The organism is Xenorhabdus siamensis (genome assembly GCF_037996745.1).
Taxonomy (GTDB): domain Bacteria; phylum Pseudomonadota; class Gammaproteobacteria; order Enterobacterales; family Enterobacteriaceae; genus Xenorhabdus; species Xenorhabdus indica.
In genome coordinates this window covers 115,344-311,257 of record NZ_JBBMXE010000010.1, presented here as the reverse complement: position 1 = coordinate 311,257, position 195,914 = coordinate 115,344, and the positions used below count along the sequence as shown (strand labels likewise).

Below are 195,914 nucleotides of genomic sequence, written 5' to 3'. Positions count from 1 at the left end.
CTGCCACAAAGGCTTCCAGCACCCGTTGATAGCTCTCTGTCAGCCTGACGATGGTAGCCTCATCAAACAGGCTGACTGCATAGTTCAGGTAAGCGGTAATGCTGGTTTGCCCGTCGGACATAAACAGGCTCAGATCAAACTTGGCGGGGCTGTACAGAGAATCGTCCAGTGTTACCGGCCTGAATGGCAGGCGGCTGTCTGACGAATTTTCTCCGGAACCCTGCAAACTAAACATGATCTGAAAAATCGGGTGGCGGGCGGTATCACGTTCAATATTCAGGGCATCAAGGAGCTGTTCAAACGGCATATCCTGATGGGCTTTGGCTTCGGCAACCTGCTGATGGGTCTGCGCAATCAGGGCTGCCACGCTGACAGTGTGTTGCAGTTGTGCCCTTAAGACCAGTGAATTAACGAACATGCCAATCAAGGGCTGAGTCTGGGCATGATGACGGTTATCGGTGGGGGTCCCCAGTACAATATCGTTTTGCCCGGTTAATTTTGCCAGCGTGACATAAAAGGCACTGAGCAGCACGGTATACAGGGTTGTTTCCTGCATTTTGGCCAGACTTCTTAACCGGTCAGAAAGCCGGGGGTCCAGCGCAAAAGTGAAATCCCGTCCCTGATAATTCACCTGAGCCGGTCTGGGGTAATCAGTTGGCAAGGCCAGTGCTTCATAGTTGGCTAAAGCCTGCCGCCAGTAAGCTAGCTGGCGTTCACGTATGTCACCCTGTAAATAGTCGCGTTGCCATGCGGCATAATCTCCATAGGTGATATCCAGCCCAGGAAGCTGGCTGTCCCGTTTTTCCCGCAAGGAGTGGTAAATTTCCGCCAGTTCATGCAGAAAGATATCCATTGACCAGCCATCAATGGCAATATGGTGCCATAACAGTAATAAATAGTGGCTGTCAGAAACCGGATAGTGACACAGGCGCAGACTGGGTTCCGTGGTTAAATCAAATGGCGTGGCAATCTCAGCGCGAACGGTGTGCAGAAGCGCATTAAAATCTTCACAGGGCTGGGATCTGATAACCAGATTTTCATGCAAGATTTGCTGATAAATCTGGCCGGTATCATCATTGTGGTACACCATTTTCATCACTGAATGGCGTTCAGCCAGCCGGTTAATGGCGGTTTCTAATAATGGCAGACAGGCATCATTATCCAGTTGAACCAGGTAAGGAATATGATAGACATCAGAGCCTTGTTCAAACTGTTCGATAAACAGCATCCGCTCCTGGGCAAACGATAACGGGTAGCGCTCCCGTTGCAGGCGGGGGATAACCGTATAGGTCTGTTGTTCCATCCGGGTTGTCAGGCCAGCGATGGTTTTCAGCTCAAACAATTGTGCCAGCGAGACCTCGGTTGCCAAAACCCGGCGAATGGCCGCGGTCAGCTTAACCGCTGTCAGGGAGTTACCGCCGATACGGAAGAAGTTATCTTCTATGCCAACCCGTTCCAGCCCCAATACCTCTTGCCAAATGGCACAGAGTTGGGTTTCCAGCGCATTGCGGGGCGCCACATAACTGTCTCTATTTACCCAGACAGGCTCTGGTAAAGCCCGGCGGTCCAGTTTGCCGTTCAGCGTCAGTGGCACAGACTCAAGACGGGTAAAACTGGCCGGCACCATATATTCCGGCAGACGGGCTGACAGATGCCCGATCAGGCTGTCATCCGATACCCCCTCCTCCGTCACCAGATAGGCCACCAGCACACGCTCCCCTTCGTGTTCCCGATCGATCACCACCGCCTGTTTCACCTGTGGATGGGTCGCCAGTGCACTTTCAATTTCCCCTAATTCAATGCGGTAACCCCGGATTTTGACCTGAAAATCATTGCGGCCCAGATAATCCAGATTGCCATCCGGCCGCCAGCGCACCAAATCGCCGGTTTTATACAGCCGGGTATAACCGTATTCTTTGTCTTTATCCGTAGCAAACGGATTTGCCACAAACCGCCCGGCGGTCAGTTCAGGCCGGTTTAAATACCCCCGCGCCAGTCCGGCTCCGCCGATGTATAACTCTCCCGGTGCACCGATAGGTACAGGCTGACCGGCATCATTCAACACATAGGCATACATATCATCTAATGGCCGGCCAATATTGGATGCTGTTATCGCGTCGTCCTGAGTTAATTTCCGGTAGGTGACATGTACGGTTGTTTCAGTGATCCCATACATATTAATCAGGGCCGGAGAGTGATCGCCGTAACGGTTCCACCAGGGTTTTAATTGAACCGGGTTCAGTTTATCTCCGCCGAAAATCACATAGCGAAGATGGGGAAATTCAGCATCCCTGTTCAATGATGCTTCAATAAAGGCATAAAATGCCCCCGGCGTCTGATTTAACACGGTAACTTTCTGATCAGAACAGAGGCGGCTGAATCTGCCGAAATCCTTCGTGTACTCTGTTGTTGGAATAATCAGACGCCCGCCATACAGCAATGCGCCCCATAATTCCCAGACACTGAAATCAAAGGTGTAAGCATGGTAAAGCACCCAGGTATCCTTTTGGTCAAACTGATATTCTCCCTGAGTGGCCGCAAATAAACGCACCACATTATGATGTGTCTGCAACACGCCTTTCGGTTGCCCGGTCGTGCCCGACGTATAGATGACGTAAGCCAGATCCGTCGCTGTATTCACAGGAGCCGGATTTTCTGCCGGCTGGTTTTCTGTCACGGCCTGATCATCCGCTGCTATCAACGCCGGCGGTTCAGCCCGTGTCTGGGTATATTCCCCCAGTGTTGCCAGATAGTGTGTTTGGGTCACAACACAAGGTGATGCCGTATCTTGCAAAATAAACCGGATACGCTCAGGCGGATATTGCGGAGATATCGGGACATAAGCCCCGCCGGCTTTCAGCACTGCCAGTATACTGATGACCATTTCCAGACTGCGATCCAGATACAGAGCCACCAGCGTATCTGCCGGCATCGGGGTATGGCGCTGCTGCTGATACTGTGCCCGGATCACAGCCGCTAACTGATTGGCCCGTTCATTAAGCTGACGGTAAGTCAGTGTTTCCCCTTCAAACACCAGCGCCACGCTGTCCGGTCTGGCTGCCACTTGAGATTCAAATTGCTGCTGGAGAGTATGGTCTGGCGGATACGGTATATTGGGCTGGTTCCAGGTATGCAGTAATATCTGGCGTTCTTGCTCCAATAAAATAGGTAACTCACTGACTAACAATGCAGGATTGTTAATCAAGGCAACGAATAGATTTTGTAATCGCTCAAGTATTCTGTTGATATCCAGTTCACTAAAATATTCCTGTCGGTAATCTATCGTTATTTTTAGTTCCTGATCGTATCCATAATCTTTCAATCGAAAGACGATAGGGTAAATATTAAACACACCATCTACATGATAATACTGATTTTCAGTAAGTTCAGTGGCTGACTCAGAAAAACGCTCATAAAAAATAGATATATTAGGCAAAGAAAGCCTGTGTTGACTAGCTATTCGGATGAGATGAGATTGAGGGAATCTACAGTGATAGTAACTACTTTTCAGCTCGGATTCTATCAACCTAATCTGTTCAATCACACTTGCTGTATTAGAAATTCGACAATGCACTGGATATATATTTGCGCTCATGCCAACAACGTATTTTTCTAATTTTTTCTTTCTTCCATGTGTGATCGTGTTAAAAGTCAACTCTTGTTGCCCGGTAAGTTCAGACATCATCATAACAACCAGGCCTGAAAAAATAGGATGCAGATTGGTTTGATGTTTTTTACAAAATAACCGCAAATCCTCTTTAATTGAAAGAGGTAATATTAACGTATCATAACTACTTCCTGTATTTGAATAACAAGGCGTTAATCGATATATTTCTTTTTCTTTTAGAAAGTTAAGCCAATAATTTTTATCTTTTTCATAGTGAGTTTTATTTAGATATTCTCTTGCGTTGGCTATTATAGTCAAATATTGCGGAATGTCCGATAACCATGCTATTGATGTTCCATTCTGAAGACATTTGTATAATTTATGGACATACTCATGAAGCCGGTAAAAACCGACACCATCGATCATAATATGGTGGATTTTAGTGAAAAAGTAATACTTTTCATCAGCCAGACGGATCAGGAAAACCTGATAAGGTATTTCCTTTAAATAATCTATCGGAATTTCAATTTGTTGCCGCATCCAAAGTTTTGCTTCTTTTTCAGGTTCAGACTTCATTGCAACATCATGAAATATAATTGATTCTGGCGTACTTTGTTCTTCAATGTATTGTATCGCTTCATTATCTGCATTAACCGATATACGCAAGCGCAACATATCAATATGTTGATGTAATACGTTCCACACCTTTTGTAAGAGGGCTATATCAATCTCTTTTTCTATAAAAGTATACCAACCGAGATTGTGTATTGGACTATTTTCATAAAGTGCCTGTTCGTAAAATACATCCTCCTGCGAAGGATGAAGGCTATGTACATTCGAATTCAACGCACTTTCAGGTATTCTCATAATAAATTATACGAATGCATTCCGTTCGCAAGTCACTTGCACTCTATGACACAAACGAGTAGATTGCAGCTCTATACCCAACCTAAATCAATTCATGCTTTGGTATTCATGTAATCCACTATTCGAAATCTAACGCTTTTTCACCTGTTCCGGTTTATATTATTACTTAATCTGGTAAGTCTCGTTATTATCTATCGTTGCATCACTACAAAGATTCTCGCAATCTTTCAGCATTCTCCTTTATACAAAAATAGTTGATATTTACCAGTATTAATGGTTAATACTCTCCATTACTGATATGAGTTACTTTATATTTGCAGTTATTTATCTGTATAATTTTGATTGTCATTTAGATTCAAGTCCACATTATTTTTTATTTAATTAGGGTATTTTTTTAATTATTACGGGGAGAGAAATAAAACAAATTATATAGTTCATAAATTACATACTGACATTTGATTTATTATTCAGAAGGTATAACAGACAGGTGAATACTGAGAGAAGGTATAATTTTCAATTAAGGCATAACTAGGATATCTATTTTAAATAGGGGAATATTTAGTGAATATTTATTATTCTTGAGGTAGGAATGAATTGATTTTGGAGAAAAAACTTATACTCCATGGTTTTCAAGGCACGTCATAACGGCAAGGGAGCGAATCCCCGGAAGTGATGGATTACGAAGGTACAATGCTGAATTGGTAATTCAGTTCCAGTAACACAGCATTGTCAATCAGTTCAAAAATTGAATATAGCTCTGACATACCCGCCTCTTTATGATCAGTTATATTAATGTATTTATCATCTTCTAGGCTGCAAAATTATTAATGTAATCTTAGAACTATTTAGTTCATACAACATGTTTAAAATAGTAGTCAACTATCCTAAATTAATTATATTTAATAAAAATAATAACCAAATATAAAAACATCAATTAAATTAATTATATATTAATATGAGTCATTAATTTTTCAATCCCACCTGTCAATTCAACAACCATGTTAATTAATTAGGATTAACTTGTTGGCTTTCGTTAAGATAACTAAAAAAAGCCAACAAAAAAATACAAAATATTTACCAAAATTCCAGGTAGATTCTACAAATCTAAATATACTTTAGTTAACTATTTAGTTTTTTATAAAACCTATATTAAGGAGATATGCTATGTATTCTGTAAATGCCGCTGATAAATTCGCATCGTTAGTTCTATATGCAGCAAGTATGTATGAACAATATCCAAATGACCCGAAACCTCCCCCAGATCCACGCATAGAAAGAGATGGATGGAAATTGACAGGTTATATTTTGGGTAACAACTTTCATCTTGAAAAAAATGCCAAAACAAATAAAAATGAATTAATGATTTCCGTGACTAAAGTTATTAATGGATATATTGCTGAGAGAATAACTAACCCCGGAGAATATTTTATTGCTCTCCGAGGAACCAAAACCCTGACAGAAGCTATAGAAGAAATACATATAAATTATATATATCCTTGGTCTGATGTTAATGAGTTATAACTACCATGCTCGGTCGCTGTCTATGCATGGAATAATAACCCTTGTTGCAGCGGTAGTAACGGTAATACGGCAGATAATGGGCCATAACGCTCGGTCAACTGAGTGATATCATTCTCTTCAATATCTGGTAACCCAGTTTCTGCGGCGACTAAAGTTGCCATAGCCCGTAAGGGCTACTGTCTGGAGACTGGATTAAGCAATCAGCCGCCCATACCATACCGCCATGTATGTTGTTGATTGTTTATCAGTACATAAAAAGTGGCTTCGTCATCATCAAAAGGATTATTTTGTTCCAAATTCATTTTATTATTCTCATCAATTCTTAGATTTCAATAATCGGTTTGTCATATCATTTTTTTGCCAGCAACCAACTCAGGCCATCAATTAACCCACCGCGCCAGCACAATACATCATGCCCCCCATTAAACACACGATAATTCACGTTATGCCCAGCCCCTTGCAACGCAGCATGCATTTGATCATTGACAAAATGGATATCGGCTTCACGGGAACCCGCTTCCTGAAATATTTTTAATGACGAAGGAATAACTTTTTGCCCAAGAACCTGTTGTGTCAGCCAACCGGATTTATGCTCAGAAGATGGCATAAACTGTCGAACAATTTTGCTATCAGGCCACCAGAAAGAACCTGATTGTGTGAGAACACAGCCAAAACGTTGTGGCCAATGGAGTGCGGCATACAATGCCGCCAGCCCACCGTAACTCTACCCTGCTATCACTGTTTGTTCAGGATCATCGCTAAAAGCTGCATACTGTGCGACAAGCGGTAACAATTCATCCTGAATTGCTTGCCAAAAATCGGGGTTGCAGGGAAGTTCCCGCTCCCTATGTGGCATATCAATGACATCAATCAACAACCAAACCGCCTCTGGTATCTGCCGTTTTTCAGTCGCTATATCAATCACCGGAAAAACCGGTACTCTCTCCACCCAAGTCAATCCATCCAACAGAATGATGAGAGGGCGAGGGTAAGTACTTTCTTCTCCTGTGGAATAAAGCCAAACACGCCTTTGATTGTTAAGCCGCTCACTGTGCCAGTGCAAAAGCAAAGGCTCTCGTTTATCTGGCTGCGCAGCATGATTTGGGCTGGTTCCATCAATTAATGACCATGCAACCTGTTCAGGAGAATGGGGCATATGAATTGCCGATAAAAGCAAACCAAGCCCATTACGATGATATCCCTGTAAATTTAAAGGATCTGAAATGGATAATAGAAAGAGTGAAATCCACCATTCACGTTGCTGTTGATTACGCTGTTTGGTTTCGTCGGAAAAGTTGGGGGGCAAATGTGCGTCAGTAACAGGTATAAATCGATAACTTCCTCTCCAGCTATCTTCAAGGTTCACTGACCAATACCAGATATCCGTTTCAGGTAATCGTTGTAGGCTCTGTGGTTGCGGACGGTGATGATCAGTGATGCCATTGATATCAATATAGACTTGGCGAAAAGGTGAGTTTTGTTCGTTCCCATTAGGATCTCGCCAGTCATATTACCTTGCAGGATATTGATAACCGTAGAAACCACCATGAAAGCAACCATCATCAACAATACCTTTGGACATTTCGCTGACCGTACAAGGGGCTGCCAAAAGCAGCCACTTATTTTTAAGTAATACCTACAGCGTGATACCCTCCAATTAATACCAGCGAAAAATCCGCATTCCTAATATAAAGGCGATAATTCCAATCACAACTAACGCAATTGAAGCGGGCACAACTTGTAATAAATCCCCACCTTCAATAAATACCTTGCGCATATTATCTGCCAGAATGGTTAACGGCAGGTATTCAACGATACTCACCATCCATTGTGGAAAATGTTTGTAACTGAAAAAGATCCCTGATACCAGAACCTGTATCAGAATCGAAACTTCCAGCAATCCATTCGCTGTCTGGGCTTTGCGGGCGCGGGATGCTACCAAAACCGCCACACCAGAGAAACAGATATTCCCCGTGAACAACAAAAGCAAAAAGGCGTAAAACGATCCCTGTATTTCTATGTCGAAGTAAATTTCAGCAAACAGATAAATGATCAATATTTCAGCGAAGTTGATGATCAGACAGGCCAGAATATGTGCCATCAAAAATGTGGATTTACGCATCGGTGTGATGCACATCTGACGTGTTACCCGTGCAATGCGTTTCTCTGCCAGTGCCCAACCGACCGCGATCAAACAGGTTTCCATAATTGCCATCGCCAATAATCCCGGCACTAAGAAATCCAGATAACGTAACCCCGGTGTTTCCAGTATGAAAAGATTTTCGTCTGCCTGTTTTCCCTCCTGTTGATTGAGCAGGTAGTAAGTCAATAGTGCATTACTGTCCTGTGGATCAAGGTAGTGAACCCGCTTGCCTTCTGCATTCTGTTCAATAAACATCTGGATATCACCACGTTTCAACCCCAGAACCACAGCATCGTGATCAGGATAAAATTTAATGCGATATTTCACCTTCACTAATTTATCACGTTTGATTCCATCCTGATTGATAATGCCGGAGATCATGTGCTCATGTGCTGCAAGCTGCTCTCCCCATTGTTTAATCTTCTGCTGTTCCGCAATTTCTGTAGGCAGGACGATACCGATATCCCTTTCCGGGATATCCTGAGATGAGAATGAAACGCCTAATAACCAAACCAACAACAACGGAAAACCAAATGACCAGAACAGTATTTCCGGTTCACGGAGATATTGCCGGAATTGAGTTTTCATCAGATTGATCAGTGCACTATTCATGGAATCTTCTCCCTGCCAGAATCATGAACAAATCATCCAATGTTTTTTTCCTGACCATAAATTCATTGATATCTACATTGACTTTTTTAGCAAACTCAAAAAGATAGGCTACAAAACTGGCAGAATCGTTAATCATCATACGAACCTTGTGTTTTTTCTCATCGTACTCATAACTCAGTACCTGGCAGTGTTGACTCAGTTCCTGCAAACGTTCAGGAAATTGGGTGCTCAGTTCAATCAGGTCGCCGTTACAGTGTTTTTTCAACAATTCATCCATACTTCCCTGGGCAATGATTTCCCCTTTGTTCATGATACAAATACGGTCACATAAGTATTCAGCCTCTTCCATGTAATGGGTTGTCAGAAGCATTGTTGATTGTCTTTCCCGGTTAAGTTTGCGCAGAATATCCCAGGTATCATGGCGGAAACGCGGATCAAGCCCGGTTGTAGGTTCATCCAGTATCAGGATTTCCGGCTCATTCATAATGGCAACCCCCAGTGCCAGTCGCTGACGCTGTCCCCCCGATAACCCCTCCACATAGGTTTTGTGTTTTTCCGTCAGCTCAACCAACTCCATAACATCTTGTACCCGTTTACGTGAACAGCCATAGAAACTACCAAACAGGGTCAGAACTTCTTCCACTTTCAATTTATTGATAAACAATGTTTCCTGTAAGACACCACTGAGACGCTGACGCAGGTAATGTGCGTCATGCTGCCATGTTTTTCCCAATATCCGTACAGAGCCTGAGTCCGGTTTTTTCAGGCCTTCTAGTATCTCAACCAGTGTCGTTTTTCCCGCACCATTCGGGCCAAGCAGGCCAATAAACTCCCCACGATACACATCCAGAGAAATACCTTTCAATGCCTGATAATCTTTGAAGTGTTTCTTGACTTGGTTAAACTCAATCACTTTCTCTTCTTGATTCTGAATACCCATTCTCTGTATCTCATATGGTGATAAATTGGGAAAGGGAGGATAGTTTCGCTTTCAGTAACCCGGTAAAACGTGTGATCCCATCTTGATTGAAACAGCAGCAATTGATTTGCATGATTGGTTTCCCATCTTCAGAGAGTGTGACGTAAATATTGATGGAGTCATTTTCCCATCCGGTGGATATTGGTTGACTGGATAAGGTTTGTTGTTCCCGGTGTTCACTTTTCCAATAACCACTCAGATGCAATCCACCCGGTTTGTTATCAGCTACCGTAGATTTAAATGCATCCTGCAATATATTGATGTTAATCGTTGGTTGCGAAATTTCCACACTGTGTTTGTTTTGGCGAATAATAGACTGCGGCGGTCTCGGCTCCATAAACAGAAAATCAGCCAAAAAGCTTGGGTAAAGTTGAGCACGCCGGAATATTTTGCTATAGAGCCAGCTACCTGTTCGAATTGCCAGAGAATACAGCCAGGGACTGTTGTGCCAACGCTGCCTAGCCATAACACCAACAGGCAGACTCCACGGGCATTCCATATGATCATAAGCACACAAAATATTTTCCCTGACTTGTTCCAGCAAGGCGACGGTTGCCGCCCCAGTTCTGCTGCTTTAGCTGTGATCCTGTCCATGTTGATAGGCACTGGCATGACACGCAACATGGGTGCCATTAGCGTCTCACTTCCGGGCTGTTCCCGCCCTTCCAGCACCGAATTGAGTGAGAAACGTGACTGCCCTGTCATTTCATGAACAACCTCAGCAACTAATGTCAGAAAGACCATCTGCAACGTTGCCTTGTACTGTTTCGCCAGAACATTCAACAATGCGTAGCTATCATCGGGAAACGGCAGATAGAACTCATGGTCGATAAAGTGCACTTGATTGAGGTCACTGGCGGGAAAACGCGCATAGGAATATCCCATCAAATGACGCCGCCAGAAAGCCAGATCCTGCTGCCCCTGACGCTGATGGATCTCCCGCTCATAGCGTACCCATTCATCAATCTGCATTTGATTTGCCATGCTTTTATCTATACGTAACGGATTTTTCTTCCCCTGACATCCTTGTGCATAAAACCGCCATAGTTGTTGTTCAAACAGGTGCATAGCGCCGCCATCTGCCACAATGTGAGGAAAACATAAAAACAGCAGATGCTTTGATTCCTCCAGCCGGAAAAGCTGCGCCCGTAGATGAGGTGGTGATTTCAGGTCAAATGGTGTATTCAGGAACTGCCGGGCATTTTTGATAATGAACTGCTCCTGCTCATCGGCATCATACCCTGACAGATCCTGTAGGGGTAAGTCGAACTCCCGGACATGGCAAGTCCGTTGCATCGGCACATAGTCCAGGATTTCCGTACGCAGGGAGATATGCGACTGAATCAGGTTATTGATGGCTTGCTCCAGCAAGTTTGTCCGCAAGTCCCCTTCAATCAAAATACCTACCTGATTGTTGGCTGTATCCCCAAGTGCAGTGGATACAAACCAGAAACAGAGCTGAGCATACCCCAGCGGGAACCAATTTCCCTTCCCTTTATTCTTTCCTGAATGATGCACAGTCAGCACTGTCTCGCGCTTCTGAGTATGGGCGGTCATTTCCTTCCCCCTTGGTTATCTGTCAGATTTTCCGTTTTCTGCCTGCTGCGCAGATTGACCTGTTCAGCTAATTGCTCAATGGTGGAGTGTTCATAAATAAAACCTACGGGAAACGTTACTTGCAGCCGTTGTTTAATTTTTGCGATGATCTGCACCGCCATGAGCGAGTGACCATTGAGTTCAAAGAAATCATCAAATACACCCAATGGGCCAATCCCCATTTTTTCCTGCCAGATATCAGCAATAATCTCTTCTGTTTGATTACGGGGCGGTTGATAATCGACACTCAATACCGGGCGGGGATACAATTTCTGTTCATCTGTTTTCTGGGTAGCGCTCTTCTGTGTAGAAGATTTCTGTGTGGAAGCTGCGTCACTTTGCCATGAGCTTGTCTTCACCACATTTGGCTCTTGCCCTGCCGCAGTATTCTCTTCTGATCCGTGGTCAAGGTCCGGCAGCGGTAAGCCACGGGTAGAAATGGCATAAACACTGTCACCATGTGCCAATAGTGACTCCAATAATTGGCAACCTTCTTCCGGCAGGATACCGTGTTTAATACTTTCCTGTTCCTCATCATCCTGATACCACTGGCGCAAGCTATCCACCGCCATTCCAACTTCACGCCATGAATCCCAACCAATGGCAAGATAACGGGTACAGTTTTTATTGATTGCGTTTTTGTTAATTGAATAGTGTTGATGACGTGACAAGGCATAAGCATCTTCAAAGGCATTTGCTGCACAATAAGCAACTTGCCCCATTGATCCTACAGTAGATGCCAGCGATGAGCACAGAACGAAGAAATCCAGCGGTTGACGTTTAAACCAGTTATCCAATACTTGTGTTCCCACCACTTTTGATTGGAAAACCCGAAGCGAGTCTTCGAGACTGCGGTTTTGAATCAGTCCGCCGTCCGCAATACCAGCACAGTGGAAAACGCCGTGGATCTGCCCATGCTGGAGTACAACATCTGTTAGTGCTTTACCGACTCTGGCCGCATCCGCTAAATCGGCTGCAATGACAGAAACAGAAGCCCCCATCTGTTGTAACTGTTGCAATAAACGGATATGACGTGACCGTTTGTTGTCGGCATCATGATTCTCCAGCCAATCTGACCACTCATTTTGGGGTGGCAATTCACTGCGGCTAATGAAAATTAAATGAGGCTGATAACGGCTCGCCAGATGAGTGGCTATCGTGGCACCAATACCACCAAATCCCCCAGTGATCAGGTAATTGCCTCCCTGGCTGAATAATGGCAGCGATGCAACCGGCAGTGTGACGGTTTCAAGCAACGGGACATAACGATGTCTGCCACGGAGTGCCACGATATTGTCTTGTTCGTTCTGTTGCGCTGTATTCTGCCCTTCCGGTTGTCTAAGGATCTCCGCCAGTAATGTTGACATTATCGCGTTGGACTGAATCGGATTGAGTAAAGGCAGTGACCATCGGGTAGCGGGCAGTGCAATGTCAATACTCTTACACTGTACCTGCTCAAATTCTTTTGGGATCACACGACAAGGGCCAATGAGCAACGCTTTGGCAGGATCATTACAATCATGTTCGGTAATAACATGCAGTCGGTTAGAGAGAATGTTTATTCTTAATGGGCTGGTTTTTAAGACATCTGTTTTTAAGACATCAGCTTGCAGTCCCTCCTTTGTTTCCATTCCATCGGTTGAGAAGTGATCCGATAAAACGCTATCCACGGCAAATTGCCGCGCAATATGCAGTAAGGATTCATAATTTGTGAAAGCGGTTTTCAATGCAATGGAGGGCGAACGAGTTATCGACCAGGCATGAATAATGTTATTCACCCGCACTTTCTGCTGTTTAAGCAAATCTGCCAGAGCCTGATAGTCTTCACTGTGCTGCGGATTAATCGTTACCTGACGGGAAGTGGTATCGGTATGGAAATGCTTGCCCTGTCTCACCCGCCAGACTTCACCCCCCAATTGTGTCAGTGCCGTCGTTAACCGCTTTCCTATTCCGGCCTGATCCATAAAAATCAGGAAAACCTGACCGTTCAAACTGACATGATCCAGCACTGGTACGGTCATCTGTTTCCAGCGAACCTGATGGCTCCATTGTTCTAGTGGTAGTCGTCCATTATCCGGTACAGATTGGCCGGAATGAAGATGGTTGCGATATGCATCATCATCAACCAATGTATCCAGGCTGTAACGCTGATGCTGGAATACGTATCCGGGCAGAGGAAGGCGATGCCGTTTCTGTTGCCGATAAAATGCAGCCCAATCTACAGATATCCCCTGCTGCCACAACTGCCCCAATATATTCAACAAATACTGCCGATCTTGAATATTTTGTTTGATCCCACGTGTACTGCTGAGCACTCGTTGATATGCCGATATCCCCGTGCTCTGTATTTTTGCCAGTCCGGCCAAAGTGCTGCCCGGTCCGACTTCTAATAAGACTGGTGTTTTTGGCGATGAGGTTTTTTGAGACTGACCTTTCGCAGATGCCATTTGTTGGGACAACAAGCACGCAATACCTTGACTGAATGAGACTGGCTCACGTAACTGACGAGCCCAATAATCAGGAGATGTTGCTTGTTCAGCCGTGATCCACGTTCCTGTTACACAAGAGATAAATGGCAATTTGGGCGCTGATAATGATACACCATCAAATGCCTGCCTGAACGGCTCCAGACAGCCATCCATCATGGTACTGTGGAAAGCATGGGATGTATGCAACGCCTTTACTTCGATGCTATTTTCAGTTTCTTCCGCAAGACGGCCTTCCAGCGCTAATATAGCGTCAGTTTCACCGGATACGACACAAAGCTCAGGGGCATTATAAGCAGACAGTGTTACGCCTTCACCGAGATAGCCCTGTAATGTTTTTGCATCAAGCCCCACCGCTAACATTTTACCGGCGGGCATCTGATTCATTAATCCTGCCCGCCTGACCACAATCTTCAATGCATCCTCTAAGGTAAATACGCCAGCAAGGCAAGCTGCTACATATTCGCCTATACTGTGACCAATACAAGCTGTCGGGCGGATCCCCCATTCCATCAGTAACTGGCTCAACGCATATTCAACAACGAACAGAGCGGGTTGGGTATAGCGCGTTTGGTACAGGGCCGATGCTTCATCATGCTCAGCGGAGTCGAAGATCAGCGTACGGATATCTCGTCCCAGTAAGGGAAGCAGGATCACCGCGCATTTATCAACAGTGGTTTTAAATTGCGGCTCCTGCTCATAGTATCCTTTCATCATGCCGGAATACTGGGCCCCCTGCCCGCTGAACATAAAGACAACTGATGAAGAAACTGTACGTACTGTATTTTCCTGTACCGCATTTTCCTGTGTTGTCTGGGATAAATAATTGTCCAGCGCCGCAATAGCGCTTTTGTGATCATGGCATACCAGACTATGTCGGTAATCCATTTCGTGACGGCCGATATGCAGGGTGTACGCGATATCAGCCAATGGCAATTGAGACGATTTTTCCAACCACTGACGAAATTTCAGCATATTTGCCCGTAATGCTGCCGGCGTTTTGGCTGAGAAACAGAGTAGCTGCTGCGAATGAGCGGGGCCTGATGGGGGAACACAGGGCGCTTCCTGTAAGATCATGTGGGCATTGGTTCCTCCGATACCAAAGGAGCTGACCCCTGCGCGACGAACGCTCCGGCTCTGCCATTCCTCTCCTTTTATCGGGATATAAAATCTTGAGCCAGTCAGATTAATTTCCGGGTTCAAGCGGGTAAAGTTGACCGCGGGTGGCAGATAACGGTGTGTCAGCATCTGTGCAACTTTCATGACTCCCGTTACACCCGCAGCGGAATCTACATGCCCCAGATTGGCTTTTACCGAAGCAACTGCACAACGTATCCGATCGGTTAACAGCTCGCCAGACAATTGCGCCTGAACTAATTGTTCCTCCTGAGCTAGTTGTTCATGAGATAGCTGTTCCTGAGATAATAATGCCTGAACCCTGACAGCCTGCTGATCATAAGCATTAAGCAGCGCTTTCATCTCCATAGGATCACCAAGATGAGTGGCTGTGCCATGGGCTTCTATATAACTGATACTCTCTGCCGGAACATCTGCCGCCAATAATGCGCGCCGAAGTACCGCAGTCTGGCCTGCTACTGAAGGTGCGGTAAAACCAATTTTCTCCGCCCCATCGTTATTTACCGCAGAACCTTTGATAATCGCGTAAATATGATCGCCGCTGTCCAATGCATCCTGTAACCGTTTAAGCACCAGAACACCGACACCATCACCACCCAATGTACCGGATGCCTCAGCATCGAAAGTACGACAATGCCCATCATGGGATAGAATACCACTACCCTCAAAGTGATAGCCGCTGTGGGATGGAAAACCGATATGAACACCGCCACCTAACGCAATGTCACACTCTCCTGCCAGCAAAGACTGACAAGCATAGTGTAAGGCCACCATTGAACTTGAACAGGCAGAGCCGATGGTAAAACTCGGCCCCCGCAAGTTGAGCTTATAAGATACCCGGGTCGAAAGCAGGTCGTTATTATTACCAAATAACAACATGTCCGACAAAAAGCGCCGTATTACCGTGGGGTAATTCAACAAATAGTGCAGTAAATAGCTACTGCCGGAACTGCTGGCATATACACCAATTACTCCGTGGAATTTCTCCGGTGTATAGCCGGCATTTTCCAAAGCCAGCCATGAGGTTTCCAGAAACAGACGCTGCTGTGGATCAATAGCCTGCGCTTCCCGTGGCGAATAACCAAAAAATTCCGCATCAAAATCTTCCGGATGGTCTAATACGGAAGCATTACGAATAAAGTCGGCTCGCGAACGAGCCTCCATTGATATTCCTTCTGCATCCAGTTCAGCATCACTCAGTGGCCTGATGGATTCAACACCGGCCGCAATATTCTGCCAGAATTGTTCAATATCATTAGCACCGGGAAATTGCCCGGCCATACCAATAATGGCAATTTCAAAACCATGCAACATTGATTCCATTGATTGTGTCATCTGAGATTGATCCACCTGAACTTTATTAACATTGGTGTTATTCATAATCCGCTATTCCTCTTCCCGTTTGCCCGCTATTCCTTTGCCTGTTACTGCTTCTGCTGCATTTTTTTCTGCATTTCAGCCAGACGTTGACGACCATCAGCGATATTGCTCTGACTCATCTCGTTATTTTTCTGTCCTATGTTCATGGCTGATGACGATACGTTGTGATCATCCTGTTCACGCCCGCCGTTGATAAACTGAGCAAGCTGATGAATAGTGGCGTAATTCAGCAAATCAATGATGGACAGGCGGTTATAACCCAACGCATGCAGTTTCAGATGGACACGAGCCAAGAGCAGTGAATCGCCCCCCAGATCGAAAAAGTTTTCATCACAATCAGGGAATTCCATATCCAGAACGTCAGCCCAGACTTGCTGAATGGCCTGTACAGTCGGATCGGATGATAATTCCCATTGTGCGCTTTCTTCTTCCACAGCCTCCGTTGCAACAGCGTCTGCTTCTGTAGTCATGGCATCTGTGGGGGCAATAGTTGTAGTAGAATGAGTTGTAGTAGAAATAATCGTAGTTGTCGCAGTAAACGGAGCTCCGCCATTATTCAAGACATCATGGTGCGGTAGCCGCGCAATATCGATCTTGCCGTTGGCATTCAATGGCAGAGAAGACAGAGCCCTGAAATAGGCTGGGATCATGTAGCGTGGTAATCTTTCCGCCAGATAACTGCGCAATTCCATCGTATTCAGTGTTTGTCCGGCACTCAGAACAACATAAGCTGCGATCCGTTTGCCCCGGTTTTCCTCAATTACACGAACAACAGCACGTTCAACATCAGGATGTTTACACAACACGGCTTCAATTTCCCCGGTCTCCACCCGATAGCCTCTGATTTTGTTCTGGTTATCAATGCGTCCCAGATATTCAATATCACCATTAGGAAGATAACGCCCACGGTCTCCGGTTTTATATAACCGGGCGGAAAGGGATTTATCGAATGGATTTTCAATAAACAGGTCTTGATAAAGGCTCTCCTGATTCAGATATGTCATTGCCAGACCATCACCGCCAACGTACAACTCACCCGCAGTGCCGATAGGGACGGGTTGATGGAAAGTATCAAGAATATAGACCAGATTACCTTCATTCGGTTTGCCGATTGGTACACTGTTACCTTCTGTACCACGGTAACAATGGCTGGTGGTGAAAGTCGTATTTTCTGTCGGGCCGTAGCCATTGATCAGAAGCAGTTCAGGGTAGCGCTCCTTAATGCGAGCTGCATGCCATGATGACATCGCCTCCCCACCGGAAATAAGCTGTTTTACTGTTTGCAGTGTTTGTGGCCGCTCATCAACAATCAGATTAAACAATGAAGATGTCAGGAACAGACTTTCCACTCCCGACTCCTTAATGATTTTTTCCAACAGGAGTATAGAGATGGCGCCCTGCGGGTAGATCACTATAGAGCCACCATTCAGCAACGGCCCCCAGATTTCCCATGTTGAGGCATCAAAACTGACAGATGCCAATTGCAGGCAACGACCAAAGGTTTGGAAATCAATATAACTGACATCTTTGACCAGACGAATAATGCCTTTCTGCCCGATCAACACCCCTTTAGGTTTACCGGTGGAACCTGAGGTATACATGACATAGGCTGGTATATTGGCTTGGTTTTCCGCGTAATGGCTAAGATTATCCGGCAGATCAGTGATCGGCATCTGTGCCAGTGCAGACTGCTCTTCATCCAACCACAAAATGGGAGGAAGATGCGGTGCAATCGAAGGCAACAACCTGTCGGTTATCCGCCTGTCAATAATCAGCAGATCACATCGTGTATCTTCGATCTGCTCAATCAGACGGATATCTGGATCTTCGGTATTAAGTGGCAGATAAACCGCGCCGAGTTTTACCAGCGCCAGCATTGAAATAACTAACTCAATACTGCGTCCCAATAACAGAGCAACATACTGCCCCTGTTTTACCCCTTTTTGTGCCAGTAAATGGGCCAGTTGGTTGGATTGCTGATGTAGCTCCAGATAACTGAGTTGCCGCTCTCCGTATTCAACTGCGCATACTGAAGGAGTACGGGCTGTCTGTTCAGCAAACAATGCTGCCAGTGTTTCTTGCCCTTGATAGCCCGGTGCTCCCTGATTGAAACTTTCAATCTTCCGTTGTTGAATTATCGGCAGGAAGTGGCTGGCACAGTGCAATGCCTGCGGATCTGCCACCATAGCAGCAAATACAGCAGCATAGCATTCAGCCATGTTCGCCGCTAATCCGCGGCTGATTTTATTTTCGTCATAATCAAGCTGGACAGAGATTTGATCACTTGCCAAAGCAGACGAGAGAGTCAGATGCTGAAAATGTACATCTAATGTAAAGTGAGTGCCCTCATAAACATCCTGAGTATGCAGCCTGTCCACAACCTCTAACCCTACTTCCGGTACCATCTGGTCGTAAATATGGAAGTCAATGTAGTTAAACAAGACTTCATCCAATAACGGTTGCTGACCAAATTGACGCTGAATTTCCGCTAACGGATAACGACGATAAGGGATCGCTTCAATTTCGTTAGCAAAGACTTGTCGGATCAGTTCATGCCAGGAAACAGGGGCCAAAATCTGGCGGAACGGCAGGATATTAAGGAACAAACCATACAGGTGATCACCGCCCTGAGCTTCCGGGCGGCCATTGGCCGTGATCCCTGTCAGAATGTCATGCTCTCCGCTGAAAATACTCATCACTTTAATATGGCCGGTCAGCAGGATACTTTTCAGCGGCACGCTCAGTTGCTGCATCAGGTGGCGCAATCCCTGATAAACAGTACTATCCAGTATCAGCGAAAAGGATTTCAATTTCGGACTGATTGCAGATGCAGCAACATCATTAATTCCGTCTGTATGCTGCTTACGGGGCAGTTCAAGGATAGTGCAATCATCCAGTTTCTGAGCCCAATAATCTTTTTGTTTCTCATCAGCAATGGCAGCTTGTTCCAGTGCAATAAAGTCACGGTATTCCAGCGATTTTTTATCCGGTGCCTGCCAGTTGGCTTGTCCTGTTAACGTGGCGTAGCGATTGAACACTTCCACGATCATGGTGTTATAACTCCAGCCATCAAAGACCGGGTGACATTCGGTCATCGTAAACTGGAATGAGTTATCCGTACGTAATTGAATGAAGAAACGCAACAGTGTCGGATTCAGCAGATCAAATGGATTGACCCGTTCTGCTTCCAGTAACGCTTTTGCCCGTTCATCCTGCTCTTTTTCTGACAAATGACGCAAGTCTTCAACAACAATCGGCAATTCAGCAAACTGATAAACTAACTGAAGAGGTTCGCTGTAATTTTCCATATCAAACGCAGTGCGCAGTACATCATGAGCAGCCACGGTCTGGGCTGTCGCTTCCCTGAATGCCTGTTCATCAAATCGTCCATTCACGCGCAGATGGGAAGTTCCGGTACAGTGATACACATTAGCATCAGGAGACATGTTCATGTGATAGAACATACCCGCCTGCATCCGGCTGAGCGGATAGGCATCAATGATTTTTTCCCGCTTTTCCTCTAAACGCTGGCGATCTTTCTCTGATATCTGACTGAACGGAGCAATGCTTTGTCGCGGCTGTTGATGCGCTTTATTCGGTTGATTCGCCCCGCGTTCATCAATCAGGGCGGCCAGTTCTGCTATAGTCTGGTGCTGGAACAGATCCACCAGCGTCAAGGGCCAGCCACGATCCTGTGCTTTACCCGTCAATTGCACTCCACGCAGAGAGTCACCCCCTAAGGCAAAAAAGTTATCGTGAATACCAATCTGGGACACTGGCAATGTTTCCTGCCATAACATCAGCAGTGTTGTCTCGGTTTCATTGCGGGCTTCCTGATATTTACTGGCTAGCTGCGGCCGTACTTGCTGCGGTGCAGGGAGTGCCTTGCGATCAATCTTGCCATTACTGGTCAATGGCAGGGCATCAAGGAAAATAAAGGCCGATGGCAACATATAGTCCGGCAGAGTGTGTTTTAACTCAGCTCTTATTGTTTCTACTGATAACGTTTCAGCGGACGATATAGGGCTGGAGTGAGAAGCCGGTACGATATAAGCCACCAGATGAGAAGCCTGATTACCCTCATATTGGTGAGCCATCACGACAGCCTGTGCTATGGCATCAATACGTTTCAGGGCGGTTTCAATTTCGCCCAGTTCAATACGGAAGCCACGGATCTTCACCTGATGGTCGGCACGTCCGAGGTATTCCAGAGAACCATCGCGCCGTAAACGGGCCAAATCTCCACTCCGGTATAACCGCTGTCCGGCTTCCGCCTGTGGGAAAATCTGCCGTTTGTCGATAAAACGTTGTGCTGTGAGTTCAGGACGGTTCAGATAGCCCCGTGCCACACCCGCTCCCCCGACGTACATTTCTCCCACCGCGCCTAACAGGGATAATTTGCCCTGTTTATCCAGCAGGAAAATTTCCAGATCATCCAGCGCTTCACCAATCGGGCTTTTGCCGCCTTGCAAGGCATCAGCCTGCCTAATCCTGCGGTAGGTCACATGCACTGTGGTTTCGGTGATGCCGTACATGTTGATAATTTCAGGCTTTTCATCCCCGTGTTTTTTGAACCAGCCCAGTAAATTAGCCGGCTCCAGCGCTTCACCGCCCAAAATCACATAGCGCAGTGACAACGAAGGGGCTATTTCGTTCTTTTGTGCCTCACTCAATTGATCATCTGCCGTAATAAAGAGCAGGAAAGCAGACGGTGTCTGATTCAACACCGTGACTTTTTCTTGTTGCACCCATTGATAGAAGTGCTCCGGTGTACGGCTGACCCAATAAGGCACGATGCTCAGACGCCCACCGTACAATAGCGCCCCCCATATTTCCCATACGGAGAAGTCAAAAGCACAGGAGTGGAAGAGTGTCCAGACATCATTTTCTGTAAATGTAAAATGGCGTTCACTGGCGCTGAACAACCGCATGACATTGGCATGGGGTATTTCCACCCCTTTCGGTACACCGGTAGAACCTGAGGTATAAATGACATAAGCCAGTGCATCCGGCTGACAAGGCACATCCGGGTTAACCAGAGACATGGTCTGGATAAAGGTTTTTTCCGTGTCGATGCAGAGATAATCCACTTTTTCGTGGTCAAACAGGGGGCGATATTGAGGGATACCAATCACCAACTGAACCTTGGCATCTTCAACGTAGAAACGCACCCGTTCCGGCGCGTGGCTGCCGTCAATCGGCAAATAGGCTAATCCGGCTTTCAGTACAGCCAGAATAGCTACCAGCATCTCCTCATCACGCTCCAGGCAAAGACCAACCCGCGGTGTAAACTCTGTGGTTGCTTCTATTTGCCGCCTGATTTGCAGAATATAATGTGCCAGTTGGTTGGCACGCTGATTAAGCTGGTTATAAGTCAACATCCGTCCATGATCAGCACTCAGGGCAATCGCCTGTGGACGACGTAAGACCTGTTGTTCAAACGCCTGATGCAGAGTCTGTGTCACCGGATGATGACGCAGTTGACGCGGCCATTCATGCAGAAGCCAATGTTTTTCAGCCTCATTGATACACTGGTAATCAGTCAGCGCGGTTTGGGCATTCTGGGCAATTTCCTGCAACAGGAAGTGGAAATTCGCCTCAAACTGCCTGATAGTCGCTTCACTGAACAAATCACGGCTGTATTCCAATGCTCCCCGCAATTGTTCTGTGCCATCTGCCGTTGACACTTTTTCCATGGATAAGGTCAAATCGAATTTGGCGTGATCCCCTAATAACGTGAATGGCGTCGCTTTCATTCCCTCAAATTGCCATCCGGCAGAGTCAGAACCATCGAAAGCGAACATCACCTGGAATAACGGGGAGTAGCTCAGATCACGTTTGGGATTGATCGCTTCCACCAGTTGTTCAAAACTCACCTGTTGATGCGACAGGCCGTCAAGGACCGTATCAAAAACCTGCTGCTGCAATTCGGCAAACGTGGCGTGCGGCTCCAGTTCAATCCGGTAAGCCAATGTATTCACAAAGAAACCGACAACGCCTTCCAGTTCCAGTTGCCCGCGTCCTGAGACCGGAGAACCCACAACCAGATCCGTTTGGCCGCTATAACGGTAAAGTAACAGGTAAAACGCACTTAACAGGGTAGAGAATAGCGTCTTATTCTGTCGTTGTGCCTGTTGTGTCAAGGCCTGAGTCAATTCAGGGGATAAAGTGAAGCAGTGCGTTTTACCTCGCAGGCTCAAACGATTAGGACGTGGGTAATCAAAAGGCAGAGCGATGGGTTCAACACCGGACAGTTTTTCTTTCCACCATGTCAGCGATGTCTCAAATTCACTATTTTCATGCTGTTGGTGCTGCCATTCAGAGTAATCAATGTACTGAATGGGTAACGGCGGCAGTTCAGGGACATTGCCCTGCCGACGAGCGTTATAACAAGCAGTCAGTTCACGACTGATAATACCGGCAGACCAGCCATCAGAAATAATATGGTGTAATACCATCACCAGATAATGGCGATCTTCTCCATGTTCAGCGCCACAACGATACAAGGTAAAACGCAACAGAGGAGCCTGTTGTAAATTAAATGGCTGCTGGCTGTCCCGCTGTAAACGTTGCTTTTGCTGTTCTTCACTCAGCATAGACAAATCAACCGTCACCAGCGGTAAAGAAACCGATTCATGACAACGCTGATAAAGCGTGCCATCTTGATAAACAAAATCTGTACGGAAAGACTCGTGCCTGTCCACCATATCGCTGATAGCCTGCTGAAGTGCCGGTATCTCCAATTTTCCCTCAAGCAGCAGCGCAGTCGTGATGTGATAAATGGCCGATTGTTGTTCGAGTTGTTCATGCAACCACAAACGTTTTTGCGCTAGGGATGCTTTAAATTGAAATGTATTTTCCTGCATAAAACCTCCGGCAAAATACCCTTCACTTTGCAGATGTCGGGCATATTTCATTGTTATCGTTTCTTTATTTCCGTTCCCGTACGACACGTTTTATGGTGTTTTGAGGGCCTGTGCTATGAGCGATCGTGTTGTGACTAACACGATCTCCCCCGGCCATACGAGATTCCAGTAAATGAGCAAGCTGTTTAATTGTCTGGCACTGCAAAAATTCAGCCAGAGAGATCCTGACTGCCAGTTGCTGTTCAATACGGGCAGCAATGCGTAAGGCGTGCAATGAGTGCCCTCCCAAAGCAAAGAAATTCTGGTCACATCCTATCTGTTGTTGTTGCAGTACCTCACTCCAGATATCCCTGAGACGGCTTTCCAGCGGTGTTTGCGGGATATGTAAAACGCTGCCCTCCTGTTTTTTCTGCTGTAATTCTTTCTGCTGCCACTCAGATAAATATTCCGGCAAACGCGCCAACAAAGCCTGATAATCCATCTTGCCATTCGTGGTTTGAGGCATCTCATCCAACAGTACAATGGTGCTCGGCAGCATATGTGCGGGTAATTGTCTGCTGAGAAAATCAAGCAGTTGTCCTGACATTTGTTCTAAAAGTGACTCTGGAGATATCACATTGGCTTTCGCTGCTGATTTAAGGGATACACAAGCTATTAGCCGTATTTCGCTCTGTTTATCGGCATTAGCAAACCCGGAATAAGCAAGCACCGCACTTTGCTGCACATAGGGATGCTGCATAAGCTGAGACTCAATCTCTCCCGGTTCAATACGATAGCCGCGCAGTTTGATTTGTCGGTCACAGCGACCAAGATAGAGCAATTCACCATCCGGCAAGGCGCAGACTCGATCTCCTGTGCGATAAATCCGCACTTTTTCTTGTAGTATTTCTTCTTGTGGTATTTCCTCTTGTGACATGCCCTCTTGTGATACGTCCCCTTGTGGAATTGATATCGTGATGAATTTTTCTGCGGTTAATTCAGGGCGATTCCAATAACCTCTTGCCACACCCAAGCCACCGATATACAACTCTCCTGCCATGCCGAATGGGGTTGGGGACAAATCTTCATTAAGGACAAACAGGCGAGTATTAGCGATTGGCAAACCAATCGGCATCGTGCCCTGTAAGTCCTGATGCTTATCTGCACGATGAACACAACATCCGACAACCGTCTCTGTGGGGCCATATTCGTTGAACACGCCAATATCGGCTACATCAGTCAGCCATTCCTGTACGGTTTCACAACTCAGCGCATCTCCCCCGATGACTAATGAATGAACACGGGATTTCGCGGCAACATCCAGATATTCTCCCAAAATACCAAGATGGGCCGGCGTGATTTTCAGCAGATGACCGCCCTGCTTTTGTGGTAATGGTTGCCGTAATATCTCCGCCATTGAAGCAATATCCGCATCATCCCGTATCACGGTAATAGTGCCGCCATGCAACAGCGGCAGATAGAGACTGGTTAAGGTGGCATCAAAACTGACAGATGAATGGAACAGACTTTGGGTATTCTCAGTTACCTGATAACGCCAACAGGTATCGGTCAAATAGTTAATCAGACTGCGATGTTCAATCATGACGCCTTTCGGCATTCCTGTAGATCCAGAAGTGTAAATCAGATACACCAGTGCATTTTCATCATCAGCCACGGGAGGTAACGATTGTTGCGATAAAGCACATGTCGGAACAGGCTCTGGTTCCTGATCCAGTGCCAGTACAGCAATTTCAGGAATAAGAGATGCCGCCAACGCCTGATAGGTTAATACCAGACAACTTTGGCTGTCAGACAATAAATAGGTGACCCGCTCTGTGGGGTAAGAGATATCAATTGGCACATAACAAGCCCCCATTCTGCTGACTGCCAGCATGGCAGCGATATAATCCAGACTGCGTGGCAAATAGAGCGCAACTCTGTCACCCGCATGAATCTGACTGTGATACAGGCGGAGGCTGATCTGTTCAACCTGCTGCTCCAATTCCGCATAACTGACCTGCCGCTGTCCATCTATCACAGCGATCTGTTGGGAAGACTGTTGGGAGGAACGTTGTACCTGACGGGCAAACAAGCTATACACATTGCCCGCAAAAACCGGCAATACTGGCCCCTGCCATTGGGTCAGCAATTGCCGCTTTTCTCGCTCATCCAGCAATGCAATGTCTGTCAACACCCCCGTCATATTATTCATTAACTGGGTCAGAATGCGGATAAAGTGCCCTGCCAGACGGGCCACCGTAGTTGCATCATACAGACCCGTATCATAGACCAGCTCGCCATGCAGGCTGTCAGAGAAAGCCGTGACCAGTACCAATGGGTAATTTGTACTTTCCGTGGCCTGTGTAAATTTAAACAGGTTTTCCCGTGCGCCGGATTGCGGATAATTTTCAAACACCAGCAAGGTATCAAATGCCGGCAGAGCACACGTGGATTTCAGATCCGCCAGCGAGATATCACTGAATTTTTCATGTTCTCGCTGCTGCTGTTGAATGGCGCTCAGCCAATCGGCAACGGGTTGATTCATATGGCTGGTGATATGAATAGGCAATGTACTGATTAACAGTCCCACCATTTTATCGATGCCGGCTAATTCTGCCTGCCGGCCGGATACTGTCATGCCAAACAGACATGCATCCTGCTGGCTGTAACGTTGTAACAGTAATGCCCATGCCCCCTGAATCAGGGTGCTGATGGTTAAACGGTGACGACGTCCGGTTTCTGCCAATTGACCAGAAAGTTCTGTAGACAGACTAAATGAATGTCGTTGTTTCAACTGACTGGCTGTTCTGAGCGGATGAGCCGCAGGCAATGGTGTTACTGCATTGACATCAGTTAATTGCGCCTGCCAATAATCCTGACACGCTTTACGGCTTTGCTGTTGCCAGCGAATAAAGGATTTAAATGCCGGTGCAGGAGGCAAAATATCAGCCGGACGATAATAGAAAGATTCAACCGTTGTTAATAACAGTCTGACTGACCATCCATCAAGAATGGCATGATGATGGCTGAACAAAAGTTGTATTTGCTCATCCGGGAGTTGCAGCACGGTAATTCGGAATAACGCGCCATGTCCCGGTATAAACTCTTCCGCCAGATCTGCCGCCAGCAAGTTTTGGCGGTACTGTTCCGCATCAGATGGGTTATGCAGCCGTAGATCATGTTGCCGCCAATCCAGTTCCTGCTGAGGCATCACGATTTGCAGTGGTTCACCAGCAAGGCTCATTTCAAAATGGCTGCGCAGGATAGGATAGTAAGTCACCGCCTGCTGCCATGCCTGCTGTAGGCGGGTAATATCCACGCCATCAAACGTGTGCTTATGGAATAAAGTAAAACACAACTGTTCGTGATACAGCGCGCTGCCTTGTCCGGCCATAGAGTGGAACAGCATTCCTTCTTGGGTATAAGTCAGCGGATAAATATCTTCCATCACGCCATATCGTTGCTGCAATTGGCGCAGTGTTTCGACATTCAAACGGGCAAGCGGGAAATCAGACGGCGTGTAAGTGGTCTGAGTCTGAGCCATGCAATGTTCAGTCAGCCGGATAATCTGCTCTTTCATCGCCATTGCCAACTTATCAATGGTTTCATACTGATAACATTGGTGGTTATACGTCCACTCTATCTGTAATTGCCCCTCATCAATGTAGCAATCCACTTCCAGTGCATATGATCTTGAGTTATCCGCCGCATGACGATGCGCCAGTCCGATATCTGCAACGCCCTGTAATGGCGCCTGATGGAAGGTACGGGTAAATTGTCCGAGATAGTTGAAGCAGATATCTGCCGCAGGGATAACAGGCAATTGATTATTGGTGGATGTCTGGGTGTAGCGGGAATAGCGCAGCGCGCCATAACCTGTTCCGCTATAAGGCACCTGACGTACCGCTTCTTTAACCAACTGGAGCAGTTGATCAGGCGGACAAGATGCAGGTAGTGACAACAACAGAGGATAAATAACCGTAAACCAGCCGACTGTCCGGCTGACATCCACATTTTCATGCAGGCTTTCCCGTCCATGCCCTTCCATGTCCACATGCAGTAATTCAGAACCACTCCAGTGTTGCAGTGTTGCTGCCAGCGCTGCCAATAACAAATCACCAACATGGGTGCGGTAGGCGTGTCCGGTGTGCTGAACCAGATTTGTGGTGGCAGTAAGATCCAGTGCTAACCGGTATTTAGCCGACTCTTTAACTAAACCGGGGAAAGGTTTTTCTCCCCGATCACAGGGCAACGGAGCTACAGTTTGATTCAGTTTTTGCTGCCAGAAATGATATTCATCCTGTGACTGTTCAGATTGAGCATAATCCGCAAGGTGAGATGACCACTCAATCAAAGAGGCACTTTTTACCACCAGGCGTGGGTTTTCCCCTGCCAGTAATGTTCGATAGTAATAACTTAAATCTTCCGTAAAAATGCGCCACGAAACACCATCTATCACCAGATGATGAACGGCCAGCAACAGATAATTTCCTTCTGTGGTAATAAAATGGGTCGCGGTCAATAACGGGCCATGTTCAATATTCAATTGTGCCTGACGTTCAGCAACGGCCTGTACCAGAGCTTCCCTTGCCGGGTTTTCTGTGATCTGACATTGTTCTATCTGCCACTCTGTAACAGGTTCTCCTATCTGCCCATAATCCGGCCTATAACCATTTGCCAATGAGAAACGAGAGCGTAAGCCATCATGTTGATTGACCACCAGAACCAACGCCCGCGCTAAAAGTAATATGTCTGTTCCTTCCTCCAGCGCATACAGATAAGACTGGTTATAGTGGTGTGGATTAGTATGATGGTGTGCAAAAAACCAATGCTGAATTGGCAGTAAAGCGTATTCTCCCTGCACGGGTTGAGTGTTGTCCTCAGCGTTGCCAGCAATGTTATTTACCTGTGTCACCACAGCGGCTAATCCCGCAATAGTAGGATAGTCAAACAGCATTTTTGGTGTGATCCGCAGCCCAATCTCCCGTACTCTGAACACTATTTGCAGGCTGAGAATAGAATCTCCTCCCAGAACAAAGAAATCATCATCAATCCCCAGATTTTCCTGATCCAATACTTGTTGCCAGATTTTTGTCAGTTGTTTTTCCAGTGCCGTCACCGGCATCCGACGCACAGTTTGACGGGGTTGCTCAGTTAAAGGGATTTGTGCCAGAGCTTTACGATCAATTTTACCGTTAGCTGTGAGTGGTAATGTTTCCTGCAAGATCCATTGGGTAGGACGCATAGGTACTGGCAGTCGTTGACTCAGTTCCTGCCGCACATTTTCCAGATCTGCCACAGCAGGTGTGTTCATCACCAGATAGGCCACCAGATGCTGGCGTCCATAAATGTCCCGCACGCCCGCTGCCGCCTGAGCAACGCCCTGACAAGCTGCAAGCTGAGCTTCTACCTCTTCCAGTTCAATCCGGTAGCCATGCAGTTTAACTTGCTGGTCTTTACGGCCGAGGAACAGTAAATTTCCGTCTGGCAGATAACGCGCCAAGTCGCCAGTCCGATAGAGTTTTTCCTGTGATGACGGTTTTTCCTGTGACAACGGAGAGAAAGGATCGGTAATAAATCGGCTTTCAGTCAGATCAAGACGATTGAAATAGCCTAGACCCACTCCAACCCCACCAATGTACAGTTCACCAATTGAACCGAACGGCACCAGTTGCTGGTACTCATCCAACAGATACAGCCGGGTATTGGCTATCGGATGACCAATTGGCAGTACACCATCCCCTTTTACGTCTCCGGCCAGTATGTCGTAAATACAGCAGCCCACGGTGGCTTCCGTCGGGCCATATTCATTGATAATCCTGACCTGCGGTGCATGTTGCCGCCAGAAACGCAATGCGCTGGCAGAAAGACTTTCTCCGCCAATCACCAGCAGCGGTATCCGGCCTGCGTGTTCCGGTAATAATTGCTGGCTTAAGAGCTCCAGGTGAGCGGGAGTGATTTTCGCCATTGCCAGATCCGGCAATTGTTGCCATGCCTGCACCAGTGCCGGGATATCATCCTCTTCAGGCAAAATAAACAGGGTTTGCCCCTGTAATAACGGCAGGAACAGGCTGGTAATCGTCGCATCAAAGGAAATGGAGGCATGAAGAGTATTTCCCCGTTTAGTCAGATCACCATAATGTTCACAGGCATGTTGCAGATAGTTCCCCAGTCCCCGATGTGGAATGATGACCCCTTTCGGTCTGCCGGTAGAACCAGAGGTATAGAGGATATAAGCAGGCTGTTCTGGTGAAATCGCAATATCAGGATTGGGAATAGCAACCTGATTGTCTATTACTGGTTTGAAGGTAACTGATTTTGAGATAACTGGTTTTGAGGTAACTGGTTCTAAGGTAAACTGCTCCGGCGTCAACAGCATAAGATGATGTGATGGCAACGCTAATCTGGTGGCCTGTTCGTCAGTCGTAATCACCTGTGCCACTTGTGCATCTTCCAGCATAAAACGGGCACGTTCTGCCGGATAGGTACTATCAATTGGTACATATGCAGCACCGGTTTTCAATACCGCGAGAATCGCTACGACGAGCATGGCTGAACGTGGCAGGCAGATCCCGACCTGTGAACCCTGACCCATCCCCTGTGCCAGTAAATCATTCGCCAGCCGATTAGCGTGTTGGTTAAGCTGGTCATAGCTCAATGCTAACCCTGTTTCATATTGCTCACGCAGAGCAATCGCCCGTGGTGTTCTGCACACCTGCTGTTCGAACCATTGATGCACCACCGGGTACAACAGGGGTTGTACTGTGGCATTGAGATCGCTTAACTGCTGCTGTCGTTCTTGTGGTGACAACATTGCCAATTGATAGACAGGCTGGTCTGGCGCACGACACAGGCTATCCAACAAACGGGCATAATGTGTCACTAGTTGCGCCACAATTTCGGGTGCAAAACACGCCTCACGATATTCAATCGACAATAGCAGGCTATCCGCTGTTTCCTGTACAAACAGGGTTAAATCGAATTTGGCTTCTGGATTGTCTATTGACTGACTGTCTATAGCGTAATGACGAGCATCAGTACGAATATCAGTACGAAGTTGCTCATTGATCTGTTGCTGGTGCGCATTAAACACAAACATGATCTGAAACAGGGGAGAAAGCGAACGCTTCTCTGCTGGCAGAACAGCATCCACCACCTGTTCAAACGGAACGTCTTTGTTAGCCATTGCCTGATTCAGTGTCCGGGCACTATCAAGCAGAAATTCAGTAAACGGACGGCTGATATCGACATTCTGACGTACCGCTAAGGTATTCAGCAGAAGCCCGATAACCGATTGCAGTTCCGGTCTGTCACGCAGAGAAACAGGTACGCCAATAACGATATCTCCTGTTGCGTCACCTTCACTGCTGTAACGCTGTAACAAGATCTGGAAAGCCGCCAATAACAGGGTAAACAGTGTCGTATCCTGCTGTTGTGCTAACTGGCGCAGTGCTTTGGTCTGCTCAATGGACAGCGGCAGGCGATGGTAAGCTGCTTTCGATTCTTCAACCGGTGCATGATATTGCTGAGGTAATGTCACCACTGGCGGTAATTGCTGATATACCTGACGCCAATACGCTAATTGGCTATGCCAGACTTGTTGCGCTTCAGGACTGCGCTCCCATGCAGCGAATTGCAGGTAATCAGGCACAGGTGCCTGCTGGATGCCCTCTTCTGACAGATTATTTTCTTCTGGAAGACCATTCGCTTCTGACTGGTATAGCGACAGCAATTCATCATCAAGCTGTGCCAGTGCCTGTTCATCCACCAGAATATGGTGCAGACAGACAATCAGGGCACTTCCCTGCCGTGCATCCGATACCAGCAACAGGCGGTACAATGGTTGGCCAATTAGCTGGAACGGTGTTCGCATCATACCGGCGGCTCGCTGCTGTAACTGCTGCTGCCACTCTTGCTCATTCTGTACTTCAATAATCTCATGTGGGCAGTCCGGTGACTGCTCACTGTAATATTGCCGGGGCGTGGTTCCCTCCATCCGCAGACGCAGATTGAGTGATGGATAACGACGGAACAGCAAATTTACGCTTTTCTGTATCCGTTCAATCTCCACGTTATTGTCAGCCACATTACCGTCATTCTCCTTGCCAACAAGCGTTTTTATACTGGCAAAGGTTTTAATACTGGTTATGTGATAACGACAACTATCAGGATATAGTTGGTCAAGGAACCACATCCGTTGTTGAGCAAAGCTCAATGGTGCATCGTCGATCACAGACAGATTTAATGAACCCGTACTGACCGTTGAATCCACCCTCTCCGCCAACCGCATTGGCGTTCGGCAGATAAAAACATCGCTGACTTTGAAATGCAGCCCGAATTGGCTGGCAAGTATTGCTACCATTTTAGCCGCTAATAGCGAGTGTCCACCCGCGGCAAAAAATGAGGTATGACGGCCAATCGCCTGATGCCCCAATAAGGTCTGCCAGACCTGGATAATCGCCTGTTCTGTTTCATTCCGGGCTGGTTCAACAATGGCTTCGCCCGTCTGCCGCATCGGTGTGGGGAAGCGTTTTCTGTCCACTTTATTATTCGGTAATCGGGGGAATTCGTGCAGGAAAACGTAGCAGGAAGGGCGCATAAATTCCGGCAGAGATCCCCCAGATGTGACTCAATCTGTGATTGATCAAGTGTGGTATCAGGTTGGGTGAGTATATAGGCAACGATAGCGCTGGCATTCAGGTAATCTTCCCGTACCATCGCCACCGCATCAGAAATAGCGGGATGCTGACGCAAAGCACTCTCGATTTCTCCCAGTTCTACACGATAACCACGGATTTTTATTTGTTGATCAATACGTCCCAGATAGTCAATGTTGCCGTCTGCCCGGTAACGAGCCAGATCGCCGGTACGATAAAGGCGGGCATCAGGCAGGGAGCTGAACGGATCGGGGATAAAACTGCGTTCAGTCAGTTCTGGTCGGTGCAGATAGCCTGTAGCGACCCCAACACCGCCAATGCAAAGTTCACCCGCAACGCCAATCGGTAATGGTGCACCATACTCATCCAAAATCCAGACCTGAGAGTTGGGGATCGGACGACCAATGTGAACACGGTCATCGTCTATCGTCAACTCAGCATTGGTTGTACCGACCGTTGCTTCTGTCGGGCCATAGGAGTTAATAAAACGGCGGTTTTTGCCCCATTTATGCAGCAGATCCACACCACAGGCTTCCCCGGCGACTAACAGTACCTGCAAATCAGGTAACTCAGCTTCAGGCAGTGCGGCCAGCGCCGAAGCAGGCAATGTGACATGAGTAACACGTCGCGTAATAAGTTGTTCCAGCAGATCCGGGCCAGGCATGATGGCAAGACGGGGAGCCATTAATAATGTGCTGCCGGTACAGAACGCCATCAGAATTTCCCAGATGGAGGTATCAAAACTGAAAGAGGCAAATTGGAGGACCCGGCTGTTCGGTGGTACAGCCAGGAATTCAACTTCTGTTTCTGCCAGATTGCATACACTGTGGTGTCGGATAGGCACACCTTTCGGTTTTCCACTGGAGCCTGATGTATAGATGATATAGGCAGTATTTTCTGCCCGGACATCTACGCGTGGATTTTCCACACTGAATGCTGACAGTTGAGGCATCAAGGTCTCAAGGGAGAATAAAGGAAGGTTGCAATCCTGATAACGTGCCATAAATTGATCTTGTGTCACCAGCAGATGCAAACCGGCATCTTCAATCACATAACGACTGCGATCCAGCGGATAATCAGGATCAACCGGTACATAAACTCCACCGGCTTTCAGGATAGCCAGAAAACAGATCACCAGTTCCAGTGAGCGTTCGACACTTAATCCGACACAAACTTCTGGCCCTACCCCTTGTTGGATCAGAAAATAGGCCAATTGGTTGGCGCGCTGATCCAATTCAGCATAAGTCAGCGATTGCTGACCGAATTCAACCGCAATGGCTTCTGGTACATGCTGCACCTGTCGCTCGATAAGCTGGTGAATGCCCGTATTATCGCTGAATGGGCGTTCAGTCCGGTTCCACTCAGCCAGTTGTTGCTGCTGTGCAGGACTGAGCAAAGAAACCCGCCCGATGGCCTGTTGCGGTTGCTCGATCAATTGCGGCAGAAAATGGCAAAAGTTTTCCACCATGCGGGAAATCGTCTCTGGCAGAAAACGATCACTGGCATACTCAAATATTCCCTGTAATTCCCCTTCTTCACGCCACATCTCCAATGTCAGCTCATATTTGGCGACTTGCATATCCCACTGGCGTAATGGAGAAAGCTGCACAGCCCCCATTCGTTTACCGGTGACCGGTATATTCTGGTAGGTAAACAGAGTCTGGAACAGTGGGGAAAGCCCCGGTTGATGATTATCTTCCCCATTATTTTGTAATAAATTGCCTTTTAGCAGAGGGAGTAATTGGCTAAACGGCATATCCTGATGTGCAACGGCATCAATAAAGGTGGATTTAACTTGGGCCAGCAGTTGTTCGAATGATTGGCTGGTATCAACCTGATTACGCATCACCAATACGTTGAATAACAGACCAACCGGCTGTTGATCCTCACTGTAGTGACGGTTGGAAACGGGTGTACCCAACAGAATGTCGCTCTGACGTGAATAGCGCGCCAGAAATGCAATAAATCCGGCCTGTAAGATCAGATAAGGAGTGACACCATACTGATAGGCTAATGTATCAATCTGTTCATGAAATGCGGTGGGCAGGCTAAATGGCAAACGCCTTCCCTGATAACTGCGTATGGCAGGTGTCGGAAAGTCATAAGGTAATTGGATCAGCGGGAGTGTTCCTGCCAACTGACGCTGCCAGTATTGGCGGGCGGCTATGCCAGCAGCCCCATTGATCCGTTGATGCTGGAGGCGTGCATGTTCCCGTTGACCATAACGCGCGTGCCGGATCTCAAGTGTTTTCCCTGCTTGCAGCACGCTGTAATTTTCCAGCAACTCATCCCACAGCCGTTTCACTGATTCGTCATCCACAATTAAGTGGTGGAAGACCAGTACAATCAGTTGACTATGTGGCCGGAGTGTCAGCGCTGTCATGCGTAGCAATGGCGGCTCGGTTAATTCAAATGGCAAGGTCGCAAATTGGCTGATAATGTTTTCTGCCTGCGCTTGAGCCTGTGGGCCATACTGGCTCAGATCTTGCCAGATTACCTTTGCAGTAACCGGGCTGGCAGAAAGATGCTCTGCTACCTGCGCAATGATATCCCCTTTTTGCATCAGAAAACGGGTTCTCAATACGTCATAACGGGCGATCAAAGCGTCAAGGGATTGTTGTAGCCGCTGATGATCCAGTGCTCCCTGCCACTGGACAATATAGGCCATGTTGTAAATCGGGCTGGAAGAAGCGGTTTGTTGGATCAGGTAAATACCCTGCTGTTCATAGCTGGCAGTTATCTCATCCGCTATCCCCTCTGACAGCTCATCAACCCGCAATATCGCTGCACACTGGGCAAGCGTGGGTTGCTGGAACAGGTCACCAAAACGCAAACTCAGCCCCATTTTTTCCCGCACTTGTGCAATCATACGAATTGCCTGTAGGGAATCCCCTCCCAGTGCAAAAAAACTATCGTCACGCCCGACTTGTTTGATATGTAACAACGATTGCCAGATAGCTGCCAGTTTTGTTTCCCGTTCCCCCCGTGGGATAACAATATCCTGCCGGTTTTGGTATGTCTGGCGGACAACCGGTGCTTGCAGTGCCTTGCGGTCAATTTTGCCATTGGATAACAGCGGGAACAGTGACAAGAACTGATAATCAGCAGGGCGCATAGCAGCGGCCAGATGGGGCACCAGATAGGCATCTAATGTTTCTGCCGTTACTGTCATTTCCGGTGCCAGACGGATAAATGCCACCAGCCGCACACTATATGACGGTTTTTGTGACGGTTTTTGTGACGGTTTTTGTGACGGTTTCTGTGACTGTTCAAACGCCTGTACAATCGCTTGTTGTACCGCAGGATGTTGTTCAAGCAGGCTCTCTATCTCTGCCGTTTCAAGGCGCTGACCATTGATTTTGATCTGAAAGTCATTACGGCCAAGCAGGATCAAATCCCCCTGCTCATCAATACGTCCCAAATCACCTGTCCGGTAAACCGGCTGACCAGCCAGTGTCCCTTTTTCCGGTGTGATAAAACGTAAGTTATTTTCAGACTCGGCTGACAAGTAACCCGCACTCATAAAGGGAGTGCTGATCCACACTTCCCCTTCGGCACCAACCGGAACGGTTTCGCCTTGCTCATCAACAACGATGATGGTGGTATCGTCTATGGGTTTACCGGCAGGAATCAACGTACGTTGAACATCTTTTTCTGTGACACGATAGTAGACTCTCGCCAGTGTGGTTTCTGTCGTCCCATACAGGTTGATTAATTGGGTTTGTTGCAACTGACGCTGGTAAAATAGCTCTACCAGTGAGCCTTTCAGCATTTCACCCGACAAAACGGCATACCTCAAAGATTGCAGGTCGTTACTGGATTGCGGACACTCCAGCAAAACCTGAAACAAAGAGGGAATAAGGTGGGTAATACTGATCCGCTGTTCGCGCATCCAACTCAGTAATTCCTGCGGCGAATAACGGATATCGTGGGCAGGAGGAATACACAGTGTTGCCCCGTTAAGCAACGGTAACAACATATCACGCAGGAAGGGATCGAACATCTGATTTATCAATTGGCTGACTTTGTCAGCGGGCGTCAGATTCAGTTCACGGCTTTCCCAACGGATAAAATGCAATAAGCTGTCTTCACGCCCTAATATGGCTTTAGGTTGCCCGGTAGACCCCGATGTAAAGTAGACATATGCTGGTTTGTTATGTGTGCCGGCAGTGTTATCGACAGACAGTGAGTTCTCCGGCTCTCCCGCGAATAACGAAGGAATTGAACGGCTTTTCTGCACTTCATCAGCCAGCACCAGCGAATAATCTTCTGACAAATGCTCCAGCAGGGGCAACCATTGACGGCAAGTGATAATAGTTGCACCACGGAATTGTGCCAGTAATGTGGCAAGGCGTTGCTCCGGTAACTTAGGGGATAATGGAACAAACACTTTGCCGGCTTTCATAATGGCTAATGCTGCCGTTATTAGAGAAATACTCTCTTCCATCAATGTCATGACGTACTGACTTTCAGCCTGATGGTGCAATATATGACTAAGTCCAGTAACGCGCTCTGACAAGGTACGATAGGTCAAGCTTTCGTTTCCCTGTGTCACCGCGATATTTTCCGGGAAACGTACAACGATTTGCTCAAATTTGGTTGAAATCACCATTAGCCATCTTCCTTCAATAAAACACGATTACATGACAAAACAGCTTTGATACGTGACAAAACAGCCCCGGGCGTCATGCCAGAAAAGGCATATTCCCCAAATCCATTCTTTCAACACTTATTTCTACAATTTCCTGCAACATCTAAATTCGGAGCGTCACTCCCTCAAAATGCTCTCTTTTAAAACAAAAGCATCCGCATCTTTCAGGAATGGGAAGCGTTCTCTGACATCCCGGACATGAGCAAGAGAGATGGTCATGGTGTTTACTGTCTCGTTATCCCGCTCGTGCAGTAAGATTTCACCCAACGGATCGATCAACATGGAATCACCTGCATAGTCGAGTTGATTGCCATCCTGCCCCACACGATTGACCCCGATGACATAGCTCTGGTTTTCAATTGCACGTGCCTGCAACAGAGTGCACCAGTGCAAGGAGCGTTTGGCAGGCCAGCTTGCGATATAAAGCGCTGCATCGTAGTGGCCATTGATATTGCGTGACCAAATCGGGAAACGCAGGTCATAACAAATAAAAGTGGCTATTTTCCAACCTTTGAAATCCACAATCAGCGGGGCATTACCTGCTGTGTATTCATGATCTTCCTGGGCGAAAGAGAAGAGGTGTTTTTTGTCATAGTGGGCGATGGAGCCGTCTGCATTAACCCACAACAGACGGTTATAGAAATGCTGGTTTTCAGTGATAATCATGCTGCCAACAATCGTACACTCCTTCGCGGCTGCCTGCTTTTTCATCCACTGAATACTGGGGCCATCCATCGTTTCAGCAATGGCTTGTGGCTTCATACTGAACCCTGTAGTGAACATCTCCGGCAAAATGATCAGATCACTATCAGTCACTTGTGCGATGTGGCGTTCGATATGTTCGCGGTTTTTTGTTGCATTTTCCCAAACCAAATCGGTTTGAATCATGGTTACCTTAAGATTCTGAGCAATCATTGCAAACTCCGTTTCAATATATGTTTTGTTATTTATTTTTTATCAACATTCATTACAGGTCAGCATCAAACAGGTGTTCCAGATAACCACTCTGTGCCGATATTTTGCGGATTTCGCCCTTTTCTCCCTGCTGTTGAGGAGGTGGAATGAAGTCGGATGCAATTAAATAGTTGAAATAACGGAAAAGCAGTGTTTTATCTGATGGTGGGCATTGAATGCCGCTGCCACTGAGTAAATCCATTGTCATCTCTGTGGCATATTTGGCTTTTTCGTTCATTTCTATGCCGCTATGAGCGAGTGCCAATAGGTCAGTAAAAACTGAACGGTAAGGTTTCCCATTGAGATACAAACAGTTTTGTGCCAACGCTTCCATGTAGTCATCGTTGTCAACGGTCTGGATGCGATAACCGAATTCCCTCAGGAATAAAACAATATCATTGAAAGTGATCGGATCAGGCGCCGTCAGATGAAGGGTTTTTCCATTAAATTTTTCGATATCTAAAATGGCATACAATGATGCTTTCGCGACATAATCCACCGGAGAAATATCAAAATCTTCCTGTGAATTAAACGTGAGTCCTGTTTCCACCAATGCCCTGATCATTTCATAATAAATGCCTTTGACTTTAGTTTGCCGCAATGGGTAACTGCCATCAGTACTATCGCCCCAAATATTGCCCGGACGCACAATGACCCACTTAAGACCTTTTTCTCCCGCACGATGGACAGCTTGCTCCGATTCAAATTTGGTACGTTCATAATCCATGTCATCAAATCTCTGCCCTACATCAAGATCCGTTTCATGCAGAACAAAACCGTCACGATATAGATGTTCTCCCACTACGCTAAAGCTGGAGGTATAAAGCATCGGTATATTGCCCTGTAGGCAGAATTCAATGATATTTCGTGTTCCCAACACATTAACAGGTGCAAGCCGGCCATAAGATGCCACTAAACTGGTCCAGGCAGCACAATGAATAACTCTGTCAATTTTGTCGGTTAACGCTGAGTAAAGCTCTGCTGTCAGCCCAAGATCTGTTTTCGTAATATCACCCAATACAGGAATAACACGGTGAAGTTGGTCTCGGCTCCGTTTTTCCTGATCGTAGGTGAACAAAAAATCTGCCAAACGCGCCAGTGCCTGTGAATTATTTTCAGCTCTTATCAGGCAATATACACTGGCATCAGTTGTAGTCAGTATTTCAAGTAAGACCCTGCCCCCCATGACACCTGTTGCGCCGGTAATTAAGATGTGTTTGGTCTCTTTTTGGGTATGGTTTTTGGTATGGTTGAGCATGTTTATCCCCTACATCTAATGATTAAATGTGTTACTTGCTGTTTTTTCATACCTGTCTCAGGTAGCAGCTTTACTGGCTGCCCCCTGAGATTTATGGGTATACGCTCTTATCTCTTCTTATCTCTCATATAGTGCCAACACGCATTCCACCATCCAGTGAGATCACTGCGGTATTGAGATAATTGGTTTTACAACTCGCCAAAAATCCCACAACTTCAGCCACATCATCTGACGTTCCCCAACGCCCGACAGGCACGATTGAACGCACAATCTTATCTTCTGCCGCAGATTCCATCGGGCCAGAACTGACGAACTGTTCCAGCATGTCAGTTTTGCAAATCCCCGGAGCAACGGCGGTGACACTGATATTCAACGGCCCCAGTTCACGTCCCCAGGATTCTGTCGCAGAAATTAATCCCGCTTTTGATGCGCCATAAGCAGCACTTCCTGCTGCTCCCCAAATGCCAGCAACGGAAGCGATATTGATAATGCGCCCATATTTCTGTTGCGCCATCTGGCGAACAAAAATCGTTGTACAGTTGAAAGCACCGACCAGATTGACATCGATCACTTTGGTAGACTCCGGCAACCCTCTGCCCGACAGGCAGAAAGCCCGGTGGATAATGCCTGCATTGTTCACCAGAACGGTGATCGTCTTGCCTAATGTTTCCGTGATCTGTTGCTCCGTCCGTTCGACGGAAGCAACATCAGTCACATCCATTTCAAAAATTGCCAGGGATTCAGGCTGCCCAAGGCGCTCCTTCAGGAGCGCCAGTTTTTGTATGCTGATATCCGTTGCGGCCACCAGGTAACCAATATCCAACAGTGTCTTGGTAATCGCGGTGCCGAATCCCCCTGCCGCGCCGGTTACAACAGCAATTTTCCGACTCATCCAGCCAGCCCTTCTTTAAATGTGATATCAATCACCTTACGGGCATTTACCATTGCATCGAAGATCCGCTCTTCGAAGAAATGTACATCATCCTGTGACATCAACAGGTTGGGGTACATGCGGGACAATGGAGAGAACTGAATGCCATAGCGTTTGGAAATTTCACGAATAATGATGTCGCAGAATTTAACCTTATCGCTGTAGCCTTCAGAAGAGGTGACAGGCGTATCCTGAGAGTGATAAACCAATGCGGTCGGCATTCCCTGTACAACCAGTGGCAGGTCAACAGCTTTTGCGGCTTTCACAAAGACATTGGAAATCTGGCGCATAACGTCACCCATGCGCTCATAACAGCCGGGATCTTCCTCAATCAGCCTGAACGTTGTCTGGATAGCTGCCAGCCCAAGCGGATAACCATTGAAAGTCCCTGCGTGAATGACTTTCCCACGGGTGTATAGATTCATAATGTCACGGCGACCAGCAATAGCGGAGATTGGCATAGCACCACCGCCCAATGCCTTACCGAAAGTGGCCAGATGAGGGGTTACACCCAGTATTTTCTGTGCGCCTCCCAACCCCAAACGAACACCGGTGATGATTTCGTCGAAAATCAGCACAATATTATATTTCTCACACAGTGCCTTGGTTTTTTCCAGATAACCTTCAACAGGGAAAATCCCCCCGCCGTTAATGCAAATCGGCTCCATCAGAACAGCAGCGATTTCATTGTGGTAGCGCTCTACGGTGGCAGTTAATATATCGATGTCATTCCACGGCAGCATGAAAGACTGATCGGTAATGACTTTAGGATCGCGTCCTAATGTATCTAACAAGTCACCTTTGAACTGCTCTGGCACCGGATAAGTCAGATCCTGCTTCTTGCGCCAGCCCATAATGTTGTCAGCATTGCCATGATAATGACCGTGGAAACGAATAAAACGGTTTTTGCCGGTAAAGGCACGGGCAAGACGCAACGCATTTTGTACCGCTTCTGTTCCGCTCAGGCAAAAACGGACCATTTCGGCACAAGGGATGTGTTTGACCATCGTTTCACAAACATCGACTTCCAAATCACAGGTGTCAACGGAAATCACTTTATTCATGTATTCGATCAATGAACTGTTGTAAGCCTCATTGTGATGCCCAACCAGTAATGCCCCAAATTTACAGAACAGATCCAGATGTTCATTTCCATCCAGATCCCACACACGGGATCTTTCCCCACGGTTAAACGGGATCACCAACGGACGCTCAGGATCACCAAAGTTATAGTGTGATCCGCCGGGCATCAGATCCCAGCATTTTTTATAAAAGCCTTTTGAATTGTCCAGACATAATTTTGTTGAAGCATCCATAGATTCTTTACTCCTCACCTTTGATTCTTGCTCATATTTTTGGTTGGATTGTTCGTGATCGGATTGTTTTTGATCAGACAGTTCGTGATTCAGCAACATATGCCGTTTCACTTGTTCAGGTACAACAACATTGAGTAATTCGAGTAATGCTATACGGGCCAGATAAGCCGCCCCATTCATCAATAGATTGGCAATCTTACTGACATGTCTGTTTTCAACCGCTTCAAATGGAGTGCCTTTCAGCCATTCGTTCATGGCCCCCATGGCCGCACCACACCAGATTTGGTAATCCATATTGCGTACAGAATCACCGGTAATCGCCCAACGGGACGATTGACCGAGATACCACTGGAAGACCAGCGCCATTTTCTTCTTCGGCTGTTTTTCTGCTCTGGCAATGGTGTCGGGTTGGTTGATGGTATGGAAATAGTGGATAGTTTCCTGCCAGATGTCTGACAGTGGCTTATGAAATACCTGTTTTTCCAGCAGGGTAATTTCTTGTTCAGGTATGTCATCCAGACTGTCATATTGTTTATATAGGTTGTACAGTTTCTGTGCCCGCACAGCGTACATACTACCCTGTTTCAACACCTGTACTTTGGCGCCCAGTTCAAACATATCCGCTGATGGTGCAGTAGCAACATCATTGATGCGGGCTTGTGCCAGCATTTTTTTCACAGCATCAGATGTTCCCGCTTCCACACAGCTCTGGTTGATTGAACCAGTGACAACATAAGCGGCTCCCAGTGCAAAAGCTGCCAGAATGGCATGAGGTGTTCCCAGACCACCCGCAGCGCCAATCCGTACTTGGCAGCGATTATGAGCTCCGTTTTGGGTTTCATCTGCGATTTGTAGCTGTACTTCATCCCGTAGCTGTACAATGGAACGGAAAATACAGGCCAGTACACCTTGATCGGTATGCCCGCCGGAATCGCCTTCTACGGTAATGTCATCTGCCATTGAAACCTGTCGTGCCAGCTCTGCCTGTTCCGGGGTGATAAGCCCGTCTGTCAGTAATTTTTGCAGTATGTTTTCGGGAGCCGGATGCAGGAAGTGCTGTGCCACTTCCCGACGGGAAACTTTGGCAATCAGGCGATGGTGACGCAGGATTGTGCCATCAGGCTGTTGGGCCAGACCACTGACACGGTAATAGACCAGCGCCGGACTGAGATTGATATAGGCCGATGCTTCAATTACCCGCACCTGATTTTCTATACACAGACGCACACAAGCCATTTCCCATTCAGGATTGCCAGGGTTGTGCAGCAAATTGACGCCGAATGGCCCTCCCGGCAATGCCTGCCGGATACGTGCAATTGCTTCTGCGATCCGCTGAATACGCAAGCCACCGGAACCAAAGATCCCTAAAATGCGCTGTTTGCCTAATGCGATAACCATCTCTTCAGAGTGGATACCGTTAGCCATAGCACCGGCATAATAGGCGTAATCCACACCATAATCCGCCATGAAGCCGGCATCTCCTAAACTGCTTGCCGTTATTGCCGGCAGGCTACCCAGAACGGAAACCTGTTCTGTCACCGGTTCATCTGCGGATAACAGCGAAACGGATGTGCCGGATTTTATAACCCGCAGTTCAACAGCCAAATCTTGCAAACGGGAGAGGCTTTCCAACAACAAATGTGCCTTTGGTTGATGACCCGATAAATTAACCGATAAGTGCTGATTCATTTTGTGGTGTCCTGTCCCAGTTCTGCTACACCTGTTCCGGTCATTTGCTGTGACTGACGGCGGACATACCGCACGCCCATGTTGTCACTTATCCCCACCACACTGTCGCGGTACAACGTTTCTGCAATGAAAAACAGGGTGACAGATTCCAGTTTGTCGTCTATGTCCGTGTAGCGAGCTTCAATGGATTTACAGGTCAGCCGGTATTGCAGCACATTTCGTTCACATTGCACTTCACCACGGAATTTGGCATTGGTTGTATGATCGGTCAGCGTCTGCACTTCCAGATCTGGCAGGGAATTTAATCCAAGATAGAATAGGTAGAATTTCATCAATTGTTCTGAACCTTCCACCAACAGCGTTCCCGGCATAACAGGATCATTTTTGAAATGCGCCTTAAATGCCCAGTGTTCAGGATCGATATCAAACTCACCCACTATCTGCCCCAAACCAAACATTCCCCCCACTGTGTCAACGCTGAGGATCCTGCTTAACATACGGGTATCGGGAGTACACAGGTTTTCGCCATAGATACGACCATATTGGGAACCGAAACAGGCAGTCAGATCACCATTCATCACGTAGGTGATGTCTTGCTCGGTGAATGTTGTCCGGTCACAATGCAGCAATTCCTTATGTAAGAATTCGGCGTATGATGGCTCATGTTGTGATTGCCTGTTTTTTGATAACAGCGTGAACGGTTTTGCCACTCCGTCTGGTTTGTCTCTGGTAAGATTAAGATAGGCGCTGGTATCAAATTCCCCCGCTTTCTCAATTTCTTTACGGCTGAAGAAACCGGAAACCGCTACCAGTCTGAATACCAGACGTTCCCCCACGTAGCAGAAGTACTCATAGTTCGCCAGAAAACGGCCACCTATCCGTATGACTGAGGTGATATTGACACGTCCGCGCAATACTTCGCCTGCCTTTGGCATTTCGCTGTAAATTGTCGTACTGCAATCCACCGCCCGGTAACAAAGCTGTCCTTTGAACATCATGTCACAGCCTATAACTGTAAACGCCACGATCATTGCATGAGAGGACTCCAGCGCGACAAAGGAAGGAATACGATCATTCACGACATACCATGCCTCTTCAGGAATATCGTACTCCCATTCAATGTAGCAGGGTTCCAGTTTGTCTTTTACAGCAGAAAGCGCCGTAATGCGGGAAACAAACATAAACGGTGGCGATGGCATACGGGTACGTATCGGATAGCTATCCACTTCCGCATAATCAGCCCCCAGAATCTTCTCCACGCTGCCGTCGGTTAATTCCAGTAATTGTTGTTCGTCAAATATTACCGGCAAAGTTATCTCTGATTTTTTCGGCATAACCGATTTGGGCATAACCTTTGTAACAGCAGGTTCGGTAACTGTCAGGGGTTGCGAATTTATTGACGGTGTGCCCGGCATGTCTGCCAAATGTTGTTTTATCAACTGATAAAATGTCTGTTCCAATTGCAGATAACGCAGTTGGGTATTGGCATTACGGATGAAATGGTTAACTTCCATCGACAGTGGCATTTTCTGAATTGTTTCTGCCTTGTTTAGTTCTGCTTTGTTTGGCTTGTTTGGCTCGTTTGACGGTACAGCCGCTGCAGCCAGTGCTGCAAAACGATCTACGGCCTGAGCGTTAAGAATGAATTCCTCTACTGTTTTTTCTCTCGCAGTATAGACTGTCACTTTCAGACTGGGCTGATCTGACGCCGATAACCTGGTTGGACGAGCACGTTTTCCACTCTGGGGTTCACTTAAAATCACATGATTGTAGGAACGGTCGATACCCAAGTGACTGATTGCAGCACGACGAGGCGCTTTGACTGGCGCTGGCCACGCCTGAGTTTGTACTGGTAAGTGGAATTTTCCCTCTGCATAATGTGCCAATTTCTGACGATAAGGGTAATCCGGCAATACCGGTAAGTATCGTTGTGTCAGTTGCAGAGCCGATTTAATAATGCCGAACAGACCAGCAGATGCAAACAGGTGTCCGTAATTGGCTTTCAGAGTGCCGATAGCCGTCGTTGGTCGCCCGTCTGTCGCACCATAGACCCGCCCCAACGCAGACAATTCAGCCGCAATCTCTCCAGATTTGCCGCCCGCATACAACTCAATATAACCGATCTGATCTGCGCTACAACCGGCAGCGGTCAGGCTTGATTGCGCGGCTGCCACAATGGCATCTTCGTTTACTATGAAATCAAGGGAGTGATCAGGCAAATAGCAAGTGCCAATCCCATCCAACACGGCATAAGTCGGTGTATTGTCATTAATGGCATCCTGTTCGCGTTTGAGAACAATGGCTCCGCCACCATCCCCGACTATCTGATTTCCGTGCTCAGATTGATGATCCCACAACACATTTTCCAGAGTGCCGCCGAAACTGCTACAGGCAACCATCACCGCATCTACATGTTGTCTGCTCAGCATAAACTGAGCTAATTCCAGTGCCTTAAACGGAGAATTTTCTTCACCATAGAGCGTAAATGCCGGGCCATTCAGCTTCAAATGTGCCGCCAAACGGCTCGCCACAATATTACCAATCCCCCCGGTAATACCTTCGGGATAAGGTTTCGGGTACAGGCTATCTTTTACGATCTCCTGCAAAGCGAGGGTATCTTCTGCCGACAATTGAATACCGTGACGACTCAGGCTCTGTTTCAATTGCCAGCTAATTTCATTGCGTACCTGATAACGCAAACAGCTATAATCGATTCCTCCCGCCACAATTACGGCAATATTGCGCTTATTGCCATCCAATTGATAACCGGCATCAAGAAATGCACGTTCCGCGATAGGCAACAGGAACAGGTGACAACTTAAATGTGCGCCAACAACATTCGGTGGTAATTTGAATTTCTTACAGTCAAATTCAAATGATTCGATATAGGAGCCTAAAGGTGGCTGATTCACTCCACGCATTGCCAACACATCAGAGCGTTTCTCCATGCCAATCCAACGGGTTTTCGGCAGCGGATAAAAATGCTGAATACCTTGCTGTAATGCCTGATCCAGCGTCTGATTATCCTCAGTTTTTGCCATATGTACGCCAATACCGACAATGGCCAGCGGATCAATTTCCGGCGTTTTTTCCGACTGGAACGGTATACAAGCCGCTCGTCGTTCAGGGGTATCTTCACTGACGACCATATGCCCGTTGACACCACCGAAACCAAAGGCATTAATACCAGCACGTTTAGGCCGCTGACTTTCAGGCCAGGGTCTGGCTTTCCGCACAATATGATCGATATTAAGCTTCCCTTTGGGTGTTGAAACCAGTTGATTGACCCGTGGCGTGGCAGGGATCAGGTTATGCTGCATCGCTAACAAGACTTTCAGCAAACTCCCCATACCGGACGCAGTGAGCATATGACCATTGATAGCTTTATTAGCACCAATTAATGGAATTTTTCCCTGTCCATCAAGATTATGTTCACCAAAAAAGGTTTCGATAGTCGATAGCTCTATTTGATCCCCAATATTAGTACCGGTTGCATGGCACTCAATGTAATCGATGTTCCGCGAACTATTCTGATAGGCGCGTTCTAATGCAACGTTCTGCCCTTGCTGATCGGGTACTAACACATGCTTAGTACCCGCATCGTTGGACAAGCCAATAGATTCAACGATGCCATAGATTTTATCGTTATCACGGACAGCATCGGCATAACGCTTAATAGCAACAATGCCAACACCTTCCCCGGATTTCACGCCTTTGGATGCTTTATCAAAAGGAATAGATTCACCCTTTTCAGGGAAAACCTGCAAGATATTAAATCCATGGTCGATATAGATATGGTCTACATGGCAAATTGACCCAACCAGCATCATGTCTGCCTTGTGGCTGAGAAGATAATCAGCACCCAGTTTGATGGCATACAGCGCCGAGGCACATGCAGCATCAAGGCAATAACGGGGACCTGCCAGTCCAAGTGCCAATGCAGCAATTGTGGCATTGTGCCCGCCGGTTATTAAATTCTGGTCAGAATGATTAGCCTGTGGCCAGAATTGATTAAATTGAAAATCCGGTCGCCCAATTAATTTTTGAATATAGGGTTGTAATATTTTGTGATAGAACGGACTCATTAACTTTTTAGTTGAATGAGTCGGCATACCGATACTGCCGAGAATTAGTCCCGTTTTTTGCAATACATTCTTACGCTGGCGATATCCACTGTCATTTAATGCCTGTTCTGCCGCATAGATTGTCCATTTAAATAGATCATCCAGTGTATTTAATTCTTCTTCCGGCAAGTTATATCCTTTGCCATCAAAATGAAAATCACGGACGTGTCCATTATTGACATAATTAATGGTGTCAGGTGTGCTGGCAACCGGAGAATAATAACAAGCCGGATCAACCCCCAATTCCAGAGCCGATAAAGGTGTGGAACAATCCTTTTCGTGTAACAGATTATCCCAGTATTTTTCAGGGGTATCTGCTCCGGGAAATAAACACCCAACCCCAACAATTGCAATATGTTCCATAAAGGAGAGACTCCTTAATATGATAGCGTTCCCCTGAGCGAATATTTTCACTCAGGTATATTAGCAACCTGACTTTTATTATTTATAACTCATGATTATTTTTCGTTATTCATCATAATTTTTTCACTATTTAATTTCTTCACTATTTAATGACTCCATTATTTAATGGAGTCATTCTTTTATAACTTTTATACTTTCATTTTTTAAATTGCAGCATTATTGCTTACATTCCGTAGTTGATTAGGTATCGTTTTTTTCGGAGCCATATAAGTTTTTCCCCCAATGGTAATTTGACGCGAACGGGGATCACTAAACTCACGTACAAAACGTTTTGTTCCCTCGTCAAGAGGAATAATTACCATGTTCTGAGCCTCATAAACCCGTTTGAGAACATCACTAACCATACCGCCATCCCACGGCCCCCAATTCACTGAACGGATTATCTGGATGTGTTTGCCACCGAAAGGCAGGTAGGCAAATTTATTCAGCGTCTCGTTTGCCAGTGAATAATCGGTTTGCCCCGCGTTACCAAAGAAACCGGAAACTGATGAAAACAGCATGATGTGACGCAAAGATGTGCAATCCAGCCCACGACATACGTTTTCAAGCCCTTTGACTTTGGCATTAAAGACCGAATGTAAATCCGCCAGCGTTTTCTTTTCGATCCGCTTATCCGCCAGATTTCCGGCACCATGAATTAAGCCAGTTATCGGCCCAAACTGCTGCCGGGCTTGCTCTAATGCCCTCTTTACCTGTTCCTGAACAGTGATATCACAATGCAGATATATAACCCGCGCCCCCACTTGCCTGATCGCCTGTAATGTGGCGTTGATTTCGTCGATATGGATCAGGCGGTTTAACATACTATTCACCTTAACCGGTGTCGGCTGAATCCCTTGTGCTTGCAGATGGGCAATAGCTGCCGTTTTGCGTTCAGCCAAGGTTGTTTTGCCTACAGACCATTCCGGCAACGGTGCAGTCATATCGGTACGTCCGAGCAGAATAAAAGCCGCCTGACTCTGTTTTGCCAGTTCAATAACACAGTGTGCTGTAATACCACGGGCTCCCCCTGTCACAACCAGTACATCATGGGGGCTGACCTGCATGGCCGATGCCGCTGATAATACTTTCTCTTCCTTCAGCGCCAATGTCATGCGTTCACCATTTACACTGCGTCCAATTTCTGCCACGCCAGTCCGGCTATCCTGAAGCTCTTCTATCACTATCTTTGCCACGTCGCTGTCTTTCATTCTGGCATCAATGTCTACGGTGCGGCAGAAGACATTTCCCCATTCAATATTCAGCGATTTGGTCAATCCAGTGATGCCCGCAGAAACAATCGGTAAGTATTCACGCCCGGAAGTCAGCAGTTCACCATCCCCCCGCATAATGACCATGAAGTATCCCGGCTGTTTCCCGTCACGGGTAAGGCTGCTTTGCAGGCGTTTTGCCAACAGGAAAGTGGTTTCAACTGAGCGGTAATCCTGCTCATTGAATACATCGGCCAATGCCTTAACCCCCTGTTTCAGAGCCTGCAAATAGATGACGCCTTCAATAGTGCCATGTTGCTGTTCAATATCTGCCAGTACAGCATCCAGCACAGATTCGTCACCCATTGCGGCCTGATTTTGCTTCAGTGACAGAACGACCACTTGCTGTCCCCGCTGTTCCAATGCATCCACGATATTCTCTACAACTGTCTTATCTACGGCCAGGTTATCCACTCTGGTTGTTCCCTCATCCACCACCAGCCAGCGTTTGGGGGATGAAAAAACATCCTGCAAACAATCCGGCATTGGCAGAGGTTGTTTCACCACCGCAAAACGGGAAACGGGCGAATCTGCAAAGCGCTTTTCTTCATCTTCTTTATTTAGTGCAATTTTATGATTCAGTTCAGGCTGAACCGCAGAGGACACCATCCGTTGCGATTCAGCTAGCGGCTTTTTTACGCTGTAGCCCTCAGATGAAGCCGCTGTCGAAGTGACAAATCCCAATGACCGCAATTTCTCGGATGCCCCTATACTGCTTTTTTCTGCAACAGCAGCTTGCTCTTTTTCATGGTGTTCTACAGGTGGCTGTACCTGTTCTGGCTCAGATCCGAGCCCCTTGTTGTACAAGGCACTTACTGCTTCGTCGATCATTTGTTTGAAGAAGTCACTCATCTTAGCAATAGTGCTCAACGAATCGACTTCGAAGTTTTCCATATCTTTATTTCTTGCTGTCTCACTATGAAGCCCCATGTTCGCAGAGAACGCATCAAACATCGCCCCAAAGATTTCCAGCCGCTTGATGGAGTCAATACCCAGATCCGCTTCCAGATCCATCTCTGAGCTGATCATATCCTGCGGATAACCCGTTCTTTCACTGACAATGTTGATCAATTGGCTGATGATGCTTTCTTCAGTGATCCGCTCAAGATGTTTAATCAGTTTTTCCACTTCAGGATCAAGTACTTTCGTCTGTACTTTGGCGACCGCTTTTTCTGGTTCTGGCTCAGGCTTAATAGATTCATTAGCAGATTCAGAAGAAGCCATTGATACCACTGGTGTAACCGGAACTTCCTCAGTCTTAGGCATTTCTGGCATCATTGGACGCACTGCCTCGACTTTTTCCACCATTTCTACTGGCTGCATGTTAGATACAGGAGCAGAAATAGATTCAGCAGCTTTTACCGGAGCGGAATATCCGACAACCGATTGAGTCAGGCGGCTAACCGATGCCATAACTGGTGTTACCTGCCCGGACTGGAACAGGCTCTGTTGCGTCATAAAATAACGTTCATGATTGGTATGGTATAATTCGAGGTTTTTGTCCAACAGTTGAACGCTTTGACTCAAACTAGAGAGCATCGTTGGCAGGTTCTGGTGATCTTTGCAACTTTCCAGCAAACTGTATTGCTTCTCCAGTAACATACTCAACAACTGGATGTATTCTTTTTGATTTGTCTGAAATTGCTGGTGTAGTTGACTCATTACCTGTTGGGCCTGTAACAGTCCATTTAATGTGTCAGCATTTTGGCTTTCGCTCAATTTATTATTCTGTTCCATGGGGTTATCTCGTCTTTGAATAATTGTCAGAACGTTCTGTTGGAGAAATTCGGCTGAAACAGGTTGCTTGTGTTCAACCACCTTTTCAGTCTTGTTTTCAATCTTGCTTTCAATGTAACTTTCAGCGGCATCTTCGACGTTATCGACGACTCTGCTTTCAACTTCATGTTCAGGGTAACTTTCAATTTCTTCTGCCAATACTGCCTTTTCTGGCTGCGGCAATGATCCCGCGATAAACCGCTCAACAACAGCATGATCACCCTCACGCAAGGCATGTTGACGTCGAGCTTTATTTTTCTCAGATAAGAAGAAACCACCGCTTAGTCTGAAGGTCAGACGCTTACCTTTGTCTTCTTCCACTGGCTGAATACGGACATGCTGGTTTATATCCCACAGCCTGACACCTTCTGCCAGTAATTTGGCCTGAGCACGGGCTAACTGTAATCTCTCTTCCCCTTTATCACTGGGGTTGGTTGAAATCACGGTATGTTCCCGGTTTTTCAAAATATCAGATACTAATTTGCCTAAGACACCTTTCGGCCCGAACTCAACAAATAAGCGCCCTCCCTGCTGGTAAATTGCCTCAATGGTCTGACGGAACTTAACTGGTTTTATCAGTTGTTCTGCCAACAATTCCCGAATGACGCGTGGTGAATTGTCATAGGGTTCTGCTGTTGCGCTGGAGAATAATTTGCACTCTGGTGGCTGGAAATGGATATCAGTCAGGCACTCACGGTAAGGCTGATAGGCCGGCTGAATAAATTTCGTATGGAAGGCAGCAGACACAGGCAGAATACGGCAATGAATATTCTGTTTTTTCAACTCATCATATAGCTGATTAATCTGGTCAGTTTCTCCTCCAAAAACTACCTGCCGTTCAGAGTTATCATTAGCAATGACAATCCCTGTATAACGTTGCAGAATTTCTTCACGTTGTACATGGGTCAACGAAGCTGCCAGCATCGCACCAGCATCCGAATCAGGACCACAGAGCTGATTCGCTGATGCGGCAGCCCATCCCCTTGCCAGAGAAACGCGGTGGAAATCTTTCTCGGAAAGTACTCCCGCCGCCCAAAGTGCTACAACTTCGCCATAACTATGGCCCGCGACAAAATCAGGTCTGAAGCCTATATTTCTTAATATATTGAAATAACCCGCACTGATTGCCCCCAATGCAGGCTGAGCATTGGCCGTGTCTGTCAGCCGTTTCTGCTGTTTCGTATATTCTTCTTCTGAAAAGGCAGGTACGGGATAAATAACGGGGGATAATTCATGACCTGACTGACTGATAGCGACATCATCCAGCGCTTCCAGAGATTGACGCATTTCAGGATAGTCATTAGCAATATCCCGCGCCATATTGACATACTGTGAACCCTGACCAGGGAACAGAGCAACAATCTTACCATCCAGTACTTTTCCTCTAGGCTGATAATAGATCCCGCGAGGATGTTCCCAACCGCTAGTGCTATTTTGCTGTACCTGGTTTTGTTGTAACTGGTTTTGTTGTAACTGACTGACAGCGATAGAAAGTAATTCCACAGTTTGTGCGACAGATTGAGAAACGAACACAACTCTGGCCTGATGCGGCTGTAAGTTCTCGATATCTTGTTGCTCCAGATGCTGACGAATGGCATTTTCCGGTAAATCACCAGTAAAGCGGGATAAAGCTGCCTCACACTGTGAAAGCAAGTCTGCGGGACTTTCACCTTTAAACAACATAATCCAAGGTGATTCATTCAACCGATAACGGCCGTGTGTCTGTTTTTCATACTCTTCCAGAATAGCGTGGAAGTTAGTCCCACCAAAACCAAAGGCGCTTAATGCTGCCCGGCGTGGCGCATTACTGAATGAACGTAGCCACGGTCTGGCTTCACTGTTGACATAAAAAGGGCTGTTTTCTGACATCAACAGATCAGTAGGCTTTTTCACATTAATAGTGGGTGGCAATACCTTATGGTGTAACGCCAATGCAACTTTAATCATAGAAGCAGCGCCGGCTGCACAACGGGTATGTCCAATCTGGGATTTGATACTACCAATCGCCACTGATTTCGGGGGGATCTGAAACTCGCCAAACACAGCATGCAGACTTTTAAGTTCGGTATCATCACCTGATGCTGTCCCTGTACCGTGTGCTTCAACCAACTGAATATCACTCGGCACAATCCCCGCGCAAGCATAGGCTCGTTTCAGAGCTTTTACCTGCCCTTCCATACGGGGAGCAAAAATACTTTTAGCACGGCCATCACTGGAGGCTTCGACAGATTTTATGATTGCATAGATCTTATCACCATTCAGTTCAGCATCTTCAAGACGCTTCAAAACCAACATACCTACACCATCCCCCAACATCATGCCATCAGCACTCTGATCGAAGGGGCGGGATACATTATTTCGCGATAATGCAGGGGTTTTGCTGAAACACAGGAAAGAAAAGATGGAGTTTTCCAGATTGATACCACCTGTTAAGACCGCATCACAGCTACCAGAATGTAACTCACCAATTGCGGCTTTGATTGCAGCAAGGCTGCTGGCACAGGCAGCATCTACCATATAAGATGTGCCGCCAAGGTCAAAATAACTGGCAATTCTGCCGCAGGCAACATTGCCTAAAAACCCAGGGAAGCTGTCTTCATTCCACTCAAGGTACATTCCGTGCGCGCGTTCAATAATATCGTTTGCCACTTCTTCAGAAAGGCCTGACTTCATCATGATTTCGCGCAAGTAAGGCGCCTGCTGACGGGCAGCCAGCGAGAATGATGTATTACCATTACCGCCTCCTCCCAAAATTACACCAATACGCTCACGATCAACTTTACTGTTTTTCGTCTCCAGCAAACCGGCATCTTGCATCGCCTGTTTGGCAACATACAGAGCAAATAACTGGGCTGTACTGAGCGAATCGAGAATTGCGGGTGGAATTTTGAACTCCACAGGATCAAAATCAATAGCAGGCACAAAGCCAGCACGATGACCATAAGTTTTATCAGCGGCTGTTGGGTCTGGATGGTAAAAGTCTTCTTTTTTCCAATATTCTTCCTTTGACATCTCAGTGATATCGATTAGCGAATCCTTTTTGCCTATAATATTTTCCCAAAACTTATACAAATTCGGTGCATCCGGGAAATGAGTTGCCATCCCAACGATCGCAATATCCCCACTAATTTTCCTATCATGCAAAAAATACGTCTTGGACATACATTCCTCGCGTTTTGAACAAAACAGTCTCCTATCCAGCACATATTTAATGCACTGTATTGAGTGTTTTCACTGTCATTCACTGTCATCCGCTGTCAGAAACATCATTATTAACCTATTAAATATGCTTTCGAAATCTATTCGAATACACGTAAATCAAGGTAGATTAGTAAGATATGCTGACAAGAATGTTACTTATATTTTTTGGATAAAACTTTTTCTCTCCCTCTCAATAACCCGGCTAATGAACCTGCCACAGCGGATGTGGCTCCAACCACAATTTCAATAACTGTTATTTGTATTGGAGAAAGATGATCAATAGATAAAAAATGCGTCACAATAAAAATTAATGCTATGACACATGCACTAAAAGCATGAATTAAAAAATACATTGAACTTTCATCAAGCTTATCATCTTTTTCAAAGTGTAATAAATTTGCTTTGATATCAAGAATAGTTTGTTTCTGTGTCACATAAGCTATCCATAAAGAAATAATATAGGATGTTCCTCCTGCACTAAAAGCCGCCACTGAAACGGTAATTATCTCTGTAAAATTACCACTTTCTTCTCGAAAATAACCATATGCTAGTAAGCCTGCAACCGCACCAGCAATAATTGCCCAAGGTAAAAAATAATTAAATATTATATGTATGTCACTGTCTTCTTTTCTTACCTCAACATTTTTAATTGAAAATAGTTTCCCATATAATTCAATAGAGTAATGCTTAAGTCTGGATACAATAAAACAACTGGAAAACACTACCAATAAAAAACTTATAATTAATGCTAACCAAATATTTAATTGTGATGAAAATGAAGTATTCCACAGAGAAAAAAGTAAATCCCACCAATAATAGTAATATCAATAAAAGCACGCACAACAGCATTGGAAAAATCAGCCATTGTCAGACTTTGTTTGAGGTTTAATGCCTTATCGGCTATTTTTATTTTCTCACTCTAATTGTAACTTGAAACCTATTGAGTGTATTTGTTTTTTCTATGTTATAAATTTTATAATCCTTACCACTATAAATATATGCGACTGATATTTTCCGTAATAGCGTCTTTGTATACATCTAATTGACCATAGTTTCAATTTAAAAAAATTGACCCAATTTAAGAAAGAAAGCTAATTAATCATTTAAAAACAAATAATTAATGCAACTTTACCTATATTAAAAGATTAATTATTGAGTGGTATATAAAAAAAATAATATACATCCTACAAATTTCAAATTGCAGTCAATAAAGCGGTCATTGAAAGATGAAAAGTATAAAAGGCTCTTCAGAATGAGGAGCCTGTAAACGTTCTCTTTTCAATTGTGGATTTCAGCTAACATCTTTTTTGTTACGATCCAACCATAGAGAAAGCGCCTTCAAAGAGTCAGGCGTAAATTGATCACAACGGGCAGTAATTTCTTCAGGTGACAACCAGTAAACCGCAGAAACCTCTTCTTCCTGTAACGCAAATGGCCCGTGGCTGACACAGCTGAATAACCCTCCCCATGTACGGCAGATATCTTCCTCATAATAGAAAAGCCCGTGTTCCGCAAAAGGAACCCGGCAATCCCCAACTCTTCTTCGGCTTCACGACGGGCAGATTCAAGCATACTTTCCCCCATCACCACGACACCACCAGCAGTTGCATCCAATTTACCAGGGTAAAAATCTTTTGTTTCTGTGCGATGCTGAACCAATATTTTCCCCATTCCATCATGTACAACAATGTAAGTTGCCCGATGCCTCAAGTTTTGGCTACGCATTTGCTGACGAGTTGCCTGCGCGATGATTTCATTCTCTTCATTAACGATATCAACCCACTCAATATTGACTGATTTTTCTTGAGTCATCCTAAAACCTTTGCTAAATAATCTATGAACCAATTTCTGCTGTGATAGCCTCTCTATCAACCAATTTTGAAATATGTATACAGACCCTAACCGGAAAAACAAATCCACTCACACAGCTATGAAGGATCGATGGCATTTTACAGACAAACAAAACCAATGCTAATGTAATAAATCTAACATTTATCTTAACGTTACTATTACTAGAGGTTATATGATAGATCTATACTACGCTCCTACACCTAACGGCTATAAGATTTCACTGTTCCTTGAGGAAACCGGTCTCCCTTATACCATTCATCCAATCAATATCAGTGCTGACGAACAATTTACCCCGAAATTTTTAGCTATCTCACCCAATAACAAGATCCCCGCAATTGTCGATCATGAGCCTGTTGATGGAGGGGAAGCAATATCTCTCTTCGAATCAGGTGCTATCTTGCTCTATCTGGCAGAAAAAACAGGGAAATTTCTGAGCCAGAATGAGCGGGAACGTATTCAACAGCTACAATGGCTATTCTGGCAAGTCGCGGGATTCGGCCCGATGCTTGGGCAAAATCACCATTTCCATCGTTATGCGCCAGAAGTTGTACCCTATGCGATAAACCGTTATGTGGCAGAAACTCAACGTTTATACAAGGTATTGAATACCCAATTGGAAAAAACACCATATCTTGGCGGCAATGAATACAGTATCGCTGATATCGCCACCTATCCGTGGGCACGGTGTTATGAACATCAAAAAATTAATTTGCAGGATTACCCTGCTGTTGAAAAATGGCTCGAAAATATCAGTCAACGGCCGGCAACAAAAGCAGCATACAAATATTGATGAAAGCTCGTTTAGTAACGAAACTTTTCACTAAAACTTGATGTTGATAACAGATAACAGCATATTTCGCTGCCGTATAAGCCATCACTTGCTATAGTCAATCAATGATTATACCGATAGATTTCAAGTTGCAGCTAATAAGGCTGTAACTTGAAAGCCGGGAGTATATCCACTTTTGGTCACAGGGGGTGGTTATGTATATTTTAGTTACGGGAGGAACAGGGCTGATAGGTCACAAGCTAATCTATCAATTGCTTTCACTCTCCCACTCCATTACCATTTTGAGCCGTTCTCCACAAAAGGTTTACTCTTTATTCAGCGATAAGGTAGAATGCTGGACGACATTGAACGAACAGAGCAATCTGGATGATTTTGATGCAGTTATCAATCTTGCTGGTGAGCCTATCGCTGATAAGCGCTGGACACCAGAACAAAAAAATAAACTTTGCCAAAGTCGTTGGCAATTAACTGAAAAGCTCAGCACTTTAATTAGGGCTGGTAAGTCCCCTCCTTCTGTTTTTATTTCCGGTTCGGCCGTTGGGTATTATGGTGATCAGGGGCAAGCTGTTATTTCAGAAAATGATCCTCCCCATGATGAATTCTCTCATCAGCTCTGTGAACGCTGGGAAAAACTGGCATTACAAGCTAAAAGCGAAAAGACCCGAGTATGTCTGTTACGAACAGGTATCGTCTTAGCCAGTAATGGGGGAGCACTGAAAAAAATGCTGCCTCTGTTCCGTTTGGGGTTTGGAGGTGCGATAGGAAGTGGCAAACAATATATGCCATGGATCCATATTGATGATATGGTCAACGGCATCTATTACTTGCTGGTTTCTCCAGAACTGGATGGCCCTTTCAATATGACTGCGCCCTATCCTGTTCATAATGATCAGTTCAGTGCGATCTTGGCAAGAATCCTGCGTCGCCCCACTTTTATTCGTATACCTGCTTTTGTATTAAAAATTGTAATGGGAGAAGCAGCAACACTGCTCTTAGGTGGGCAACAAGCTGTGCCCAAACGATTAGAAGAAGCCGGATTCGGCTTCCGCTATTTTGAATTAGAAGAAGCCTTAAAGAATTTATTAAAGGAAAATGCTAATCAGCGTTAAACATCAGTGAGTTTCACACCCTGCCAACGATTGAATAAATCCTCTGGCAGTTCAATATCAAACTGATCAAGTACACGGTTAATTGTCTGGTCAATAATATCCTGAATACACTCAGGGCGGTGATAAAACGCAGGAACTGGCGGCATTATCACTGCCCCCACTTCAGCAGCCTGAGTCATTAACCTTAAGTGCCCCAAATGCAATGGTGTTTCTCTGACTCCCAACACCAATTTACGCCCTTCTTTCAAGACAACATCTGCGGCACGAGTGATTAAGCCATCCGTGTAGCTATGCACAATACCCGATAATGTTTTGATAGAACAAGGTAAAATCACCATCCCTGATGTCTTAAATGATCCCGAAGAGATAGAAGCAGCGATATCACGGTTATCGTGCACAACATCGGCAAGAGCCTGAACTTCCCGCAAGGTATAGTCAGTCTCCAGTGCTAATGTCTGTCGGGCTGATTGGCTGATCACTAAATGCGTTTCAATATCTTCTACAGGCTGTAAGACTTGCAGTAATCGGATACCATAAATCGCACCACTTGCTCCTGTCAGCCCGACGATCAGTTTTTTCATGTGTCCCTCTGAAATATCAGAAATAACTCAATGATAATAGGAATATAATTATCCTTCATTATATATTTCTAAACTCTCAATTTCGCTCTGTCCGCGTAATTTCATAGCATCATCCTTACGCAGATTTTCCAGATAATCGAGATAAATCTGGTCAATGTCTTTTGTGACATAGATACCATCAAAAACTGAACATTCAAATCTTTCAATATCTGGATTTTCTTCACGCACCGCAGTGATCAGATCAGTGAGATCTTGGTATACCAACGCATCAGCACCAATGAGCTGGCGAATTTCATTGATTTCCCTGCCGTGAGCAATTAATTCATTAGCATTGGGCATGTCGATCCCATACACATTCGGGAAACGAACTTCAGGCGCAGCCGAAGCAAAATAGACTTTCTTAGCACCCGCTTCACGCGCCAACTCCACAATTTGTTCTGAAGTCGTACCACGTACAATAGAATCATCGACCAACAATACATTTTTACCCCGGAATTCCGCACGATTGGCATTCAGTTTACGCCGAACTGACTTTCGGCGCTCCTGCTGACCGGGCATAATAAAAGTGCGTCCGACATAACGGTTTTTAACAAATCCCTGACGGTAAGGTTTATCCAGAATATGGGCAATCTCCAGTGCCACATCACAAGATGTTTCAGGAACAGGGATCACAACATCTATCTGTAAGTCTTCCCATTCACGGGCAATTTTTTCACCCAGTTTCCTACCCATACGTAACCGTGCGTTATAGACAGAAATTTTGTCAATAAAGGAGTCAGGACGGGCAAAATAAACAAATTCGAACAGACAAGGTGTTAATGAAGGATTTTCTGCACACTGGCGAGTAAATAATTGCCCCTGCTCAGTGATATAAATTGCTTCGCCAGAAGCGACATCCCGTAGGAACTCAAACCCTAAGGTATCGAGTGCCACACTTTCTGATGCCACCATATATTCATTGCGTCCATCGGCCAGTGTGCGTTTCCCCAACACCAGAGGCCGGATACCGTTTGGATCACGGAAAGCTACCAGACCATGCCCAATAATCATAGCAACACAGGCATAAGCACCACGAATTCTCCGGTGCATTGCCGCTACTGCCGCGAAGATATTATCTGGCTCTAATGGGAAATGCGGGAATTTAGTTAATTCATCAGCAAAAACATTCAGCAGGATTTCAGAATCAGAAGTGGTATTAACATGGCGACGGGCATTTTCAAACAGGATTTTTTTCAATTCATGAGAGTTTGTCAGATTGCCATTATGTGCCAACGTGATACCAAAAGGAGAATTCACATAGAAAGGTTGTGCTTCAGAAGCGCTGGAACTACCCGCTGTTGGGTAACGGACATGCCCTATTCCAATTGTCCCCTGTAAACGTAACATGTGTCGTGTTTCAAACACATCTTTAACCAAGCCATTGGCCTTACGTAAACGGAACTCATTGTTACCATCAATAGTCGCAATACCTGCTGCATCCTGTCCACGGTGCTGAAGCACCGTTAATGCATCATAAATCGACTGGTTAACCGATGTAAAACCAACGATACCAACAATACCGCACATGTAGTCTTTCCTCATCAGTCAGGCGGAGAGGATTATTTCTCCGGTAGGAAACTCGACGCATTTTGCAGGTAGTCAAAAAACCACCTGATAATTTGACTGAACTGTGGGATCAGTTGTGACTGCTGCCAGTCCGTACTTTGGGGAAGTGGTGTAAAAGAATCCGCAATAAATAGAATGGCAGAAACAATTAACACACCACGCAATGCCCCAAAACAGATCCCCAGAACCCGATCTGTACCTGATAAGCCTGTTCGCTGAACAAGTGAACCAATGACATAGTTTACTACTGCGCCAACGATCAATGTTGCAATAAATAAGATAGCAATCGCTACGCCATTACGCACCAACTCATCTTCAAGGCGAGTGAAATAAACCGCCAGATAAGTATAAAAGTGACTTGCAACAAAGAAAGCACATCCCCAAGTCATCAGAGAAAGTGCTTCACGAACAAAACCGCGAATCAAGCTAACCAGTGCAGAGAAACCAATAATGGCAATAATCGTATAATCAATCCAGACCATATTTTAATCCAAAATAGGCTCCCGACACTCAGGCCGGGCGCATTCTAACAGAAAACGAAAACGTTTGCGTAGCAGATTTATCGCTGTACTAAAAATAATTAAGGAATCGTCATCCTAACCTTTATCAGCGCTAAAATCAGGCTATTGATCTTTCACGGGCGATTTTAGCTTCGCATGAAAGATCCCTTTTTTAGGGTTTATAATTTTTGATTTGCCCCTGCAAACCCGTTAACTCTTTCAATTCAGGTAAAACAAATGCCAAAGCCTGCTTTGAGGCGTTAGGCCCGACATAAATCCGGGTCAATTGCCCCTGTACCGGAGAAGAAGGGATAGTATAAACCTGATGCCCCGACAAACGCAGCCTGGATACTATCTCATTTACCTTATCTGCATTTTTTAACGCACCAAGCTGGACAACATAGGCTACTGCTTGTGGTGCCTGCTCTACAGGTTGAGACTTCGCTTCTGGCCTGCTGGCAGGCTTAACCTGTGGCCTGACTTCTGGCTTAGTTTCCACTTTCTGCATAGAGGGAGATTCAGGCCTTGTCGGCTTGGGATCTTGAGTGATTGTAACAGGAGTTGAAACCAGTGGCGCAGATTCCGACGATGATGAACCAGACAACATGTCTGTTTCTGGCTGTTGCTCCTGAGCTTGTGTCTGCATCGCCTCAGCTGCACCTTCCGGTGGTGTAGATGGCATACTTTGAGTCAGTGGCGGAATAGAATCAATATTCTCTTCATCACCAGGCTTAGGCACTAATGGAATAGAAGCGAATTTTTCCTCATTGTATTTCTTATCGCCGTCAAACAGCATCGGCAGCACGATGACACTCAGTGCCACAAGAACGATGGTTCCGACTAAACGATTTTGAAACTTACTTGCCACGTCCCTTCATCTCCTCCAATGATTCCATAACATGAGCAACAGTATGGAAAGAGCCACAAACCACAATGATATCTTGTTCTGATGCGTCTTCCATGGCTTGATCCCATGCCTGCTCGACTTCCGTGAATGTCCGGGCTCCGGAAAGATGTTCAGCCAGCATCTGTGCTTCTGCCCCCCGAAGTTCATGTAATGATGCACAATACCATTCGTCAATTTGCCGGGAAAGACAGGCAAGCGTCCCCGTAATATCTTTGTCTTGCAGCATACCGACAACACCCCGTATTTTGCTGTCCGGTGAACGGGGTAATTCAGCCAGTTTTTGTGTCAGATAATCGGCCGCATGGGGATTGTGCGCCACATCCAGAATAACCAGTGGGTTTTCTCTGATGATTTGGAAACGTCCCGCCAATTGGGCTCGTTTTAAGCCTTCATGCAGTGCGCGTTCATCAATTGCCTGACTGATTTTATCATTCTGCTGTAACAAACAGTGAATCACGCCCATTGCCGTTGCTGCGTTAGCCAATGGCAGATTAGGCATAGGTAACGAATTAAATTGTTGGGTCGCTGTTCGCCAGTGCCAGCTTTCTTTATCTTGATCTTGTGAAAAGTCCCAATCGGCACCACGGCGGAACAAATTCGCACCCAGTTCATCGGCCACTGCCGCAATGGAGTGAGGCATATCAGGTTCACCGACGACAGCAAAGTGATCACGACGGAAAATACCGGCTTTCTCACGCCCGATATGCTCGCGATCTGCTCCGAGCCAGTCCGTATGATCCAACGCAATACTGGTGATCGCCGCAACATCAGCATCCACAATATTAGTCGCATCCAAACGGCCGCCTAAGCCTACTTCGAGGATCACAATATCAAGGTCAGCTTCTTTGAAAAGCTGCAATGCTGCCAATGTACCGTATTCAAAATAGGTTAAGGAAATATCACCACGCTGAGATTCAATATCCGCAAAGACACGGCAAAAATCCTGCTCTGTCGGTTCATTCCCCTGAATACGTACCCGTTCGGTATAACGCACCAAATGCGGTGAGCTGTACACCCCCACTTTCAGGCCAGCAGCCAGAAAAATGGATTCAAGGGTATGACAGGTTGTGCCTTTTCCATTCGTGCCGGACACCGTAATGACTTTTGGTGCCGGATGTAATAGATCCAACTGCCTGGCGAGTGTTCCTACACGTTCAAGCCCCATATCGATAGCTTTCGAGTGCAGATTTCCAAGATAGGAAAGCCACGTCATTAGTGACGACGTGGCTTGAGGAGTTTGTAAAGTATCAGACATCTTCTTTATTAGGATTGATGTTTGTGTCAACTTCGACGTCAGCAGATTCAGCAACAATTTCTGTCACTTCTGTTTTCGTACCGGGTTGTGGCTGATGAGTCAGCATTGCAAGCAGGTTAGCGATTTTTTCCCGCATTTCCGGGCGACGTACGATCATATCAATTGCTCCTTTTTCCAGCAGAAACTCACTGCGCTGGAAACCTTCTGGCAATTTTTCACGTACGGTTTGTTCAATAACCCGTGGGCCTGCAAAACCGATCAGTGCCTTAGGCTCTGCAATATTGATGTCACCTAGCATCCCCATACTGGCGGTCACCCCCCCCATTGTCGGGTTAGTCAGAACACAGATATAAGGTAAACCCCGATCCTGCATTTTCGCCAACGCAGCACTGGTTTTTGCCATCTGCATCAGCGACATCAGCGCTTCCTGCATACGTGCCCCACCACTGGAAGCAAAGCAGACAAATGGGCAGTTGTCTTCCAACGCCTGTTCAACTGCGCGAACAAAACGTGCTCCCACAACTGACCCCATTGAACCTCCCATAAAGTTAAACTCAAATGCACCAGCCACCACTGGCATATCGTGTAGTGTACCTTTCATCACGATCAGGGCATCTTTTTCCTGAGTTTGCTTCTGGGCCGCAGCCAAACGATCTTTGTATTTTTTAATGTCGCGGAATTTCAGGATATCTTTAGGCTCCAATTCACTGCCTAACTCTGTCGTGCTTTCTTCATCCAGAAATGCCTGCAAACGCTGACGGGCAGAAATTCGCATATGGTGGTCACATTTCGGACACACTTCCAGATTACGCTCTAACTCAGCGCGGTAAAGTACCTGACTGCAACTGTCGCATTTTGTCCAAACTCCTTCAGGAATACTAGCCTTACGAGTTTGCATTATTTTGCTTTTATTTAGAATTTTTTCAATCCAGCTCATTAATGAACCTTTCCGTCTAATTCTGGCATATACTTTTAACAATGTATGCTCGGTATACTTGAGTATCTGCCAGCTTATGTTTTACGTGCCATTAAACCACAATGCTATAACAGTGTGGACAAAAAACTGCTCAAACCTGTTTGATGGTTATCTAATTATTATCTACCACTTTTTTCGATGCGGCACGGCGATGACGCCAAATTTCAATAACCCCAGGCAGAATAGAAATAAAGATAATTGCAACAATCAATAGTTTCAGATTCTTCTGAACAACCGGCATATCACCGAATAAATAACCAGCATAAGTGAACAATAATACCCATACAAACGCGCCAATGACATTATAAGCAGCAAAATGGCGATAAGACATTTTCCCCATCCCGGCAACAAATGGCGCAAATGTTCGGATGATTGGCACAAATCGCGCCAGAATTATTGCTTTTCCACCATGCTTTTCATAAAACTGATGGGTTTTATCCAGATAGCTACGGCGAAAAATCTTGGAATCCGGGTTATTAAACAATTTCTCACCAAAAATTCGCCCAATAGTATAGTTTATGGCATCACCGATAATAGCCGCAATGATGATCAACGCCACCATAATATGCACGTTAAGATCGTTAGAATCTAATGCCGATAGTGCTCCCGCTACAAATAGCAGAGAATCTCCCGGCAAGAATGGTGTAACCACCAGCCCAGTCTCGCAAAATACGATTAAAAATAAGATGCCGTATACCCAATAACCATAATCAGCAACCAATTCGGCCAAGTAGGCATCAATATGTAAAATAAAATCGACAATGAACTTCGCGAAATCAATAAAATGAGTAAACAACTCCATAATATTCCTCGTTATGCTCAAACATCCCTGTCATCATTCGAAAATATCAGATTAATTCATCGGCCAAAAACAAGGGCCCCATAACAGGCTCAGGCAAGTCAAAATGGACAGGATAATCTACTGCAACTAAATACAGCCCTTCAGCTTTAGCTGTTGCGGCTGCTTTTGTCCGGTCTTTCAGTGCCAGCAATTCAGCCATCCATTGGATGCCCTGATTACCACAACCAATTTCCAACAAGCTGCCAACAATATTGCGCACCATATGATGAACAAAAGCATTGGCCTTGATATCAACAACCACATAATGCCCATGACGACTGACATTAATATGCATCAGATTACGCCACGGCGAATTGGACTGACACTGAACTGCCCTGAAAGAAGTGAAGTCATTCTCTCCCAACAGACATTGTGCCGCTTCATGCATTTTTCTCTCATCCAGCGGATAATGAAAATGCGTGACACCTTTCGCCAGTACCGCAGGACGGTAACGATGGTTGAAAATAACATACCGATACCGGCGTGCCGTTGCACTGAAACGGGCATGAAATTCATCATCTACCGTTTTTACCCAACGTACTGCAATATCCGGCGGCAAATGAGTATTAACTCCCATTGTCCATGCTGCATCTTTACGTTGTGCTAATGTTTCAAAATGCACTACCTGCCCGGTTGCGTGAACACCTGCATCCGTTCTGCCCGCACAGAAAACAGAAATAGGTTCATCTGCCACTTTTGACAGTGCTTTTTCCAAACATTCCTGTACACTTCTGACCTCTTGCTGACGCTGCCAACCATAATAGCGGCTGCCGTCATATTCAATCCCCAGTGCAATTTTCACTTTTTTTGCTTCTGGTACAGACTGATTCAGTTCTGTAGCAGACATCAGTAAAATTGCTCCTGCATCAGTTTTTCTGCGATTTCAACCGCCATCAGAGCACCGCCAAAGCGGATATTATCGGCAACAGACCAGAACTGTAACATCTCCGGCATTCCGTAATCATTACGCAAACAACCGATACTCAACCCATCAGTACCTGATGCATCTGTAACCTGAGTTGGATAATCGCCCTCTTCCGAGAGCTGAATTTCTTCAAGACGTTCAAATTCTCCACGCGCTTCTTCTACACCAACCGGACGCAATGTTTCCAGATTAACCATCTGAGCAATACCGTAAAACACGGAAGATTGAACACAACTCACTGAAACAGGCAAACTTTCATCCTGCAATATCCGGCGGATCTGATCGACGATACGACGCTCTTCGCGCACTGTGCCTTCAGCATCAGGCAATAAAGGTAGTAGATTAAACGCCAACTGCTTATTGAAACATCCTTCATCGGGCGGAATACCATTCAATAAACGAGCACTTTGCCCTGCCAACTCTTCAATGGCAGCTTTACCATGTACGGAAACAGGCAATATATTGGTTAACTGTAAACGTGCAATACCCGCAGCATTAATTAACGGTTTGATAGCTGTCAGCACCTGACTTGTAGCACTATCGGCAACCGCAATAATGTTACGGTTACGATATTCAGCTAAAGCATACGGGTTCACTGTCGGGACAACCAACGGAACATCCGGTTCTGCTGCAAACAACCCACTACTGTCAATGACCAGACAACCTGCTTCTGTTGCTTTTGTAATATATTGTGCTGTCACTTCCATACCCACAGCAAAAAATGCGAGCTGTACCTGTGACCAATCAAAATCTGCGGCATCATGAACAGTGATATTTTTACCGTTAATACGTTGGATTTTCCCGATACTTTGCTCACTGGCAAGAAGATGCAGTTCACCAACCGGAAACTGGCGTTCCTGCAATAACGCCAATATCGCTTCACCTACTGCGCCTGTTGCACCCAAGAGCGCAATATTCCAACCTTCTGACATGTTGGTTTTCTCCACTTCTTTTTTATTCCACTGCTTTTTTATTTTGGTAGCAGGCAAAAACTTCTGCCTGCATTAAATCACTTTTGCGTTAAATCAATTTAGCGTTAAACCCAATTCTGGACAGTAATTGAGCACTGCTTTCTGAATCACAATGCACGGTCAGGGAAGACCACTCTCGACGTTCAGGATAATTTTTTCGCAACTGGTCAAAAGCACCCTCCTGCCCGGCTACTTGACGTAATGGTGTATCATCACGGCGCACATCATACACTAAATGCATCAAGCGCTTCAGGATGCTTTGTGCCACTTCGCCATGAACCGTGATATGGCTGAAATCAGACTCAGGCAACAACTCAGATAATTCTGTCTTCTGTGATTTCCCCAGGAATTCACAATACGCCTCAAAAACCTGAGTTGTGCCACGAGCCTTACCTTCCAGAGTATATCCCGCGATATGCGGTGTACCGATATCAATCAAGTTAAGCAAAGGTAATGAAAGGTTAGGCTCTGGTTCCCAGACATCAAGTACGACACGTAATTTTTTTCCGTTTTGCAGCACTGATAACAATGCTTGGTTATCAACCACTTCACCACGGCTGGCATTAATTAAAATTCGGTTGTCCGGCAGAGCAGAAAGTAATTTTGCATCTGCTAAATGATAAGTTTGATAAGGGCCTGATGTGTTAAGCGGCGTATGGAACGTCAGAATATCTGCTTCCCTGATCAGCTTTTCCAAAGGCCAAAATTCGCCTTCATCTCCCCGATCGGCACGAGGTGGATCACACAACAAGGTTTTCACGCCCAAAGCAGCCAGTCGGTCAGCCAGACGTCCCCCGACATTACCGACACCAACAATGCCGACAATTTTATCTTTCAGTTGAAACTGATCTTGTTCTGCCAATACCATCAATGCAGAAAAGACATATTCAACCACAGCAATTGCATTACATCCGGGAGCAGCGGAGAAACCGATGCCTGCCTGCTCCAACCATTGCTGATCAACATGATCCATTCCGGCAGTAGCAGTACCGATAAATTTCACCGGACTACCTTTTAGCAAGGACTCATTAACTTTAGTGACAGAGCGAACCATAAAGGCATCTGCATGTTCCAAAACCCCCTCAGGCACAGGGCGGCCCGGAATTGCTTGAACTTCCCCTAATTGCGTAAAGAGCTGTTCAGCATAGGGCATATTTTCATCGACTAAAATTTTCACTTTTCTCATCCAACGGCTTAAATGGGCGTGATCCAATATTCTGCCATTTAATCGGCATAATACCTAATTCCGCTTTTTCTTTTGAGTTGCTTCTTTGTTAAAAGTCACGCGAAATCTATTGCTCATTGTTACACTAAGTACACGATATTCTGATACACACGATTTAACTCAATGAAGAATCTATTATTTCCCCTTATTGCTATACTAATTTGGTCAATTAACGCCGTGGTCAGTAAAGCCGCTGCCACTTCAATTGAACCTGCTGCTATCGCTTTCTATCGCTGGTTCATCGCTTTTTTGGCTTTAACTCCTTTTATCTTATTACCCGTACTAAAACAGTGGAAAATGCTTACCCGATATTGGTGGAAGTTATTGATCCTCGGCTCCCTCGGTATGGTTCTTAATCAAAGTCTAGTTTACTACGCTGCTCATACTGTCAGTGCAACACTGATAGGGATCTTTACTTCGTTGATCCCATTGTTGACTGTCATACTCAGTATTTTTGTCCTGCGAGTTGCCCCGACAGTTGGAATTATGCTCGGCACAGCTTTTTCCCTGTTTGGCCTTATATGGTTAGTTGGCAAAGGAGAACCTGCTTCTCTGTTACAACACGGATTAGGGTCAGGGGATATAATGATGTTTATTGCATCAGCAGCCTACGCTCTGTACGGCGTTCTGACCAAACGCTGGGCAATTTCATTACCGAATTGGCAATCACTCTATGTACAGATCGGATTTGGAGTCTTATTACTTTTGCCTAACTTCATGATGACAGAAGATATCCGGTTAACCAGCAATAATATTTCTCTTGTGCTGTTTGCAGGTATTCCGGCTTCAATTATTGCACCTTATCTGTGGATACAAGGGGTTATTCGCCTTGGAGCTAATATGACCTCAATCTTTATGAACCTTGCTCCGGTTTTCACCGCAATTATTGCCATCGCGGTACTCCATGAGGAAATGTCTAGCTATCATCTGATTGGTGGGGGTATTGTGCTGGCTGGTGTAATTCTTGCTCAACAATTACGTATCCCAATAACTCGTCAGAAAACTTAAATAGCATTTTGTCAACAATACTTTTACCAATTATCGCCCAATGTTTCACTGGGCGATAATTGAAAATAGTTATCATGATAAAATAGCTTCTAACATGACTAAAGAAAATAAACCAGGTATTGAATATCTAAATTAATTTTATACAATTTATATAAGAATCTCATGTTAACTGATTATTTTATTTTCACTTGATTATTTACTATAAAATATCCTCCGAATTGGGTATACTTCCCACGCGCTGCATTACGGGGATCTTTTATCATTTCATTCTTATTATCCGTTTTTCTGACTGACATTTTCCCCGGTTTATGAGCCCAAATATGAGAGCGTTCGTGCTTATTATTTAAAACCAATCGATACCAATGGTAGTCCCAGTCATCTGCATAATCATCAGTAGCAAAAAGGGCTACAACATGGTTCGGATAGTATTTTTCATCTTTATAATCATCCAACATAATTAATCCATCTGAAATTGCACCATCTATACCAATCTAACTTGAAGATGCCGGTTTCAAAATCTGGAAATTATCATTCAATCGACAAGCGAGTTCACCCGCTTTTTCCGCGTTAATGCTCGGATATTCACGAATAATAGTCTCTTCAATACACTGTAAATTAAGGGCGCCCATGATGTTGAGTCGGGTACGGCTGCCTGTAGTTTCAATCATTTTGACGTGCTTTACCCCTGATTTTATCCAGCCATAGCTTAATTTTGTAGACTGTGAGGGATGCACAGCATCAATAAACAGAATCGGCTCATTCTGACCGAATTCGTCTTTCAGGGCGTGGTAGGCCTCAATAAATTGTTGCTGTTTATCCGCATCAAATTTATGAGGAACCCCTTTCGGCTTCTTGTAACTGAACCCTTGACGGTGAAGCCATTTGGTCATCCCGGCCACGGTAAACGAAACCTGCCAGCGTGCCTGGACATAGGCCACAATGTGTGCGGTAGTATGCATCAGATTCACCGTCAAATAATCCACCAGTTCAGCGGTTTGCCGGGCAGACAGATGGCTTTCAGAACCGCCATTTTCAGGGGCGAGTTTTTCCTGACTGAAATAATCTTTCAGATGACGACTGACAGTGCTTTCATGAATACGTAAGGCCTGAGCAATCATCTGAGCAGTCCAGCCCTCGGAAGCCAAAAGAACCGCTTTGATGCGGTCGCGAACGCGTCCATCACGCGTTGTATCATGCATCAGTTCGAGGGCGTGTTTTTGGTCTGGTGTCAGATGAATTTTCATGGTTGCAAGCATGATCTGATTCGGATAAGAAATCAAGCATCTTCAATGATGATTGGTATATAACAACTTTCATAGTACGTTCTTGTAAAAGTTTCTCGGTATTCCCTCCCGGTTGAGAATAATTCCTACCTGCATAATTACAGGCGTAAGAATAACAGTTATATAATTTCTGCTTTTCGGGTGTATTCCAGAAAGTTGTATTGAACAAACCCGCCTGTACAGCAATCAATTTACCCGTTTTCGGACTCAAAATATTTACTGTATAGAGCTCATCATTATTTACATCGTGTAAAGTATGTCTTTTTTCACTATGCAGATCTTCATCTGGATCGTCTCCCTCAGAACAATCAGAAGCATCTGGCTGAAGGTTAATTATATCCTGAAATATCAAATCCTTAAAGTTACCGCTTTGGTTAGAGGACTCCATTAAAGTGAAGCCAAGATATCTACTTTGATAAAGATCGGGCGCTCTTCCATCACATATATAAAAAGAATTAGTCAATCCATAACTATGTGCGATTGTCTGCTCAGTGCCATCAATTTCGACTAAAAAACCAGAGAATCCAAGTTTTCCACAAGTGTCTCCAAAGTTAATTCCCTTAATATTATCCCTGAATAATCCCAGTAACCATCTTGAGTTCATTTCATAATCGAGATCATAGTAATACCAGTAATAATCTTCCAGTCCAGAAAAAGTCAATAATGTTACTTTAATCATTCTAATCCCCATATATAATTTTAGTATGGATATTGTTATTTTCAATAAATACAAACAATTAGAAAAACATTTATAATCTATAAATTTATTTTTGTTAATATCAAAATTATTTAGATAAATATCTAAAACAAACATATTTCTACTATTTCTTTTAAAATTGTTTTATATTCTGAAAATACTCCAAGTATACAAAGTCACTTTTAGTAATCATATATATGTTTATATTGCATCACATTATATTTTAATAAATCTAATGAATCATAAAAGTTAACTCTTTTCACTTTCAATATCTATTACATAACTTCAAAAAATCTTGAGGAATTTAAAAAAATTAACATCTTTCAAATTAAGTGATTAAAGTCACATCTAGACACTTTTTTTCTGTTAATAGAATATTTCAGTTCTATAAATAATAATGCACCGGAAATTTATAAAATTGTTTCCATCACTGGTGCTATGTGAGGAATAAAAAATGAAAATACTCAAAATATTATTCACTACTGTTGGTCTACTTTTCTGTACCAATACCTTTGCTGTCAGTGCTCCTGACAGAACTGAATGTATTGCCCCTGCTAAACCCGGTGGTGGCTTTGATTTAACCTGCAAGTTAGTTCAAGTCTCATTCCTGGATACCAAAGCTATTGATTCACCTATGCGGGTGACATTTATGCCCGGAGGCGTTGGAGCCGTTGCCTATAATGCTATTGTTGCTCAACGGCCTGCCGAACCTGGCACTATTGTCGCTTTTTCCGGTGGCTCTCTGTTAAATCTTGCTCAAGGAAAATTCGGACGCTATAACGTAAATGATGTGCGCTGGCTGGCCAGTGTTGGTACTGATTATGGTATGATTGCTGTGCGCAAAGACTCTCATTACAAATCATTAAAAGATCTCATTGATACATTCCAAAAAGATCCTACCAGCATCGTATTTGGCGCTGGAGCTTCCATTGGTGGTCAGGACTGGATGAAAACGGCCTTACTGGCAAAACAAGCTAATGTTGATCCGCGCAAAATGCGCTATGTCGCCTTTGAAGGTGGTGGTGAAGCAATCACAGCTCTGATGGGTAAGCATATTCAGGTTTTCTCTGGAGATATCAGTGAAACCCTACCTTATCTGACGAGTGATAAGCTACGTGTTCTTGCTGTCTATGCCGATAAAAGGCTTGACGGTGCTTTGGCGAATATTCCGACAGCCAAAGAGCAAGGCTACAACATCGTATGGCCAGTTATTCGTGGTTTTTACATGGGTCCCAAAGTCTCTGATGAACAATATCAATGGTGGGTAGATACATTCAACAAATTACAACAAACAGATGAATTTAAAAAACAACGCGAACTACGTGGCCTATTTGAATTCAATATGACAGGTAAAGAGTTGGATGATTATGTGCAAAAACAAGTTACCCAATACCATGAGATGGCTAAATCCTTTGGTTTAGCAAAATAACAGGAATAGCCATCATGAGCGATCGTATCTTTGCTGCTATCTGGTTAGTCCTGTGTGGAATAGGGTTGGTCATTGGCTGGGGTATTCATAGTGAATACAGCTATGAACCTCTGGGGCCACGGCCATTCCCGCTTGCCATTATCTCATTAATGGCACTATGCGCACTATTACTGCTATTCAAAAAAACTGAATTAACCCATTGGCCTGTACCACAAGTTCTGCGCCGCTTATTACTGCTGATAGTTTCACTGATCTTTTATGCAGGAACATTTGAGTGGTTAGGCTTTCCTCTGGCGACAACGTTATTGACCATCAGCATCGCATTGCTGTTTAACGCCTCACTTCTCGCTGCAATCATTTCTGGTGTGAGCTTAGGTATATCACTCTTTTTTGTGTTTGATCGCCTGTTAGATGTTACGCTACCCATTGGTAGTCTGTTCAGGTAAGGAGAATAAAATGGATACTTGGATATACCTGACACAAGGTTTTGAAGTCGCATTAATCCCTAAGAATCTGATTATCGCATTAATAGGCTGCTTTATTGGTACAGTTGTTGGTTTACTCCCCGGTCTGGGCCCAATAAATGGTGTTGCCATTTTATTGCCGTTAGCTTTTGCCTTGAAATTACCCGCAGAATCCGCCTTAATTTTGTTGGCAACGGTCTATATTGGTTGTGAATATGGAGGTCGAATATCTTCAATTCTGCTGAATGTTCCAGGAGATGCCGCCGCAATTATGACCGCTCTTGATGGATACCCAATGGCAAAACAGGGGCAAGCTGGTGTTGCATTATCTATCTCAGCAATCAGCTCATTTTGTGGTTCACTTTTAGCTATTGTTGGTATCATTTTGTTTGCTCCTCTTCTGGCCAAATGGTCTTTGGCTTTCGGGCCTGCTGAATATTTTGCCCTGATGGTTTTTGCGATTGCCTGTCTTGGCAGCATGATGAGCCAGAATCCTGTTAAATCTCTATTGGCTGCTTTGATCGGGTTAGGATTAGCTACGGTAGGAGTCGATGCTAATACTGGGATTTATCGCTTCACGTTTGATAATGTCCATCTTTCTGATGGGATTCAGTTTATTGTCGTTGTGATCGGTCTGTTCTCTATCAGTGAAATTCTGCTGATGCTTGAAAACACTTCCACTGGACAAAAAGTAATAAGTAAAACCGGGCGATTACTGTTTAACAAAAAAGAAGTTCAAACCTGTACCGGGCCAATATTACGCTCCTCAATTATTGGTTTCTTTGTTGGTATCCTACCCGGTGCCGGAGCAACGATTGCCAGCGCAATCACATACATGACAGAAAAACGGCTTAGTGGAAACAGCGATTCATTTGGTAAAGGTGATATCCGTGGTGTGGCAGCACCTGAAGCTGCCAACAATGCCTCAGCATGTGGTTCATTCATTCCTATGCTTACTCTGGGCGTCCCCGGCTCAGGTACTACAGCCGTAATGATAGGTGCACTGACGCTCTATAACATCACACCGGGGCCTGCTATGTTTACGGAGCAACCGGATATAGTCTGGGGGTTGATTGCTGCCCTACTTATCGCCAATATTCTTTTACTCATCATGAATATTCCGATGATTGGGTTATTTACCCGTATGTTGAGTATCCCTCTGTGGTTCTTAGTACCGGCCATAGCCACTGTTTCAGCAGTCGGAGTTTATGCTGTACACAGTACGACATTCGATCTGATGTTGATGGTTGGTCTGGGGGTGTTCGGTTATATTCTTAGGAAAATGCACTTTCCAATGTCACCGCTTATTTTAGGGTTTGTATTAGGTGAAATGCTGGAACAAAATTTGAGACGGGCACTTTCAATCAGTAACGGCAATTTCGATATTTTGTGGAGTAGTACCATTGCTCAATCTTTGTTGGGCTTAGCTGTGTTGGTTATTATCGTCCCACCTATCTTGCGGATAGTTCATAAAAAACGTAAGAGAAATGAGAAGATTTACAGCCAATCCACATAGTTGGTGAATTGGCTTTTATGTAGGCCAGTAAAACTTTTCAGTTTTGGAAAATCAGTTCAGATATTTGCGCATTACCAGAGAGGCATTTGTACCGCCGAACCCGAAGCTATTAGACATCACCGTCTTTAGTTCGCGTTCGGTAGGTTCAGTAATAATATCCATGCCAAGCGCTTTTTCATCCAGCTCTTCGATATTAATACTTGGTGCAATAATTCCATGCTCCAACATCAATAAACTGTAAATCGCTTCCTGAGCACCAGCCGCCCCCAAAGAATGCCCGGTCATCGCTTTAGTTGCTGAAATGGCCGGTGTCTTGTCACCAAATACTTCTCTAATCGCTTCCAGCTCTTTCAAATCCCCAACAGGTGTTGATGTACCATGAGTATTAATATAATCCACTTCGCCTTCAATACCATCCAGAGCCATCTTCATACAACGCACAGCCCCTTCACCTGAAGGTGCAACCATGTCCAAACCATCTGAATTCGCTCCGTAGCCAATAACCTCAGCATATATATGTGCGCCACGAGCCAATGCATGTTCTAATTCTTCAATAACGACAATACCGCCACCACCAGCAATAACAAAGCCGTCACGGTTCCGATCATAAGTACGGGAAGCTCGATCTGGTGTTTCATTATATTTGGTAGAGAGTGCTCCCATTGCATCAAATTCACAGGCCATTTCCCAGCTCACTTCTTCACCACCACCGGCAAAAATAACGTCCTGTTTACCAAGCTGGATTAATTCAACGGCATGACCAATACAGTGTGCAGAAGTCGAACAAGCAGAACTGATAGAGTAATTTACGCCTTTAATTTTGAACGGCGTTGCCAGACAAGCAGAAACACCGGAAGCCATTGTCCGTGTCACCATATAAGGCCCGACTCCCCGTAAGCCGCGGGCACGCATACCATCCGCACAGACAACCTGATTATGCGGAGAACCCCCTCCAGAGCCGACAACCAGCCCTGTGCGTAAATTAGAAACTTGCTCATCAGAAAGACCAGAATCTTTAATTGCCTCATCCATCGCCAGATAAGCATAAACAGAAGCATCACTCATAAAACGCTGTGTTTTACGGTCAATCAAACCTGTTGTATCCAGTTTGACATTCCCCCATACGTGACTGCGAAGTCCCATTTCTTTGAATTCTTCGGAAAAAGTGATCCCGGAACGGCCTTCTTTCAGAGATTTCAGCACCTCTTTCTGGTTATTACCAATACTAGATACAATGCCCAAACCAGTGATTACTGCTCGTTTCATTAATTACCTCATCAATATGTTTACCTGCGGGATTTCCTTTTCGCACTTTAGCGTACACTTGTACGCTGAACAAGTCCGATCAGGATAAAAATCATGAACAATTGATCATAAGTGGTGTAACAGCACTAAGACCGTTAAAATCTCCGTTATTCTTCTCAACAATACAGGCCTTATTTTGAACAACAGTATTGTACAAAACAGTGCTATCAGTAGCGCAACCCTAAGCTGGAATGAACAGGGTACACCTATTTCTGAGCAATTTGATGATGTTTATTTCTCAAATCAAGATGGGTTAGAAGAAACCATATATGTATTTTTACAAGGCAATCATTTTCCTCAACGTTTTAGCACACATTGCCGTTCTGACTGCGTTATTGCCGAAACCGGATTCGGCACCGGGTTAAATTTCCTTGCACTCTGGCAATCTTTTTCAGAGTTCAAACAGCAATATCCAGACGCTACGCTAAAAAGACTGCACTATATCAGTTTCGAAAAATACCCATTAAAAATTGCTGACCTGAAAAGTGCACATCAACGCTGGCCAGAGCTTCAGAAGTTTTCTGAAGAATTATGTCAGCAGTGGCCTTTACCACTTGCAGGTTGTCATCGGTTAATTCTGGATAATGGGGCTATTACTCTGGATCTCTGGTTTGGAGATGTAAATGAACTATTACCCAAGGTAAATTCCGGCCTGACAGGTAAAGTTGACGCGTGGTTTTTAGATGGTTTTGCTCCTGCAAAAAATCCACAAATGTGGAGCGAACAACTGTTCACTGCAATGGCAAAATTTTCTCGCCCGGAAGGAACATTTGCGACATTCACATCAGCAGGTTTAGTACGCCGTGGACTACAAGCAGCAGGCTTTACTGTCACAAAAGTCAAGGGATTCGGGCGTAAGAGAGAGATGCTGACAGGCGTTTTATCTCCTTCAGTTCACAACGCCAAAACGGATATGCCCTGGTTTGCCCGCCCTGGCACTGATCATACTGATGATATCGCAATCATTGGCGGAGGTATTGCCAGTGCATTTACTGCTCTTGCTTTACTGCGACGTGGTGCAAAAGTCACGCTATACTGCCAGGATACACAGCCGGCGCAAGGTGCATCAGGTAACCAACAAGGCGCGCTTTATCCTTTACTCACTGGTCGTCACGATCCATTAGAACGTTTCTTTACCTCAGCATTCACCTTTGCCCGGCGTCAATATGATGAACTGACTAATGAAAACGTGTTATTTGAGCATCAATGGTGTGGTGTTAGCCAAATAGCCTATGATGAAAAAAGTAACAACAAAATCGACAATATGCTGTACACAGCATGGCCGGAAGATATTGCTGCTGGAATGGGTCGTCAACAGTTGAGTCAAATCAGCGGACTAGATGTCAACTATCATGGTATCCATTATCCACAGGGAGGATGGTTATACCCGGCACAATTGACTGAAGAAATTATCAAACTTGCACAGCAGCGTGGTATGAGGACATATTTCAACCACGAAATAACACGACTGGTTCAGCATGAAAACGGTTGGCAACTACACATTGAACATCAGGGACAAACACAACTTAAAAACCACAAAGTGGTTATCATTGCCAATGGACATTGCCTGGCTCAATTTGAACAGACCGAAAAACTTCCTGTTACCGCAGTCCGAGGTCAAGTCAGCCATATCCCAACAACTAACCTGCTTAGCCAACTAAAAAGTGTGCTGTGTTACGATGGTTATATGACTCCCGTTAATCCCAAAAATCAGCATCACTGTATTGGTGCAAGTTATCAACGCGATCAATTAGATACTCAGTACTCTTCTGCCGAACAGCAGGAGAATCGTGACCGTCTCCTGAAGTGTCTCCCTGATGTTGATTGGGTAAAACAAGTTGACATTTCAGAGGATAAATCCCGTCAGGGGATACGATGTGTGATTCGGGATCATATGCCAATGGTCGGCAATGTACCTATTTTTAGTGAAATCATGGCAAAATACGCCGATTTACCTCAACAGATACAGTCCGGGAAAAAAATAGACGAATCACCTTGCTACCCTGATTTATTTGTTATTGGTGCATTAGGTTCACGAGGTTTGTGTTCTGCTCCTTTAAGTGCTGAATTACTTGCAGGGCAAATATTTAATGAAGCCTTACCACTTGATGATGAAACATTAGCGGCGTTGCACCCGAATCGCTTCTGGGTCAGAAAGCTGTTACGCGGTAAAAAAGTGAAAACAGAAAAGCCTTAATTTTTGGCATCCTCACCGCCCTAAGAGGCTATCGTGTAAAAGCTGAGGTTTTACGACACGCCGAATAAGCTTCAATTTGTATCAGGCATAACAAATCATGCCTGATGCCACTGAATTTGCATTAATTGAAACAATTAAAACTCAATTGTCGCTTTCTCATGCAATCACTAAGCGTTTCATTGCACAACGCTGAACTGCCGAAAAACCATATTTAATTTCATCTTGTAAAATCTGTTTCAATGCTTCACTCATCTGCTGAGGTTCTAAAATGGAAAATCCCAGTCGTTGATAAAAGGGAGCGTTCCAACTAACATGACGGAAAGTCGTTAAAGTCACAGACTGTAATTTACGCTGTTTAGCAACCTGAATCACTGTTTCTATTAACGCCTTACCTATTCCCTTTCTCTGCCAATCTCCATGCACAGACAGTTCAAAGATGTGCAGTCCATCATCCAAAGGTTTAACCAGAATAAAGCCTATCGGATGCCTCTTCCCCAAAGCTACCCAACTATTATCCTGAGCAATATAGTCCAAATGTTGTTGTTCCGTTTGTACATGACCACCAGCAATCCAGGCCAAATCAGGTATAAAACGAAACAACTGTGCAGCAGAATATTCAATTGCAGGTAATTGACTTACATCTGATGTTTGTGTTTGACGAATAGTAAACATGACTTATCCTGACAATTTATTTATTTGATGGTTATATTAATAATATTAAAATAAATACTCCACTAATAAATAAGAATTAAAAATACGTCAGTTTATTAATTCGAGAAGCTATTCAAAGCATAAATTTCATTGCTGCAATAATAATACCAGAAAAACCAAACATCATTGTTACCATCCACTTGGTCTGGGCCGCTATTTTATCTGAGACTTCCTTATGTATAGATAATATTTTACTATTCATAGATGATATTTCCTTATGTACAGATGACATTTCTTTATTTACAGATGTTATTTCATTATGAATAATTACCTTTACTGATTCAATATCAGCTTTTGTCGCATAATTGGATTTTATAACTTCCATATCTATTTTTAATTGTGAGACATCTGTTTTTAGCAGTAAGACATCTTCTTTTAACAATGAAACATCTGCTTTCAATAATGAAACATCTGTCTTTAACTGAGAAACATCTGTCTTTAACTGAGAAACGTCTGTCTTTAACTGAGAAACGTCTGTCTTTAACTGAGAAACGTCTGTCTTTAACTGAGAAACATCCGTTTTTAGATGAGAAACATCTAATTCCAGATTGTCAAAATTTTTTTCCAATTTGGATTCATATTTTGCCTTTCCCTCGATCTTGAAGCACTAAAATTTATCGATTCAGGTAACAAAAACATCTTATCACCAGTATAAAATCCATATCCACTTCGCACAGAGCGACTTCCCAATCCCATGACATTATCTCCTGAAATATCCTTTTCAACTCTGAACTTTCACAGATAATTCATTCTATTTTTTTATGAATTATCTGTTTATTTTCTATTTAGCTAATCGTATTTCATACGATTAAATTTTCTCTCCGATTAAGCTGATAGAAAATCTATATTTTCCCTTTATTGAGGCAATCCAGAAATTATTGGATATACAGCTAAAAAAATACCTAATTATTGACTAAACTATGACCTATACTTTACCATCATCAATTTTTTTTATCATCACGCGTTCTACTAATAACATAATTATTTTAATCACCTCAAGAAGAATAACATCACACAAGCTTTGATTTAAAAACCTTCTCAGTAATTCTGCTAACCACATTATCTTAATCTATATACACTATAAAAGGATCGGTAAAGGCTCATGCTTCTCAGTTTTATTATAGTTATTGTGAGCCATTGCGAACTTTTATGTAACCGAACATTGAGATTTACTTTATCTGCATAAAAAATAAGGGCTGCAAAACAGCCCTCAAGAAATAATTTTAGTGTCAATAGATCACATTTTCACACTATTCAGTAGTTTTGCTAATAGTTTTTGCCAGGTCGTTAAAACTAAAACTTGATCTGGAGGCGTTAATTCTCCCACCTTAATCGCTTTATGGATACTTTCTTCTACACGCTGGTGAAGCTGTTCAATAGTATTAGCGCCTTCTTGTTCCAATTCGGCAACAGCCAACGTCAGATGCCCGCGGAGGTATCCACCAGCAAATAATTCGTCATCACTGGCATATTCAACCATATCATCTATATATGCCAGAATGCGTGTTTCAAACTCTGCGAGCATTATTTTTCCTCAAAAATCAATTTAGTTAGCAAAAGGATCTTCCGGGTAAGGGAAATGTTCTGCTTTTAGTGGAGGCGTATTGTAAAACGATTGCAGCGCATGAATAAAGTATGCTGCACGCGTGGGTATTCCGTTTTCAAGATATGCCATGACTTGCGCATGAACTTTCCGCTGAAAAGCAAAACGATCCGGCTCAAAATCGCCGTCCAAATTATCGCAACTAATGTTGAAAAGAAAACCCGCAGCGACACAGAATAACCACTCTAATGCTTGTGGCTTAACTTCGACTTTCTCGAATTCCGCTTGAGTCTGAGCATCACGACCGTCAGGGCAATACCAGTAACCAAAATCAACCAATTCACGACGCTCTTTACCCGCAATACACCAATGCGAAATTTCGTGCAATCCACTGGCGTAAAAACCATGAGCAAACACAATCCGGTTATAAGCTACCTCTTCATCTGCGGGCAGATAAACTGGCTCATTATCACCTTTTATCAAACGAGTGTTATAGTCATCGCTAAAACAATTATCAAAAATTTCAATCAGTTGTTGATAGTGATATCCAGCCATGTATTAATACAATATCCTCAAATAAATATCCTAAAATCAAAAATAAAATGCCAGCCAGGAACGGAGGGTATCACCATGTTGATCATGGAGGAGCTTGATACTCATTATAAAAGAGATAGTCACCAGCATTGGACGGATTAACTTTTGCCCCCTGCTCAATACCAAACCCGCGCCTAAACGGGCACCAATCATCTGACCAATCAGCATGACAAAACCAAGCAGCCATAAAACCTGCCCGCCAAGAATAAAGAAACCTAATGCACCGAGATTAGCTGCACAGTTTAACACTTTTGCATGTGCTGTTGCCTTAGCCAGATTGTAACCACAGAGCATTACGTAAGAGAGTGCCAGAAAAGAACCTGTTCCCGGTCCAAATACACCGTCATAAAAACCTATCCCGCCTCCCGCAAGACAACCAAAAGCTATCGGCCCCAAACGACGTTGTCGATCTTCTGCACCAATATTAGGTACTAGCAGAAAGTAAAGGCCAATAATCATCACTAATATAGGCAAGACGTAACGCAATAAATCCGGTGATACAAACTGAACCAGCAATGCCCCCGACATACCGCCCAGTACAGCCATAGCAATGGAAAATCGCTGAGAGCGCAGGTTTACTATACCACGACGGATAAAATACAGGCTGGCAGATAGCGAACCACCTACAGACTGAAGTTTTCCTGTTGCTAATGCCTGAACCGGAGAAACACCTGCTGATAATAGAGCAGGAATCGTCAATAATCCGCCTCCACCTGCTATAGAATCGATAAAACCCGCAACCAGAGCAACCAAAAAAAGAAAACCATAAACTTCTGGACCCAGTAATGACCATTCCATTATTTATTTCACCAGAAAATGACTTATCTGTTCATCAGGAGATCTTTTGGTATCGTTCGACGCTTATATCTCAGAAAATATACCCTGAAAAATATAGCCCGAAAAAACTATTACCGATTTACCAGCTCGGAAGTATAGATGTTACATCTGCACACTGCGCTCGCTGACGCAACAAATGATCCATCAGTACAATCGCCATCATAGCCTCTGCAATAGGAACCGCCCGAATGCCAACACAAGGGTCGTGTCGACCGCGCGTCACCATTTCTACCTCTTCACCCTGACGATTAATAGTCTTACCCGATACCATAATGCTGGATGTCGGTTTCAGAGCAATGTGGGCGATAATTGGCTGGCTGCTGCTGATCCCCCCCAAAATGCCCCCCGCATGGTTACTGATAAAACCTTGTGAAGTGATTTCATCCCGATTTTCACTGCCACGTAAGTTAACAACGCCGAAACCATCACCAATTTCAACCCCTTTCACAGCATTAATGCTCATCAAAGCATGGGCAATATCTGCATCCAAACGATCAAAAACCGGCTCTCCCAATCCTGCGGGCACATTTTCAGCAACCACCGTCACCTTAGCACCAATGGAATCCCCCTCTTTTCTCAGAGCACGCAATAGCTCATCAAGTTGGGTTAGTTTACTTTCATCAGGGCAGAAAAACGGGTTCTGCTCAACGAGCGCCCAATCTTTCAATTCACAATGAATATTTCCCATCTGGGTCAAACAGGCACGGATACGGATTCCATACTTTTCAAACAAGTATTTTTTTGCAATCGCACCAGCAGCAACGCGCATTGCCGTTTCACGAGCAGATGAACGGCCACCACCACGATAATCACGCACTCCATATTTTTGTTCATAGGTGTAATCTGCATGACCGGGGCGAAAAACGTCTTTAATCGCACGGTAATCTTGTGAACGTTGATCGGTGTTTTCAATTAATAAACCAATACTGGTTCCTGTTGTCACTCCTTCAAAAACGCCAGAAAGAATTCGTACCTGATCAGGTTCACGGCGCTGTGTCGTGTAGCGGGAGGTTCCCGGACGACGTCTGTCCAAATCGATTTGCAAATCGGCTTCTGTAATGGCAATACCCGGCGGAACACCATCAACAATACACCCCAATGCAACCCCGTGAGATTCACCAAATGTAGTGATACGGAAAAACTGCCCAATACTGTTTCCTGCCATTCCTATCCTGCCATTATTTCTTATGCGTTAAAGATGTGTGTTAATGATTTGATATTGGCCAACAATAACCTAACCAATGGTTAAAGCCTAATTGATTTCATCAACTCTATTTAAATTAAATTAATGAAAAAACGCTTTAACCATTAGCATAATGACAAAATATTAGTCTTTAAATAGACGAAAATGTTCGTGATATTCAGTCAATTGTTTGCGTGTCAGCATAAAAACACCATCACCACCATGCTCAAACGCCAACCATGTGAATGGCACATCAGGGTATTGTTCGATCAAATGAACCATGCTGTTACCCACTTCACATATCAACACCCCTTCTTCGGTGAGGAAATCCGATGCTGTGGCAAGAATACGACGGGCCAGATCTAATCCATCACATCCTGCTGCCAGCCCCAACTCTGGTTCACGATGGAATTCATCCGGCAGATCGCTCATATCCTCCTCATCTACATAAGGCGGATTGGTAACAATCAGATCGTATTTCATCGGAGGCATATCACGGAATAAATCTGACTGAATCGGTATGACGCGGTGTAAAAGCCCATGATTTTCAATATTGTGCTCAGTAACGGCCAAAGCATCAGCAGAAATATCAACCGCATCAACTTCCGCTTCAGGGAAGGCATGAGCACAAGCAATTGCAATACAGCCACTTCCTGTGCACAAATCAAGAATGGCCGAAGGCGCCTGTGGGAGCAATCCGGCAAACTGATTGTTAATCAACTCACCAATTGGCGAACGTGGCACCAAAACCCGCTCATCAACATAAAATTCATGCCCACAGAACCATGCCCGGTTAGTCAAATAAGCAACAGGAATACGCTCGTTGATACGGCGCAAAACACGTTCAACAATACGATGGCGCTCTGTGGTTGTCAGGCGGGCTATCATCATATTTTCTGGGATATCCAGAGGCAGGTACAATGTTGGAAGAACCAATTGCAAAGCCTCATCCCACGGGTTATCCGTTCCATGACCATAATAGATGTTGGCTGCACTGAAACGGCTGGTTGTCCAGCGCAGCATATCCTGAATGGTATGCAGCTCTGCAACAGCTTCATCTACGAAAATCTTATCCACAAGTACCTCTAAACCATAAAAATGTCATTAGTGCGTTAGTTTGCCATGATCCATGGCACAAATCAGCAATCTGAATGTGCGAATTATTTTAAGCTCATAGACTCATGTAAGCGTAACAAAAACACAAAAACCACCCTGCGTTAACAGGATGGTTTTTATTGGCGTTGTCTATTTTATTTATCAGTTAGTATAAGTTAGTTTTTTCATCCGACTTTTTTACCCATAAGAAATAACTGACAGTCAATAGCACAATCCACACGATTCCCACAAACAGTGCGACACGCGTATTGGGGAAATAGCCCAGTACCATGATGATAAATGCCATAAATGCCATTGCCAGAGCCGGTGCTATTGGCCACAACGGAACCGGAAATTTAAGCTGTTTAGCCTCTTCTGCCGGCATTTTCCGGCGCATCATATATTGTGACAACAAAATCATCAGCCATACCCACACTGTGGCAAATGTTGCAATGGAAGCAATAATGACAAAGATTTGTTCAGGCAACAGATAGTTCAAAACGACACCGATTAGCAAAATTACTGACATTGCCAATACCGTGATCCACGGTACTCCATGTTGAGTCAATTTGGTGAAAGAAGCGGGAGCCTGTTTTTCCTGCGCCAGGCCATACATCATTCTTCCCGCACCAAAAATATCACTGTTAATCGCTGAAATGGCGGCTGTAATAACGACGATATTCAGGATATTGGCTGCGGAGTTAATCCCCAGACTGGAGAAGATCTGGACAAACGGGCTGCCATTCTGACCAACTTGATTCCACGGATAAATACACATCAGCACAAATAAAGTGAGAATATAAAACAGCAAAATACGCAGCGGCACCGCATTAATCGCCCGTGGAATGGATTGTGCCGGATTTTTCGCCTCACTGGCGGTAATACCGATAACTTCAATACCTCCAAATGCGAACATCACAACTGTAAATGAAGCTATCACTCCTGCAATCCCATTCGGCATGAAACCACCATGTTCCCATAAATTTGATAACCCGGTAACATGACCTGCTTCCTGACCAAATCCATACATCATAATCGCGAAACCACCGATAATCATGGCAACAATCGCTGCGACTTTAATGATAGAAAGCCAAAACTCCATTTCACCAAACACTTTGACATTGCACAGATTTATCGCCCCGATGAAAAAGACGATACCGAGAACCCAAATCCATTGGTCAACATGGGGAAACCAAAGTTTCATATAGAGGCCAAATGCGGTGACATCTGCCAGACAGACAACCAACATTTCAAATACATAAGTCCATCCGGTCAGAAAACCCGCCAATGGTCCCAGATAGTGATTGGCATAATGGGAGAAAGAACCCGGCACAGGGTTATGGACAGCCATTTCCCCCAATGCACGCATAACCATAAAAACGGCCGCACCACCAATAGCGTATGCCAACAATACCGCAGGCCCTGCTGCTTGAATGGCTCCCGCAGAACCATAAAAAAGCCCAGTACCAATTGCCGACCCCAGTGCCATAAACCGAATATGACGAACACTTAACCCACGCTTGAGTTGTGAGATGTTTTGCATGATTTATCCCTATTTTCTTTTATTATTAGATGTGAAAGATAATCAGATATGAAAGATAAATACAACGATAAGGCCGGAGAACCGGCCTAAGAACAATTTAATTTATGTGGTTTTTCAGAATATTACCATTCGACAGGATCGTACCAGCCGGCAACAGTGCAGAAAGTTGCTGCTCTGCCAACAATTGAATAGCCGTTTCAATGTCTGGTGAGAAAAAACGATCTTTATCGTAATGTGTGACTTTCTCACGCAGAATATGGCGGGCTTTTTCCAGAATCGGGCTACTCGCTAAACCTGCACGAAAATCCAGCCCCTGACAAGCCGTTAACCACTCAATCGCCAGAATTCCCCTGACGTTATCCGCCATTTCCCACAAACGACGACCTGCTGCTGGTGCCATTGAGAACATGATCTTCCTGATTCGCTGAGGTCGGCAGACTATCAACACTGGAAGGATGTGCCAGTGCTTTATTTTCACTTGCCAGAGCTGCCGCAGTCACCTGAGCAATCATAAAACCGGAATTAACTCCACTGTTTTTGACCAGAAACGGTGGCAACTGAGACATATTACTATCCATTAGCAGAGCAATCCTGCGTTCTGACAACGCGCCAATTTCCGCCAGCGCAATAGCCAGATTATCCGATGCCATTGCGACAGGCTCTGCATGGAAGTTACCACCAGAAATCACTTCATCCTGTTCAGTAAAGACCAGTGGATTGTCAGAAACAGCATTAGCCTCAACCATAATGACATCAGCAGCATAGCGAATTTGGGTCAGACAAGCACCCATTACCTGTGGTTGACAGCGTAACGAGTAAGGGTCTTGCACTTTCGGGCAATTTTCGTGGGAGGCAGAAATGTCACTTTGTTCTTCTAATACAAAACGGTATAAAGCTGCAACATCAATTTGCCCTTGCTGTCCACGCACGTCATGAATACGCGCATCAAATGGCTTACGGGAACCCAAGGCCGCTTCAACAGATAAGGCACCACAAACAATGGCAGATGCAAGTAACTCTTCCGCCGCAAAAAGCCCTTTCAAGGCAAATGCAGTTGAGGTTTGTGTACCGTTAAGTAGTGCCAGCCCCTCTTTTGCCACCAGTTGAATGGGTTTAAGTCCCGCTTTTGCCAGGGCTTCTTTTGCCGGCAACCATTCACCACGATAACGGGCTTTGCCCTCTCCCAACAATAACAGACTCATATGCGCCAGTGGAGCCAAATCACCAGAAGCTCCGACCGAGCCTTTGCTTGGAATGCAAGGGTAAACTTCGGCATTTACCAATGTTACCAGTGCCTGAATAACTTCCAAACGAATACCGGAATAACCACGAGCCAGGCTATTGATTTTCAAAACCATAATCAACCGGACGATTTCATCTGATAAAGGCTCACCAACACCTGCTGCATGTGACATTACAATAGCGCGTTGCAACTCTTCCAAATCCTGCTCTGCAATTCGGGTATTTGCCAACAAACCGAAACCTGTATTAATCCCATAAGCGGTTCTGTTTTCGCTGATAATACGGTTAACGCATTCAACACTGCTCTCAATCGCCGGGAAGCATTGTGCATCCAACGTGATCTGTACGGGATGCTGATAAACATGGCGTAACTCTTCAAGCGTCATTTTTCCCGGATGAATAATCATGTGTTTCATATCAATAACACTCCTTATTTTATTTCTGCTGCTTTTGTTTCAATTGATACGCCTTCTACCGCTTGTGTATTCAGCATGGGTAGGTTCAATCCCTGTTCTTTTGCACATTGAACCGCCAGTTCATAGCCCGCATCAGCATGACGCATGACCCCCGTCGCTGGATCATTGTGCAATACCCGGGCAATACGTTCTGCTGCGTCATCCGAACCATCACAAACAATGACCATGCCTGAATGTTGAGAAAATCCCATGCCCACACCACCACCGTGGTGCAGAGATACCCAGGTTGCACCACTGGCTGTATTCAATAGCGCATTGAGTAATGGCCAGTCAGAAACAGCATCAGAACCATCTTTCATTGATTCCGTTTCACGGTTGGGACTTGCCACTGAACCTGAATCCAGATGATCACGTCCAATCACGATTGGTGCTGAAAGTTCGCCATTACGTACCATTTCATTAAATGCCAAACCCAACTTAGCCCGATCTCCCAGACCCACCCAACAAATACGTGCAGGCAAGCCCTGGAAGCTGATACGTTCCCGTGCCATATCCAGCCAACGATGCAAGTGGGTATCATCTGGCAACAGCGCTTTTACTTTGGCATCGGTTTTATAAATATCTTCCGGATCACCGGAAAGAGCTGCCCAACGGAAAGGCCCAATCCCGCGGCAAAAGAGTGGACGAATATAAGCAGGCACAAAACCAGGGAAATCAAAAGCATGTTCAACACCTATTTCTTTTGCCATTTGACGGATATTATTGCCGTAATCAAAAGTAGGAATCCCCTGTTTCTGGAAAGCCAACATCGCTTCAACATGTACTGCCATTGAGGCTTTCGCAGCCTGAATTACCACTTCTGGCTCTGTTTCGGCACGGCGACAATATTCTTCCCATGTCCAACCCGCTGGCAGATAACCATGTAATGGATCATGGGCACTGGTTTGGTCTGTTACCATATCAGGACGAACACCGCGGCGAACTAACTCCGGTAAAATTTCTGCTGCGTTACCGCACAGGGCTATCGATACCGCTTTACCTTCCTCGGTGTAACGTTTAATACGTGCCAGTGCGTCATCCAGATCAATTGCTTGTTCATCCACATATTTAGTACGCAGACGAAAATCAATACGGCTTTGCTGACATTCAATATTGAGTGATGACGCCCCCGCCAACGTCGCTGCCAAAGGTTGTGCACCACCCATGCCACCTAAACCGGCAGTCAATACCCAGCGACCAGTCAGATCACCGTTATAATGCTGGCGCCCGGCTTCAACAAATGTCTCATAAGTACCTTGTACAATCCCTTGACTACCGATATATATCCAGCTACCGGCAGTCATCTGGCCATACATTGCTAATCCTTTGGCATCCAGTTCATTAAAGTGTTCCCATGTTGCCCAATGTGGAACCAAATTTGAGTTTGCTATTAATACGCGGGGCGCATTCTCATGGGTTTTGAAAACCCCGACAGGCTTACCTGATTGCACCAGTAGTGTTTCGTTATTCTCCAGATTTCTCAGAGTCTCAACGATTTTTTCATAACATTGCCAATTTCTGGCTGCACGACCAATTCCACCATAAACGACCAGCTCATGAGGATTTTCTGCTACGTCAGGATCCAGATTATTCATCAACATACGGAGCGGTGCTTCTGTCAACCAACTTTTTGCTGTGAGCTGCGTTCCTCTGGCAGCACGAATGACCGCGTTATTGAATTTATTATTTTGCATTGTCACGGTTTTTTCCTTTTTCACCTTTATGAAAATTTATTAACTGTATAGTTGTATATACATGTATATTCAATAGGCAAAAATGTGACGAAGATAAAGTCAATAATTTTGTGTTATTTCTTTTATTAGGAAGATCAATAAGATGATATTGATTTATTTTCAGGCGGGCAGTCGCATATTTTTGCTGGTTTTGTGTTTTATATCACATATTATTTACATTATTGTCACAATACACTCTTTCCTTTCTCCTCTATGCATAAAGCAAAGAGGAGATGTTTTAACCAAATCATAAGCTCCGAATCACGAACTAAAACACCCTTTCAGTTTATAACGGTTGCCAGGAAATAATAACTTAGCGCTGGAAACAATATGCTCTTTCGACCAGGTTCGTCGGCTGATCAACAAACAGGGCGTGTTTTCTTCTATTTGCAGCAAACGGCAAGAGCGGGCATCACCTGCAACCGCTTCTACAATGTGCTCTCCTTCCGTAAGAGGAGCGACTATCGATAAATAATCATGAGCAGTTTGCTGACTAAAATCCTGCCGCAGATACTCTGGCACCGCCAACGCATTAACATAACGGTCTTCAATTTGCACAGGAATATCATTTTCATAATGAACAATAATCGAATGATAAATAAGTGTGCCAATCTCGATTGCCAATTCTGCGGCCTGAGTCATATTAGCCGTCACTTCTGCAAGTTTCAGTACCTTGCAACTGTGTCGGTGGAAACGAGCCTCAATTTCATCAGCAATACTGTGTATTTCAAATAAGGCCGATTGTCCTTTAGGCTCTGCAACAAATGAACCCACCCCTTGCAAACGGAACAGAAACCCTTCTGCTGTCAGCTCCCGCAATGCCCTGTTTGCTGTCATGCGACTACAGTTAAATTGTTTAACTAATTCAGATTCCGAAGGAACCCTGTCATGCGGTTTCCACTCCCCTGTATAGATTTTTTCAACAATTGCTTGTTTAACTTTTGCGTACAGAGGCACAGGCTTAGCCGCTTTATCTGATAAATCAATGGACACAATAAATTCCTTCTTACTCCTATTTATTATACGGACTATTTATTACACGGATTATTTATTTCACGAATTATCCATTCCACCAATGTACTAATTGCCATGCAAGACGAGCCGCTGCTTTACCACCCATACCCTGAATATCATACAATGGATTAAGTTCAACTAAATCAATAGCCTGCAATTTCTTACTCTGACAAATGGGTTGAATCAATGATAATAAGCGTTCTAACGGGACACCCAGCGCAGCCGGAGCCGATACTGATGGCATTTGCCAGATTGGCAACACATCCAAATCAATCGTCATGTAAATGACTTCAACCTGATTAATCAGGTCTTGTATTTGTTGCTGTACCTTATCCAACATGGAATCAATACATTGAGTATCCCAAATAATTGTGACATCAAGGTGATTAGCTTCGTCTAATAGAGCCTGCGTATTCGAGGCCAAACTGGCACCTATACAAGTATAATTAAATAGACGTTGTTGCTGATGACAATAATCAGCAAGCTGACGAAACGGGGTTCCCGATGTGGGTTGTGGCGCATTCCGCAGATCCAGATGCGCATCAAAGTTAATAATCCCTACCCGTTGAGTTGGAAATGCACGATAAATTCCCATGCCATGAGCAAATGCCGTTTCATGTCCGCCGCCAAAAATTAACGTCCGCATTTTCTGATGCTGACACTCATAGACAGCATCACTCAGGGCACTCTGGGCTTCACTTAATTGTCCACTATTAGCCCGGATATTACCCAAATCCACCAGCCATTCATGTCCATCATGACTCGCCATATTTGCCAATGACTGGCGCAGATATTCAGGCCCTAATTTAGCTCCCGGTCGTCCTTGGTTGAGTTTTACCCCTTCATCACATTCAAATCCCAGTAATGCAATATGATTCGGAAATTGTTCTGGAGAGAAACAGGGGGGCTGTTTTATCGTCTGGAATACCCGTAATGCGTTATTTGCTTCCGCGAGATCATTTCGTCCTTGCCAAATGTTTTCTGATGTCGGATGCCATAATTTCATGTTATATCCCTCACTATTATTTATTGTTCTCTAAATTCTAAATAATGTATTGTTTTCCAAGCGATACTGCTTATGAATCACGATGCATAGAGCTATGCGTGATTGCTCCGCGATAAACACGATAAACCAATGGGTTATGTCCAAGCTCATACAATATATCAACGGGTTCCTGAGCATCCCAAACAACAAAATCAGCCATATAACCTGCTGTTAACTGACCGTGACTATCTCCCCGCCCTAATGCACGTGCCGCATGGATAGTCACCCCCTGCCATGCCTCTTCTGGCGTTAAACCAAACTGGACACAGGCCATATTCATCATCATACGCAAAGATGTAAAAGGGCTGGTTCCCGGATTAAAATCCGTCGAAATAGCCATCGGTACACGATATTGACGCAATAAGGCAATCGGAGGACGTTTAGTCTCCCTCAGGAAATAAAATGCTCCCGGTAATAATACGGCGACAGTTCCACTGCGGCTGATCGCTTCAACTCCTTTTTCATCCAGAAATTCAATATGATCAACCGATAAACCTTGATAATCTGCCACCAATTCAGAGCCGCCTAAATTAGAGAGCTGCTCCACATGGCCCTTGATGGGAATATCGAGTTTTTTAGCTGCGTCAAAGACCCGTTTAGTTTGCTGGAGACTAAATCCAACGCTTTCACAAAAAACATCCACAGATTCAAACAATTGATTTTGCCAAAGGGTTGGAAGAATGGTATCGCAAACTAAATCTATGTAAGCATCAGGATTATGTGTATATTCAGAAGGAACTGCATGAGCTGAGAGTAAAGTCGGACTGATTTCAACGGAGTTCTTTTGCTTTAATGTTTGAATAACTTTCAGTTGTTTTTCTTCATTTTTCAGATCTAATCCATAACCCGATTTCATCTCAATTGTCGTTACACCTTCAGATATTAAAGCATTAAGTCGCTTTTGAGCGGCGATTTCCAATTGTTGGGCTGAACTTTGTCTGGTTGCATTGACTGTAGCATTAATTCCACCACCTTTAGCACTGATTTCTTCATAAGAAACGCCATTCAAACGCTGTTCCCATTCCGATGCCCGATTGCCACCAAAAACTAAGTGAGTATGACAATCTATCAGGCCAGGAGTGATTAATCGCTGTTTTACATCAATCACCTTACAACGATTAGCTGGCACACTTTCTGTTGGTAAAATCGCCAGAATTTTTTCATCTCGTATGATCAAATCATGTCGTTCCAGAATGCCGTAATTGTGTTTGCCATCTATGTTGTTGATTATAGGGTTCATGGTGGCAAGTCTAGCATTGCGCCAAATAATATCGCTATCTTTCAGTCCAATTGACATTAGTTTCTCTCCGTTACTTTTTTTCTTGTCAATATCAGCCTGCATGTTGTATATGCATTTATTTTATAACCAAAAAAATTTGTCAATCCATTTTATGAATAAAGGAGCAATTGTGAATTTTTGGGATGATATTCGTAATGATAAAAATATATTAGATTTTATTAAATCACCTGCTCTGGGAAAAGCACGATCAAAATACGATCAATAGTTTTTTCCCCAGAACCAGAGAAAAGAAACATTTTCCACAAGCTCTTCAAAAAAGATTAAAACATTGGCAAGCTATATTGAAGAAAACAACAAATAACCACTAAATAAACATGGTTATATTATGTAATAGCATTTAAGCAAAATGATAGAAAATCAGGTACACTGACCAAAAGTTGTTAATAAAATTAGTATGTAATGAAGAAGAAAATAACATTAAGTGAAGAAGACATCAGCCTATTTAGAACGTCTGTTGCGGGAACCCGTCGTATTGCTCAAGATAAAGTCTTACATTCCCCCAGAAGAAAAAAAATCGGCCAGATCGCTCCTGAGCGTCTAATGCAAGAACAGGTCGATGCCAGTTACTATTTTTCTGATGAGTTCCAGCCCAATCTCGATATGGAAGGCCCGACCCGTTATGTACGTGAAGGTGCCAATCATTATGAGCTGAAGAAGTTACGGCGAGGAGATTATTCCCCTGAATTCTTTCTGGATTTACACGGATTAACTCAGTTGCAGGCTAAACAAGAAATTGGGGCTTTGATAGCCGCCTGCCGCCGTGAAAACGTCTATTGTGCCTGTATTATGCATGGTCACGGTAAACATATTCTTAAACAACAAACACCATTATGGCTCGCTCAACATCCCGATATTATTGCTTTTCATCAAGCTCCCAAAGAGTGGGGAGGAAACGCTGCATTACTCATTTTGGTAGAACAGGATGAGTTTATACAGCGCTAAATGTACACGCCGCCTCTGATCAACTAGGCTTTTGTCACTATTGTTTATCACTAATACCGTTTATCACTAATATCGTTTGTCACTAAATGTGCTGGAGAGGTTTGCCATAATAGGCGGCCTTTCTCTGTCTGGTGATCCAACTCCACACAAGCAATACCGGAAGTTGTAAACATAGGCGGAGTTTGTACAGGGCAAAGCTCAGATACTAAATAACCAACCAAAGGTAAATGAGAAACTAACAATACTGCTTTTTTCCCCTGAATTGCCAAAACTTGTAAGTAACTCGCTACCAGTGCCGCGTCACCCGACGGTGTTAACTCTTCTAACACCTCCTCACTATCAGGCAATGTCAGGCTCTCACGAACGACTTTCAGAGTCTGCTCTGCCCGGATATAGGGGCTGACTAAGACACAATCGATATCAGGCAACTGTTGCGCAAGCCAAAGAGCCATTTTCTGTGATTCCTGACAACCACGTGGTGTTAATTCTCGCATTGCATCGCTGATTGAGTCGAAAGCGGCATCACCGTGACGCATAATAAAAACAAACATAATTCACCGTTGAGTTAAATTTTAGATTATACCGCTTTTAGGTAATTAATTATAAAAACAAAACCATATTATTGATATACACTTTAACAGAAGGAAATCAATTAAGATTGATAGGCATTCTGCCTCAAAATAGAAACAAATAAAATCACTAAAGACGAATTATATACCAATCTAACTTGAAGATGCAGGTTTTAAAGTCTGAAAATTATCAGTCAGTCGAGTCGTGAGCTCTTTCGCTTTTTCTGGCAAAGTGACATGAAAAAAGTGACGAAGGGTTTCACGGAAGGTCTTCGCATCCGGAAAATAGATATTGTTACGCACTTGCTCATTCATATACTTCCACAATCGCTCTATCGGATTGAGGTTTGGGCTGTAAGGCGGGAGATAATGCAATTCAATATTCAGGACATATGCAATATCTTTCACCAACTCGGCTCGGTGGTAACCCGCTCCATCCAGAATGAGGTGGATTTTTTGCGACAGCGGGTAAGTTTCTCGGAGCGCACCGAAGAAATAGGCGATATTTTCAGCATTAATGCTTGGATATTCACGGATCACGGTGTCTTCAATCCGTTGTAAATTCAGCGCACCCAGAATATTGAGACGGGTACGACTGCCGGTGGTTTCAACCTCTTTTACCTGATTTTTCCCTGCTTTCATCCAGCCATAACTGAGCTTTGTGGACTGTGAAGGATGCACCGCATCAATAAATAGGATCGGCTCATTCTGAGCCGCCCTGTCTTTCAGCATCTTGTAGTCATCAATAAATTGTTGCTGTTTATCCGCATCGAATTTATGAGGCACTCCCTTTGGCTTTTTATAGCTGAAACCCTGGCGGTGAAGCCATTTCGTCATACCCCCCACGCTGAAAGACACCTGCCAACGTGCTTGGACATAGGCCACAATTTGGGTCGTGGTATGCATCAAATTGGCGGTCAAATATTCAATCAGGTCAGCGGTTTGTTCGGCAGAGAGATGGCTTTCAGAGCCCCCATTTTCCGGCGTCAGCTTTTCCTGAGCGATGAAGTCTTTTAGGTGACGGCTGACCGTACTTTCATGAATACGCAAGGCCTGGGCTATCATCTGAGCTGTCCAGCCTTCGGAGGCCAAAAGCACGGCCTTGATGCGATCACAGACTCGACTGTCACGCGTGGTATCATGCATCAATTCGAGGGCACGTTTTTGTTCTGGTGTCAGATGAATTTTCATGGTTGCAAGCATGATCTGATTTGGATAAGAAATCAAGCATCTTCAATGGCGATTGGTATATATATCTTGTTTGGTTATTATTATTTCATTTATTCAACACGTAAAAAATATTATAAGAATCAGAAATTATTTGGCATAAAAAATCGGCTCTTGAGCTAAAAGAGCCGATATAATTGATTCCATAAAAACTATAAATTATTCATAGAATTTTTCATTCTGTTCAGCCATCTGAACCAGGCGTTCACAAGGTGCAAATCTTTCTCCATCGATGTAAAATTTCCACAACTTTATGACTACCTAGTTTATCCATATAACGGAATGGCCCTCCCAGGAACGGCGGGAAGCCGATACCAAATACTGCACCAATATCACCATCACGGGGGCTTCGGATGATACCTTCATCCAAACAGCGAACAGCTTCATTTAACATCGGCATTAAACAACGCTGAGCAATATCTGATGGAGACAACTTGGCGTTAGGCTTGGTTTTCAACAATGAATAGATGGAAGAGTCAACCTCTTTGCTACTTTTTCTAAATGACCAGAATTTACTTTTTTTGACCTCGTAGGAATAAAAACCACGACCGTTTTTCTTGCCTTTACGATTGTCATTCAATACTGCATCCAGAATTGCTGGTGGAGTAAATCGGCTCCCCAATTGCTCTATCAGGACAGGAATAATTTTTGTTCCAACATCAATACCGACCTCATCCAGCAAATTAATTGGGCCAATCGGGAAACCAAAATCAACCAATGCCTTATCGATATGGCTAACAGGTTCACCTTCTACTAAACAATAACCCGCTTCATTGATATAAGGAGACAAAATTCGGTTAACATAGAACCCTGCTTTATCACCAACAACAATCGCTGTTTTACCCTGTTTTTTCGCCAGCGCTACCGCCGTCGCAATTGTTTTTTCACTGGTTCCTTCATGCGGGATCACTTCCACCAGCGGCATTTTATCAACCGGACTGAAATAGTGGAGACCGATAACTTGCTCCGGGCGTTTAGCAACCTCTGCAATTTGGTGAATTGGCAATGAAGAGGTGTTGGAAGCGAAAATGGTTTCCGGTTTTGTATTCGCTTCAATTTCTGAAACCATTTTACGTTTCAATACCAGATCTTCAAACACGGCTTCCACGACGATATCAGCTTGTTTAAAGCCAATATAATCAGTTGATCCGGAAAGCAGAGACATTTGACGGGAACACTCCGACGGTTTCAAACGCCGTTGTTTGACTCGTTTAGAAAGCAGATCCCATGTATATTTAAGCGCCTGATTGATACCTTTTTCATTAATATCTTTGATACGAACAGGTAAATTACCGCGAGTGGCAGTAACGTTGGCAATTCCGCCCCCCATCAAACCACCCCCCAAAATCCCCACATGTTTGATCTTAGCTGGTTGTTCTGAAGAACCTGTTTCGTTTTTTAATGAGGTAGCAGCGAAAAACAGGCTGCGCAATGCTTCCGATTCTGGCGACATAGCCAGTTCACCAAATGCTTTGGCTTCCGCCTGAAAACCCGCCTTTTGCCCTTTCTCCAGTCCGGTACGAACGATATCAATAATCCGCTCTGGTGCTGGATAATGACCATGAGTTTTTGCCTGTGTTTTTTGTTGAACCATCCGAAACAACAGTGGCCTACCCAAGGCACTTGCCAACAAACGCTGTGACCATGCTAACGGCTTACGCTTAATCATTCCTTTTTTGACATATTGAACAGCGACATCCAGCAAAATATCCAAAGGAACCGCATCATCTACAACGCCCAGACGTTTTGCCTGATTTGCTTTCAGTTGGCGGCCTGTCAGCATCATATCCAAAGCAGAGCTGACACCTATCAGACGAGGTAATCGCTGAGTTCCCCCCGAACCAGGTAATAACCCGAGCTGCACTTCCGGTAAGCCAAGACGCGTCTTATCATCCAGAGAACAAACACGCGCATGGCAGGCTAATGCTAACTCCAACCCGCCCCCCAGACATGCACCATGAATGGCGGCAACAATTGGTAAAGAATAATTGGCAATCCGGGCAAATAATTCCTGACCTTTTTCAGCCAATTTCGTTGCTTCTTGTTGAGTTTGGCAGCCTGCGATCATAGTGATATCTGCGCCAGCGATAAATGTATCCGGTTTGCCGGACACAATTACCAAACCTTTTAAGCCGGTAACTTGTTGTGCCTTCTCAAAAACTGTCAAAAATTGTTCAACAAACTCCGCTTTCAGCGTGTTGACCTTCTCACCCAGGACATCAATCGTAATGACACCAATCTTGTCATCTCTGACAGAAAAACCAAATACCGATTGTATCTCTGACATGATTGTTTCTTTTTCAGCCTGAGCCATTATTCTACCTCCAATACCATCGCTGCACCCAATCCACCGGCAGCACAAGCTGTTGTCAATCCAAGCCCACCACCACGACGGCGCAACTCATTCAGTGTCTGAGTTACCATTCTGGCTCCAGTCGCAGCAAACGGATGACCATAAGCGATTGAACCGCCCAATACATTGAATTTATTCATATCCACTTCGCCAATTGCCTGAGAGCGTCCTAATTTCTCGCGGGCAAACTTTTCACTGGCAAACATTTTTAAATTCGTAAGGGTTTGGGCAGCAAATGCTTCATGCATATCTATGAGCGAAAGTTCATTCAAAGTAATACCCGCTCTGTCCAACGCCAACGGCGTCGCATAAGATGGCCCCAATAGCATATCCTGCCAAACATCAATTGCTGAGAAGGCGTAACTACGTAAATAACCTAACGGAGTCATACCAAGCTCTTTAGCCGCAGATTCACTCATCAAAATAACCGCCGCCGCACCATCCGTCAGTGGTGTACTATTGGCGGCAGTCACTGAACCATGTTTGCGGTCAAAGGCAGGACGCAATTTAGCGTAAGAGGTGAGTTCTGAATTTTTTCGGATATTATTATCTTCCAGCAGGGACTCATGGTACGGCGGGAAATGTGCTGATACCACTTCATTACGCAATAGTCCCTGCTCCCAGGCTTTAGCAGCCAATACATGAGAACGGTGAGCCAATTCGTCCTGCTCTTTACGGCTGATATGATAAGTTTTCGCCATTTGCTCAGCCGTATCTCCCATTCGTAACCCCGTTGAATATTCAGCAACAGCGGGTGATACTGGCAGTAAATCTTTTAACTTCAATTTACTAAGTAATTTAAAGCGTTGCGACAGGCTCTTAGCTTTGTTCATATCAACCAGCGTGCGAGCCAATGATTTGGTTACCCCGATTGGCAAGACTGAAGAAGAATCAGCACCACCCGCGATCCCCACATTCACTGTCCCAGCCATAATGCTATCTGCTACATTCGCGATTGCCTGAAAGCTGGTTGCACAGGCCCGGGAAACGCTATACGCATCTGTACTGACACTTAAGCCAGCACCTAATACGATTTCCCTTGCAATATTCGGTGCTTCCGGCATTTGAACAACTTGCCCAAAAACCAATTGGTCGATCTTCTCTGGTGGCAGCCCACTTCTGATGACCAACTCACTGACAACAGCTTTTCCTAGATCAACAGCCGGAATACCGTGGTAGTTAGTCGCCTGTTTCGCAAAAGGAAGGCGCAACCCACTGACAATCGCCACTCGTTCCTTTTGTTGTGCCACTTTTGTTGAAGAACGACTCATAGCAACTCCTGAAATAATCATTAACTAAATCAATTGATTAAAAATATTTACTCACCTCATAAGAGGTCAGACCTGATGGAGCATTGTTAACGCAATGTTGGAGAATATCAAACAGGAATAAACTAAAAATGCGAGCAAGCGCAACTTTAATATATTTATAATCTACACTACTTGAACAGATAGCATGTGAGAAAAAGATAAAGAAATAATCATGGATTACCACGGATAAGAGACAGTCTTTCCACTGTCTTAGACTACACAAACCTTGACTCAAGAAAGAACTAACGCAATCCTAACTGGAATATCATTGCTTCTGCCTGGCAACTAAGCGTAAAAACCGCTATCAGTTGCAATCCACCATCAACACAACAACAGACGACAGTTTTTCTGCACTACAACGCTTAATTGCATCAGTCCTTTTACTTCTCTGACTATGAAAATCTGCGACTGATTTTACGTTACCTTTTCCTTTAATAACCAGTAATTACACTGTTTAATATCATTTATCTCACTATTTATTGATCTCAGCACATTAACGGCTTTTTATTTACAATTTATCAATCTGGGTTGTCTCTTTTTTGTTAAGCAAGTCCCATTTTTGTAATCAATTTCGTCATATTTTAAAAACATTCTTGCAACACATTATGATATCGGGCCTATACTTCCCGCACTGGTCTGATTTGTCATTATGATAAACTGACTCTACAATTCCGCGCTCTCAGCTACATTGAGTAGCATGTTAAATAATAATTAAACAATGAGGTTTTGGTTATGAACCAGAAAAACCTATTTACACGTTCAGCATTAGCAGTGGCGGTTGCAATTATTTCATCCAATGCTAGTGCTGCCGGTTTTCAATTGAATGAGTATTCATCATCAGGACTAGGCCGGGCATTTTCTGGAGCAGGTGTCGTTGCAGAAGATGCTTCTGAAGGTAGCCGCAACCCTGCAGCCATGACCCTATTTGATCGTCCATCATTTTCTGGCGGCCTTATTTACGTCAAACCAAGCGTTGATATCACGGGTAGATCTCCAACTCCTAATCCGGCAACTAAAACATACAACAGCACTGATGCAAAAAATATTGCGCCAAATGCTCCGATACCAAACCTACATTTTATTACACCAATCACTGAACAATGGTTTGTTGGCGCATCAGCCACGAGTAACTTTGGCTTATCCACCAATTTCGGCAATAACTATGCAGCAGGCCTAATTGGCGGAAAAACCTCACTCAAGACTGTAAACTTTAATCTAAGCGGTGCATATAAGCTCAATGATCAGTTCAGTTTTGGTTTGGGTGTAAATGCAATTTATGCTGATGCTGAAATCATTCGCCATATGGGTGAAAAAAGCACTGAGATGACCAAGATGTTCAATATGTTAGGAAAAATTAAACATATTAAATATCTTGAAAATTTATCACTCTCTGATGCCTCCGAAGCTGCCCGCTTGAAAGGAAAAGATTGGGGTTATGGATGGAATGCTGGACTACTATATCAATATGATGAAAATAACCGCTATAGCCTGACCTACCGCTCAAAAGTTAAAGTTAAATTCAAAAGCGGAGATTACAGCAGCGATTTACCATATATACCATCTCAATTTGAGAGTGGAACCAACGGAAAGACAGTTAAAGGTAAATTGGATCTGAATTTGCCTGATATGTGGGAATTATCGGGTTATAACCGTGTTGCACCACAATGGGCAATCCACTATAGCTTCCTATATACAGGTTGGAACGAATTCAAAGAATTAAAAGCAACACGAAATGATACAGGTCAAGTTGCATTTGAGAAACATGAAGGTTTCCGTAATGCTTACCGTATCTCGTTAGGAACAACTTACTACTACGATGATAACTGGACTTTCCGTACTGGTATCGCTTTCGATGAAAGTCCTGTACCTGCCAAAAATCGTTCTATCTCCATTCCAGACCAAAATCGCTTCTGGTTAAGTGCAGGAACTACTTACGCATTTAATAAAGATGCTTCTGTAGATGTTGGGGTTTCCTATATGCGTGGTAAGAAAGTACATGTTAGTGAACAACTGAAAGAAGGTTCCAAACCACCTCTAAACCAGACTTACGAGTTTGATTCAAAAGGAACTGCGTGGCTGTTTGGTGTAGGCCTTAACTACACATTCTAATCATATTCTATGATCTAAAAAAGGATAGCCTGAGCTATCCTTTTTTAATCTCTTTATAAAATTAGTCGATAGAATCTAGCTCATCCTGAATAGCAGCAGCATTTGGATTTTCTTCTGGTGTCAGCTTCCCGCCATTAGCCAGAAAATCATGGCGCTGGAAATAAGCCCCACGCATCATCAGATACGGATCAGAAGAATTTTTCATCAAGCCGTCCGAATCCAATAAACGCGCCCGAGTTTCAATGCCCTGAAATACCCATTTCCCTACAGACATCCAAGGCGTAAGATAGTTTAAGACAGGGTAAGTCATATCTGCTAAATTTCCCCCTTCATCACGAGCGGTAAAACTGCCATAACCCGGTAAAACAACATAAGGGCCATAACCAACATTATAGTAACCTAGCGTACTACCAAAACGCATTGGATCCTGTTTTGCCAGTTTAGGGTTTGCCATTGAAGCAACATCAATAAGCCCTCCCATACCCAAAATAGTATTCAAAAAGAACCGATTAAAGTGTTTCGCACCTTCGTTGATATCACCACGTAGAAAGCTATTAACCATACTGGCAGGTTCTTCAAGGTTGCTCATGAAATTACCAATACCGTTTCGTGCAGGCATTGGCACATAATCACGCCAGACTACTGCGACAGGCCTTAATACATAAGGGTCGAGAACATTATAGTTAAAGTTGAACATGGTACGGTTGAACCCTTCCAGCGGATCAGTGCGCCTTTGTTCACTCATATTCGATGAACTCGCGCATCCCACCAGTAGCACAGCAGTAAGAGCAACCCCGCTCAGACGATACTTCATATTGTTCTCCATATGATTACTTTTTGCCATTGTCCGTTTTCGAGCATTATGCCTTTCAGCCAATAGCCGCCAATATGTTAAATATACTGCCAATTTTTCTTTAATGGTAATCAAAATAATTGGTGATTATATAGGCAAACAGTTCGTTATATCTTATCTCAGGAAAGAAAAAGAGATATACTACGCCCTGTTTTATTCGCCCTCTTAGTTAAATGGATATAACAAGCCCCTCCTAAGGGCTAATTGTAGGTTCGATTCCTGCAGGGGGCGCCAGCGCAAGATATCCTGAAGTCCAATCAAGTAAATTCCCCCCAATAAATTCCTTATAAATCAATCGAAATTGTTATTTTTACGTCAACTTTAGTCTATTGCAATCAACATATAGCAAGGGGCATAATCTGGGGCACCTACAATTCGATTATAAAAATGCCCCCAAAAATGAAACTAAACGCACGACAAATCGACGCAGCAAAACCCAAAGAGAAAATTTATAAACTTGCCGATGGTGGCGGTTTGTATCTGGAAATTACACCACGTGGTTCTAAATACTGGCGTATGAAGTATCGTCGGCCTACCGATAAAAAAGAAGACAGGCTGGCCTTTGGTGTTTATCCGGTAGTGTCTTTAACCGATGCACGAGCTAAACGTGATGAAGCCAAAAAGCTGATCGCCCAAGGTATTGACCCCAAAGCAGAGAAAAAAGGGGCACATGAACAGAGTATTTAAAATAAATCATTATTATTCATATTGTTAATCTTATTTTCTATTCCTGCAGGGGCCAAATCAACATCTCTCATGATCTATGAGAGTCAATTAATTCCAATAAAATCAATATAATTACTGCTTGCCTCATCTCTTGAAATCTCGCGGCGTCTTTCTAAATCTCTATAATTTGTTGTATATTTTTTGTATAGAAATTCCCTCTACAATTTTTCTATACAGTATTGTATGGATTATGAAGCTGACAGACTTGGCAATCAAGCGAGCCAAACCAAAGGAAAAAGCCTATACGCTGGCAGATGGCAACGGGCTATCTTTATTGGTTGATATCAATGAGCACTCAGTGATGATTTCCTTGTAACGTCATTCACCTATAAATATTCACACTGGGATTGTTTGGCGAGCAGAAGATTATGCCATTGATGGCGTAGTGATACACGATGTAAAGATAACATAGTTTATGGTTCTGACGACTGGGACCCACCATTTCCTGAATGGTTGACAGGATCTTACTTTATCACTTAAAGATCCTTGCAGAACTGGATGTCAAGCACACACAGGAACTTGCTAATGCCAAATCTAAAATGGAAAACCAACACCGTAAATATTGATGTTGATATGCGTTGGCTAAACGAAGACCGCACTGTTCTGCAAAAAGGGACATGTGCAGGGTTCGTGCTGTGGCTCAATCAACGACATTCTGACTGATTGCTACCTCTGATTAAGTATCTGGAAGGTGGCAGGAATATATCAGTTAGAGTTTTGGGATATTCAAAGAAGTTAATTTATTCGACGGACATCCATAGGTCCACTCACTGTTAACGGCTTAGATTTGTTTATTCTACAAGCAAAGATGTATATATCAGTGTAAGGCAATTTGAAATGCTGGATGGCATCAAAAATTTATAGTAATAATGTCAAACTGCCAATTAGGAGGAGTACTCAGTTTATTATTGGGTGTAAGTGAGTAATTGCGTACACGTTCTCCATATCTAACCTTATCACTGGCTTTATAATTAGAAAACTTTCCTAGAAGTAGATTTCGGGCAGAGGATAGACCAACAGAGGCGGTATCATGTTTGCTATTAAACCATAAAGTAATTCCGTTAGGGACTATTGTATAACCAGACCCCCCAAAACAACACATATCACATAAAAACGCAGGGGTATAACCTCCATGAGTAAAAACGAGAGCTTTCATTGTGAGTAGGCCATCCCTATCAATAGCAATATTTTTGTACAATAAGGTGCTCATCATTTTATCCTAAATATTTAACTTGTGCGTTAATCTCCACCCAACAACAAGCGAATAATACTTAACAATTAGTTACCCTCTGAAACGAAAGTAAATATCTCTGTACCTACTCCCTGAGTGGACATAGAAATACCGATAACACATGCTGCTACTGCGTACCCAACGCACACGAGCTAGTGACATTTCTATTTGCGCAGGGCTATCGCCGTCTGCCGGTATTAGTTTAGACATGTCACCTTAACATTGAATATACAGATCAAAAATAACTCATGCGCCTGAGAAAAACGGGACATTATCAGCAACTCCGCCATGTACCGAGAAGAGACAGAAACACCGGTGGGTATGACCGTGATAGTTGATACCGCGTCGGAGTGGGCTTACCTATCTACGTCCGTGACATTACGTAATCAGCTATTATTCGCCGATGCAGGCTATCTCGATTTCGACTATTTTGTTTGAACAATTATCCTGTTCAAATGGTTCATTTATTGTTCGGGAAAGTAAGTCACCTGAATCCCCTCATCATCGCGGCACGCAATGGGTAGGGAAAATATCCTCCAGAGAGCCTGGTCGGAAACGTATTTTTTGCTGGAAAATATCAGTTGGCTTTATCTAGACGTATTTGTCCATTTCCAATAGAGCATCCAGCATCTATTAGCATCCCTTCAATAACTCCTCTGCCTTCTGTAGGCTCTTCCCAATATTTCCATCAGAACAGTGATGATCATGAGCCAATTGTATAAGTATCTTACCGAATACGTAATAATAACAGGGAGAGCCGAATATAATCCCGCACCTGATTTAGTGTCTGCCTTTGCTCCACATAAAAAAGTACATTATCCATCTTTAGCGATTGATGAAATCCTGGAGTTCTATAAAAAGAGAAACATCCATCACCTCAATTTTTAGTTAATTCAGAGAATACAGCCGTAGCAAGGCTAGTATTCACAAATAAAATATCAACACATTTACTGACCACAGCCTCAACACCTTTCTCTTTAACTAATTGTAAAATTTCTTTTTTTTCAGCATTCGGAAGATCTGTTCTGTTAATTATCGTTTCAATCTTTTCAAGGGTATTTTTATGGATCTTTATGGTAATAAAATTAATTTCATCATCAATCGTATCCATATTGACGTATTCAACACCGGCAGCAGTAAGAACCATTGCATCAGGGTTAAAGCCATAGCTACCATCATCATCAAAATAAATGGCTTCGTGGTTAATTAAACCAACTTTTATTAAATAGTTTATATCGTCCGCTAATTGATCCCATCCAAAAGCCTCTCCAAGGAATTGAAGTTTTTCTTTACTGATAGGCTGCATTAAATGCTTCTGGTCATTCATTGCACGAATGATCATATGTTGTCTCTCTTTCAACATAGTCATTAGGTTTTCCTCATTTGGTATTGGAGTAGATAAAATTATAGACAACCTTCTGGAATTGAGGAATTAAAAGAAAGAACATGTTCATATGTCTTTACAAAGAAAATATAAGCAAAATATCGTTTGAACGATTTTTTACATAATACATTGAATTATTAAAGAAATGTTCTATTCTTAAAAGCAGTATCTGCCATTAAAAAATTTTTTCTTTTATTATTCAATATGAAAATAGCTATATTACGCAGAAATGGGCTTGGCGATCTTATCTGTACCCAGCCATTAATAAAATATTTACAGAAAAAATATCCCAATGCAGAGATTAGTCTATTTATAGAACAAGGTAATTATGAACTTACTAAGTATATATGCCCTGATATAAGCATCAATGTCCTTCCTCAAGAAAACAAGTATCTTTCTATCGTAAAAACTGCGCTGAAATTCCGCAATAAGAATTTCGATATTGCTATTTCTGCCAAACCAAGTCCAATGAAACTCAATAATTTATTTTTATGGTTATTGGGAGCAAAAAAGCGCTATGCTGTTGTTGCAGATCAAAAATGGCATTCTAAATTAGTTAACTATCCAGTCAGTCAAGAAGTAATAAAAGGTTGCCATCAGGCCTTAAAGATATTACGTACATTTTCACCCAATGTGCAATCTTTATCATTTGATTTATTCCCCACAATAACGTTGCATAATACATCAATATCGATTTATTCAGGAGAACCATTAATTTTATTTTCTGTTTCCAACAATAGAAAACATAGCTTAATTAATAATGAAAACCTTAATTTCATTGCTGGTAAAATTTCAGCAAAATATCCTACCGCAAGATTTATTATTTCAGCATTTCCCAATGATATGTATTTAGCTGAAGATTTAAATTCGCGTATAGGTGCTAAAAGTCAAATTGTCACGTGTGATTCTCTAAGTTCTTTTCTGGCATTATTAAATAATATGACACTGATTGTGGTTGGCGATGGAGGTATTTGCCATTTATCAGCGGCATTAAAGAAAAAAATTGTTGCTCTTTATGGTGTTACCAAGCCTGAGAATTGGTCACCACTTGCATCAAAAGAGAGATGTATTACCTTATACGATCCAGAGAATGTCAATAATATTGCTTTAGCTAAAATTACTGACGCTATTTTTTCTTTACTTGAAAAGTAAAAAATTTAATGGAAATATTTTCATATGAAATAATTATTAACTCAATAATGATATTATAGCTTTAATTTAGTGCTTTATTTATCAATCAATATGTTGACTATATAAATAGTCAGTGCAATGATTTAGCATCGCTCTAAAAAATGTATAACCATGATATTTACAATTATGGATTCTATTTTAGAAGAAAATAAAAAAATATTGAGAAACTAACATGATAAAAATAAGCCTGGACGAAAAAATTCAAATTTTTAGCCAATTACATGAAGAAGGAAACCTCATATTAGCCAACTCATGGGATGTTATGAGTACTCGTTTAGCTGAACAATGCGGCGTCAAAGCCATAGCAACAACCAGTGCCGGTATCTCCTGGAGTTTGGGATACCCAGACAATCAGTTAGCTAACCGAAAAATGGTAATGAAAGCGCTTGGTTTAATCACTGCCAGTACTAATCTTCCTGTCACTGTGGATATTGAAGATGGCCTATTAGGCGTTGGTGAAAATATGGATCATCTTGTACAAGATTTATATTCTGTAGAATGCGTAGGGATTAACATAGAAGATTCTCAACATGATAAATCAATGTCCATAGATGATGGGGCCGAACGTATTGCTTCTGTGCGTACCGCCGCAAACAAAATACATTACAGCTTATTTATCAATGCTCGTATAGATTCATGGCTTCACGGAGAAAATACCGATCCTGAGCATTTAATTTTCCGTGCTAATGCTTATCTTGCTGCTGGTGCAGATGGTATTTTTATTCCGGGATTAACCAATTTATCGATATGCCGAACAATCAGTTCTCATATTAATGGTCCATTAAATATAATGGCTTGTGCTGGTGCCCCTAGCGCAAAAGAGTTTTTTGCTGCTGGTGTAAAAAGAGTCTCAGGAGGATCTTTTTTTGCCGAACAAGCCTATGGTGTCACACAGGCAAGCATCGAGCACTTTGTACAAAATGGACTCCTACAAAATAACGATCATGCAAGTTTGAGTTATACCGAGCTAAATGTATTACTCTTCCAAAAGATAAATCAAGGTATGTAATTATTGAATTTGTAAAGATGGCGGAAAGAGAAGCCGGGAAAAAATTCACAATGAAATACTGAAACATATCATTATCTTTTTTCAGAAAATATTTTCAGAGTAAAATTGTTACTACTTTTTAAAAGTAATATTCAATTACCTAAATCAAAAGCGGTCTATTAATAAGGCTGTTTTTGATTTTTAACATTGAAAAATAAATTTCTCTTGATATCCCCTATTCTCTAAAAAGATAATCTATTCTCAAAGAGGCTATCTTTCCATATGTCCTATGAATTTCAAAGTGCAGCCAACAAAGCTATAGCTTTAAAGACTCAGGATATATAAATGAACTCTTGAGATCTGATCTATTTTACCTAAGTGAATATCTTAAAAATGAGATAGAGACATCCAGTATGAGTCAAGTGTTAAATTCTCAATCTTTGAATAATCCCTGCATTAGCTGCGGTGCTTGTTGTGCATATTTTCGTGTTTCGTTTTATTGGGCAGAAACAGAAGATCACTGACACTTTACTTTTGTATATTTATTATTAACAAATGTGAAAATCCAAGAGAGCTCACTGACACTTTACTTTTGTATATTTATTATTAACAAATGTGAAAATCATTACCGCAGAATATGTTATCACCGTACAGATTATGAACTTCACTTCATGAAATTATCAGGATGAAAAATAATGTCTGCTTATATTCCTACTGAATATGTCCTACAAACTTGTGAATCCTTACCACATTATCTTGCGAAAAATTTACCAACAACAATCTCACTCGGCGGATTGTCTGAAACATGGCAAATAAAGGAAGTTGGTGATGGGAATCTCAACTTGGTTTTCATTGTTTCTGGAGCTAAAAAAACGGTTGTTGTCAAACAAGCCTTACCTTATATGCGGGCAGCAGGAGAATCATGGCAACTTTCTCTTGATCGTACCTATTTTGAATATCATAACTTGTTAGAAGTAAATAAATTTGTTAGCCAGTATGTCCCCGATGTGTATTTTTACGATGAAGAAATGTCTTTATTTGTGATGGAATATTTAGATCAGCATATTATCTTGCGTAAGCAGTTGATCGCCGGTCAGAAACTCCCCTATCTTACAGAAGATATTGGAATTTTTCTTGCTGATACTCTATTCCATACCTCTGATATCGGAATGGATAGTAAAGAAAAAAAAGAGCTGGTAAGCCGTTTTGCCAATAATCACGAACTTTGTAAGATCACCGAAGATCTGATTTTTACAGAGCCATATTTTAATGCCGAAAGAAACAATTGGACTTCTCCGCAACTTGATAGTGACGTCCATGCTGTTTGGCAGGATCAGGCAATGATCCAAACTGTGATGCAGTATAAATACAAATTCATGACTGAAGCCCAAGCCTTACTACACGGTGATCTCCACTCTGGCTCCATTATGGTAACGCCGGATTCTACAAAGGTCATAGATCCAGAATTCAGTTTTATGGGACCAATGGCATTTGATATCGGTAACTATATCGGTAATCTGTTTATGGCTTATTTTGCTCAACCTGCTTTACGAGACAATAAAAAGCAATGTACTGATTATCAGGCGTGGCTTCTAACACAGATTGAAACGACATGGGCAGTATTTGTGCGTCGTTTTCGTCAACTATGGAATGAAAAGAGTGCCGGAGAAGCCTATCCTATCAGAATTTACCAGCAGGGAGCTTTCAGCTCACCGTTTCTTAAAGCAGCACAAGATAATTTTTTCTCCAATTTATTTGAAGAAACTCTGGTCTATGCCGGGCTTGAAATTAATCGCCGTATTATCGGTTTTGCCGGTGTCGCTGATTTCAAACAGATTGAAGATCCAACGCTACGCGCCACTTGTGAAAAACACGCCTTGAAATTGGCACGCGAGTTAATTGTCAACAAGCATAAACACCGAGATTTTTCACTAATTAAACGTTATATCACATAGGGTTAAGAGACTTAGATGAAAATTAATGGCATCCATTATCGATCTGTTTGGCTTGCTGGCGACGGATATACCGTCGAAATTTTCGATCAGACCAAACTGCCTTTTGAGTTACAAATCATTCAATTAAGCACCATGCAGGATGCTGCCACAGCGATTAAAGATATGTGGGTACGTGGCGCCCCTTTAATTGGTGCTGTTGCCGCTTATGGTATGGCGCTAGCAATGCGTCAGGACAGCAGTAATGAGAACTTACGACTGGCTTATGACACGCTAGTCAAAGCCCGACCAACCGCTATTAATTTAAAATGGGCTTTGGATCGTTCATATCAAGCACTGGAAAATACATTTCCTCCACAGCGTAAAAAGGCTGCTTATCATATTGCAAACGAAATCGCTGATGAAGATGTCGAACTATGCCGTAAGATTGGTGAGAATGGACTAAAAATCATACAGAGAATGGCTGCGAATAAACCAGCAGGTGAAGTCGTAAATATATTGACTCACTGCAACGCGGGATGGCTGGCAACAGTAGATTGGGGTACTGCATTATCACCCATTTATAGGGCGCATGATGTAGGCATTAACGTCCATGTTTGGGTTGATGAAACTCGTCCTCGCAATCAGGGGGGATTGACGGCTTTTGAATTAGGTTCACACGGTGTACCGCATACCTTAATCGCTGATAATGCAGGAGGTCACTTGATGCAACATGGGAAAGTGGATCTTTGTATTGTTGGCACAGACAGGACAACTGCTAGAGGGGATGTTTGCAATAAGATTGGTACTTATCTTAAGGCTCTGGCGGCCAAAGCAAATCAAGTACCATTTTATGTTGCTTTACCATCACCGACACTGGATCTTACGATTTGGGATGGAGTAAAAGAGATCCCTATTGAACAACGTTCAGGTGAAGAGCAATCACATGTCCATGGGCTCACTTCGGAAGGAAAACGTAATTGGGTCAATACCGTTCCACAAGGAACACTTTGTGGAAATTATGCTTTTGATGTCACACCAGCAGAATTAGTTACCGGATTAATTACAGAACGCGGGATCTGTGATGCCAGTGCAGAAGGATTGCGCACACTTTTCCCCGATTTATACCAGCAGTATTCGTAACGGCTATTTTTTATGGTAAATAGAGAACATATCTGCCAGTCAATCATTGAAACTTGTCTTAAGATGAATGCACTGGATTTAAATCAAGGAACATCAGGAAATATCAGTACTCGCTATCAGGATGGTTTTCTGATCACTCCCAGTGGTGTTCCCTATGAAAAATTGACCCCGGATCGGATTGTCTACATCAAGCATAACGGGGAAGCTGAACCAGATAAGGTGCCATCAAGTGAATGGTATTTTCATCTATCCTGCTATCAGGCACGCCCTGAGTTGAATGCCGTTGTGCACAACCATGCTGTCAATGCAACGGCAGTTTCCATACTCAATCATTCCATCCCTGCTATTCATTATATGGTGGCGGTGACAGGGACAGACCATGTTCCCTGTATTCCTTATTCAACCTTTGGAACGCCTGAACTGGCAAAGAGCGTCAAGGAGGGAATTAGGCACAGTAAGGCACTGTTAATGCAACATCACGGCATGATCGCGATGGAAACCAATCTGGAAAAAGCGCTATGGCTGGCGAATGAGGTGGAAATACTGGCGAAACTTTATTTAAAAATCCTGCCTGTTGTTGGAAATAATATTGGAAATGTTGCAAAAAATATTCCGATGCTTTCTTCCGAAGAGATGCAACGAATTTTGACAAAATTTAAAAGCTACGGATTAAAAACTCAGTAATAAGGTAAAAAAGCAGCATTTTCTGATCTTATTGAGGGACTATGTTTTTTTACATAACCCCATTAAAAACCAGACATGGATTTTGTTTATAAATTATCTAATAGCTGGATTATAAGGAGCTAAATGAAGTGGTGGGCGATACCAGATTCGAACTGATGACCCCCTCCTTGTAAGGGAGATGCTCTACCAACTGAGCTAATCGCCCACTTCATATCGTGACACCTAAATGGTGGGTCGTGCAGGATTCGAACCTGCGACCAATTGATTAAAAGTCAACTGCTCTACCGACTGAGCTAACGACCCAATTAGGTAATTCTGATTTTGACATCTAAATGGTGGGTCGTGCAGGATTCGAACCTGCGACCAATTGATTAAAAGTCAACTGCTCTACCGACTGAGCTAACGACCCAATTAGATAATTTTGATTTTGATATTTAAAATGGTGGGTCGTGCAGGATTCGAACCTGCGACCAATTGATTAAAAGTCAACTGCTCTACCGACTGAGCTAACGACCCATCGTAAACATCGCTGTGATACTGCGGAACAATCTAATGAAGTGGTGGGCGATACCAGATTCGAACTGATGACCCCCTCCTTGTAAGGGAGATGCTCTACCAACTGAGCTAATCGCCCACTTCATGATGACTATTACTGCATGATGACTATTACTGAAAAGTTACTGTAACGACATCTATATCACTGACTTATGATTGGTGGGCGATACCAGATTCGAACTGATGACCCCCTCCTTGTAAGGGAGATGCTCTACCAACTGAGCTAATCGCCCAATCATAAAATCATTTTTATCACTACGGTTGCCATTTTCTCCAGCTTACCACTACGAGAGAATGGTGGGCGATATCGGACTCGAACCAATGGCCCCCTCCTTGTAAGGGAGATGCTCTACCAACTGAGCTAATCGCCCCGTCGTGATGGAGTCGCATTATAGGGATAGTTCGAGGTGAGTCAACGGTTTTTATTACTAAAATTTCCGTTCGTCGCAAAATCACACAGAATGAAACAATTATAGTCACCTTAAGTTATCATTTAGATGATGTATCTTACCTTTTCTCAATAACCTATCATTAACGCCATTGAGGAATTGAAGTCCAGTGATAAAATAACCCCCACTATTGTTATTTCAATTGTTACTTCAATCATCCAAAACGTTCTCTGAAAAGTGAAATGTAATTAAGGCAATTCCCGATGAGTAAAATAAAAACCCGTTTTGCGCCAAGTCCCACTGGCTATCTTCACGTTGGCGGCGCACGTACTGCCCTTTATTCCTGGCTATACAGCCGTCATAACAAAGGTGAATTTGTTCTGCGCATTGAAGACACTGATCTGGAACGTTCAACTCAGGAAGCCATTGATGCGATTATGGACGGAATGAACTGGTTAAATCTGAATTGGGATGAAGGCCCTTATTATCAGACCAAACGTTTCGACCGTTATAATCAGGCTATTGATGAAATGCTGGAACAAGGTACAGCTTATCGCTGCTATTGTTCTAAAGAGCGTTTGGAACAATTGCGTGAAACTCAGATGGCAAATGGCGAAAAACCACGTTATGACGGTCGTTGTCGTGAGAGTGAGTGCCAACATAGCCATGATGAGCCACATGTTGTACGTTTCCGCAACCCACAGGAAGGCTCTGTTATTTTTAATGACAGCATCCGTGGCCCGATTGAATTCAGCAACCAAGAGTTGGACGATTTAATTATTCGCCGTACTGATGGTTCACCAACTTATAATTTTTGTGTTGTCATTGATGACTGGGATATGGAAATCACTCACGTTATTCGTGGTGAAGACCACATCAATAACACCCCGCGTCAAATCAATATCCTGAAAGCGCTTGGCGCGCCAGTACCAGAATATGCTCATGTTTCTATGATCCTCGGTGACGATGGTAAAAAATTGTCCAAACGTCATGGTGCCGTCAGCGTGATGCAATATCGTGATGATGGCTATCTGCCGGAAGCACTTTTGAACTATCTGGTTCGTTTGGGATGGTCACATGGCGATCAGGAAATTTTCAGCGTTGAAGAAATGACTGAGTTGTTCAGCCTTGACGCTATCAGCAAATCAGCCAGCGCTTTCAACACTGAAAAGCTGCAATGGTTGAACCATCATTACATTAATACCCTGCCTGCGGAAAAAGTTGCTGTTTACTTAGCATGGCATATTGAACAACAAGGTATTGATACACGTACTGGCCCGGAACTGGTTGAACTGATTAAACTGTTGGGTGAACGCTGCAAGACATTGAAAGAAATGGCCAGTGCTTGTCGTTATTTCTATGAAGAGTTTACAGAGTTCGATGCAGATGCTGCGAAAAAACATCTGCGACCAGTGGCTCGTCAGCCATTAGAAGTCGTCCGTGAAAAGCTGGCTGCTATTACCGAATGGACACCAGAGAATATCCACCATGCAATTCAGTCAACGGCTGACGAATTGGAAATCGGTATGGGTAAAGTTGGTATGCCACTCCGGGTTGCAGTTACTGGTGCTGGTCAATCTCCGAGTGTTGACGTCACTATTCACGCTATTAATCAGGTACGTTCACTCTCTCGTATTGATAAAGCTCTGGCTTATATTGCCCAGCGTGAAGCACAATAATTAGCATTAAAAAATCGGCCAAAATAAGTTATAAAGGCACACAATTTGTTGTAGTGCCTTTATTTTTTATTCTACCAACCTGGCATTGATGACTTTTTCAACGTTTACACCGGAAATATTAATGAATCCGTTGACAGAGTTCTTCGGGTTTCATATGATGCGCTCCGTTCCACAGGATTTTGATTTGGGGCTATAGCTCAGCTGGGAGAGCGCTTGCATGGCATGCAAGAGGTCAGCGGTTCGATCCCGCTTAGCTCCACCAAATACTTATCCTGAACCACAATTGTGGGGCTATAGCTCAGCCGGGAGAGCGCTTGCATGGCATGCAAGAGGTCAGCGGTTCGATCCCGCTTAGCTCCACCAAGATTCTGGATCCCTGAAAGCGCAAGTTTTCAGGGATTTTTCTTATGGCTGAATATAATATAGTGAAAACAACCTATCTCTTAAAGCATCAAATCATCGTAATACTTTTTATTTTCAAACTGAAAGTTCCATCCGAATAATTTGAGTCTATATAAACTTTATTATAAAGCCCGTCGTCACAGTTGTTTCCTTTGGATAATGAAAAATAGTTATCACCAGACAAGACAGTCACTGAGGTTTAGTTATGATTTTCAATAACAAAATTTTCTTCAGCGAGATGAGCTATAATAAAATCTGCCTCAAGTATAGTCTTTTATATCTAGCCGTTTTTTTTCAATGGTTTTACCAATGAATCCAACCCTTCAATTTTAATTGCAAGGGTCATTTCCATTAACGCCCCCAATTTTCCTTGTGGAAATCCCTCCTTACGGACAAACCAAAGTAAGTACTCTTCAGGAAGATCGATTAACATCCGTCCTTTATATTTACCAAATGGCATGACAGTGTTGGCGATCTCCAGCAAATTTTCTTTATTCATTATATCGACCTCTTGAGTCATGTTGTCTTTTATATAAAGATAAAATGGCATCTGCCTAGATACCATTTTTCCTAAAATTCAAATTACTAAGAAAATTAAATACTCATTACCAGTCCGGTAATTGCAGCCGACAGGAAACTTACCAATGTTGAGCCAAACAGTAGTTTCAGTCCAAAACGTGCGACAATATTCCCCTGTTTTTCATTCAAGCCTTTAATAGCACCAGCTACAATTCCTATGGATGAGAAGTTGGCAAAGGAGACCAGAAATACGGATAAGATACCTTTTGAACGCTCACTCAATTGTCCTGCAATTTCCTGTAAACTCTGCATTGCAACAAATTCATTAGAAACCAGTTTAGTCGCCATGATACTACCTACTTTCAATGCTTCATCACTGGGGATGCCAATGATCCAGGCAAATGGATAGAAAACATATCCCAGACATTCCTGAAAAGAAATACCAAATGCCATATCAAAAACGGCGTTGATACCCGCAATCAAGGCAATAAAGCCGATCAGCATGGCCGCTACAATCAAAGCGACTTTAAAACCAGCCAGAATATACTCGCCCAGCATTTCAAAGAAACTTTGCCCTTCATGCAGATTGTTCATATGGATATCCCCTTCACTTTCAACAGAGTAAGGGTTGATAAGAGACAAAACGATAAAGGTACTGAACATGTTAAGTATCAAGGCCGCTACCACATATTTTGCATCCAGCATTGTCATGTAAGCACCTACAATAGACATGGATACCGTAGACATTGCTGTTGCCGCCATTGTGTACATCCGACGCTCAGACATTTTGTTCAATACATCTTTATAAGCGATAAAATTCTCTGATTGCCCCAGAATCAATGAGCTGACCGCATTGAACGATTCTAGTTTTCCCATGCCATTAACTTTGGACAACACAGTACCAATTGCACGAATGATAATTGGCAGAATTTTTATATGTTGCAGGATACCGATCAAAGCAGAGATAAAGATGATAGGACAAAGTACATTCAGGAAGAAAAATGCCAGATTTGCTTCAATCATACCACTAAAAATAAAACTAGTACCTTTCGCAGCATAAGACAACAGGTGGACAAACAAGCTGTCAAACCCTTTAACGATCCCTAATCCAGCATTAGAATTAAGAAAAAACCACGCCAGAACAAGTTCAATAGCAAGTAACTGAATAATATACCGAATACGAATATCTTTCCGGTTATTACTCGCAAAAATCGCCAAGCCACCAATGACCGCTAAAGCGAGAACAAAATGAAAAATATGAGACATAAAAGAACTCCAAACATGACGAGATACAAATTTAAAATCGCATTTTTGCAACATACGATAATAAATAGTGTTAACTATCACATCAATTTACTACAGAGCGGCAACAAAATCCTATTTAGCAAACTTGATCACACTTTAAGCCGGAACGTGGCTACTAAGTATGCGAAAATATCTTATTTAAAGGCACTATTAAGGTTAAGGTTTATTATCAAAAACCCCAATATCACGTCTTTCCTGGATATTTTCTTTTCAACCAATGAGTTTCAAGTTGCGTCGCAGCGGCAAGAGAACAAATTTGTCCAGCCGAAGGCTGGTCTCCGGTGAGAGGCTGGAGCCACTCACCGGAAACATAGAAAACTATGTGACCGGGGATAGCTATAAAAAGAGTAGCGCAGTCAACAAAGAAGGCAATTTGAAAGACGAAGGGTATTTTATTATTCACCTAAAAGACGAAGCATTTCTTCTTCATCAATCACAGTTATACCTAATTCTGTTGCTTTAATTAATTTAGATCCTGCTGCCTCACCCGCAATCACCAAATCTGTTTTCTTGGAAACACTGCCCGTGACTTTCGCGCCCAACGCAACTAATTTGTCTTTTGCCTCATCCCGAGACAAACGGCTTAATGAGCCAGTCAAAACTACGGTCTTACCCGTAAATGGGCTATTGATTTCTTCTGGTTGCGATACTTCCGCTGTTTCCCAGCAAATACCAATATTATTGACGAGATCGTCAATTACTGCCTGGTTATGCGGTTCGTTAAAGAAATTAACTACATGGCTGGCAACCACACCACCTACATCTTGTACAGCAATTAATGCTTCCGTATCCGCTGCACGCAATTTTTCCAATGTGCCAAAATGTGCAACTAAATTAGCCGCGGTAGCTTCTCCAACTTCACGAATGCCTAAAGAGTAAATGAAACGGGCAAATGTGGTTTTCTTGGATTTTTCCAGAGCATTAACCACATTCTGAGCGGATTTTGGCCCCATTCGCTCAAGGCCGGTTAATTGCCTTGCGGTTAAACGGAAGAGATCGGCGGGTGTTTTGACATATTCCTTATCAACCAATTGTTCAATAATTTTCTCTCCCATCCCATCCACATCCATCGCACGACGGGAAACAAAGTGTCTCAACGCTTCTTTACGTTGTGCCCCACAAAATAAACCACCTGTACAACGCGCTACAGCCTCGCCTTCAATACGTTCAATATCAGAACCACAAACAGGACAATACTGTGGGAAAGCTATTTCCTGGCTTTCTGTTGGTCTTTGCTCCCTTACCACACCAACAACTTGCGGAATCACATCACCTGCCCGGCGAATAATGACAGTATCTCCTATACGCAGCCCCAGACGTTCAATTTCATCCGCATTGTGTAATGTAGCGTTACTGACCGTTACACCTGCAACCTGTACTGGCTCCAGACGTGCAACTGGTGTAATCGCACCTGTACGCCCTACCTGAAATTCGACATCACGTACGACAGTTATCTGTTCTTGTGCAGGAAACTTAAATGCGGTCGCCCAACGCGGAGCTCTGGCCACAAACCCCAATGTTTTCTGTAACTCAAGGGAGTCGACTTTAATGACAACACCATCAATGTCGAAACCCAGAATCGGACGCTGTTGTTCTACCTCGTGATAAAAATCCAATACCTGTTGGGTTCCCTGACATAATTTCACTTTGTCGCTAACTGGCAGCCCCCATTGTTTGAATTGCATCAGCCGCTCGTAGTGGCTTGCTGGCAACTCTCCACCTTCAATTACACCAATGCCATAACAATAAAAAGTCAGTGGACGCTTGGCTGTAATACGTGGGTCGAGCTGGCGCAGTGATCCTGCGGCTGCATTACGAGGGTTAGCAAATACTTTATTACCTGTACGGCGCGCTTCTTCATTGAGTTTTTCAAAACCTACTTGTTTCATAAAGACTTCACCACGAATCTCAACACGAGCAGGAATGTTGTCTCCTTTCAAACGCAGAGGAATCGCGCGAATTGTACGAATGTTGGCGGTAATATTTTCTCCTGTCGTACCATCTCCACGAGTCGCAGCCTTTATTAATTCGCCATTTTCATACAACAGGCTGACAGCCAGACCATCGAGTTTAAGTTCACAACAGAATACCAATTCCCGATTATCTTTCAGACGATCACGAACACGCTTATCAAACGCCAGATAACTTTCTTCGTCGAATACATTATCCAGAGATAACATCGGGATTTCGTGACGAACTTGCTCAAATACGGTTAATGGAGCGGCCCCGACCCGTTGGGTAGGAGAATCTGCTGTAACCAACTCTGGATGCTGTTCTTCCAATGATTTTAACTCACGCATTAAGCGATCATATTCCACATCAGGGATCTCTGGCGCATCCATGACATGATACAAATACTCATGATGACGCAATGTTGTTCTTAGTTCGTTGATTGTTTGAATAATATTTTTCATGACTTCTCACCAGAGATGAAAAACCCCCGACTAGGCGGGGGCTTAATACTAAAAAGAGGATTTATTCTTGGGCACTGAGCGTATCACGAATACGTGCCTTATACGTTTCGATCATTTGCGGTGTAAGCATTTTACGCTCGGCATCTAACACCACACCACCCACATCAGAAGCAATACGCTGCGCTGCTTGCAACATCAATTTGAAATTCTGATTAGAATCGCCATATGAAGGTACGAGCATAAACATTGAGATCCCCGGAGTGCTGAAATCTACCATACGTTCTGGATCAAATGACCCCGGCTTAACCATATTAGCCAAACTGAACAGTACCGCACCACTACCCGATGGGTTTAAGTGACGATGGAAAATATTCATATCACCAAACCGGAAACCTGATTGCAAAATGCTTTGAAACAGTACTTCGCCATTTAGTTCCTGACCATGATGAGCAGCTACATGCAATACCAACACGGTTTCTTTTTTAGTTTGCTCAGTTTCAGCTTTCGTTGCATTTTCCAACTTCGGCTGCTCTTGAACAGCTTCCGTTTCCACACCTTCTGCACTATTTTTCTCAACAGATTCAAACAGGCCAAGTTGTGATTCTTTCTGACTTTCATCAATAGCTTTCACCTTTGCGACAGATGTTTCAGGTTGCTGCTTTGAAAGTAAAGGATCAATTCCATCATCAGATGTTACTTCTGATAAATCAGGTGCATCACGCTCAATAACTGGCTCTTCACGATGTTCATGACGAGATTTAACTGGCTCTTGAACACGTGATTTTGACGAATTATTAAACAGCTCATCGCCATCATTATCCTCTAACTCTTCCCGACGCTCCTGTTTATGAGGTCTCACTGGGCGATCACGAAAGAGTGACGAACGCTCTTTACGGCTGGTCCACAACCCATGTAATAGCAAAGCTATTATGGCTATCGCACCAACAACGATTAATATCAGACGCAAATCCTGCATCATTGCTATCTCTGTTGTTTAAATTAATTGCCACCACGGCGGAATATTCTTTAGATAAGAGTATTTGTCAAATAGCACAAGTGCAAGCCTCTACAGACTTTTCTTATCATAAAGAGAGATATCTCCTGTTTTTTCGAGTGTTTTTCACACACAAAACTACTGGTCAGTGGAAAATCCTGCCTATATCATACCGTCTCAATCCTCTAAGAGAGAATAAGAAAATATGACGAATTCGAAAAAATTGCCAAAACATTTAGGCGGATTTCATTATATTGTACAAGGTTGGCATTTAATAACCCGCCCTGGCATCAAAAGATTCGTTTTATTGCCTCTACTGGCTAATATCTTACTGTTTGGCAGCGCTTTCTGGTGGTTATACCAAAGGCTGGACGGCTGGATACAATGGGTGCTCAATAAAATACCAGATTGGATGCAATGGCTCAGTTATTTGTTGTGGCCACTGGCTGTTATTTCTGTGCTACTGATTTTTACCTACCTTTTCAGCACATTGGCGAATTTTATTGCTTCTCCGTTTAATGGATTACTAGCAGAAAAATTAGAATCTCAGTTGACGGGTATCTCTGCGCCAGACACAGGTATTCTTGACCTAATAAAAGATACGCCCCGTATTCTGAAACGTGAAATAGTCAAAATTCTCTACTATATTCCTCGCGCTATCGCCCTCTTATTGTTGTACTTTATTCCGGGTATCGGACAGACTGTGGCTCCGGTTATCTGGTTTATTTTCAGTGCATGGATGCTGGCTATCCAATACTGTGATTACCCGTTTGATAACCATAAAGTCAGCTTTGCCAACATGCGTAATACACTACGACAAGACAAAATTGACAATCTCCAGTTTGGGGCCGCAGTCAGTGTATTAACCATGATCCCAATCATTAATCTGTTTATTATGCCTGTTGCCGTCTGTGGTGCTACCGCTATGTGGGTTGACCGTTATCACGCACAGCATGTTATGAATAACCATTCTTCTCATCAATAATTACTAATATAAAAATGGACAGGAATAACGAAATAGAATGAAAATATAGGGGAGTAATACAATAAATTGTTAAATATTCTTTTATATAATAAGAATAGATTTAAACCTTATTTCCATTAATAAGATGTTCGCGTATGGTTAATTAATCAGAAATTAAGGGTATCTTAGGGGCAATCGGACAATGAGCAAAATTTATGAAGATAATTCGTTAACCATCGGTCACACTCCACTTGTACGCTTAAAAAATTTCGGAAATGGCCGCATTTTGGCAAAAGTAGAGTCTCGTAATCCAAGTTTCAGTGTGAAATGCCGTATTGGCGCCAACATGATTTGGGATGCAGAGAAGCGTGGCATTCTGACAAAAGGCAAAGAACTTATCGAACCAACCAGTGGTAATACAGGTATTGCACTTGCCTATGTCGCAGCAGCTCGCGGCTATAAACTGACATTAACGATGCCGGAAACCATGAGCTTAGAACGTCGTAAGCTGCTAAGAGCATTGGGCGCTAGCTTAGTGCTAACCGAAGGTGCTAAAGGCATGAAAGGGGCTATCGATAAAGCGAATGAGATCCATGACAATGCGCCGGAGCGTTATGTTCTGCTGCAACAGTTCAGTAACCCAGCAAACCCTGAAATTCACGAAAAAACCACCGGGCCAGAAATTTGGGAAGATACCGACGGTAATGTCGATGTTTTCGTCGCTGGCGTAGGCACAGGAGGCACGATTACTGGAGTTGCCCGCTATCTGAAAAATACGCAGGGCAAACAGGTCACTATTGTTGCCGTAGAGCCGGAAGATTCGCCTGTGATCAGCCAAAAACTTGCTGGCGAAGAACTTAAACCAGGCCCACACAAAATTCAGGGGATCGGTGCTGGTTTTATCCCTGATAACCTGGATTTAACATTAGTTGACCGTGTGTTTAAAATCAGCAATGAAGAAGCGATTAAAGTTGCTCGCGAAATCACTGAAAAAGAAGGAATTCTTTCCGGTATATCTTCAGGTGCTGCCGTTGCTGCTGCTATCAAATTATCTCAGGAAAATGAATACAAAGATAAGAATATTGTTGTTATCCTACCTTCTTCTGCTGAACGTTACCTGAGCACAGCACTGTTTGCTGATTTGATCACTGACTAATTTATCACCTCATTATTTTTCAATTTTATTGACAAAAAAGCACCTCTAGGGTGCTTTTTTGTGCATCAGATCAAAGTTTAAAACTTTCCTAGATGATTTATTCAAGTAGCTTTAGTATTTAACCAGTCATTATTTTGATGCACGAAATTAATCGCAGACAACCACAAAGAATTCTGTTCGGTTCAACTCATATTCGGTTGGCGTGTGTTAACATTCAATCAACAATTGAATGGCATCAAGTTTGTTAATTTTTTGATAATGATTTAATACACTTTAACCCAATAAATTTCGAGTTGTATCAAGGTCGTAATTGAATGCGACCAACAACAAAGAAACGACTTGAAAGAAAAAGGTACATATCATTATCGGTTTAACGGTTGTACAAGTCAGAAATAATCCAGCTAAACTCGCTTTAGCATTCTCTTGGCTTATCAACAAAAATTTAAGTTATTGAGGAAATACTATGTTCCAGCAAGAAGTTACTATTACTGCACCAAATGGCCTTCACACCCGCCCTGCTGCACAGTTCGTCAAAGAAGCAAAAGGTTTTTCTTCTGATATCACTCTTACTTCCGGCGGCAAATCAGCCAGTGCGAAAAGTCTGTTTAAGTTGCAAACGCTGGGACTGACTCAAGGAACTGTTGTAACAATTTCTGCTGAAGGTGAAGATGAGCAACAAGCTGTTGAACATTTAGTTAAGCTGATGGGTGAATTGGAATAATCATCCGCTTGTAAAGCCAGTCTATTTCATATCATCCAGTTCTATCCCCAGAAAAATAAAATCTGGGGATATTTAGAGCCTGCCCTCTGAAGGCACAATGAAGAAATATAATCACCCGCAGTTAAGGTCATATAATATGATTTCAGGCATCTTAGTATCACCAGGTATTGCTTTCGGTAAGGCATTATTACTGAAAGAAGATCCCATTATTATCAATCACAAGAAAATCATTCCTGAACAAGTCGAACAAGAGATCTCACGCTTTAAACAAGGGCGCGACAAAGCCTCTGCTCAATTAGAAATCATTAGAAATACAGCAGAAAAAAATTTGGGGTCAGAAAAAGCTGAAATCTTCGAAGGCCACATCATGTTGCTGGAAGATGAGGAACTAGAACAAGAAATCATTACTCTGATAAAGAAAAATCTGACTACAGCAGATGCCGCTGTTTATTCAGTGATCGAAGATCAGGCCAAGGCATTGGAAGAGCTGGATGATGAATATTTGAAAGAGCGTGCTGCCGATGTTCGTGATATCGGTAAACGCTTGCTGAAAAATATTCTGGATATGCCGATTATTGACTTAGGCTCTATCACAGAAGAAGTTATTCTGGTTGCCAATGATTTAACACCTTCAGAAACCGCACAACTTAATCTGGATAAAGTGTTAGGTTTCATTACTGACTTAGGTGGCCGCACATCTCATACTTCAATCATGGCACGTTCGTTGGAATTACCCGCAATTGTAGGAACAACTAACGCCACTGCCCAAATAAAAAATGGCAATTATCTTATCTTAGATGCTGTCAATAATCACATCTACGTAGATCCATCTGACACCGAAATTGAACAACTAAAAAAAACCAAAAGTGAATATCTGTCAGAAAAAGCAGAGCTGGCAAAACTGAAAGATCTGCCTGCTATCACGCTGGATGGTCATCAAGTCGAAGTTTGCGCCAATATCGGTACAGTTCGCGATGTTAAGGGGGCAGAACGCAACGGTGCAGAAGGTGTAGGTTTATACCGCACCGAATTCTTGTTTATGGATCGAGATTCTCTGCCGACGGAAGAAGAGCAGTTTGAAGCCTATAAAGCAGTCGCTGAAGCCGTTGGTAATCAGTCGGTTATTATCCGTACTATGGATATCGGTGGTGATAAAGATCTGCCTTACATGAACCTGCCGAAAGAAGAGAACCCATTCCTTGGCTGGCGTGCAATCCGAATTTGCCTTGATCGTAAAGAAATCTTACATTCTCAATTACGTGCTATCCTGCGAGCTTCCGCATTTGGTAAACTCCGCATCATGTTCCCTATGATTATTTCCGTTGAAGAAATCCGGGAGCTGAAAGCAGAACTGATATTGCTCAAGGATCAGCTACGCAATGAAAATAAGGCGTTTGATGAATCGATTGAAGTCGGCATCATGGTAGAAACGCCTGCTGCTGCAACCATTGCTAAACATCTTGCAAAAGAAGTTGACTTTTTTAGTATTGGGACAAACGATCTAACTCAGTATACTCTAGCGGTAGACCGTGGTAATGAACTGATCTCTCATCTTTATAACCCAATGTCACCAGCAGTGTTGAGCCTTATCAAACAGGTTATTGACGCCTCACACGCAGAAGGTAAATGGACGGGCATGTGTGGTGAGCTGGCTGGAGATGAACGTGCTACACTATTGCTCTTAGGCATGGGATTGGATGAATTCAGTATGAGTGCAATATCAATTCCACGTATTAAGAAAATCATCCGTAATGCAAATTACGATGATGCAAAAGCACTGGCAGAGCAAGCGTTGGCTCAGCCAACTGCACAGGAATTGATGGAGTTGGTTGACACTTTTATCAGAGAAAAAACACTCTGCTAAGTACGTTAACCAAAATAGCCCGTTAGCCAGAACACGGTCCCATTAAAACAATTAGGAGAAGATTTATGGGTCTGCTTGATAAACTGAAATCTTTGGTTTCAGATGATAAAAAAACAGCGGCAGTATTGAAATTATCGCCCCGTTATCAGGTGAAATAGTTAATATTGAAGATGTTCCAGATGTTGTTTTTGCTGAAAAAATTGTAGGTGATGGTATCGCCATTAAACCTACAGGCAATAAGATTGTCTCTCCTGTTGATGGCACCATTGGTAAAATCTTCGAAACTAATCACGCATTTTCTATCGAATCCGATAGTGGGATAGAACTGTTCGTTCATTTCGGTATTGATACCGTTGAACTGAAAGGCGAAGGCTTTAAACGTATTGCCGAAGAAGGTCAACGTGTGCAAAAAGGCGATCTGGTTTTAGAATTTGATTTGGCATTTCTAGAGGAAAGAGCTAAGTCAACCTTAACTCCTGTTGTTATTTCTAACATGGATGAAATCAAAGAGTTATCTAAAGTGAATGGCTCTGTGACTGTCGGTGAATCTGTCATCATGCGCATCAAAAAGTAATAATGCCATAGATGAGTTATAGGTGAATCGCCTCTGTTTTATCGGGTTAAGCAATAAACGATATCTGATAAAACAGGGCGATTTCCGTTTGACTTAACAATCTCCAGCCACTCATCCGCTGTTCTGCCTCAATCTCAGCAAAAGTATTCGTTTTAACGATCGGGGTGCTTAATGCCTGCTCTAATTCGTCCAGCAAAAAAATCCACGAATGCACACTGAGCTGAATCGCAAGACTGACTTTACACTGTAATCATTTCAGCCTGTCTTCAAGAAATTCGTCCGTTACCAATACGTTACTGCTGTTTTGCGGCTTCCGGCTAACTCTCCCAATGCCTCTTCTGGTTTAGTCGCTTTTCCAGTACTGTGGTATCTGTTGCACAATCTGCTAGTTGTTCAGTACAGGCCGCTTCCAATACTGCACCTAATGCTGTCAAAGTCAGCAATTCCTTAATCTCTAGTTTAACGTCCCTTTTCGCTAATAATGCGACAAGGCGAATTGCTTTGATCGAATCTCCTCCCTGTGCAAGAAATGAAGCCGTCAGATCCACAGACTGAGGCCAAATTGGCCTGAGAAATTCCTCATCCAGCCATAAAGGCAGAACATAATTTTCGGCCTGTTGCTGCGTTTCTTTATCGGCTACCTGTTTATCGGTTACGGCACACTGCGCAACATCAATAAATGACCTACGGTAAGTTTCAGCAGCGGAGGTAAGCAGCGCTATATCAACCTTACCGTTACTGTTTATTGGCCAGGGTTGCACAGTGCAATACAAATTCGGCAGCCAGGATTCAGTTATTTTTTCTTTTAATTTATTTTGGAATTGGTGACTTTCACGCGGAATTGGTTGGTTACTGCACAAGGCAATAGTTTCACAACCCGCTATGCCTTCGGCTTCATTAATGACTAATTTCAATACCTTCAATTGCCGATTATGATCCTTTGATTGACCAAGCTGTACCAGCACATCTTCCACGGCTTTTTCAATTTCCACCGGATGGATCCGATGACCACGCACTTTAAATTCATCATCAATACGTCCGAGACAATGGAATATACCCTGTTCATCCTGCACCCCTAAATCCCCTGTACGATACCAACGGCATTGTTTATCCGCACTGAACACAAATTTTGCTTCTGTCTGGACACTATCGTTCAGATAGCCATCTGCCAGTACAGGCCCACTAATCCAGATTTCTCCATGAAAACCACGGGGCATAATTTGGCCCCAGCGATCCCTGATCGATATTTCTGCTTTACCCAATGCTGTACCAATCGGCGTAATAAGAGCAGACGCGTTTTTTCCTCCCCCAACACTTTTAGTGCCATTGTTTATCGAATAAATACCGTTTACTGAATAAATACAGCAACCAACTGTAGCCTCCGTTGGTCCGTATTCATTAATAACCTCACTGCCTGACGGTAAACAATCCAAAGCTTTGTTCACCAGTGAAACCGGCAGGTTTTCACCGCCTACAACAAAAGTCAGCGGGTGTTGTCTGGTGGCTCCAATGCCATGCTCAATCAGCAAAGACAGATGGGATGGTGTGCATTTAACACCTGTCAGGGATTCATCAGCGAGTAGAGTACGTAACAACTCAGGATTATCACGAATGTCTTGTTCATGAGGTTGGATAAATCCTCCTGACAAAATGGGCACTAAGATAGCGGTTTGCGTCAGGTCAAACCCAAAGGAAGTAAACAGAGGCATGTTAAATGGAATTTCAGCAGCATATGCTGCTTTCGCTGCCAGCGCATAGTTAGCCAATGCAACAGAAGAAATAGCAACGCCTTTCGGTTCTCCTGTCGAGCCGGAGGTGTATAGAATATAAGCTGGGTTACAAGATGTATGCTGAATTTCAGAATACGATATTGAGGAATACGATGTTGAAGAATACAACATCGAGACAATCTGCTCCTGGACAATTCCTTTCTGAGTCTTGTCTTCCTTATGCAAAGAAATCCGCAACAAAGGTAAATTCAGTGTCTCAGCTAAGTTTTGCTCAGCTTCGGTGTAAATACACAAGGAAGCCCCGGAATGACGGATGATGGTGAATAATCTTTCTGTTGGGGTTGTCGTGGGGCAAACAGGTACAACCGTTACGTTTTTAATCAGACATGCCAGATAAGCCAGTACTGTTTCAGGGGTACGCCTGCCCAGTATAAGTACAGGTTTATTCTCAGTATATATATCATGCAATCGCATACTGAAACGGTGCATCCACTGTAAACCCTCATGGTAAGTAAGCGCACTATTTTCCCCATTTAGCCTAAATAAAACGTTGTCTGTATGACATTCAAATGCTTTAAGTAAATGAACACCTATTGGCTCCGCCGGACATTTGTCAGAGGTATAATGCTCTTTCGGGTGATGATCGGTATGTTCTTGTGCCATAACTTCAACCGCAATATCTACTGCATAATGAAGCACAGTTTGCAGAAAGGCATGACATTGTTCAGGTGACCATATTCTGCGGAAATCAGCTTCAATCGCCAAATAACCATCTGCAAAGCGGTCATGGAGATGGATGGAAGCAAACAGAGATTCGACGGCTTGACGGTGTTCAATTATTGTTTCTGTATAATTGCTGGTTTTCTGAAATTTACCTGTTTGGTAGGAAACACCAAAAGCAGGAATAATCCGTTTCCAGTCCGGTGAAGCTAATTCTCCCCAACGGGTCGCAGGCGCATAACGTGAATGTATAAGTGCTTTTTGCAAATGTTTTTGCAGGATTTGGTAACAGTCTGCGGCTGTCTGCCCATCCTGACGAAACACAGGCACCAGGATAGGAGCCACTCCCATTGAGATAGTTTGTTTCTCTTCCCTACTCCAACGATTACCAATAGGCGCCTGTAATAACACACAGTTGCTGTCTTCAATCACCATTTGCGTATAAGCAACCGCAGTGAAAAACAATCTGAAAATAGAACCACCACTGTTTTCAAATCGGAGTAATATTTCATTTTGCGATTGGGCCACAGTTGCTTCTATACGCATGGAGCGTGGCTCTAACCCACGATAATCACCTATCGGATAATGGCGGGATATCTTTCGAACATCTATTGGCGAAGTTTCTCCAAAAAGTCCTTGCCAATACGCGGCATCTCTTTCAAAGCGCCGGGAATGCTCATAATTTTGTTCTTCCTCAGCATTGGTAGAGAATAAAAAGGATTCAGTTTGTCCGATGACTGAATGCGGGTTTTCTTGTTCCAATTCGTTGATCAGGCGACGCTGTAACATAGCCACACCTATCCCATCCAGCGCAGCGTGATGGGCTTTCAAAAACCAACCTGATTGATCAGACTGAAAACGTACAGCAAAGATCTTTACTGGTGTAAGTGATAAATCCTCTTCCATCAATAATTGGCGCTCTACCCAAGATTCAAACGCTTCTTTAGGATTGGAACATTTGCTGAAATCGGCTTTCTCTACTTCTGCCTGGGGACGATCATGCCGAATACCAAACCATGTCATTTCTGCTGTTTCGGTTGCTGTTTGCTGTCCATGCAATGCGTTATTAATAAATCCGATGCGAAAAACATCTTGCGTATTGCGGACGTGTTCAGCGGCACGCACAATCCGATCCAGTGAAATGTCTCCCCGTAAACGAGTAAGCCCGCCAAAATAAAATTGATAGCCGGAGAGGTTATACATCTCCATTTTGAAAATGGCCTGTTGTGACCGGGCCAATCTAAAAATTGATCGATGATTCATGATGTGACCCCTCGTTTTGATTAAAAACAGAGTTCGCATATTTTGGGCGAGCACTTTCCACTCAAGTTTTCCTGAACTGGAGCGGAACAACTGCTTAGCCTACCAGTAATGGGCTGGAAACCCGTTGTTTCACCACACTAACAGGTATGGCTTCAAATAAATCCCATTCGCCAGTACAAGGAGTAACTTTTGTTATCACTTTTCTGTCTAAGAAATTACAGACAGTTTCAATACTGGAAAAAATTGGCATTATCGAGATCATCAATTTTAACTTTAATTTTGAAGTTTTATCCAAAAAGGAAATTAATTAGATGATAGCCAGAGAATTAACCAAACCTGTTTCGAAAATATTAACGTTATCTCCCAGATCTTGCTTACCCGAAAATTTACAGAGATATTCAGATACTCACTTTTTACGTTCAGATACATTCATCACGACAACTTTCCTTTGTAAACTTTATTTCATTAGTCTTTGGTTCGTAATATTTATCTGGATGATTTACGTAATAGATTAATTTTCAGGTTTAATATAAAACTTATAGCTACCGCATGGGAATGAAATCGCCCAAAATAATAAAAATTCAGAATATACACCTAATAAATCTGACAGTTAAAAGCAGGTTAATAACAATGAATCTCTTTTTCCATAATATAAAATATTAATTAAATCATTCTTAATAAGAAGGTAATAATTAAACAATAAAAAATCTATTTAAACGTGTTTTTGGACAACACAAAAATTAATAAAAGCAATTAATATCATTATCCTTACTATCGGTTAAGAGTACAAATAATCAGCATTATCGTCTTAATAAAAACTTACTTACACTCTTACTCTTCTGATAAGAGGTTTATTGATAGAGTGTGGAAGATGTTCAACTGACTTAAAGCTGTAGTATGACCAATCAAAACTACAGCTTGAGTATAAAAAAAGATATATGAAGAGGAAGATAAAGGATGAAAAGAGCGCTAACTAAATACCCCGGTAGACAAATACCTGTCTCCACGATCACAAATAATCGCAACAATAACTGCACCTGGATTTTCAGCCGCAATACGCAGTGCTCCAGAAACAGCGCCTCCAGAGCTAACACCACAAAAAATTCCTTCTTTCTGGGCCAGTAATCGCATCATTGCTTCTGCTTCTTGTTGCGTAATATCTAAGATTTTATCCACCAAATATTTCTGATAAATACCCGGCATATATGCAGGCGACCAACGGCGGATACCGGGAATATGACTGTTTTCTGCTGGCTGTAGCCCCGTCGTCTGTACCTTATTTGATTGAGATTTCAGATAACGGCTCACACCTGTAATAGTGCCAGTTGTTCCCATACTGGAGACAAAATGGGTAATGCGCCCCTGTGTCTGCTGCCAAATTTCCGGCCCTGTTGTCTTAAAATGCGCCAGAGAGTTATCAGGATTATTAAACTGGTCAAGAACTTTCCCTTCACCATTCAGCTCCATTTGTTGCGCCAAATCCCGTGCACCTTCCATTCCCAACTCTTGGCTGACCAGAATCAGTTCAGCGCCGTAAGCTTGCATAGATGCCTGACGTTCAAGACTCATATTTTCAGGCATCAATAACTTAAGCCGATAACCCTTTACCGCAGCAATCATCGCCAACGCAATGCCTGTGTTGCCACTCGTGGCTTCAATAAGCACATCTCCCGGTGAGATTTCTCCCCGTAATTCCGCTTGCTGGATCATTGAGAGTGCTGCTCTGTCTTTTACAGAGCCAGCAGGATTGTTGCCTTCCAGTTTTACCCAAATCTCCGCATCTACTCCTTCAGTCATTCGTTGTAATTTAACTAACGGGGTATTGCCGATAAATTTTTCTAAGCTTGCCACAGTACTACCTGAATCATAGGAGAATAAACAACAGAATAATCGTATTCAGAAAACTGTCGCAAGCTCTTAAGCAAAAAAAACCCTGTATCCTTCAAGACAACAGGGGAAACCCAGGGTTATGCAAGTAATGAAAAAATTAGGCAGATTCAGCGAGTTTCAGTACCTTTAATGGTGAATTACCTTCATACAAACGAGCATTTTTTCCACCAATAAAATATTGACTTCCTCTCGCTGGAATCAAAGAATTATCCGGCCAGACAACCGACAAACTCTCTTCCCCCCACCCTATAGGCTGGACAGACAACAGGGAAAAATGCCCTCGTGGACTCACTTCCATAATCTTAACCGGCAAAGGGCAAGATGACGTTTGTTGTGTACTAAGATTCATTTCCCACGGACGAAAGAAAACATCAACACTCCCTTGATGTAATGGCATCACCTCCAATGGGAAAATTTTTCCTCCAACCCATAACTGTGAGCCTTTGATCTCACCGTGTAACTGATTCACTTCGCCCATAAATTCCAGTACAAAACGGCTTTCCGGCTCTTTCCATACTTGCTGAGGAGTGCCAACCTGCTCTATAGCACCTTGATTCATCACCACGACCCGATCCGCCACTTCCATTGCTTCTTCCTGATCATGAGTGACAAATACGCTGGTAAATTTTAATTCTTCATGTAGCTCACGTAACCAACGACGCAATTCCATCCGAACCTGAGCATCCAAAGCACCGAAGGGCTCATCTAATAAGAGAATTTGCGGTTCAACAGCCAATGCCCTTGCTAAAGCCACTCGCTGTTTTTGACCACCAGAAAGTTGTGATGGATAACGATCTGCAAGATGAGATAACTGAACCATATCGAGTAAAGACATTACCTTACTACGAAGTGTCTCGCCGCTGGGACGCTGACGACGGGGAAGAACCGTCAGACCAAAAGCAACATTATCAAATACGCTCATATGACGAAACAGGGCATAATGCTGAAAAACAAAACCCACCCGCCGATCTTTTGCATGTACCTGGCTGACATCCTGACCATGAAACTTCAACTGCCCTGCGCTTTGCTGCTCAAGCCCTGCAATGATCCTCAACAATGTCGTCTTGCCAGAGCCTGACGGGCCAAGCAGAGCAACCATTTCACCGGATTCAATATCCAAAGAAATATTATTCAGTATTTGAACCCGACCAAAATATTTACTGATTTTGCTGATTTCAATACTCATATTCTGCCATTGACCTCCACTTATGACTCCCATTTACTGACGGCTTAAACGCCACTGCAAAGCACTTTTGACAATCAGCGTAATAATCGCCATCACTGCCAATAAAGCCGCCGCCACAAATGCGCCAACCGTGTTGTAATCCTGATACAGCAGTTCAACCTGCAAAGGCAATGTGTAGGTTTCTCCTCTGATCGCACCTGATACCACAGACACAGCCCCAAATTCACCAATTGCTCGCGCATTAGTCAAAACAATGCCATACAACAATGCCCAGCGAATATTCGGCAATGTCACACGCCAGAACATCTTCCAGCCAGAAGCGCCCAATAATATTGCGGCTTCATCTTCCTGATTACCCTGACTCAACATCACCGGCACCAATTCACGGACAACAAACGGGCACGTCACAAATACCGTCACCAATACCATACCCGGCCATGAAAACATTAACTGGATGTCATAAGCCCCAAGCCACTCACCCATCCAGCCATTAGAACCATAAAACAGTAGATAAAGTAATCCCGCTACAACGGGGGAAACTGCAAACGGAATATCGATTAATGTCAGTAATAATTGCCTGCCGGGAAATTGGAACCGGGTTACCAGCCACGCTGTTACCACACCAAAAACCAGATTGATGGGTACAGTGATCAATGCAATCAACACGGTTAACCAGATGGCATGGAGCATATCGGGATCAATAAGATTCAGAGAGAGGACATCGAACCCTTGTGAAAAAGCAGTCAGAAAAATCCACGCTATCGGAATTACCAATAACAAGACAGAAACAATTATTCCCGTACTAATCAATACCCATTTCCCCCAATTTATTGAGGAGCGCGGCATCAATGTATATCCGAAAAATTCAACCATTAATGCCCTCCAATCCGTTTACCAAAGCGGCTTTGCAATAAATTGACACTAAATAGCAACAGTAATGATACCGCTAGGATCACTGAAGCAATCGCACTGGCTGCCGGATAATCAAATTCTTGCAATCGTACAAAGATCATCAGAGAAACCACCTCAGTTTGCCACGCGATGTTGCCTGCAATAAAAATGACCGCTCCAAATTCCCCCAGACTTCGCGTGAAAGAAAGTACCGTGCCCGCTATCAATGCAGGTGAGAGTTCCGGCAAAATCACTTGCCTAAACGTCTGCCAGCGACTTGCCCCTAATGTCTGAGCTGCTTCCTCATATTCCGGGCCTAATTCTTCAAGTACTGGTTGAACAGTACGGACAACGAAAGGCAGACTGGTGAACGCCATTGCAACCGCAATACCCAACCAGGTATTCGCGACCTTAATATCAAAATTACCAAGCCAGGAGCCATACCATCCGGTTGCAGAAAATAGTGTTGCCAGCGTTAACCCCGCAACCGCTGTCGGTAAAGCAAAGGGTAAATCTATCAATCCATCAAGCAGATTGCGTCCGGGAAAACGATAGCGGGTCAGTATCCAGGCCATTAACATGCCAAAAACCATATTGAACAAACTGGCAATTGCAGCAGCCAACAAAGTGACCTGATAGGCTGCAACAACCTGGGGATTTGCAATCACCTGCCAATATTCTGCCCAACTCATGCTGGAAAGTTGTATAGCCAGAGCGCTCAATGGCAATAACAGAATCAGACAGGTATAAAAGAGACTACAGCCCAAACTCAACCCAAATCCGGGTAACACACGTTTACTGGATGAAACAAACATGGATCATCCCCTTCCATCAATGATTGAGCCAGCATACCGTCCAAGTTGACATGGGTTTTCACCTGAATGCTCCTGCAATGCGACTGCATGTGCATTGGAAATATAGGCGTTGAAATTCCCTATAAGGGATACAGTAAATAGTGATTCGGAAAACAATCCGCTCCATAGTTTTTTATTTACCACTGTCTTCATTCAACACCTTATCTGTCACATCATTTAACAACGATTGCTTCCTACTGTATCCAGAATATTTATAACAGGATAGGTTACTGCCCTCTGTTTTATATACCGAATTTTTATGAGAAATGATGAAACGAGATAAGCTATAAAAAAGTGCTACTCTTTACAGCTCTCCCCAGTTGCATAATGTTAAAAAATGACTATCAGCAAAATTCTTCCCCAAACTTTCTATTTTGTATTTATCATTTCGCTTTCCAGATAATACGAGAGATTTTCCACGTTTTTAGTACATCATCTGAAGGCATTAACTCTTCTGGGCCATTCCATGCTCCTGTAAATATATAGCGGATATACTGGCTTTGTGGTGCAGCGCAAACAACTGTTGGCTGCATAGCTAAACCGCCGGAACGCTGACAAGCACCATAAGCTTTGTCATATAGTTCAGAAAAAGGCATTCCGATCTTTGTTCCCCAGACTGTTTTGATATTTTCATCAAAAATATCAATATAATCCACTTTGCCATTATTCAAACCAGATAGTTCAATTTTGACTTGATCACCTTCCATTCCCTGTACGATATTGACTAGTTTTCCATTCTGCATTTCCATGCCATTACGCAGGCGATACTTGCCTTCCAGTCCCTGTTGAATCGCAGATAAATTCATATCTGTCTGCTGGTTGATCCCTCCTACACCTTGGTCAGATACCTTTAAGTGACTCGAAAACCAGTTTAAAGGTGATATGGAAGACCATGAAAATTCAGATGTTCCTGCACAAGCAGTCAATAATAATGAACCACTCATTAAGCCACTGATTGTCATGACTCTCTTTTTAAACAATAAACTAAATATAAAACATCTTTTCATTACTTTTTTTTACCTTATTTTCTGGTCTGATTATTTAGCACAACTATATAAAAATCATTGTGTAATTGTTTACAAACAGGTCGATATCATACCAAAATGCAACTGGATTATAAAAAACATTGAAATCAATGGCAAAGATTCATGGTAGCCACAATGATTACGGTATTTGTGATTTTTTTAAATTCTACAACTATAACGGATGTTATGGTAATAGACACTATTGCAAAAATACCATTCTATCAGTTCGCTTCCCAGGTTCATATCAACAACGTTCAGAAATATATGAAAAACCTTTCCCATACAGTACGAAAAAATAAAAAAACAAACTCACCTCACTCTTATTCCGCACAAAATTGCAGGGTACTTGAAAGTAAAACTGAATCACCGATTCACGACCACTATTATTTTTCAAAAGACAAAAATGGCGTGATTAATGTTAAAGTTATTACTGTAACCGGACATCGTTCTTTCTTAATGTCAAAAGATCTCTTTATTACAAAAAACAAATACCAGAGGAAATTTCATCACTTAATAAAAAAAGCAGCCAGAAAACTAATACAGTTTTTAAAAAGAGATTCGTTTAAATAAATTTGGCTCATGGCCGAATAAAATAACCTTTCTCAGCCACTTACCTTTAACATTTAATCAATAATTAAACGTTTATTAAAAACAGTGTGCTCTTGCCCCCAATAATCATATTCCATTTTTTCGCACATACAAATTGTTGCATCATTTTCCTCTGGAACCATGATTAAAATACTGGGGCAACCTCTCGCCAATAATTTTTTTTCAAGGCGGGAAACTAAAGCATTGGCAATTCCTCTGCCTCTAAATTCAGGATGAACGCCCAAATAATAAGCATGACCACGGTGTCCGTCATACCCTCCCATCACTGTTCCAACGACTTCTCCTGCCACTTCAGCAACCAGAAATAAATCAGCATCATGAGTTAATTTACGCTCAATATCGAGTTCTGGATCATCGCCAAAATTAATCAAATCACAACGCTCCCAAAGTGTGATAACAGCTTCAAAATCTTCTTGACGAAATAGCCTAATTTCCATAGTTAGTCAGCCTGTTTAATAAGTAATTGGTTCAATGACAATAATCATTACTTTCATTTTGGAATCAATATGAAAATGCGTTCATTGATACTAACAGGTATACTGCCTATCGTCATAAACTACCCAGAATGAAAGCAGAAATGAATATACCTAATCTATCTCAAGTTAAGAATTTTTTCCTCTCATTGCAGGATGAAATCTGTAAGCAACTTGAACACCTTGATGGTCATTCCCATTTCATGGAAGAGTGCTGGCAACGGGAAGAAGGCGGTGGCGGTGGCGGTCGCAGTCGCGTCTTGAAGTCAGGCAAAATTTTTGAACAAGCAGGTGTGAATTTTTCCCATGTGACGGGAGATTCTCTGCCTCCTTCAGCAACTGCTCACCGCCCTGAATTGACTGGCCGCAGCTATCAGGCCTTGGGGGTTTCTCTTGTCATTCATCCTCTGAACCCTTATGTTCCGACCAGCCACGCTAACGTACGCTTTTTCATAGCAGAAAAGGAAGGTGAAACACCTGTCTGGTGGTTCGGTGGCGGGTTTGATCTCACTCCTTATTATGGTTTTAAAGAAGATGTTATTCACTGGCATACTGTCGCCAAAACATTATGTCAGCCTTTTGGTGATGATATTTACCTTACGTATAAAAAGTGGTGTGATGATTACTTCTTTATTAAACATCGTAATGAACCACGTGGTGTAGGTGGATTATTTTATGATGATCTAAATACTCCCGATTTTGATACTTGTTTTAATTTCACACAAGCTGTAGGTCATGGTTTCCTGAATGCATATTTACCTATTGTCGAAAAAAGAAAGGATATCAGTTGGGGAGAACGTGAAAGACAATTTCAGTTATATCGCCGTGGTCGTTACGTCGAATTCAATTTAGTTTGGGATAGAGGAACATTATTCGGTTTGCAAAGTGGTGGGCGAACTGAGTCTATACTTATGTCCATGCCTCCTCTGGTTCGCTGGGAATACAATTATTCTCCTGAACCATATTCTTCAGAAGCAGAACTCTATTCATTATTTCTGATAAAAAAAGATTGGATATAATAAAACAATACAGAATTATCCCCAGATAACATAAATAACGATGTCTCTGGGGTATTCATCACTATTCAAATCTTTTCAAATTAAATATCCAAATCTTATTTTCATATTTTCCCTAATGACTATCACTTCAATTATAGATAATATGCAAATGGGCGCCCAAAAGAACAAATACAGCACTGACAAAACAGGGGAATAATTATGAATACTTATGAAATTAATAGATACAGTTTAATCCCTCCATTTGTCTTAGAGCAAATCTCTGATAATTGTGATGAGTGTACTAATCAATACGTATTAAAAACATTAGATCATATCTATGATTTAATGAATATCACGGCTGTAGAAGATATTTTACAGCAGGACTCAGATATTGAATCTGATGAAACAAAAAAACTGCATAGAATTATCTACGATGCAGAACAGGAAGAAGAATTCCCCGGAGGAAAATTAGCCCGCCGTGAAGGTATGCCTGAAAGTGAGGATATTGCTGTCAATGAGGCTTATGATCACCTTGGAAAAACTCATGAATTCTATAAGAAAATTTTTGGCCGAAACTCACTTGATAACAAAGGGCTTAAGTTAGTCGCCACGGTGCATTATGGTAAACGTTACTTAAATGCCTTCTGGTCCAGAAAACAAATCGTTTTTGGTGACGGCGATGGGCAATATTTCAATCGTTTTACCTCAGCGATTGATGTTGTAGCACATGAATTAACTCATGGTATTATTCAGAATGAAGTCAATCTCCAATATATTTATCAATCTGGTGCCCTGAATGAGTCCATTTCAGATGTGTTTGGCATCATGGTAAAACAGTATGCCAATAATCAAAAAGCCGATGAATCCGACTGGCTATTAGGAAAAGGGCTGCTGGGTCCCAAGTTCAATCCAGATAATAAACCTGATATCGCTTTACGTTCATTTATAAAACCAGGCTCAGCATTTCCTAAAGATAAGCAGGTTGGTCATATGGATGAATATGAAGAACTGCCGATTTCAATTGATAATGGAGGCGTTCACATATATTCGGGTATCCCTAACAGGGCATTTTACTTGCTGGCAACTGCTCTGGGAGGTTATTCATGGGAACAGGCTGGTAAAATCTGGTATGAAACTTTATTGGATGACCGTTTAACTTCAGATGCCACGTTTGATGATTTTGCCACATTAACGATTGACAATGCAGAAATGTTATTTGGTAAAAAAGTCTCTCTCACCACCAAAGAGTGCTGGAATAAAGTGGGTGTGCTTCTGCCAGAAGATGATTAATAAAGATATTAATATACTATCAGACAAGTATCACTGAATTAATGTCAATTTAATCATAAAATTAAAAAAGGGCCTGTTTTGGCCCTTTTTTTGTATTTATAATTTAATGATTTTTGAAGAGAAAAAAAGCATTTAGTTAGTAGAAAACCCCGAGAATTAGGCTAATAATTTAAATGGGATCCCAAAAAATATACAACATTCGAAAAATAAATCGGGGTATTATTATGTGCAAAAATAAAATACACAGCATTATTCCTCCAACCCTATTTGAATATATTATTAAAATTTGTGATGAACAGGATAAGCCATCTCTCTTAAAAACTTTAGATCATACTTACAATCTGATAAATAATTACGCCGCAATAGGTCATTTATCTTTAATATATAATCCAGGTTCTGATAAAAAATTGAACAGAACAATATACAATGCCAAAAACACAGATGTATACCCAGGCACCAAAATAGTTCGAGTCGAGGGCACTTCTGAAAGCAAAGATATATCCGTCAATGAAGCTTACGAACATCTCGGTAACACTTATTATTTTTATAAAGAAATTTTTGGTCGTGATTCAATTGATAATAAGGGACTCAAATTAGTTGCTACAGTACATTATCTAGAAGGCTATGCAAATGCATTTTGGGCAAATAATCAAATGGTTTTTGGTGATGGAATGAAACTGTATTTTAATCGTTTTACATCTTGTATTGATATCACAGCACATGAATTAACACATGGTGTCACTCAATATGAAGCAGATCTCGATTATGCCTATCAATCTGGTGCACTTAATGAGTCTATTTCAGATGTATTTGGTGTGATGGTAAAACAGTTTGCTAATAACCAGAAAGCCAATGAATCTGATTGGCTGGTAGGCCAGGGAATATTCGGACCTAAAATGAACCCTCATAATGATCCCAATATCGCTTTACGTTCATTTAAATTTCCGGGAAGTGCATATTCACACGATGATCAGATTGGGCACATGAATCAATACCAGGAACTTCCTCTGTCAAATGATAATGGTGGTGTTCATAAATATTCAGGTATTCCAAACAAAGCATTCTACCTACTGGCAATTGAGCTCGGAGGATATTCATGGGAGCGGGCAGGTAAAATCTGGTATGAGACACTAACAGACAGGCGATTATCTAATAAAGCAAGTTTTAATGATTTCGCCAAATTAACCGTTGATAATGCATACAAACTCTTTGGCAAAAGCATTTCAAATCTTGTTACTGATGCATGGAATCAAGTAGGTGTGATTCGTTGACAATAAGAAAATAATATTTTTAACCTAAGGGTTAGGGAAAACCCTGCTTTTATCCCCATATATTTTATGCCTTTCATATCATCATATTTTTTTATCACATCTTTACTGACTGAATTTATCTTCCTGGTCATTTTCCAATTTAATTATATAAATTTTCTCAATAATATATCACCAAATATTTCATCCACTTGTCGCACATACAACTTATAAAATGAGAGGATAAAAATTTACATTTTTGTTAGTGACTGACGTGGTTATTTTGACTAATATTTAAGCTAGTAAAGATAGACCACAGACACCATGCTAACAAACTAACAAGTTGGGTATATTATGTGTAATGTAACAAATCAACCCAGTATAATTCCTCCCCATTTACTGGAACATATTGCGAAAAATTGTGATGAGAATGACAAAGAACATGTGCTAAGAACATTAGATCACGTTAAGAGCTTAATGAAACAATCAGCTACGAATCCTCCGTTACGAAAAAAAGATAGACTTCAAATTGATAAAGAGAAAAGTAATTGATCATCTAACGTTAAAAGAGTGTAATCTAAGGAATAATAAGCTCAAATATTTATTATTGGTAACTTTCTAAAATAAAGAGCTAGAAAATAGCTCTTTATTTTATTAATGGTTATTCAATTATTTACCGCTTTTTCAAATGCTCCATCAAACGCTTACGCTTACGAAGCTGTGACGCAGTCAAAGTATTTTTCTTATCAGCATAAGGGTTAGCCCCTTCTTTAAATTGAATACGGATAGGCGTTCCCATAACTTTTAAAGAACGACGGAAATAGTTCATTAAATAACGCTTATAAGAATCAGGTAAATCTGCCACCTGATTACCATGAATCACAACAATAGGCGGGTTGTATCCACCAGCATGAGCATATTTCATTTTTACCCTGCGCCCACGTATCATCGGTGGCTGATGATCCTCTTCTGCCATACGCATAATCCGTGTAAGCATGGAAGTATTAACACGACGAGTTGCACTTTCATAAGCTTCCAGAATCGAATCAAATAGATTACCCACGCCACTGCCATGTAATGCAGAAATAAAGTGAACACGGGCAAAATCAACAAACCCTAAACGCAGATCCAGCATATCTTTCACGTGATCTTTATCGTCCTGACTCATGCCATCCCATTTATTAACCGCAATAACTAAGGAGCGGCCACTATTGAGAATAAAACCAAGCAGGGAAAGATCCTGATCAGAAATGCCTTCACGCGCATCAACCACCAGCAGCACAACGTTTGCATCTTCAATGGCCTGAAGTGTTTTGATAACAGAGAACTTTTCCACCACTTCTGTCACCTTACCACGTTTGCGAACTCCCGCTGTGTCAATCAGGATATATTCACGACCATCACGCTCCATTGGGATATAGATGCTATCACGGGTTGTTCCCGGCATATCAAAGACAACGACTCGTTCTTCCCCCAGAATTCGGTTGGTTAGCGTAGATTTGCCCACATTCGGACGCCCAACAATAGCCAGTTTCAGTGGCAATGTTGTCGGATCAAAATCCTCTTCCTGTTCAGCTTCAGCCACTGCCTCTAATTCAGCTTGTTCCATTTCAGCCCAGTAAGCGGCATTAGCTTCTTCTTCCGTTAACTCAACTTCTTCTGCACCTTCTTCTTTCTCAGAAAATGGCAACAATACACGCTCAATCAATTGAGTCACGCCACGCCCATGCGCTGCCGCGATAGAATATATATCCCCTAATCCCAGAGAGTAGAATTCGGCAATAGATATATCAATATCAATCCCATCAGTTTTATTTGCAACTAAGAAAGTCGATTTTTCACGGCTGCGCAAATGTTTTGCAATTGCGTGATCAGCAGGCATCAGCCCGGATCTGGCATCAACCATAAACAGAACGATATCTGCTTCTTCGATTGCCATCAGCGATTGCGCAGCCATTTGTGTTTCTACGCCCTCTTCCGTTCCATCAATACCACCTGTATCAACGATGATAAATTCTTGCCCTTCAACTTCCGCTCGTCCATATTTACGGTCACGGGTTAAACCGGGGAAATCCGCTACCAACGCATCTCTGGTTCGGGTTAGACGATTAAATAAGGTAGATTTTCCGACATTAGGGCGCCCAACCAGCGCAACGACAGGTATCATTTTTTTGATGCCTCATGACTAGATTTAAATCGATATCCTGCAAAAAAGAACCACTTGAAGTTCGTCACTACCAAATCTTCTTCTCACAACCGCAAGATACTAAAAAGACGACACGGCCCCTGTCAGTACAGGAGCCGTGTGAGTATCGCTATCCCCTTCATTTTTCAAATCATCTTTTGCTTTCCATCGCAATGCAACTTGAAATCTATTGGTATATAGCATTAAAACAAATTCTATTTCTGTTTTCTGTATATCAGCATATCAGCGAGTGTACAGGTAAACCGCTCCGCCCTTCGCCTGTACCATCAGCTTATCACTGGCAATCACAGGACGGCTCAAAAGGCCAGAGCTATCGACTTTATGCTGAGCAACAAATTGCCCATCAGCCATATTTAACCAGTGCAGGTAACCTTCCCCATCACCTACAACCAGATAGCCATTATACATTTCTGGTGCAGTCAGATTACGGTGTAACAGATTGTTTTGAGACCAGATTGTTACTCCATCACTTTTGCGCAAAGATAAAATCCGATCGTCCTGATCAACAATGAAAATATTGTTGTCGGTCACAACCATATCATTCACAGAACCCAGATCACGCTTCCAAATAATCTGGCCGGAACGCATATCCATCGCCACTAAGTTGCCATTATAAGCAATAGCATAAATGACATTATCAGAAATGACCGGGGTCATATCAACATCATTCAAGCGATCGATTTCAGTTGCCCCTGTCACCTGAGAGATACGCTGCTGCCAAATCAACTGCCCCTGAGAAAGCAAGACAGCACTAACACGGCCATTATCGCCACCGACAATTGCTGCCCCGTATGCTACAGCAGGTGCCGATTCACCACGGACAGATAGCGAAGGTGTGTCCATATTGATTGACCAGGCAATAGAACCATCATTTTCATTCAGGGCCTGCAACATACCATTGCCGGTATGGATCAGAACAAGACCATCACTCACAACCGGACGAGATAATGCTTCACCGGCAACCTGAGATTCCCACTCAACCTTACCGTTTGTGGAATTCAACGCAATAACTTTTGCTTTTTCTGTACCGATATACAGACGATCACCCAATACAGTCAAACCACCGGATAGTAGCGCTGGCAGACGAGATGATAACAACCCTGCTTTCTCAGACAGATCGGTTGACCATAATTCTTTACCACTGTCTATCTCAAATGCTTTAACGATACCATGACGATCGGCAACATAAACCGTTGAACCTTGCCAGGCCGGCGATAAGTGAGAGTAATAATGCCCAACGCCATTACCGACCGACTTATCCCAAACGACGCGCGGATTGAATTGATTTTCAACCTTTGGCAGTGGGGACATTATTACTGTATCCTGTTCACTTGAGCAACCTGCCAGCAAAACAGAAGCAACCAGCCCAACCAAGAGTGTTTTTCGCAGTTGCATTAGAGTTGGCTCCCTTAGTTGGATAAGTTATCTAATTTAATTTGAATCATTGATTTCAACACCTGAGAACCCTGGGCGTTTAGCCCATTGGAGTATGCTTCACGCGCACCTTTAATGTTCCCTTTCTTCGCCAGAATATCACCACGGATATCCTCAGCTATTAACTGCCATCCCTTACTTTTAACTTGCTCCAGTGTTTTCAATGCAGCATCAGTTTTATCTGCTGCTAACTGAACCCGTGCCAGACGAATATTGGACAAATCCACCATATTCTGATCTTTTGCTTTACCTGAAGCCACCAGCAAATATTTTTCTGCCTGTGCCAAATCATTTTTATCAGCAGCGTGTTTTGCTAATTCCATATCCGTCATCACACCGTAGATGTTATTCGTTTCATTAGCGAATTTCTCTACGGCAGTAATGCTTTCTTTCGAACCCGATGCCAGTGATTTGTTCAGTTGTTCGAATTGTACCGCGGTATCCTGTAGCTGGTTTGTTTGATGAGATTGCCAGTAACGCCAACCAACAATTGCCCCAATCCCCAATACTAAGCCAACAGCAATATACTTACCGTTGTTGACAAAAAAACGCTTTATTGCATCAACTTGTTCAGTTTCAGTGGTATAGGCTTCCACAGAGTCTCTCCTTAGCCTAACAGTTCGCTCAAACGTACTGCGATCGCTTGTTGTGGCAATGTTTGTTGCTCACCATTACGTAAATCTTTCACGGTGACATCACCTGTACTAATTTCATCTTCTCCGAGGAGTAAAGCAATTTTGGCACCATGCTTACCTGCACGTCCCAATTGCTTCTTGAAGTTACCACCACCATGATTGGTCATCAGGCGTAATTCAGGCAACTCATTACGGATTTTCTCCGCCAGAATCAATGCTGCCTGTTGGCTACCTTCACCAAAGGAAGAGAGATAAACATCTGCAACAGCGAGATCTGCAACAAATTCAGGATTCACTTCCTGAACCAACAGGATCATACGCTCCATCCCCATTGCAAAACCTACTGCTGGTGTTGGTTTTCCGCCCAGTTGTTCAACCAATCCATCGTAACGCCCTCCCGCACAAACCGTGCCTTGCGCGCCCAATGCAGAAGTCACCCATTCAAAGACCGTGCGGTTGTAATAGTCAAGACCACGGACCAAACGCTGGTTGATACGATATTGAATACCTACAGCGTCCAGAATCTGGCACAGGCCATCAAAGTGCTCTTTTGACTCTGCATCAAGGTAATCAAACAGGGCAGGTGCGTCATTAAGAAGAGCCTGAATGTCAGGATTTTTAGAATCCAGCACACGCAATGGATTTGTGTACATGCGGCGCAGACAATCTTCGTCCAGTTTCTCTTTATGCTGCTCAAGGAATGCGACCAGTGCTTCACGATAGTTTGCACGCGCTTCCAGAGAACCAATCGAGTTCAATTCGAGTGTCACATGCTCAGCAATACCCAACTCACGCCACCAACGTGCAGTCATCAGAATCATTTCAGCGTCAATATCCGGCCCTTGCAAACCAAACACTTCTGCACCCAATTGATGAAATTGACGATAACGGCCCTTTTGTGGACGTTCATAGCGGAACATCGGGCCAATGTACCATAAACGTTGTTCCTGATTGTACAGCAGACCATGCTGAATACCGGCACGCACGCAGCCTGCGGTATTTTCCGGGCGCAAAGTCAAACTTTCTCCATTACGGTCATCGAATGTGTACATCTCTTTTTCGACAACATCAGTAACTTCCCCAATTGCGCGTTTGAATAACGGGGTCTGCTCTACAATCGGTGTTCTAATTTCACTGAAACCATAACCAGCCAACACACGTTTCACAGTAGACTCAACACGTTGCCAGATGGCTGTTTCAGCAGGGAGGCAATCGTTCATACCACGAATTGCCGGAATATTTTTTGCCATGTTTTATCTCTTATTAATATTTCCAAGTTCAATCAGCAAACAAAACAATACCGACTCTGATAACATGAGTCGGCATTGGCATCTTATCTATCAAGCTGATTAATACTAATCCGGTTATTAGCATCAAGAATAGTTGCCTTGGCTCGGATTTTCGCTTCAAGCTGGTCAATCAAATTGTTATTGTCGAGACGCTCTTTTTGGCGAACTCCATCTTCATAAAAACCACTTTTTGTTTTTGCGCCCGTCACACCCAATGTTGAGACTTCAGCTTCTCCGGGGCCATTTACAACACAACCAATGATGGAAACATCCATTGGTGTGATCAAATCCTCAAGACGTTGTTCAAGCGCATTCACTGTACCGATAACATCGAACTCCTGACGGGAACACGTCGGACAGGCAATAAAGTTGATGCCTCTTGAACGAATGCGTAATGCTTTCAGTATATCGAAACCGACTTTAACTTCTTCCACCGGATCAGCAGCCAAAGAGATGCGCAAGGTATCACCAATCCCTTCGGATAACAGAATACCCAGACCAATTGAAGATTTCACCGCACCTGCACGAGCACCTCCGGCTTCTGTAATACCCAAATGCAGAGGTTGATCAATTTTTTGCGCCAGCAAGCGGTAAGCGCCTACTGCCAGAAACACATCAGATGCCTTAACACTAACTTTGAACTGATCAAAGTTCAGACGGTCAAGAATATCGACATGGCGCATAGCGGATTCAACCAGAGCTTCCGGCGTTGGCTCTCCATATTTTTCCTGTAAATCTTTTTCTAAAGAGCCACCGTTCACCCCAATACGGATAGGTATATTATTATGACGGGCACAATCCACAACTTGACGAATACGTTCCTCGTTACCAATATTCCCGGGGTTGATACGTAGACAATCAACACCATATTCTGCAACTTTCAATGCAATACGGTAATCAAAATGGATGTCAGCAATCAGCGGAACATTGGATTGCTGTTTAATGGATTTGAAGGCTTCCGCTGCATCCATGGTTGGAACCGAAACACGGACAATATCAACACCTACACGTTCCAGCGACTTGATCTGATTGACTGTCGCCTCAATATCAGTTGTTCGTGTGTTGGTCATTGACTGCACCGCAATTGGTGCATTATCCCCGATGGGGACACTACCAACATAGATACGTGTGGATTTACGTCTTTTTATCGGTGATTCATTATGCATTTTTACATGACTCCCCTACATCCCTGTATTTTGCTTATAAAAATTACAACATGCTGTGATGAATAATACACGCAGGCGAACCTGAACCCCAGTTCAACATTCACCAAAAACGCGAGTCAGTTTATGGCAATGTCAGTCTGGCAGCAGAACCTTTCTTAATAAACTCGTCCAGATTCACGTGGTTCCCTTGAAACTCTATATTAACCTGAGCTGGTGCACCAATATGTAGCGAGTAAGGTAAAGTGCCTAACAATTTTAGGCTATCGCCCTTATTTTTAGTGCCTCTAAATAGTTTCTTACCTTTGGCATCTTTAATATCTAACCAACACTCACCGGTAAAGTTAATGACCAGTTCATTGCTGTTCACTGCACTGATCCGACTCATATCTGTCGATGGAGAACTCCCAACAGAATTTGATGCTGTACCCGTTGCTGATACTGCATTCTCTATACCTTGGTTTGTAGAAATACTCTGATTTGTAGGGGCAACATTCGTGGCAACAGTATTGCCGGAAGTAATGTTATCAGATACAGCATTGCTGGAGACATTATTCACAGCGGGTTGATTACCCGATAATGGAACAATTTTAGACTCAGTTGCTACAGGTGCAGAAGCGCTGGAAGATGATTGAGCATTGCTGTTGGTAGCTGCATCATTTGACGGTACAAGCGTATTTTTTCCTGTTGAAGACGGTGCGTTAGCGGGCGCAGAGTTTGCACCGGATAATGCATTACCAGCTTGTAGCTGTGCTTCAGTTTGCTCTGTCATGGAAGCCAGTTCTTTTTGCTGAGCCTTATAATTCTGCCACCACCACAGGCCGGTCATTCCCAGTAATATGATTATCACAAACCATGTTACCTTCATCAGCCAGCCATCGCGCTTTTTACGTATCTTTTGGGCAGAAAAGCTCTGCATCGGAGAAGTTTTTACTGCCTTATTCGGCATTTGTGCATCCAGCTTGGTTAAAAGCTCAGATTCAGGTACTTGGACAAGTTTCGCATAGGCACGAATATAACCGCGGAAGAATGTCGGTACGATATTAGCAGGGACATTATCTTCTTCGATATCACGAACAGTGGATACTTTAAGACACAAGCGATCTGCCACAGTTTGCTGAGAAAGCTCAAGTTTTTCACGAGCCTGACGCAAAATCTGACCTGCTGTCAGATTGGCTTCTTCTGGGTAAGTTTCAGTCTTCATTATCTAAGGGCACTGGTACTGTTCAGGTTTAAAGTATTTACACAAATTAATTTGATAAAACATCCAACTAAATTTGTGTAGCGAAATCATTTCATACTGCGTCGAACACAGAAAATCATTTGTCACAACCTATTGATTAAAATCAGCATTATTGCAATCAACATCGACTGCAATAACATAAGGTTGTGTTATTTTCCGTGGCCAACTTCTTAGCTTCTTCGTACCGCTTTTGTTCACAGAGAAAAACGGAATAATGGCGTACTACAGTATCATTTCCCGTCGCGTACTGCATTGCCATTCTATAATGCTGGTCAGCAGATTCAGGCCAACCTGCATATTGTTCATGCAGTGCCATCCCCAGATGCGCTTCTGGATGACGAGGCTCTACCAGCAGAATTTTTTCAAAATGAAATTTGGCAGCCGGTAAATTCCGTTCTGCCAAATACGCCTTCCCTAGCTGTAACCGAGTATCTACCGCAACAACTTGTTGATGTGCACGACGTTGAGAATGCGCCACACAGCCAGCCATCAAGCTACAACAAACTATAGACCAAATTATTGATTTCCGTATCATACTATTTTCATTTATCAGAATATGTCAAACTTCGCCAAATTTTTAGCCATTTACCGATATTAAACAGAAAATTAGACTGTTTTTACCTGAATTGGTTCACCTGTAAGACGTTTTTTCAACGTCCGTTTTGTTCTATCAATGACTTCACCAGCAAGCTGTCCACAGGCAGCATCAATATCATCTCCCCTTGTTTTACGCACAATGGTGGTAAAACCATACCCCATCAAGACCTTCGCAAAACGATCAATTCGGCTGTTGGAACTACGTCCATAAGGTGCGCCAGGAAATGGGTTCCATGGAATTAAATTGATCTTGCTTGGAGTATCTTTCAGGCATTCTGCCAATTGGTGTGCTTGTTCCACACTGTCATTGACATGGTCAAGCATTACATATTCCACCGTCACCCGGCCCTGGTTAGCATTGGATTTCGTCAAATAACGACGGACACCTGCCAGAAACTCTTCAATATTGTACTTGCGGTTAATTGGGACAATTTCGTCACGAATATCGTCAGTCGGTGCATGAAGAGAAATTGCCAATGCAACGTCAATCATATCACCCAATTTGTCCAATGCAGGTACTACACCTGATGTTGATAGAGTGACACGACGTTTTGACAGACCAAAACCAAAATCATCCATCATGATTTCCATAGCTGGCACGACATTGTTTAAGTTGAGCAGCGGTTCCCCCATCCCCATCATAACCACATTGGTGATTGGACGGCGGCCACTGGATTTCAGCGAACCAATAATTTTAGCAGCACGCCAAACTTGACCAATGATTTCAGAAACCCGCAGGTTGCGGTTAAATCCCTGCTGCGCAGTGGAGCAAAATTTACATTCTAAAGCACACCCGACCTGAGATGAGACACACAGTGTTGCGCGATCATCTTCTGGGATATAAACCGTTTCAACCTGTTGGTCACCAACAGTAATCGCCCATTTGATAGTCCCATCCGAAGAGCGCTGTTCTTCCGCAACTTCAGGTGCCCTGATTTCAGCAACTTGCTGTAGTTTTGCTCTGAGCACTTTGTTGATGTCTGTCATTTGCTCAAAATCGTCATAACAATAGTGGTAAATCCATTTCATAACCTGATCGGCACGAAAAGGTTTTTCCCCCATTTCAATAAAAAACTGACGCATCTGTTTACGATTGAGATCGAGCAGATTAATTTTACCGGTTTTCTTATCTGGTGTGAAAGATGCAGCGGAAGTTGAAGATTGTACGGTTGCGTTAAGTTGGGACATTGTTACATCGCCTCGTTATTACACTTTCGGCTCTGTGCTGATTCTATTTCAGCACTAAGTTTTCATGCGGTGACTGCCAATTCAATAGACACTGTTTTAAAGAATATACTCCAGTAATATATTCAAAAAGATGTATTTAGCGTAAATTGATATATGAGGTATACCTTTTATATATAGGTATAAAATAATAAACGCCCCGCTAAATCACATCAGCGGGGCGCCGTATTGTACAAACTTTATTGTACAGATGCTACGAGTAACTGAAAGTATCCCTTTTCAAGCTGTATTTAGGATTGGCGGCATTCATTGCCCCCTTTCCAGTAACTTGATATCTATTGGGTAAATTCAGTGGAATCAGTAGCGAGGGAAAACTTCATCATCACTGAAGAAATAAGCAATTTCACGATTTGCAGATTCCATAGAATCTGAACCGTGAACAGCATTTTCAGTAAAGCTATCTGCATAATCTGCACGCAGAGTCCCCGCCAGAGCATTATCCGGGTTAGTTGCCCCCATCAGGTCACGGTGACGCTGAACTGCATTTTCACCTTCCAGAACCTGCACCATGATTGGGCCAGATGTCATGAATTCTACCAAGCCGTCAAAGAAAGGGCGGCCTTTGTGCTCAGCATAAAAACCTTCTGCTTGTTCACGTGTTAAATGCAACATTTTAGCTGCGATGATTTTAAAACCAGCACTTTCAAAACGGGCATAGATGGAACCGATAACATCTTTCTTCACAGCGTTAGGCTTAATAATGGAAAAAGTACGTTCAATCGTCATTGGATAACCTCTTTGGCACTTTCAGCGATGACTCATTTTAATTCCCTCTGACAAGGCAGAAGGACAGAATTTATCCTGTTTTCCTGACAGGAATAAAAATAGGCGTTGATTATAGGAGGAGACTTTCTGCTTGCCTATAAGAAACACAACATTTTATTAAAATCTTCTTAGCGAAAATTATAATTTTTTAGCACAAATCACATTTTCACTGTATAACTCAGTTTAAGACAATGTGAGATAAACTTGTTTTCAGTACTCACTCAGAATTTTATGTATCCGATTTTTCCATCAATTCACACTATCTTACCCGTACATCTTATAAAATAATGCCTATATAGGCGATAAGTTCCCACATAGGCATTCTGCTCAAGATCATTGAATTAACGTTTTATGTTACGTTTTTATACTGCTCAGTTTTATACTACATCAATTACAAAACAGTATCTTTCACGCATTGAATAAAAGGTTTGAGTTGCTCTTGTCTTTTCTCATCCAATGGTTTCTTAGTTTCATCAGAAACTTCAAATTTCCCTTTAAATTGTTCATTACTGTCTTTCGTTGTCTTATCAGATGTAACAATAATGCTAATGGTATATTTATGCCCTTCGGGCAATAAATATGTACATTTTTTCAATGCACCAGGGCTCACTGATTCTTTATTTGCTATTTTATTACCAACCTCTTTGGTTAGCGTATCAGCCAAAGAGAGCGGAGCATAAAATAACCCTAACAGTACAGCATATGAAAATATTTTCATCTTTATTGACTAACCAACTTTAAATTCCAATATTTTCAATACACAACAATAGAAGCAAAACAACAATAAAATTATTAGAAAACCAAAATCACTGTTAACTTCATGTTTATATTAGAATATTTATTCAATGTCACAAGCCATTACCCAATTACTGCAACACAAAATTGATTACACTAATTTGTCCACTCAAATCTAAAACACTAAGTTGATATTTCCCCGGATGAGATAAAGTTTTAACCCACTGCTGGTTATTTTCAGTTATGGCAACTTGCTCACCATTCAAAAACCACCATTGTTGCCCACTGCCACCTTGTGTTGCTATTCGCAAATCCAGCGCTTTTTTCCCCGGAATACGTTTTAGAATATCTCCCTCACGGATACCCACAATCAGTAATGGTGCTTCATCTATTTTCATCGGAGGACATTGAGGGTTAATCGCTGGCAACCGATTTAAACGCCACTCTTTTTCTGGTAACCATGCTTCCAATGCAATCGGCCACAAAGCTATTGTTTCAGGTCTGGCATCAGGACAATCAGAAGCAACACGCAGACCGTTTTTATCTATCCATATCCGTTCATTGATACCTGAAATAGATTCCTGCTCCGCCGCCAGCAATGTTGGTGGGATCGTATTATCCAAAACCCAACTCAAATGGCGCTGACGGCAATTATTATCCTCTTTGTTAAGTACAGTACCCCCTGGCCAACAGATAACTGCCTGACTGACACTTTCCGGCCTCGAATCAACAGGAATATACTGAGAACCATAATGCAAATTTCTCATGAGTAATCCATTAATCTGGTTCATGATAGGTATCGCTGTAGCATAGCCAAATTGCCCTACCACTGGTGTTCCATCCGGCCTTCCTACCCAAACACCTATGGTGTAACGAGCATTCAAGCCAATAGCCCACGCATCGCGATAACCATAACTGGTGCCTGTTTTCCATGCTAATGGTACTTCAGCAGGCAACACACTATCCGGCAATGGGCGACTCTCTCCCGCCATAATTCTTCTGACAATCCAGGCAGCACCTGCCGTAAATAGTTGCCTGTCTCGGATTTTCTGCTGTGGGGTAAAGCGCAACGAAGAGACTTTCCCCTGACGGGCAAAAGCACTATAAACAGAAACCAGTTGATCCATACGAACTGATGTCCCACCAAGTATCAATGCCAGATTCGGTTCACTACCCAATGGAAAACGCAATACCATACCTACATTGCGCAAATTAGCAGTAATCCTTTTAGCACCATACGATTCAAGAAGCTGTACCGCAGGTAAATTCAATGAACGAACCAGTGCTTCGCTGGCACTAACTGGCCCATTAAACCCACTATCGAAGTTTCCCGGCCGATAATCATCAAAACGACGGGGAACATCTTGCAAAAGAGATTCAGCGTGAATTAATCCATCATCCAGCGCCATTGCATACAAAAAAGGCTTTAGTGCAGATCCCGGAGAACGCCATGCACTGACCATATCGACATGGCCGAAGCGACTGTTATCCTGAAAATCTACCGAACCAATGTAAGCCTTAACTGTCATATCCGTATGATCAACCACCAGTACGCCAACAGACGTTTTTTCCGCCAGTTGATACTTCCAGTTGAGCACCAAATCTTCCAATTGACTCTGCAATCCTGTGTCAATGGTAGTTTGTATCACTTCCTGTTGAGTTTCCTGTACCATTCTCCTTGCCAGCAATGGAGCAAGCTGAGGAACCTGACGGGGAGCAAGCCATAGATTTTCCCCTGTTACATCTGCTACTTTTTCTGCTGACCAAACGCCATAGCGTTTCAACCGCTGCAAAACCTTATCACGGGCAGCCTGAGCCCGTTTTGGATAGCGATCCGGCCTTAAACGACTCGGTGCTTGTGGCAATACCGCCAGTAATGCCGCTTCACCAGATGAAAGATTTGATGGCGGCTTTCCCAGATATGCCCAACTTGCTGCTCCAACGCCTTGCAATGTGCCACCAAATGGTGCCCGGTTTAAATACATCTGCAAAATTTCATCTTTGGAATAATGCCACTCTAATTGCAGAGTGCGCCAAATCTGTTTTAATTTTCCTGCAACAGTACGTGGATGGGGATCTATCAAACGGGCAACCTGCATAGAGATAGTGCTGCCTCCTGATACAATCTTTTCGGCACGTATATCCTGCCAGGCTGCCCGCAATAATGAGATGGGATTAATTCCGGGATGCTTGTAAAACCAACGATCTTCATAGGTTAACAGAGCCTGAATATATTCAGGAGAAACTTGCGACAAGGTAACGGGATAGCGCCAGACTCCTTCATTATCAGCAAAACGCCATAGTGGTGAACCATCTGCTCCGATGACAACACGCGCCATTTTGACGTTTTTTAATGGCAGAGGCCAAATTTTATCAGCCAGCCATAGGGAGAGAGGAAGAATCATTAAAATTATCAGAGGGATCAGATAAATACGACGGAAAAATCTTATCATTAAAGCTGTATCCATAAAATTCAGCCCTTATGTCCTTCATCTTTCGAGTTGCCTCTTTGTTGATTACAAAGCAACTGAAATTTATTGGGTATGTACCCTATGGATTTCATCGGGGATAAGGGCTGATTTGTGATTAACGCACAACCTCCAACCTTTTCTCTGTTTCACCTACTGCTCGCCAAGCTGGCACATACATAGATTCAACTTGTGGTGCTGGCACCTGATAAATCCCCGGTGCAACTGCGCGGGCTAAATAGAGTAAGGTGACTGGTCGATAAGGCTCAACGGAAACAGCAGCAACAAAGCGATCATCACGGTATTCGATATGACGAATATTCGCCATCTGCATATCGTTAATGACCTTTTGCAAAGTAGTAGCGCTTTCACTCAGACTGGCACTGCTATGCGCCAGATTTTGGTTCTCAATTTCTAACCCGGCAGGCAATAAATCGACGACCAGTGCATCCGATACAGGTTCTGTCGCACTGATTTCCAATTTCACGACCATCATTTCACCACTTTTCAGGCGATCCGGATAATAATTTTCACCATTCAAATCAAGATAGGTACGCTTGATATTCAGAATGTTTGAATAAGGTCTTGGTGCATGCAATGGATAACCCACCACACTCAGACGTGAATACAATGTACTCTCACCACGGTTACTGATTTCAATACCTTTCAGGATCTGTTTCGCAGTCAATGCTTCATTTAACGCGCTATCACGGTTAATCGGTGGTATTTGCTGACTAATGACCGCCTTCCAGGACGGCTCGCTGGCATCAATAAAATAGCGCCCAGCCAGATAGATGGCATTACTTTCCTGTGTAGAGAAGTAACGACGTGCTGATAACTCATTAGATAAACTGAATAGTTTTTCATCACGCTTATTTAACATTATCTTGTTTTCAGTCAATAGAGCAACAATCAAAGCGTTGTCACGGATTGTACTACCATAATCATGCAACCTATAACCGGATTGACGGGATTTATTCACACCAGAACGAATCGCTTCATTACCACGGGTGTCATCCCCCATCATTTTCAGCGCAATCCCCAACTGTACCAAGGACAAACCGTTACCAGCCCGTCCTCGTTGTTCATAGAGTTGTCTTAAACCACTTAATGGCGCTTTTTGCTGGCTTGCCAAGACCAACCCCGCATATGCCTGTACAGAAAATTGGGTTTCACTGCGTGAACTACTGTAACGATCGTTAATAATATTTTTATCCTGCAAGTAACGCAGAAGCCGGTTATTGGCAGTCTTCAGGGCATCAGCCGGGATACTGTAACCTTGCTGATTGGCACGGAATAAGAAATCTGCCGCATACGCCGTCAGCCAGAACTCTTCCTCGCCATTACGATCCCATAACGAGAAGCTGCCATCATGACGCTGCATACTCAGCAAGTGAGTAATACCAGCATCAATGGCTGCTCGCCGTTTTTCGTCACTTTGTGTACTGATACCCAATTTTTTCAGTTCCGCTTCATTGGAGTAGAGTGATGGGTAAAGCCCACTAATCGTCTGCTCCAGACATCCATATGGGTAAGCATATAATTCGCGAATATAACGTGCGATTTGTAGTGGTGGCCTGCTGGTCAGTAAGAGCTGCCCCTCCAGTGTTTCTGGTATCAAATCAGTGATAGCATATTGTGGGAACTGCCACTCTTCGCTTTGTCGGATAACATCATCAAACTGTATGGTTGCAGCAGGATGTGCCGGGCGAACCGCAATTTTCCAGCTATTTGTATACTGTTGCCGTTTCTCATTGGGTATATTCAATCCATCAATTGTTAGGAAAATTTCCCCTTGTCCAAACCCATGATCCGCTTTAACCGGAATTTGAATAGTAGTTCGTTTTCCTGTTTCCAATATAATTTCTCTACTTACTGGATTTTCTAACTTTATCAATCCAGTTGTAGTGAAATTGAGCGTCAGTACTTGCGGTTGTTCAGTTAAATTGGTGAGATCCAATGCCAACTGAGATTGATCGCCACCTGCCATGAAACGAGGTAATGACATCTGGATAACAACCGGAGCAGCGACTGTAACTTTACGCTCACTGTATCCGAATTCGTTATCACTCCATGCTTGTGCCATCAACCGGAGTTCACCATTAAAATCAGGAATAGGTAAGGTAATTTCACCTTCTCCATTAGCATTCAAGCTAATTGGTTTAGCTTGCTCGGCAATAATATTGACTTCTGTCAGTGGTTTTTTGCCTCCCCTTTCGAGAGTATTTTCATCACCATCGCCACCAAAGCGTAAGTTTGCTTTACGTCCTTCAGTTTCAATTAAATGACCATAGACATCATATTGATCAACGCTATAACGTTTACGCCCGAAGAATGCTTCATAAGGATCTGGAGTCTTAAAGTTAGTAATACTGAGTACACCTGAATCAGCAGCAGAAAGCAGAACATAAACTTGCTTTGGCAATTCCTTACTTGCTGGCTGACCTTTGCCATTCTGAAGTGTTGCCTTAATTTTGATTTTAAGATCCTGATTCGGACGTATTTTATCTGGCGCACTCAGTGTCAAATTCAGCTTACGCCCTTCGTCCATCAACGGCAGATGCAATACACCAATTGCCCGTTTCGATGTTGCCTGACGATTTTTATCTCCCGGACGTATAACAACCGCAGTCAGATACAAATCATGGCGAGCCCACAATGAATTAATGGGTACATCAATATCCAGACCTTTTGCCGGAACATCAATTTCCTGCCACCACAACGGGCCATCACTGGATTCCAGCAGTAAGTAGCCTTTACCTGCCTGCGGTGCAAGCATATGCAATTTTACTTTATCACCTGGCTTATACGCGGGTTTATCCAATGAGAGTTTGACTTGATCCGGGCGGATTGCACCTGTTCCATCTGTATTATCCTGCCATGAATAACCTGCCCAGAAGTTCAGACTGGTTACAAGCTGATTTTTCTGATCCACTATTTCAATGCGGTAAGAACCCCATTCAACCGGGAAACTGACTTTTGCTGTACCATTTTCCGCAAGTTGGACAGATTCATCGGCCATCACCAAATCTTTCTGGTCATATCCCGAATCCCAACCGTTACTGTCTGACCAACGCCAGTAATAATCCCGGCGTTCATATATCAGGCGAGCTCTCAAATCATTTGTGGCATATTTCTTACCATCAGCATCAGCATAAACGATGTCAAACTCTGCCAGCGAGTTTTCATCAACGTTATAGCGATTCTCATCACGACCTGTACGGTAATTATAAATAGATTTTTTATTGAAAAGCGGACGTATGCCAACCAGCTTGTCAGCAGGCCAAACGGCTTGCTCAGCACGACGTGTCACCGGACGCCCACCAGATTCTAACAAGCTAGCCTGTACGATAATTTTTATCGGAGATGTTACATATTTCCAATTACTATCACTGACAGAAACGACTGTTTTTCCTTCACTATTTAACGTCAAGTCGAACTCATCCAGAGTTCTGCTCAATCCCTCTTCTTTCGAGGAGCCAAACTCATATTCTGATAATTTTGCCACCGCATCACGAGCTGGACGCATAAATAATTGGCCTTGCAGCCGATTCTCAACTGCTGGCGCTCCATATAGGTAACGCCCCGTTACGGCAAAATTAACACTTTTATTTTTCAATACTGGTTTATTTCCATTATTTCCCTCAATTTCCAATGCCATACGTTCAGGCATAAAGTCTTCCACATTAAATTTGTAATAACGCGGAGTGTTGTCACCTAAATCAAAACGCAATGACCACATGCCTGTTTCTGCGGTTTGTGGGATTAGGTAACGATACTGATAGAGTCCATTTTTAGGTTGCCAGACAAAACTGCGCACAACCTGATTATCCGCTTTCAATACATCAACTTTTACAGGTTGGGGCTTCAACGAACGGCCATCAGCATCACGCAGTAAACCATTTACAATCAGCGTTTCTCCAGGACGATAAAGATCCCTTGGGCCAAACACAAAAAACTGTTTGCTATACCCTTGTGTGCCGCCAATATCAAACTCAGACAGATCCAACGCAGGATATGACAAATCGATCATACTGGTTTGATCGCCCTGGATAGCCAACAATAATTTTGCCTTGGTATTTTTTTCCAGCGTAGCGTGACCATTATTGTCTGTCGTGTTTTTTGACAGAAGCTGTCCCTTGTCATCCAGCAAACGAATTTCAACACCTTTCAGGCTGGAGCCTTGTTCCAATGATTGTGCAAAAACATCTATCCGGTTTAGATAGCTGTGCATTGAAACGCCAATATCACTCAGCGTAAATAACATGCTGGGATTACTATAGGTATATTTTCCAGCCTGCTGCATGACAGCCAGATAAACCCCACTTTTTTGCAATACTTGAATATCATTCAGTGGCAATAATAGTTTTTCACGAGTGTTAGGTGCCGGATTCAGGTCAAAACGCCCGGTATAAACTAAGTCAGCACGCTGCAGTAAATTTTCAGAATCCCAATACTCCATACTGCCGCGGTATTGCCAATCGGCGATGAATTCAGGTAATGATGTCTCTTTGATGCGGAAAAAATTGACATCAACCTGATCAACATTGAGTGCCAAAACAGGTAAACCTTCTGCAGTTTTACTCGGTAGAAGAACCCCTTTGCTGGCAAAACCAACGGTAGGTTTAATGGGAGCAGTCTGGAATTTTTTCTCATAGGAACTTACTAGTTGACGTCCATTAATGCCTTTTAAACCTTCATCAACCGATAACTGTAACTCACGATCAGGCGGTAAATGACGGAGCCTTAACTCCATCTGGTTATCAGACAGTTCCCAGGCACCATCCAATTTTCCGGATTTCACATCAACCAGATGGACTTTCTGAGAAAAATTCTGGTCAATCTGCAAAGGAACAGAAAACGTCACAACCATTGCACTGGCACCATCCAACTGCAACTCTGAGGCATCTAAGATAGTAACATCTTTACCCGCATAACGTTCTTGCGGTAATTGAGGTACAGGTGATTGAAGTTCTCGTTTTGCAGTATCAGTTGTTCTTTGTGCCGTTGAAATTGTCGGTTTTTCTGATTTTCTCGTATTTTCACTGTTCTGTGATTGATCACATCCAGATAAGATACAGAGCGCAAAAAATGCAAACAATGTAGCAACCATTAATGTGATAAAGCGCCTTCTCCTTGCTGCCCATTGTCTCAATTGATATTGACACATAATCTGTAATCCTTATCGTTTGCCGGCTGGTTTGGGATAGTATTTTTATAAATATTTATCCGATTTAGAAATCTGTGATTTCAGATTTTCGAGGCTTTCCGCAATATTTTTGGCTTATTGCAGGAAAATGACAAAAGAAGCCGGACAAAACTCATCATCACACGATCCTGATTGGGTACAGAACTTAACTTTTATTTACTGATTCAATACAGGAATGGTATCCCTCAGCCAACTGCCTAACTTCCGCTGATAAAAAGGCTGAGTATGCTGGATCAGATAATGGCTAATTCCACTATTTTTTTCATCAAGCAAACAAAAATCCACCGATTCCTCTTCACTCAAATATTCACAAGCTATTCCACCAGCAGCCTGAATAAGCATATTAATGTCATTATCTGTGGATGCTCCACTCAGTTCTAACCCAATAAACAGGTTAGGTTTTTCATCCTGTTTTTTATCGTGCACCATAACCAGGAATGCCCGTCGTACTGGCTTATGTTGCTTAAATAAATTACTCAAGGCTTCAATAAGCTGAATGGGCTGTTCTTCTGGTTGGCTAAGAGTAATACGACTTCCACTCGGAACTTCAATTTCAGTGGCAACAGCCCTGTTTGACAAGCTCATGAAAATCTCCGAACACATATTTGTAGTGAAGTTAACAAATTGAAGTTAACGACCATTGAAAGGCTCTTAATCATAGCCTCCCCATAAAAGGGAGGCCAGATAAGAAAAGCGATTTTAAAATGCGTTTAGTGTCACAACATTTCACAACATTTTGTGCATAAAAATCCTTGCATCACCTGACGGCTTACAAGCTACCTCGCTAAAGACACTGTATTCTTATTTTGCTTTTTTCAGCAATAAGTTGGCAATGGTGCGCACGCCACACCCTGTCGCACCGGCTGACCACTGTTCAACCGCAGATTTACGGTAGGCCGCTGAACAATCGATATGTACCCAGCCTTTTTTGTAATTTTCTACAAAGTGAGACAGAAAAGCAGCCGCAGTACTTGCTCCTGCTGAATGAGAAGACGCAGCAATGTTATTCAGATCAGCAAAATTGGATGGCAATTGACTACGATGGAATTCGGCTAATGGCAACCGCCAGAATAGTTCATGTTCTGCATCCGCTGCTGCCAATAAATCCGCCGCTAGTTGGTCATCAAAACTGAGGACAGAATGGTAATCATTACCTACTGCCATTTTTGCCGCACCAGTCAATGTCGCCGCGTCAATGATAAGAGGCGCATTTGTCGCACTGGCATCAATCAGGCCATCAGCCAATACCAGACGCCCTTCTGCATCAGTGTTCATGACTTCAACACTTTTGCCATTACGATAGCGAATAATATCACCCAATTTGAACGCATTGCCACTGACCAAGTTATCAGCAATACACAGGAATAGTTTTACACGCTGTTTCAGGCCACGACCTATCGCCAGCGCCAATGCCCCTGACAGGAGCGCTGAACCGCCCATATCAGATTTCATGGAATCCATAGAGTTGGAAGGTTTCAGGCTATATCCCCCTGAATCGAAGGTAATACCTTTACCGACTAAGCAAGCGAATACAGGTTCGTTTTTATCTGTCGATGGATTGAAATCCAATTCCAGAAAAACAGGAACACGGGAGGAACCACGACCGACAGTATGTACACCAACGTAGCCCTGCTCGCGTAAAGCATCGCCTTTTATAATACGGTAACTGATTGCAGTTCCCGCTACACTGTTAAATAAATCAATGACACGCTGAGCAAGTTGCTCCGGCCCCAATTCTTCTGCTGGAATATTGGTAGTATCACGCACCCAGTCGATGAATTTGATCCTATGCTCCAGCTCTTGTTTTTCTACTGCGCTCAGTTGTGGCCATTCAATAGTACGCAGTCCCTTTGGTGCCCGGAATCCCAGCCAGAATGTCCAGCTTTTTTCCAGATCCCAACCATCACCCGCCAAAGCAACATTGGAGATACCTTGTCCATTAATTTTTCGTCCGGCACGTTGGATAGCCGCCAATTTACTACTCAAATCCGACTGGCTGTTTGATAAATGAATTGTAATTCCCTGATCATTTGAACTGATTAGCGCTTTTTCACCCCAGCATGCTTTAGCTGGCTCATAAGACAGAGTTATCGGCATGATTTGCGCCGGTATAGCGTGCTTTGTCATTTTCTTCTCTCTTCTTATTTTATTTTCACTGTTTTTACAGCAAGGGCCATGAATGCAAAAAAACTGGCAGTTGCCAGTTTTTCATTAAATGCAGACTATGCCAAGTGATTGAACAAGAATTAGTGAATTTGCACTTTTTTTCGCACTATTTGTTGTTTGTGTAACTATGTTGTTTGTGTAACTTTGTTGTTCGTGTAACTGATTTGCGTTACTCAAATTCATCCAACCAAACCAGCAAAATGGCTTCTAATATTTTTTCGTTAGATTTTTCTGGATCATCATCAAAACCATCCAGCTCGCAAATCCATTGATGCATATCGGTAAAACGCACTGTCTTAGGATCTAAATCCGGGAACTTATCATATAGTGCTTCGCCAATATCACGGCTGTCAGACCATTTCATTTTCTGTGCTCCTATTTAGTTCTCAGATCAGTGTTCACGTGCATGGTTAATCGTATATTTAGGAATTTCAACAACCAAATCCTCATCAGCAACTTTAGCCTGGCATCCTAACCGACTTTCAGGCTCCAGCCCCCATGCTTTGTCCAGCATGTCATCTTCCATTTCAGAGCTTTCTTCCAATGAGTCAAACCCTTCCCTGACAATGCAATGACAAGTAGTACATGCACAGGATTTTTCACAAGCATGTTCTATTTCAATGCCATTACGCAGTGCAACGTCCAGAATCGATTCGCCTTCCTTAGCTTCCAATACTGCGCCTTCAGGGCAAAGTTCGTTATGAGGTAAAAATACAATTTTAGGCATAATTAAATCTCATCCACAGAATGGCCCGCCAAAGCCCGGCGGATTGATGTGTCCATGCGACGCGCAGCAAATTCCTGCGTTTGTTTGTCCAATTGTTTAATGGCACTTTCAATCGCATCAGGAGACGTTCCCTGAGCACTCTCAATTAATACTTGTACGGCAGCATCAATTGCCGCATGTTCTTCCTGACTGAGTAAATCAGCATCTTTTTCCAGTGCACTGGTTAAACTTTCCAGCACTCGTGCTGCTTCTACTTTTTGTTCAGCCAGCTTACGCGCCTGAATATCTTCCTGCGCATTGGTCATCGAATCTTTGATCATCCGGGCAATTTCTTCATCGGACAAACCATAAGAAGGTTTCACCTGGATGGAAGCTTCAACTCCCGTCGATTTCTCCAGGGCACTGACACTTAACAAGCCATCAGCATCAACCTGAAAAGTAACACGAATATGAGCACCACCTGCCGGCAGTGGAGGAATTCCACGCAGTGTGAAACGTGCCAGTGAACGGCAATCTGCCACCAACTCGCGTTCACCCTGAACAACATGGATGCTCATTGCACTCTGCCCATCTTTAAAAGTCGTAAACTCTTGTGCTCTGGCGACAGGAATAGTGGTATTGCGCGGGATCACTTTTTCCACCAGTCCGCCCATGGTTTCAAGGCCCAGTGACAGTGGGATAACATCCAATAGCAACATTTCACTATCAGGTTTATTACCGACCAAAATATCAGCCTGAATTGCCGCACCAACAGCGACAACTTTATCCGGATCGATAGAGGTTAATGGTTCACGATCAAAAAACTCACCAACCAGGCTACGTACGCGCGGTATTCTCGTCGAACCACCTACCATCACAACCTGTAATATTTCATCGGCAGTGACACCCGCATCTTTCAATGCCCGACGGCAAGCCATTAAGGTGCGTTTAATCAATGGTGTGATCAATTCATTTAATTCATCACGGGTAATACTACCTTGCCAGTCAGCAATGTTGATCGTCACTGAATCTGTATCACTCAAGGCAATTTTGGTTTGTGTCGCAATATCCAGCAATTGACGTTGTAAGCCGTGGCTATTATCGATGATACCTGCCTGCTCACTGATCCAGTCTGCCAACAGGTGGTCAAAATCATCTCCGCCAAGCGCAGTATCTCCGCCTGTTGCCAATACTTCAAAGACGCCATGACTTAAACGCAGGATAGAAACATCAAATGTTCCCCCCCCCCAAGTCATAAACTGCAATAACCCCTTCCTGACCCGAATCAAGTCCATAAGCAATAGCAGCTGCGGTTGGTTCATTTAAGAGACGGAGGACATGTAAGCCCGCTAAACGTGCGGCATCTTTCGTTCCCTGACGTTGTGCGTCATCAAAATAAGCAGGAACAGTGATAACAACACCATCAAGTTTACCATTCAAGGTTTCTTCTGCCCGTTGAGCCAACGATTTCAAAATTTCAGAAGAAACCTGAATAGGATCGACCAGACCTGCCACAGTCTCAATTAACGGTAACCCATTTTCACTAGCCTGAAACTGGTAGGGGAGATTCGGATAACGTTGTTGAATATCAGCCAGAGAACGCCCCATCATACGTTTGACGGAACTTATCGTATTAACAGGATCAGAAGCCGCCTGTTGGCGTGCCTGCCAGCCTACTTGAATTTCATCTTTGCGATATTGTACAACAGAAGGAAGCAAATGACGGTTTTCACTATCTGCTAAGGTCTCAGCCTGACCACTGCGGACTGTCGCAACCAGGGAGTGTGTTGTGCCAAGATCAATCCCCGCAGCCAGACGACGCTGGTGTGGTGCGGGAGATAAACCAGGTTCACCGATTTGTAATAAAGCCATGTGTGCCTCTATAAAAACTCTTTATACCCGCCTTTCAAATTGCAGCTTTGTTGGCTGCATCCTGAAATCCATAGGGTATTGCTAAATCAGCAAGCGTTATTCACCAAAAAGCAATTCGGCTAAAAATCATCCAGCAATCGTTCTTCCAATTGCTCGACTTGCTGCTGCAATTTGTCCAAAAAGCGTAACTTACGGACAGTATCGGCTGCAATTAACCACTGTTCGGCATCCAGTTGCTGTTCCATCTGCTCACTACGAGTTTTAATCATTTTGTTCAGGCGAGATGAAAAACCTGCTAATGCAACATCTGGCTCCGCACTACGTTCAATAGTATCAAGCTCTTCACGCAACTCTAATTGCTGCATTAGGAAAGCAGTATCCTGCATCGTGTGTTGTTCGTTGGATAAATCGAATCCTTGCTGAGACAGCATATATTCTGCACGTTTCAGGGGATGTTTTAGAGTCTGATAACCATTATTGATGGTTGCAGCTTGTTGAAGTGCCAACGTTTTCTCGCGCTCTGGCTGATTGGCAAAACGATCAGGATGAAACTGACGCTGCAACTCCTGATAGCGGGTGGCCAATTGTTGGCGGTCTATCGCATAACGCGCAGGCAACCCGAATAAAGTAAAGTAGTCCATAAGTTACTCTTGGTTTCGCAAAGTATGGGGAGTTAAACGTTAAAACTTTCCCCACAGCCGCATTCGCTGGAAACATTGGGGTTGTTGAATTTAAAGCCTTCGTTCAGGCCCTCTTTGACAAAATCCAACTCGGTGCCATCAAGATAAACAATGCTTTTACCATCAACGATAACTTTCACGCCCTTGTCTTCAAAAACCTGATCTTCATCATTAATTGCATCAGCAAATTCAAGTACATATGCCATACCAGAGCAGCCGGAAGTTCTCACTCCCAGACGCAACCCAACACCTTTCCCACGATTATCAAGAAAAGCTAAAACACGCTGGGCTGCACTTTCTGTCAAAGAAATTGACATACAACACCTCACTTTTAACACTATGATCTTTGAAGCTATGATCTAGGAAATTATCACCTTCAAAACCAGTAAAGGTGGATATTGAAACAATATCCACCAAATTATTTTCTTCTAGCCAAAAGAATTACTTAGCCTGGCGTTTGCTCTTGTAATCCGCAATTGCAGCTTTGATTGCATCTTCTGCCAGAATAGAACAGTGAATTTTCACTGGTGGCAGCTCCAACTCGTCAGCAATCTCCGTATTTTTGATTGCTTCTGCCTGCTCCAGTGATTTACCTTTCATCCACTCTGTTACTAGGGAACTGGAAGCAATCGCAGAACCACAGCCATAAGTTTTAAAACGTGCGTCTTCGATAATACCGTCATCGTTGACCTTGATTTGCAGCCGCATGACATCACCACAAGCGGGTGCACCAACCATGCCACTACCTACTGAAGGGTCTTCACTGTCAAATGATCCAACATTACGTGGATTCTCATAGTGATCAATTACTTTGTCGCTGTAAGCCATATCGTTACTCCTGAAACCGCCTGATTAATGATGAGACCATTCGATGGTGTTGAGATCCACCCCCTGTTTGAACATTTCCCACAATGGAGAAAGTTCACGCAGGCGACCAATCGAGTTGTGAATCAACTTGATTGCATAGTCTATTTCTTCTTCTGTAGTAAAACGCCCCAAAGAGAAACGAATAGAACTGTGTGCCAGTTCATCATTCATGCCCAGTGCACGCAGAACATAAGAAGGCTCCAGACTCGCAGAAGTACATGCTGAGCCAGAAGAAACAGCCAGATCTTTCAGCGACATCATCAATGATTCACCTTCAACATAGTTGAAGCTGACATTCAGAATGTGTGGCGCACCCAGTTCCAAATCACCATTCAGGTAAACTTCTTCAATATCTTTAATGCCGTTCCATAAACGCAGGCGCAAGCCACGCAAACGCTCTGACTCAGCTTTCAATTCTTCTTTTGCAATACGGTAAGCTTCACCCATTCCCACAATCTGGTGAACAGGCAATGTACCGGAACGCATGCCACGCTCATGACCGCCACCATGTTGCTGTGCTTCAATGCGGACACGAGGTTTACGGCGAACATACAGAGCTCCAATACCCATCGGGCCATATAATTTATGAGCAGAGAAAGACATCAGATCAACTTTCAGTTTGCTGAGATCGATAGGCAATTTTCCAACACTTTGCGTTGCATCAACATGGAAAATAATACCGCGGCTACGGCACATTTCACCGATGGTTACGATGTCCTGAACAATACCAATTTCGTTGTTGACGTGCATGATAGAAACTAAAATCGTATCGTCACGCATTGTAGCTTCCAGCTCTTTCATATCGATCATGCCATTGTTCATCGGTGAAAGGTAAGTCACCTCAAAACCTTCGCGTTCCAACTGACGGCAAGTATCCAAAACAGCTTTATGTTCAGTTTTGCTGGTAATAATGTGCTTGCCTTTTTTCTGATAGAATTTTACTGCACCTTTAATACCAAGGTTATCTGATTCTGTTGCGCCTGAAGTAAACACAATTTCACGCGGATCAGCACCAACCAAATCAGCAATTTGGTTACGTGCAATATCAACCGCTTCTTCAGCTTGCCAACCAAAACGGTGTGAACGAGAAGCAGGGTTACCGAAAACCCCGTCCATAGTCAGATAGTTCATCATCTTTTCAGCAACACGCGGATCAACTGGGGTTGTTGCTGAATAGTCCAAATAAATGGGTAATTTCATTGCTCACATGCTCCGTAAGACTCTTTTAATACTTCTGTTTGCCGCTTTTTAAGCCCGCAGGTTAACGTTAATCATCTCTTGAACCCTGCCATTAGCTGTACGGCGTTTATCGCTGTCTTGACGATCAGCAACATCTAATACTTCTTGATTATTCACTAATTCTTCTAAGCTGATGCTGTTCAGGAAACTCGTGATACGATCACTGAGATCACGCCAAAGCGCATGGGTCAGACAGCGATCACCGCCCTGACAGCCTTCCCTGCCCTGACAACGAGTTGCATCAACGGATTCATCAACAGCAGAAATCACTTCGGCAACGAAAATATTACCGGCATCTCTGCCCAATAAATAACCGCCGCCTGGACCACGGACGCTAGAAACCAAACCATTCTTACGTAGGCGAGAAAATAACTGCTCAAGATAGGAAAGGGAAATTCCCTGACGCTCAGAAATATCAGCTAATGGCACTGGCCCTTCTTGTGAATGCAATGCCACATCTAACATGGCAGTTACCGCATAACGTCCTTTTGATGTCAGTCTCATAACAAAAACTCCATGGTGAAATATGGGTGAAATTGTGACATTCCTGAGTGTTTTAGTCAACTATTTAACCTAGTAATTTACTCAACTATTATTTGGTTGTCTTTCATTCTGTTATCACCCACAGTTTCTATTATAGAGACTATTCTCTGCCAGATTCCGGTGATTTCCCAGCCCATTTTTCCATAGAAGTTAAAATACCCCGCAAGATATTCAGTTCCTGAATTTCCGGACGTGCGCGGGTATAAAGGCGTCTCAATTTGTTCATTATCTGCCCAGGATGCGCTTTACGAATAAAACCGGAATGACTTAACACCTGTTCAAGATGCTGATAAAAACGTTCCATATCTTCAGCTAGTGGGTATTCAGCTTCATGATCGGCAGCATCCGCTTTTTCCGATTTTTCCTCAGCAGCAAGGTGTGCCATACGAATCTCATAGCTGACCAATTGAACAGCCATGGCCAAATTCAACGAACCATATTCTGGATTAGTCGGAATATAAAGATGATAGTTACACTTCTGGAGTTCTTCGTTAGTTAGCCCCACACGCTCACGACCGAACACAATAGCTACTGGTGAATTTTTGGCTGTTTTGACACAGCATTCACCACACTCACGTGGCTCAACCATTGGCCAGGAAAGTGTTCGGGAACGAGCACTGGTTCCAATAACCAATTCACACCCAGCCAATGCTTCATCCAAAGAATCCACGATAGTGGCATTACCGATGACATCACTGGCACCGGCTGAAAGTGCAATGGCGTGAGAATCAGGTTGGACAAGCGGGCTGACCAAATAAAGGTTGGTCAATCCCATTGTTTTCATAGCCCTGGCAGTTGACCCCATATTGCCCGTGTGGGAAGTTTCTACCAGAATAATGCGGATGTTCTCTAACATGACGGCTTTTAATTTCAGTATAAGAGCCGAATATCTTAACACAGCATTAGTCATTTTGACGAACTACTGCTATAATGCGCGCCAGTTTGTTTCCCGTTCTTTAAAATCCTGGTGGAAGATACCCCATGCATCCGATGCTAAACATCGCTATACGCGCTGCGCGTAAGGCCGGCAATTACATTGCCAAAAGTTATGAAACTCCTGATGCTATCGAAGCAAGCCAAAAAGGCAGTAATGACTTCGTCACTAATGTTGATCGTGAAGCAGAAAAGCTGATCATTGACATTATCCGTAAATCTTATCCTAAGCACACTATCATCACTGAAGAAACAGGTGAGCATTTAGGTGAAGAAGACGATTTCCAATGGGTGATCGATCCACTGGATGGCACCACTAACTTTATTAAACGTCTCCCTCATTTCGCTGTTTCTATCGCTGTGCGCATCAAAGGCCGCACCGAAGTGGCTGTTGTTTACGACCCCATGCGTAATGAACTGTTTACCGCAACCCGTGGTCAAGGTGCTCAATTGAATGGTTACCGTCTGCGCGGTACCAATGCCCGTGATCTGGATGGCACAATCATTGCCACTGGTTTCCCATTCAAAGCTAAACAACACACGATCCCTTACATGAATGTATTGGGTAAGTTATTTGAGCGCTGTGCAGATTTTCGTCGCACTGGCTCTGCGGCTCTGGATATGGCTTATGTTGCCGCTGGACGTGTTGACGGTTTCTTCGAAATCGGCCTGAAACCATGGGATTTCATGGGAGGTGAACTGCTAGTACGTGAATCTGGCTGTATTGTTACTGACTTCGTTGGTGGTCACAACTATGTCAGTTCCGGTAACATCGTTGCTGGCAGCCCACGTATTGTTAAAGATATGCTGTCTGAAATGCGCGAAGAATTAACTGAAGCACTGAAACGTTAATTATAAAAAACCATTTGAGCAATGTTATTTTCAGGGCACCAATAAGTTTGGTGCCCTTTTTTATTTACGATTTTATTGATAATGGATATGTTTCTCAATAAATGTATTTCGCAACGAATATATTTCACAACGAATGTATTTCACAACGAATGTATTTGGGTTTCTACTTTAGGCCGTAAGAAAATTGCAGGTAATGCAACCAGTGCCATCACCCAATAGATACCGCTTCCCATATGCTCATACAAAAAACCGCCTATTGCGCTCATAACTGCAATACCACCGCCCATCGCTAACGCAGAATAAACCGACTGTAACCGGATAACTTCATTTTCTTTTCTGGCACCAATAAAACGCATGGCAGCTAAGTGACAGACTGTAAAAGTTCCGCAATGTAGGATCTGAATAATAATCAGAACTGGCAACTCAGTGAATGTTCCCATTAACCCCCAGCGGATAACTCCACAAATGGCAGAGAGCAATAGAAGACTACGGGCACTCCAGTGTCGGAATAGCTGTTTACTAAAGGTGAAAACAACAACTTCTGCGACAACGCCTAATGACCAGAGATAACCGATAGTTGATGCAGAATAGCCAGCCTTTTCCCAATAAATAGAACCAAAGCTGTAGTAACCAGCATGAGCAGCTTGTAACAGCGTCACACATAATAAAAACTGCCATACTGATTTTTCGGATAATAATTTCTTGAATGATACTGTATTGGTATTTTCTACCTTAATTTTGCCCTCAGGCATAATAGAAGGTTTTAGCATCATTCCTAGCAACATAATGGCAACACTGAAAATCAGGGAAATAAGGATAATATTGTGATGACCAAATAAATTGACACCAATCCAATTATTGATCTTTTCGAAGGAAATGCTGAAATCTGACCCTAAATCGATGCCATTGGCTGACATCAATATCCCCGCTAAAGAAGAGCTGATAATAAAGGCAATCGATCCCCACACACGTACCTTGCCATAATCAAAAGTAAACTGTTTTTGCCAGGTTCCCGCTAAAGCATCTGATAAAGGAACCAAAGGTGAAAAAAACAGATTAAAACCTATCATGGCAAGGGCAACCCATACCCAATGGCTATTAAAGGAAAAGCTAACTGCAAAGACCAAAGCCAATAAGGAGAGTAATCTTAATGCATTAATTAATTTAGAAGGATCTTTAACGGTAGGAGAAATAAATAAACTACCGAGGAAACGAGAAACTAACCCAATAGCTAACAGTACACCGATCATAGAAGGAGTAATACCTTCTCCCTGTAACCAAACTGACCAGAAAGGTAAAAATATTCCAAGAGCAAAAAAATAAGTGAAATAACCTAACCCTAGCCAAAATGTTGATGGAACAACCATCCAAATGCCCCCATTTTTTAATGCAAAAAACCCGCTCAAAACTAATGTTATGAGTCGGGCTTGATACCTGATATACCTTTCATCTTTCAAGCTACCGCTTTATTGGCTGCAACTTGACATCTATTTGGGTATAAGCTCAATATTGACGGTATTTTATTCTCAATTATGCGTAAACCGGATATTTTGCACAGATATCCAACACATTCTGTTTAACACTTTCAATAACTGCTTCGTCATTGATGTTATCCAACACATCACATATCCAGCCAGCCAATTGACGGGTTTCCGCTTCTTTGAAACCACGGCGAGTAATTGCTGGAGTACCAATACGAATACCCGAAGTGACAAACGGACTGCGAGGATCGTTAGGTACACTGTTTTTGTTAACAGTGATATTAGCACGCCCTAATGCTGCATCCGCATCTTTACCTGTAATATCTTTATCCACCAGATCCAACAGGAACAGATGGTTGTCAGTACCGCCGGAAACAACTTTGTAACCACGTTGCAGGAACACATCTACCATTTCTTTGGCATTTTTCGCAACCTGCTGCTGATACATTTTGAACTCCGGCTCCATTGCTTCTTTCAGTGCAACGGCTTTCCCGGCAATGACATGCATCAGTGGACCACCCTGACTACCAGGGAAAACAGCAGAGTTCAACTTCTTATACAACTCTTCATCACCCCCTTTAGCCAGAATCAGACCACCACGTGGACCTGCCAGAGTCTTATGAGTAGTGGTTGTAACAACATGTGCATGAGGAACAGGGTTTGGATAAACACCCGCAGCAACCAATCCAGCAACATGAGCCATATCAACAAAAAGATATGCACCGATTTCATCAGCAATTTCACGCATTTTCGCCCAATCAACCACACCAGAATAGGCAGAGAAACCACCAATGATCATTTTAGGTTGATGTTTCAGCGCTTGGTTACGAATATCCTCGTAATCAATTTTGCCTTTCTTATCAATGCCATAAGGAACAACATTATACAATTTACCTGAGAAGTTAACTGGAGAGCCGTGAGTCAGATGGCCACCATGTGCCAGATTCATCCCTAAAACAGTGTCACCTGGTTGCAACAGCGTCATATACACCGCAGCATTTGCCTGAGAGCCTGAGTGTGGTTGGACGTTAGCATAATCTGCACCAAACAACTCTTTTGCTCGGTCAATTGCCAATTGTTCAACTATATCAACATATTCACAACCACCATAGTAGCGTTTACCCGGATAACCTTCCGCATACTTGTTAGTGAGCTGAGATCCTTGAGCCTGCATCACTCTTGGACTGGTGTAGTTTTCAGAAGCAATCAATTCAATATGTTCTTCCTGACGACAAACCTCCTGTTCCATCGCTTGCCACAGTTCGGGATCGTAATTCGCAATATTCATTTCACGCTTTAACATTAGGTTCTCCTGACTCAGCTACATCTCTAAAAAATACCCCTGAGGGCCAGAATTTGACACAGTGTAAACTCTTTTTATCAAATGAGATAGTCTTGACAAGAGATTTTACGCAAACGATTGCCTCGATGCCTGTAGCAGGATGCCCTGCTATTCTGATTACACGCTTTAAATTTATTATTGTTCTTTGTGATTCCAGTCAAATCTTCATTGCTGTAATACAAATTCTGAGTTTTTGACTTAAATCAAGATAATATCTCTTTCTTGCTTTAATGTATTCCTCAACAAGATAAGTTGCATTTAAAATACATCTTATATTCCTAAGCATTATTCGAGAAAAATTCAGGAGACCATAATGTTAGATAACCAAATTATCGCAACTATAAAGTCCACTATTCCTTTGATCGTTTCCACCGGGCCAAAGTTGACTGCTCATTTTTATGAACGCATGTTCAAACACAATCCTGAATTAAAAGATATTTTTAACATGAGCCATCAAACCAATGGCGATCAGCGTGAAGCTCTTTTTAATGCCCTTTGTGCTTATGCCTCTAACATTGATAACTTATCTGCTCTTCTACCAGCAGTAGAAAAGATCGCTCATAAACATACGAGCCTAAATATCCAACCGGAACACTATAAAATTGTCGGTACACATCTGCTGGCAACAATTGATGAACTATTTCATCCGGCTGATGAAGTCTCGACGCCTGGAAAAAAGCCTACGATATATTGGCCGATGTTTTTATCAATCGGGAAGAGGCAATTTATCAGAGTAGCGAATCTTCGGTAGGAGGTTGGCGTGGTTTACGTCAATTTCGTGTCAGCCGTAAACAACCACAAAGTGATATCATTACCAGCTTTGAGTTTGTCCCCGTTGATGATGGCAAAGTCGCAGATTACAAACCGGGGCAATATTTGAGTATCTACCTGGAAGATCCAACCTTTAAAAACCGCGAAATTCGTCAATATTCATTAACTGCGGCTCCAAATGGCAGCAATTATCAAATTGCCATTAAACGGGAACCTTATGGCAAAATTTCGAATCATATGCACGACAAAGTACAGGAAGGAGATATCATATCGCTATCTGCACCAAAAGGTGATTTCTTCCTTGATGTCCGGCCTGATACCCCTGTTACCCTCATTTCAGCGGGAGTCGGATTAACTCCGATGATGAGTATGCTGCAATATCTGCACGGTCAACAGCACCAAAGTGTGATCAATTGGTTTCACGCAGCAGAACATGGCGGCCATCATGCCTTTGCCGGTAAGGTGAAAGAAATTGCCCAATCCCTGCCGATTCTGAATGCTCAGGTTTGGTATCGTGAACCCAGAGATAAAGATCAGTATGGCGTGCATTATCAACATGCCGGATTGATGGATCTGTCTCTTGTAAAAGATGCGATAAGTGCTGAAGGGATGCAATTCTATTTCTGTGGGCCGTTGGCTTTCATGCAACATTGCCAAGCAGCTAATAACCATGGGCATTAACGAGCAACATATTCATTATGAATGTTTTGGCCCACATAAAGTGATCTAATACGGATTTATGCACAGTTTTTTGTAAATTCAGTGAAAAGCATAAATTCGGGGATCAGTGATAACGGTTAAGACCGCTCGGTATGTCAGCATTCCACCTCTTATTGAGAGGTGGATTAATTACCCATATTACCGCCATTATCACTTTTTCAGGCAATTCAACTTTTCAAGCTATTCTCTTTTCAAAGAATGCGGAATACGGTTAAATCGCCTCTTCGTCCTGTTCACCAGTACGAATTCGCACAACGCGAGCAACATCAAAGACAAAAATCTTGCCATCACCAATTTTGCCAGTTTGTGCAGTCTGCATAATAGTATCGACACAGGTATCAACAATATCATCCGGTACGACAATTTCTATTTTGACTTTAGGCAGAAAGTCCACCATATATTCTGCACCACGATACAGTTCAGTGTGTCCTTTCTGACGACCAAAACCTTTTACTTCTGTCACCGTCATACCAGTGATACCGACTTCAGCCAGAGCTTCACGCACATCATCGAGCTTGAAAGGTTTGATAATTGCATCAATCTTTTTCATGAAGTTTTCCTGTTATTACCAGTTCTTACGCCCGAAACCAGACGTAATCGGATAGCGCCTGTCTTTACCAAAATCGCGCTGTGTAATACGTGGACCAATCGGTGCCTGACGACGTTTATATTCATTGATGTCCACCAACCGGATCACCTTACGAATAATAGCTTCATCAAAACCTTCAGCCACTAAGTCAGCCACCGATTTATCTTTTTCGACATATCCCTCAAGGATGGCATCCAACATGTCATACGGTGGTAAGCTGTCTTGATCAAGCTGATCAGGAGCCAGTTCCGCAGATGGTGGACGATCAATTACACGCTGAGGAATAGCAGGAGATACTGTATTACGGTATTTCGCTAATGCAAATACCATAGTTTTTGGAACATCTTTCAAAGCATTAAAGCCACCGGCCATATCACCGTACAGGGTCGAGTAACCCACTGCCGATTCACTTTTGTTGCTGGTTGTCAACACCAAACGACGGCGCTTGTTTGACATTGCCATTAAGATGACTGCCCGGCAACGTGCCTGTAAATTCTCTTCAGTGGTATCTTTCTCTGTACCCGCAAATATAGGCTCCAATTGAGTCATAAACGCATCAAACATAGGCTCAATAGACACGATGTCAAATTCAACACCGAGTAATTCTGCTTGTTCTCTGGCATCATGAATACTCATTTCAGAGGTGTAGCGGAATGGCATCATCACAGCCTGTACATGCTCTTTACCCAAAGCATCAACAGCAATTGCCAGTGTCAAACCTGAATCAATACCACCGGATAAACCGAGTAATGCTCCCTTAAAACCATTTTTCTGCACATAATCACGTACAGAGAGCACCAATGCCTTATAAATTTGTGCAAGTGGCGGTAATTGGGGAGCCGGATTTGCCATCGGCTCAATTGTCATGTCATTGAAACGACACTGTTCAACTTGTTCTGCAAAAGCTACCATGCGATGAGTAATTTCACCGTTTACATCAAAAACTTTTGAACAGCCATCAAAGATCAGTTGATCTTGTCCACCAACCTGATTCAGGTAAATTATTGGCAAGTGAATACGCTGACAGTGTGATTTAATCAATGTGCTACGGATATTCGGTTTTTCACGATTAAAAGGAGACGCATTAATGGACAGAATGATATCAGCTCCTGCTTCTTTCAAGGCATCAATCGGCGCATCGAACCACAGATCTTCACAAATCAACAAACCGAGATTATAACCTTTAAATGGTACAATACAGGTTTGCTTGCCTGCTTTGAAATAACGTTCTTCATCAAAAACACCATAGTTAGGTAATTGTTGTTTGAAATAACGGGCAACGATTTCACCTTTCCAGAACAGAGAAAGGGCATTATATATTTTTCCGTCCTGTTGCCACGGATGGCCAACTAAAATACCAACCTGAGAGCTTGCTTCCTGCAAACGTACTAATTGTTCACGACAGCGCTGATGAAAATCAGAACGGAACAGTAGATCTTCAGGAAAATATCCCGACAATGCTAACTCAGAAAACACGACGAGATCAGCGCCCTTTTCTTGCTGTTCTTGCACTGTCTGCAACATGCGATCGCTGTTGCCTTCGATATCCCCTACTAACCAGTTTAATTGAGCAAGGGCGATATTAAGAGTACGACTCATAGAATGCGGCTCTCCTGGGCCATTATTCACTTCTCTGTCTGATGAAGACAGTCAATCTCTTACGGACTTAAATACCGTATCTACTTTATGGATTTAAATAACAGAAAGGTTATTCTTTAAAATCGTTAGCATCCAACTCATGACGAGCCAACAATTTATAAAACTCTGTCCGGTTACGTCCTGCCATACGAGCAGCATGGGTAACATTCCCTTTTGTCATTTGCAATAATTTACGTAAATAATTCAGTTCAAACTGACTACGCGCTTCTACAAATGTTGGTAATGCCGTATTTTCACCTTCTAATGCCTGCATGACTAAAGCATCACTAATTACCGGGGCTGTCGTCAACGCCACACATTGCTCGATAACATTGACCAATTGGCGGACATTACCCGGCCAACTTGCGGCCATCAGACATTTCATAGCATTAGTGGAAAAGCTGCGCACAAAAGGTTTATGGCGTTTGGCCGATTCACGCAGCAAATGATTTGCCAATAAAGGAATATCTTCTGCACGTTCATTCAGAGCCGGGATTTTCAGGTTAACGACGTTTAATCGATAATAGAGGTCTTCCCTGAATTCATTACGCTGCATCGCTTTTGGCAAATCACGATGAGTTGCGGAAATGATCCTGACATCAATATCTAAGTCTCGGTTACTTCCCAAAGGACGGACTTTACGCTCCTGCAAGACCCTTAATAATTTGACTTGTAGTGCTGATGGCATATCACCGATTTCATCAAGGAACAAAGTTCCTCCTTGTGCGGCCAAAAATAGCCCTTCCCGGCTACTGACTGCCCCAGTAAATGCACCTTTTGCATGACCAAATAACTCAGACTCCAACAGTTGCTCAGGTAAAGCGCCGCAATTAATTGCAATAAAAGGTTTTTTCGCACGCGGGCTGGCACGATGAATAGCCTGAGCCAGAACTTCCTTACCCGTTCCGCTTTGCCCATTAATCAGAACACTAACGTCAGATTGAGCCACCATTTTCGCCTGCTCCAGCAGACGCAACATTAGCGGGCTGCGTGTGACAATTTGTTCATTCCACTTTCCATCTATAGCTGGTGTTGATAATTCCAGCGCATCATCAATGGCTTTATAAAGTGCATCACGGTCAACTGGTTTAGTCAGAAAGCTAAATACCCCTTGTTGGGTCGCAGCAACAGCATCCGGGATAGAACCATGTGCTGTGAGAATAATCACTGGCATACCAGGATGCTGTTTTTGGATTTCTGCAAACAACGCCATGCCATCCATTTCATCCATGCGTAAGTCGCTAATGACCAAATCCACTTTTTCTTTTAGCAACATGCGTAATGCTTCATGCCCACTTTCCACTGTTGTGACGCGAAATCCTTCACTAGTCAGACGCATCCCCAATAATTTTAATAGACTTGGATCATCATCAACTAAAAGAAGATGAGCGGGATTGCGTACGGTCATGGTGATTCAGCTCCTTTTTCTTCTGAGGAATTAGCTTCTGTTTTCGTTTCCGGGGTTAACTCTGATCCTGTTTCTGGCTTGTTTTCCGGTTTAGTTTCCGGCTTAGTGTTATTCACCTTGTTGCCCGTATCAACTGCATGTTCTATTTCACCTTGTCCGGTTTCACCTGAAACCGGAGAGCTAGAGCTGTTCTGGACTTGCTTGCGGGAAGAAAGCTGACGTTCAATATCCGTTAGATTTTCTAATTTGCGGGATATTGAACGCAGTTCATATTCCAAACGGGCCCGTGTCTCTTTCAATCGATCAATTCTGGCATCGCTATCAAATTGTAATCGCTGATATTTTGACTTTTGTTCTGCCAGATTAATTTTTAAATATTGCTGTTCACTCCACAACTGCAACAATGACAATATTGAGGACGGAAATTGCAGGCTATATCGATTCAAACTTTCCATCATCTTACGCCGTTCAATTAGTGACGGTGCAGCTTGGTCGATAAGGATACTCTGTTTGAAAACTTGTGACCAATCTGGCGGCGTAAACCGTTTTGCCATATTGCGGGCTTCTATTGGAGGCAGTTTATTCGTACAGTCCATCAATTTTAACCAATAAAGACCATTTTCCATTGCGGCTGGCTTTGCAATATCCCACATCACATCGCACTCCTTGACGCGATAATCTGTGATACGTTGCTCTGGTATAATAGACTCGGCAATCGTTACTAAATCATCTGAACCGGAATTTGAGGCACACCCTGTCAGTAAATAGGGAACAAACAGTAAAATCATGGTACGAAAACGCAGGAGTGAAGCCCATTCAAACAAATACGCTATAACAGTCGTTTTTTTCATTGTTCGGGTCTCAATATTTTGCTGCTCCGTCTTTATCATAAGGTGGTGAATAAACCTGTTGTGCATATTATTTAGTCATTCTCTGCGGTTAATGGCAGTTCAATCCGAAAGCATACATCAGCAAAGTCAGATTCTATCAGATGAAGTTTCCCTCCCATCCGTTTAATACAGTCCTGCGCAATACTCAAACCAAGACCACTTCCCTTGACCGCGCCTTTGCGTTGAAGTTTTCCTTGGTAAAATGGTTCAAAAATCATGCTTTTTTCTAAATCAGGGATAGGCGTTCCTGTATTGGCAATGTCAATCTGAATATTTTTATCTAATTGCCGACTGGAAATCCAAATGTTACCGGATTCAGCGCCATAGTGCACTGCATTGGAGTAGAGATTATCAATGACTCTCATCAACAGTTTAGGTTCAGCCCAACAATTATCAGCATCCAATTGGATTTTTGTATAAATATTTTTTGTCCGTGCAGGCAATTGATGTGACAGAACAACACTATCAACGAGTTCTTTTAAAGATACAATCTGGTGTTCGGCGGGGTTATTCACGATGTTACGATTGTATTCGAGCAATTGCTCAATAAGCTGCTGCAAGTGTTTACTACTGCTATCCAGAATACTGACCACTTCTTTTTGGTCTGTTGTTAGTGATCCGGCAATTTCATCCGCCAACAATTCCGTACCTTCACGCATACTGGCGAGTGGTGTTTTCAATTCATGGGAGATATGACGTAAAAATTCATGCCGTTGAGATTCAAGCCAGGATAGACGCTCACTCAACCAAATAATCCGCAATGCCAGTGAACGTAATTCTCTCGGTCCTTTAAAGGATTCAATCTTACTTTCCAGTGTTTGTCCTGCACCTAATCGATTGATCATTCGTTCAATGCCTTTTACCGGCCCAATGATCATCCGAGTAAAAAGTGCGATTAAGAAAGCGCTCAGCAAGAATAGAATTAAACTTTGCCAGCCAAAAAACTGCCCCTTATCAGCAATGTCTTTCTGCAATTGCTCACCACGGGTGAAAATGATATTGCGTGTTTCCTGTACTAACTGATTATTGGCGTTTGAGAACTGCTCAAGCAGTTTAGCCGCCGCAGGCTCTGGTACACCATTATTACAAGTGATATTGGTAAGGCCCGACAAAAGTTGATTAAATTTATCCTTATATTCTCTATTAGCCAGCATCGCCATCTGATTATTCAACATACTGGTATACTGTTGATATTGACGTTGATAGAGTTTTTCCAGCCTGATATCTCCCAATACACAATACTGACGGTAGCTGCGTTCCATCTCAAGAGCGACACTTATCATTGCTTCACTGCGCCGGGCGTCAGATAGCGTTGCGCGGTTAATTTCTGCCGCTTGTGTACTGAGCTGATCAAGGCTTTGGTATGCCTGATATGCCAGTACCAACAACGGCAATAGCACCAGCCAGAAAGCCATTACAACCAATTGACGCAATGAACGGGGAAATAAACGCCATTTTTTCAGAGAAATCATCTTATAACCTGTAATTGCATTGATGCTAACCGACATAAATAGCTATAAAGAGTGGTATGTCAAGATGATACTTGTGCATAAGACGCGGAGGGAAGACGTTGTCTCCAATAATGACGGCGGGGTAGTATTTTTTCTACTACCCCGCCAGTGAGGATCATTGATAAACAAATAGGTGGTGCCTCACTCCACGTGTCGCCCGTTGCTTGATAAGGCCAGAAAGCGAATATCATTAATTGGACGGTAGGCACCTTACTTTGGCGTCATTCCTGGCTTATGTGGCATGTTCCCACCCTACTTTGTGGACCAACATAAAAAATTGAATGAGCAACTACATATCATTATGCATATTGCGTGCCAGTATTTAAAAATATAATTTAATTTATTGATTTTAATGAATAAAAATAAAAACATTTTTAATGTTCACATTTTTTTATGCTTGTTCTTTTATTCACATCATATACTTTTGTCGCCAATTGATGACACCAAACCGAATAAATATGTTTTATAAATTAAATCAATTAATTAAATGTCTCTTTTTTGAGACACCACAATATACCATTGTCGTAATTTAGAGACACTCCTTTAAAACAATTAATTTTTCTAACTCATAATTCAAGCATTATTAACCAAAAAAACATTTAAATAACATTGCTTTTATCATGAAAATCTACTAGAAAAATCAAATAACACAGTAAATTTAATAACATATAAACGCCACATGTAGAGAAAAATATTATCTGTGATAAAGAAATGAAAAAATAAAGGCCCTGACAAATATGCAGAACCTTATGAAGAAATAAATACTTAATATTAACCTAACTGCTTACGTGCATTGCGGAAAATACGCATCCACGGGCCATCTTCTCTCCACTCTTTGGGATGCCAGGAATTACTGACCGTACGGAATACCCTTTCAGGATGTGGCATCATCACAGTCACGCGACCATCAAGGCTGGTGACAGAAGTGATCCCCTCAGCGGAACCATTGGGGTTTGCAGGATAATTTTCTGTCGCCTGACCATAATTATCCACAAATCGCATTGCAACCTGCTGGTATTTTTTCAATTCAGCTAAACTCTGGCTGTTTCTGAACTCTACCTGACCTTCACCATGAGCAACCGCAATGGGTAAACGAGATCCCGCCATGCCCTGCAAAAATAACGAAGGGCTGTCCACGACTTCAACCAGACTGAAACGAGCTTCATAACGTTCTGAACGGTTACGTACAAAACGCGGCCAATGTTCTGTGCCCGGAATCAGTTCATGCAGGTTAGAAATCATCTGGCAACCATTACATACACCAAGAGATAATGTATCCGGTCTTGCAAAGAAGTTCGCAAAATCGTCACGTACCCGTGAATTAAATAGAATGGATTTCGCCCAACCTTCACCTGCACCAAGAACATCTCCATATGAAAAACCGCCACAGGCCACCAATGTCTGGAACTGTTCCAGAGTGATCCGCCCACTCAACAAATCACTCATATGGACATCCACGGCTGCAAAACCTGCACGATGGAATGCTGCCGCCATTTCGACATGGGAGTTAACTCCCTGTTCACGCAATACAGCAACTCGCGGACGTACTTGTTTCGATATGTAACAAGCCGCAATGTCTTCTGCCGGATCAAAGGTTAATTTCACATTCAGGCCGGGATCACTCACATCCTGTTTTGCCTGGTGTTCTTGATCAGCACATTCAGGATTATCACGCAGACGCTGCATCTGCCAGGTTGTTTCTGCCCACCATAAACGCAATGTATTACGATTTTGACGATAAACTTCCATATTGTTGCTGAAGATAACAAAGTCATCTCCCGCTTTAGCCTTGCCTAAATAGTGTAAGCATTCACTGAGTCCATAATCAACTAACAGCGCTTCAACCTGCTGTCTGTCTGTTTCACGAACCTGAATCACCGCACCTAATTCTTCACTAAACAGTGCCCCCAGGATATCTTCATCAAATGCGCTGATATCGGCATGTAAACCACAGTGTCCTGCAAATGCCATCTCTGCCAATGTCACCAGCAAGCCACCATCAGAACGGTCGTGATAAGCCAGCAGTTTTTGTTCTGCAATCAACTGTTGGATCGCCTTAAAGAAATTAGCAAGTTGTTCCGTACTGCGAACATCTGCGGTCTTATCACCAAGCTGGCGATAAACCTGAGCCAATGCCGTTCCTCCCAGTGCATTTTGTCCTTGTCCCAGATCAATCAGCAATAACGCATTATTATCATCGGTAGACAATTCTGGTGTGACAGTACAGCGAACATCTTCCACCCGTGCGAACGCACTGATAACTAATGAAAGCGGAGCTGTCATTTCACGCTCTTCACCATCCTGAACCCAGCAAGTTTTCATCGACATGGAATCTTTACCGACAGGTATAGTCAAGCCTAACGCAGGACATAATTCCTCACCTATCGCTTTCACCGCCACGTACAATCCGGCATCCTCTCCGGCATGACCTGATGCTGACATCCAATTCGCTGACAGTTTCACCCGCTTCAAATCCTGTACATAAGCCGATGCAATATTAGTCAACGCTTCCCCGACAGCCATACGTGCTGATGCAGCAAAATCCAGCAGAGCAACAGGAGCACGTTCTCCCATCGACATAGCTTCACCATAATAGCTATCCAGACTGGCTGTTGTGACTGCGCAATCTGCAACAGGGATTTGCCATGGCCCAACCATCTGGTCTCTTGCTACCATGCCTGTTATCGAACGATCGCCTATGGTAATCAGGAATGTTTTCTCTGCTACTGCGGGTAAATGCAAAACACGTTTTACTGCTTCGGCTAAATCAATATTTGCGCGCTCCAGCCCTTTACCCTGTGCTTTTAGTGAATTTACATTTTTCAGCATTTTGGGTGTGTTGCCGAGCAGAACATCCAACGGTATATCAATTGGCTGGTTATCAAAATGATTGTCGTTCAATAGCAGGTGACGTTCTTCTGTCGCTTCGCCGATCACTGCATACGGAGCACGCTCACGCCGACAAATATCTTCAAACAGGGGAAGCTGTTCCGGTGCGACAGCTAATACGTAACGTTCCTGAGATTCATTACACCATACCTGCAATGGTGTCATACCCGGTTCATCATTAAGGATATTTCGTAGCTCAAAACGGCCTCCTCGTCCTCCATCACTGACTAATTCAGGCATTGCATTTGATAAACCACCCGCCCCAACATCATGGATAAACAAAATAGGGTTCTTAGTACCAAGCTGCCAGCAACTGTCGATGACTTCCTGACAACGACGTTCCATTTCTGCGTTATCGCGTTGTACAGAGGCAAAATCCAGCTCCGCATCAGATTGGCCCGATGTCATTGAAGAAGCGGCTCCGCCACCCAGACCAATATTCATACTTGGGCCACCCAGTACAATCAATTTGGCGCCAACAGGGATCTCCCCTTTCTGAATATGTTCTTCACGAATATTCCCGATGCCACCGGCCAGCATGATTGGTTTATGGTAGCCACGTAATTCTGCACCGTTATGGGATTCCACTTTCTCTTCATATGTTCTGAAATACCCCAACAATGCCGGGCGGCCAAATTCATTATTGAATGCCGCCCCACCCAAAGGGCCTTCTAACATGATATCCAGTGCGCTGACAATCCGTTCAGGTTTACCAAATTCTTCTTCCCACGGTTGTTCAAATCCGGGGATTTTCAGATTCGAGACAGAAAAACCAACCAACCCGGCCTTGGGTTTTGCTCCCCGCCCTGTTGCTCCTTCATCACGAATTTCCCCGCCAGATCCTGTTGCCGCTCCCGGCCAGGGAGAAATTGCTGTCGGATGGTTATGGGTTTCGACTTTCATCAAGATATGGGCAGGTTCCTGATGATAGTCATATACTCCCTTTTCAGGATCAGGGAAAAATCGTCCTACCTGAGAACCTTCCATTACCGCTGCGTTGTCTTTATAAGCAGAGAAAATATGATCCGGTGTCTGTTCAAAGGTATTTTTAATCATTTTAAACAGAGATTTTGGTTGCTCCTGCCCATCGATCACCCAATCCGCATTGAAAATTTTGTGGCGACAATGTTCAGAATTCGCCTGCGCGAACATGTAGAGTTCAACATCAGTTGGATTACGCCCTAATTTCTGGAAAGCTTGTAATAGATAATCAATTTCATCTGCTGCCAGCGCTAATCCCAACTCAACATTGGCAGATTCCAATGCAGTCCGCCCTGATTGCAAAATATCAATTTGCTTCAATGGCGCAGGCGGCTGGTGAGAAAACAGTGCTTCGGCCTGTTCAAACTGAGTAAATACACTTTCCATCATGCGATCGTGCAATAATGCAGATAACGCCTGCCACTGTTTGTCATCCATTGCCTTTCCGTGGATATTACTCTGGATAACATCAGATTGGATATAGTAGGCAATCCCTCTTTCCAAACGGACGATCTGTTTCAGTCCGCAATGGTGAACTATCTCTGTCGCTTTTGATGACCACGGCGATATTGTCCCTGGCCGGGGAGTGACTAAAAACAGTTGACCTTTAGGTTCATGTTCAGCTAAAGAAGGGCCATATTTTAGTAGCCTGTTTAATTTTTCCTTTTCTTCTACCGTAAGAGGTGAATTTATTTCTGCAAAGTGTACATATTCTGCATAAATTGCTGCCACGGGAAGCTGCTGAGCTTGACACTGGGAAAGGAGCTTAGTAATACGAAACGCTGATAAAGCGGGCGAGCCACGCAGAATTTCCATAGTAATAGGTTCTCTCATCTTAGAAGCAAAGCCTGACTGATGCCTTAGGGGGAAACGCCGACATTATAAAGGAATGTTTTCTCTGACGAAACCGTTTGCGTGAGCATTAATTAATCTAACAACACATTCAATGGATTTTTAAAATTGATTCAATAGGGTTGCAGATCTCAATTTTGTTGCGCAAAATTCCCGATTACTGGAAATTTAACCATGCTATTATCTGACATTTCATACGGAGCCTAACCGTACTGACGAGAGATAACTGTTTGAGCAATATCAAGATAAATTATTTTGTCATCGTCATTATCGCGCTCCTCTCTGCCACAATCATTGGTCTCAACATCAGTTGGCCTAATAAACAGCAGGAGCAGATAAACAGGATCTTGGCACGGGGAGAACTTCGGGTGAGTACCATCAGTTCTCCTCTGATTTCACTTAATGATAAAAATGAACCTGTAGGATTTGATTATGACTTAACCAAACGATTTGCTGACTATCTGGGTGTCAAACTGAGTATTCAGTTTCGTTCTAATATCAGCCAGCTTTTTGATGACTTGAACACTGATAAAGCCGATTTTTTAGCTGCCGGTCTTATCTATAACAAAGAAAGACTCGACCAAACACGGACTGGCCCAGCCTATTATTCAGTATCCCAACAATTGGTTTATCGCAAAGGTACAGTGCGCCCACGTTCTTTTGCTGATTTAAAAGGCTCACTGGTTGTTACCGCTGGCTCTGCCCATGTCAGTGAACTAAAACAGTGGAAAGAAAAATCTTATCCTGATTTAACTTGGGAAGAATCGTCACGTCACAATACCCAACAATTGCTTGAGCAAGTATCCGAAGGAAAAGTTGACTATACGATCAGCGATTCAATCAGCCTTGCTCTGCAACAGCGCATCCATCCCAATCTGGCTATCGCTTTTGATGTCAGTGAAGATAAACCATTAACCTGGTATTTGAAACGTAATGATGACTATAGTCTCTACTCAGCAATGCTGGATTTTTTCAATATGCTGACTGAAAACCATATAACGCCACGGCTGGAAGAAAAATATTTCAGCCATATTGGCTCATTCGATTACTTTGACACTATCTCATTCATTCGTGCAATTAATAACTTATTGCCAACATATCAGCCTATTTTTGCGAAATACGCAGATTCTCTCGACTGGCAATTAGTTGCAGCTATCGCATGGCAAGAATCACATTGGGATCCACAAGCAACTTCTCCCACAGGCGTTCGTGGCATGATGATGCTGACTCGCCCAACAGCAGAATGGGCAGGAGTCAAAGACCGCCTTGATCCAGACGAAAGTGTGAAAGGAGGAATGGCTTATCTGCATTATCTGATGTCTCGTTTGCCAGATACTATTCCCGAAGATGAGAGGATTTGGTTCGCATTAGCCGCTTATAATATGGGGTATGGGCATATTCTTGACGCCCGGAAATTAACGACTATGCAAAAAGGTGACCCTGACCGCTGGATGGACGTTAAATCACGCATTCCTCTATTAAGTAAGAAAAAATACTATGCCAATACCACATACGGTTATGCACGCGGTTATGAAGCTTATCGCTACGTCGAAAATATCCGCCGTTATTACCAAAGCTTAGAAGGCTATCTGAGAGCACAAAACAACCGCAACAAGGCAGAAAAGCCCAATATACCTACGGAAAAAACCATCGTCAGCAATCCTGATGATACAAATAAGAATGCTTTATAACTTTTTATGGTGCTTCCTGCTGCTGTTTTTTCAGATTTTTTAATTCCTTATGTTGCTCCCTGCGTTGCTTAAAAAACGCACTCAACATAGTGGAGCATTCTTGTCCCAATACTCCGCCAGTAATCTCAATCTGGTGATTCATACCGGGATGACGCAAAATATCAATCAATGACCCTGCCGCACCGGTTTTCATATCACTTGCACCATAAACTAATCGCTGTATCCGGCTGTGGATCATTGCTCCCGCACACATAACACACGGTTCCAAAGTAACATATAGTGTTGTGTTCAACAGACGGTAATTTTTTAGTTGAGTCCCTCCACGCCGTAGTGCAACAATTTCTGCGTGAGCTGTCGGATCATGGCCTGTAATGGGAAGGTTATAGCCTTCTGCAATAATTTTATTATCCGCCACCAACAGCGCACCCACAGGGATCTCACCTTGTGCCTGCGCCTGCATTGCCAAATCCATGGCCCGACACATCCAATATTCATCACTATATATTTCTGCCACTGCATGTTCTCTTGCTAATATAAATCCTGTTAATTATATACCTATTCATAATGTTGGTTTACTCAGCCTGAATTTCGTCAAAAAAATCGTTCAGGAATTGCTCCATACGTTTTGTTCTTTCATGAGCCATTTGCTTGCCTGTAACCGTCTGAAAACCAGCTTCTATTTTGAATAATTTAGTATAAAAATGATCGACAGCATAAGCGTGATCATCATATTCACGCTGCTTTGCTAAAGGATCATAAGTTTCATACAAACCTGAACGCATACGCCCTGCCGTATAAAAACAGCGAGCAACTCCCATCATTCCTATGGAATCCAGCCGATCAGCATCCTGTACAATTTTGGCTTCCAGTGTTGTTGGTGTTAATCCGGCAGAGAAACTATGCGCTTCAACGGCATGGCAGACAGCAGTAATATCTGCTTCGTTCCATCCGAGATCTTTTAATATTAAGGCTGCTTTATCTGCGGCCATACGAGAGGCTAAATGTCGGTTTGGATCGTTTTTCTCTACACTAACACAATCATGTAATAAAACCGCCGCAAAAACTAACCGTAAGTTCCCACATTCTGCTTCACAAATTTTTTTGGCGTTTTTCCAAACCCGATACAAATGAGCAATATCATGCGCACCATCATCATCTTCTATCGCGACAGGTAAAATCCGTTGGGCTAAATCGTCAAATGGTAAAAAAGATAACATTGCTAAGATCTCTGAATAATGGAATGAATGGAAAGATCATTTTAACAAAAAGCGATCAGAACAAAACGAAGTTTGATAATTAAGATAGCTTTTCTTAACATAACTGATCGATTGCATATAGGCCATAGTGCATTTTCCTTTGGCGAGAAAGATACCTACTATAGCAACTGACCGCCTTTCACTGACCGCCTTTCTTAGAAATTACACTTATTAGGAGAATCCAATTATCTAAATAATAACAAAGTGGTTACAATTTTAGACAATCTAAATGATAGAAATATTATATCTATTTCTCCTCGTGATAAATAAGTGGATAAGGAATAAAAAGATAAGTAATAGCGTTTAGAAAAAGTTAAAAAGTTGGAAATTTAACTGGTTAGCAATCTCAAGATATTAATAGAGGCTTTAGCCAACTCTTTTAATTTAATATTTTGAAAAAACAATGATTTTAAAAACCACAATAAAATCGGAAATTACTTTTTTCGTTTCATTCATGATAGATGTTAGGTTTTGCCTTGCATCAGTATAGTTAAGCGTTTTCATATTCACCTCATTTTTAACATATGGTTAATTATGCAAAAAAGCCAAACATGTACACATACAAATACAGATTTGAAAGCCAGTATTGCGGCTGAGCATTTTTCTGCTTTTAGAGAGAAACTGCTTATTACCAGAATAAAACAATGGACAGAGAACTGAATTGAAGAAGAATCTTACACAAGTTTAGAGTGGTATTGATATTTTTCCCTAATACCAGGGTCATAATTAATATTGCATCATAATAGCATCCTCACTTCTTCCCTATGTACTAGTGCCTATTCCACCAATAAGCGCGCCTATTTGCGCTTTGTTTCTATTGTTGATAATCAGATTAGCAAGTTTATGGGATATCCACGATTCTTATACCATATGTGGATGCCTGGCTGTGCAAGCACTGAATTGATATGGTTTGCCGCCATATATTTTTGGCGTCATGTAAACGGCTTGCCTGCGTCACGATGTCATCAGCACCTTATTTTCCTTTTACTAGTGTTTACCATAACATAGCTCAATTTCTTACTTATAGGAATGGAGCCATTTTCTCATCATCATGCCACTGAAAAAGCATCCATCACATCAGTATATGAACATAAATAAATATATTGGATAAATAATCGTATAATTTATTAATCATAGTTATTACTATTAAACATTTGTTATTTTTTATATATACAACTTATTTTGTTATAAATATAATTTCTTTTCACTAGATTTTTTTTACTAATAGATAATAAACTTAATTTGATTTATTGTTACTCTTGCTTATGAGATTCTATTATTTAATTTAGGAAATACTTATATGAAAGACTATATTTCTGCTGTGTGCGAAGAAGTTTCTTCAATTCTTATCGTTGATAGAAATAACATCAATGAAAACTCTTCATTAATTAATGAGTTAGGAGCTGACTCATTAGACATTATTGACCTTTCATTTAATCTTGGGAAAAGATTCAAAATTATCATGCCAACAAAAAGTATTTTTACTCATGTTCAAGGAACTTTCCCAGAAAACATCATAAATAAATTATTAATTGGAGATACCCTTACTAAGGAAGGAAAAGAATTACTCTCTTCTAGCTGTTACAATTATACATTAGAACAATTGAATTCCATTCATACATTAGGTGATTTATTTGGTGAAACTAATATTCACAATTGGGCTTCATTATGTAAGTCTGTTTGTGAATCAGATAGTAAAAATGCAGATGATATTATTTTGACAGAAATTAGAAAATATTATCATGATGTATTAATTAAATAACAGCAATTATATTAAGAAATTGACGTTGTATGGGTAATCCAGAGAATAGATATAAAGTTGTTAATAAGGTAGAAGTTAATATGGTTGGTATAACTACAGAGAAAGTGGCTGTAACCGGTTATGGTTTAATTGTTCGTAATCATGATTGCCCAAATAATTTGTTCAATTCATTGATGGAGAAAAAATCACTTATCTGTGAAGATGAATTATTAAGAAAATATGGAATAAATAATATCCCGAGTGCAAAATTAACCTCCATAGATATAGATAGGTTACATAACCAATTCCGTACTACAGGGCAATCATCCAATAATCTTGTTTTATTGATGGCTTATTGTGCAGGTGTAAATAGTTTGCAAATGGCAGGATTAACCCACAAGAAGCTAAGGCAATATAAGTGTGAATTATTTTTTGCCAATAATAAGCTGTTTATTGATAATGATGCTCTGAGTCATTACTTCAATGGGAATAAATTATCCACAGAATATATTGACATTGAACATCTTGGGGCGCTAATGCGACCATATGAAATTGCTGAAAAGTTAATTGAACATTTTCATATATTGGGGCAGCCAGGAGTCTATAGTGATGCTTGTACAGCAGGCATGGTGGCACTCTATTCTGCGTATCTTTCCATTAAAACTGGTCGGACGAATATAGCCCTGGTTGGGGCTTCTGAAGAAGCAACTCACCCTATAGTGCAGATATTGTTCAATAAAATTGGCGCACTTTATAATGGTAATTTTACAGAATTAAACCAATCTTCGCGGGCATTTGATAAAGATAGGGCAGGCTGCGTTATGGCTGATGCTTCTGCATTTCTGGTTGTTGAAAATTATTCTCATGCTATTGCCAGAAAGGCCAAGATATTAGCTGAGATTGCAGGTATGTCCAGAAAATCTGAAGGTTATAAAATGACATCAACGGATTTATCGGGGCAATATTATCGCGACTGCATGTCTTCAGCACTGAAGGATGCTGAATTACTACCTGAAGATATAGATCATATCAATTCTCATGGTACTTCAACTGCTAATAATGATCTTGCGGAAAGTAAAGCTATTAATGCACTTTTTCCACATAATCCCCCCGTTATTTCCACTAAATCAGCGATAGGACATTCGTTAGCAGCGAGTGGATTATTGGAAGCAATACTTTCAATTGAATCCCTAAATAATAACCGACTTCTTCCCAGCCTTAATTTTTCTGAATTAGGAAAATTTGATGGTTTAATTAATGTGAACAGCACCGCAAAAGAAATGCATACCAGGCATATATTAAGTAATTCCTTTGGCTTTGGTGGAGAAAATAGTAGCTTGATCTTAAAACGAACAGAGGGATAAGTCATGGGGATTTATATAACCAGAGGGAGTAGTTTACTTCCTGATAGCCTGAGCATGGATGACATTATTTATGGCAATATAAAGGAAGCATATTTATCAGACAATACACCACGTTTGCCACATATTATAGGAGAGAGATTCATCAAAAAAGGTGATTTTGTCATGCCTTCCATGGATAAAATGATCCGGCGAGCAGCGCATGAACAAAGTCAGTGGGTGCTCTATACCGGCATTAAAACCTGGGAAAATAGTATTGGTGCAAACTTTACTCCCGAACAACGTGGACTGTTTATTGGATTAGGAACAAGTGATAGCGACAATAATTTTTATCTCATTGCATCTGATACAAAAGATGATAAGGATTATGTTTCCAAAGCATTAGTGGAGACCCCACCGTTGATGGGACTGATGCTATTGAATACTTCAACAGCCAGTCTCTTGTCACAACATCTTAATATCACCGGTGATAACGCTTTCTTTTCTCCTCATGTTGATGCTGGAGGTCATGCCCTGCTGGAAGGTTATTACAGTATCAAAGAAAAACGCAGTCAGTTTGCACTTTGCGGTGGTAATGCCCAGAAAATCTTAACATGGTATTACCTTGCTTATGAGCACTTACTCGGTGATACACCGTGGTTACCAGCGGAAGCCGCCTCGTTTATCTCCTTACATGAAGATAGCCAAAATGCTGATGGTGAGATTACTTATGTTAACCGAATGATAATTTACGATAGTAATCAATATACTCGTTTCTTGTCGAAAATAATTACATCAGGTTTATCACCACATCAAATAATCCATGTTGGAAAAGTTGATAGTGAATATATCCCATTAACGTATAAAATTTTTTCTGATGCCGTACAGTTTAATCTTGATAAAGCTATAGGATATACAGGGCCTGCCGCATCTTTTATTGCCATCAATCTAGCCATTGAAATGTCCCAAAAAACTTTGGGTATAGATAACACCCATGCAAACCTTATCTATCAACAACCGTCCCCTTTGGTGCTGATATTGGTTCATGGTCTGGAAAAACAGTGCATTGCTGTTTTGCTTCGTATGAAAATGGCTGAGAGAGAATTGTGATGATATCTGACCGTCGTGTTGTTGTTACAGGTATGGGGGTCGTGAGTGCTTTTGGAACCCATCTTGATACTGTCTGGAAAAAGCTCTGTGATGGAGATCAGCAGTCAGGTCACTAGCATTTGAAGATAATGGTGTACTGCCTGTTAAATATGCAGCCCAGATTGATTTTAATACCTTACTTACTGAAAATTCAGCCTATCTACCAGAATCAGGCATTACGGACAAGCGTGGTATTATGGGAATCATTTCAGCGTCTAAGGCCTTGGAAGATGCTGGGTTATCTATGCCGATACAAGGAGATGAACAACATATCGGCATTTATGGATGTAGTGGAGTAACGGCAATATCAGAAGATGACAGGTATCTGTTGCGCAAGAGCCGTCATGATGGAGATACTGAACAACAAGTTATTGAAACCTTGTTCAAACAACGCCATAACTTAAATTTCTATTCCGGCATAAGGTGCAGCAACGATGGCATGGTAAAAGCAATTGCCAACCGATTTTATTTATCAGGACCTGCGATAAATGTGAATGCCGCTTGTGCTGGAGCCACTCATGCAATCGGGCTGGCTTGTCAATCCATAAAAAGGGGGGAAGCTTCCATAATGCTGGCTGGTGGGGCAGATTCAGTCATAAATCTACATGCCTTGATCGGGCTGACATTATTGGGAGCCACTGCCACAACAGAAAAGTGGGGGAATAGACTTTGTCGCCCCTTTGATAAAGATCGTAGTGGACTAGTTGCTGGTGAAGGTGGTGCGTTTTTAGTTCTTGAAAGTGAAGAAAGTGCTTTACGCCGAGGGGCTAAAATTTATGCTGAAATTAAAGGCTATGGAGCTTCCTTGGATGCCTATAAATTGACGGCACCTCATCCTGATGGGGTTAGTGCAGAAAATGCCATTAAGCGAGCTATCAAGGATAGTGGTTTATATCTGCATCAGATCGACTATATCAATGCTCACGGTACATCAACGCCATTGAATGATGCACTGGAATCAGCTGTAATAAAACGTATTTTTGATTCACGACCTCCTTTGGTTTCATCAACCAAATCTATGTTAGGCCATTGGATAGCAGCAGCAGGAGCCATTGAAGCGGTGGCGACGGTTTTGACTGTGAAGCATAAATTCATTCCACCTACCATTAACCTTAAAACTACCGATCCGCTTTGTGATTTGGACTATGTCCCGAATTATGGGCGCCCTTTCCCTGTAAAGAACGCGATAACCAACTCATTTGGCTTTGGTGGAATTAACTCCTGCTTAGTGATAGGGGATTACGATGGAAAAAAATAGGATAGTAAAACTCGTTACTCACAACATAATCACCCCTTGTTATCTATTTAATAGCCTGGATTATGAACAAGATGGCAATGAACTGATTAAAAATAAAAAGCTTAGGCGTTTTTATTCTACTGGAACGAAAAAAGGACTTATTTCAACCAGAAAAGCTTTAATTTCAGCTAAATTAGATATCAGTGATCCTAAAATAAGATTTGGTTTGTATACCACGCAATATGGATATCTTCATCCGTTGCCTTCGGAACTATTACCCGAATATGGACAAATCAAAGCAAGCAATACAAATAATATTTTTCAGACTATCTGGCAATGTGAACGAGTGAATCCTTTTTTAATCACCCTTTCACTCAGTAATAACTTGCTAGGGGTGCTTTCTCAAGAATTAAAATTGCAATGTGATTGTGCTTCTTTTTTACGTGGAAATTTAGGATTACTGTCGGCATTCCGTGAAGCTGAGTTATGCCTGAATAATGATTTAATTGATTATGCCTTGGTAGTTGCTTCCGGTATAGGGAGTGTAACCCAAGATATCCACTCTGGATTTTCCGGTAGCGGTGTTGAATTTGGTGTTACGTTCGTTCTCACAAGAGTTGGAAATCAGGCGCCACAAGATAACTCACATCTTATTGATATTACAAGATTATATCAGAATTACCGTGAGGGGAATTATGCTGCTGAAACTATCCTTTTTATCAAGGACATAGCAGATCGTATAAAGTCCCAAAAGCAGATTGAAACCGTTATTTAACAATAGGAATTACAATGGAAAGTTATGCTACTTTTTGTAAACCTCAACTGACTCGTGCATTGATTTCACTTCGTTTAGATAGAACTTATCACCGAGCAGCGGGTAATTTTCTCTATTACAACGATGAAAATGATAAAGAAATTCCTGTATTGGATCTATTGGGAGGATATGGTGCGACATTATTAGGCCATAACTCTCCTTTTATAAGAGAAAAAATAAAACGTTATCTTGACGAAGAAATACCCGTTCATAACCAATTTTCCATCAAAAAACCCGCAGCATTATTGGCTGAACGCCTTAATGAGTTACTGAAAGAAGAAACTGGCACTCATAGTAATTTTTTATTCTGCTTTGCGAGTACAGGGGCAGAGTCGATAGAAATTGCACTGAAAAGTGCAGAATTTACGCGTAATGCTCAACTGGAGGAATTAGGGCAAGAAATCGTGACGGCTATTGCCAAAATCAGTGATGGTAAAGAGATTGTACTAACAGAGGAACAACGCCAGCACTTGCAATTGGGGGAAAATGCATCTGTTGAGGAGATAAAATTAGCATTGGCAGCATTTACCCAGAATCGATTAGATAAAAAACCCATATTTTTAGCGCTTGAAAATTCTTTCCATGGAAAGACCATGATAACGGCCAATTGTACATATGGTGCCATGTATCGCCATTATCTGAGAAGAATGAAAATAGATACACAGTTCCTTTCTTCTGAAGAATTGCATGAATTTGCAAGCATGGGGGGAAAAACTAATGATATTTTTAATGGTTGGTTATGGTCACCGCAAGAAGAGAATAACCAAATTATTTTAACGAAGAAACCATTCAGAGTTGTTACTGCATTTTTGGTAGAACCTGTACAGGGAGAGGGAGGCATTTACCCACTTAATACAGAACAAATTGGAGAAATTAACCGGTTAAAACAGATATTAGGTTGCCCAGTTATTGCCGATGAAGTCCAATCAGGGTCAGGAAGATGTGGATTTCTGGTAGCATCTAGTGATACAGGCCTTGATGCCGACTATTACGTTCTTTCCAAGGCCTTGGGCGCCGGATATGTCAAGATTGGAGTGGTTGCTATCCGTCAGGAAAGCTTTACCCCAGGATTTGATGTCATCCAAAGTTCCACCTTTGGTGAAGATGATTTCTCTTGTCAGATAGCACATGATTTCGTCAATCTTCTACATGCTGATCAGCGCTACTTATTGAAACAAGTGACTCAATTAGGAGAGGAGTTCAGGACACGACTGAATATACTGAAAGAACAATATCCTGATGTTATTCGAGATGTTCGTGGCAAGGGATTGCTTTGGGGAATAGAGTTTCATGATGTCATTAATTCTGACTCCTATATTTTGCAGAATATTGCCGTACAAAACAGCTTGGGCTATGTCATTAGTGGGCATTTATTGTGTGGTAGCCATATTCGTGTCGCACCTTCTGGAAGTGCAGCAAATGTGATTCGTGTAGAGCCATCAGTATTTCTGGAAGTTGAACAAATTATTCGGTTTGCTGAGGCCCTTTCCAAAGTTTGCCTGGCTATTCATCATGCTGACGCAGGGTTTATCGTTGCCCCCTTACTTGGGAAAAAAAATCTTACCATTTCTACAGATTATCGACGTATGGAAAGCCCTCAGCATGATGACAGAGAAGCTGACTATAAAGTGGCTTTTATTAACCATCTGATTTCTGCAAGCGGGATGAGGGAGGTTGATCCATCATTCAGTATATTTAGTGACGAAGAACTGGAACTGTTTGTTGAAAATTCCACCTTTAATCTCGCGACCAAACCTTTCAAAGCAGCACGTATCCGCTCTGGTAATGGTAAATCAGTAGAATTCACCCTATATCCGCTAACAGTGACTTCAAAAATGATCAAAAAAGCACTGGAAAAAAATGATCTAGGACGGTTGCGACATGAAATTGATGTCCGGATTACCCAAGCAGCCTCTGATGGTAATACGGCCGTTGGATTGGGAATGTTTACTTCTATCATCACCAATAATGGCAAATCCTTAAAAAATACGCCAATCAGCGTGACAACAGGCAATGCCTTGACTATAAGCATCGGAATTGAAGCATTGCAAAAAAGTATTGCAGATCGGGACATGGTTAACATGCGGATTGCGATTGTGGGAGGAGCTGGGAATATCGGAAGTGTTTATGCAGAGATATTATGCCCCCAATTTCAGGAAATGGTATTGATAGGTAGCAATAACCATGGTTCGCTGAAAAAGCTGGATATGGTGAAATACCATATCTATAAAAATATCTATGAACAGTTCATTGTTAACAGGATGCCAGTAACTGAGGGATTAGCAAAAAGAATAGTAGATAGCCTTTCCACTATGCCTGTTGATTACCTCATTAATAAAGAAAATGTAGGAATGGAGATAGATCGCTATTTGAACCAAAATTACCCAGCTCAGACATTTATCCACACCTCCCAAAATATTTCTGATATTGAAAACTGTGATGTGGTTGTATGTGCTTCGAATGCTTCAGAGGCATTTTTGTCGGTTGAAAAAATCAAAGAAAGGGCAATCGTCTGTGATATTTCAGTGCCACATAATCTTTCTGACGAAGATATTCTTAGACGGCCAGATATCAAAATATTGCGGGGTGGGATTGTTCAGACACCCAATAATGATAGCTTAGATCCCCGCGTGCGTGCCTATTTAAAAGAAGGGCAGATTTATGCTTGCATGGCAGAAACGGTTTTATTGGGGTTGGAAGAGTACAAAGGGAATTTTTCATACGGGAATATCTCTGTTACTCAGGTGATCGATATTATGACAATCGCCAAAAAACATAATTTTACCTTATCTGATATCAAGGAGAATTCAAGTTTATGAGTCATCATGGAGAGTTAAAATCAGACACCATCATAAAAAGTGCGATTGTGACGGGAGGCAGCAAAGGCATTGGTAAAGCCATAGTCTTAAGCTTACTGGATAAGGGATATCGGGTTGCTTTTTGTTATCGACATGAAACTCCCCAATTAACCAATTTTATTGCCGAAATGAAGCAAAATCATCCAGATATCTTGCCGATCAAAGCTGATTTAGCCAAAGCAGGAGATGTAAATGCTTTTATTGATAGAGTGATTAACGTGTTTGGTCGTATCGATCTTCTGGTCAACAATGTGGGGTTAACCAGAGATGGTCTGTTGGCTACAATGGAAACTAAGGATATTGAATTATTATTAAATAACAATTTGTTAAGCTATATTTTGTGTAGTCGTGAAGTGCTGAAAATAATGATACCACAACGTAGCGGTCATATTATCAATATTTCTTCAATTTCAGCCACAAGACCGAATAAAGGCCAATCAGTTTATGCGGCCACTAAAGGTGGAATAGAGTCATTGACACGAGCACTTGCAGTTGAGGTAGCGCCTAAAAATATTCGGGTTAATGCTATTGCACCTGGTATTATCCAAACAGAGATGACAGAAACTTTATTAAGGACACATAAGGAATTAATCAATAACAAAGTACTGCTTAAGCGAGTTGGGCAAGTTAATGAAATTACCAGTACAATACATTTTCTGATAGAAAATAATTATATAACTGGTGAAGTAATTAATATTAATGGCGGCATTGCACTAAGTTAAATAAGGAAGAACAATGTTAACATTTATTGTTACCGGTGCAGCAAGCGGTATTGGATTTGCTGTTTGCCAAAAACTTGTTGCAACTGGATATTATGTTATTGCAATTGATATTAACCTAGATGGGTTAAATGAATTAGTAAGTCAATCACCAGAATATATTCATCCCCTCCAAATCGATTTAGTTGAAGAGGAAGCACTAACCAGAGAATTAGTACCTTTGATTAAAGGACGCGAAATAAAAGGTATTGTTGTTAGTCATGGTAAAGCAGATGATAATTATATTGACCAAAATGATATATGGGATTCGGTACTGGCAACCAATTTGCATTCAACCCAACGTCTATTATCACATGTTGTGCCTGATATCGTTTCTGGTGGGCGAATTGTCATTATTTCATCTATTCTTGGCAAGATAGGGACAACACGTAATACTGCCTATTGTGCATCAAAACATGCTTTACTTGGTTTAACCAAATCATTAGCTCTGGATCTTGCGGAGAGACAAATCACCGTAAATGCAGTGTTACCTGCTTGGGTTAATACGCCGATGCTTGTGAAAGGCTTGGAACTACAGGCCCAATTACTAGGATGTTCAACATCGGTCTTATTAAAAAGGGCAGCTAAAAGAATTCCATTGCGACGTTTAGTAACTCCACAGGATGTTGCCAATGCAGTCATGTTTTTCATTTCTCCTGATGCTGCCATGATTACTGCCCAAGGGATAACAATTGATGGTGGTGAGCGGGGAGGAATGTAACATATTCACTCACCAGCCAGATGTTAATATTTCTTTTATTTCTTAAAGGTGTAATAAGAAAATGAAGCACACAATTATTTATGCTCATCCAAATCCTGAAAGCTTTAATCATGCCATTAAAGAAATGAAAAATTTAATCCTATACTTGACAGCCCGGATTTTGAAGCTCTACATCAAGGTGAAGTTTTACCAGATATTGCGAAAAGTCAGGCCATAGTTAAAAAATCTGATCACCTTATTTTTATTTATCCTATTTGGTGGTTTAGTCAGCCAGCTATTCTTAAGGGATGGATTGATCGGGTTTTTTCTAATGGTTTTGCTTATCATGAAGATGAAAATACTTTTATTCCTTACTTGACGGGGAAATCTGCAACTGTATACATCACTTTAGGTACTGAAAAAAATATTCTAGTTCAAAATGGAATGGAAGTAGATCACTTCATGTGCAGTATGACACTCGGTACATTAGAGTTAGTTGGTATTTCTCCAGTTAATGTTATCCCTTTTTATGCTGTTTCTAAGATAAGCAATGAAGAGAGAAAAATAATGTTAGAATCGATAGTTATTTAAAAGTTATTTACATTTTTTATAACCTACTTATCCCATATTGACAATCGAATTATTATAAACGCCAGTCTTTTACATACTGGCGTAATTCCCCTTTTAATTTATTGCAATACTTTTAATAGTTACTATAATTAAAATCCTTAACTACTTAAGGACTTTAATGGTTATAAAATGAATAAAATTTCGGTATTACTCGTTGGTGGTTATGGCGTCGTTGGTCATCAAGTCGCAAAAATCCTCAATAAATATCAACCTGATTTAGAATTAATAGTTGCTGGTAGAAATATTGATAAAGCCCAAAAAATCTCTGAAAATCTAATTAACTCAAAGAGCCTATTTTTTGATATTGAAAAACCTTCTTTACCGAGTGAACTAAA

The 195,914-nt window shown here is 42.9% G+C and carries 140 protein-coding genes, 10 tRNA genes and 10 pseudogenes (1 of these 160 only partly in view); 49 read left to right on the top strand and 111 right to left on the bottom strand.

All coding sequences use genetic code 11. The annotated features are described in order from the left end of the window. Nucleotides 1–4,474: amino acid adenylation domain-containing protein (locus AAC852_RS11755; protein WP_340621186.1), on the bottom strand; the 4,474-nt coding region annotated here is incomplete at its 3' end. A 1,164-nt stretch (nucleotides 4,475–5,638) separates the two neighbouring features. On the opposite strand from AAC852_RS11755, the gene AAC852_RS11750 reads away from it, so the two are divergent. Next, entirely contained in the window at nucleotides 5,639–5,995 is a 357-nt protein-coding gene (locus AAC852_RS11750; RefSeq protein WP_340621185.1) for a hypothetical protein, read from the top strand. Nucleotides 5,996–6,015: 20 nt separating this feature from the next. On the opposite strand, the gene AAC852_RS11745 is transcribed toward AAC852_RS11750, so the two are convergent. From AAC852_RS11745 to yfcD, 20 genes and pseudogenes are all read right to left on the bottom strand, one after another. Continuing rightward, nucleotides 6,016–6,156, bottom strand: coding sequence for a hypothetical protein (locus AAC852_RS11745; RefSeq protein WP_340621184.1), 141 nt, complete (start codon nucleotides 6,154–6,156; stop codon nucleotides 6,016–6,018). A gap of 188 nt (nucleotides 6,157–6,344) precedes the next feature. After that, nucleotides 6,345–7,442, bottom strand: a pseudogene (fes, locus tag AAC852_RS11740) (enterochelin esterase). After that, the gene (locus tag AAC852_RS11735) at nucleotides 7,358–7,558 is read right to left on the bottom strand and encodes a hypothetical protein (RefSeq protein WP_340621183.1); all 201 of its coding nucleotides are present in this window, start codon (nucleotides 7,556–7,558) and stop codon (nucleotides 7,358–7,360) included. The pseudogene fes and the gene AAC852_RS11735 overlap by 85 nt, the downstream one beginning before the upstream one ends. A gap of 94 nt (nucleotides 7,559–7,652) precedes the next feature. Continuing rightward, a complete protein-coding gene (locus AAC852_RS11730) occupies nucleotides 7,653–8,750 on the bottom strand; it encodes an ABC transporter permease (RefSeq protein ID WP_340621182.1) in 1,098 nt (365 codons plus the stop codon). Continuing rightward, nucleotides 8,743–9,690: an ABC transporter ATP-binding protein gene (locus AAC852_RS11725; protein ID WP_340621181.1), complete on the bottom strand. Its 948-nt coding sequence runs from the start codon at nucleotides 9,688–9,690 to the stop codon at nucleotides 8,743–8,745. The genes AAC852_RS11730 and AAC852_RS11725 overlap by 8 nt, the downstream gene beginning before the upstream one ends. Nucleotides 9,691–9,700: 10 nt before the next feature. Next, nucleotides 9,701–9,982 carry a hypothetical protein gene (locus AAC852_RS11720; RefSeq protein WP_340621180.1) on the bottom strand — a complete coding sequence of 94 codons (282 nt, stop codon included), beginning with the start codon at nucleotides 9,980–9,982 and terminating at the stop codon, nucleotides 9,701–9,703. Further along, complete coding sequence (locus AAC852_RS11715) at nucleotides 9,955–11,286, bottom strand: condensation domain-containing protein (RefSeq protein ID WP_340621179.1); 1,332 nt, start codon at nucleotides 11,284–11,286, stop codon at nucleotides 9,955–9,957. Before AAC852_RS11715 ends, AAC852_RS11720 begins: the two co-directional genes overlap by 28 nt. Further along, a complete protein-coding gene (locus tag AAC852_RS11710) occupies nucleotides 11,283–16,328 on the bottom strand; it encodes a type I polyketide synthase (protein WP_340621178.1) in 5,046 nt (1,681 codons plus the stop codon). The genes AAC852_RS11715 and AAC852_RS11710 overlap by 4 nt, the downstream gene beginning before the upstream one ends. A gap of 44 nt (nucleotides 16,329–16,372) precedes the next feature. Further along, entirely contained in the window at nucleotides 16,373–23,245 is a 6,873-nt protein-coding gene (locus AAC852_RS11705) for an amino acid adenylation domain-containing protein (protein ID WP_340621177.1), read from the bottom strand. A gap of 13 nt (nucleotides 23,246–23,258) precedes the next feature. Continuing rightward, nucleotides 23,259–31,607, bottom strand: coding sequence for an amino acid adenylation domain-containing protein (locus AAC852_RS11700; protein WP_340621201.1), 8,349 nt, complete (start codon nucleotides 31,605–31,607; stop codon nucleotides 23,259–23,261). Continuing rightward, on the bottom strand, nucleotides 31,544–36,442 hold the full coding sequence (locus AAC852_RS11695) for an amino acid adenylation domain-containing protein (RefSeq protein ID WP_340621176.1): 4,899 nt from the start codon (nucleotides 36,440–36,442) through the stop codon (nucleotides 31,544–31,546). Before AAC852_RS11695 ends, AAC852_RS11700 begins: the two co-directional genes overlap by 64 nt. Before the next feature lie 156 nt (nucleotides 36,443–36,598). Continuing rightward, nucleotides 36,599–37,396 carry an amidohydrolase gene (locus AAC852_RS11690; protein ID WP_340621175.1) on the bottom strand — a complete coding sequence of 266 codons (798 nt, stop codon included), beginning with the start codon at nucleotides 37,394–37,396 and terminating at the stop codon, nucleotides 36,599–36,601. A gap of 52 nt (nucleotides 37,397–37,448) precedes the next feature. Further along, nucleotides 37,449–38,693 (bottom strand): SDR family oxidoreductase, encoded by a 1,245-nt coding sequence (locus AAC852_RS11685; protein ID WP_340621174.1) that lies wholly within the window; start codon nucleotides 38,691–38,693, stop codon nucleotides 37,449–37,451. 124 nt (nucleotides 38,694–38,817) lie between these two features. Then, entirely contained in the window at nucleotides 38,818–39,585 is a 768-nt protein-coding gene (locus AAC852_RS11680) for an SDR family NAD(P)-dependent oxidoreductase (protein ID WP_340621173.1), read from the bottom strand. Further along, nucleotides 39,582–42,629: a PfaD family polyunsaturated fatty acid/polyketide biosynthesis protein gene (locus tag AAC852_RS11675; RefSeq protein ID WP_340621172.1), complete on the bottom strand. Its 3,048-nt coding sequence runs from the start codon at nucleotides 42,627–42,629 to the stop codon at nucleotides 39,582–39,584. Before AAC852_RS11675 ends, AAC852_RS11680 begins: the two co-directional genes overlap by 4 nt. Beyond that, nucleotides 42,626–47,116 carry a polyketide synthase family protein gene (locus AAC852_RS11670; protein ID WP_340621171.1) on the bottom strand — a complete coding sequence of 1,497 codons (4,491 nt, stop codon included), beginning with the start codon at nucleotides 47,114–47,116 and terminating at the stop codon, nucleotides 42,626–42,628. The genes AAC852_RS11675 and AAC852_RS11670 overlap by 4 nt, the downstream gene beginning before the upstream one ends. A 203-nt stretch (nucleotides 47,117–47,319) precedes the next feature. Further along, nucleotides 47,320–53,364: an SDR family NAD(P)-dependent oxidoreductase gene (locus AAC852_RS11665; protein ID WP_340621170.1), complete on the bottom strand. Its 6,045-nt coding sequence runs from the start codon at nucleotides 53,362–53,364 to the stop codon at nucleotides 47,320–47,322. Between the two features lie 191 nt (nucleotides 53,365–53,555). Further along, a complete protein-coding gene (locus tag AAC852_RS11660) occupies nucleotides 53,556–54,131 on the bottom strand; it encodes a hypothetical protein (protein WP_340621169.1) in 576 nt (191 codons plus the stop codon). A gap of 32 nt (nucleotides 54,132–54,163) precedes the next feature. Beyond that, nucleotides 54,164–54,307 (bottom strand): DUF6347 domain-containing protein, encoded by a 144-nt coding sequence (locus AAC852_RS19995; RefSeq protein ID WP_422824291.1) that lies wholly within the window; start codon nucleotides 54,305–54,307, stop codon nucleotides 54,164–54,166. A 434-nt stretch (nucleotides 54,308–54,741) separates the two neighbouring features. Further along, complete coding sequence (yfcD, locus tag AAC852_RS11655) at nucleotides 54,742–55,215, bottom strand: NUDIX hydrolase YfcD (protein ID WP_340621168.1); 474 nt, start codon at nucleotides 55,213–55,215, stop codon at nucleotides 54,742–54,744. A gap of 211 nt (nucleotides 55,216–55,426) precedes the next feature. Between yfcD and AAC852_RS11650 the strand changes: the two genes are divergently transcribed. Next, the gene (locus AAC852_RS11650) at nucleotides 55,427–56,044 is read left to right on the top strand and encodes a glutathione binding-like protein (protein ID WP_340621167.1); all 618 of its coding nucleotides are present in this window, start codon (nucleotides 55,427–55,429) and stop codon (nucleotides 56,042–56,044) included. 194 nt (nucleotides 56,045–56,238) lie between these two features. After that, complete coding sequence (locus tag AAC852_RS11645; protein ID WP_340621166.1) at nucleotides 56,239–57,153, top strand: TIGR01777 family oxidoreductase; 915 nt, start codon at nucleotides 56,239–56,241, stop codon at nucleotides 57,151–57,153. Here the strand turns inward: AAC852_RS11645 and AAC852_RS11640 are convergent. The 10 genes from AAC852_RS11640 to pdxB all read right to left on the bottom strand — a co-directional run bounded on the left by AAC852_RS11640 (nucleotide 57,150) and on the right by pdxB (nucleotide 66,891). Continuing rightward, nucleotides 57,150–57,734: a UbiX family flavin prenyltransferase gene (locus AAC852_RS11640; RefSeq protein WP_340621165.1), complete on the bottom strand. Its 585-nt coding sequence runs from the start codon at nucleotides 57,732–57,734 to the stop codon at nucleotides 57,150–57,152. The genes AAC852_RS11645 and AAC852_RS11640 overlap by 4 nt on opposite strands. A gap of 48 nt (nucleotides 57,735–57,782) precedes the next feature. After that, nucleotides 57,783–59,300 (bottom strand): amidophosphoribosyltransferase, encoded by a 1,518-nt coding sequence (gene purF, locus AAC852_RS11635; RefSeq protein WP_340621164.1) that lies wholly within the window; start codon nucleotides 59,298–59,300, stop codon nucleotides 57,783–57,785. 32 nt (nucleotides 59,301–59,332) lie between these two features. Continuing rightward, the gene (cvpA, locus tag AAC852_RS11630) at nucleotides 59,333–59,821 is read right to left on the bottom strand and encodes a colicin V production protein (protein WP_340621163.1); all 489 of its coding nucleotides are present in this window, start codon (nucleotides 59,819–59,821) and stop codon (nucleotides 59,333–59,335) included. A gap of 190 nt (nucleotides 59,822–60,011) precedes the next feature. Beyond that, nucleotides 60,012–60,707 (bottom strand): cell division protein DedD, encoded by a 696-nt coding sequence (dedD, locus tag AAC852_RS11625; protein WP_340621162.1) that lies wholly within the window; start codon nucleotides 60,705–60,707, stop codon nucleotides 60,012–60,014. Further along, nucleotides 60,697–62,001 carry a bifunctional tetrahydrofolate synthase/dihydrofolate synthase gene (gene folC, locus AAC852_RS11620; RefSeq protein ID WP_340621161.1) on the bottom strand — a complete coding sequence of 435 codons (1,305 nt, stop codon included), beginning with the start codon at nucleotides 61,999–62,001 and terminating at the stop codon, nucleotides 60,697–60,699. Before folC ends, dedD begins: the two co-directional genes overlap by 11 nt. After that, nucleotides 61,994–62,938 (bottom strand): acetyl-CoA carboxylase, carboxyltransferase subunit beta, encoded by a 945-nt coding sequence (gene accD / locus AAC852_RS11615; protein WP_340621160.1) that lies wholly within the window; start codon nucleotides 62,936–62,938, stop codon nucleotides 61,994–61,996. The genes folC and accD overlap by 8 nt, the downstream gene beginning before the upstream one ends. Before the next feature lie 151 nt (nucleotides 62,939–63,089). Continuing rightward, the gene (locus AAC852_RS11610) at nucleotides 63,090–63,779 is read right to left on the bottom strand and encodes a DedA family protein (RefSeq protein WP_422824288.1); all 690 of its coding nucleotides are present in this window, start codon (nucleotides 63,777–63,779) and stop codon (nucleotides 63,090–63,092) included. Between the two features lie 46 nt (nucleotides 63,780–63,825). Then, nucleotides 63,826–64,665 (bottom strand): tRNA pseudouridine(38-40) synthase TruA, encoded by an 840-nt coding sequence (gene truA / locus AAC852_RS11605; protein WP_340621159.1) that lies wholly within the window; start codon nucleotides 64,663–64,665, stop codon nucleotides 63,826–63,828. Further along, nucleotides 64,665–65,675, bottom strand: a complete 1,011-nt coding sequence (locus AAC852_RS11600; RefSeq protein WP_340621199.1) for an aspartate-semialdehyde dehydrogenase — start codon at nucleotides 65,673–65,675, stop codon at nucleotides 64,665–64,667. The genes truA and AAC852_RS11600 overlap by 1 nt, the downstream gene beginning before the upstream one ends. 88 nt (nucleotides 65,676–65,763) lie before the next feature. Then, a complete protein-coding gene (gene pdxB, locus AAC852_RS11595; protein ID WP_340621158.1) occupies nucleotides 65,764–66,891 on the bottom strand; it encodes a 4-phosphoerythronate dehydrogenase PdxB in 1,128 nt (375 codons plus the stop codon). 171 nt (nucleotides 66,892–67,062) lie between these two features. On the opposite strand from pdxB, the gene AAC852_RS11590 reads away from it, so the two are divergent. Next, entirely contained in the window at nucleotides 67,063–67,947 is an 885-nt protein-coding gene (locus tag AAC852_RS11590) for a DMT family transporter (protein ID WP_340621157.1), read from the top strand. Between the two features lie 173 nt (nucleotides 67,948–68,120). Here AAC852_RS11590 and AAC852_RS11585 read toward each other — a convergent pair whose 3' ends face one another. The 3 genes and pseudogenes from AAC852_RS11585 to AAC852_RS11575 all read right to left on the bottom strand — a co-directional run bounded on the left by AAC852_RS11585 (nucleotide 68,121) and on the right by AAC852_RS11575 (nucleotide 70,044). Beyond that, nucleotides 68,121–68,402 carry a hypothetical protein gene (locus AAC852_RS11585; protein WP_340621156.1) on the bottom strand — a complete coding sequence of 94 codons (282 nt, stop codon included), beginning with the start codon at nucleotides 68,400–68,402 and terminating at the stop codon, nucleotides 68,121–68,123. 105 nt (nucleotides 68,403–68,507) lie between these two features. Then, nucleotides 68,508–69,191: pseudogene (locus AAC852_RS11580) on the bottom strand (IS630 family transposase); the annotation flags it as partial. Then, a complete protein-coding gene (locus AAC852_RS11575) occupies nucleotides 69,139–70,044 on the bottom strand; it encodes a hypothetical protein (protein WP_340621155.1) in 906 nt (301 codons plus the stop codon). The gene AAC852_RS11575 and the pseudogene AAC852_RS11580, both read right to left, overlap by 53 nt. Before the next feature lie 337 nt (nucleotides 70,045–70,381). On the opposite strand from AAC852_RS11575, the gene AAC852_RS11570 reads away from it, so the two are divergent. Genes AAC852_RS11570 through AAC852_RS11560 form a run of 3 tightly spaced genes read left to right on the top strand, consistent with a single transcriptional unit; the run spans nucleotide 70,382 to nucleotide 73,336 of the window. Further along, nucleotides 70,382–71,356 (top strand): Bug family tripartite tricarboxylate transporter substrate binding protein, encoded by a 975-nt coding sequence (locus AAC852_RS11570; protein ID WP_340621154.1) that lies wholly within the window; start codon nucleotides 70,382–70,384, stop codon nucleotides 71,354–71,356. Between the two features lie 14 nt (nucleotides 71,357–71,370). Continuing rightward, nucleotides 71,371–71,802, top strand: coding sequence for a tripartite tricarboxylate transporter TctB family protein (locus AAC852_RS11565; RefSeq protein WP_340621153.1), 432 nt, complete (start codon nucleotides 71,371–71,373; stop codon nucleotides 71,800–71,802). Between the two features lie 10 nt (nucleotides 71,803–71,812). Further along, nucleotides 71,813–73,336 (top strand): tripartite tricarboxylate transporter permease, encoded by a 1,524-nt coding sequence (locus tag AAC852_RS11560; protein ID WP_340621152.1) that lies wholly within the window; start codon nucleotides 71,813–71,815, stop codon nucleotides 73,334–73,336. Between the two features lie 51 nt (nucleotides 73,337–73,387). Here AAC852_RS11560 and fabB read toward each other — a convergent pair whose 3' ends face one another. Next, complete coding sequence (gene fabB, locus AAC852_RS11555) at nucleotides 73,388–74,602, bottom strand: beta-ketoacyl-ACP synthase I (RefSeq protein ID WP_340621151.1); 1,215 nt, start codon at nucleotides 74,600–74,602, stop codon at nucleotides 73,388–73,390. A 175-nt stretch (nucleotides 74,603–74,777) separates the two neighbouring features. Between fabB and mnmC the strand changes: the two genes are divergently transcribed. Further along, complete coding sequence (mnmC, locus tag AAC852_RS11550; protein ID WP_340621150.1) at nucleotides 74,778–76,838, top strand: bifunctional tRNA (5-methylaminomethyl-2-thiouridine)(34)-methyltransferase MnmC2/FAD-dependent 5-carboxymethylaminomethyl-2-thiouridine(34) oxidoreductase MnmC1; 2,061 nt, start codon at nucleotides 74,778–74,780, stop codon at nucleotides 76,836–76,838. Nucleotides 76,839–76,994: 156 nt separating this feature from the next. On the opposite strand, the gene AAC852_RS11545 is transcribed toward mnmC, so the two are convergent. The 13 genes and pseudogenes from AAC852_RS11545 to hutI all read right to left on the bottom strand — a co-directional run bounded on the left by AAC852_RS11545 (nucleotide 76,995) and on the right by hutI (nucleotide 91,130). After that, on the bottom strand, nucleotides 76,995–77,510 hold the full coding sequence (locus AAC852_RS11545) for a GNAT family N-acetyltransferase (RefSeq protein ID WP_340621149.1): 516 nt from the start codon (nucleotides 77,508–77,510) through the stop codon (nucleotides 76,995–76,997). A 112-nt stretch (nucleotides 77,511–77,622) separates the two neighbouring features. Beyond that, nucleotides 77,623–78,117, bottom strand: coding sequence for a hypothetical protein (locus AAC852_RS11540; RefSeq protein WP_340621148.1), 495 nt, complete (start codon nucleotides 78,115–78,117; stop codon nucleotides 77,623–77,625). Nucleotides 78,118–78,786: 669 nt separating this feature from the next. Continuing rightward, nucleotides 78,787–79,074, bottom strand: a complete 288-nt coding sequence (locus AAC852_RS11535; RefSeq protein ID WP_340621147.1) for a YfcL family protein — start codon at nucleotides 79,072–79,074, stop codon at nucleotides 78,787–78,789. 21 nt (nucleotides 79,075–79,095) lie between these two features. Beyond that, entirely contained in the window at nucleotides 79,096–79,647 is a 552-nt protein-coding gene (locus AAC852_RS11530) for an elongation factor P hydroxylase (RefSeq protein ID WP_340621146.1), read from the bottom strand. Between the two features lie 36 nt (nucleotides 79,648–79,683). Beyond that, on the bottom strand, nucleotides 79,684–80,484 hold the full coding sequence (locus AAC852_RS11525; RefSeq protein ID WP_340621145.1) for a sulfite exporter TauE/SafE family protein: 801 nt from the start codon (nucleotides 80,482–80,484) through the stop codon (nucleotides 79,684–79,686). A 118-nt stretch (nucleotides 80,485–80,602) separates the two neighbouring features. Continuing rightward, nucleotides 80,603–81,688 carry a chorismate synthase gene (gene aroC, locus AAC852_RS11520; RefSeq protein WP_340621144.1) on the bottom strand — a complete coding sequence of 362 codons (1,086 nt, stop codon included), beginning with the start codon at nucleotides 81,686–81,688 and terminating at the stop codon, nucleotides 80,603–80,605. A gap of 162 nt (nucleotides 81,689–81,850) precedes the next feature. Continuing rightward, nucleotides 81,851–82,783 (bottom strand): 50S ribosomal protein L3 N(5)-glutamine methyltransferase, encoded by a 933-nt coding sequence (gene prmB, locus AAC852_RS11515; protein ID WP_340621143.1) that lies wholly within the window; start codon nucleotides 82,781–82,783, stop codon nucleotides 81,851–81,853. A gap of 184 nt (nucleotides 82,784–82,967) precedes the next feature. Continuing rightward, nucleotides 82,968–84,344, bottom strand: a complete 1,377-nt coding sequence (locus AAC852_RS11510) for an amino acid permease (protein ID WP_340621142.1) — start codon at nucleotides 84,342–84,344, stop codon at nucleotides 82,968–82,970. A 97-nt stretch (nucleotides 84,345–84,441) separates the two neighbouring features. Then, nucleotides 84,442–86,002, bottom strand: a pseudogene (gene hutH / locus AAC852_RS11505) (histidine ammonia-lyase). Nucleotides 86,003–86,016: 14 nt separating this feature from the next. After that, entirely contained in the window at nucleotides 86,017–87,741 is a 1,725-nt protein-coding gene (hutU, locus tag AAC852_RS11500) for a urocanate hydratase (protein ID WP_340621141.1), read from the bottom strand. 294 nt (nucleotides 87,742–88,035) lie between these two features. Next, on the bottom strand, nucleotides 88,036–88,767 hold the full coding sequence (gene hutC / locus AAC852_RS11495) for a histidine utilization repressor (protein WP_422824287.1): 732 nt from the start codon (nucleotides 88,765–88,767) through the stop codon (nucleotides 88,036–88,038). Nucleotides 88,768–88,834: 67 nt separating this feature from the next. Beyond that, entirely contained in the window at nucleotides 88,835–89,794 is a 960-nt protein-coding gene (gene hutG / locus AAC852_RS11490; RefSeq protein ID WP_340621140.1) for a formimidoylglutamase, read from the bottom strand. Between the two features lie 70 nt (nucleotides 89,795–89,864). Beyond that, nucleotides 89,865–91,130, bottom strand: a complete 1,266-nt coding sequence (hutI, locus tag AAC852_RS11485) for an imidazolonepropionase (protein WP_340621139.1) — start codon at nucleotides 91,128–91,130, stop codon at nucleotides 89,865–89,867. Between the two features lie 402 nt (nucleotides 91,131–91,532). Between hutI and smrB the strand changes: the two genes are divergently transcribed. Continuing rightward, nucleotides 91,533–92,075, top strand: a complete 543-nt coding sequence (gene smrB, locus AAC852_RS11480; RefSeq protein WP_340621138.1) for an endonuclease SmrB — start codon at nucleotides 91,533–91,535, stop codon at nucleotides 92,073–92,075. A 50-nt stretch (nucleotides 92,076–92,125) separates the two neighbouring features. On the opposite strand, the gene sixA is transcribed toward smrB, so the two are convergent. From sixA to AAC852_RS11455, 5 genes and pseudogenes are all read right to left on the bottom strand, one after another. Further along, complete coding sequence (gene sixA, locus AAC852_RS11475; RefSeq protein WP_340621137.1) at nucleotides 92,126–92,626, bottom strand: phosphohistidine phosphatase SixA; 501 nt, start codon at nucleotides 92,624–92,626, stop codon at nucleotides 92,126–92,128. A gap of 171 nt (nucleotides 92,627–92,797) precedes the next feature. After that, nucleotides 92,798–93,835, bottom strand: a complete 1,038-nt coding sequence (locus tag AAC852_RS11470; protein WP_340621197.1) for an IS630 family transposase — start codon at nucleotides 93,833–93,835, stop codon at nucleotides 92,798–92,800. Between the two features lie 195 nt (nucleotides 93,836–94,030). After that, nucleotides 94,031–96,185 (bottom strand): annotated as a pseudogene (gene fadJ / locus AAC852_RS11465) (fatty acid oxidation complex subunit alpha FadJ). Then, nucleotides 96,185–97,495, bottom strand: coding sequence for an acetyl-CoA C-acyltransferase FadI (fadI, locus tag AAC852_RS11460; RefSeq protein ID WP_340621136.1), 1,311 nt, complete (start codon nucleotides 97,493–97,495; stop codon nucleotides 96,185–96,187). The pseudogene fadJ and the gene fadI overlap by 1 nt, the downstream one beginning before the upstream one ends. A gap of 281 nt (nucleotides 97,496–97,776) precedes the next feature. After that, complete coding sequence (locus AAC852_RS11455) at nucleotides 97,777–97,848, bottom strand: DUF406 family protein (RefSeq protein WP_340621196.1); 72 nt, start codon at nucleotides 97,846–97,848, stop codon at nucleotides 97,777–97,779. A gap of 418 nt (nucleotides 97,849–98,266) precedes the next feature. Between AAC852_RS11455 and fadL the strand changes: the two genes are divergently transcribed. Then, nucleotides 98,267–99,643 (top strand): long-chain fatty acid transporter FadL, encoded by a 1,377-nt coding sequence (gene fadL, locus AAC852_RS11450; RefSeq protein WP_340621135.1) that lies wholly within the window; start codon nucleotides 98,267–98,269, stop codon nucleotides 99,641–99,643. A 61-nt stretch (nucleotides 99,644–99,704) separates the two neighbouring features. On the opposite strand, the gene mlaA is transcribed toward fadL, so the two are convergent. Further along, entirely contained in the window at nucleotides 99,705–100,457 is a 753-nt protein-coding gene (mlaA, locus tag AAC852_RS11445) for a phospholipid-binding lipoprotein MlaA (protein WP_340621134.1), read from the bottom strand. Between the two features lie 198 nt (nucleotides 100,458–100,655). Here mlaA and AAC852_RS11440 point away from each other — a divergent pair. The 4 genes and pseudogenes from AAC852_RS11440 (at nucleotide 100,656) to AAC852_RS11425 (ending at nucleotide 101,885) form a co-directional block, all read left to right on the top strand. Next, nucleotides 100,656–100,730 (top strand) — tRNA-Arg (locus tag AAC852_RS11440). A gap of 165 nt (nucleotides 100,731–100,895) precedes the next feature. Further along, a pseudogene (locus AAC852_RS11435) lies at nucleotides 100,896–101,177 on the top strand (Arm DNA-binding domain-containing protein); the annotation flags it as partial. A gap of 235 nt (nucleotides 101,178–101,412) precedes the next feature. After that, complete coding sequence (locus AAC852_RS11430; RefSeq protein ID WP_340621202.1) at nucleotides 101,413–101,538, top strand: hypothetical protein; 126 nt, start codon at nucleotides 101,413–101,415, stop codon at nucleotides 101,536–101,538. 209 nt (nucleotides 101,539–101,747) lie between these two features. Continuing rightward, nucleotides 101,748–101,885, top strand: coding sequence for a hypothetical protein (locus AAC852_RS11425; protein WP_340621133.1), 138 nt, complete (start codon nucleotides 101,748–101,750; stop codon nucleotides 101,883–101,885). A 187-nt stretch (nucleotides 101,886–102,072) separates the two neighbouring features. Here the strand turns inward: AAC852_RS11425 and AAC852_RS11420 are convergent, their stop codons facing one another. Beyond that, nucleotides 102,073–102,432 (bottom strand): putative adhesin, encoded by a 360-nt coding sequence (locus AAC852_RS11420; protein ID WP_340621132.1) that lies wholly within the window; start codon nucleotides 102,430–102,432, stop codon nucleotides 102,073–102,075. 309 nt (nucleotides 102,433–102,741) lie between these two features. Here AAC852_RS11420 and AAC852_RS11415 point away from each other — a divergent pair, with 309 nt between their 5' ends. Beyond that, complete coding sequence (locus AAC852_RS11415) at nucleotides 102,742–102,891, top strand: hypothetical protein (protein ID WP_340621131.1); 150 nt, start codon at nucleotides 102,742–102,744, stop codon at nucleotides 102,889–102,891. Between the two features lie 195 nt (nucleotides 102,892–103,086). Here the strand turns inward: AAC852_RS11415 and AAC852_RS11410 are convergent, their stop codons facing one another. After that, nucleotides 103,087–103,167: a hypothetical protein gene (locus AAC852_RS11410; RefSeq protein ID WP_340621195.1), complete on the bottom strand. Its 81-nt coding sequence runs from the start codon at nucleotides 103,165–103,167 to the stop codon at nucleotides 103,087–103,089. Nucleotides 103,168–103,185: 18 nt separating this feature from the next. On the opposite strand from AAC852_RS11410, the pseudogene AAC852_RS11405 reads away from it, so the two are divergent. Next, nucleotides 103,186–103,305: pseudogene (locus tag AAC852_RS11405) on the top strand (tyrosine-type recombinase/integrase); the annotation flags it as partial. Nucleotides 103,306–103,330: 25 nt separating this feature from the next. Here the strand turns inward: AAC852_RS11405 and AAC852_RS11400 are convergent. After that, complete coding sequence (locus AAC852_RS11400) at nucleotides 103,331–103,822, bottom strand: hypothetical protein (RefSeq protein WP_340621130.1); 492 nt, start codon at nucleotides 103,820–103,822, stop codon at nucleotides 103,331–103,333. Between the two features lie 219 nt (nucleotides 103,823–104,041). Here AAC852_RS11400 and AAC852_RS11395 point away from each other — a divergent pair, with 219 nt between their 5' ends. From AAC852_RS11395 to AAC852_RS11370, 6 genes and pseudogenes are all read left to right on the top strand, one after another. After that, nucleotides 104,042–104,989 carry a glycosyltransferase family 9 protein gene (locus AAC852_RS11395; RefSeq protein WP_340621129.1) on the top strand — a complete coding sequence of 316 codons (948 nt, stop codon included), beginning with the start codon at nucleotides 104,042–104,044 and terminating at the stop codon, nucleotides 104,987–104,989. 211 nt (nucleotides 104,990–105,200) lie between these two features. Next, nucleotides 105,201–106,037 carry an isocitrate lyase/PEP mutase family protein gene (locus tag AAC852_RS11390; RefSeq protein WP_340621128.1) on the top strand — a complete coding sequence of 279 codons (837 nt, stop codon included), beginning with the start codon at nucleotides 105,201–105,203 and terminating at the stop codon, nucleotides 106,035–106,037. Nucleotides 106,038–106,429: 392 nt separating this feature from the next. After that, nucleotides 106,430–106,534, top strand: a pseudogene (locus AAC852_RS11385) (YkgJ family cysteine cluster protein); the annotation flags it as partial. Between the two features lie 177 nt (nucleotides 106,535–106,711). Continuing rightward, nucleotides 106,712–107,971, top strand: coding sequence for an S-methyl-5-thioribose kinase (gene mtnK, locus AAC852_RS11380; protein WP_340621127.1), 1,260 nt, complete (start codon nucleotides 106,712–106,714; stop codon nucleotides 107,969–107,971). Between the two features lie 15 nt (nucleotides 107,972–107,986). Next, nucleotides 107,987–109,090, top strand: coding sequence for an S-methyl-5-thioribose-1-phosphate isomerase (mtnA, locus tag AAC852_RS11375; protein WP_340621126.1), 1,104 nt, complete (start codon nucleotides 107,987–107,989; stop codon nucleotides 109,088–109,090). 12 nt (nucleotides 109,091–109,102) lie between these two features. Then, nucleotides 109,103–109,774: an L-fuculose-phosphate aldolase gene (locus tag AAC852_RS11370; protein ID WP_340621125.1), complete on the top strand. Its 672-nt coding sequence runs from the start codon at nucleotides 109,103–109,105 to the stop codon at nucleotides 109,772–109,774. A 129-nt stretch (nucleotides 109,775–109,903) separates the two neighbouring features. Here the strand turns inward: AAC852_RS11370 and AAC852_RS11365 are convergent. From AAC852_RS11365 to AAC852_RS11335, 7 genes are all read right to left on the bottom strand, one after another. Continuing rightward, nucleotides 109,904–109,979 (bottom strand) — tRNA-Val (locus AAC852_RS11365). Between the two features lie 22 nt (nucleotides 109,980–110,001). Continuing rightward, a tRNA-Lys gene (locus AAC852_RS11360) sits at nucleotides 110,002–110,077 on the bottom strand. Between the two features lie 30 nt (nucleotides 110,078–110,107). Next, nucleotides 110,108–110,183: transfer RNA gene (locus tag AAC852_RS11355), tRNA-Lys, on the bottom strand. 31 nt (nucleotides 110,184–110,214) lie between these two features. After that, nucleotides 110,215–110,290, bottom strand: a tRNA-Lys gene (locus tag AAC852_RS11350). Nucleotides 110,291–110,332: 42 nt separating this feature from the next. After that, nucleotides 110,333–110,408, bottom strand: a tRNA-Val gene (locus tag AAC852_RS11345). Nucleotides 110,409–110,486: 78 nt separating this feature from the next. Next, nucleotides 110,487–110,562, bottom strand: a tRNA-Val gene (locus tag AAC852_RS11340). Nucleotides 110,563–110,624: 62 nt separating this feature from the next. Then, nucleotides 110,625–110,700 (bottom strand) — tRNA-Val (locus tag AAC852_RS11335). 281 nt (nucleotides 110,701–110,981) lie between these two features. On the opposite strand from AAC852_RS11335, the gene gltX reads away from it, so the two are divergent. From gltX to AAC852_RS11320, 3 genes are all read left to right on the top strand, one after another. Then, complete coding sequence (gltX, locus tag AAC852_RS11330; protein ID WP_340621124.1) at nucleotides 110,982–112,397, top strand: glutamate--tRNA ligase; 1,416 nt, start codon at nucleotides 110,982–110,984, stop codon at nucleotides 112,395–112,397. 186 nt (nucleotides 112,398–112,583) lie between these two features. Continuing rightward, a tRNA-Ala gene (locus AAC852_RS11325) sits at nucleotides 112,584–112,659 on the top strand. Between the two features lie 25 nt (nucleotides 112,660–112,684). After that, a tRNA-Ala gene (locus tag AAC852_RS11320) sits at nucleotides 112,685–112,760 on the top strand. A gap of 319 nt (nucleotides 112,761–113,079) precedes the next feature. On the opposite strand, the gene AAC852_RS11315 is transcribed toward AAC852_RS11320, so the two are convergent. From AAC852_RS11315 to zipA, 4 genes are all read right to left on the bottom strand, one after another. Next, nucleotides 113,080–113,298: a DUF3820 family protein gene (locus AAC852_RS11315; RefSeq protein WP_340621123.1), complete on the bottom strand. Its 219-nt coding sequence runs from the start codon at nucleotides 113,296–113,298 to the stop codon at nucleotides 113,080–113,082. A 95-nt stretch (nucleotides 113,299–113,393) separates the two neighbouring features. Further along, on the bottom strand, nucleotides 113,394–114,584 hold the full coding sequence (locus tag AAC852_RS11310; RefSeq protein ID WP_340621122.1) for a NupC/NupG family nucleoside CNT transporter: 1,191 nt from the start codon (nucleotides 114,582–114,584) through the stop codon (nucleotides 113,394–113,396). Between the two features lie 434 nt (nucleotides 114,585–115,018). Beyond that, nucleotides 115,019–117,037, bottom strand: coding sequence for an NAD-dependent DNA ligase LigA (gene ligA, locus AAC852_RS11305; protein ID WP_340621121.1), 2,019 nt, complete (start codon nucleotides 117,035–117,037; stop codon nucleotides 115,019–115,021). 61 nt (nucleotides 117,038–117,098) lie between these two features. Continuing rightward, a complete protein-coding gene (zipA, locus tag AAC852_RS11300; protein ID WP_422824290.1) occupies nucleotides 117,099–118,013 on the bottom strand; it encodes a cell division protein ZipA in 915 nt (304 codons plus the stop codon). 223 nt (nucleotides 118,014–118,236) lie between these two features. On the opposite strand from zipA, the gene cysZ reads away from it, so the two are divergent. From cysZ to crr, 5 genes and pseudogenes are all read left to right on the top strand, one after another. Then, entirely contained in the window at nucleotides 118,237–119,016 is a 780-nt protein-coding gene (cysZ, locus tag AAC852_RS11295; protein WP_340621119.1) for a sulfate transporter CysZ, read from the top strand. Between the two features lie 181 nt (nucleotides 119,017–119,197). After that, nucleotides 119,198–120,151, top strand: coding sequence for a cysteine synthase A (cysK, locus tag AAC852_RS11290; protein ID WP_340621118.1), 954 nt, complete (start codon nucleotides 119,198–119,200; stop codon nucleotides 120,149–120,151). Between the two features lie 463 nt (nucleotides 120,152–120,614). Beyond that, nucleotides 120,615–120,872: a phosphocarrier protein Hpr gene (gene ptsH / locus AAC852_RS11285; RefSeq protein WP_038262654.1), complete on the top strand. Its 258-nt coding sequence runs from the start codon at nucleotides 120,615–120,617 to the stop codon at nucleotides 120,870–120,872. A 136-nt stretch (nucleotides 120,873–121,008) separates the two neighbouring features. After that, the gene (ptsI, locus tag AAC852_RS11280) at nucleotides 121,009–122,736 is read left to right on the top strand and encodes a phosphoenolpyruvate-protein phosphotransferase PtsI (protein WP_340621117.1); all 1,728 of its coding nucleotides are present in this window, start codon (nucleotides 121,009–121,011) and stop codon (nucleotides 122,734–122,736) included. Between the two features lie 65 nt (nucleotides 122,737–122,801). Continuing rightward, nucleotides 122,802–123,310, top strand: a pseudogene (gene crr, locus AAC852_RS11275) (PTS glucose transporter subunit IIA). A gap of 46 nt (nucleotides 123,311–123,356) precedes the next feature. Here the strand turns inward: crr and AAC852_RS11270 are convergent. The 9 genes from AAC852_RS11270 to AAC852_RS11230 form a co-directional block, all read right to left on the bottom strand. Beyond that, complete coding sequence (locus tag AAC852_RS11270; RefSeq protein WP_340621116.1) at nucleotides 123,357–123,506, bottom strand: hypothetical protein; 150 nt, start codon at nucleotides 123,504–123,506, stop codon at nucleotides 123,357–123,359. 121 nt (nucleotides 123,507–123,627) lie between these two features. Then, nucleotides 123,628–127,023 carry an AMP-binding protein gene (locus AAC852_RS11265; protein ID WP_340621115.1) on the bottom strand — a complete coding sequence of 1,132 codons (3,396 nt, stop codon included), beginning with the start codon at nucleotides 127,021–127,023 and terminating at the stop codon, nucleotides 123,628–123,630. A gap of 94 nt (nucleotides 127,024–127,117) precedes the next feature. Beyond that, complete coding sequence (locus AAC852_RS11260; protein WP_340621114.1) at nucleotides 127,118–127,273, bottom strand: hypothetical protein; 156 nt, start codon at nucleotides 127,271–127,273, stop codon at nucleotides 127,118–127,120. Nucleotides 127,274–127,992: 719 nt separating this feature from the next. Further along, nucleotides 127,993–128,874, bottom strand: a complete 882-nt coding sequence (gene cysM / locus AAC852_RS11255; RefSeq protein ID WP_340621113.1) for a cysteine synthase CysM — start codon at nucleotides 128,872–128,874, stop codon at nucleotides 127,993–127,995. A gap of 136 nt (nucleotides 128,875–129,010) precedes the next feature. Beyond that, nucleotides 129,011–130,099, bottom strand: coding sequence for a sulfate/thiosulfate ABC transporter ATP-binding protein CysA (gene cysA, locus AAC852_RS11250; RefSeq protein WP_340621112.1), 1,089 nt, complete (start codon nucleotides 130,097–130,099; stop codon nucleotides 129,011–129,013). Nucleotides 130,100–130,132: 33 nt separating this feature from the next. Then, nucleotides 130,133–130,972: a sulfate/thiosulfate ABC transporter permease CysW gene (cysW, locus tag AAC852_RS11245; RefSeq protein ID WP_340621111.1), complete on the bottom strand. Its 840-nt coding sequence runs from the start codon at nucleotides 130,970–130,972 to the stop codon at nucleotides 130,133–130,135. Then, nucleotides 130,972–131,805, bottom strand: coding sequence for a sulfate/thiosulfate ABC transporter permease CysT (cysT, locus tag AAC852_RS11240; protein WP_340621110.1), 834 nt, complete (start codon nucleotides 131,803–131,805; stop codon nucleotides 130,972–130,974). The genes cysW and cysT overlap by 1 nt, the downstream gene beginning before the upstream one ends. A 3-nt stretch (nucleotides 131,806–131,808) precedes the next feature. Beyond that, complete coding sequence (locus AAC852_RS11235; RefSeq protein ID WP_340621109.1) at nucleotides 131,809–131,997, bottom strand: hypothetical protein; 189 nt, start codon at nucleotides 131,995–131,997, stop codon at nucleotides 131,809–131,811. A 230-nt stretch (nucleotides 131,998–132,227) separates the two neighbouring features. After that, complete coding sequence (locus AAC852_RS11230; RefSeq protein WP_340621108.1) at nucleotides 132,228–132,806, bottom strand: RpoE-regulated lipoprotein; 579 nt, start codon at nucleotides 132,804–132,806, stop codon at nucleotides 132,228–132,230. A 186-nt stretch (nucleotides 132,807–132,992) separates the two neighbouring features. Between AAC852_RS11230 and AAC852_RS11225 the strand changes: the two genes are divergently transcribed. Further along, nucleotides 132,993–133,439 carry a hypothetical protein gene (locus AAC852_RS11225; RefSeq protein ID WP_340621107.1) on the top strand — a complete coding sequence of 149 codons (447 nt, stop codon included), beginning with the start codon at nucleotides 132,993–132,995 and terminating at the stop codon, nucleotides 133,437–133,439. Nucleotides 133,440–133,492: 53 nt separating this feature from the next. Here AAC852_RS11225 and AAC852_RS11220 read toward each other — a convergent pair whose 3' ends face one another. Next, nucleotides 133,493–133,915 (bottom strand): GNAT family acetyltransferase, encoded by a 423-nt coding sequence (locus AAC852_RS11220; protein ID WP_340621106.1) that lies wholly within the window; start codon nucleotides 133,913–133,915, stop codon nucleotides 133,493–133,495. Nucleotides 133,916–134,055: 140 nt separating this feature from the next. Between AAC852_RS11220 and hemF the strand changes: the two genes are divergently transcribed. The 4 genes from hemF to AAC852_RS11200 all read left to right on the top strand — a co-directional run bounded on the left by hemF (nucleotide 134,056) and on the right by AAC852_RS11200 (nucleotide 138,038). Further along, nucleotides 134,056–134,970 (top strand): oxygen-dependent coproporphyrinogen oxidase, encoded by a 915-nt coding sequence (hemF, locus tag AAC852_RS11215; protein WP_340621105.1) that lies wholly within the window; start codon nucleotides 134,056–134,058, stop codon nucleotides 134,968–134,970. Nucleotides 134,971–135,168: 198 nt separating this feature from the next. After that, nucleotides 135,169–136,239, top strand: coding sequence for a M4 family metallopeptidase (locus tag AAC852_RS11210; protein WP_340621104.1), 1,071 nt, complete (start codon nucleotides 135,169–135,171; stop codon nucleotides 136,237–136,239). A gap of 224 nt (nucleotides 136,240–136,463) precedes the next feature. Further along, on the top strand, nucleotides 136,464–137,510 hold the full coding sequence (locus tag AAC852_RS11205; protein WP_340621103.1) for a M4 family metallopeptidase: 1,047 nt from the start codon (nucleotides 136,464–136,466) through the stop codon (nucleotides 137,508–137,510). Nucleotides 137,511–137,840: 330 nt separating this feature from the next. Continuing rightward, nucleotides 137,841–138,038 (top strand): protealysin propeptide domain-containing protein, encoded by a 198-nt coding sequence (locus tag AAC852_RS11200; RefSeq protein ID WP_340621102.1) that lies wholly within the window; start codon nucleotides 137,841–137,843, stop codon nucleotides 138,036–138,038. Between the two features lie 121 nt (nucleotides 138,039–138,159). Here AAC852_RS11200 and der read toward each other — a convergent pair whose 3' ends face one another. The 23 genes and pseudogenes from der to trmJ all read right to left on the bottom strand — a co-directional run bounded on the left by der (nucleotide 138,160) and on the right by trmJ (nucleotide 165,404). Continuing rightward, entirely contained in the window at nucleotides 138,160–139,653 is a 1,494-nt protein-coding gene (der, locus tag AAC852_RS11195; protein ID WP_340621101.1) for a ribosome biogenesis GTPase Der, read from the bottom strand. Nucleotides 139,654–139,914: 261 nt separating this feature from the next. After that, the gene (gene bamB, locus AAC852_RS11190) at nucleotides 139,915–141,087 is read right to left on the bottom strand and encodes an outer membrane protein assembly factor BamB (RefSeq protein WP_340621100.1); all 1,173 of its coding nucleotides are present in this window, start codon (nucleotides 141,085–141,087) and stop codon (nucleotides 139,915–139,917) included. A gap of 14 nt (nucleotides 141,088–141,101) precedes the next feature. Beyond that, nucleotides 141,102–141,722, bottom strand: coding sequence for a YfgM family protein (locus AAC852_RS11185; protein WP_340621099.1), 621 nt, complete (start codon nucleotides 141,720–141,722; stop codon nucleotides 141,102–141,104). Nucleotides 141,723–141,733: 11 nt separating this feature from the next. Continuing rightward, on the bottom strand, nucleotides 141,734–143,011 hold the full coding sequence (gene hisS, locus AAC852_RS11180) for a histidine--tRNA ligase (protein ID WP_340621098.1): 1,278 nt from the start codon (nucleotides 143,009–143,011) through the stop codon (nucleotides 141,734–141,736). Between the two features lie 83 nt (nucleotides 143,012–143,094). Continuing rightward, nucleotides 143,095–144,216, bottom strand: a complete 1,122-nt coding sequence (gene ispG, locus AAC852_RS11175; RefSeq protein WP_340621097.1) for a flavodoxin-dependent (E)-4-hydroxy-3-methylbut-2-enyl-diphosphate synthase — start codon at nucleotides 144,214–144,216, stop codon at nucleotides 143,095–143,097. Between the two features lie 121 nt (nucleotides 144,217–144,337). After that, nucleotides 144,338–145,417, bottom strand: a complete 1,080-nt coding sequence (gene rodZ / locus AAC852_RS11170; protein ID WP_340621096.1) for a cytoskeleton protein RodZ — start codon at nucleotides 145,415–145,417, stop codon at nucleotides 144,338–144,340. 157 nt (nucleotides 145,418–145,574) lie between these two features. Beyond that, nucleotides 145,575–145,934, bottom strand: coding sequence for a fimbrial assembly protein (locus tag AAC852_RS11165; protein ID WP_340621095.1), 360 nt, complete (start codon nucleotides 145,932–145,934; stop codon nucleotides 145,575–145,577). 128 nt (nucleotides 145,935–146,062) lie between these two features. After that, on the bottom strand, nucleotides 146,063–147,241 hold the full coding sequence (gene rlmN / locus AAC852_RS11160) for a dual-specificity RNA methyltransferase RlmN (RefSeq protein WP_340621094.1): 1,179 nt from the start codon (nucleotides 147,239–147,241) through the stop codon (nucleotides 146,063–146,065). A 354-nt stretch (nucleotides 147,242–147,595) separates the two neighbouring features. Further along, the gene (gene ndk / locus AAC852_RS11155) at nucleotides 147,596–148,024 is read right to left on the bottom strand and encodes a nucleoside-diphosphate kinase (RefSeq protein WP_047683070.1); all 429 of its coding nucleotides are present in this window, start codon (nucleotides 148,022–148,024) and stop codon (nucleotides 147,596–147,598) included. A 430-nt stretch (nucleotides 148,025–148,454) separates the two neighbouring features. After that, nucleotides 148,455–148,781 carry a hypothetical protein gene (locus AAC852_RS11150; protein WP_340621093.1) on the bottom strand — a complete coding sequence of 109 codons (327 nt, stop codon included), beginning with the start codon at nucleotides 148,779–148,781 and terminating at the stop codon, nucleotides 148,455–148,457. Nucleotides 148,782–148,929: 148 nt separating this feature from the next. Next, the gene (gene pbpC, locus AAC852_RS11145; protein ID WP_340621092.1) at nucleotides 148,930–151,251 is read right to left on the bottom strand and encodes a peptidoglycan glycosyltransferase PbpC; all 2,322 of its coding nucleotides are present in this window, start codon (nucleotides 151,249–151,251) and stop codon (nucleotides 148,930–148,932) included. Nucleotides 151,252–151,384: 133 nt separating this feature from the next. Further along, entirely contained in the window at nucleotides 151,385–156,436 is a 5,052-nt protein-coding gene (locus tag AAC852_RS11140) for an alpha-2-macroglobulin (protein ID WP_340621091.1), read from the bottom strand. Between the two features lie 195 nt (nucleotides 156,437–156,631). Then, nucleotides 156,632–157,060, bottom strand: coding sequence for an enhanced serine sensitivity protein SseB C-terminal domain-containing protein (locus AAC852_RS11135; protein WP_340621090.1), 429 nt, complete (start codon nucleotides 157,058–157,060; stop codon nucleotides 156,632–156,634). A gap of 216 nt (nucleotides 157,061–157,276) precedes the next feature. Next, nucleotides 157,277–158,602 (bottom strand): aminopeptidase PepB, encoded by a 1,326-nt coding sequence (gene pepB, locus AAC852_RS11130; protein WP_422824286.1) that lies wholly within the window; start codon nucleotides 158,600–158,602, stop codon nucleotides 157,277–157,279. Between the two features lie 208 nt (nucleotides 158,603–158,810). Continuing rightward, a complete protein-coding gene (iscX, locus tag AAC852_RS11125; RefSeq protein WP_340621089.1) occupies nucleotides 158,811–159,005 on the bottom strand; it encodes a Fe-S cluster assembly protein IscX in 195 nt (64 codons plus the stop codon). Between the two features lie 27 nt (nucleotides 159,006–159,032). Next, complete coding sequence (gene fdx, locus AAC852_RS11120; RefSeq protein ID WP_038267871.1) at nucleotides 159,033–159,368, bottom strand: ISC system 2Fe-2S type ferredoxin; 336 nt, start codon at nucleotides 159,366–159,368, stop codon at nucleotides 159,033–159,035. A gap of 2 nt (nucleotides 159,369–159,370) precedes the next feature. After that, a pseudogene (hscA, locus tag AAC852_RS11115) lies at nucleotides 159,371–161,219 on the bottom strand (Fe-S protein assembly chaperone HscA). 119 nt (nucleotides 161,220–161,338) lie between these two features. Further along, on the bottom strand, nucleotides 161,339–161,860 hold the full coding sequence (gene hscB / locus AAC852_RS11110) for a co-chaperone HscB (protein ID WP_340621088.1): 522 nt from the start codon (nucleotides 161,858–161,860) through the stop codon (nucleotides 161,339–161,341). A gap of 32 nt (nucleotides 161,861–161,892) precedes the next feature. After that, nucleotides 161,893–162,216 carry an iron-sulfur cluster assembly protein IscA gene (gene iscA, locus AAC852_RS11105; RefSeq protein WP_047683054.1) on the bottom strand — a complete coding sequence of 108 codons (324 nt, stop codon included), beginning with the start codon at nucleotides 162,214–162,216 and terminating at the stop codon, nucleotides 161,893–161,895. A 124-nt stretch (nucleotides 162,217–162,340) separates the two neighbouring features. Continuing rightward, nucleotides 162,341–162,727, bottom strand: coding sequence for a Fe-S cluster assembly scaffold IscU (gene iscU / locus AAC852_RS11100; protein WP_340621087.1), 387 nt, complete (start codon nucleotides 162,725–162,727; stop codon nucleotides 162,341–162,343). Nucleotides 162,728–162,751: 24 nt separating this feature from the next. After that, nucleotides 162,752–163,966 (bottom strand): IscS subfamily cysteine desulfurase, encoded by a 1,215-nt coding sequence (locus tag AAC852_RS11095; protein ID WP_340621086.1) that lies wholly within the window; start codon nucleotides 163,964–163,966, stop codon nucleotides 162,752–162,754. Between the two features lie 48 nt (nucleotides 163,967–164,014). After that, nucleotides 164,015–164,509: a Fe-S cluster assembly transcriptional regulator IscR gene (gene iscR, locus AAC852_RS11090; protein WP_340621085.1), complete on the bottom strand. Its 495-nt coding sequence runs from the start codon at nucleotides 164,507–164,509 to the stop codon at nucleotides 164,015–164,017. A gap of 139 nt (nucleotides 164,510–164,648) precedes the next feature. After that, nucleotides 164,649–165,404, bottom strand: a complete 756-nt coding sequence (gene trmJ / locus AAC852_RS11085; RefSeq protein WP_340621084.1) for a tRNA (cytosine(32)/uridine(32)-2'-O)-methyltransferase TrmJ — start codon at nucleotides 165,402–165,404, stop codon at nucleotides 164,649–164,651. A gap of 125 nt (nucleotides 165,405–165,529) precedes the next feature. Between trmJ and suhB the strand changes: the two genes are divergently transcribed. After that, on the top strand, nucleotides 165,530–166,333 hold the full coding sequence (gene suhB / locus AAC852_RS11080; RefSeq protein ID WP_340621083.1) for an inositol-1-monophosphatase: 804 nt from the start codon (nucleotides 165,530–165,532) through the stop codon (nucleotides 166,331–166,333). Between the two features lie 140 nt (nucleotides 166,334–166,473). Here the strand turns inward: suhB and AAC852_RS11075 are convergent, their stop codons facing one another. After that, complete coding sequence (locus tag AAC852_RS11075; protein ID WP_340621082.1) at nucleotides 166,474–167,700, bottom strand: 3-phenylpropionate MFS transporter; 1,227 nt, start codon at nucleotides 167,698–167,700, stop codon at nucleotides 166,474–166,476. A 163-nt stretch (nucleotides 167,701–167,863) separates the two neighbouring features. After that, the gene (gene glyA / locus AAC852_RS11070; protein WP_340621081.1) at nucleotides 167,864–169,117 is read right to left on the bottom strand and encodes a serine hydroxymethyltransferase; all 1,254 of its coding nucleotides are present in this window, start codon (nucleotides 169,115–169,117) and stop codon (nucleotides 167,864–167,866) included. A 337-nt stretch (nucleotides 169,118–169,454) separates the two neighbouring features. Here glyA and hmpA point away from each other — a divergent pair. Continuing rightward, nucleotides 169,455–170,657 (top strand): annotated as a pseudogene (gene hmpA, locus AAC852_RS11065) (NO-inducible flavohemoprotein). Nucleotides 170,658–170,858: 201 nt separating this feature from the next. Here the strand turns inward: hmpA and glnB are convergent. The 6 genes from glnB to purL form a co-directional block, all read right to left on the bottom strand. Then, on the bottom strand, nucleotides 170,859–171,197 hold the full coding sequence (gene glnB / locus AAC852_RS11060; protein WP_038267821.1) for a nitrogen regulatory protein P-II: 339 nt from the start codon (nucleotides 171,195–171,197) through the stop codon (nucleotides 170,859–170,861). 15 nt (nucleotides 171,198–171,212) lie between these two features. Further along, a complete protein-coding gene (locus AAC852_RS11055) occupies nucleotides 171,213–172,835 on the bottom strand; it encodes an NAD+ synthase (RefSeq protein ID WP_340621080.1) in 1,623 nt (540 codons plus the stop codon). Between the two features lie 109 nt (nucleotides 172,836–172,944). Continuing rightward, complete coding sequence (glrR, locus tag AAC852_RS11050; RefSeq protein WP_340621079.1) at nucleotides 172,945–174,282, bottom strand: two-component system response regulator GlrR; 1,338 nt, start codon at nucleotides 174,280–174,282, stop codon at nucleotides 172,945–172,947. Further along, complete coding sequence (gene qseG, locus AAC852_RS11045; RefSeq protein ID WP_340621078.1) at nucleotides 174,279–175,133, bottom strand: two-component system QseEF-associated lipoprotein QseG; 855 nt, start codon at nucleotides 175,131–175,133, stop codon at nucleotides 174,279–174,281. The genes glrR and qseG overlap by 4 nt, the downstream gene beginning before the upstream one ends. Nucleotides 175,134–175,204: 71 nt before the next feature. Next, the gene (locus tag AAC852_RS11040; RefSeq protein ID WP_340621077.1) at nucleotides 175,205–176,644 is read right to left on the bottom strand and encodes a sensor histidine kinase; all 1,440 of its coding nucleotides are present in this window, start codon (nucleotides 176,642–176,644) and stop codon (nucleotides 175,205–175,207) included. Nucleotides 176,645–177,454: 810 nt separating this feature from the next. Further along, nucleotides 177,455–181,369, bottom strand: a complete 3,915-nt coding sequence (gene purL, locus AAC852_RS11035) for a phosphoribosylformylglycinamidine synthase (protein WP_340621193.1) — start codon at nucleotides 181,367–181,369, stop codon at nucleotides 177,455–177,457. Between the two features lie 266 nt (nucleotides 181,370–181,635). Between purL and mltF the strand changes: the two genes are divergently transcribed. After that, nucleotides 181,636–183,096: a membrane-bound lytic murein transglycosylase MltF gene (mltF, locus tag AAC852_RS11030; protein ID WP_340621076.1), complete on the top strand. Its 1,461-nt coding sequence runs from the start codon at nucleotides 181,636–181,638 to the stop codon at nucleotides 183,094–183,096. Nucleotides 183,097–183,100: 4 nt separating this feature from the next. Here the strand turns inward: mltF and tadA are convergent, their stop codons facing one another. Further along, the gene (tadA, locus tag AAC852_RS11025; RefSeq protein WP_340621075.1) at nucleotides 183,101–183,610 is read right to left on the bottom strand and encodes a tRNA adenosine(34) deaminase TadA; all 510 of its coding nucleotides are present in this window, start codon (nucleotides 183,608–183,610) and stop codon (nucleotides 183,101–183,103) included. 58 nt (nucleotides 183,611–183,668) lie between these two features. Beyond that, a complete protein-coding gene (locus AAC852_RS11020; protein ID WP_340621074.1) occupies nucleotides 183,669–184,313 on the bottom strand; it encodes an HD domain-containing protein in 645 nt (214 codons plus the stop codon). 1,339 nt (nucleotides 184,314–185,652) lie between these two features. Here AAC852_RS11020 and AAC852_RS11015 point away from each other — a divergent pair. From AAC852_RS11015 to AAC852_RS10965, 11 genes are all read left to right on the top strand, one after another. Then, nucleotides 185,653–186,114, top strand: a complete 462-nt coding sequence (locus AAC852_RS11015) for an acyl carrier protein (RefSeq protein ID WP_340621073.1) — start codon at nucleotides 185,653–185,655, stop codon at nucleotides 186,112–186,114. Between the two features lie 29 nt (nucleotides 186,115–186,143). Next, entirely contained in the window at nucleotides 186,144–187,457 is a 1,314-nt protein-coding gene (locus AAC852_RS11010; RefSeq protein ID WP_340621072.1) for a beta-ketoacyl synthase N-terminal-like domain-containing protein, read from the top strand. A gap of 3 nt (nucleotides 187,458–187,460) precedes the next feature. After that, on the top strand, nucleotides 187,461–188,543 hold the full coding sequence (locus AAC852_RS11005) for a beta-ketoacyl-[acyl-carrier-protein] synthase family protein (protein WP_340621071.1): 1,083 nt from the start codon (nucleotides 187,461–187,463) through the stop codon (nucleotides 188,541–188,543). After that, complete coding sequence (locus AAC852_RS11000; protein ID WP_340621192.1) at nucleotides 188,543–188,659, top strand: beta-ketoacyl synthase N-terminal-like domain-containing protein; 117 nt, start codon at nucleotides 188,543–188,545, stop codon at nucleotides 188,657–188,659. The genes AAC852_RS11005 and AAC852_RS11000 overlap by 1 nt, the downstream gene beginning before the upstream one ends. A gap of 119 nt (nucleotides 188,660–188,778) precedes the next feature. After that, complete coding sequence (locus AAC852_RS10995; protein ID WP_340621070.1) at nucleotides 188,779–189,840, top strand: beta-ketoacyl-[acyl-carrier-protein] synthase family protein; 1,062 nt, start codon at nucleotides 188,779–188,781, stop codon at nucleotides 189,838–189,840. Beyond that, the gene (locus AAC852_RS10990; RefSeq protein WP_340621069.1) at nucleotides 189,827–190,594 is read left to right on the top strand and encodes a hypothetical protein; all 768 of its coding nucleotides are present in this window, start codon (nucleotides 189,827–189,829) and stop codon (nucleotides 190,592–190,594) included. Before AAC852_RS10995 ends, AAC852_RS10990 begins: the two co-directional genes overlap by 14 nt. Before the next feature lie 14 nt (nucleotides 190,595–190,608). Continuing rightward, nucleotides 190,609–193,452 (top strand): aminotransferase class III-fold pyridoxal phosphate-dependent enzyme, encoded by a 2,844-nt coding sequence (locus AAC852_RS10985; RefSeq protein ID WP_340621068.1) that lies wholly within the window; start codon nucleotides 190,609–190,611, stop codon nucleotides 193,450–193,452. After that, nucleotides 193,449–194,213, top strand: a complete 765-nt coding sequence (locus AAC852_RS10980) for an SDR family NAD(P)-dependent oxidoreductase (RefSeq protein WP_340621067.1) — start codon at nucleotides 193,449–193,451, stop codon at nucleotides 194,211–194,213. Before AAC852_RS10985 ends, AAC852_RS10980 begins: the two co-directional genes overlap by 4 nt. Before the next feature lie 13 nt (nucleotides 194,214–194,226). Beyond that, nucleotides 194,227–194,970 (top strand): SDR family NAD(P)-dependent oxidoreductase, encoded by a 744-nt coding sequence (locus AAC852_RS10975; protein WP_340621066.1) that lies wholly within the window; start codon nucleotides 194,227–194,229, stop codon nucleotides 194,968–194,970. Between the two features lie 141 nt (nucleotides 194,971–195,111). Continuing rightward, nucleotides 195,112–195,540 (top strand): NAD(P)H-dependent oxidoreductase, encoded by a 429-nt coding sequence (locus AAC852_RS10970; protein ID WP_340621191.1) that lies wholly within the window; start codon nucleotides 195,112–195,114, stop codon nucleotides 195,538–195,540. Nucleotides 195,541–195,708: 168 nt separating this feature from the next. Continuing rightward, nucleotides 195,709–195,914: the start of a saccharopine dehydrogenase family protein gene (locus AAC852_RS10965; RefSeq protein WP_340621065.1), read on the top strand. The gene runs 883 nt beyond the window's last position; the window shows 206 of its 1,089 coding nt (coding positions 1–206); the start codon lies at nucleotides 195,709–195,711; the stop codon falls past the right edge of the window.

Coding starts and splice junctions, on each gene's coding strand:
- AAC852_RS11750 (WP_340621185.1), top strand. CDS start 5,639: ATGTATTCTGTAAATGCCGCTGATAAATTCGCATCGTTAGTTCTATAT.
- AAC852_RS11745 (WP_340621184.1), bottom strand. CDS start 6,156: ATGGCAACTTTAGTCGCCGCAGAAACTGGGTTACCAGATATTGAAGAG.
- AAC852_RS11735 (WP_340621183.1), bottom strand. CDS start 7,558: ATGATGGTTGCTTTCATGGTGGTTTCTACGGTTATCAATATCCTGCAA.
- AAC852_RS11730 (WP_340621182.1), bottom strand. CDS start 8,750: ATGAATAGTGCACTGATCAATCTGATGAAAACTCAATTCCGGCAATAT.
- AAC852_RS11725 (WP_340621181.1), bottom strand. CDS start 9,690: ATGGGTATTCAGAATCAAGAAGAGAAAGTGATTGAGTTTAACCAAGTC.
- AAC852_RS11715 (WP_340621179.1), bottom strand. CDS start 11,286: ATGACCGCCCATACTCAGAAGCGCGAGACAGTGCTGACTGTGCATCAT.
- AAC852_RS11710 (WP_340621178.1), bottom strand. CDS start 16,328: ATGAATAACACCAATGTTAATAAAGTTCAGGTGGATCAATCTCAGATG.
- AAC852_RS11705 (WP_340621177.1), bottom strand. CDS start 23,245: ATGAAATATGCCCGACATCTGCAAAGTGAAGGGTATTTTGCCGGAGGT.
- AAC852_RS11695 (WP_340621176.1), bottom strand. CDS start 36,442: ATGGTGATTTCAACCAAATTTGAGCAAATCGTTGTACGTTTCCCGGAA.
- AAC852_RS11690 (WP_340621175.1), bottom strand. CDS start 37,396: ATGATTGCTCAGAATCTTAAGGTAACCATGATTCAAACCGATTTGGTT.
- AAC852_RS11685 (WP_340621174.1), bottom strand. CDS start 38,693: ATGCTCAACCATACCAAAAACCATACCCAAAAAGAGACCAAACACATC.
- AAC852_RS11680 (WP_340621173.1), bottom strand. CDS start 39,585: ATGAGTCGGAAAATTGCTGTTGTAACCGGCGCGGCAGGGGGATTCGGC.
- AAC852_RS11675 (WP_340621172.1), bottom strand. CDS start 42,629: ATGAATCAGCACTTATCGGTTAATTTATCGGGTCATCAACCAAAGGCA.
- AAC852_RS11670 (WP_340621171.1), bottom strand. CDS start 47,116: ATGGAACATATTGCAATTGTTGGGGTTGGGTGTTTATTTCCCGGAGCA.
- AAC852_RS11665 (WP_340621170.1), bottom strand. CDS start 53,364: ATGTCCAAGACGTATTTTTTGCATGATAGGAAAATTAGTGGGGATATT.
- yfcD (WP_340621168.1), bottom strand. CDS start 55,215: ATGACTCAAGAAAAATCAGTCAATATTGAGTGGGTTGATATCGTTAAT.
- AAC852_RS11650 (WP_340621167.1), top strand. CDS start 55,427: ATGATAGATCTATACTACGCTCCTACACCTAACGGCTATAAGATTTCA.
- AAC852_RS11645 (WP_340621166.1), top strand. CDS start 56,239: ATGTATATTTTAGTTACGGGAGGAACAGGGCTGATAGGTCACAAGCTA.
- AAC852_RS11640 (WP_340621165.1), bottom strand. CDS start 57,734: ATGAAAAAACTGATCGTCGGGCTGACAGGAGCAAGTGGTGCGATTTAT.
- purF (WP_340621164.1), bottom strand. CDS start 59,300: ATGTGCGGTATTGTTGGTATCGTTGGTTTTACATCGGTTAACCAGTCG.
- cvpA (WP_340621163.1), bottom strand. CDS start 59,821: ATGGTCTGGATTGATTATACGATTATTGCCATTATTGGTTTCTCTGCA.
- folC (WP_340621161.1), bottom strand. CDS start 62,001: ATGTCTGATACTTTACAAACTCCTCAAGCCACGTCGTCACTAATGACG.
- accD (WP_340621160.1), bottom strand. CDS start 62,938: ATGAGCTGGATTGAAAAAATTCTAAATAAAAGCAAAATAATGCAAACT.
- AAC852_RS11610 (WP_422824288.1), bottom strand. CDS start 63,779: ATGGAGTTGTTTACTCATTTTATTGATTTCGCGAAGTTCATTGTCGAT.
- truA (WP_340621159.1), bottom strand. CDS start 64,665: ATGTCTGCTACAGAACTGAATCAGTCTGTACCAGAAGCAAAAAAAGTG.
- AAC852_RS11600 (WP_340621199.1), bottom strand. CDS start 65,675: ATGTCAGAAGGTTGGAATATTGCGCTCTTGGGTGCAACAGGCGCAGTA.
- AAC852_RS11590 (WP_340621157.1), top strand. CDS start 67,063: ATGAAGAATCTATTATTTCCCCTTATTGCTATACTAATTTGGTCAATT.
- AAC852_RS11585 (WP_340621156.1), bottom strand. CDS start 68,402: ATGTTGGATGATTATAAAGATGAAAAATACTATCCGAACCATGTTGTA.
- AAC852_RS11575 (WP_340621155.1), bottom strand. CDS start 70,044: ATGTTTGTTTTAGATATTTATCTAAATAATTTTGATATTAACAAAAAT.
- AAC852_RS11570 (WP_340621154.1), top strand. CDS start 70,382: ATGAAAATACTCAAAATATTATTCACTACTGTTGGTCTACTTTTCTGT.
- AAC852_RS11565 (WP_340621153.1), top strand. CDS start 71,371: ATGAGCGATCGTATCTTTGCTGCTATCTGGTTAGTCCTGTGTGGAATA.
- AAC852_RS11560 (WP_340621152.1), top strand. CDS start 71,813: ATGGATACTTGGATATACCTGACACAAGGTTTTGAAGTCGCATTAATC.
- fabB (WP_340621151.1), bottom strand. CDS start 74,602: ATGAAACGAGCAGTAATCACTGGTTTGGGCATTGTATCTAGTATTGGT.
- AAC852_RS11545 (WP_340621149.1), bottom strand. CDS start 77,510: ATGTTTACTATTCGTCAAACACAAACATCAGATGTAAGTCAATTACCT.
- AAC852_RS11535 (WP_340621147.1), bottom strand. CDS start 79,074: ATGCTCGCAGAGTTTGAAACACGCATTCTGGCATATATAGATGATATG.
- AAC852_RS11530 (WP_340621146.1), bottom strand. CDS start 79,647: ATGGCTGGATATCACTATCAACAACTGATTGAAATTTTTGATAATTGT.
- AAC852_RS11525 (WP_340621145.1), bottom strand. CDS start 80,484: ATGGAATGGTCATTACTGGGTCCAGAAGTTTATGGTTTTCTTTTTTTG.
- aroC (WP_340621144.1), bottom strand. CDS start 81,688: ATGGCAGGAAACAGTATTGGGCAGTTTTTCCGTATCACTACATTTGGT.
- AAC852_RS11510 (WP_340621142.1), bottom strand. CDS start 84,344: ATGCAAAACATCTCACAACTCAAGCGTGGGTTAAGTGTTCGTCATATT.
- hutG (WP_340621140.1), bottom strand. CDS start 89,794: ATGAAATTATGGCATCCGACATCAGAAAACATTTGGCAAGGACGAAAT.
- hutI (WP_340621139.1), bottom strand. CDS start 91,130: ATGTCAATTGGACTGAAAGATAGCGATATTATTTGGCGCAATGCTAGA.
- smrB (WP_340621138.1), top strand. CDS start 91,533: ATGAAGAAGAAAATAACATTAAGTGAAGAAGACATCAGCCTATTTAGA.
- sixA (WP_340621137.1), bottom strand. CDS start 92,626: ATGTTTGTTTTTATTATGCGTCACGGTGATGCCGCTTTCGACTCAATC.
- AAC852_RS11470 (WP_340621197.1), bottom strand. CDS start 93,835: ATGAAAATTCATCTGACACCAGAACAAAAACGTGCCCTCGAATTGATG.
- fadI (WP_340621136.1), bottom strand. CDS start 97,495: ATGAGTCGTTCTTCAACAAAAGTGGCACAACAAAAGGAACGAGTGGCG.
- fadL (WP_340621135.1), top strand. CDS start 98,267: ATGAACCAGAAAAACCTATTTACACGTTCAGCATTAGCAGTGGCGGTT.
- mlaA (WP_340621134.1), bottom strand. CDS start 100,457: ATGAAGTATCGTCTGAGCGGGGTTGCTCTTACTGCTGTGCTACTGGTG.
- AAC852_RS11430 (WP_340621202.1), top strand. CDS start 101,413: ATGAAGCTGACAGACTTGGCAATCAAGCGAGCCAAACCAAAGGAAAAA.
- AAC852_RS11425 (WP_340621133.1), top strand. CDS start 101,748: ATGCCAAATCTAAAATGGAAAACCAACACCGTAAATATTGATGTTGAT.
- AAC852_RS11420 (WP_340621132.1), bottom strand. CDS start 102,432: ATGAGCACCTTATTGTACAAAAATATTGCTATTGATAGGGATGGCCTA.
- AAC852_RS11415 (WP_340621131.1), top strand. CDS start 102,742: ATGTACCGAGAAGAGACAGAAACACCGGTGGGTATGACCGTGATAGTT.
- AAC852_RS11400 (WP_340621130.1), bottom strand. CDS start 103,822: ATGACTATGTTGAAAGAGAGACAACATATGATCATTCGTGCAATGAAT.
- AAC852_RS11395 (WP_340621129.1), top strand. CDS start 104,042: ATGAAAATAGCTATATTACGCAGAAATGGGCTTGGCGATCTTATCTGT.
- AAC852_RS11390 (WP_340621128.1), top strand. CDS start 105,201: ATGATAAAAATAAGCCTGGACGAAAAAATTCAAATTTTTAGCCAATTA.
- mtnK (WP_340621127.1), top strand. CDS start 106,712: ATGTCTGCTTATATTCCTACTGAATATGTCCTACAAACTTGTGAATCC.
- mtnA (WP_340621126.1), top strand. CDS start 107,987: ATGAAAATTAATGGCATCCATTATCGATCTGTTTGGCTTGCTGGCGAC.
- AAC852_RS11370 (WP_340621125.1), top strand. CDS start 109,103: ATGGTAAATAGAGAACATATCTGCCAGTCAATCATTGAAACTTGTCTT.
- gltX (WP_340621124.1), top strand. CDS start 110,982: ATGAGTAAAATAAAAACCCGTTTTGCGCCAAGTCCCACTGGCTATCTT.
- AAC852_RS11315 (WP_340621123.1), bottom strand. CDS start 113,298: ATGAATAAAGAAAATTTGCTGGAGATCGCCAACACTGTCATGCCATTT.
- AAC852_RS11310 (WP_340621122.1), bottom strand. CDS start 114,584: ATGTCTCATATTTTTCATTTTGTTCTCGCTTTAGCGGTCATTGGTGGC.
- ligA (WP_340621121.1), bottom strand. CDS start 117,037: ATGAAAAATATTATTCAAACAATCAACGAACTAAGAACAACATTGCGT.
- zipA (WP_422824290.1), bottom strand. CDS start 118,013: ATGCAGGATTTGCGTCTGATATTAATCGTTGTTGGTGCGATAGCCATA.
- cysZ (WP_340621119.1), top strand. CDS start 118,237: ATGACGAATTCGAAAAAATTGCCAAAACATTTAGGCGGATTTCATTAT.
- cysK (WP_340621118.1), top strand. CDS start 119,198: ATGAGCAAAATTTATGAAGATAATTCGTTAACCATCGGTCACACTCCA.
- ptsH (WP_038262654.1), top strand. CDS start 120,615: ATGTTCCAGCAAGAAGTTACTATTACTGCACCAAATGGCCTTCACACC.
- ptsI (WP_340621117.1), top strand. CDS start 121,009: ATGATTTCAGGCATCTTAGTATCACCAGGTATTGCTTTCGGTAAGGCA.
- AAC852_RS11265 (WP_340621115.1), bottom strand. CDS start 127,023: ATGAATCATCGATCAATTTTTAGATTGGCCCGGTCACAACAGGCCATT.
- AAC852_RS11260 (WP_340621114.1), bottom strand. CDS start 127,273: ATGCCAATTTTTTCCAGTATTGAAACTGTCTGTAATTTCTTAGACAGA.
- cysA (WP_340621112.1), bottom strand. CDS start 130,099: ATGAGTATTGAAATCAGCAAAATCAGTAAATATTTTGGTCGGGTTCAA.
- cysW (WP_340621111.1), bottom strand. CDS start 130,972: ATGGTTGAATTTTTCGGATATACATTGATGCCGCGCTCCTCAATAAAT.
- cysT (WP_340621110.1), bottom strand. CDS start 131,805: ATGTTTGTTTCATCCAGTAAACGTGTGTTACCCGGATTTGGGTTGAGT.
- AAC852_RS11235 (WP_340621109.1), bottom strand. CDS start 131,997: ATGAAGACAGTGGTAAATAAAAAACTATGGAGCGGATTGTTTTCCGAA.
- AAC852_RS11230 (WP_340621108.1), bottom strand. CDS start 132,806: ATGACAATCAGTGGCTTAATGAGTGGTTCATTATTATTGACTGCTTGT.
- AAC852_RS11225 (WP_340621107.1), top strand. CDS start 132,993: ATGGTAGCCACAATGATTACGGTATTTGTGATTTTTTTAAATTCTACA.
- AAC852_RS11220 (WP_340621106.1), bottom strand. CDS start 133,915: ATGGAAATTAGGCTATTTCGTCAAGAAGATTTTGAAGCTGTTATCACA.
- hemF (WP_340621105.1), top strand. CDS start 134,056: ATGAATATACCTAATCTATCTCAAGTTAAGAATTTTTTCCTCTCATTG.
- AAC852_RS11210 (WP_340621104.1), top strand. CDS start 135,169: ATGAATACTTATGAAATTAATAGATACAGTTTAATCCCTCCATTTGTC.
- AAC852_RS11205 (WP_340621103.1), top strand. CDS start 136,464: ATGTGCAAAAATAAAATACACAGCATTATTCCTCCAACCCTATTTGAA.
- AAC852_RS11200 (WP_340621102.1), top strand. CDS start 137,841: ATGTGTAATGTAACAAATCAACCCAGTATAATTCCTCCCCATTTACTG.
- der (WP_340621101.1), bottom strand. CDS start 139,653: ATGATACCTGTCGTTGCGCTGGTTGGGCGCCCTAATGTCGGAAAATCT.
- bamB (WP_340621100.1), bottom strand. CDS start 141,087: ATGCAACTGCGAAAAACACTCTTGGTTGGGCTGGTTGCTTCTGTTTTG.
- hisS (WP_340621098.1), bottom strand. CDS start 143,011: ATGGCAAAAAATATTCCGGCAATTCGTGGTATGAACGATTGCCTCCCT.
- ispG (WP_340621097.1), bottom strand. CDS start 144,216: ATGCATAATGAATCACCGATAAAAAGACGTAAATCCACACGTATCTAT.
- rodZ (WP_340621096.1), bottom strand. CDS start 145,417: ATGAAGACTGAAACTTACCCAGAAGAAGCCAATCTGACAGCAGGTCAG.
- rlmN (WP_340621094.1), bottom strand. CDS start 147,241: ATGTCCCAACTTAACGCAACCGTACAATCTTCAACTTCCGCTGCATCT.
- ndk (WP_047683070.1), bottom strand. CDS start 148,024: ATGACGATTGAACGTACTTTTTCCATTATTAAGCCTAACGCTGTGAAG.
- AAC852_RS11150 (WP_340621093.1), bottom strand. CDS start 148,781: ATGAAAATATTTTCATATGCTGTACTGTTAGGGTTATTTTATGCTCCG.
- pbpC (WP_340621092.1), bottom strand. CDS start 151,251: ATGATAAGATTTTTCCGTCGTATTTATCTGATCCCTCTGATAATTTTA.
- AAC852_RS11140 (WP_340621091.1), bottom strand. CDS start 156,436: ATGTGTCAATATCAATTGAGACAATGGGCAGCAAGGAGAAGGCGCTTT.
- AAC852_RS11135 (WP_340621090.1), bottom strand. CDS start 157,060: ATGAGCTTGTCAAACAGGGCTGTTGCCACTGAAATTGAAGTTCCGAGT.
- pepB (WP_422824286.1), bottom strand. CDS start 158,602: ATGACAAAGCACGCTATACCGGCGCAAATCATGCCGATAACTCTGTCT.
- iscX (WP_340621089.1), bottom strand. CDS start 159,005: ATGAAATGGTCTGACAGCCGTGATATTGGCGAAGCACTATATGATAAG.
- fdx (WP_038267871.1), bottom strand. CDS start 159,368: ATGCCTAAAATTGTATTTTTACCTCATAACGAACTTTGCCCTGAAGGC.
- hscB (WP_340621088.1), bottom strand. CDS start 161,860: ATGGACTACTTTACTTTATTCGGGTTGCCTGCGCGTTATGCGATAGAC.
- iscA (WP_047683054.1), bottom strand. CDS start 162,216: ATGTCAATTTCTTTGACAGAAAGTGCAGCCCAGCGTGTTTTAGCTTTT.
- iscU (WP_340621087.1), bottom strand. CDS start 162,727: ATGGCTTACAGCGACAAAGTAATTGATCACTATGAGAATCCACGTAAT.
- AAC852_RS11095 (WP_340621086.1), bottom strand. CDS start 163,966: ATGAAATTACCCATTTATTTGGACTATTCAGCAACAACCCCAGTTGAT.
- iscR (WP_340621085.1), bottom strand. CDS start 164,509: ATGAGACTGACATCAAAAGGACGTTATGCGGTAACTGCCATGTTAGAT.
- trmJ (WP_340621084.1), bottom strand. CDS start 165,404: ATGTTAGAGAACATCCGCATTATTCTGGTAGAAACTTCCCACACGGGC.
- suhB (WP_340621083.1), top strand. CDS start 165,530: ATGCATCCGATGCTAAACATCGCTATACGCGCTGCGCGTAAGGCCGGC.
- AAC852_RS11075 (WP_340621082.1), bottom strand. CDS start 167,700: ATGGTTGTTCCATCAACATTTTGGCTAGGGTTAGGTTATTTCACTTAT.
- glyA (WP_340621081.1), bottom strand. CDS start 169,117: ATGTTAAAGCGTGAAATGAATATTGCGAATTACGATCCCGAACTGTGG.
- glnB (WP_038267821.1), bottom strand. CDS start 171,197: ATGAAAAAGATTGATGCAATTATCAAACCTTTCAAGCTCGATGATGTG.
- AAC852_RS11055 (WP_340621080.1), bottom strand. CDS start 172,835: ATGAGTCGTACTCTTAATATCGCCCTTGCTCAATTAAACTGGTTAGTA.
- glrR (WP_340621079.1), bottom strand. CDS start 174,282: ATGACCGTACGCAATCCCGCTCATCTTCTTTTAGTTGATGATGATCCA.
- qseG (WP_340621078.1), bottom strand. CDS start 175,133: ATGAAAAAAACGACTGTTATAGCGTATTTGTTTGAATGGGCTTCACTC.
- AAC852_RS11040 (WP_340621077.1), bottom strand. CDS start 176,644: ATGATTTCTCTGAAAAAATGGCGTTTATTTCCCCGTTCATTGCGTCAA.
- purL (WP_340621193.1), bottom strand. CDS start 181,369: ATGGAAATTCTGCGTGGCTCGCCCGCTTTATCAGCGTTTCGTATTACT.
- AAC852_RS11020 (WP_340621074.1), bottom strand. CDS start 184,313: ATGTTATCTTTTTTACCATTTGACGATTTAGCCCAACGGATTTTACCT.
- AAC852_RS11015 (WP_340621073.1), top strand. CDS start 185,653: ATGAAAGACTATATTTCTGCTGTGTGCGAAGAAGTTTCTTCAATTCTT.
- AAC852_RS11010 (WP_340621072.1), top strand. CDS start 186,144: ATGGGTAATCCAGAGAATAGATATAAAGTTGTTAATAAGGTAGAAGTT.
- AAC852_RS11005 (WP_340621071.1), top strand. CDS start 187,461: ATGGGGATTTATATAACCAGAGGGAGTAGTTTACTTCCTGATAGCCTG.
- AAC852_RS11000 (WP_340621192.1), top strand. CDS start 188,543: ATGATATCTGACCGTCGTGTTGTTGTTACAGGTATGGGGGTCGTGAGT.
- AAC852_RS10995 (WP_340621070.1), top strand. CDS start 188,779: ATGGGAATCATTTCAGCGTCTAAGGCCTTGGAAGATGCTGGGTTATCT.
- AAC852_RS10990 (WP_340621069.1), top strand. CDS start 189,827: ATGGAAAAAAATAGGATAGTAAAACTCGTTACTCACAACATAATCACC.
- AAC852_RS10985 (WP_340621068.1), top strand. CDS start 190,609: ATGGAAAGTTATGCTACTTTTTGTAAACCTCAACTGACTCGTGCATTG.
- AAC852_RS10980 (WP_340621067.1), top strand. CDS start 193,449: ATGAGTCATCATGGAGAGTTAAAATCAGACACCATCATAAAAAGTGCG.
- AAC852_RS10975 (WP_340621066.1), top strand. CDS start 194,227: ATGTTAACATTTATTGTTACCGGTGCAGCAAGCGGTATTGGATTTGCT.